The sequence below is a fragment of the Lelliottia sp. SL45 genome (genome assembly GCF_026672535.1).
Lineage (GTDB): Bacteria > Pseudomonadota > Gammaproteobacteria > Enterobacterales > Enterobacteriaceae > Enterobacter > Enterobacter nimipressuralis.
The window spans coordinates 2,736,366-2,967,051 of record NZ_JAPPRH010000003.1; the positions used below are offsets into that span (position 1 = coordinate 2,736,366).

A 230,686-nucleotide genomic window follows, 5' to 3' on the forward strand; every position below is an offset into this window, starting at 1 on the left:
GGTGGCAAAAGAGGGATTTGTCTATCCGCCTGTCAACGCCGGAATCGGCGTGGGCTTCAACGAGGAGCTGGCCCTGGCGCATCCGGTTGTCTACCGCCCGCATGAGTGGACGCAGAGCCGCCTGCCCGATGGGGCGATTCATACACCCTGATTTTGCCGCCAGGTTAAGTTGTCGCGGTTGTAGGGGATGACGTAAGTACAGGTGTAGTTGATGTCGATAATATCGCTCACCTCGAACACGCGTCCTCCGTCGAGAATACCGCGATTATTAATATGCATCGCCGGGCTGCCCTTCTTGCAGCCCAGAATCACCGCCTGTTCGCGGCTGACGCTCACCGCGCGATAGGTGGTCAGCATGTGGGAAATGGTGAAACCTTTGCTCAGCACGTACTGCTGAATCGATCGCTCAATCGCCTGCTGGTTAAGATCGGGAAAATCCGCCACCGGCATGCTGGAGATCTCCAGCTGTACCGGCGCATCATCGACGTAGCGCAGGCGGCAGAAGTGCCAGATAAAACTCTCCTCATCTAGCCCAAAAATCTGCTGCGCGGCGCGATCCGGGCGCGTTTTATGCAGGCTGATCATCCGATAACGGATCTGATCGAAGCGTTTCTCCGTGATCGAGTTATAGACCAGCGGGTTATTGCGCGCCTGCTCGTTGATCCAGATCCCCGACCCCTGCACAATCCGCACCACTCCGATGCTGACCAGCTTTTCCAGCGCCTGGCGAATAGTAAAACGCGACACGCCGTACTCCTCGGCGAGCTGTCTTTCCGGCGACAGCTTACGCGGTCCGGGCGTCGTATCCTGGTAAATTTTGCTCAGCAGATCTTGCGTCACAAACTCTTTTTTTTTCATAAGCCTTACCTGAATGAAATCAAACTCTGCCGCATACTATAAGATTATTATTCAGCGGTAATGTAAATCAGCGGCTCAGAAAGGAAACCCTAGCATGACAACTCGCCAACTGGTCAGTCTGGTGACTGGTGTTCTGATCTTTGCCGTGCTGATCCCCATTTGTCTGAGCGTCTGGATGGCGCACCGCCAGGCAGAAGAGAATTTCGTCGAAGCGCTGGACCGATACTCCTCACGCGTCTTGCTCCGGGCTGATAAAGTCGTAAGCCAGGGAAAAACCGCCTTAAAACAGCTCCAGCCCCTGCAAAGCACGCCCTGTAGTCACGAACATCTCCTCGACATGCGCCGCGTGGCGTTCGCCCTGCGTTACGTCCAGGAAGTGATGTACGTTGTCGACCAAAAGCCGATCTGCTCGTCGCTGGAACAGGTCAGCAACTCCGTACCTTTTCCTGCGCCTGTGCGCACCACCGCCGATGGCTATCGCGCCTGGCTAACGACGCAAAACGATCTGGACGTTAATCGTTTCATGCTGATGCTGGGAAAAGGCCACTACATGGTGGTGATTGACCCGTCATCCCTGATTGACGTTATTCCCTTTGGTTCCTGGCCGATTGATGCCGCGCTGGTCGGCGAGGACAGTAATCGGGTGTTCGCCAGCAGCAACCCGCTGGACCCGCTGCTCTGGAAAAAGCTCCATACGCAGAATCTCACGCGCCTGCAGCATGATGGCTTCATGTATGTGGTCAAAGAGGTACCGGAATTGCGCTATGCCGTGGTCGCCTGGGCCTCCCTGAAACCGTTAAAAGCGAGCTGGCATCAGCAGCTGCTTTTCTGGTTCCCGTTTGGTGCGCTCATCAGTTTATTGGCCGCCGCGTTTATCCTGCGCGTGTTGCGCCGTTTGCAGTCGCCACGCTATCGCCTGTTGGATGCGATCAACGCCCGCGAACTGGTGGTGCATTATCAGCCCATTGTGGCGCTGGATACGGGTAAGATTACCGGCGCAGAAGCCCTGGTCCGCTGGCCGCAGCCGGACGGCAGTATGCTGTCGCCAAACATCTTTATTCCGCTGGCCGAACAGACCGGATTAACCTCCAGGCTTACCCGCCTGGTGTTCGAGAAAGTGTTTGAAGATATGGGCGAATGGCTGCGCCACAATCCGCATCAGCATATTTCGATCAACCTCTCTCCCGCCGATCTGTTTTGCACTGAATTGCCGCCCTTGCTAAGCCGCCTGCTGAACCACTGGCAAATCACACCGCAGCAAATTGCGCTTGAACTGACCGAGCGCGGATTTGCCGATCCGAAGGTGAGCGCGCCCGCGATTGCCAGCTTCCGCCGCTCGGGCCATCCCATTCATATCGACGATTTTGGCACCGGCTACTCCAGCCTCAGCTATCTGCAGGATCTGGACGTGGACATCCTGAAAATCGACAAGTCGTTCGTGGACGCACTGGAGTACAAAAACGTTACGCCGCACATTATCGAAATGGCTAAATCGCTGAAGCTGGCGATGGTCGCCGAAGGGATTGAAACAGAAGGGCAGCTTGAGTGGCTGCGCCGCCACGGCGTGCAGTACGGACAGGGCTGGTTGTACAGCAAGGCCTTGCCAAAAATTGAGTTCATACTGTGGGCAGAGAATAACCTCGATCCAGAGTAATGCCCGGCGAGCCTCGCCGGGCGCACGGATTACTCATCCAGCAGCGGCGCAAATCCGCCGTAGATCATCCTTTTACCGTCAAAGGGCATCGACTCGCCGAACTCTTTCATGCGCGGGTCGGCCATCATCTGCTGGTTCGCCTTATCGCGAACCTCTTTTGACGGATATTCAATCCAGCTAAAGACGACCTCTTCGCCCTCTTCCGCTTTCACCGCCATGCGAAAATCGGTGAGCTTTCCATCGGGAACATCGTCAGCCCAGCACTCCACGATCCGTGTCGCGCCAAATTCTTTAAACAGCGGGGCCGCTTTTGCTGCCATCTCGCGATAAGCCTCCTTATTTTCCGCGGGAACAGCGACCACAAAACCATCAACATACTTCATGAGTCAAACCTCCGAAGTGATCATGCGGCCACCTGGTGTGGCCGCCTCTGACGGATTTAAGTTTAGTCCTGTCGCCAGCTAAACGCGTAACGCAGTGACCGGTCTGCGAGGATAAACTCCGGCGAAACACTCGGGCTCCACGAGTCATCCCCGCCCACGCCCATATGGAATGCGTCGATAGACAGCCAGCAGCCCGGCTCCTCGATCAGCAGATGATGATGCGTGGTGTCGCGCAGCTGCTGCTGACTGTAGCGGCTGAGCGTGAAGTGGAAATGGCCCTGCAACTGGTGCGCGCCAAATGTCAGCTCGCGGGTATCGCAGCGCAGGCCGTTTTCCGTCGGGAAGATATAGGGCGTGTGCAGCGCCTCCAGCGGCAGCGTCCAGCGCCCCTGTCGCGCCGCCAGTTTTCGGTCCGGGTAGTTCTCATCCGGCCCCAGCCCCAGCCAGCTTGCGGACGCCGACGCCTCTGCCAGCTGGCAGCTCAGGCCAATGCGCGCCGGCTGTGGAATATCAGTTGCCACCTGAATCTGCACATCACCTTGCAGCACACCGTTGCTGTCAATGGTCCAGACTTTCCGGCTCATGAACAGCGTTTTGCCGTTAAACTCCCAGGCATGAAGCGTGGTAATCGCCACCTCCTGCGCACGCTGCTCGCCTTCGCACTGCAACACGCGCGGCGCGAGGTTATACATTCCCGCCGCTTTCCAGCGTTCCACCCAGGCATTCGGATCGATGCGCGTCGCTTCGCTGACGCCAATATCGTTATCCAGCGGCGCGCGGGTAAAGTTGTCGATGAGCGGCGAGCGCAGTGTTTGCACACCGCGGTTCCACCACTGGACCAGATTTCCGCTGGCGCGATCAAAATGCCAGCGTTGATCCAGGTGGCTCACTTCCAGCACTTCGTCGTTAACCGTCAGCTGCGGTTTTACCTGTCCGGCAACCGGCACTGACACAGACAACGGCGCAGGCAGCGGGAATTGATCCCAGGCGCAGCGATGATTAGCGGGCGACCAGTGGGTTGCTGCCGTCTGGAAAACGTCGAGATTCAGCCAGACTTCGCCCGGCGCAGCGGCCAGTTCAGGCAAAGCCATTTCAATGCGCTGGGTGCCTTGCGGCGCAACGGACAGCGGCACCTCTCCGCTCGCCATCTCGTCGCCGTCACGCATAATGCACCAGTGCAGGGATTCATTATCGCTGTGACGGAACAGGTAATCGCTGTGCACGTCCACCACCAGCGGCGAAGTGCTCACCAGTGTGAAAGTGAAAAATTGCTGGGCGCGCTGAGCTTCAAACAGCGCCGGGTGCGGCGTGCGATCCGGGAACACCAGCCCGTTCAGGCAAAACTGACGATCATTCGGCGTATCGCCAAAATCACCGCCGTAGGCCCAGAACGCCTGGCCATTTTCGTCTTTTTTGGTTAACGCCTGATCCACCCAGTCCCAGACGAACCCGCCCTGCAGGCGCGGATGGGTGCGGAATGCCTGCCAGTATTTGGCAAACCCGCCAAAGCTGTTGCCCATCGCGTGGGCGTACTCGCAGAGGATCAGCGGGCGCGTTTCATCCGGCATCCCGATCCACTTTTTAATCGACCATTTTGGCACCGCCGGGAACGGTTGATCCTGATCGACGCGGGCGTACATCGGGCAGACGATATCCGTCGCGGCGGTATTTGCCCCGCCGCCCTCATACTGAACCGGACGCGTTGGATCGGTGGTTTTGATCCAGCGATAGAGCGCATCGTGATTGGCGCCGTGGCCGGACTCATTGCCCAGCGACCAGAGGATGATCGACGGATGATTGCGGTCGCGCTGCACCATGCGCGTGACGCGCTCGCTCATGGCAGGCAGCCAGCGCGGATCGTCCGCCAGACGGCTCATCGGCACCATGCCGTGGGTTTCAATATTCGCTTCGTCCACCACATACAGGCCGTAGCGGTCGCACAGGCGATACCACAGCGGGTGGTTAGGGTAGTGCGAGCAGCGCACGGCGTTAAAGTTATGCTGCTTCATCAGCTCGATATCGCGGCGCATGGTCGCTTCATCCATCACCTGGCCGTTTTCGGGATGGTGCTCGTGGCGGTTCACCCCACGGATCAGCAGCGGCTGGCCGTTGACTTTCAGCAGGCCATTGCTGATCTCCACGCGGCGGAAACCGACATCGCACGCCTCCACTTCCAGCAGATTTCCCTGCCCGTCACGCAGAACGAGCGTCAGACGATAAAGCGCAGGCGTTTCGGCACTCCACAGCGCCGGGCGGTCCACCGGAAGAGTGACATGTAAACGCTCGGCCCAGTTGCCGCGCTCATCAACAATCGCAGAGCCAGGACGGGCAGTCGTCGTCGCGACCGGTTCATCATCCTGCCAGAGCGTCAGCACCACTTCGCTGTCGGCCACTGCCTCGCCGCCGAGGGCCACTTCCACCTGCAATTTTGCGCGATCGTAATCCGCATTCAGTTCGGTGACGTAGTGATAATCGGCAATGTGAGTGGCCGGTTTATGCTGGAGCGACACGTCGCGGAAAATCCCGCTCATCCGCCACATATCCTGGTCTTCCAGATAACTCCCGTCGCACCAGCGCAACACCAGCACTGCCAGGCGGTTACCGCCGGGTTTCAGCACAGGTGTAAGATCGAACTCCGCCGGCAGGCGGCTGTCCTGGGAGTACCCCACCCACTCGCCGTTGCACCAGAGATAAAACGCTGAATTGACACCGTCAAAAACGATGCGCGTTTGGCCGCTCTTAAGCCACTCTTCATCCACCTCAAATGTGAGCGAGTAACAGCCTGTCGGGTTCTCGGCTGGCACAAACGGGGGATTGGCGATGATTGGGTAGGTGACGTTGGTGTAGATCGGCGTATCAACGCCCTGCATCTGCCAGTTTGACGGCACCGGCGTGGTGATAGCCTCTGCACACTCTTCTGTTATCCAGTGCTCAGGAACCTGCTCTGGCGCCGTGAAAAAGCAGAACTGCCAGTCGCCGTTCAGTAACCGCTTGTGCGAAGGTGGCTGCTCATCGCGAGCCTGCGTTTCATCGCGCCAGCTGTGAAACGGTGCGTGGGCATCCAGCCGGTGCCATTGGGTAACGCCGGGATTTTCCCAGTCGCGACGAGCTAAAACAGAATGCAGAGAGTGCGGGGATGCGACAGACATAATGACCTCTTTTGCGAAGCGCTCACAATTCAAGTCACAATGCCCTGGTGAGAGAAATCGGTAAAGGATCTGACCACGGCAAAGCGAGCCAGATCACAAAAGGATCAGCGCCGCGCCAGCTGCTCAGCCAATAGCGCCAGGTATTTCAGCTGCTGTGCCAGCGCTTCGCGATCGGCCTGATCGGGCGCGTGACGGGCGCTGGAGTGGCGCTCCACCAGCGTGACAGGAAGCTGCGTTTGCCAGAGTTCATCCGTTGATCCGGAAAGGAGCCACTCGACGCTGCGCTCTCCGGCCACGCGAAACGCCTGGCGAATGGTGGTCAGCGGCGGGGAGAACCAGGCGCTGTCAGCGGTATCATCAAATCCCACCACCGACATCTGCCCCGGTACGGCTATCCCTTTTTCAGCACAGGCGCGCATCACACCGAGGGCCATCTGATCGTTTGCCACCAGAATCGCATCAGGAAGAGCGCTCCCCGCCAATAGCTGATGCCCTTTTTCATACCCTGACGCCGCGCTCCAGTCGCCATAGGCCATCGCACACGGAACCAGATTGTCCTGCGCCAGCCGCGCCTGCCAGCCCGCGAGACGCGCGCGCGATGAGACGGAACTCTCTGGCCCGCTGAGCAAGGCAATGCGTCGGTGTCCAAGCGCCAGCAGGTGCTCTGCGCCAAGCTTAGCGCCCTGCTCCGCATCAAAGGCCAGGCGATGAACTTTGGCTTCAGGGGAGACGTCGAAGAATAACACTGGCACCGGTGCGGCAAGCTGGCGGATCTGTTCGGCGAGGGGATCGTCGAGGGGAACGTTGACCAGCAAGCCTTCCACGCGCTGGGCCAGTAACTCCTGGAGTGCCGCCTGGCAACGCTCAGGATGCTCCACCATCGAAATCAGCACGCTTGCGCCGCACTCACCCGCGCGGGATTTTACCGCAGAGGCGATTTGCGAGGGCGCATGCAGCGCCAGGTCGGTGGTAATCAGCCCCAGCGTGCGGGTGCGTTTTCCGGCCAGTTGCTGCGCACCGCGATTGGGGACGTAGTGCAGTTCAGCCATCGCCTGCTGCACCTTTTCACGGGTCCTTGCGGAGACGTGCTCCGCGTCGTTTATTACGCGGGAGACCGTCTGATAGGAAACGCCCGCCAGGCGGGCAACGTCATAGAGAGTGATGGCTTTCATGCTTTCCGTATCGCAGCGAGAGATGCCGGTATTCTGGCACAGCGCGGCGGGTAAAGCATGTGAGCGCTTCGCAGTTTAAACAATTCGTTCCGGCTCTGGCACCAGCGTCACCTGCGGCTTCTGACGAAACCACGGCAGGCAGATCTGGATCAGCGGGCCGATAGCCAGCGCGTACAGGACCGTGCCCACGCCAAAGGTTCCGCCGAGCACGCAACCAATCAGCAACACCGACACTTCAATCGCCGTACGCACGCTGCGCACCGACCAGCCCGTGCGGGCGTTAATGCCGGTCATCAGGCCGTCGCGCGGGCCGGAGCCAAAGCCTGCGCCGATGTACATTCCGGTCGCCAGCGCATTGACCACCACGGCGGAGATGAGCAGCGCGCTGCGCGCCACCAGCGAACTCATCTCCGGGAGCAGCGACAGGGACGCATCGGCCGCCAGACCAATCACAATGACGTTACTGATAGTGCCGAGGCCAGGGCGTTGACGCAGTGGGATCCAGAACAGCAGCACCAGCGCACCGGTCAAAATCATTACCGTGCCGATGTCCATCGTCAGCAGGTGGGCGACGCCCAGATGGAACACGTTCCACGGATCGGCACCGAGATCGGCGCGGACAAACATCGCCGTTGAAAGCCCGTAAAATCCCAGTCCGACATAAAGTTGCAGTAAGCGACGCAGCATGATGGTTCTCCAGAAAGTTATGCTTTCATCCTGGCTGAAAATGGCTCTATGATTAATGTCCAGTTTTCAAATAGTGGACTGCATATGTCATCTCGTCGCTTCGGTAGCCAGTCGCTGGTGCGCCTCTTAGGCCACTGGCAACAGCCCTCCTCCCGCACGCCTTTATGGCGACAACTGGCGGACGCACTACGCCTGTTGATTCTCGATGGCCGACTGGCCCTCGATACGCGCCTGCCCGGTGAGCGCGAACTGGCTACGGTGCTCAACGTGAGCCGCACGACGATTGCCAGCGCGCTGGCACACCTGCGCGAAGCCGGGTATCTGGAGAGCCGCCACGGCAGCGGCTCCCGCATTATTCTCCCGGACAGCCACGCCGTCCCGACACGAGCGGCCATCAGCACTGCGCTGGATCTCTCAACCGCCGCGCTCAGCGCCGGGCCGGAAATTCACCAGGCTTATACCCACGCGCTCACCGCCATGACCCAACACCTCTCTCACACGGGTTATGACCAGCTGGGCTTACCGGAGCTGCGCGAAACCATCGCCGCACGTTATTCCTCGCGCGGGCTGCCGACGCGGGCAGACGAAATCATGGTGGTCAACGGTGCGGTCAGCGGCCTGGCGCTGGTGCTGCGCATGTTGACCGGGCCAGGCGATCGGGTGGTGGTGGATCATCCCACTTACCCGCTGGCGATTGCGGCAATCCAGGGCGCGTCCTGTCGTCCTGTTGGCGTGGCGCTGCCGGAATCGGGCTGGGATACGGACGGCTTTGCCGCGACGCTGGCGCAAACCGCGCCGCGACTGGCGTACCTGATGCCGGATTTCCATAATCCCACCGGGCGCTGCATGGACATCGCCACGCGCCAGACCATCACCGATATCGCCGCACAAACCCGCACCACGCTGGTGGTGGATGAGACCATGGTTGACCTGTGGTTTGATGCGCCACCCCCGCCGCCGCTGGCGGCGTTTAACCCGCAGGCCAACGTCATTACCCTCGGTTCGGCGGGCAAAAGTTTCTGGGGGGGATTACGCCTGGGCTGGATCCGCGCCTCGTCGCGCACCATTGCCACGCTGGCCCAGACGCGCGATACCCTCGATCTTGGATCGCCGTTGCTGGAACAGCTGGCCACCCTGTGGCTGATTGAGCACGCCGCCACTTTCCTGCCCGCAAGACGGCAGATGCTGACAGAACGCCGCGATCGCTGCAGCGCGTTAATGCGCGAGCATTTTCCGGAATGGCGTTTTCACGAGCCAGAGGGCGGGCTGTCGTATTGGGTGGAGCTGCCGGGGATGGTCGCCACACAGCTCGGCGCGCGGGCGGAGACGCTGGGAATTCATCTCGGCACCGGCACACGCTTTGGGCTTTCCGGGGCGTTTGACCGCTATCTGCGTATGCCTTTCTCAATGGATTCGGCGCAGCTGGAAAACGCGCTACTGCGAATTAAACCGCTGTGGAACTCGCTGAACAGAAGTGAAAGTTATTTAAAACGTGGCGTAATATAACCAGCGGAAAATAAAAACTGCTGGCTGCACTAGATGCAGTCAGCAGTTTTCACAGGTTTGTCATCAGTGCTGAGGAGGAATCGGAAAACCTTTCAGAGAAATAACGAAATTTTCTCCTTCTTTCTTTATTTTCGCGCCCGTATCACACCAGTCAGACGCAATGCGAAAGAACTCATCACTTCCTACATTCCAGCCAAGACGTACGTGTTTTACGTAGCCTGAACGAAGCAGATCGCAGGCCTCTTTGTAGTCATTGGCAGTAGACAGTTGTTGTTTCATTTTCTCTTCTTCAGAAGTTTGCGTAGAGCCTTGATTTCTTTAGGAGTAAAAGGAGTCACACTCTCTTCTTCCGTATGCTGATTATCAATATCCTCTTCCGTTACTCCCGCCTCTTCTACTGCCTCAAACGCCAGCAGCAGCAGTTTTTCTGTCGTCACGCTTAAATTCTCGTTATTCGCTTCGGCATAATGACGAAGTCTCTCTTTTAGCGCTTCATCAATTTTTACGTTTAAGACTGCAGTGCCCATGTTTGTCACTTCCCTTCGGAATAAGTTATTTAATTTAATACACGAAGTTACTGGGGCAATCCACTGATATATTTTTTGCTTATGACGGATTAAAAACACCCCGACATTAATTTGCCAGTCTATTATTACAGGTTTATGACAATATTATTTCATTGCAATGAAGGATATATTACATAACCTCTTTATAATCATGGGCAATATTTTTTGAAAGGGGAAAATTTTCAGAGAGGCGGAAATGGGTGGGGGCCCTGCCAGCTGAGATTTTTCTAACAAAACCTATGTATTTCAATGCACTAAAAAGCGGTGGGGCAATGAATTTGTATCACCAAAAGTATACACTGGCAAGCCGTTTTCTCATGCGACAGACACAAAAAAACCGGGGCTGACCCGGCTATGTATGACTTTTGACCAAACTCCATCTAGGCTACATTTTCCACTACCATGTAGGATCGCCCAACCTCCTCAATCAATGGTTGGAGGTTCGTATTGCTGCCTTTGACTGTAAACAGGTCTTCTGGCTGTTCATCTTTTACGGCCTTTTTAACATAACCATAATACGGACGACTGACAGCAGACCTTAAAGTGTAGTGGTCAACAAAAACTGGCCACGGCTTTAGAGTTTTTCCAGAACAATCGTTCTGATTCATTCGGCGTCAAACCTCCATTATATTGATGAGGTCTGAGCTGGCTGTAATATCCCATAATGTAATTCGTTATTGCCGTGCTGGCTTCGCTAAAATTAGCGTACCCATTATCCGGAACCCACTCTGTTTTCAGGCTTCTGAAGAACCGTTCCATTGGGCTATTATCCCAGCAATTTCCCCGGCGACTCAGGCTTTGCTTTATCTGATATCTCCACAGTAACTGTCTGAAATTCCTGCTGGTATAGTGACTGCCTTGGTCCGAGTGATACAGTAAATTAACCGGCTTTCCTCGGGCTTCCCAGGCCATGGACAGCGCTTTAGCTGTCAATGCAGAATCCGGAAAAAATGACATCGCCCAACCAACCGGTTTACGGGAAAACAAATCGAGTACAACAGCCAGATAAGCCCAGCGTTTTCCCGTCCAGATATAAGTCACATCACCGCACCAGGCCTGATTAGGCTCGGTAACAGCAAACTGGCGATCCAGATAATTAGGGATCTCAATGTGTTCCTTAGACGCCTTCTTATAACGATGGCCAGGTTGCTGACAGCTGATAATATTGAGCGCTTTCATCAGCTTTGTTGCCCGCCAGCGGCTCAGTTTTATACCTTTGGTGGTGACCATCGCGGCAATGCTTCGCGCTCCTGCTGAGCCGTTACTTTCGCGATAAACTTCACGCACAAGGCTCAGTAAAACCACTCTCGTGGCGTCAGGCTTCTTTGGCTGCCGCCAGTATTTATAGCTGCTGCGATGAACCCCAAACACGTTGCACATAACGGCAACAGGAAACCGCGCCCTGAGTTTCTCAACTAATGAGAACTGTTCAGGGAGTCTGACATCAAGAGCGCGGTAGCCTTTTTTAATATATCCCTTTCCATTTCAACGTGTTGAAGTCTTTGCTTCAACTCACGTATCTTAATCTGCTCCGGTGTCATGGGTGACGCTACGGGTGATTTTCCCGCTCGCTCTTCTTTCAATTGTCGAACCCATTTGTCCATCGTGGATTTGCCGACATTCATCGCAGTGGCAGCGGCGGCAACGGTGTAGTGCTGATCGAGTACAAGCTGGGCAGCTTCGAGGCGAAACTCGGGGCTAAAATTGCGTCTGTTACGTCCGGTCATAATGTCACCTGTTTTGACTATGAGGTGATGATATCACCTCTATTCAGGTGGCCAAATTCACTATGCCACTACATCAGGGAATAAATGCCCTTTTCGGGCGGATATGAAATCAAGCAGACCAAGTGCTAACAACTGAGAGTGGATCGGCACAAACCGCCGTGAACTGTCGGTTTTGAGTGTCTGATTAGGATTCAGGTTATCGACACGGAAGCACCAAACTCCGTCAACTTTCATCACGTCATTGTGGTAAAGCTGGCAGATCTCATTCTGCCTCATCCCCGAATAGCGACCAATCAGAATGATCCACCGCTTCCAATCCCTCACGCCATGTAAAGCAATGTGCAAGCGTTTCAGATCGTTGAGCGAATACGCAGGACGGCGATCCATTGGAGCTGTGGTTTCCTTCACTCCCATTCCCTCAAACGGGTTTCGAATATCTTCATCCGTACGTGTTGCAACCCATTTGAAAAATGCTGAGTTCTTTTTGATGTAGCGGTTTCTGGTGGATGCTGAACCTTCAAGACCATCAACAAACGCCGCCGCGCTTCTTTTGCTGAAAGGCTCTTTTGTTGAATTCAGATATGCATTCACGCACCTGTTGATCGTTAGTATTTCCCGTTCACCAACTGATCCCTCTTTAGCTTTGGTGTACTTATCGAGCTCGCCCTTGAGGCTCTTGAATGCCTTCTTCTGTTGTGGCTGTTGGAAGGAAGCAGACGGGGTTGCAGTGTGTGCCGGGATGGACTGCGGAACGCAGTGGAAAGGTTGTGAGGTGAGATATTTCTCCACACGGATCAAGGCTTCACGCTTGGAACGTGTGCGAAGGGAAATACGAATTTCACGGCGTTTCCGAGGTGTCAGGTAGACCCTACGGTAGTACCAGATCCCGTGACGGGAAAGCATAAGATGCGACATTGATTAGCGTCCTAAGTGATACACGAAAGTTGTATCACCGCCGTTTCAATGCACGAAAACAGAGGGTTACATGATGGATATCATGCACTTAGCAGAAATGGGTGGGGGCCCTGCCAGCTACATCCCGGCACACACGTCATCTGCCTTGGCTGCTTCCTTCCGGATCTGACCTGGTAAACAGAGTAGTGTTGCGGGAGAACCAACAGAGCCCCCATTGAGAGCGTTGTTACCCAACGCGCTGGCGCATTATCCCTGCACAGGATCGCAATTGCAAGTTAACCGCGACCGGATGATGGTTTATTGCGCAAACTGTGGAATTTATCCAAGATTATGCCCATCCCCGCATGAAATCTGCGCTGGACTGCGCGATTATGCCTGTCTACATTAGACCCGAACTTCCCGCCCTTGTTCCGGAAGAATCGATGACCCTCTCAAAGGAGCGCCCCATGGATGAACATGACTCTTTCCCCCAACGGGTCTGGCAAATTGTGGCCTCGATTCCGGAAGGGTATGTCACCACCTATGGTGATATCGCAATGCTAGCCGGTTCCCCGCGCGCGGCGCGTCAGGTCGGCGGCGTGCTGAAACGTCTGCCGGAAGGCAGTACGCTGCCCTGGTATCGCGTGGTAAATCGACATGGCGAAATTTCACTGACCGGCCCGGATTTGCAGCGTCAGCGCCAGGCATTGCTGTCTGAAGGTGTGCAGGTGTCAGGAAAAGGGAAGATTGATATGCAGAAGTATCGCTGGGTGTATTAACTGCCCTCCCCGCGAAGGAGAGGGCAAAGGTCAGACTTAGTACTGTGTCGGTGCAGGCACTGCAGAAGATGGGTTAACCTGCGTTGGCGACGTTGACGGAACCGTCGTCGCGGCACCACCGCCCTGCTGTAACGGCACGGCAGTCTGCTGAACCGGAACCAGCGTCAGGTCAGCTTTGGTTCCGCCCTGGTTGATCACCGGCTGTACCGTATCGGTAATGAACACCAGTTTGTCGTTCACGGTAATCGCTGCGCTCAGCAGGATACGCGCGTTCGGCTGGATTTCTGCCGGGTTAAACGGCAGCACAAAGCTGAACGGTGACTGTTTCCCTTCGGTACGTACCGCTTTCTGCGACAGCACTTTAGACGGCGCATCGGCCAGAGAAGCATCCGACAGGGTCACCGTTAAGACGGCGTCCGGCGGCAGGGCCACTTTCTGGCGGATCCACACCGTACCGGAAACGTTAGGTTGCTGCATGGTTGGCTGTGTCGTCGCTCCAGCGGCATTTGGGTTTGGCGCTGGCGTCTGGATGTCGGCACTTTTATCCGCACAGGCAGACAGAGCAACCGCTACCGCTAAACCACTAAGCATGTGCACGAGTTTCATTGAGTTCTCCTTATCTTCAATGCACCAGCGGGATCGATCCCGCCAAGAGTCGTTAGCAAATACATAACGTGACTAAGTGTGGCACATATCACTTATATATGCCTGGTTTCAGCCGCTTATTCAGATTATTGCACCCATCGGACCACTCTCCTTTTTACGTTATAATCATCCTATCTTTCGCCACGGCGTTTTATTGAGGACGACTATGAGTCAAGCACTGAACAATCTGCTGACATTACTGAATCTGGAAAAAATTGAAGAAGGACTCTTTCGCGGGCAGAGCGAAGACCTTGGCTTACGCCAGGTTTTCGGCGGCCAGGTGGTGGGACAGGCGCTGTATGCCGCCAAAGAGACCGTGCCTGCAGACCGTCTGGTGCACTCTTTTCACAGCTATTTTTTACGTCCTGGTGACAGCGCAAAACCGATAATCTATGACGTCGAAGTGCTGCGTGACGGCAACAGTTTTAGCGCCCGCCGCGTCGCGGCTATCCAGAACGGCAAACCGATTTTTTATATGACGGCGTCATTCCAGGCACCGGAAAGCGGTTATGAGCATCAAAAAACGATGCCGCCTGCCCCGGCACCGGATGAACTGAAATCGGAAACGGACATTGCCCGTGCGCTGGCGCATCTGTTGCCGCCGCAGGTGAAAGAGAAATTCCTGTGCGATAAACCGCTGGAAATCCGCCCGGTCGAGTTCCACAATCCGATGAAGGGCCATATCGCCGAGCCAAAACGTCAGGTGTGGATCCGCGCCAACGGTGCAATGCCGCAGGATCTTCGCGTTCACCAGTATCTTCTGGGCTATGCGTCTGATTTCAACTTCCTGCCGGTGGCCCTGCAGCCGCACGGCGTGGGCTTCCTCGAAAAAGGGATGCAGGTCGCAACCATCGACCACTCCATGTGGTTCCATCGTCCGTTCGATATGAACGAATGGCTGCTGTACAGCGTGGAAAGCACGTCGGCGTCGAGCGCGCGCGGGTTTGTTCGCGGTGAGTTCTATACGCAGGGGGGCGTGCTGGTTGCGTCAACGGTACAGGAAGGGGTGATGCGAAACCGGGGATAATCTGTGCCCTCACCTCGCCCCTCTTCTTGTGACGGTCCGTGACTGAGGGAAAAAATAAAGCCTCCCATCGGGAGGCTTTTTGCTACAGGAGAAACTCAATCTGCTCAGGCGTTGTACGCATTCTCGCCATGGCTGTTCACATCCAGCCCTTCGCGCTCTTGCTCTTCCGGTACACGCAGGCCAACGGTCATGTCCGCCAGTTTGTAGCCGATGAAGGCCACAACACCCGACCAGACGATAGTGATGGCGATACTTTCCAGCTGAACCAGCAGCTGATGGCCCATGGTCACGCCTTCTGCATAGCCTACGCCACCGAGGGACGTCGCGGCGAAGATACCGGTCATGATGCAGCCGACGATACCGCACACGCCGTGCACACCGAACACATCACAAGGATCATCGACACGCAGAACGCGTTTCAGCGCCGTTACGCCCCACAGACCCGCCAGACCCGCGACGATACCAATCAGCAGCGCGCCGCCGACACCGACATAACCACACGCCGGGGTGATGCCAACCAGACCGGCAATCGCACCGGAACAGGCGCCCAGCAGGGATGGTTTACCGCGTACCACCCACTCACCAAACACCCAGGAGAGGATTGCACCCGCAGTGGCTACCACGGTGTTCACAAAGGCCAGCGCGGCGATTTCGTTTGCAGCACTAGCTGAACCGGCGTTGAAACCGAACCAGCCAAAATAGAGGATTGCCGTACCGGTGAAGACCATCGGCAGGTTGTGCGGTTTAAACGCCTCTTTGCCAAAGCCTACACGTTTGCCAATCAGGTATGCCCCGACCAGTCCTGCAACCGCAGCGTTAATATGCACCACCGTGCCACCTGCGAAGTCCAGCGCACCGTGAGACGCCAGCAGACCGCCGCCCCAGACCATGTGCGCAATCGGCACATAAGAGAGCGTCAGCCACACCACCACGAAGATCAGCACGGCGGAGAAACGAATACGTTCTGCCAGCGCGCCGACGATCAGGCCGACGGTGATACAGGCGAATGACCCCTGGAACGCCACGTGGATGTACTGATAGAAGCTCCCCATCAGGGCAGTCAGCTGGATATTTTTCAGCATCGCCCAGTTGAAGTTGCCGAAGAAGGCGTTGCCTTCGCCGAAGGCCAGCGAGTAGCCGTAGACCACCCACAGGACGCAGACCAGCGCGAAGGTCACTGCGACCTGCGTCAGCATGGACAGCACGTTCTTACCGCGGATCAGACCGCCGTAAAACAGCGCGATGCCCGGAATTGTCATGAACAGCACCAGCGCGGTGCAGATCATCATAAAGGCGTTATCCGCCTTGTCGGCTACCGCAGGAGCCGCCATCGCCAGGCCCGGCAGCAGTGCCAGAGACCCCAGAGCTGTTTTGATTGTTGCTTTCTTCATTTTCTCGATCCCTATCACTGTGTACCAGGAGTTACTTACAGTGCAGCTTCGTCAGCTTCGCCCGTACGGATGCGAATGACGCGCTGCAATTCGGCAACGAAAATTTTGCCGTCGCCAATTTTTCCGGTGTAAGCCGCTTTGCTCACCACATCAATCACCTCATCGAGTTGATCGTCAGCGATAGCCACATCAATCTTCACTTTAGGCAGGAAGTTGACGCTGTATTCGGCTCCGCGATAAAGCTCCGCATGGCCCTTCTGACGACCAAAGCCTTTCACTTCGGTAACCGTCAGTCCCTGAATCCCCATTGAAGACAGTGCTTCACGAACGTCTTCGAGTTTGAATGGTTTGATGACAACCGTAACCAGCTTCATAGTTCCTCTCCAGTCAGAATTCGATAATGGCCGCGTTTTACAACAGAGGTATTGCAAGGGGTGTGCCAGAGTTTGAAAAGGCGAAGAAATCAGGCGGCAAAGGCAGGAAATGGCTCTTCTGAAGAAATGGATAAAAAAAACGCACCATGACAGTGCAGGGTGCGTTTCATTTTTGCACCAACAGAAATCCCTGTTAGCGCGGTGCTTAATTTTGGTGCATCAGGCGCTCAGAGACTCCTCTTCGCGCGTGCTGGCGGCCAGCTCTTCTCCGGCCAGCTGCAGCTGGTACATTTGCCAGTAACGTCCTTTCGCTTCCAGCAGCTCGCGATGCGTGCCGCGCTCGACGGCTTGCCCGCGATGCAGCACCAGAATGGTATCGGCATCAACAATCGTCGAGAGACGGTGCGCAATCACCACCAGCGTGGTCTTCTCCCGCACTTCCGCCAGCGCCTGCTGAATGGCCTGCTCGGTGCCAGAATCAATGCTGGCCGTCGCTTCGTCGAGAATGAGCACCTGCGGCGTTTCAATCAAGACTCGCGCCAGCGCCAGCAGTTGCTTCTGCCCCACGGAGAGGTTATTGCCCTGCTCGCCCAGTTTGGTGTAGATCCCATCGCTCATGGTGCGTGCCAGCTCTGCCAGCTGGACTTTCTCAAGCACCGCCCAGACCTGTTCCTCGCTAAACGGACGGCCCAGAGTGACGTTGGCAAAGAAGGAGTCGGCCATCACCACCGGGTCCTGCTGCACCATCGCAATCCCCTTGCGCAGCACGTCGTGGCTCAGGGTGGAGAGCGGACGGCCATCAAGACGGATTTCACCGCTCGTGAGCGGGTAATACCCCATCAGCAGGCTGGCGAGGGTACTCTTACCGCTGCCCGTGTGACCCACCAGCGCGACAAAGCTGCGCGACGGGATATCGAGATGAATGTCCTGCAGCACCAGACGATCTTCGCGATAGGCAAAGGAGGCATGATCGATCTCGATCGTGCCGCTTTTCAGTTCGCGCTCGTCGTCGCCGTAGGTTTGTCGTGGTCGATCCATCAGCTCGAAGACGCGCTCACCGGCGACCACCGCCTGCTGCAGAATGGATTGCTGTGTCGTCAGTTCGATCAGCGGCTCGTTCAGACGCCCGAGGTAGCTGATAAACGCGTACAGCACACCCACCTCAATCGTGCCGCCCGCGCCGAAACCAAACAGCATCAGCAGACCACACAGCACCAGCGCCGAAAACAGGCTCAGCAGCGGACGCAGGAGGAAACCGTCCAGACGCAGGGTTTGCATGCGCGCCATATAGTGCGAGCGGCTCGCCTCACCCATGCGTTCGCCAAAACGTGCCTGCTGACGGAACTGCTGAATCACGCTCATGCCGTTGATGACTTCGTTAAAACCGTCGTTAATGTCCGCCAGATAAGCACGAACCCGGCGCACAATCGGCGTGCTGTAGCGCTGGTAAATCACCATGACGATCAGCACCGCCGGGAAGATGGTGATTGCCACCAGCGCCATACGCCAGTCGAGGCTGAACATCGCGACCAGCATGGCGCCGACGAGCGCGGCGCTGCGCAGCACCGTGGCGACCACGGTCACGTACAGGTCGCGAATCACTTCCGTATCGTTGGTGACGCGGGAGATCACCTGGCCGACGGGCTGGGTATCAAACTCGCTCAAGGGCTGGCGCAGAGCCGCATCCATCACGTCGGTGCGCAGCTGTTGCACTACGCCGACCGCCGCCTGGTTAAACAGCAGCGACTGAGCATAGTGCAACGACGCCGCCAGCAGCTGAAGCCCGACGTAAGCTGCGCCCAGTCCGGCAACCAGGCCCAGCGGCAAATAGCTTTTGGCGACCATGTTGTCGATGAAATAGCTGATCAGCAGCGGGCCACTGACTTCGGCAATCGCCGCCACCCACAGCATCACCACCGCGATAGAGAGCGGTTTTCGCCACGGCGAACCGTAGGCCAGCAGGCGTTTTAGGGTCGGCCACAGCTGGGTAAACTTACGCATGGGTGGCCTCCTCGTTCAGATCTGGCGCATCGTCCAGAGCCGCCTCCAGCTGTTGATAACGGTGCATATCGCGATACCACCCGGGCTGTTCCGCAAGCTGATCGTGATGCCCGCGCTGGGCAATATGCCCGTGCTGCATCACCAGAATTTCGTTCGCTTCCGTCAGGGCCGAGAGACGGTGGGCGCTGATAATCACCGTCCGCCCTTCGCCCCACTGACGCAGGTTATGCAGGATCTGGTGTTCTGTGCGCCCGTCGACCGCGGAGAGTGCATCGTCGAGGATCAGAATTTCGGCATTCAGCAGCAGGGCACGCGCAATGGAAATACGCTGTTTCTGCCCGCCCGACAGCATCACACCACGTTCGCCCACTTCGGTGGCATAACCCTGCGGCAGGCGCAGAATATCATCGTGGACGCTGGCCAGGCGCGCTACGTGCTCAATCTCTTCCTGCGTCGCCGTGGGATGGCCCAGCGCGATGTTGTTGGCAACCGTATCCGAGAACAAAAAAGGCGTCTGGCTGACGACAGCCAGGCGGCTGCGCCAGGCGTCCAGCTGCAGGCGCGTTAGAGGAATATCGTGAAAACGAATATCCCCCTGCGTGACATCAAAGTGACGCTGAATCAGCGACAGCACGGTGCTTTTCCCGGCACCGGTTGGGCCGCAGATCCCCAGCATCTGTCCTGGGCGCAGCGTAAAGTTGACGTTTTCCAGCGTCGGACGTTCGGTTTGCGGATACGAAAACGCCGTAATCGCCACCTCCAGCACACCGCGCCCTTCCGGCACGGATTCGCTGCCGTCGTTCACCACCGGTGCTTCCGCCAGCATCGCGCGAATACGGCTGTACGCCGCGCTGCCGCGTTCGACGATATTAAACATCCACGCCAGCGCCAGCATCGGCCAGATCATCAGCCCGAGATACATGGCGAAGCTGGTCAACTGACCGAGGGTCATGGAGCCGTTGACCACCATCCAGCTCCCGCCGCCAATTGCCAGCAGATTGGCGGTGCCAATGGCGATATAAATCGTCGGGTCAAAGCGCGCATCAATTCGCGCCACGCGCAGGTTTTTCGCGCCGGTGTCTGCGGCATCGGCGGCAAACTGAGCCGACTGGCGATCTTCAAGGCCAAAGGCTTTGATCATGCGGATGCTGGTCATGCTCTCCTGCGTTCTGTCGTTCAGAGAGGAGAACGCCGCCTGGGCCAGCTTGAAGCGCTCGTGCAACTGTTCGCCGAAGCGATTGATGGCCAGCGCCATGAGGGGCATTGGCAGCAGCGCCAGCAGGGTAAGCTGCCAGCTGATTTGCGTCGACATCACGATCAGCACCGCGCAGCCCATCACCAGCGAATCAACCAGGGTTAACACCCCTTCCCCGGCGGCAAACACCACGCGATCCACGTCGTTGGTGGCGCGTGCGATCAGATCGCCCGTGCGGTGGCGCAGGTAGAATTCAGGATGCTGGCGGCTAAGCTGACGATAAAAATCTTCACGCAGCTCCACGGCGAGCTGATACGACGCACCGAAGAGCAGCACGCGCCAGACGTAGCGCAGCAGGTAGACAATCACCGCAGTCAGGACCAGCGTACCGATCCACATCATCACCCGTGCGGTGGTGTAATGTTGTTCTGTGACGCCGTCCACCACATATCCCACCACTTTCGGCGGAATGAGCTGGAGAATGGCAATAATAATAAGCAGGGCCACTGCGCCGAGATAGCGTCGCCACTCCCGGCGGAAGTACCAGCTTAACTGAGCAAATAATCGCACGCGGTAAATTCCTGAAGGTATTGTTCCGGCAAGGCCTGGAAGTTATTCAATGGGTAAAGCGGTGGTGTATTTAATCTGTTCCATGGCGAAGCTTGAGGTGACATCCGACAAGCCCGGCACGCTGTTAACCAGCCGTTTGTAGAAGTCGTCATAGCGTTTCATGTCCGCCACCTGCACGCGCATCAGATAGTCGTATTCCCCTGCCATGCGCCAGAAACCGAGCACTTCAGGCATCTCGGAGACTTCGGTGACAAACCGGCAGTACCAGTCGCTGCTGTGGTGCTGCGTTTTTATCAGAACAAACGCGGTCAATCCAAGCCCCAGTTTTTCGGGATCGAGCAGCGCCACGCGGCCCAGCAAAACGCCGTCGTCTTCCAGTCTTTTTAGGCGTTTCCAGCAGGGTGTGGTGGTCAGATTAACGGCATCAGCGAGCGCCTGCAAAGAGAGGGTGCAGTCCTTTTGCAGCAGAGAGAGCAGCTTACGGTCAATTTTATCTAACATACCCCGCCTCACAGAGAATAATTTTCTCCTGACATTCTATTTTAAAGGCCAGATAGCAACAATTTTTTCTGTGCTTTTCGCTATCCTAGGCACAAAATGACAAATGGATACACACGATGAATAGCACCTGGGTCAAACACGCAATCAGCGAAATCAATGCCGACTATCAGCGCTCGGCGGACACCCATCTTATCCGCCTCGCCCTGCCGGGGTTTTCCGGAATTCAGCTCTACCTGAAAGATGAAAGCACTCATCCGACCGGCAGCCTGAAGCATCGTCTGGCGCGTTCGCTTTTTCTGTATGGGCTGTGTAACGGCTGGATCAACGAGGGCACCACGATTATTGAGTCGTCGTCGGGTTCGACTGCCGTGTCCGAGGCCTATTTCGCCCGTCTGCTTGGCCTGCCGTTTATCGCCGTGATGCCCTCCTGCACCGCAAAACGCAAAATTGAGCAGATCGCGTTTTACGGCGGACGCTGTCATTTTGTTGAAAGCGCCTGCGAAATCTACGCCGCGTCAGAAATGCTGGCCCGCGAGCTGAACGGCCATTACATGGATCAATTTACCTTCGCCGAACGTGCAACCGACTGGCGCGGGAATAACAACATTGCCGACAGTATTTTCCGCCAGATGAAGAATGAACCGCATCCGGAACCGTCTTACATCGTGATGAGCGCGGGCACCGGCGGGACCTCTGCCACCATTGGCCGCTATATTCGCTGCCAGGGTTACGATACAAAACTGATGGTGGTTGACCCGCAAAACTCCGTGTTCCTCGACTACTGGCAAAACCGTGACGCCAGCCTGCGCAGCCCGGTGGGCAGTAAAATCGAAGGTATCGGCCGCCCGCGCGTGGAGCCGTCGTTTATTCCTGATGTGGTCGATGAGATGCTGCGCGTGCCGGATGCGGCAAGTGTCGCCACCGCTCACTGGCTGGAAACGCAGCTGGGCCGTAAAGTGGGGGCTTCCACGGGGACTAACATGTGGGGCGCGCTACAGCTGGCCGTGCGGATGCGCGAAGAGGGCAAGAGCGGTTCTATCGTCACGCTGCTGTGCGACAGCGGAGAACGTTATCTGGATACCTACTACAACGCGGACTGGGTGAAAGCCAATATTGGCGACATCGAGCCGTGGAAAGCGCAAATTGCGCAGATGACAAAATAAAAAAAGCCAGACCGATAAACATCGACGTCTGGCTTGCTGGAAGGGTCTCACTATTCGGGGGAATACGGGAGGTTTGGTTTATCCAGCCAATGAGTCAAAAAATGGGACACCGCTTCGTTACGGCAATGTCCGATAACCGGGAGATGCGACAGCTCAGCAATCAGCTGCGGCATCGCATTTCCCATAATCACACCGCGACCTACGCTGCCCAGCATTTCGCGGTCGTTCATGGCATCGCCAAATGCCATACAATCCTGCATCGTTAAACCGAGGTGGTCGCTCAGGACCGCCAGCGCAGACCCTTTGTTGCATCCCACCGGCAGCACTTCGAGACACTCCACCGCCGAGAAGGTCAGGTGCGCACGGTCGCCTAACGCTTCATTAAGCTGAATGCGCAGACGGCACAGATCGTCGTGATCGCCGCAGAAACAGATTTTCGTCACCGAGTGCGCAGGGATACGGCGCAGATCCATCAGCTGGTAGCGAAAACCGCTGTAGACGTGCGCTTTCAGCAGTTCAGGGATCTCTTCGCCCGTCAGCCAGCCGGTGTCGTTAAACACGTGAATACTGGCCTGCGTATCCCAGGTGCTGTGCAGCACCAGATCCGCCACTTCCGGGTCCAGATCCTGACGATGCAACATTTCGCCTTCCACCGAGTGAATGCGCGTACCGTTGCCGGTGATGAGAAAAGCATCCATCGACAGTTTGCCGAGCAGGTGGCGCATCTCCAGAACATGACGGCCCGTGGCAAACGTCAGGGTGATATCACGCTCATGCAGTCGCTTCAGCGTGCTCAGGGTTTTCTCTCCTAAGCGGTGATCCGGCATTAAGAGCGTGCCGTCCATATCGAATGCTGCAAGCCGCGCCATGATGACTCCGAAAATGTGATGGGGTTAATCTGGGTATCAGTATTGCCCGCGATATACGGAAGTAATAGTGAATAGATGATTATTATTGTTCCGGGTTTTTTACAGGCGTAAAAAACGCTGCGGTTGCAGCGTTTTGCTGGGGGAGAGAATCAGGCTTGATTAAGAAGCAGGTGCTGAATAAATCCAACATGCAGTCTGACACCCGTCTGCAACGCCGCTTCATCCAGACGGAATCGCGGATTATGTACGCCGTAGGTCGCCCCGATGTGCTCATTGCCGCTGCCGATAAACAGGAAGCAGCCCGGTACTTTTTGCTGATAGGAAGAGAAATCTTCGCCGCCGAACAGAGGATGCGCAATCTCCCGCAGCGCCTGATCGCCGAGCGTCGCGCGAATCACTTTGCGGGCAATCGCACAGGCCTCGGGATGGTTATTGCCGCTGGCGTAACCCCGCGTCCAGTTCAGGGTAAACTGCGCGCCGTGCGCGGCGGTAATGCCCGCTATAATTTGCTCCATCTGCTGTGGCACCTGCTGACGCACGCTGTCGTGATGGGTTCGCAACGTCCCCGCCAGTTTGATGCGCTCCGGGATGACGTTATAGCTTTCGCCGCTCTGGAAGGTGGCGATGGTCAGGACCGGTACCTGAAGCGGATCGGTGCGACGTGACACCACATTTTGCAGGGCCGTCACCACTTCCGCGCCAATCACCACCGGATCAATGCACAGATGCGGCATGGAGCCATGCCCGCCCTTGCCCACAATGGTGATATCAAAATTATCCGTTGAGGCGCAGAAGACGCCCTCTTTCAGCCCGACTTCCCCCGTCGGGAAATTCGGCATCACGTGCAGCCCGAAGATTTTTTCCACCCCGTCGAGCACCCCGAGATCAACCAGCTCCTGCGCGCCTCCCGGCGGCACCTCTTCGGCGTGCTGGAAGATAAAGCGCACCGAGCCGTGCAGCATCGACTGGCACTGTGTCAGCACTTTCGCCGCCCCGAGCAGCATGGCGGCATGCGCATCATGGCCGCAGGCATGCATCACGCCCGGCACCGTCGAACAAAAGGCTTCGTCGTTCTCTTCCTGGATGGGCAGCGCGTCAATATCGGCACGCAGCGCGTAGCACGGCCCGTCATACGCCCCTTTCAGATCGGCAATGACGCTGTTGGGCGTCAGGCGCGTCAGCGTTAAACCGCCAAAACTGGCCAGCGCATCGGCAATATAGTCCGCCGTTTTATGCTCCTGAAATGAAAGCTCTGGATGAGCATGAATGTGTCTGCGCCAGCGCAAAACGTCCTCTTTCACATCAGCCAGCATCGCTTCAATCGTAAATGCCATCACATGTCTCCTCAGTTAAGCCACATCGCTCAGAGCGGAGCGCGTTTTCAGCGCCAGCGGCAACATGGCAAGCCCGGCAACCACCATTGCCAGCGCCAGAAAAACAAACGTCGAGAGGTAGTCGCGACTGACGGTAATCAAATACCCCATTGCAATCGGGGCGACAAAACCGCCCAGCGTCCCACCGGTGTTGATAATCCCCATCGCCGCGCCCATCACCTCCGGCGGCAGTCGTTTCATGGGTAAGGTAAATACGGTCACGAAAGCGGCCATCAGGAAAACATAACCAAAGAACAGCAGCAGCCCGGCGGTGAACGCCGAAGTGGAGGTGTAGACCAGCCAGATGCAGACTGCGCTTAGCAATGCGCAGCAAAAAATCACTTTTGGCTCCCTCCCCTGCATATAGCGCCCCACCAGCCATCCCGTCGCCAGCGACGAGATCCAGATACCCAGCCCTCCTGCGGCCACCACCAGCCCGGAAATATCCAGCGACATTCCGCGCTGCTGCACCAGATATTTCGGCAGCCACGCCATCAGGCCGTAGGACGGAATGTTGATGCAGAAGATCGCGACAAACAGCAGCACCACAATGGGATTTTTCAGCAGCTCACGATAGCCTGTGACTGCGCCGGTGTGCGGTTTGACCGGCGTCGGATTCGGCACCCACAGCATAATGGCGACGGCAATCGCAAAGGCCAGTAGACCGAGGATCGAAAAAGAGCCGCGCCAGCCGAGGGAATTCAGGCTATAGACCGCAATCAGCGGCCCGGCAGTCATGGCGAAGCCGGCCGATGAGAGCAAAATCGACTGGGCGAAAGTTCTCTTCTCCAGGGAGAAGTTCGAGACCACCGCTTTGGCGCAGGAGCAGGGATAACCGGAATGCCCAATCCCCGATAAAAAACGAAAAGTGACCAGCAGCCCCAGGCCGAATCCCAGCATCCCAAAGCACAGGGCGAAGCCGCCGAGCAGACAGAGTGAGACGCTCAACACTTTCTTGTAGCCGAAGCGATCGTTCAGCCAGCCTGCGGGGATTTGAAACAGGGAATAGGCGAGAAAGAAGATCCCGGTGATATAACCCAGCTGCTCAGGCCGAAGATCAAATTCACGTTCAATGGGCAAGAGCGCAAAACCCATCACCGTCTTGTCGAGATACACCACCACATAACCGACAAAGAGCAGGAAGATCATCAGGAAACGATTTTTCATAGCCGATATCCCTTTTGTTATCACCCCGCCAGAGAGTTGTCGACAGGTGAAATTAAAATGCGACATGCATCACATAACAGACTGAACAACAACAGATTATGTGGATTCTTCATCGACGTTAGCAGCTTTGCCACCCGGCCATAAGATACAATTTTTGTACAGGTGATACTTTTTACTGATAGGGGTACGGGTTGCGCTATCTGCCGAAATTACAGCAACTGAAGGTTTTCCAGCAGGTTATCCGTAGCGGTAGTATTCGCGGTGCGGCCAGAGCTTTAGGGCAATCTCAACCGGCGGTCAGCAGAACGCTGCGCGAACTGGAACAGACTCTGGAGACGCGGCTGATTGTGCGTGGGAATCAGGGGATGACGCTGACGGAAACCGGGCGGGCGTTTTCTCAGCGGATGCAGTTTATTCTGGAGGAGCTGGAGCGAGCGGCCGATGAAATTCGCCAGATCGATCAGTTTTCGCAGGGGGCGGTGGCGATGGGCATTTCATCTCTGCTGGCCCTGACGGTCTTTCCGGCACTAAACGACGCCTTCCGGACGCAGCTTCCTCACTCCACGCTGCTGGTGAAAGAGGGGCAGCTTTCGATGCTGTTGCCCGCGCTGCGGGAGGGGCGACTGGATTTCGCTGTCGGGACGGCAGGCCCAGGCTTACCCCTGGACGATCTCGTGCGCGAACCGCTGTTCAATGCCTCCTTCGGCATTATTGCCCGCAAAGGCCATCCTCTGGCGCAGGCCACCACCTTCGATGCGTTGCAAAATGCTCGCTGGGTATTGCCGGAGACCGATATGGGGTATTACCAGCAGCTTCGGCTTTCAGCGAACGATTTTCTGCCACAGCTGGCGGAAACGCCCGTGCGCACGGATTCGATGATCTCAGGGCTGAGTCTGGTGTTACAGTCGGATTATCTGACCATTGTGGCGCGTGCGATGCAGGCTCCGTTCGGTTTACAGGATCAGCTCTGCCTGCTGAATATTAACGGCCTTCCGCAGGCCGAGTATCACGTGCTGTATTCGCAAAAATCGCCGCTGACGTTCGCGGCGCGCCGACTGCTGGATCTGCTGCGTCACCATTGTCAGGCCTATGACTGGCACTAACTTTTCAACGGGCACCGAAGATGCGTCAACTCAACAGACTGAATCAGTTTCAACGCCTCTGGCAGCCCTCTGCCGGTGAGCCGCAGCAAATTACCGTCGCGGAACTGGCGGAACGCTGCTTTTGCAGCGAGCGGCACGTGCGTACGCTGTTGCGCCAGGCGCAGGAGGCTGGCTGGCTGAGCTGGAAGGCACAGTCCGGGCGAGGCAAACGCGGCACCTTAACCTTTCACGTTACCCCGGACCGCCTGCGCAATGAGATGATGGAGCAGGCGCTGATGCGCGGGCAACAGCACGATGCGCTAGAGCTGGCGCAGCTGGCCGCACCGGAGCTGCGCGCCTTGCTGCATCCTTTCCTCGGCGGCCAGTGGCAAAACGATACGCCCACGTTGCGAATACCTTATTACCGTTCTCTTGATCCGCTCCATTCGGGCTTTTTGCCGGGACGCGCGGAACAGCACCTGGTCGGACAGGTCTTTTCCGGGCTGACGCGCTTTGACGACGACAGCCGCGAACCTGCCGGGGATCTTGCCCATCACTGGGAAGTGTCAGCCGATGGCTTACGCTGGCATTTTTACATCCGTTCGACGTTGCACTGGCACAACGGCGATAAGGTCGAAACCGCACAGCTGCGCGCGAGCCTGCTCGAACTCTTTGCCCTCCCCGCCCTGCGACGGTTGTTTAACAGCGTGCTGAACGTTGAGGTAACGCATCCCCAGTGCCTCACCTTTGAATTGCATCAGCCTGATTACTGGCTGGCGCATCGTCTGGCCAGTTATTGCAGCCGTCTCGCCCATCCGGAACGCCCCCTGACAGGCTGCGGCCCGTTCCGGTTGGCGGTGTTTGAACCCGATCTGGTGCGCCTGGAAAGCCATGAGCAATACCACCTCAGCCACCCGTTAATCAAAGCCATTGAATACTGGATCACTCCGCAACTGTTTGAGCAGGATTTAGGCACCAGCTGTCGTCATCCGGTACAAATCGCGATAGGGCAGCCGGACGAACTGGCTAATCTGCGTCTGGTCAGCAGCAGCACCAGTCTTGGCTTTTGCTATCTCACGCTCAAGCAGAGTGGCCGCCTGAGTAAAAGGCAGGCGCAGCGGCTCATCACGATTATCCATCACACGACGCTTCTGCATACCCTGCCACTGGATGAAAACCTGATTACCCCCGCGCACGAATTGCTGCCGGGCTGGACCATTCCCGAATGGCCGCAGTTGCGGGATGTTCCTCTCCCCGACACGCTGACCCTGATTTACCATTTGCCCGTTGAATTGCACACCATGGCTGAACAGCTCAAACAGTATCTGGCAAAGCAGGGTTGTACGCTCAACGTCATTTTCCATGATGCTAAAACCTGGGACGGCTGCGGCAATCTGGCCGAAGCGGATCTGATGATGGGTGACAGACTGATCGGCGAAGCGCCGGGATATACGCTTGAGCAGTGGCTGCGCTGCGATACCTTGTGGCCGCATCTGCTCAGCGCGCCGCAGTATGCCCATCTTCAGGCGACGCTGGATGCGGTACAGACGCAGGTCAGCGAGCACACGCGGCACAGCGGTTTGCAGTCGATTTTCACCCATCTGATGGAGAATGCGGTTTTAACGCCTCTCTTTAACTATCAGTATCAAATCAGCGCGCCGCCGGGAGTGAACGGTATTCGCCTTAATACCCGCGGCTGGTTTGATTTTTCGCAGGCCTGGCTTCCTGCCCCGAACGCGTGAAGAAGCTGGTCGCCACGCGTGCCAGACGTTACCATATTGTTTTTACCGATACTGTTGAGACCTATTTATGAAACGTGCCGTCGTCGTGTTCAGCGGAGGACAGGATTCCACCACCTGTCTGGTTCAGGCCCTGCATCAATATGATGAAGTGCATTGTGTGACGTTTGATTATGGTCAGCGCCATCGCGCTGAAATCGACGTGGCCCGCGAACTGGCGCTGAAACTGGGCGCACGTGCGCATAAAGTGCTGGACGTCACGCTGTTAAACGAACTGGCTGTCAGCAGCCTGACGCGCGACAGTATTCCTGTCCCTGACTATGAGCCTGATGCCAGCGGCATCCCCAATACCTTTGTACCGGGCCGCAATATCCTGTTCCTGACGCTCACCGCAATTTATGCCTACCAGGTGAAAGCGGAGGCGATCATCACCGGCGTGTGCGAAACCGATTTTTCCGGCTACCCGGATTGCCGCGACGAGTTCGTGAAAGCGCTTAATCACGCCGTGGATCTGGGTATGGCAAAAGAGATTCGCTTTGAAACGCCGTTGATGTGGCTCGATAAAGCCGAGACCTGGGCGTTAGCCGACTACTGGGGCAAACTGGATCTGGTACGTAATGAAACGCTGACCTGCTACAACGGCATCAAAGGCGACGGCTGTGGGCAATGTGCCGCCTGTAACCTGCGCGCCAACGGTCTGAATCATTACCTGGCCGATAAGCCAGCAGTGATGGCGCTGATGAAGAAAAAAACCGGGCTGAAATAAGCCCTGCCGCGACCGGGTGAAGGACATTCACCCGGTCGCAACATTATTCGATTAACAGATCGAGCTTCTCGCGTAACTCGCCTTCTAACGGCAGCGCTTTCTGCGTTTTTAAATCAATGCAGACAAAGGTAATCAGCGCATCAGCCACCACCTGCCCTTCGGGGTCCAGCGTCACGACCTGACTCAACACGCCGCTTTTACCGTTTAACTGCTGCAACTGGCTCGTCACCGTCAGGCGATCGCCCAGCACCGCAGGACGGCGGTAGTTGATATTGATATTGGCAACCACAAAAGCGATGTTGTGCGCCGTGAGCCACTGGAAGCTTTCGCTGTTTTCCAGCCCGTCCCAGCGAGCCTCTTCGAGGAATTCGAGATAACGAGCATTATTCACATGCTGGTAAACATCGAGATGGTAACCGCGTACTTTGATCTGAGTCTGCATAGCGCACTAGCCCTGTAATTGTTATAGGATGAGAGGTCATAACTGGTATGACCTCTTTATCCTGGCAAAATTTTGCCACTGTGCAAGTTATTGTGTGATTACAGTGTCAGGTGCGTGAGGTTGCGCTCAACCAGCGCGTTACCGATCCCCGGTACCTGCTTCAGATCGTCGACGGTTTTAAACGGACCGTATTCGTCACGATAGCCGACAATGGCCTGCGCTTTTTTCAGCCCAACGCCATTCATGACGCGCGCCAGATCTTCTGCCGAAGCAGAGTTGATGCTGACCCGGGTACCTTCGTCGTCGGTCGCTTTATTGCTGGCGGTCGCCTTAGGCTGGGAAGCTGCCGCGTCCGGCGTGGTGGCTTCAGCCGTCGTCGCAACGGTATGCGCCTTCGCTGCCGGTGTCGCCGCCAGTGCGCTAAAACTCATCCCCGTTGTGGCGATCGCAAGCGTCATTAAAAGTGCTTTGATTCCATGTTTCATGCTGTTTTCTCCTTGTTTGTTGACAGCGAAGCCACAATACCCGCCCTCAAAAACAACAACAAACAGCAGATTTCAGAAATGGAAAAGGCCGCGTAAGCGGCCTTTAAATATTGCAGTGCGTTGCGAAAATCTGCGAGCAGCGCCGTAATTACTGCTGCTGCGTGATGATATCGCCCAGCTTGATTTTAGCGTCTTTGCGCAGGTTGCTCATCAGTGCTTCGAAAGCGATCTGGGCGTTGTTCTGGGTGATGCCCTGAACCATCGCTTTTTTCTGCTCTTCCGGCATGGTGCCTGCTTTCACTTCGTCAAGCGCCAGCAGAACGATGTTGCCCTGCATGTCAGACGCCGTACCAAAGCTCGGTTTGTCTTTCGCAGGCAGGCTCAGACCAAACGCCGCCTGGCTCACCGGATCCTGACCTGTACGGCTCAGGGTTTTCGCCTCACCGAAGCTCAGACCCGCCGCTTTCAGCGCCGCATCACCTTTTCCTGCTTTCAGCTCAGCCAGCAGTTTTTCTGCATCCAGCTTCGCCTGCTGTTCTGCTTTGGTGTGTTTGACCAGAGTAGCAATCTGATCTTTCACAGCATCCAGCGGTTTGATGGTTTCGGCTTTATGCTCCGCAATACGCAGAACAAACGCACGATCGCCGTCAACGGTGATGATGTCAGAGTTGCTGCCCGGCGTACCGTTCTCACCCACCAGACCACCGTTGAAGATGGCATCGGCAACCGGTTTGAAGTTCAGCTCTTCAGGCAGGTTGTCGTGACCGAACCAGCCCGTTTCTACGGCTTTCACGCCAGCAGCCTGCTCAGCACCCGCCAGAGATACGTTGTCGTTGCTTGCCGCGTCGCTCACTTTCTGCTGCAGCGCGTAGTACGCATCCAGCGCTTTCTCTTGCTTCACTTTCGCGGCGATATCATCGCGAACGTCAGCCAGCGGTTTAGTTTTAGCAGGCTGGACATCATCCAGACGCGCCACCAGGAAACCGACAGAGGATTTGATCACACCGGACAGCTGGCCTTTCTCTTTCAGGCCCGCGTTTTTCAGCTCGTCTGGTGTGGTAGCGTCTTCCAGCCAGCCCATATCACCGCCGTTTTTCGCAGAGATGATGTCGGTGGATTTCGTTTTGGCCAGTGTCGCAAAGTCGGCGCCTTTAGCCAGCTCGTCGACAACCGCCTTAGCATCGGCTTCAGTTTTGGTCTGAATGACGCTGTAACGGTTACGCTGCGCCTGAGTGAACTGATCCTGGTGCTGGTCGTAGTAAGACTGTACTTCGCTGTCAGACGCTGTTTCCGGCATCGCTGCGGCATCCAGCTTGATGTAGCTCACACGGAACTGCTCAGGTGCGGTGAAGTTGTTTTTGTTCTGCTCGTAGTAGGCTTTGATCTCGTCGTCGCTGACTGACTGTTTTGCCGCCAGTGCGTTGACATCAATCGTTGCGGTGCGAACGACACGCTGCTGAGCCACCAGGGCTGCCAGCTCGTCGGTTTCGCCCTTAAGCATGAAATCGGTACCGACTACCGCGTTAATCAGTTGCTGTGTGGTCAGCTGATTACGCAGCGCCTGAGCGTATTGATCCGGCGTCATCCCCATCTGATTGACGATGGCGGTGTAGCGGGAGTTATCGAATTTACCGTTAGACTGGAAAGCCTGGGTCGCGAAAATGGCCTTTTTGACCTGCTCATCGCTAATGCCCAGCCCCAGGTGTCGGGAATACTGATCGAGCAGCGCTTCGTCGATAAGACGATTCACGGTCTGCTGACGGAGGGTTTTCATATAGCCTTCGTTCGCTGCAAGCTCAGAGAACTGTTCGCCGAGCTGTTGCTGCATGCGATTACGTTCCCCGGCAAAGGCATTTTCAAACTGCCCGCGGCTGATTTCCTGGCCATTCACTTTCGCGGCGTAGTTGCTACTACCGCCAATCAGGTATCCACTCACACCGGTCAAAATAAACGACACGATAATGATACCGAAAATAATCTTGAGCACGAGACTGTTAGCAGCCGTGCGTAAGTTGTCCATCATGGTGAAACCACACTCCGCTGTAGGTGACTGGTGACCTCACGCTGGGGAAAATCCTGACCGCAGCGCGTAAGGTTGTATTGTGACAAGAAACCGGGGTAAATGTCAGCCCACAACGCGCATAAACTCGCATAAAGTCGCGCTGGACAAACAAAAAAGGCACATCAAATGATGCGCCCTTGTACTTTTCAACTTCCCTTGAACGAGAAAGCGATCAGTTTACTGCGTCTTTCAGTGCTTTACCTGCACGGAAACCTGGCACTTTAGCGGCAGCGATGGTGATCTCTTTACCGGTCTGAGGGTTGCGGCCAGTACGGGCAGCACGCTCTTTAACAGCAAAAGTACCAAAACCTACCAGCGCAACGTCATCCCCGGATTGCAGAGATTCAGTTACAGAGGCAATTAATGCATCTAACGCACGTCCAGCCGCAGCTTTAGAGATATCAGCACCCGCAGCAATTTTGTCAATCAGTTGAGATTTATTCACTGTTCTCTTCCTCTCTTTATAATTTATATCGCGCCTGAATCCTTCACGACGCGACCGCGCAGCAGTTATATCAGGCCTGCCATGACCTTACAACACCCGTTGTTGATGGCTAACCCAATCAGCAATCTAAATTAGCTATACAAAAAAAGGCTGGCAAGTGAGAAATCACCTGTCAGCCTTGTTTTTCTTAGCGCTCTTTGCGCGAGGTCACTATTTTGCGGTTACGACCTGCATTCCAGAGGGCTCATTCTGCAGTGCGAGGCTCAGAACTTCCTCAATGCGTTTCACCGGATGGATATCCAGATCGGCGATAACATTGTCAGGAATCTCTTCCAGATCACGTTTGTTCTCATGCGGGATCAATACGGTTTTAATACCACCGCGGTGTGCAGCCAGCAGTTTTTCTTTCAAACCACCGATCGGCAGCACCAGACCACGCAGCGTGATCTCACCCGTCATCGCCACATCAGCACGCACCGGGTTACCCGTCAGACAGGAGACCAGCGCGGTACACATCGCGATACCGGCACTTGGGCCGTCTTTCGGCGTAGCCCCTTCAGGAACGTGGACGTGAATGTCGCGTTTTTCGTAGAAGTCTGGATTAATACCCAGCTTCTCCGCACGCGCACGGACCACGGTCAGCGCTGCCTGAATGGACTCCTGCATGACTTCGCCCAGAGAACCGGTGTAAGTCAGCTTGCCTTTGCCTGGCACACAGGCGGTTTCGATGGTCAGCAGATCGCCGCCCACTTCCGTCCATGCCAGACCGGTCACCTGGCCCACGCGGTTTTCGTTATCGGCACGGCCATAATCAAAGCGCTGTACGCCCAGATATTCGTGCAGATTGTCGCCGTTGATCTCGATGTGCTTCAGGGATTTATCCAGCAGAAGCTGTTTAACCGCCTTACGGCACAGTTTAGAGATTTCACGCTCAAGGCTACGCACGCCCGCTTCACGAGTGTAGTAACGAATAATGCTGATAATCGCACTGTCGTCGACCGTAATCTCGTTCTCTTTCAGTGCGTTACGCTCAATCTGTTTCGACAACAGATGGCGCTTGGCAATGTTCAGTTTTTCGTCTTCGGTGTAACCGGACAGACGGATCACTTCCATACGATCCAGCAGCGGAGCCGGAATGTTCATGGAGTTGGAGGTCGCTACGAACATCACATCGCTGAGATCATAGTCAACTTCCAGATAGTGATCGCTGAACGCCACGTTCTGTTCTGGGTCTAACACTTCAAGCAGAGCAGACGCCGGATCGCCACGCATGTCCGAAGACATTTTGTCGATCTCATCAAGCAGGAACAGCGGGTTTTTAACGCCCACTTTCGCCATTTTCTGAATCAGTTTACCCGGCATGGAGCCGATGTACGTGCGACGGTGACCGCGAATTTCCGCTTCATCACGCACGCCGCCGAGCGCCATACGGATGTATTTACGTCCGGTAGCTTTGGCGATGGACTGACCCAGGGAGGTTTTACCCACACCAGGAGGCCCTACCAGGCACAGAATCGGGCCTTTCAGCTTGTTCACACGGCTCTGAACCGCAAGATACTCAAGGATACGGTCTTTGACGCGCTCAAGGCCGTAGTGGTCGGTATCGAGGATCTCTTGCGCCTGACGCAGGTCTTTTTTGACCTTGCTACGGGCATTCCACGGTACCTGTACCATCCATTCGATATAGCCGCGAACCACAGTCGCTTCAGCCGACATCGGAGACATCATTTTCAGCTTCTGCAGTTCTGCTTCGGCTTTCTCTTTTGCCTCTTTCGGCATTTTCGCCGCGTCGATCTTACGCTTCAGCGCTTCGTTTTCGTCTGGGGCGTCGTCCATCTCGCCGAGCTCTTTCTGAATGGCTTTCATTTGCTCGTTCAGATAGTACTCGCGCTGGGATTTCTCCATCTGCTTTTTGACGCGGTTGCGAATGCGTTTCTCAACCTGCAGCAGATCGATTTCGGATTCCATCATCGCCATCAGATATTCCAGACGCTCGTTCACGTCGGACATCTCCAGCACGGACTGTTTATCAGCCAGCTTCAGCGGCATGTGTGCAGCGATGGTGTCCGCCAGACGCGCAGGATCGTCGATGCTATTGAGCGACGTCAGCACTTCTGGTGGGATTTTTTTGTTCAGCTTGATATAGCCTTCAAACTGGCTAATCGCCGTGCGCACCAGCACTTCCTGCTCGCGCTCGTCGAGCTGCGGCGACTCAAGGTACTCCGCTTTGGCAGAGAAGTGTTCGCCATCGTCAGAAAGCGTAGTGATACGCGCACGCTGCAAGCCCTCTACCAGCACCTTCACGGTGCCGTCAGGCAGCTTCAGCATTTGCAAAATAGAGGCCACGGTCCCGACGGTGAAAAGATCGTTTACACCCGGCTCATCCGTTGATGCTTCTTTCTGCGCCACCAGCATGATTTTCTTATCATGATCCATGGCGGCTTCAAGGCAACGGATAGATTTTTCCCGCCCTACAAATAAGGGTATGACCATGTGCGGATAAACCACCACATCGCGCAGCGGCAATACGGGGATTTCAATGCGTTCAGAACGCTCAGGATTCATAGAGCTCTCTCTTAGTTTAGTGTCCGCCAGGTAAGCAGGTCATGTCACTGTGTTACACAACCATAAACATGTAACCAGTATATGGGGATGTTTCCCACACATTCAACGCTATGAATAAGGAAAAATAAAAGGGGAGATAAAATCCCCCCTTTTTGATTAACTGCTTGTATGATTTGGCTAATTATTCGCCAGACGCCTGCTGGGCTTCCGGTTTGCCATACATCAGCATTGGTTTAGATTGGCCGCTGATAACGGATTCGTCGATCACCACTTTTTCGACATCTTCCATGGACGGTAAATCGTACATGGTGTCGAGCAGCGCCGCTTCAACGATTGAGCGCAAACCACGCGCACCCGTTTTACGGACCATCGCTTTCTTCGCGATAGCGACCAGCGCTTCGTCACGGAACTCCAGATCCACGCCTTCCAGATTGAACAATGCCTGATACTGCTTGGTCAGCGCATTTTTCGGCTCTTTCAGGATCTGAATCAGCGCATCTTCACTCAGCTCATTCAGCGTTGCCACTACCGGCAGACGACCGATGAATTCAGGAATCAGACCAAACTTGATCAAATCTTCTGGCTCAACCTGTGACAGCAGTTCGCCTTCGTTCGCTTTCTCGGACTTGGCTTTCACCGTCGCGCCAAAACCAATGCCGGAGCCGGTTTCAACACGGTTGGCGATCACTTTATCCAGCCCTGCGAACGCGCCACCGCAGATGAACAGGATCTTAGAGGTATCAACCTGCAAGAACTCCTGCTGCGGATGTTTGCGTCCACCCTGCGGCGGAACGGCGGCAACCGTACCTTCGATAAGCTTCAGCAGAGCCTGCTGCACGCCTTCGCCCGATACGTCACGGGTGATGGACGGGTTATCGGATTTACGAGAGATTTTGTCGATCTCATCGATATATACGATACCGCGCTGGGCTTTCTGCACGTCGTAGTCACACTTCTGCAGCAGCTTCTGAATGATGTTTTCAACGTCTTCACCCACGTAACCGGCTTCGGTCAGCGTGGTAGCATCAGCCATGGTGAACGGAACATCCAGCAGACGTGCCAGCGTTTCGGCCAGCAGCGTTTTACCGGAACCCGTTGGGCCGATCAGCAAAATGTTACTTTTGCCAAGCTCAACGCCATTGCTGGTATCGCCGTTACGCAGACGTTTGTAGTGGTTGTACACTGCAACTGCCAGCACCTTTTTCGCCGGTTCCTGGCCGATGACGTAATCATCAAGATGATGACGGATCTCGTGCGGAGTCGGCAATGCGCTGCGCTCACGATGAGGCGCTACTTCTTTAATCTCTTCGCGGATAATGTCGTTACATAAATCGACACATTCGTCGCAGATATACACGGACGGCCCGGCAATCAGTTTTCGCACTTCATGCTGGCTTTTGCCGCAAAAAGAGCAGTACAGCAGTTTGCCCGAACCATCTTTGCGTTTATCTGTCATGAGTCCAAACCTCTTTTTAAGTTCTTTGTGCCGCACATGACGACGCAAATGCCATTCTCAGACGCAAGTTACTGTGAAGCAAAATGCCGCCTACCTTAGTATAGCGGCACACTCGCGCCGTGGGCATCAATTACGATGGGTCAAAATGGAGTCGACTAAGCCGTACTCAACTGCCTCTGATGCGGAGAGGAAGCGATCGCGCTCGGTATCACGCTCGATCTGCTCAAGTGATTGACCCGTGTGGTGCGCCATAAGTTCATTCATGCGCCCTTTCACTTTCAGAATTTCACGCGCATGAATTTCAATGTCTGTCGCCTGGCCCTGGTATCCGCCCAGCGGCTGGTGAATCATCACGCGGGAATTTGGCAGACAGAAACGTTTGCCTTTTGCCCCTGCGGTCAGCAGGAACGCACCCATCGATGCCGCCTGCCCCATACAAATGGTGCTAACGTCAGGCTTGATGAACTGCATGGTGTCATAAATGGACATCCCGGCAGTGATCACGCCGCCAGGGGAGTTAATATACAGGTAAATGTCTTTTTCCGGGTTTTCCGCTTCCAGGAACAGCATCTGCGCCACGATCAGGTTCGCCATATGGTCTTCCACCTGGCCGGTCAGAAAGATAACGCGTTCCTTGAGCAGACGGGAATAGATATCAAAAGAACGTTCACCGCGAGAGGTCTGTTCAATAACCATTGGCACCAGAGCCATATGGGGTGCAAAGTTATCTCGTTCGCCACTGTATGACATTTCCGTCTCCTGGATAAAAATTGGAAAATACCTGCTGTACTGATTGTAACCTTATGGACGGATTATCAGCCAGTCTCATTCATCGTGATTACACACTTATGGGGACGGCATCGCCATATTTCAAGCATAACAATCTTTTGGTGTAACGCTAACACTGAAAGGGCGTTTTAGCACTCTTCCTGGGCTATTACTGCGATAAAAAAAACCCGTTACCAAATGGCAACGGGTTTTTGTTCAAACTTTAAACCGTTGGGGCAGAATTACGCCTGCTGGTTCATCAGTTCGTTGAAAGAAGTGGCTTTTTCAGTCACTTTTGCTTTAGCCAGAACCGCTTCAACAGCCTGCTCTTCCAGGGCTACGTTGCGCATGTTGTCCATCAGCTCTTTGTTGCTGCCGTAGAACTCAACCACTTCACGCGGATCTTCGTAAGCAGAAGCCATCTCTTCGATCAGGCCTTTCACGCGATCTTCGTCAGCTTTCAGCTCGTGGGTACGAATCACTTCGCCCAGCAGCAGACCGACTACAACGCGGCGTTTAGCCTGCTCTTCGAACAGTTCGCGAGGCAGTTCCAGCGCTTGCTGCTGGTTGCCACCGAAGCGCTGTGCAGCCTGGCGACGCAGAACGTCGATTTCGCTGTCAATCAGTGCTGCAGGAACGTCGATTTCGTTCGCTTTCACCAGACCTTCGATAGCCTGAGATTTCACACGGTTACGCACGGCGCCGTTCAGCTCGCGCTCCATGTTTTTACGCACTTCTGCGCGCAGACCGGCTACGGAACCATCTTCAACGCCGAAACGTTTGATGAACTCTTCAGTCAGTTCTGGCAGTTCGCGCTCTTCAACTTTCTTCAGGTTGATAACGAACTTCGCTGCTTTACCTTTCAGGTTTTCAGCGTGGTATTCTTCAGGGAAGGTCACGTCGATGGTGAACTCTTCGCCCGCTTTGTGGCCTTTGATACCGTCTTCGAAGCCTGGGATCATACGACCCTGGCCCATCGCCAGTACGAAGTCAGTCGCTTTGCCGCCTTCGAACTCTTCGCCGTCTACAGAACCGGAGAAGTCGATGGTGACACGGTCTTCTGCTTCAACAGCGCCGTCTTTGTCTTTCCAGTTCGCCTGCTGCTTACGCAGAGTATCCAGCATGCCGTCAACGTCGGTGTCGGTCACTTCAACGATTGGTTTTTCAACTTCGATGGTGTCCAGACCTTTCAGCTCAACTTCTGGGTAAACTTCGAACTCTACGGAGTAGGTGAAGTCTTCGCCCAGTTTGTATTCGCCCGGAACGTAGTTCGGTGCGCCGGCTGGATTGATTTTTTCTTTGATGATGGCATCAATGAAGTTGCGGCTCATCAGGTCACCCAGCACGTCCTGGCGAACAGAAGCGCCATAACGCTGAGCAACGACATTCATCGGTACTTTACCCTTACGGAAGCCGTCAATACGTACTTTTTTTGCTACGTTGACCAGCTCGCTTTTCACAGCAGTTTCGATGCTGTCAGCAGCGATAGTAATCGTTACACGGCGGCCAAGGCCTTGAGTGGTTTCAACTGAAACTTGCATCTTGTTACCTCAAAAAAATCACAGTGCTCGGTCAACTCTGAATTTGTCTCGCAATACCGGGATGCTCACTATTTAGCAGATTCACATTCCCTGTCGCCAGAATCATCCCGAAGACATTCATTAAGACGCGGCATTATAGCGGCATCACTTGGGTGAGTCGAGAACGGTTGGGGCATCTAGCTGCGGCTTTTTTCACAATTTAAGGCTATTTTTGGCCTAAAATTCGCCCCACACGTTCAAAACGCAGACAAAACAAAACGGCCCGCAGGCCGTCTTGACATCATTCTGTATGCAACATACTGGAAAAACTCCAGCGGTTGCAACCCGGATCGATTACGCGATGCTTCCCGCACCCCGACAAGGTGGTGAGGCGAAGATCGTATCCTGCAACCCTTCCCACTCCTTAATGGTGTAGGTATGAAGGGCCAGCGCATGCACTGTGGAGGAGAGTTCTTCCGTCAACGTTCCGTAGATCATACGGTGACGATTAAGGAAGCGTTCCCCTACGAAGCGGTCGCTAACCAGTACAACTTTGAAATGGCTTTCAGAACCGGCCGGCACGTTATGACGGTAGCTCTCATCGACAACTTCGAGGAACACGGGATTAAACGCTGTCCTTAGTTTTTCTTCGATCTGTTCACGTATCATCATGATATTACTCCTCTGACAACGCTGAGATGTCACCCATCCCTTTAAATGTTAGCCGCTTTTACCGCTTCCATTACATCAAGACAACAAATATTTAGCTTTCGTCTGATTTCCTCATTCAAATGGATGAAGTTCACTGTCTCCCTCATACGTTTTGTCCCTGGTGCAGTAAAGAAAATGTCAGTGGTGGTCAGATTTCAGACAAGACGATGAATTTACATGCGTTGACCACTTCCCCTTGCCGTTAGCGATGTTATGATGGCGGCAATTTTTCTCTGTATATGCTAACGATCCGTTGAGAACCTGAAATGTTAAAAAAACTCTTCTTTCCGCTGGTAGCTCTCTTCATGCTGGCTGGTTGCGCCACTCCGCCGACCACCATTGACGTTTCGCCAAAAATTACCCTGCCACAGCAGGACCCAAGCCTGATGGGCGTCACCGTGAGTATTAACGGTGCCGATCAGCGTCAGGATCAAGCGCTGGCGAAAGTGACTCGCGACAACCAGCAGGTGACGCTGACCGCTTCCCGCGACCTGCGCTTCCTGCTGCAGGAAGTGCTGGAAAAACAGATGACCGCTCGCGGTTACATGGTTGGTCCAAGCGGTGCTGTTGATCTGCAGATCATTGTCAACAATCTGTATGCCGACGTTTCTCAGGGCAACGTGCGTTACAATATCTCCACTAAAGCGGATATCGCCATCATCGCCACCGCGAAGAACGGCAACAAGATGAACAAAAACTATCGTGCAAGCTACTCGGTTGAAGGTGCCTTCCAGGCCTCCAACCAGAACATTGCTAACGCAGTGAATAGCGTGCTGACGGATACCATCGCCGACATGGCGCAGGACACCAGCATTCACGAATTCATCAAGCAGAACGCGCGTTAATCCCGCACACTGACCCGGCGCTTCGCCGGGTCAGTCATATAGAAACATGTCCAGTCATTACTTGCGTATTTTCCAGCAGCCAAAATCAGCGATATTGCTGATCCTTGGTTTCGCCTCCGGTTTACCTCTCGCCCTCACGTCCGGCACGCTTCAGGCCTGGATGACGGTCGAGAATATCGATCTCAAAACCATTGGGTTCTTCTCACTTGTCGGCCAGGCCTATGTCTTTAAGTTTTTATGGTCGCCGGTGATGGACCGCTATACCCCGCCATTCCTCGGCAGACGCCGTGGCTGGCTGGTGATGACTCAGATTCTGCTGTTGCTGGCGATCGCCGCGATGGGGTTCCTGGAGCCGTCAACACAATTACGCTGGATGGCCGCTCTGGCGGTGGTGATCGCCTTCTGTTCAGCCTCGCAGGATATCGTTTTTGATGCCTGGAAAACGGATGTACTACCGGCAGAAGAACGCGGGACCGGCGCGGCGATTAGCGTTCTGGGCTATCGCCTGGGGATGCTGGTGTCCGGCGGGTTAGCCCTGTGGCTGGCCGACCGCTATCTCGGCTGGCAGGGGATGTACTGGCTGATGGCCGCCCTGCTTATCCCTTGCATTATTGCGACCTTTTTTGCCCCTGAACCGAGCGATGTTATCCCGGTTCCCCGCACGCTCGAGCAGGCCGTCGCCGAACCGCTGCGGGACTTCTTCGGGCGCAACAATGCCTGGCTGATTTTACTACTGATTGTCCTTTATAAGCTCGGCGATGCGTTTGCCATGAGCCTGACCACCACGTTCCTGATTCGCGGTGTGGGGTTTGATGCGGGTGAAGTCGGCGTGGTGAATAAAACGCTGGGGCTGTTTGCAACCATTTTAGGCGCGCTGTATGGCGGCGTGTTGATGCAGCGTCTGTCGCTGTTCCGCGCCCTGCTGATTTTCGGCATTTTGCAGGGCGTCTCCAACGCCGGTTACTGGCTGCTCTCTATTACCGATAAACAGATGTTCAGCATGGCTGCCGCCGTGTTCTTTGAAAACCTGTGCGGCGGGATGGGGACAGCGGCATTTGTCGCCCTGTTAATGACGCTCTGCAATAAGTCGTTTTCCGCGACACAGTTTGCGCTGCTCTCTGCCCTTTCCGCCGTCGGTCGGGTGTATGTCGGGCCGATTGCAGGCTGGTTTGTCGAAGCGCACGGCTGGCCGACGTTTTATCTGTTCTCCGTTTTTGCTGCGGTCCCAGGAATATTATTGCTGCTCGTCTGCCGACAGACGCTGGAATATACCCAGAAGACGGATCACTTTATGCCGCGCACAGAATATCAGGGCGCTTATCGTTTTGCCCTGCGGCTGTTGCTGGTCGGCTGTGTGATGCTGGCGCTGTGGCTGATCCTGTTGATTATCAACGCCTCCACGGCGCTTGAACTGCCGTTTGAAGCGATCCTGCTGGACGTCGGCGGGTTACTTGCTGTCATCGGGATTGTCACCGGGGGTCTTCTCGATTTCATGGCACTGCGTAAAAAGCGGCTGACCTGAAGCTAAAACCGAAAGGTTATTTACCGTGGTAATAACGACACGAAATTATAACGGAGAAATAACCGACCTCGGCCAGAAAAAATATTTGTTGTTTTGTGCTGGATAGGTTCCGGAAATTATTGGAACCTCCCCTGCTTCGCTATTTTTCGTTAAACGATTCAGCTTCTGGCAGATTAAATTTTCGTATTTCAATTGTCTTTTAATTGATGCTTTTTTGTTAATTTATTGTTTATTTTTAACAATGGTTATACCAATTGCCCCGTTTGCGGTATCCTTGTAAGCCCTTTCGTTATAACTCCCGTACCATCGGGCTTTTGTCTTAAAAATAGACATAATTTGCAACACATGTGACACGTGCGGCAGAACCCGGTAACACCTTCCTGACACAGGGCTAATGATGTTTACAGTAATGTAACCTTCCCGTAAAATGCCCCCACACTTTAAACGCCACCAGGTCCCCGTGGAATTGAGGTCGTTAAATGACACTTAGGAAATACAATAAAAGTTTGGGATGGTTGTCGTTATTTGCAGGCACTGTTTTACTCAGTGGCTGTGATTCTGCGCTTCTCGACCCCAAAGGACAGATTGGACTGGAACAACGTTCACTGATTCTGACGGCCTTCGGCCTGATGATGATTGTCGTTATTCCTGCCATTTTGATGGCAGTTGGTTTCGCCTGGAAGTACCGTGCGAGCAATAAAGATGCGAAGTATAGCCCTAACTGGTCACACTCCAATAAAGTGGAAGCTGTGGTCTGGACGGTGCCTATCCTGATCATCCTGTTCCTTGCCGTGCTGACATGGAAAACCACTCACGCGCTTGAGCCGAGCAAACCGCTGGTTCACGATGAAAAACCGATTACCATTGAAGTGGTCTCCATGGACTGGAAATGGTTCTTCATCTATCCGGAGCAGGGCATTGCTACCGTGAATGAAATCGCCTTCCCGGCGAACACTCCGGTGCAGTTCAAAGTCACTTCTAACTCCGTGATGAACTCCTTCTTTATTCCGCGTCTGGGCAGCCAGATCTACGCGATGGCCGGTATGCAGACAAACCTGCACCTGATCGCGAATGAAGCAGGCACCTACGACGGTATCTCCGCCAGCTATAGTGGCCCGGGCTTCTCAGGTATGAAGTTCAAAGCTATCGCGACGCCGGACCGTGCCGCTTTCGACCAGTGGGTCGCTAAAGCGAAACAGTCTACTAACACCATGTCTGACATGGCGGCATTCGAGAAAGTGGCAACACCTAGCGAATACAACAAGGTGGAGTACTTCTCTAACGTGAAACCTGATTTGTTTAAAGACGTTGTGAACAAATTTATGGACCACGGGAAGAGCATGAACATGACTCAGCCAGAAGGTGAGCACAGCTCGCACGAAGGTATGGAAGGCATGGACATGAGCCACGCGGAAACCTCTCACTAAGGGGCCGAGGAAGAAAATGTTCGGAAAATTGACACTGGATGCAGTGCCGTACCATGAACCGATTATCGTGGTTACGATTGCTGCAATTATCATTGGTGGCGCGGCCTTACTGGGCCTGATCACTTACTTCGGTAAGTGGAGCTACCTGTGGAATGAGTGGCTGACTTCGGTTGACCACAAAAAACTCGGTATCATGTACTGCATCGTCGGTATCGTCATGTTAATTCGTGGCTTTGCCGATGCAATCATGATGCGTAGCCAGCAGGCACTTGCTTCGGCAGGTGAGGCCGGCTTCCTGCCACCGCACCACTACGACCAGATCTTTACCGCGCACGGCGTGATTATGATCTTCTTCGTGGCGATGCCGCTGGTTATCGGTCTGATGAACGTGGTTGTGCCGCTGCAAATCGGCGCGCGCGACGTAGCGTTCCCGTTCCTGAACAACCTGAGCTTCTGGTTCACGGTTGTCGGCGTTATCCTGGTTAACCTGTCACTGGGTGTGGGCGAATTCGCACAGACTGGCTGGCTGGCTTACCCGCCGCTTTCGGGAATTGAATACAGTCCAGGCGTAGGCGTCGATTACTGGATTTGGGCGATTCAGCTCTCCGGTATCGGTACGACCCTGACCGGTATTAACTTCTTCGTGACCATTATCAAGATGCGTGCCCCTGGCATGACTATGTTCAAGATGCCAGTATTTACCTGGGCATCTCTGTGCGCCAACATCCTGATTATTGCCTCCTTCCCAATTCTGACGGTTACCGTCGCGTTGCTGACCCTGGATCGTTATCTGGGCACCCATTTCTTCACGAATGATATGGGCGGCAACATGATGATGTACATCAACCTGATTTGGGCATGGGGTCACCCGGAAGTGTACATCCTGGTTCTGCCGGTCTTCGGTGTGTTCTCCGAAATCGCCGCGACCTTCTCGCGTAAACGCCTGTTTGGTTACACCTCACTTGTGTGGGCAACCGTGTGTATTACCGTCCTGTCGTTCATCGTTTGGCTGCACCACTTCTTCACCATGGGTGCGGGCGCGAACGTAAACGCCTTCTTCGGTATTACCACCATGATTATCGCCATCCCGACCGGGGTGAAGATCTTCAACTGGCTGTTCACCATGTATCAGGGCCGTATCGTGTTCCACTCAGCAATGCTGTGGACCATCGGCTTCATCGTCACCTTCTCTGTAGGTGGGATGACCGGCGTACTGCTGGCGGTGCCAGGTGCTGACTTCGTTCTGCACAACAGTCTGTTCCTGATTGCGCACTTCCATAACGTTATCATCGGCGGCGTCGTCTTCGGCTGCTTCGCTGGCGTAACTTACTGGTGGCCTAAAGCGTTTGGCTTCACGCTGAACGAAACCTGGGGCAAACGCGCATTCTGGCTCTGGATCGTTGGTTTCTTCGTGGCCTTCATGCCGCTGTACGTGCTCGGCTTCATGGGTATGACCCGTCGCCTGAGCCAGCAGATTGATCCACAGTTCCACCCAATGCTGGTTGTTGCAGCCTGTGGTGCGGTACTGATTGCAATGGGTATCGCATGCCAGCTGATTCAGTTCTACGTCTCTATTCGCGACCGCGAGCAGAACCGTGACCTGACCGGTGACCCATGGGGTGGCCGTACGCTGGAGTGGGCAACCTCTTCCCCGCCTCCGTTCTATAACTTTGCCATTGTGCCGCAGATCCATGAGCGCGACGCATTCTGGGAAATGAAAGAGAAAGGCGAAGCGTACAAGCAACCTGAGCATTACGAAGAGATCCACATGCCGAAAAACAGCGGTGCGGGCATTGTGATTGCCGCCTTCGCAACGGTATTTGGCTTCGCCATGATCTGGCACATCTGGTGGCTGGCGATCGCGAGCTTCGCTGGCGTGATCATTAGCTGGATTGTGAAGAGCTTTGACGAGGACGTGGACTACTACGTACCAGTCCGTGAAGTCGAAAAACTGGAAAACCAGCATTTCGATGAGATTTCTAAAGCGGGGCTGAAAAATGGCAACTGATACTTTGGCGCACCCAACTGCCCATGCGCATGACCACGCGCACCACGATACAGGGCCGATGAAAGTCTTCGGCTTCTGGATCTACCTGATGAGCGACTGCATTCTGTTCTGCTGTCTGTTCGCGACCTATGCCGTTCTGGTGAACGGCACAGCGGGCGGCCCGACTGGCAAGGACATTTTCGAGCTGCCGTTCGTTCTGGTTGAAACCGCTCTGCTGCTTTTCAGCTCCATCACCTACGGCATGGCGGCGATCGCCATGTACAAAAACAACAAGAGCCAGGTTGTCTCCTGGCTGGCGTTGACCTGGTTGTTTGGTGCTGGATTTATCGGGATGGAACTCTATGAATTCCATCACCTGATTGCTGAAGGCATGGGCCCGGATCGCAGTGGCTTCCTGTCAGCGTTCTTCGCACTGGTAGGGACCCACGGTCTGCACGTAACATCTGGTCTGATCTGGATGGCGGTGCTGATGTTCCAGGTTTATCGTCGCGGCCTGACCAATACTAACCGCACCCGTATCATGTGCCTGAGTCTGTTCTGGCACTTCCTGGACGTGGTGTGGATCTGCGTGTTCTCGGTTGTCTATCTGATGGGGGCGATGTAATGAGTCATACTAACGATCATGGCGCTTCCCACGGTAGCGTGAAAACCTATATGACAGGTTTCATCCTGTCGATCATCCTGACGGCGCTCCCGTTCTGGATGGTGATGAGCGGAACGGCTTCTCACACGGTGATTCTGGGCACTGTCCTGATCTCCGCTGTGGTGCAGATTCTGGTGCATCTGGTTTGCTTCCTGCACATGAACACCAAATCCGATGAGGGCTGGAACATGACGGCCTTCATCTTTACCGTGATTATCATCGCTATCCTGGTAGTCGGTTCCATCTGGATTATGTGGAACCTGAACTACAACATGATGGTTCACTAAGAGCGGCGAGTATGTTTAAGCAATACCTGCAAGTAACGAAACCAGGCATCATCTTTGGCAACCTGATCTCCGTGATCGGAGGGTTCCTGTTGGCCTCTAAGGGCAGCATTGACTACACCCTCTTCGCATCCACGTTGATTGGCGTGTCACTGGTGGTTGCGTCCGGTTGTGTATTTAACAACTACATCGACATGGATATCGACAGGAAGATGGAAAGGACCAAGAATCGGGTGCTTGTCAAAGGCCTGATATCTCCTGCCGTCTCGCTGGTGTACGCCACCTTGCTGGGCTTTGCTGGCTTTATGCTGCTGTGGTTTGGTGCCAACCCTCTGGCCTGCTGGCTGGGGGTGATGGGTTTCGTGGTGTATGTGGGCGTTTACAGCCTGTATATGAAACGTCACTCCGTCTACGGTACGCTGATTGGTTCTCTCTCCGGCGCTGCGCCGCCGGTGATTGGCTACTGCGCCGTCACGAACGAGTTCGACAGCGGTGCGCTAATTCTGCTGGCTATCTTTAGCCTGTGGCAGATGCCGCACTCCTACGCCATTGCGATTTTCCGCTTCAAGGATTATCAGGCAGCGAACATCCCGGTTCTGCCGGTCGTGAAAGGTATTTCAGTCGCCAAGAATCACATCACGCTGTACATCATCGCCTTCGCCGTGGCGACGCTGATGCTCTCTCTCGGAGGCTACGCTGGATACAAATATCTGGTGGTGGCTGCTGCGGTGAGCGTCTGGTGGCTCGGTATGGCGCTGCGCGGGTACAAAGTGGAAGACGATAAAGTGTGGGCACGTAAGCTGTTTGTGTTCTCGATTGTCGCTATCACCTCCCTGTCCGTGATGATGTCCGTCGACTTTATGGTGCCTGATTCACACAATCTGCTGACTTACGTCTGGTAAGCACGCTGATATGAACAAGCCGGGTGATGATAACCCGGCTTTTTTTTGCCCTGTCGCGCTCTGGTTGCACAGGCCTGCGCAACCGCCAGGCCGGGTAAAATGAAGCCGCCACCGGCAATGTTCAGCCCCCGTAATATCTCTTAAACAAACACCTATTTACCGCACTTAACACCCCGCCTACACTAGTGCCTGCTTTTGAACAGAGGTGGTAATGAACGATTATAAAATGACACCAGGCGAACTGCGCGCAACCTGGGGTTTAGGGACTGTTTTCTCGCTGCGCATGCTTGGCATGTTTATGGTCCTGCCTGTTCTGACTACCTATGGTATGGCACTTCAGGGCGCCAGCGAGGCGTTAATTGGTCTGGCAATTGGCATCTATGGCCTGGCCCAGGCGATATTTCAGATTCCCTTCGGGCTACTTTCCGATCGCGTGGGCCGTAAGCCACTGATTGTCGGCGGCCTGCTGATCTTTGTCCTCGGCAGCATTATTGCCGCGCTGTCACACTCCATCTGGGGCATTATTCTTGGCCGTGCGCTACAAGGCTCAGGGGCGATTGCCGCTGCTGTAATGGCGCTGCTCTCGGATTTAACCCGCGAACAGAACCGAACCAAAGCGATGGCGTTTATTGGCGTCAGCTTTGGCGTCACCTTTGCTATTGCCATGGTGCTTGGCCCGATCATTACCCATAAACTGGGCCTGAATGCCCTCTTCTGGATGATTGCCGTACTGGCGACGGTTGGCATTGCGCTAACGATTTGGGTGGTGCCGGACAGTAAAAATCACGTTCTGAACCGTGAATCGGGCATGGTGAAAGGCTGCTTCAGCAAAGTCATCGTTGAACCGCGTTTGCTGAAGCTCAACTTCGGCATCATGTGTCTGCACATCCTGTTGATGTCCACCTTCGTGGCCCTCCCCGGCCAGCTGGCGGCAGCCGGATTCCCGGCGGCGGAGCACTGGAAGATTTATCTGGTAACGATGCTGATCTCCTTCGTTTCCGTGGTGCCGTTTATCATCTACGCCGAAGTAAAACGCCGTATGAAGCGCGTATTTCTGGGCTGTGTGGCACTGTTATTAATCGCAGAAATTGTGCTGTGGGGCTCCGGCCCGCACTTCTGGGAGCTGGTGCTGGGCGTGCAGCTGTTCTTCCTCGCCTTTAACCTGATGGAAGCCCTGCTGCCATCGTTAATCAGCAAAGAATCCCCAGCCGGATACAAAGGTACGGCGATGGGCATTTACTCCACCAGCCAGTTTTTGGGCGTCGCCATCGGCGGTTCGTTCGGCGGCTGGGTAGACGGATTATTTGATTCGCAGACCGTATTTCTTGCCGGCGCGCTGCTGGCGATGGTCTGGCTGCTGGTTGCCAGCACCATGAAAGAGCCGCGCTACGTAAGCAGCCTGCGGGTGGAAATCCCGGACGGTGTGGAGATAAGCGACGCGCTAAAACAGCGGCTGGAAACAACAGAAGGGGTCAGCGAAGTGCTGATCGTCCCAGAAGAGCGTAGTGCTTACGTCAAAATCGACAGTAAAGTCACCAATCGCTTCGAAGTGGAACAGGCTATTAAAGCCTGAAAAAATGCCCGGCTTGCCGGGCATTTCGTTTTTAATCGCGGAAGTTCTTAAACTGGAACGGTTGACCCAGGTCGCCGCCGCGCACCAGCGCCATCACGGCCTGCAGATCGTCGCGCGCTTTACCGGTGACACGAATCTCTTCGCCCTGAATTTGCGCCTGCACTTTCAGCTTGCTGTCTTTGATGAGCTTAACGATTTTCTTCTGCATCGCGCTCTCAATACCTTGCTTAAGTTTGGCTTCAACAAACCAGGTTTTGCCGCTGTGCACGAACTCTTCCGGCACATCCAGAGACGTCCCTTCAATGCCGCGTTTTAACAGCTTGGCACGCAGAATATCCAGCAACTGATTGACCTGGAAATCGGACTCGCTCAAAACCTTGATGGTCTTATTCGCGTCGTTCAGCTCAAAACTCGCCTCTACACCACGAAAATCGAAACGTGACTCAACTTCACGGCTGGCGTTATCCACACCGTTGCGGACTTCCTGGATATCAACTTCTGAAACAATATCGAAAGATGGCATCTTTTCTTCTCCCTTTACTTTTGTTGCGTTGCATAATACCCGCAACGAGGCATAACTCAACAGAAGCTTAGCTGACGGCGCTATACTTAACCGACACGCCTGGCGCAGTTGCAGGTGAGGAGGAACAATGAAAATTACCGTGCTCGGATGCGGAGCCCTGGGCCAGCTTTGGCTCACCGCATTGTGCAAACATGGACACGAGGTACAAGGCTGGCTACGCGTCCCCCAGCCGTATTGCAGTGTAAACCTGATCGATGAAGATGGAAGTATCTTTAACGAATCGCTCACCGCCAACGATCCTGATTTCCTGGCGCAAAGCGACCTGCTGCTGGTTACCCTTAAGGCCTGGCAGGTCTCGGATGCCGTCAGAGCGCTGGCGAACACCCTGCCCCGCACCACGCCCATTCTTCTGGTGCATAACGGCATGGGCACCCTCGAAGAGCTCAAAAGCATCCCACAACCGCTGCTGATGGCGATCACCACCCATGCGGCCCGTCGCGACGGTAACATCATCGTCCACGTGGCAAGCGGCGTCACCCATATGGGACCGGCGCGCGAGCAGGATGGCGATTACAGCTATCTCGCCGACGTACTGCAGCATGTGCTGCCCGATGTGGCCTGGCACAACAACATTCGCCCACAGCTGTGGCGCAAACTGGCGGTGAACTGCGTGATCAACCCGCTGACGGCGCTTTTGGACTGCCCAAACGGTGAACTGAAAAACCATCCGCAGGAAGTAGCGGCCCTTTGCGCTGAAGTCGCGGCCGTGATTGAGCGTGAGGGCATCCACACCTCAGAAGACGATATCCGTTATTACGTCGAGCAGATTATCGACAGCACTGCTGAAAATATCTCATCGATGCTGCAGGATGTGCGCGCACAGCGGCACACAGAAATCGACTACATCACCGGCTATCTGCTCAAACGAGCCCGCGCACATGGCATCAACGTGCCGGAAAATATCCGTCTGTATGACCTGGTTAAACGTAAGGAGAGTGAGTATGAGCGCGTCGGCACTGGTATGCCTCGCCCCTGGTAGCGAAGAGACAGAAGCAGTCACGACCATTGATTTGCTGGTTCGCGGCGGGATAAACGTCACCACCGCCAGCGTAGCCAGCGATGGCAGTCTGACCATCGTCTGCTCGCGCGGCGTGAAGCTGCTGGCCGATGCACCGCTGGTTGAAGTGGCGGACGGCGATTTCGATGTGATTGTTCTGCCCGGCGGCCTGAAAGGAGCGGAGTGTTTTCGCGACAGCCCCCTTTTGGTCGAAACCGTGCGCCAGTTTCATCTCTCCGGGCGAATTGTCGCCGCCCTCTGCGCTGCGGCAGCCACCGTACTGGTTCCCCATGACCTCTTCCCCATCGGCAACATGACCGGCTTCCCGACCATGAAAGACCGCATCCCCGAGGGACAGTGGGTCGATAAACGGGTGGTCTGGGATCCGCGCGTCAACCTGCTGACCAGCCAGGGGCCGGGAACCTCGATTGATTTCGCACTCAAGATTATCGATCTGCTTGTCGGGCGAGAAAAAGCCTATGAAGTCGCGTCCTCGCTGGTGATGGCCGCAGGGATTTATAACTACTACGAGGCGTAAATAGACGCTGTAATTCCCCTCAGGCTGGCCATCGCGCCGGCCTTTATTTTCTCTGCTGATAATTGCGGCGGGAATCACAATTCTTATCTTTCTTTCTGACACTGATTCTCATCACGCCCTTTCACCGTGACTAAAACTGCGTATTTTCATTGAGATACGGATTCCCTTTATCGTTTTCACCCTGTTTGACAGCCACAGGCTTCCATGAAAAACTCATTTCAACTGGCATATACCAGTTAGACACTTCGCCCCTACCAACACAGATAACGGCGAAGAACAGAAATCTCTTCTGGAGTAAGCAATGTGATTACATTTCTTGAGAACAGAGTCATTCCTGTCCTGATTCGCGTCGGTGAAAACAAAATCCTGGTGGCGGTGCGTAACGGCATTGCCCTGACGCTCCCCTTCACCATTACCGGCAGTCTGTTTCTGATCCTCGCGAATTTACCGATTCCGGGCTGGACCGACTGGCTTGGCCCTTACGCCGAGAAGCTCAGCGCACCGGTTGCCGTAACCTTCGGCGCCATCGGGCTGATTTCAGCCATCGGCATCAGCTACAACCTGGCGAAAGAGTACAGCCTCAACGCCCTGACCTGCGCCATCATCACCATGGTGGTCTTTTTACTGGCCCAGCTTAACGATAAGTACCAGCTCAATGTCGATAACCTGGGGGCTGCAGGGCTTTTCTCCGCCATTATTCTCTCGATTCTGACGGTGCAAATTGTCCGTTTCTTTATTCATCATAACGTGGTGATTAAACTCCCCGAGGGCGTCCCCCCTGCGGTCGCCCAATCTTTCGCAAGCCTGATCCCGGCGGCAGTGGCAATTACCTTAATCTGGTTCGTTAGGGTCATTCTTAACTTCGATATTAATAATTTCTTTACGCTTATTCTCAGCCCGCTGGTCACCGGCTTAGGATCGCTTCCCGGCATGCTGGTCTTAATCTTTTTGATCTCACTGCTCTGGTGTTGCGGTATTCATGGCGACAACGTCCTCTCCGGCATCACCGCACCGATCTTCCTGAAATACATCGCCGAAAATACCCAGGCCTATTTACACCACCAGCCTATTCCGCACATCACCGCCGACGGGTTTTATATCGTCTTTATGTGTCTCGGCGGCACCGGTGCGACGCTTGGGTTAGTCATGGCGATGATGCGCTCGCGCAGCAAGCTGTATAAATCGGTCGGCAAACTCTCTTTGCCCTCCGCAATATTTTGCATCAATGAGCCGGTGATATTTGGCTGCCCGATTGTCTTTAACCCGTTACTGATGATCCCCTTTACCTTAACCCCGATGATTCTGTGTACGTCGACTTACGCGCTGATGTATTTCGACATTATTGGTCGCCCGGTACTGCAAATTCCCTGGACTATGCCGCCTATTTTCGCGGCCTGGTTTGTCACCGGAGGCAATATTCCGGCCGTGATTTGGTCAGTCTGCACCATTGCCATTTCAGCCCTCGTCTGGCTGCCGTTTTTCAAACTCGCAGAACGCAAACAGTTAGAAACAGAAGCGGCGGAAGAACACTCGCGCCGTGAAGCTGAAAAACTCCCCGATCCCATCTTGTAAAAAGGATTCACGATGAAAAAGCTCAAAATTGTTACGATTGGTGGTGGCTCAAGCTATACGCCGGAATTGATCGATGGATTTATCCAACGCTACGACGAACTCCCGGTCACCGATTTCTACCTGCTGGACATTGAAGAAGGGAGAGAGAAGCTGGAGATCGTCGGCAAGCTCGCCCAGCGCATGGTGGCGCAGGCGGGTATTCCGATGAACATTCACCTGACGCTGGATCGGGAAACGGCCCTGAAAGATGCCGATTTCGTTACTACTCAACTGCGCGTCGGCTTCCTTGATGCGCGCATTAACGATGAGAAAATCCCGCTGAAATACGGCGTACTCGGCCAGGAAACCACCGGGCCAGGCGGTTTTATGAAAGCCCAGCGCACCATTCCTGTGCTGCTGGATATCTGCAAAGCGATGGAAAAATGGTGTCCGAACGCATGGCTTATCAACTTCACTAACCCGGCGGGCATTGTGACAGAAGCCATCACTCGCCACTCTGCGATTAAGACCATCGGGATCTGCAGCGGTGCAAACAGCATGATGATGGACATCGCCAAAGCCTACGATGTCCGCAAATCGGATATCTACGCGCGCATCATCGGCCTGAACCACCTGATCTGTGCCGATAAAATTTACGTGAAAGGCGACGATTGTACCGATGATTTTATCGAAAAACTGGCCGTTGGCAGTGCCAATAATTCGCTGAAAAATATCCCGGATATCGGCTTTACCGCACGCTTTGCCCGCGCGCTGCACATGTATCCGATCTCCTATCTCAAGTATTACTTCCTGACCCGCGAAATGACGGAAACGGCTATCCGCGATTCCGCAAATAAGGGCACACGCGGTGAGCAAACGCGTGAAATCGAGCGCAAACTGTTTGAGCTGTACCAGGACCCGAACCTGAACCACAAGCCGAAAGAGCTGGAGCAGCGCGGCGGCGCGTGGTACTCCGACACGGCCTGCTCGATCATCAGCTCGATTTTCAACGACAAAAAAGAAGTGCACGTGGTCAACACAGTGAATAACGGCGCGACGCAAGATCTGCCGGATCACGTCACCCTGGAAACCAATGCCGTCATCGATAAAAACGGTGCCCATCCGCTGGCCTACGGCAGACTGCCGGTGAAAATTCGCGGGTTAATCCAGAGTGTCAAAGCCTACGAAGAGCTGACCGTCGAGGCCGCCGTCACCGGAGATTATGCCACCGCCCTGCTGGCGCTGAGCATCAACCCCATCGTGCCCTCCGCCGCCATTGCCGAGCAGATCCTCGATGAGTATCTGGAAGTGAACCACGCCTATTTGCCGCAATACACGAAACGCTAAGGAACTGCGATGAACGTTGAAATTGTTGAAGATTACCGGGCGCTCAGCGCCACTGTGGCCCAGCGCGTGATCGACACCGTCACCCGCAAACCGGATGCCCTGATCTGCATTGCCGGGGGCGATACGCCGCTGGGGGTGTTTGATGTTCTGGTTCGTGCCAGCGAAGAGGGCAACGTCGATTTTTCCCGCGCGGCGTTTGTCGGCCTGGACGAGTGGCTGGGGCTGGGAAAAGCCGATAAGGGCAGCTGTCGCGAGATGGTCTGGGGGCATTTCTTCAGTCGTCTGACGTTACGGGATGAACAAATCTGCTTCTTTGACGGCCTTACGACCGACCCTGCGCAGGAGTGCCGCCGCGTGGATCGTTTCATTGCGGGCCACGGGAGCATTGATATTATCGTGCTCGGCATCGGCATGAATGGTCATATCGGCTTTAATGAGCCAGGCGCGGCGCAGGATACGGAGTGTCACGTTGTCGATCTGGATGAGGTCACCCAGTCGGTTTCCGTGAAGTATTTCGGCCAGGCTCGCGACGTGAAACAGGGGATTTCTCTGGGGATGAAAACGATTCTGGCGGCGAAGTCAGTGATTGTGATGGCCAGCGGTGAGAAAAAGGCCGCTATCGTGGCGCAGACTCTGCGCTCAGATATCGACGCCAGTATTCCGGCGACCCTGTTAAAAGCCCATCCGCAGGTGCAAATGCTGGTAGATAAAGCCGCTGCGGCTCAACTATAAACGCGCCTGTCATCTTTCAATGCGTAAATTCTTAACCCGAAACAGATCCGCACGGTTATAGCTAATCGAATAGTTAAAAGCTTTTTTATCACTCAGGCGGGTGACTTCCGTAATTTTCAGCATCGCTTGCCCCGGTGTAATACCCAGAATCTTAGCCAGCTCGCGGTCGAACAGCGCCGCTTCAATTAACGAATCCGCATCGCTGATTTTTTTCCCGGTGTACTCTTCGATATAGCCATACAGCGACCCTTTTTCGAGAACGGACTGTGGGATCACCGCGATGGTTTGCACTGGAATATTGGTGTCTTCGACCAGAACCGGCTGCCCATCCAGAAGACGCACGCGGCGGATAAACCAGACGTCGTCGCCAGGCTTAATCTCAAGGTGTTGAGCCAGCGAGGGATCGGCCTGAATAGTTGTGAAGGTAATTAAGCGGCTGGTGACCTTGACCCGCCCCTGGAATTCGCGAGAAAACCCCAGAATACTGTCGCTCTTTTCATTGTTGAGAATATAAATATTGCTGGCGGTATTTTTCAGCACAAACATGCCTTTACCATGAATGCGCTCGATATACCCTTCCTGAACCAGATTCGCCATCGCTTTTTGTACCGTCACCCGCGTCACGTGATACACGCTGGCGAGATCGCGCTCGGAGGGAATACTTTCTCCGATTCGATATTTCTGATCGAGAATATCCTTTTTTATCTTTTCTTTTATTTCCAGGTATTTATGCATACTACCCTCGCGGCGTCCTGACGGATCGTTACTTTACCATGGGCGCATAATTTGGAAATAAAAAAGCCGGGTAGCGGCTTCGCCTTACCCGGCCTGTTCGTGCAGAGCGCCCCGAAGGGCGTTGCTTACGGGCGATATACCTTCACATTGGTAAAGCCCTGCTCGCGCAGGTAGAGCGCCTGCAGGCGACTCATCACGCCACGCTCGCACCACAGGAGATAGGTTTTATCCTTCTCCAGATCGCCAAACTTGGTGCTCAGCTTGTAGAACGGCAGAGAGACAACTTCAACGCCCTCCACGCTCAGCGGGCTGGCATCCTGCTCGTCGATGGCGCGGATATCCACGATCACGTCGTTGGCGCTGAATCCGCTTACGGTTTCTACTTCCACCACGTCCTGATCGGTCTGCTGCGCAATTTCACGGATATCAACGTTCGTTGCTTCAGCAACCACTTTTTCGAGGATCTCGAAATCGAAGTTTTGCTCTTCCGCTTCGATCTTCGCCTTAACCGCTTTCACGGTCGGGCTTTTCGAGATCACACCGCAGTATTCCGGCATGGTACGGGCAAAATCTTCCGTACCGATTTTGCGCGCCAGATCGATGATGTGCTCTTTGTCGTGCGAGATCAGCGGACGGAGGATCAGCGTATCCGAAACGTTATCGATCAGACGCAGGTTGGTCAGGGTCTGGCTGGAGACCTGGCCCAGGGCTTCGCCTGTTACCAGCGCCTGCACGCCGTAGCGCTCGGCCACTTTCGACGCCGCACGCATCATCATGCGTTTCAGCACCACGCCCATCTGGCCGTCGTCCACTTTTTCGAGGATTTCGCCGACCACAGGCTCAAAGTTGATCGCCACAAAACGCACGCGGTGGGAACTGCCAAAACGGTTCCACAAATAATGCGCGACCTGACGAACGCCGATCTCGTGCGCCGCACCGCCCAGGTTAAAGAAGCAGTAATGTACGCGGCAGCCGCGACGCATCAGCATGTAGCTGGAGACGCCAGAATCGAAACCACCGGAAATCAGGGACAGTACATCTTCTTGCGTCCCAATCGGATACCCGCCAATCCCTTCGTAGCGGCCTTTGACCAGCAGCAGGCGATCGTTTTCGATCTCCAGATTGACGGTCACTTCCGGGTTGGTCAGCTTCACGCGCGCCGTTTCAACGTGCTGGTTCAGACCGCCGCCAACATAACGTTCGGCTTCGATCGAGCTGAATTCATGTTTACCGCGACGCTTTACGCGCACGCAGAAGGTTTTGCCTTCGATCTGATCGCGGTACTGGGCCAGCGACAGTTCAAAAATATTGTGCAGTGAGGTAAAGGGAACGTCCTCAACTTCCAGAATATGGTGAATCCCGGGAATGCGGGTCAGCGCATCGCGAATATCCAGACGCTTGTTTTCGTCCTTGGCGCGCGCACTTCGACGTGATCCCAGTGACGAACCACGGCAAGGGTTTCGTCATAATTTTTTAAAACGTTACGAATGTTTCCGGTCAGAATTTTAATAAAGCGCAAACGCACAGATTGGCTTTTGATGGTGATTTCCGGGAACAATTTAATGATAAACTTCATGGCGGCAATGTTTCGTTGGCAAGCCCGTAAAGGCTTGTGATGGAAAAGAGTACAGCAGCCCACACCCGTGGCTGCATCCAGGCGCGGAAGTATACCACTATAGCGGTGCTCCTGTGCACATTGCGCGTTATTTGCTTATCCGCCCGAGTCCGCTACCATGACGGGGCTGAAAATATGAGAGTCTACATTCACTATGCCGAAGAAAAATGACGCACCAGCCAGTTTCGAAACTGCGCTGAGTGAGCTGGAGCAAATTGTGACTCGTCTGGAAAGTGGCGACCTGCCGCTGGAAGACGCGCTCAATGAATTCGAACGCGGCGTGCAGCTTGCGCGCCAGGGGCAGGTTAAATTGCAGCAGGCCGAACAGCGTGTGCAAATTCTGCTGTCCGATAGCGAAGACGCCGCCACAACCCCTTTTACACCGGACGCTGAGTAAATGGATTTCGCCAAAGCGCTTCAGGAATGTGTGGAACGTGCCAACGACGCGCTGCGTCGTTTTATTGAACCACAGCCTTTTCAGAACACTCCACTGGTTGAAGCCATGCACTATGGCGCACTCTTAGGTGGAAAGCGTCTGCGCCCGTTCCTCGTCTATGCTACGGGCAATATGTTTGGCATCAGCAATGACACGCTGGATGCGCCAGCGGCCGCCGTTGAGTGCATTCATGCCTACTCGCTGATCCACGATGATTTACCGGCGATGGACGACGACGATTTACGTCGCGGCCAGCCGACCTGCCATATCAAGTTTGGCGAAGCCAATGCCATTCTGGCCGGTGATGCTCTGCAGACGCTGGCGTTCTCTATTCTGAGCGATGCGCCGATGGTTGAAGTGGCCGATCGTGACCGTCTGGCGATGGTTTCTGAGCTGGCGATGGCCAGCGGCATCGCTGGTATGTGCGGTGGTCAGGCGCTGGATCTGGAAGCGGAAGGTCGTCAGGTTAATCTGGAACAGCTTGAGCGCATCCACCGTCATAAAACAGGTGCGCTGATCCGTGCAGCCGTTCGCCTGGGCGCGCTGAGCGCGGGTGAACAGGGGCGTAAAGCCTTGCCCGTTCTGGACAGATACGCCGAAAGTATCGGTCTGGCTTTCCAGGTTCAGGATGACATTCTGGATGTGGTGGGCGATACTGCAATATTGGGAAAACGTCAGGGTGCAGACCAGCAGCTTGGCAAAAGTACCTACCCCGCCCTGCTGGGCCTTGAGCAAGCCCAACGTAAAGCCCGGGACCTGATCGATGATGCCCGCCAGTCGCTGAATCTGCTGGCCGCACAATCGCTTGATACCTCGGCACTGGAAGCGCTAGCGGACTATATAATCCAGCGTGATAAATAAACATACTAAATCTCGATGAGCCTTTGATGAGTTTTGATATTGCCAAATACCCGACACTGGCGTTGGTTGACTCCACCCAGGAGTTACGTCTGTTGCCGAAAGAGAGCCTGCCGAAGCTGAGCGACGAACTGCGTCGTTACCTGCTCGACAGCGTGAGTCGTTCCAGCGGACATTTCGCCTCCGGGCTTGGCACGGTGGAGCTGACCGTTGCGCTGCACTACGTCTACAACACCCCGTTTGACCAGCTGATCTGGGATGTCGGTCATCAGGCTTATCCGCACAAAATTCTCACCGGCCGTCGCGATAAAATTGGTACGATCCGCCAGAAAGGCGGGCTGCATCCGTTCCCATGGCGCGGTGAGAGCGAGTACGACGTCTTAAGCGTCGGCCACTCTTCTACATCAATTTCTGCGGGTATCGGCATTGCCGTGGCGGCGGAAAAAGAGAACAAACAGCGCCGCACCGTCTGCGTGATTGGCGATGGCGCGATCACGGCGGGTATGGCGTTTGAGGCGATGAACCACGCGGGCGATATCATGCCCGATATGCTGGTGATCCTTAACGACAATGAAATGTCGATCTCAGAAAACGTCGGTGCGCTAAACAACCACCTGGCGCAGCTGCTCTCCGGCAAACTCTATTCCACTCTGCGTGAAGGCGGTAAAAAAGTCTTCTCCGGCGTGCCACCGATCAAAGAGCTGCTGAAACGCACCGAAGAGCACATCAAAGGCATGGTGGTTCCCGGCACCCTGTTTGAAGAGCTGGGCTTTAACTACATTGGCCCGGTGGACGGGCATGACGTGCTGGGTCTGGTCTCTACGCTCAAGAACATGCGCGACCTGAAAGGCCCGCAGTTCCTGCACATCATGACTAAAAAAGGGCGTGGCTACGAGCCAGCGGAAAAAGACCCGATCACCTTCCACGCCGTGCCTAAATTCGATCCGACCAGCGGCTGTCTGCCAAAAAGCAGCGGCGGGATGCCAAGTTATTCGAAAATTTTCGGCGACTGGCTGTGCGAAACAGCGGCTAAAGACAACAAGCTGATGGCCGTGACGCCTGCCATGCGTGAAGGCTCCGGCATGGTTGAGTTCTCCAAAAAATTCCCGGGTCAATATTTTGACGTGGCGATTGCCGAACAGCATGCGGTGACCTTCGCAGCCGGTCTGGCAATTGGTGGCTATAAACCGATTGTGGCTATCTACTCGACTTTCTTGCAGCGCGCCTACGATCAGGTGATCCACGACGTAGCGATCCAGAAGCTGCCGGTGCTGTTTGCTATCGACCGTGCTGGTATCGTCGGCGCTGACGGACAGACGCACCAGGGAGCGTTTGATCTCTCCTTCCTGCGCTGTATCCCGGACATGGTCGTGATGACGCCAAGCGACGAGAACGAATGCCGCCAGATGCTCTTTACCGGGTATCACTATCAGGACGGCCCAAGCGCCGTACGTTATCCACGCGGCAACGCCGTGGGCGTCGAGCTGGAACCGCTGGCGAAATTACCTATCGGGAAAGGCATTGTTAAACGTCACGGCGAAAAACTGGCGATCCTCAACTTCGGTACATTGATGCCAGAGGCGGCGAAAGTCGCGGAATCGCTCAATGCGACCCTGGTGGATATGCGCTTTGTCAAACCGCTGGATGAAACGTTAATTCTGGAGATGGCGGCGCGTCACGATTCGCTGGTCACCCTGGAAGAGAACGCTATTATGGGCGGCGCAGGCAGCGGCGTGAACGAAGTGCTGATGGCGCATCGTAAGCCAGTTCCGGTGCTGAATCTCGGCCTGCCAGACTACTTTATTCCGCAAGGAACTCAGGACGAAGCCCGCGCGGCGATTGGCCTGGATGCTGCCGGAATTGAAGCGAAAATCCGCAGCTGGCTGGCGTAACAACTCCCCTCTTTTCCCTCCTGCTATGCTTAAAGATAGTATTTTAAGCAATCAGCAGGAGTGGAAGCATGCAATACAACACGTTAGGAAAAACAGATCTTAAGGTTTCCCGTCTTTGTCTGGGCTGTATGACATTTGGCGAACCTCAACGGGGAAACCATGCCTGGACGCTGCCGGAAGAGAGCAGCCGCCTTATCATCAAACACGCCCTCGACGGCGGCATTAACTTCTTCGATACGGCAAACAGCTACTCCGACGGCAGCAGCGAAGAGATTGTGGGCCGCGCGCTGCGGGATTTTACCCGTCGCGACGAAATGGTGGTTGCCACCAAGGTTTACTATCCCTCAGGCGATTTAACTGAAGGGCTGTCCCGCGCGCAAATCCTGCGTTCGATTGATGCCAGCCTGAAGCGCCTGAACATGGATTATGTCGATCTGCTGCAAATCCACCGTTGGGACTACAACACCCCGATAGAAGAGACCCTTGAAGCGCTGGACGACGTGGTAAAAGCGGGTAAAGCGCGCTACATCGGTGCGTCGTCAATGCACGCCTCGCAGTTTGCCGAAGCGCTGGATCTTCAGAAGCAGCACGGCTGGGCGCGGTTCGTCACTATGCAGGATCACTACAATCTGATCTATCGCGAAGAAGAGCGCGACATGCTGCCGCTGTGCTATCAGGAAGGCGTGGCGGTGATCCCCTGGAGCCCGCTAGCACGCGGTCGTTTAACCCGTCCATGGGGAGAAACCACCGCGCGATCCGTTTCCGATGAAGTGGGTAAAAATCTGTATAACGATACCCAGGCAAGCGATGCGCTGATCGCCGAACGTCTGGCCGGTATCGCCGAGGAGACAGGGGCTACCCGCGCGCAGGTGGCGCTGGCGTGGCTTCTGAGCAAACGCGGAGTGGCGGCACCGATTATCGGCACGTCGCGGGAAGAACAACTGGATGAACTGCTGAATGCGGTCGATTTGACGCTGACGCCGGAGCAGATTGCCGAGCTGGAAACACCCTATCAGCAACATCCGGTCGTCGGATTTAAATAAAAAAAGCCGGGCGGCGGCTTCGCCTTACCCGGCCTGCAGTGCGTGTGATTTTATCAGCCGGGAAGCCCAGTGCGACCCGGCAACAAACCGCACGACATCACGCGAAGTGATCGTACCCTTTCCAGTCGAGTGTCACAGGGGTGCCGTTTTGCACAAACTGCATCCCCTCGCTCTCAGGCAAAATCTGCCCGATACAGGTAAACGGCGCGCCGAGGTTACCCAGCACAACATCCAGCGTCCCGCGATTCAGCTCCGGGACGGTAAAGCACAGCTCGTAATCTTCACCGCCGGACAGCGCCCAGCGCAGCGCCTGCTCAGGCTCGACGTGTTTACGCATCTGCTCTGACAGCGGGAAGGTATCGAGATCAACTCGCGCCCCGACGCCACTTGCCTTAAGAATGTGCCCGAGATCGGAAATCAAACCGTCAGACAGATCGATCGCCGAGCTGGCGCGCTCGCGCAGTGCCTGGCCGTGCAGAATGCGTGGGGTTGGGCGCAGGTGGCGTTTCACCAGATACGCTGCGTCATCGGCGTCGTTCACGGTTAAACGATCCTGCAAAATCGCCAGCCCCGCCGCGCTGTCGCCGGGCGTACCGGTGACATAAATCCAGTCGCCCGGCCTCGCGCCCGAGCGTTTCAGAGCGCGTCCGACTGGCACGTAGCCGTGGATCGCCAGCGTCATCGACAGCGGACCGGCCGTGGTATCACCGCCAATCAGCTGCATATCGTAATAATTCAGTTGTTCAAACAGCGCGTCGCTGAAGGCTTCAAGCCAGGCTTCATCGACGCTCGGCAAGGTAAGTGCAAGCGTCAGCCACGCCGGATCGGCGCCCATTGCCGCCAGATCGCTTACGTTCACCGCCAGCGCTTTGTAGGCCAGATCGGCCGGATCGATATCCGCCAGGAAATGGCGCCCACACACTAAGGTGTCGGTGCTGATAGCCAGGGTCTGTTTTTCGGGAATATTGAGAAGTGCGCAGTCGTCGCCAATGCCCGTTTCAACATCAAGACGGGAGCTACGAACGCGGTCAAAATAACGGGCAATCAGGGAGAATTCGCCGCATGCCATACGTTATGCCTCAGCAAATAAAAATAAAAAAACCGGAGCCGCACAGCCAGGCGGCAGTGCGAAACTCCGGTTTGCGGATCACTTTTTGTGGGGACGGATCGCAGGTGCGGCTTTATCCAGCACGCCATTCACAAATTTGTGGCTGTCTTCAGCACCGAAGGTTTTTGCCAGTTCGATAGCTTCATTGATGGCCACTTTGTATGGCACATCCTGACGTTTAGACAGCTCAAACAGCGCAATGCGCAGCACTGCTTTCTCAACCTGGCCCAGCTCTTCAAGCAGACGGGACAGGTACGGCTTCATCAGACCGTCGAGATACGCGCTATTAGTCGCCACTCCCGACAGCAGTTCACGGAAGTACAGGACGTCAACGTCTTTGACGTCTTGTTCCGCCAGGAACTGGTATTCAACATCAGCGATGTCGTTCTGGGACAACTGCCAGGAGTAGAGCGCCTGGACGGCACACTCACGGGCGCGGCGACGAGCAGCAGGTTTCACGGAATTCCCCTTACAAAAAAATCAGGCCTTAATGGCTTTCAATACGTTGATCATTTCAAGCGCGGTCAGTGCAGCTTCTGCACCTTTGTTACCGGCTTTGGTGCCAGCGCGTTCGATGGCTTGTTCAATACTTTCAGTAGTCAGTACGCCGAATGCGACAGGAATTTCAGCATCCTGTGCCACGTGCGCCAGACCATTGCTTGCACCACCCGCAACGTATTCGAAGTGAGCAGTACCGCCACGAATCACCGTACCCAGCGCAATCACCGCGTCGTATTTACCGGTTTTCGCCAAAGCGCCCGCTGCCAACGGCAGTTCGTAGGCACCTGGAACCCAAACAACGGTAATATTGTCATCTTTAACCTGGCCAATACGTTTCAGGGCGTCAATCGCACCATCCAGCAGGCTTTCGTTGATGAAGTTGTTGAAACGCGCAATAGTGATGGCGACGCGAGCGTCCGGGGTAGCAACAGCAGCTTCAATAATATTCATACTCTTCCTTTACGGGTTCATTTGGCCCCGCAGGGGGGCGGATTTTATCATAATACTTCGCGCACTGCTTCTCTATTTCAGAAAGCCTCACGCAGGGATTAAATGCAGGCACACGTCGGGGCCAACCTGCCGAATTTCGCTGAATTTGAGTTGCGGCGCATCGGCCAGTTTTTCAAGGCCGGGCAGCACAAACAGGCCACGCGCATCGGCACCTAACAGTTTAGGCGCAACGTAGACAATCAGTTCATCCACCAGCCCTGCCTGCAATAACGCACCGGCAAGCGTAGGCCCGGCCTCAACCCAGATGCTGTTCACTTGCTGTTTACCCAGCAGCATCATCAGCACCACCAAATCGATATGACCGTGATGCTCCGGCACCATAATGCTGCGCACCGCGTTCGGCCATTCACGACTGTCTTCTTGCGTACGTGCAATCCAGGTTTCACCCGGCTGCTGCACGATACGGTGTTCGGGCGTCAGGCGATTCTGACGATCCAGCACAATACGCAGCGGCTGGCGCAGATTTTCCTCGGGATAGAGCGCCCGGGTATCGGCATCAAGCTCTTCCCAGCGCACGGTCATCGCCGGATCGTCTGCCAGCACCGTCTCACTGCTGGTGAGAATAGCATGGCTTTGCGCGCGCAGACGTTGCACATCGCGCCTTGCCTGCGGGGAGGTGATCCACTGGCTTTCACCGCTGGCCATCGCCGTGCGACCGTCAAGAGAGGCGCCCAGCTTCAGCTGAATGTAGGGAAAGCCGGTCCGCATCCGCTTGAGAAACCCCTTATTCAGCGCCTCAGCATCGTTCATCATCAGCCCGTAGCTGACGTCGATGCCTTCCTGCTGCAGGCGATAAAGACCGCGCCCCGCCACCTGCGGGTTCGGGTCCTGCATGGAGGTCACCACGCGCGCCACGCCTGCGGCAATTAACGCTTCGCAGCACGGCGGCGTGCGGCCATGATGGCTGCAGGGTTCAAGGGTCACATAGGCCGTTGCGCCACGGGCTTTTTCGCCCGCCATGCGTAACGCATGCACTTCAGCATGCGGCTCACCGGCGCGATAATGGAAACCCTCGCCCACAACAACGCCGTCTTTGACAATCACGCAGCCCACGTTCGGATTGGGATGGGTGGTGAAGCGTCCGCGCTGCGCGAGTTTCATCGCTCGCGCCATGTAAATCTCATCCTGCATGGGCTTAATCCTGTAGGCGGGCGATCTCTTCGCCGAACTCTTTGATGTCTTCGAAGCTGCGATAGACGGAAGCAAAGCGGATGTACGCCACTTTATCGAGCTTTTTGAGCTGCTCCATCACCAGGTTGCCGATCATTTTGCTCGGCACTTCGCGCTCGCCGGTGCCACGCAGATGCGATTTAATGTGATTAAGCGCCATTTCGACGTCATCTGCGCTGACTGGCCGTTTTTCCAGTGCTTTTAGCATCCCTCTGCGCAGTTTCTCTTCGTTAAATGGCTCGCGTACATCGTTACTTTTCACCACGCGCGGCATCACCAGCTCTGCCACTTCGAAGGTGGTGAAACGTTCGTTGCAGACCAGACACTGCCGACGACGACGGACAGAGGAGCCTTCACCTACAAGACGGGAGTCGATTACTTTGGTATCCACAGCGGAACAGAATGGGCAATGCATACGGTGTCCTGGCTATCTGGTTAACTGAACTCTATTTTACCCTGAACTGGGCCGACAACAAAGGAAGAGCGCTTTTGAGACAAAGGATCTATACCTGACGGCGAGTTACTGGCTACCATTAGGACATCCGTTATTTCAAGGAATTAAACGCAATGACAAGACGTTACCTAAGAATCCTCGTGGTGGGAAGCCTCTTCACCCTTAGCGCCTGCGCACAGCAAAGCGAAGTTCGCCAGATGAAACAGAGCGTTAATACGCTCAACACGGCGATGACTAAGCTGAACCAGGAAACGGTTAAAATCACGCAGCAAAATGCCCTGAATGCGAAATCCAGTAGCGGCGTTTATCTTTTGCCTGGCGCCAACACGCCTGCACTGTTGAAAAGTCAAATTGGTACGCTGCGCATGTCGTTGGTCAATATGGCACCTAACGCCGACGGCACACACGCCACCCTGCGCATCCAGGGCCAGTCCAACGATCCGCTGCCAGCCTTTAGCGGCACGGTCGAATGGGGCCAGCTGCAGGGAACGACCGAAAGCTATCAGGAGGTTAACGTGCAAAACCAGCTGATTACCGCCCCTGCCAGCGTGCTCGCACCGAGCGATGTCGATATCCCACTGCAGTTAAACGGTACCACGCCAGAGCAGTTAGGTTTCATCCGTATCCACGATATTCAGCCTGCCGCCCAGTAACACTCTTTAGCGGAACGTTTACCGCGTTCCGCTCTCTCTTACATCCCGAAACATTGGCAAGATAAATGATTGCCGTTACAATCCCCGCCGTTTAAAGTACGCAAACGTGAACGCAATCGATTACGCGCATGAGAGATATGTGAAACAACACATATTTTTGTGAGCAGGGATTCCTATAATAGGCTCCGCAGAAACACGAAATATTTAGAAACGCAATTCGCGCATCTTTCACATCCCGAAAGGGATTTTCAATCAGTGGCATGATTATGAAAAAAACATTACTAGCAGCCGGTGCAGTTCTGGCACTGTCTTCCGCTTTCGCTGTAAACGCAGCTGAAAATTCAAAACCTGAATATGTTTCCGACTGGTGGCACCAGAGCGTCAACGTGGTTGGTAGCTACCACACTCGCTTCGGACCACAGATCCGCAACGATACCTATCTGGAGTACGAAGCTTTCGCCAAGAAAGACTGGTTTGATTTCTACGGTTACGCCGATGCACCGGTCTTCTTCGGTGGTAACACCGATGCGAAAGGTATCTGGAACCACGGTTCTCCGTTGTTCATGGAAATCGAACCGCGCTTCTCTATCGACAAGCTGACGGGCGCAGACCTGAGCTTCGGTCCGTTCAAAGAGTGGTATGTCGCGAACAACTACATCTACGACATGGGCCGCAACGCATCAGGCCGTCAGAGCACCTGGTACATGGGTCTGGGTACTGACATCGACACCGGTCTGCCGATGAGCCTGTCCATGAACGTGTATGCCAAATACCAGTGGCAGAACTATGGTGCCGCGAACGAAAACGAGTGGGATGGCTACCGTTTCAAAGTGAAATACTTTGTGCCAATTACCCAGCTGTGGGGCGGTAACCTGAGCTATATCGGTTTCACCAACTTTGACTGGGGTTCAGACCTGGGCGACAACGACTTCCGTGACCTGAACGGTAAGAAAGCGCGTACCAACGACTCCATCGCCTCCAGCCACATCCTGGCGCTGAACTACGATCACTGGCACTACTCCGTGGTTGCTCGTTACTGGCACAACGGTGGCCAGTGGAACGACGACGCGAGCCTGAACTTCGGTAACGGTGATTTCAGCGTACGTTCTACCGGTTGGGGTGGTTACCTGGTTGTAGGTTACAACTTCTAATCCTGCCGCAGGCCGGATTAGCGAACCGCCATCCGGCATCAAAAAGCCAGCGCAATGCTGGCTTTTTTGTTATTTACAGACCAGCGCCCGGCCCTGATCCAGCAGCCACGGACGTAAATAGCCGACGGTGTTGGACATCGGCAGCACCTCATCCGGCAGCCTGATTCCGATGTGCTCGGCAATGTATGCCCGACGCGCCACAATGCGCTGCCAGAGCGCGGGGTAGTCGCTTGCCAGTGTCTGACGCAGCGTGACATCCGCCAGCGCGACGGTATCTTCAATGCTGGCCCCGGCGTATCCCGCTCTCGACGGAATAATGTCGATTTGCAGGAGCATTCCACTTTTCAAGGTCGCGGCCGAACCGGGACCAATGGGCGAACAGAGCCACTCTTCATCCGCCACCAGATGCCCCGGATTCAGGTGCCAGTGATACTCGGCTTTTGGTAATACCCGCTCAATTACGTCATACATCTCGCCGCCTTTCATTCCGATGTGCAGATGTTCAAGCCAGGCGACGACCGCACAGAAATAGGGTTTTGCCACCACATCGAGATAGTCTGCGACGTCGGGCGCAAGCTCCGACGCATTCGCCACGACATATGCCGCTCTGCTGGTCAGCCCGCCTTTGTAGCTGGTGGTGAGGGAGAATTTATCACCGCGCTGAATAACTTTGTCACCGGGATAAAGGTTAGCCCAGGCAAAGCGATCGCCCGTCGCGGCGATAGTGACGACATTATTCGGCTGACCTTCTGCCGCCAGCAGCGCCGCGATCTGTTTTTCGGTTTTACCGGGTTCGATGGCATTTAGCGCCGTCAGGATCGCCGTTGAGGCCAGATTCGCACCATATTCGTAGTGCGCCAGTTCGTTGGCGTTGTTGACCGTACGCGCGCCGCCGTCAGGATCGATAAAAATACCCGTGGCATTGCGCAGCTGCGCCGTCCCCTCTCCCGCCAGGCGAATGGCATCGACAATAAAAGCGGGTAAATCAAACATCTGATGCGCATCGTCACCCGAGCCGGTAAACAGCTTCCACCCCGCAAGCCCAAGCGTTTTACCTGCCGTTACGCCCGCTTCCTTCAGCAGTTCCGGCAGCGGTTTTTTGTTATCCATCGGCTGATTGGGCAGCGAAAACCACGGAGCATGGATCACCCGGTTTGTGAGCCGTGCATAGGCGGCCAGCTTCAGGTTTTCATTGCCCAGCACCAGCACCGCCTCCCCCGAAGCCTGCAGCACCAGTAGCGCCTCTTCAAAGCGGGGAATAAACCCGGTCAGATATTCGAAGTTACCGCCGTGCTCTTTATCCGCGTAGACAATCAGCGCGTCCAGCCCGTGCTGTTGCATCTTGCTCAGTACATTGGCTTTTCGCTGACGCAGAGTTTCGTCGCTCAACGTTACGGAAGGCACGCCATGCCAGACGGCAGGCTGGGGAATGGAAGAAAGGGTGACCATCGGCATTACTCCATGTCATTGCGATTCACAATGCGAGAGTAACCAAATTTGAGATAGCTGTAATAAAAAAATCCCGGCCTTGCGACCGGGATTCCGTTATCAGATTGCTGTTGCCGTTACGGCAGGATGGACGGCTGATCCGCCCCTTCCTTTTCAACTTTCTGCTGCAGCAGATGCTCACGCTTCATGCCCAGTTTCAACGCCAGCGCGGACGCGACGTAGATAGAAGACGCTGTACCGATAGACACACCGATCAGCATGGTCAGCGAGAAGCCTTCCAGAATCGGGCCACCGAAGAGGAACAGCATCAGGATAACCATCAAGGTTGTCCCGGATGTGATCAACGTACGGTGCAGCGTTTGGGTCAGAGAAACGTTAAAGATTTCGTACGGCGTACCGCGACGGATCTTACGGAAGTTCTCACGAATACGGTCAGATACCACGATGCTGTCGTTCAGTGAGTAACCGATAACCGACATCAACGAGGCCACGATGGTCAGGTCAACCTCAATATGGAACAGAGACAACACACCCATGGTGATAACCACGTCGTGCGCCAGTGCGATAACCACACCGGCCGCCAGACGCCATTCGAAACGGAAACCAACGTACACCAGAATCGAGATCAGCGCGGCCAGCAGTGCCAGAGCACCATTCTGCGCCAGATCTGCCCCAACGCTTGGGCCGACGAATTCGATACGTTTAACCGTGGCATCCTGGCTGGTCGCTTCGTTAATCACGTTAACGACTTTGCTGCCCAGCTCCTGGCTGCCATTGGCATCGTGAACCGGAGGCATACGCACCATGATGTCGCGGCTGCTGCCGAAGTTCTGCAGCTGCGGCTCTTCGAAGCCCGCTTTCTGCAGCGCCAGACGCATCTGGTCCATGTCAGCCGGTTTTTCGAGGGTAATTTCGATCACCGTACCACCGGTGAAATCGAGACCCCAGTTAAAACCACGGACACCGATAATGGCGATAGACACAATCAGGAGGAAACCTGAAATGCCGAAGGCCCAGTAGTCCCAGCGCATAAAGTCCCAGACTTTACGGCCATGGTTTAATTGTTCAACAGTATATTCCTGTGCCACAACGCACTCCTCAGATAGACAGCTTTTTGACGCGCTTGCCGCCATACAGCAGGTTCACGATGGCACGGGTGCCGACAATAGCGGTAAACATTGACGTTGCCACACCGATACCGGTGGTGATAGCAAAGCCTTTGATCGCGCCAGTACCCACTGCATACAGGATCAGAACCTTAATCAGTGTTGTCACGTTCGCATCGAAGATGGAGCTGAATGCGCCTTTATAGCCTTCATCGATCGCTTGTTGTACGGAGCGACCGTTGCTCAGTTCTTCTTTAATACGCTCGTTTATCAATACGTTGGCGTCAACCGCCACCGCAAGGGTTAGAACGATACCCGCAATACCCGGCATGGTCAGCGTCGCCCCTGGCAGCAGGGACATGATACCGATGATCAGCACCAGGTTTGCAATCAGCGCGGTAGTCGCAATCAGGCCAAACTTCTTATAGAAGAAGAGCATGAAGATGATTGAAACCGCCAGACCGGCCAGACAGGCTTCCAGACCCTGAGTGATGTTTTGCATACCCAGCGTTGGACCGATAGTACGCTCTTCAACAATCTGAATCGGCGCAATCAACGCACCGGCACGCAGCAGCAGAGAGAGCTGACGCGCTTCGTTCGGGTTGTTGATGCCCGTAATACGGAAGCTGTTGCCCAGGCGAGACTGGATGTTGGCGATGTTAATCACCTCTTCCTCTTTCACCAGAACCGCACGACCGTTGGCATCTTTCTTACCGCTGTCTTTGTACTCCACGAACAGAGTCGCCATCGGTTTACCGATGTTATCCTTCGTGAAGTTGGACATGATGTTACCACCCGCGCTATCAAGCGAGATGTTAACCTGCGGCTGGTTGTATTCATCCTGGTTCGAAGTGGAATCGGTGATGTGGTCACCGGTCAGAATCACGCGTTTGTACAGCACAACCGGCTGACCTTCACGTGTCTGTTTCACTTCTGAGTCACCCGGAACACGACCCGATGCCGCAGCGGATTGATCCACGTTGGTGTTCACAAGGCGGAATTCCAGGGTGGCTGTCGCACCCAAAATCTCTTTGGCGCGCGCGGTATCCTGGATACCTGGCAGCTCGACCACAATACGGTCAGCACCCTGACGCTGTACCAGTGGCTCAGCAACACCCAGCTGGTTCACACGGTTACGCAGGATATTGATGTTTTGCTGAACCGCGTATTCGCGCGCTTCGCTCAGACGCGTATCGGTCATGACGGCACGCAGCTGATTGCTACCCTGGCGAGAAATCACCAGATCGCGATGACGTGCAGCCAGATAATCGACCGCCTGATCGCGAGCCGTTGCGTCACGGAAGGTGATGCTCAGACCATAGTTATCGTCCTTACGCACGGTGGTGTAAGGAATGCTTTTTTCACGCAGATCGCTGCGCAGGCTATCAATGTTCTGTTCCTGCAGCTTGCCGAGCGCGGTATCCATATCCACTTCCATCAGGAAGTGAACGCCGCCACGCAGATCAAGACCGAGTTTCATCGGCTCTGCATTGATAGAGGCTAACCAACGCGGGGTTGCAGGAGCAAGGTTTAACGCCACGACATATTTGTCACCCAGCACGCCCATCAGCGCTTCACGTGCGCGGAGCTGCGTGTCGGTGGTGTCGAAGCGAGCAAGAATTGCGCCCTCTTCCAGTGCCACAGACTTAGCGGTAATTTTTTCTTCTTGTAACGTTTTCTGGACCTGGATCAGCGTTTGCTCACTGGCGGCGACACCGCGCGCGCCAGTGATTTGAACGGCCGGATCCTCACCATACAGGTTGGGAAGTGCGTACAGCAGGCCGACGATAATCACGACGACCAGCATGATGTACTTCCACAAAGGATAACGGTTTAACACGGCAGTTCCCTTTGGGAAAAGTTGGATTACAGCGCCTTCATCGTGCCTTTCGGCAGTACGGCAGCAACGAAGTCACGTTTGATAACCACTTCAGTGGTGTCGTTCAGTGCGATAGAGATGTAGCCAGTTTCAGCCACTTTCGTCACACGACCCACCAGACCGCCATTGGTCAGCACTTCATCGCCTTTCGCGATGGAGTTCATCAGGTTTTTGTGTTCTTTGGTACGTTTCTGCTGTGGGCGCAGGATCATGAAGTAGAAGATCAGACCAAACACCACCAGCATCAGAATCAGAGACATCGGGCTGCCCTGCGACGGAGCGCCTGTTGCTGCTACCGCATCAGAAATAAAAAAGCTCATTCAAATTCCCTCATTATTAAATTAGTCAACGTTCAAAGGTGGAACATCACGACCCTGGCGTTGGTAAAAATCAGTCACGAAGCTCTCTAATTTACCCTCTTCGATAGCCTTACGTAAACCAGCCATTAAGCGCTGATAATAACGAAGGTTATGAATGGTATTGAGACGCGCGCCTAAAATCTCATTGCAACGATCAAGATGATACAAATATGCGCGAGAATAGTGACGACAGGTATAACAATCACACTCAGCATCCAGCGTGCTGGTGTCATTTTTATGCTTCGCGTTACGGATTTTCACCACACCGTCGGTAACAAACAGGTGTCCGTTACGCGCGTTGCGGGTTGGCATGACGCAGTCGAACATATCGATGCCGCGGCGCACACCTTCAACCAGATCCTCTGGTTTACCCACGCCCATCAGGTATCGCGGTTTATCCGCAGGGATTTGCGGGCAAACATGCTCCAGAATACGGTGCATGTCTTCCTTCGGCTCACCCACAGCCAAACCGCCGACAGCGTAGCCATCAAAACCTATCTCTACCAGACCTTTAACAGAGATATCGCGTAAATCTTCGTAAACGCTGCCCTGAATAATCCCGAACAGCGCATTTTTGTTTTCCAGCCCGTCAAAACGGTCACGGCTACGCTTCGCCCAACGCAGAGACATCTCCATTGAACGCTTCGCGTAATCCCAGTCTGCAGGATATGGCGTGCATTCGTCGAAGATCATCACGATGTCAGAGCCGAGATCGTACTGAATTTCCATGGATTTTTCAGGATCGAGGAAGATCGGATCGCCGTTGATCGGGTTACGGAAGTGTACGCCTTGTTCGGTGATTTTACGGATATCACCCAGGCTGAACACCTGGAAACCGCCGGAGTCGGTCAGGATTGGACCTTTCCACTGCATGAAATCATGCAGATCGCCGTGCAGTTTCATCACTTCCTGGCCTGGGCGCAGCCACAGGTGGAAGGTGTTACCGAGGATAATCTGTGCGCCGGTCGCTTCAACTTCTTCCGGCGTCATCCCTTTTACGGTGCCGTAGGTGCCCACAGGCATAAAGGCTGGCGTTTCAACCACGCCGCGATCAAACACCAGGCGGCCACGGCGCGCGCGTCCGTCGGTGGTATCGAGTTCAAATTTCATTTTTTCTCCAGCGTCAGAAAAACAGTCCGACGTTTTCATACGGTGTCGCGGAATCAGTCCCCGACACGCTCATTCAAAGCCTGCGGATTGTACGTGATAAACATCGCGTCCCCGTAGCTAAAAAAGCGATAATTTTGTTCTACCGCAGCCTTATAGGCGTTCATAGTATGCTGATAACCGGCAAACGCCGACACCAGCATAATCAAAGTCGATTCAGGCAGATGGAAGTTCGTCACCAGCGCATCGATCACTTTGTATTGATAGCCTGGGTAAATAAAGATTTGCGTGTCGCCAAAGAATGGCTCAATCAGGTCGGTTTTAGCCGCCTGCGCCGCGCTTTCCAGCGAACGAACGGAGGTCGTGCCGACCGCAATCACGCGGTTGTTGCGCGCTTTGGCGGCGAGCACAGCGTCAACCACCTCTTGCGGCACTTCCGCGTATTCGGAGTGCATGATGTGGTCTTCAATAGAATCCACGCGCACCGGCTGGAACGTCCCCGCGCCGACGTGCAGCGTGACAAACGCCATCTCGATGCCTTTCTCGCGCAGTTTTTCCAGCAGCGGTTCATCAAAGTGCAAACCGGCAGTCGGTGCAGCAACGGCGCCGGGTTTTTCGCTGTAGACCGTCTGGTACAGCTCGCGGTCGGCGTCTTCGTCCGGGCGGTCGATGTACGGCGGCAGCGGCATGTGGCCAATGGCGTTCAGAATATCCAGCACCGGGCGTTCGTCGTTAAACTCGACTTCAAACAGCGCGCCGTGACGGGCCGTCATGGTGGCGTTGATGCTTTCGTCATCACCCAGCAGCAGCTCAGCGCCCGGCTTCGGCGCTTTGGAGGCGCGAATATGTGCCAGAATACGTCTGTCATCGAGCATACGTTCGACCAGCACTTCAATCTTGCCGCCGCTGGCTTTGCGGCCAAACAGACGCGCCGGGATCACGCGGGTATTGTTAAAGACCAGCAGATCGCCAGGGTTGAGCTTATCGAGCAGATCGGTGAAAGTACCGTGCGTCAGCGCGCCCGTTGGCCCGTCCAGCGACAGCAAGCGGCAACCACTGCGCTCCGGCTGCGGATAGTGGGCAATCAGGGATTCAGGTAATTCAAAGGAGAAATCGGCGACGCGCATGACTTATACTCGTGACTTAAAAACAGGCGGCTTAGTCTAGTGCTCACACCTCTTTGCTGCAACAACTAGCCGTATCCGGATACCAAAACGCATGAATTTTCTCGCACACCTGCACCTCGCCCACCTCGCCGACAGCTCACTTTCGGGCAATTTGCTGGCCGATTTTGTTCGCGGCAACCCGGCAGAGGACTATTCCGAGGAGGTGGTGGAGGGTATTTTCATGCATCGTCGCATCGATGTGTTGACCGATAACCTGCCGGAAGTGACAGAAGCGAAGGCGTGGTTTCGACCTGAAACCCGCCGCGTGGCGCCGATTACGCTGGATGTGATGTGGGATCATTTTCTCTCGCGCCACTGGTCGCAGCTCTCACCCGAGCTGCCGCTGCCGGAATTTGTTCACTATGCCCATTCGCAGGTGGCGCTCATTCTCCCGGACTCGCCGCCGCGCTTTGTCAATCTGAACGACTATCTCTGGTCCGAACGCTGGCTTGAGCGTTACAGCGAGATGGAATTTATTCAGCGCGTGCTGAACGGTATGGCGAGCCGCCGTCCGCGGCTGGATGCCCTGCGCGACTCCTGGCAGGATCTGGACACCCATTACGACGCGCTGGAGACCCGTTTCTGGCAGTTCTATCCGCGCATGATGGCGCAGGCGAAAAACAAACAACTTTAATAGAAGTGTGATTGATAGGTAAAAACTGGCTGAACGATTGTCAGCGCCTCTTTGTCTTAATGCTGAACACTCTCTATACTGGCCCGCGTTGCGTTCCAAATAACCTTAGTTACTACAGGAGAATCACATGGTTCTGGTCACTCGTCCGGCTCCGGATTTTACAGCTGCAGCCGTTCTCGGCAACGGTGAAATCGTTGAAAACTTTAATTTCAAACAGCACACCAACGGTAAACCTACCGTTCTGTTCTTCTGGCCAATGGACTTCACTTTCGTTTGCCCGTCTGAACTGATCGCATTCGACAAACGTTACGAAGAGTTCCAGAAACGTGGCGTTGAAGTTGTGGGTGTTTCCTTCGACTCCGAATTTGTACACAACGCATGGCGTAACACCCCTGTCGACAAAGGCGGCATCGGTGCAGTGAAATACGCAATGGTTGCGGACATCAAACGCGAAATCCAGCAGGCTTACGGTATCGAACATCCGGACGCTGGCGTTGCACTGCGCGGCTCCTTCCTGATCGACGCGAACGGCATCGTGCGTCACCAGGTAGTGAACGATCTGCCACTGGGTCGTAACATCGACGAAATGCTGCGTATGGTTGACGCGCTGCAGTTCCACGAAGAGCACGGCGAAGTGTGCCCGGCTCAGTGGGAAAAAGGTAAAGAAGGCATGAACGCGTCTCCAGACGGCGTGGCTAAATACCTGACTGAAAACGTCTCCAGCCTGTAATCGGCACGGATGATAAAAAAGGCTCGCTTAGGCGAGCCTTTTTGTTTTCTCTTAACCCTGCACCGGGAGTGAGCTTCGCCCTACCCGGCCTCATCATCAGGTTAAAACGCGAAACACGAGCAGCCCAGCACGCCCCAGAATGCCTGGTCATCCGATACCGGAATGCCCGACTGGCGCGCAATCCCATGCTGGTGCCCATGGACTCCGCAGCTGCCGATGCACTGATGCATCTGCACAACGGCGCCGACATTTGAGGCCACTGGCGGCGCTGAGCGGTAATGCCCCGGCACTTTCACCACTGGCGACCACTCCGGCAGAACCGGGATCGGCGGCGGCGACAGCGACAGCGGACTAAACTGTCCGGCGGCGTACACCACTTTGCCATCCACTACCGTCAGCACCGACTCGATGCCTTTGATCTCCTCTTCCGGCACGCTGAAGTAGTCTTTCGATAGCACCACCAGATCCGCAAGCTGCCCTGCCACGATGCGGCCTTTCTTACCCTGCTCGCTGGAGAACCATGCGCTGCCTGCCGTCCACAATTCCAGCGCGATATCACGCGGCAGACGGTTGCTGTCGTCATACATCGACAGTCCGCCCACGGTGCGACCGGAGACCAGCCAGTACAGCGCCGTCCACGGGTTATAGCTCGCCACACGGGTGGCGTCGGTGCCTAAGCCCACGGGCACGTCCAGCTCCAGCATTTTCGCGACCGGCGGCGTGTGTTTCACCGCCTCTTTGCCGTAACGATCGACAAAATACTCGCCCTGGAACGCCATGCGATGCTGCACCGCAATCCCGCCGCCCAGCGCTTTTACGCGCTCGATGTTACGCTCGGTGATGGTTTCCGCGTGATCGAAGAACCAGTGCAGGCCGTTAAACGGTATGTCGCGGTTCACCTTTTCGAACACGTCCAGCATCCGGCTGATAGATTCGTCGTACGTGGCGTGAAGACGGAACGGCCAGCGCTGCTCCACCAGATGACGCACCACGCGCTCCAGCTCGTCTTCCATCCCCTCTGGCAGATCCGGGCGCGGCTGCAGGAAATCTTCGAAATCTGCCGCCGAGAAGACCAGCATTTCCCCCGCCCCGTTGGCGCGATAGAAATCGGTGCCCTGTCCCGGTTTGAGCATATCGGTCCAGCGTTCGAAATCTTCCAGCTCCTGCTTTGGCCGCTGGGTAAAGAGATTATAGGCGATGCGAATCGTCATCTGCTCTTGGGCGTGCAGCTCTTCGATGATTTCGTAATCTTCCGGGTAATTCTGGAAGCCGCCACCCGCATCAATCGCGCTGGTTAACCCTAAGCGGTTAAGCTCACGCATAAACTGGCGCGTCGAGTTCACCTGCTGTTCCAGCGGCAGTTTTGGCCCTTTCGCCAGCGTGGAATAGAGGATCATCGCGTTCGGTTTGGCGATCAGCATCCCGGTGGGGTTGCCGTTATTATCACGGACGATTTCACCGCCCGGCGGGTTTGGCGTCTCTTTGGTGTAGCCGACAGCTTTCAGCGCCGCGCGATTCAGCAGCGCACGATCGTAGAGATGCAGCACAAACACCGGTGTATCCGGCGCCGCGTCGTTCAGCTCCTGGATCGTCGGCATCCGCCGTTCGGCAAACTGAAATTCGCTCCAGCCGCCGACCACGCGCACCCACTGGGGCGTTGGGGTGCGATCGGCCTGCTCTTTCAGCATCCGCAGGGCATCGGCCAGCGACGGTACGCCTTCCCAGCGCAGCTCAAGGTTGTAGTTCAGCCCGCCGCGAATCAGGTGCAGGTGCGAATCGTTGAGACCGGGGATCGCCGTGCTCCCTTTCAGATCGACAATTTGCGTCCCTTCGGTGGCGTAACTCATCACCCGGTCGTGGTTGCCGGTGGCGAGGATCTTGCCGTTGGCAATGGCCACCGCCTCAGCGAGCGGATTTTCACGATCAAGGGTATGGATCTGACCTTTGGTTAAGATCAGTGTGGCAGTTTGAGACATAACGTACTCCTTTGAGCCGGATCAGGCTTTTTTCAGCCACCCGGCGAACAGGCGGGTCACGATGGGCATCCACAACCAGACCACCAGCGCGACCACACAAGCATCGTTAAGCAAATGCAGGAATAAAGACCCTTTCAGGCCTGGAAGCAGCGCGCCGGTCAGTTGCGGTACGACGAGCGTGCTGGGGAAAATCACCATCAGCGTCATCAGAAACTGTTTCCACTGTTTCGGCTTGCGCACATGCGTCTCCGGCGGCGTAAACCAGAACGCGGCCTCGGTGCGCACTTCCGTTTTGTCCCCTTCGGCCAGCAGCGGTTCGATCTCTTTGACCAGCACTGAACGGGTATCGGACTGCGTCCAGGCATAGAGGTGTTCGAGGGTGTCGAAGCGGATAATGACCGTCCACAGATCTTGCCCTTCCGTCGGGCGAATCACGTTCGCGCCGAGGTGTCCGGGAAATTCTGCGGCCACGGGCATGATTTTGCCCAGCCACTGTTCGTATCGCGCCGCCTGTCCGGCCAGCAGGGTATGGGTGATCACCAGCGTCACATGTGAATTTTGCGCCATGAGAGTATCCAGGTCTGATGAAAATGGCGGGTTCAATCAACCCGCCGGGAGGGATTTACGCTTTACGCTCAGGCGCGCCGTGAACCAGGGTATAGGCATAATCGACGCCCATCCCGTACGCTCCGCTGTGCTCACGCACCAGATCCATTACCGCGTCGTAAGTCTCTTTGCGAGACCAGTCGCGCTGGTACTCCAGCAGTACCTGCTGCCAGGTCACCGGAACGGCACCGGCCTGCACCATACGGTCGATAGCACGCTCATGAGCATCGACGGAAGTGCCGCCCGAGGTGTCAGTTACCACATAGACTTCGAAGCCCTCATCCAGCGCCATCAGCGCCGGGAAAGTCAGGCACACTTCGGTCCACAGGGCCGAGATGATGAGTTTTTTGCGGCCCGTTGCTTTGACTGCCGCAACAAACGCATCATCTTCCCAGGAGTTCATCGAGGTGCGTTCAATCGGTTTCACATCAGGGTGAACAGCCAGTAATTCCGGCCAGATATAACCGCTAAAACTTTTAGTTTCGACCGAGGTGTAGATAACCGGCACATCAAATATTTTGCCCGCTTTCGCCAGTGCAACCGTATTATTCTTAAGGAGTTGGCGGTCAATATTCGCCACACCAAACGACATTTGCGGCTGGTGATCAATAAAAATAAGCGTGGAGTTTGATGGGTCAATCAGTTCGCGGATAGACATAAATGTACCTTTTAATCAATACGTTAAAAGAAAACTAAATGTGTGCGATATGTGGTCGGGCCCTGACTGATAAAGCAAATTGAGTATAGCGAGAATAGATTGGCGGGATAGTAAAGATATTTGTCCGCTCTGTTTAATTTAACCGAACGACTTTGGGGAATATTCTGCAACGGGCAGCGTATGCCCGTTGCAGAAAGGGGCTAATTACCGAACCAGACCGTGGCAGAAATGGCAGGCAGAGACAATACGCCCTCCTGGATATCCCCTTTGCCCTCTTTCAGTAACCAGGTCTGGAGATTGAGCAACGGAGAGTCGTCCAGAACAACTTCACAGGCCTCTCCGCGGTTAATCGCCACCAGCACGCGCTGCTGGTTATAGACGCGGGCAAACACCACCACGTTGTCATGGGCATAGACCACCTGACAGCCGCCGTAGCGCAGCGCCTGACTGTGCTTACGCAGTTTCGCCAGGCGCTGATAGAGTGCCAGCAGGTTTTTGTCCTGTTTCTCACTCTCCCACGGGAAGGTTTTGCGGCAGAACGGATCGTTGTTGCCATCCAGACCCACTTCATCGCCGTAGTAGATGCACGGCACACCCGGCCAGGTAAAGAGCCAGGTGACCGCCAGCGGCAGGCGCGCCACATCTTTACCTAACAGGGATTTAAAGCGCGCGGTATCGTGGCTGTCGAGCTGATTGAACATCCGCAGCTGCTGCTGATGGGACAGGCTGGCGCGATAGTTATTCATCCACGCCATACAGGTCTGGGCATCGATGTGCTGCGGATCGTAAGAGATATCGGTATTGGCGAGGAATCCCCATACCGGGAAGGTAAATCCACGGTAGTTCATCGCCGCGTCTTCCGCATCGGCCTGTAGCCACTGGCGCGCATCGCCAAAATGCTCGCCAAACACAAAGGCTTCAGGCTGCGCGGCCTTGGCCGCCTGGGTAATGCCGGTTACGTGCTGAAGATTGTTCCGCGCGCCGCCCGCTTCACCAAGCATATGCACCACGTCCAGACGCCAGCCGTCCATGTTCCACGGCGCTTTCAGCCAGTGGCGCACGATGCTGTCTTCGCCGCCGTAGATTTCGTCAACCAGCGTCGGGGACTGAAAATCGAGTTTCGGCAGGCTCGGATAGCCCAGCCAGTCGAGCGCCCGCCCCTCTTCGTTAAAACTGTACCAGTCGCGCTGGGCAGATTCCGGATTGTGACAGGCGCCGCCCGTGGCGCGATTGTGGCGGTCAAACCAGGCGTGGGAATCCCCGCTGTGGTTAAACACGCCGTCGAGAATCAGGCGCATCCCTTCACGGTGCGTGTTCTCCCGCAGGCGCAGCAGCGCCTCGTCGCCGCCAAACTGCTCGTCGACGTGGCGATAATCTTCCGTATCGTATTTATGCACGCTCGGGGCTTTAAACACCGGATTGAGGTAGAGCGCCGTCACCCCCAGTTTTTTCAGGTACGGCAGTTTTTCACTGATCCCGTCCAGATCGCCGCCGTAAAACGTCGATCCGCCGGCCTGCGCCGTCAGCGGTTCATCCCAGGTTTTACGGATAATGTCGTGGCCCGCCGCATGGTGGAAATAGACCTGATCCTGAGCGGCCGTGCGCTGCTGGCTGCGGGCAAAGCGGTCAGGGAAGATCTGGTAGAAGACCTGGTCGTACACCCACTGCGGGCCGTTGTCCGGGTTATCGACGGCAAACTGCTCCAGCCGTGCGGGTGGGAAACGGCTAAAGCCCTGCGGAGTAAACCACAGCTGGCGGTTGTTCCACAGCAGCTTAAAGCTGTAGCGACGGCGCGGCTGGCCCTGGGACAGATCAATGGTGGCTCGCCAGGCGGTGACGCCCGGCTGCGGCTGCGTGCGCTGTTTATGCATGGTCAGCGCCGTCTCTTCGTTATCCACTTCGGCGCGCAGCATGACGCGCTCCGGCTGATTTTCTCCCGTCAGCCACAGCGTAATCACTAAGTTGTCTTTGTTTTGCTTAACAAATGGGGCAACCGGAAGGTGCCAGGCGTTCAACATCACGTATCCCCTTTGATGAAATTGAGGCCACCTTGCCACAGCGTAGTGGAGGATAACTCATCATGAAAAGGTTTATTGGGGGAGGAGGTGGAGGGAGGAGGCGTTTTACCGCGAAAAGCATGTTTGCCGGGTAAGAAGAGCGCCACCCGGCATTTTTATGTTACTGCGCTTCGGCCAGCTGGCGCTCGCGGCGGCGTTTAAACGCCCATCCCACCAGCAGCAGAACAATCCACGCAAAGCCCACGTACAGGGAGATACGGGTGTCCGGGTGATAGCCAATCAGCCCAATAATAAAGACCAGGAAAATCAGGCCAACGACCGTGGTCGCGACGCCGCCCGGCACTTTAAATTTCAGCGCTTTCACCTCTTCCGGCGGCAGACGGCGGCGGAACGCAATCTGCGAAATCAGAATCATGATCCACACCCAGACCGTCGCAAAGGTCGCCAGAGACGCAATCACCAGGAAGACGTTTTCAGGCATGATGTAGTTCAGATAGACCGAGAGCAGCAGAGCGACGGTCATCACCATCACCGTGACCCACGGCGTGCCGCGACGAGAGGTTTTCGCAAACACTTTCGGCGCGTTGCCCTGCTCTACCATGCCGTGCAGCATACGCCCTACGCCGAAAACGTCGCTGTTAATGGCGGAGAACGACGCCGTGAGCACGACAAAATTCAGGATACTGGCGGCAAACGCGATGCCCAGGTGCTGGAAGGTCAGCACAAACGGACTGCCGTTAGTCCCGACTTGATTCCATGGATAGATGGACATAATCACGAACAGCGTGCCCACGTAGAACACCAGGATACGCATCGGCACCGAGTTGATGGCGCGCGGAATGGATTTCTCGGGATCTTTTGCCTCACCCGCGGTGATACCGATAATTTCGATACCGCCATAGGCAAACATCACCATCTGCAGCGACATCACCATCCCCAGCCAGCCGTTGCTGAAGAACCCGCCGTTACTCCACAGGTTGTGGATGCCGGTCGGTTGCCCGCCGTTGCCAATCCCCCAGATGATGATGCCAAAGCCCGCCACAATCATGATGATAATCGTCGCTACCTTGAAGAAGGAGAACCAGAACTCCAGCTCACCGAAGACCTTCACGCTCATCAGGTTGATGGCGCAGATGATCAGCACCACACTTAGCACCCAGATCCAGTGCGGCACCAGCGGGAACCAGACGCCCATATAGATGCCGAACGCCGTCACGTCGGCTATCGCCACGATCAGGATTTCGAAACAGTAGGTCCAGCCGGTAATGTAGCCCGCCAGCGGGCCGAGGTTTTCCTGGGCATAGCGCGAGAAAGAGCTGGCTGACGGATTGTGTACCGACATTTCACCCAGCGCGCGCATGATGATATAGGCCGCGACGCCGCCGATAATGTACGCCAGCAGCACGCTGGGTCCGGCCATTTTGATGGCATCTGCCGAGCCATAAAAAAGGCCTGTCCCGATTGCCGAGCCAAGCGCCATGAAACGAATGTGGCGGGTACTTAGCCCACGTTTGAGTCTGTTCGTGCTTTCCATTTAAATCTTGCCATTCAACTCGAAAAAAACAAAAAACCACGGGGCCATAAGCCCCGTGGTTAAACAATTTGTCGTTGATTAATGCGCGCTGGAAGTCACCTGACGCCCTGCTGCACGGTCCCAGATAATAGCCAGAACCAGTGCGACAACGGTCGGCATTAACCAGGCCAGGCCTTGCTCTGACAGCGGCAGACGCTGTGTCCAGGCTGGCAGGATCCCACCGAATGCGGATGCTTTAATCCCGTCAAGGATACCAAAAAGCAGGCTGATAAACATCGTTGGGGCAATAATTCGCGAGGAATTGTTCCACCAGGGACGGGTAAAGCTCAGCACCACCAGCACGATACACGGCGGATAAATCGCGGTCAGCACAGGAATGGAGACCTGAATCAGGTGGCTCAGACCAAGGTTAGAAACCGCCATTGAGAAGCCGCCGAGGATGAACACCAGCGTGCGGTATGACAGCGGAATATACTGGGCGAAGAACTCTGCACAGGCGCAGGTCAGGCCAACAGCCGTCACCAGACAGGCCAGGAAAATCAGTACCGCCAGCAGGAAGCTCCCCGCTCCGCCGAAGGTGTGCTGAACGTAGGCATGGAGGATCGCCGCACCGTTCGCATTTTGATCGACCAGCGTTGCGCTATCAGAACCCAGACGGAACAGCGCCAGATACAGCAGCGTCAGACCAACACCCGCCATCAGGCCAGCCCAGATGGTGTAGCGGGTCAGTAGACGCGCTTCAGTCACACCGCGAGAGCGCGCGGCGTTAACGATGACGATACCAAAGACCATCGCGCCCATGGTGTCCATGGTCAGATAGCCGTTCACAAAGCCGTTCGAGAAGGCCGCCGTTTTGTAGGCGTCCAGCGACTCGCTGATCGGGCCTGCTGGCCACATGATGGCCGCCACGGCCAGCACGATCAGCGCAAGAATTTTCATTGGCGCGAGGAAGTTACCCACGGTATCCAGCAGTTTGCCCGGATAGAGGGAGACCAGAATCACCAGCGCGAAGTAGACCAGGCTGTAAATCAGCAGCGGCAGCGCGCCATCACCGGTCAGGGGAGCAATCCCCACTTCGAAGGAGACTGTTGCGGTACGCGGGGTCGCAAACAGTGGACCCACCGCCAGATAGCACACGGTTGCCAGCAGAACGCCCGCCACTTTACCGATCGGGGTGCTGAGGCTGTCCACGCCGCCGCCGACTTTCGCCAGCGCGATCACGGTCAGAACCGGAAGACCGACCGCAGTAATCAGGAAGCCAATCGCCGCTGTCCAGACGTGTTCACCCGCCTGCAGGCCAACCATAGGAGGAAAAATGATGTTACCTGCGCCGACGAACAGCGCAAAAGTCATAAAGCCCAGCGCGATGATGTCACGCGATTTTAAATGATGGGTCATAGAACCTTACTGCCTGTGGATGTGGTGTTGAAAACGTTGAGATTTTCGCCATCCCAAAGGGGACGATACAGCGGAAAATTTACTCAATTTCAGCGGGATATGCTCCCGTCATGCCGTGGCGAAGAATAGTTTTTCGATTTACCACGTAAATACAGTCGGTATGACAGTATATGGGGCGCAATTTAAACGCTTATAACGTTTAAAGGCAAGGAGGGATCTGAAAACCAGAACAATATGCCAGCATGAAAATTCAGACCAGAACAATCCTCTAAGGTTAAGAAAAACTCATGGCTAATCATGCGAACAAAAAAGCAACAGCCGTATAAAATTCATTCACGTTTCGCTTGACTGCAAAGCAAACAGGCCAGCATACGCTGGCCTGTGGAAAGGAGGGCTGACACACACGCTATCAGGCACTTTTTTTGGCAATTAAACGTTCCGGGATAACAAAACTGAAGCGCGTGCCTTTGCCCGGCGTACTCTGAATATCGAGGCGGCTGTCGTGGTGATTCACGGCGTGCTTAACAATCGCCAGCCCCAGCCCGCTGCCGCCGGTCTGCCGCGAACGCGCTTTATCCACGCGATAGAAACGCTCGGTCAGACGCGGAATATGCTCCGGTCCAATCCCCGGCCCGTTGTCCTCCACGCTAAACTCCGCCCCCGTCGGGACGCGCTGCCAGCGCACAATAATCTGCGTGCCCTCTGGCGTATGGTTCACCGCGTTATAAACCAGGTTTGAAATCGCGCTGCGCAGTTCGTCCTCGCTGCCGAGCACCTTTAGATTGTTGTCCAGCTCAAAAGTGAACTGATGCCTTTTGTGGCTCAGGGTCTGGGCTTCCCGCTCAACCACCCGCAGCATCATCGGCACGTCGATGGTTTCATTCATCGCCAGCGTCGGTGCCGCTTCAATTTTTGACAGGGTAAGCAGCTGCTTCACCAGCCCTTCCATGCGATGCGTTTGCTCGCGCATGGTGTGCAACGCTTTCTCTCGCGGCGCCCCCTCCAGCGTCTGCTCCTGCATCATCTCCAGATACCCCTGCAGCACCGTCAGCGGCGTGCGCAGCTCATGGCTGACGTTGGCAAAGAAGTTACGCCGCGCCCCTTCGAGCTGGTGCATCTGGGTCACATCGCGCGCCACCATCAGCCACTGCTGATCGCTGTACGGCATCACGCGAAACTCAAGGTGACGGCCATTGTTCAGCACCAGATTATGCGGGCGGGTAAAGTCGCGTTTTTTTAGATACAGGGTGAATTCAGGATAACGCAGGAGGTTAAGTATATTCTGGCCGTTATCGTCCGGCCAGCGCAGCCCCAGCAGCTGTTGTGCCAGGCCATTACACCAGAACATCGTCCCTTCTTCGGTGGTCAGAATCACCGCATCCGGCAGCGATTCGGCGCCGCTGCGAAAGCGTTTGATCAGGCTTCCAAGCTCACGACGGCGCTTTTTATTTCGCATCTGCATCTGATGCAAGCCGTAAAGCAACGGCTCCCAGCTGCCGCTACCGGGCGGTGGCGTCATGCTGCGATCGACCCACAGCCACCAGGAGAGACGCAGTAAATTCCAGAAATGCCAGACCAGCAGACCGGTCACTGCCGCCAGTAAAAACCACGGCAGATAACCAAAAATCGCCCCCAGAATGGCGGCGGGAATACAACATAAGATCAGTTCAAAAACGAGCCTTTTCCATGACAGACGTTCCAGCACGCGTCACACTCCTGTCATTGTTCAGAAACGGGTCGAAAACCGATAACCCGTACCGCGGACCGTCTGCACCATACGATCGTGGCCGCTGTGTTCCAGCGCTTTACGCAAGCGGCGAATGTGGACATCGACCGTCCTGTCTTCGACATAGACGTTAGTCCCCCAGACGTTATTCAGCAACTGTTCGCGGCTGTAGACGCGTTCCGGGTGAGTCATAAAGAAGTGCAAAAGTTTGAATTCTGTCGGGCCCATATCCAGCGGGTTTTCGCCGGTCATCACGCGATGCGAGGTCGGGTCGAGGCTTAACCCCTGCATTTCGATCACCTCTTCCACCGCCATCGGCGAAATACGGCGCATGACGGCTTTGATACGCGCCACCAGCTCTTTCGGCGAGAACGGCTTGGTGATGTAATCATCCGCGCCGGTCTCAAGACCGCGCACGCGATCTTCCTCTTCACCGCGCGCCGTCAACATTACCACCGGGATATCGCGGGTCATCGCTTCGCGTTTAATGTGCTTGATAAATTGCAGGCCAGAACCGCCGGGCAACATCCAGTCAAGCAGAATCAAATCGGGCCAGGGTTCGTTGAGTTGATTCACCGCGCTGTCATAATCTTCCGCCTCAACCGGCTGGAAGCCATTTTGTTCGAGCACGAAGCACACCATTTCGCGAATCGGAGCTTCATCTTCTACGACCAGAATACGTCTCGCCATACTTTGCCCTGTCTTATTAAAGTATCAGTTTGTAATGCGGCGTCATTATGCGTCAGATTTATGACAGATTTATGAAAAACATTACCACCATGAATGGCAAACTGTTGTTTTATTACAGCGGTTATTTTCCAGCCCCTGAAAGCTTATAATCCCCTTCACCCTTTTTTGCCATGGAACTGTTATGCGCATACTCCACACCTCGGACTGGCATCTGGGGCAAAATTTTTACAGCAAAAGTCGCGCCGCCGAACATGAAGCGTTCCTGAACTGGCTGCTGGAGACGGCGCAGTCGCAGGAGGTGGATGCGATCATCGTTGCCGGGGACATTTTTGATACCGGCTCGCCGCCGAGCTATGCGCGTGAGCTGTATAACCGCTTCGTGGTCAATCTGCAGCAAACAGGCTGCCATCTGGTGATCGTCGCGGGCAACCACGATTCCGTCGCCACGCTCAACGAATCCCGCGATATTCTTGCGTTTCTGAATACCACTGTAGTGGCAAACGCCGGACATGCCCCGCAAATCCTCAAAAAACGCGACGGAACGCCGGGCGCCGTGCTTTGCCCTATTCCTTTTTTACGCCCGCGTGACATCGTTCAGAGCCAGGCGGGGCTTTCTGGCGGCGAAAAACAGCAGCATCTGCTGCAGGCCATCACGGACTATTATCACCAGCAGTACGCCGAGGCCTGTGCGCTGCGCGGTGATGCGCCGCTGCCGGTCATTGCTACCGGGCATCTGACCACCGTCGGTGCCAGCAAAAGTGACGCGGTGCGCGAAATTTATATTGGTACGCTGGATGCGTTCCCGGCACAGAATTTCCCGCCAGCGGATTACATCGCGCTCGGTCACATTCACCGCGCGCAGATCATTGGCGGCTGCGAGCATATCCGCTACTGCGGCTCACCGATCTCCCTCAGCTTTGATGAAACCGGCAAAGGCAAAAGCGTGCATCTGGTGAGTTTTGCCGAGGGCAAACTGAGCGCAGTCGAGACGTTAACCGTACCGGTGACACAACCGCTGGCGATGCTCAAAGGCGATCTGGCCGCCATTTCTGCGCAGCTTGAACAGTGGCGCGGCCTGGAACAGTCGCCTCCCGTCTGGCTGGATATTGAAATCAGCACCGATGAATATCTGCACGACATGCAGCGCAAAATCCAGACCCTGACCGACGATCTGCCGGTAGAGGTATTGTTGGTGCGCCGCAGCCGCGAACAGCGCGAGAAAATTCTCTTAAGCGCACAGCGAGAAACCCTCAGCGAATTAAACGTGGAAGAGGTATTTGAGCGCCGCCTGGCGCAGGAAGCGCTGGATGACGCACAGCGCACGCGCCTCAACGAACTCTTTACCCAGACCCTGCACGCGCTGCATGACGAGGAAAACAACGCATGAAAATTCTCAGCCTGCGTCTGAAAAACCTCAACTCCCTAAAGGGCGAGTGGAAAATCGACTTCACCGCCGAGCCGTTTGCCAGCAACGGCCTGTTTGCTATAACGGGCGCGACCGGTGCGGGTAAAACGACCCTGCTCGATGCCATCTGCCTGGCGCTGTACCACGAGACGCCGCGTCTGAACACGGTGTCGCAATCGCAAAACGATCTCATGACCCGCGACACGGCGGAGTGCCTCGCCGAAGTGGAGTTCGAAGTGAAAGGCGTGGCCTATCGCGCATTCTGGAGCCAGAACCGCGCCCGTAATCAGCCGGACGGGAACTTACAGGCACCGCGCGTGGAGCTTGCCCGGTGCGAAGACGGCAAAATTCTCGCCGATAAGGTGAAAGATAAACTCGATCTGACTGCCTCCCTGACCGGGCTGGATTATGGCCGTTTCACCCGTTCGATGCTGCTGTCGCAGGGGCAGTTCGCGGCGTTTTTAAATGCCAAACCCAAAGAGCGCGCCGAGCTGCTGGAAGAGCTGACCGGCACCGAGATCTACGGCCAAATCTCCGCCATGGTGTTTGAAAAACACAAAACGGCAAGAACCGAGCTGGAGATGCGCGAAGCGCAGGCGGCAGGCGTGGTGCTGCTGAGCGAAGAACAGCAACAGCAGCTCCATCAGGGTTTGCAAGCACTGACTGACGAAGAAAAAACGCTGCTCAGTGAACAGCAAAACCGCCAGGCACAACATCAGTGGCTGGTGCGCAGCGAAGAGCTGGCGCGTGAACAGCTGCGCGCGCAATCGGCACATCAACAGGCGTTACAGGCACAGGCCGACGCCCAACCGGAACTGCTTAAACTGCAGCAGGCACAACCTGCGCTGGCGCTGCGCCCGCTCTGGGACCGTGAGCAGGAGCAGGCGTCAACGCTCACCCGCACGCAGCAGCAGATTGCCGAAGTAAATACTCGCTTACTTTCACGCAAGGGCCAGCGGGCGCGGATCCGTAACGGCGCAATGCGTGAGGCAGAGCGGATCCAGTCACAGCACAAATCCCTCGCCAACTGGATCGACGAACACAGCCACTTCGGGCTATTGAGCCAGCACATTGGCGGCTGGCGCGCGCTATTTACCCAGCAGCAGCGGGATAAATCTCAGGCAGTGGCGCTGGGTAAGCGTCTGACTGAACTGCAACAAAAACTGGCCGCGCTGCCACTCACTCCCCTGACGCTATCCGCAGAAGAGACCGCCCAGGCGCTAGAGCATCAGGTGCAGTATCGCCCGACGCGTCAGCGTCTCGCCACACTGCATGCCCGCTATCAGCCGCTGCAAAAACGGCTGTTACAGATGCGGGCAACGCAGGAAAAAGACCTGGCCGCGCAGGCCACGCTTGATCAAACCCTGGCTGCGCGACGCCAGCAGTACAAAGAGAAAAACCAGCACTATCTGGATCTGAAAACCCTGTGCGAACAGGAAGCGCTGATCAAGGGTCTGGAGGCGCACCGCGCCAGCCTCGAGGCGGGTAAACCCTGCCCGCTGTGCGGTGCAACCGAACATCCTGCCGTGGCGCATTATCAGGCGCTGGAGGTTAGCGCTAACCAACGTCGCCGCGATGAACTGCACGCCGAAGTGAAACGGCTTGAAGAAGAGGGACTGTTGCTGCGCGGACAGCTGAAAGCGCTGATAGACCAGCGTGAGCGCGAAACCGCAGAAACCCTGACGCTCACTCAGGAGGAGCAAACGCTCACACAGGAGTGGCAGTCAGTGTGCGCGTCACTGAAGACGAGCCTGAACATTCAGGAAGATATTGCCCCCTGGCTGGAAGAGCAGGAACAGTACGAGCGCCAGCTGTATCAGCTCAGCCAACGCCTGGCCTTGCAGAATCAGCTCAACGAACTGGAACAGCAGATTCACCAGATTCAGCAGCAGATTGAGACCCAGCGCCAGACCTTGCTGAACGCATTAATGCCGCTCGCTCTCACCGCGCCGCAAGAGGGCGAAGAGAGCGCGTGGCTGGCACTGCGTGAAACCGAATCGAATGAGTGGCAGGAAAAACAGAGGCAGCTGACGGCCCTTCAGGAACAAATGAACGCCCTGATGCCGCTTCTCGACACGCTGCCCGCATCCGAAGATGAAACGGCGGACGAGCCGGTCCCCAATAACTGGCGCGATATCCACAACGACTGTATCTCCCTGCAAAGCCAGCTCACCACCCTGCAACAGCAGGAGCAGAGCGATCGCGAGCGTCTGGCACAGCTGCAAACCCAGTTTGCAGCTGCGCTCCAGGAGAGCAGTTTTGCCAGTGAAGCCGCGTTCCTTGCCGCACTGCTTGATGGCGATACCGTGCGCAAGCTGGAACAGCTGAAACACACGCTGGAACAACAGCTCCAGCAATCTTCTGCGCTGGCCTTACAGGCGGATCAGCAGCGTCTGGAGCATATGGAAAAGCAATCGGAAGCGCTACCGGCAGATCTGGACGTACAGGCATTGCAGGTGCAATTACAGCACCTGGCACAGCAGCTGCGCGAAAATACGACGCGTCAGGGCGAGATCCGCCAGCAGCTGAAGCAGGACAGTGACAACCGTCTTCATCAGCAGGGCTTGATGCAGCAGATTGAAGAAGCCGCGCGTCTCGCGGATGACTGGGGATATCTGAACGCGCTGATCGGTTCCAGCACCGGCGACCGGTTCCGTAAATTTGCTCAGGGGCTGACCCTCGACAATCTGGTGTGGCTGGCCAACCAGCAGCTTAACCGTCTGCACGGGCGCTATCTGCTGCAACGCAAGGCCAGCGATGCGCTGGAGCTGGAAGTGGTTGATACCTGGCAGGCCGACGCCGTGCGCGATACGCGCACCCTCTCCGGCGGGGAGAGTTTCCTGGTAAGCCTTGCGCTGGCGCTGGCGCTGTCCGATCTGGTGAGCCATAAAACGCGAATAGATTCCCTGTTCCTTGATGAGGGCTTTGGTACGCTGGACAGCGAAACGCTGGATATGGCGCTGGATGCGCTCGATGCCCTGAACGCCACGGGCAAAACCATCGGCGTCATCAGCCATGTCGAGGCGATGAAAGAGCGCATACCGGTGCAGATCAAAGTGAAGAAAATTAACGGGCTGGGCTACAGCAAGTTAGACAGAGCCTTTGCGGTGGAGTAAGCGCGATCACTGGGGGCTTTCCGGCCCCCATTCTTTTATGTCAGGGGATTAGAAATCGCAAAAAGCCTGACGTTTCCATCAGGCTTTTTCACAGCAGAATACAACGGGTAATCAGTTAGGCCACAACCACGCCGCGCCGCGCACACCGCTGGAATCCCCGTGCACCGCTTTGCGGATCGGCGTTTCGCATTCACCGCCGAACACCCACTGCTTCACCAGCTGCGGAACCGTGGTGTAGATACGGTCGACGTTGCTCATCCCGCCGCCCAGCACGATCACATCCGGGTCGAGAATGTTCACCACGTGCGCCAGGGATTTCGCCAGGCGCATTTCATAGCGGCTCAGCGCCAGTTCGGCCACCGCATCCTGTTCTTCTACCAGACGCATAATTTCGTTGCCCTTGAGCGGTTGTCCGCTCAGGCGGCGGTAGTCGGTGGCAAAGCCGGTCCCGGAGATGAAGGTTTCGATACAGCCCTGTTTGCCGCAATAGCATGGCACTTCGGCGCGATATTTCAGTTCGTCTTCGTCCATCCACGGCAGCGGATTGTGCCCCCACTCGCCCGCCGTCCCGTTGCCGCCGGTATGGGCGCGACCGTTGAAGGCCACGCCTGCACCGCAGCCGGTGCCGATAATGACCGCAAACACGGTCTGTGCGCCCGCCGCCGCGCCGTCAATCGCTTCGGAGACAGCGAGACAGTTGGCGTCATTTGCCAGCCGCACTTCGCGGTTCAGGCGCGCGCTCAGATCTTTATCAAACGGCTGACCGTTCAGCCAAGTAGAATTCGCGTTTTTTACCACGCCGGTGTATGGCGAAATCGAGCCTGGAATCCCCATCCCAACTGAGCCGGTCTGCCCTGTGGCTTTTTCCGCCATCTCCACCAGCAGTGCGATGGTTTCGATAGTCTGCTGGTAGTCGTCACGTGGCGTCGGAAGACGATGTCTAAAGAGCTGCTCGCCGCGATCGCTCAGCGCAATGACTTCTGTTTTGGTGCCGCCCAAATCAATACCAATACGCACAGGACTCTCCTCATTATTTTGATTATCAACAGAGTAGAAGCAGGCTACCCGATTAGCAATGCAAGCACTGCCACAATTCGTTATCATGCCCGCTGATTTAACGACAAGGCCGTGGAAATTATCATGCTGTGGTTCAAAAATTTGATGGTTTACCGTCTCAGCCGCGACGTTTCGCTGCGTGCGGAAGAGATGGAAAAACAGTTAGCCGCTTACACCTTTACCCCATGCGGTAGCCAGGATATGGCAAAAACCGGTTGGGTTTCTCCGATGGGTTCTCAAAGCGATGCGCTGACCCACTCGACAACCAATGGTCAAATCATTCTTTGCGCGCGCCAGGAACAGAAAATCCTGCCGTCACCGGTGGTGAAGCAGGCGCTGGAAGCGAAGATCTTCAAGCTGGAGGCCGAACAGGGCCGCAAGCTGAAAAAAACGGAAAAAGATTCCCTGAAGGATGAAGTGCTGCACTCTCTGCTGCCTCGCGCCTTTAGCCGATTCAGCCAGACCATGATGTGGATCGACACCGTGAACGGTCTGATCATGGTGGACTGCGCCAGCGCCAAGAAAGCAGAAGATACGCTGGCTCTGCTGCGTAAGAGCCTGGGCTCGCTGCCGGTGGTTCCGCTGGCGATGGAAAATCCGATTGAACTGACCCTCACCGAATGGGTACGCAGCGGCAGCGCGGCGCAAGGTTTCCAGCTGCTGGACGAAGCCGAGCTAAAAGCGATCCTCGAAGATGGCGGTGTGATCCGCGCGAAGAAGCAGGATCTGGTCTGCGACGAAATCGCAGTCCATATCGAAGCCGGCAAACTGGTGACCAAGCTGGCACTCGACTGGCAGCAGCGCATTCAGTTCGTGATGTGCGACGATGGCTCGATTAAGCGTCTGAAGTTCTGCGATGAGTTGCGCGATCAAAACGAAGATATCGATCGTGAAGATTTCGCCCAGCGTTTTGATGCGGACTTTATCCTGATGACGGGTGAGCTGGCGGCATTGATTCAGAATCTGGTGGAAGGTTTAGGCGGCGAAGCGCAGCGCTAAATTCTCAAATCAGAAAAGCAGGCCGGGTCAGCGTCAACGCTACCCGGCCTTTTTTTATTTCAGATAACGGCACAGATAAGAGGTTGGCTCTGCAACCTGCAGGTTGAACTCGCTGTGGCCAGGGACGTTGAAAACTTCTCCGGCGGTGTACGCCTTCCATTCGGTTTCGCCAGGCAACAGCACGTTCAGCGCGCCGCTAATCACCGTCATCTCTTCAGGCTCTGCGGTACCAAAGGTATATTCCCCTTCAGCCATAACGCCCACACTGGCACGGCCAGTACTGCTGCTGGTAAAACCAATGGATTTCACTTTACCGGAAAAGTATTCGTTACTCGAAAGCATGAACTGGCCCTTATGTCTTTGGATAAAAATCCACTATAGGGGCCATCCTCCGTGCCTGTCACGCAAAATCATCAGGCCAGTAATTCAGACGCCAGACGGGTTACCAGAACGTTCGAGAGCAGCACCGGTACATCGAGGGCTTTTTGCAACAAATCACGATGTCGCTGATGAAAACCGAGACAATCGAGCATCAAAACGTCGGCGCCCTGCTCCAGCAGTTCACGTCCTGCCGAAATCAGTTTGGCTTCGCTATCCCAGATCGGGTTTGCCAGGGCAAACAGCGGCGGTTTTTGCAGGACTTTCCACTTCGCTATCTGGTTCTCCAGCAGCTCTGCAATCGGCACGATTACCCCGACCTGATGCCCGTCGACAATCGAGGCCACCAGCGGAGGAATAATCCGCATCGGTTCAAGGAGGATAGCGTTTCGCGCCATAAGACCCGAAATCGGGGCGGTGCTCATTAACAGGATGACGTCATATCCTTGATTATCGAGCACTTCGATCACGCCCTGTAAAGCACGCTCGATTTTGTGATGTGAAACATGCGCGAGTTTACCGTCGCTTAACAATGTCGGCAGGGTCACCTCATTATCTGCAGGTGCGTAGTCTTCCATGACCTCTTCCCGACTCATCTTGCCGAGCAGGCTAAGATGGGTGATTTGCTGTTCGGAGACATGCTCAGTTAAGAGCGGTAACACTTCGCTGACAGGGACCACCCCGATGGTGAGGATCGCCAATGTTGCCTTCATCGTTTTCGCCTTTCTTCACTACCATTGCGATAATACAGGCACAAGCTCAATACGCTGCGCGGTTCTTGTTTCAGCTTAAACAGGTCAAAAGCGTAGCAGCATATCCCTACTCCGAAATGTAAAGATCCAACGCCCGGTCTGAATCTCACTGTAATAACTAAATATTAACCCCCACTTAACATTCACGCTGAGTTAAAAGTGTGATTCAGGCACGGTTGTTATCGATTTCAGATTTGTATCAGGACTTTTCAGGATCTTCGTAGCGGCGCTTGGCATCCAGTGCTTCCTGCTCAGTTTCATGTTCGCTGATCAGGGAGTCCGGCTTTGGGTGGTCCGCACGCAGTTGATACCAGGTCACGGTTTGGGCACCGGTGCCTTTTTCAATAGTGACAATGCGCGCTTCACGTGGGTATGGCGGTCTGGTTGGCATAGTTCATCCTTTTTTAACGGCTAAACTATGAGTATAGACGCCTGCTAGCTGGCGCAAGCCAAACGCAGGGCGGTAACAATCTGATTTACGACCTGTTCCGGCGACTGTGCGGCGTCGATCACGTGGTGCGCCGCTTCGCGATACAGGGCGTCGCGCTCGGCGAGGATCTCGCTCACCTCTTCGCTGATTGGTTTCCCGGTCAGCGTGGGGCGTTGCCCCTCTTCCGGGAATGCTTCCAGGCGCTCCACCAGCGTAGATACGGGCGCGCACAGGTAAATCACAATCCCTTTCTCGCGCATAAACTGGCGATTACGCTCTGCGAGGATAATGCCGCCGCCGGTAGCAATGATGGTCGACGGTGCGGTTACCGCTTCCAGCGTGTCGCTTTCACGCGCGCGGAAACTTTCCCAGCCTTCTTTTTCGACAATCTCAGCTATGGTCTGGCGGGCCTGAGTTTGCAGCCAATGATCGGTATCGACAAACTGGCTCTGACTGACACGCGCCAGTTCAAGGCCGACGGTCGTTTTACCGCAGCCACGGGGGCCAACTAAAAAGATGGGTTGGGTCATAGCCAGGTGTTCCCCTTGATACCGCATGGTTGCGGTGTGTAATGTCGAAAAACGAGCAATAATACCATTAAACTAGTACGCAAGGTAACTGTAAAAATAGGATTACAACAAGATTATGTTTGTATGACAGAGAGCGTCTGGCGTGCTTTTAACGCTTGTTCTCTGTAAAGAAATTATTGCATGAGCGGGTACGTCAACTTTACTGTAAAGCACCAGGCGATGACAACCCTGCGGTTGCCACACTATATCACAAAACAGCAATGCTTATCATTACGCAGTACGGCGCTTCACTTCCAGCAGCCATTTATCCAGCTCGGCCGCGAACTGCTGGCGGTCACGCTGCGAGAGCGAATCCGGCCCACCGGTCTGCACACCGCTGGCGCGCAGGGTATCCATAAAATCACGCATGGTCAGTTTTTGGCGGATCGTCGCCGGTGAGTAGCGTTCACCGCGCGGATTCAGCGCCGCTGCGCCCTTCTCCAGCACCTCTGCCGCCAGAGGAATATCGGCAGTAATCACCAAATCCTCAGGGCTGCACAGGCGCACAATTTCGTTATCCGCCACGTCAAACCCGGCCGGAACGCGCATTGAACGGATAAATTTCGACGGCGGAATACGCAGATTCTGGTTTGCCACCAGCGTTAGCGGCATCTGCACGCGCTCAGCCGCGCGGAATAAAATTTCTTTAATGACATTCGGACACGCATCCGCATCCACCCAAATCGCCATAGTTTCTCCCCTGGATGACATTGGTGGCTATTGTCGCCTGCTTTTCGTTGTTAAGCTATAAATCAGAACTCACAACGGATAATAACGGAGAGACGTGATGGACAAAAAAATCGGTTTTATCGGCTGCGGCAATATGGGAAAAGCCATTCTCGGCGGTCTGATTGCCAGCGGTCAGGTATTGCCAGGGCAGATTTGGGTCTATACCCCGTCACCGGATAAAGTTGCCGCGCTGCATGATGAATACGGCATTAATGCCGCCGAAAGCGCACAGGATGTCGCGCAGATTGCCGACATCGTCTTTGGCGCCGTTAAACCTAACATCATGATTAAAGTGCTGAGCGATATCACCTCCAGCCTGAACAAAGACACGCTGGTGGTCTCCATTGCGGCGGGCGTGACCCTCGATCAGCTGGCACGCGCCCTGGGTCACGACCGAAAAATTGTCCGCGCGATGCCAAACACGCCGTCGCTGGTCAATGCGGGAATGACCTCCGTGACGCCTAACGCGCTGGTAACAGCAGAAGACGTGGCCGATGTGCTGAACATCTTCCGCTGCTTTGGCGAAGCGGAAGTGATTGCCGAATCGATGATCCATCCGGTGGTGGGCGTCAGCGGTTCCGCGCCTGCGTATGTGTTCATGTTTATTGAAGCGATGGCTGATGCCGCCGTGCTCGGCGGGATGCCGCGCGCGCAGGCTTACAAATTTGCCGCGCAGGCGGTAATGGGCTCCGCCAAAATGGTGCTGGAAACGGGCAAACATCCAGGCGAACTGAAAGACATGGTGTGTTCACCGGGCGGCACCACCATTGAAGCCGTGCGCGTTCTCGAAGAGCGCGGATTCCGCTCGGCGGTGATTGAAGCGATGAATAAGTGCATGGAAAAATCAGAAAGTCTCAGCAAATCCTGATGACGCGCGCCGGGCGTCAGGCTGCCACTTCGGTGCGGTTGCGTCCGGCATTTTTCGCTTTGTAGAGCGCCACATCGGCGGCTTTTAGCCACTCGCGATAATGGCCAAATTCAGGCGTTAACGTTGCCACGCCAACGCTTATCCGCAGTCGTACCTGCGGCGCGCAGGGTAGCGTTAAGGTTGCCAGCCGCTCATGGACACGCGACATGGCCGCAATGGCACTCTCCGCTGGCGTGCCGCTCATGATCACCGCAAATTCGTCACCGCCGAAGCGTCCGATAAGATCCCCGGCGCGCAGCGCTAGTTGCAGCTGTCGGGTGACGGCAATGATCGCCTCATCGCCCACATCATGCCCCCAGGTATCGTTGATACTCTTGAAATGATCGATATCGATAATCAGGATCGCCGCCTCGCGATGGCTGCGCCGACAGGTGTCGTATTCATTACGCAATAAAATTTCCCAGTGACGCCGGTTAAACACGCCGGTCATACCGTCACGGGTGCTCATCAGCTCCAGGCGGCGCTTGTGCTCTGCCAGACGGATGGCGGTCTGATAGCTGACCCAGGCAAAGTAGATCGGGTAGAGAACCATCGCCGGCAGCGCCAGCCAGAGTTCCTGCGAAGAGAGGGTAAAGGTGGGGGAGACGCCGGTGAGTTTCAGGGTGATCAGGGACGCAATAATCGTCATGGTTGCACCAGCCGTGAACAATTTGACGCCCCCTGCCCCCATCAGATTCATGCCTATCATTATTGTCAGTGCCGCCGTGGGAAGTACATTCAGCCCCATCAGCCCCATCCAAATTCCCGCCATAATGGCATCGACTTTCAGGTTCTTTATTTCGCTGGCTCGCGGATCGGCGGCGCGGTAAGCCAACTGCCAGGCGAGATGTGGCCAGACAAACGCCCAGCCCACCAGCACCAGCCACCAGAGGCCAGGCGGAGACTGAGCGACCAGCGCGCCTGCGACAGGGAAAAACATCGCCGCTAACCCGAACATCCGCGGCAGTCTTACCCGCCGGGCAAATCGGATTCCGGAACGATGGTGGTCATCCTGAGAAAGGTTCTGGGGCCACTCTTCTCGCGTGACGTCTTTATTGTAAAAGTTATCGTCATTCATAATTTTTGGGAACATTCTGAAACATTTCCCAAATTATAGAGACGGGTGTTGTGGGGAAAGTATGAAATTTCGGGTGAGCCGCTGGCACCGCTCACCCGTTAGGACTACGCGGATTTCTTCAGGCAGGCGCTCATAAATTTACTGCGGTCTTCCCCTTTCAGGGATTGCTGCGTCGCCAGGCCGTTACATTCGCGCATCTTTTGTTGCTGCGGCGTGAGGCTCTTTTCGCCCGGTTTCGACGAACTGTTTTTCAGGCAATCGCTCATGTACGTTTTACGCGCATCACCTTTCAGCGTCTGGGCTGTCGCCTGTTGATTACAGGTGGTCATCCGTTGCTGCTGCGGAGTGAGCGTTTTTTCGGCGGCGGACGCCACAGACATCAGGAGCAGAGAAGAGAGCAGGGTTACAGTAAGAGTCAGTTTCATAACACCATCCTTTTGTGAAGGTTCACAGTAAGTCTGGTTCGTGGCGGGAAAAATACCACCCGACGGAAGGGGATTTCCGCCGGGCGATCGCTTTATTTCAGGCCAAGAGCGGCTTTCATGGTGTAGAACAGATCCGTTTGATCCGTCAGCCCGACCACATTTGCCGCGTGCGGGCCATACGCCGCGATGCGCAGCTGTGTGCCGGTATGTTCCATGGAATCGCCTTCGGAGTTGCCATAGCTCATCACCATTACCGCACCGTCTTTGGTGTTCAGCGCCTGAGTCAGGCCTGGCGCTTTGGTATCAGGTGCCACGATCTGGCTGGCGTGCGCATGGTCAGCGGTCACTACCACGAGGGTGTTGCCATCTTTCTTCGCGAACGCCAGCGCTTTCTGCACGGCTTCATCAAGATCGACGGTTTCGCCAATCTGACCGCACGGATTCGCCGCATGATCCTGTTTATCAATCGACGCGCCTTCAACCTGCAGGAAGAAGCCCTTCTCGCCCTTGCTCAGCAAAGTGATGGCTTTGTCGGTCATCTGCGCCAGCGTCGGAACGCTGTCATCGCGTTTCGGGTTTGGCGTGCAGGTCACCGCCGGTTTGTCGATGTTGCCGTGGTAAGAAGCTTTTGGCCCTTCCCAGCGCACCGGCATGTTGCCGTCCGAGAACAGGCCGAGCAGCGGCTTGTCCTGGCCCGCTTCGGTGATCGCCGCCAGAGAAGCGGCATCGCTCACCAGCTGATAACCCCGCGCCTGCGCCTGTTCACGCAGAGTTTTGCCCTGCCATTCTCCGGCCGTCGCGGTTTCCGCGAATGTTTTCGCCCCGCCGCCCAGCGTCACATCGGCGCGGGCATTCAGCAGCTGTTCGGTGATGGAGCCTTTACCGCCCTTTTCCAGCGCATTGGTCGGGCATTTTTCGCTGGTCACGGACGGGCCGTAGCATTTACGCGACGTCACATGCGCCACCAGCGCCGCTGGCGTTGCATCCTGCAGTTCAGCCGTTGAGACGTTACCTGTCGCAAGGCCAGCCGCCTTCGCCATCTCCAGAATGGTCTGGTGATCCTTTTCGTGAATATCGACGCCCAGCGCGCCGTTATAGGTTTTCACGCCCGTGGTCCACGCCGTGGCGGAGGCCGCCGAGTCGGTCACGTAATCAGGCTTACCGGTTTTTTTATCCACCGCGTAGTGGGTGTATTGTCCGGTCAACGGCAATGCGTCAATACCTTTAAAAAAGCCGCCGGCCCCTTCGGCATAATTTCGCGCGGCGGTGATTTCGGAATCGCCCATCCCATCACCAATCAGCAAAATAATATTTTTAGCCGGTTTATCATTTAGCGATGCACGCAGCGCTTCGGTTTGATCTTCTGACAGACGGCGTGCGCCGCCCGGCTGCGTGATATCTCCCTGAGCCGCGCGATTATCCAGCACCTGGGTATTCGTGGTGTCGGCATAAATGGCAGGGGTAAATAATAAAGGCAGTAATGCGATGAAAAGTGCGCTCTGTTTCACTTTATTTCTCCATGTACAAATACATAAAAATAAACAGAGCGACTATAGGCACAACTTATGACAATGCTATGACAGGTTTTTAGATTCTGTGACAGATTAACTACGAGGATGCCGCAACAGCTTTTTTACGTATTGCTGTAGCATTTCGCTATCCTGAATCGGCACTTGAGAGTCGGGCCTGGCATCCTCCAGCGCGCCCTCAATACTTCGGATCAGCGCCTGCTGATCGGTCTGCGCCATTTGCCGTAAAAGGGCCGTGACAACGATTTCTAACGCTTCAACCTGGGCAACCAGTTCTTTTGACTCTTCTTCCTTTTGGGCAAGCTTAACCAGCAACTCTGCAATGAGATTTTTCATCGTGCTATTTCCTTATCAGGTTTTTGCTGACGGTATCATTACGGTTGATTATTGCAAAGAGGCGAAAAGTATTATCTTTATGAAAAAACACGCTATGTCGCAAATAACGATGATTTATCGTCAGCGAAACGTTTTGCTATTATAAAAACTGATTGCGTGGCAGCAAAATAGTAGAAAGCAGGCGCCATTATTTTTGATAACAGCGCCTGTTATGTGTAAATACATAATATATCTTCTTTACGTCGCGATATTCGCCATTTTCTGACGGCGACGGCGTAATGCTATCGCGAGCTGGATAACGTTCAGTAACACCACCACTGCCGTAGCGGCAAATACCCAGCGGAATCCGGCCATCGCGGAAACGGTCGCGCCCATTAACGGGCCTGCGACATTCCCCAGATACATAAATGACTGGTTATAACCAAAGATGCGTCCGGTGACCTGATCGCTTGAGTATTTCACCAGCAGGGTTTGTACCGCAGGCAGCATCGCCCCATCGGCAAACCCGAGCAGGAAGCGCAGCACGCCGAGCTGGAACGGCGAGGTGACGAAGGACATCGCGAAAAACAGCACCACGGCGATAATCAGGGTCGCCATTAATATCCGCGCCGTACCGATACGATCCCCGAGCTTACCCAGTCGTGGGGCAGAGATCAGCGCGGAAACGCCTGGCACGGCGGCGATCATCCCGCTCAGGAACGCAATATTGTTGCTGTCCGGCGCCATGGATTTGATAAACAGCGCCAGAATCGGGCCGATGGAACCGTTGCACAGCTGAATCACCAGCGTTGTCACAAAAAGGCTGATCATCAGGCCGGGGTAGGGCAGCGTGGCAAAAACCGCTTTACCGCTCAGGCGATCGGCTTTGCTGACCGTCGGGCGCACGCCCTCTTTAATGAGGAACAAGGTCACCAGAAAACTCACCATCAGCAGCATCGCGGTAATGAAAAACACCGCGCGCAAGCCGACGTGGTCAGCCAGAAAACCACCCATCAACGGACCGCCAATGACGCCGCTGATTTGCGCGGTCGAGAGTGTGCTGATCGCCCAGCCGCTGCGCTCGCGCGGAACCTGCGACGCCACCAGCGCCATCGCGTTAGGAATATAACCGGACGTCAGCCCCATCAGGCCGCGCAGGAGAAAGAGCTGCCAGACGTTAGTGGCATAGGCCTGCAGCAGGATGGCGATCGCCATCCCCAGCGAGGCGCGCAGGAGCATCAGCTTGCGCCCTTTGCGATCCGCAAGGCTGCCCCACATGGGCGAGACAATGGCGGAAACCAGGAAAGTAATACTGAAGGTCAGACCCGACCACATCGACAGCGCTTCGTGGGACGACACGCCGAGCTGGGAGACATACAGCGGCAGGAAGGGCAAAATCTGGCTGATCGCAAGACCGGTGAAAAAACAGCCAAACCAGACCGATATAAGGTTGACTTTCCAGGATTCCATAACAGGCAAACTCTTCATTTTTAGGCGAATTCGCCGACAGATTAGCAAGTTGCATCACATCACGTAGCGCCAGAGGTGCGGCAGCGACAACTTTGGTGTTTTATCTCCCCAGTCATCATATTTGTGAAACAAGTCACAAATCATCCACTTTTTGGTGGTGAATTATGCTTTAACGACAGAGGCCAAAACCGCGCATTCCGAGGTGAAAATGGTTGGCGTGCGCCGCGTTATACTCCGGCCCAAGCCCGTTACCGTAGTAATCGCAGCTGGCGCTCAGCAGCGCGCGCAGCCAGGGTTGTGTTTTGTCGTTGCGCCAGCCGCGCAGCACCGTCACCCGCTCGCCGTCTGCCAGCTGAAACGCGCTGATATCGAGCGCTTCGGCGCTGGCATGTTCGCTGCGACGCGCATCAGGCCGGTTATAGATATTGCGACAGGCAAAGCTGCCGAGATGCTCCACGCGCGTCAACGGGCTGCCCATCATCGTCTGAGTGAGCGGCCGGGCCTTTTGATGGATAAACAGCGCGGAACTCAGGGCCAGCGGGCAGCTGGCGATAAAGCTGCTGCTCAGGGAGACCGGGCCGAAACTGCGCACCCGCACGACGCCGTTGAGCGGGCACTCTCCGGCACTGTCCGCCAGCGCCTGGGTCTGGATGAGCTGTTTTTGATTGGCCTGCTCCAGTAGACTGACACAGGCTTCGGGCGTCAGGCGACGCAGCTTAAACTGGCTGATTTTCCCCGGCGGATCGTCGAGCGAAAGCGGGGTAAACGGGTTGTAATACGACGGCAGCCAGCGATAGCCCATCACCGCCGCACCCACAACAATCAGACAGACCAGCACACTTTTCCCTCGCACAATCCCTCCTCGTGAATAGCTCAAAACATTATGGCAGAAGGCGGCGAAACCCACAGAACATCGTGGTATGTTATGGCCTTTGATGAGTCAGACTGGAAAAAAGTGAAGATGGCGAAGCAGCGGGTAGGAATTGTTTTTGGGGGAAAATCGGCAGAACACGAAGTGTCGCTGCAGTCGGCCAAAAATATCGTTGATGCGATTGATAAGAGCCGTTTTGATGTCGTACTGCTGGGGATTGATAAGCAAGGCCAGTGGCACGTCAACGATGCCAGTCAGTATCTGCTGAACGCAGACGATCCGGCGCATATCGCGCTGAATCCATCAGATATCAGCGTTGCAACCGTTCCGGGCGTCGTGCAGGGCCAGCTGATTAACGCGGGGAATGCGCAAGCGCTGTCGCAGATTGACGTGGTTTTCCCGATTGTACACGGCACCCTGGGCGAAGACGGTTCCCTGCAAGGGATGTTGCGTATGGCGAACCTGCCGTTCGTCGGCTCCGATGTCCTTGGCTCTGCGGCTTGCATGGATAAAGACGTGACCAAACGCCTGCTGCGTGACGCCGGGCTGAACATCGCGCCGTTTGTGACGCTCACGCGCGCCAATCGCCAGCGCTACACCTTTGCCCAAATCACTTCTCAGCTCGGCCTGCCGCTCTTCGTAAAGCCGGCGAACCAGGGCTCTTCCGTTGGCGTTAGCAAAGTGACCAGCGAAGCACAGTTCACCGAAGCCGTGCGTCTGGCGTTTGAATTTGACCACAAAGTGGTGGTTGAGCAAGGGATTAAAGGCCGCGAGATCGAGTGCGCGGTGCTGGGCAATGATTTCCCGCAAGCCAGTACCTGTGGCGAAGTGGTGCTGAACAGTGATTTCTACTCGTACGACACCAAGTACATCGATGATAAAGGGGCGCAGGTAGTGGTCCCGGCGGTGCTGGATCCGGAAATCAATGACAAGATCCGCGCTATCGCGATTGAAGCCTATCAGGCACTCGGCTGCGGCGGAATGGCGCGCGTTGACGTGTTCCTGACGGCAGAGAATGACGTGATCATCAATGAAATCAATACGCTGCCAGGGTTTACCAATATCAGCATGTACCCGAAACTGTGGCAGGCGAGCGGTATCAGTTATCCGGATTTGATCACCCGTCTGATCGAACTGGCGCTGGAGCGTCATGCCGCTGACAGCGCCCTGAAAAGCTCCGTAAACGGTTAATCCGCTTTTTCGGCGCTCTCGACCGTTTCCGTCGTCGGCTCTTCAGGTCGACGGCGGATAATAAAGCCCGCCAGCCAGAAACTGATCACCCAGGTCACCAGCCCCACCGCATAGGTTTGCCAGCCTTTCGCTTCAAATCCCAGCAGCCCAACAACACCGTTAAGAATAAAAATCAGGCCAATCGCAAAGGCGTAATAATGCCAGTCACGGCGTAGTTTGGCAGACAGCTTCATGGCAACTCCGGCAGAATAAAAAGATATCCTCTCACAGTTTTCTCATGCGGTCTGTGGCGGATGCGGAAAATCTTAAATGCGTCGCAATTTAACTTAAGTCAGCAAAATGTGATGTAAGACATAAATTGCTAAACCAGGAGCATTCCCTCGTCCAAATTACCACGATTCTGATATTGACAAATGCTATGACCTGTCAGACTCACCTTGTATGACTGGCACATTGCCAGAATGAAATAGGGGGAGGTTTTTATGGCAGACTTTACACTGGCGAAGCCGATTTTTGGTGGCAAAAAACCGAGAACCTCCACGTCCGGCAACATCGCCTATGCCCTGTTTGTGCTGTTCTGTTTCTGGGCAGGGTCACAGCTTCTGAATATGCTGGTGCATGCACCGGGCGTTTATGAACACCTGATGCAGGTCCAGGACACAGGCCGACCGCATGTTGAAATTGGTTTAGGTGTCAGCACCATCTTCGGATTGATTCCGTTTCTCGCAGGCTGTGCCATCCTCGGTGTGATAGCCCTGGTGCTGCGCTGGCGTCGTCATCACTGACGTTTAGTTCAGTGACATACAGCGAGCCCGACGATCGTCGACGCGTTTCGCGAACCACGCCGTGGTGAGATTGCGTGTGATCTTCGGGCTTTCAAGCTGAATGCCCGGCAAAACTTCTCTCGGCAACGCGTTGCCACTCTTCTGCTCCGCCAGCTTAAACACCTGCTGATAAAGATCCGTTTTCTCAAATGCCAGGCTGTCCCCTTTCTCCAGCTGACGGCGGATCTCGCTGTTGCTCATATCCAGTTTGATCGCCAGTTTGCGCACCGCCTGCTCGGTTGTGCCCGCCTCGCTGCTGCCGTAAGCAATCAGATCGCCATCCAGTGCCAGCTTCGCGCCCGTCGCGCGGTTTACCGCATTCTGGAAAGCGGCGTTACGGCTGGCATACCAGCCCGCGTTGAAATCAGCAAAACGATACAGCGGGGCGCTGTAGTTGGCGGGATAATTCAGCAGATGGTAAGTGCCGAACCACAGCCCACCGCGCAGAGAAAACACCTCCTGGCGCACCGTACCGTCGATTTCCCACGGATAGCCGCGGGTATGTTTCTCGGCAAAGTCGATGCTGACCTGCATCGGGCCGCCTGTGTGCACCGGATTCAGCGAGCCAAACAGCTTCTGCCCCATCGGCACCATATCGATAAAATCATCGAAAATGGCGCTCAGCTGTTTCTCGGTTTTAACCGTATCCAGCCGCTCGCTGTAGCTTTTGCCGTTAGGCGAAGTGATTTTGAGCGCCGTGTGGACGAGAAAAACCGGGATGTGCATTTTTTCTGCCCGGCGGTCTATCTCCTTCCAGGCAATTTTGTTAAGCCCAGGCACCGCCGGATCGGACTGGTACATGGACTCTTGCTGCGCCACCGCCAGCACCGAGCAGATATTCTCCTCGGTCGGGGCAAGCTTCTGGCTCTCGAAGGTTTTCGCCAGCACGATTGCCCAGTCGTCGCGATCTTTGACGCTGGCGGGCATTTTCTGACGCACCACGCTTGCCACATCAACAGGCTTTTCGCCCTTTTTCAGCGGCGCGGCACCTTTGTCGGCGCATCCGACCAGCACGAGAGCGGCCAGCAGTGATAAGGGTAACGCGCGTGGTACGGCAAATGGCATAGCAACTCCCTGTTTTAACCTAATGTGTTGGTCACTTCCTGCAAGTTCTGGTCGTCCAGCTCGCGTTCGAAACTGCGCAGACGCTTATAGATCGACATCAGCTCAACCAGCGTAGTCCATGATGCAATCAAATACTGGAACGAACCGCGAACCTGACCGAAAACGTTGGTGATCTGAGTCATCAGACCGAGCGTAATCGTACCTGCCACAATCGACGGGAACAGCAGGAACAAACCGAAAACGTTATCAACCTGCAAATATAAGATGCGGGCGATGTTGAAATACATGTAGTGGAAATAGAGGCGGAAGTAGTTGCGACGCACCGCGCCAAACAGCTCGCGAACGGTCGGTGGTGAGGCGCGTTCAGGGTCGTCTTCCCCGTAGACCAGCTCTTTACGGTAGGCGGCTTCCACGCGCTGGTTTTTGAACTCCAGCCCCGGCAGTTTTATCCCCACCGCCGCCAGAAGCCCGGTCCCCATCAGCGACCAGACGATAGCCGCAATCACCAGGCCATAAGGCAGATGGCCGACAATCGGCAGCTCCGGAACGTGCGCGGAGAGCGTGACGAGCACCGGCAGAAACGCGATGAGGGTCATAATGGCGTTGATAAAGCTCACGCCCATATCTTCCAGCGTGGAGGCGAAACGCATCGTATCTTCCTGCACACGCTGCGCGGCCCCCTCGATATGACGCAGCTGCTGCCAGTGCGCCATATAGTGTTCGTTCATCGCGGTACGCCAGCGAAAGACGTAGTGGCTGACGAAGAAGTTATTCATGACACCGATAATAACTGCGATCAGCGCGATGCCGAGGAAAATCCCGACTTCATGATAGAACTGATTGATGGTGACTTTGTGCGGAGAGCTGAGCGCGGTCTGAATCAGATCGTAGAACGGCGCGTACCAGGCGTTGACCGCAACGCCGACCTCCACCAAAAACCAGGTGACAAAGATGATTAGCGCTGTGCCGAGAATCGACCAATACTGCCAGCGATGCGGCGCATAGCTGAACCAGAACAGGGCAAACAGCCCTACGCACAGCGCATAGTAGGCGTAAAACAGCAGATAGCTGAGGGACCAGAAGCGCGCCGCGCTGATAGGCACATCGCCCGTTGCGCCGGTTATGCGCTCAATCCACGCACCGCCACCCGCCTGCCAGAAAATGACGGCGATCAGCGCCCAAATAAACGCCGAGAGAAAAAAGGGTCCCGGCTTTGGGAAAAAAGACTTAAACATGGTGCTTCCTTCTTGTTGTTATGGCGTTGCTGTGTTCAACAAAATACCACACGAAAAACCCGCCACGCGCCGCTCACCGGCGCATGCAGAAAAAATAGACCTGTGGTTTATAGGTTAGTTCGCCTGCCACCCGGCAAGAATTGTTTCGGTGAGTTTCACAGTGGGCGCATTACCCGGTGCGCTAAGGGTGCCCCAGACCTCGTTATAGTGCTTAATCAGCACCTGCGCCTCGGCCGCCGGGCGATGTGCGGTGGTATGCGCATCTTCCGCCACCGTGATGTGATAGCCCCGGCTCACGCCATTTTTGAGGGTGGTGTCCACGCAGTAGTCGGTTGCACACCCGCAGATGACGAACTGCTGAATACCGTGTTCTGTTAACAATGCTTCGAGCTGAGTGCGATAGAACGCATCGCAGGCGGTTTTGGTGACATAAAACGCCCCCGCTGGCTGATGCAGATCAGGCAGCAACGCAAAACCTTCGCTCCCCTCCTCCAGTCCACCCGCTTCGATGTGCTGAATAAATATCACCGTATCGGCGGCGTGCGTAAGCTGATTGATTCGCGAAACGCATTGTTCGCGTTGAATACGAGGCGTCGCAAACACGCCCTGCTGCATATCGACCACCATCACCACACGTTTATCAGCCATCACCGTCTCCGAAGAATTGAGTCATACCAGCCCCTATCATAAGCCCGATGTCACAAAACAGGAGACTGATTGCAACGAAATTGTTCTTATTTACCCGTGGTTACGTTTTTCCCGCTATCGTTATGCAATTCGGCCCTTTGCACCGCGCCGTTTAGTAGTATAAATACGCATTACTTCTTTCATTCACTTCATGGATGCTTTTCGTTGAAACGTTGTCTGCTTTCCTTCGCCGCGCTGTGTGCGGTGAGCCTAACGTCTGTCCAGGCTGCCCAGCCGCTGACGGCACCTGTTTTCGCTTCTGATATCGCGGACCGCTACGCCAATCTTATCTATTACGGCAGTGGCGCAACGGGTATGGCGCTGGTCGTGATTGATGGCAATCAGCGTGTGTTTCGCAGTTTTGGTGAAACGCGTCCTGGCAGCAATGTCCGTCCACAGCTTGATTCGGTCATTCGCATTGCCTCTTTGACCAAGCTGATGACCAGTGAAATGCTGGTGAAGCTGCTCGATCAGGGCGTGGTCAAACTCAACGATCCCTTAAGCAAATTCGCACCACCTGGGTCGCGCGTGCCTTCTTATCAAGGGACACCGATTACGCTGGTGAATCTGGCGACGCACACCAGCGCCCTGCCGCGTGAACAGCCCGGCGGCGCGGCGCATCGCCCAGTGTTCGTCTGGCCGACGCGCGAACAGCGCTGGACCTACCTGACAAACGCCACGCTGAAATCCGCGCCTGGTGCTCAGGCCGCCTATTCGAATCTGGCGTTCGATCTGCTGGCCGATGCGCTGGCGACGGCATCGGGAAAACCTTATACCCAGCTGTTTGAAGAGCAGATCACACGGCCTTTGGGGATGAAAGACACCACCTTTACGCCGTCTCCCGATCAGTGCAAGCGCCTGATGGTGGCGGAGAAAGGGGCAAGCCCGTGTAATAACACCCTGGCAGCGATTGGCAGCGGCGGGGTTTACTCCACGCCCGGCGATATGATGCGCTGGATGCAGCAGTTCCTCTCGTCCGATTTCTACGCCCGCAGCAATCAGGCCGATCGCATGCAGACCCTGATTTATAAACGCAATCAGCTTCATCGCGTGATTGGGATGGATGTCCCAGGCAAAGCCGATGCGCTGGGCATGGGCTGGGTCTATATGGCACCAAAAGATGGACGTCCGGGTATTATTCAAAAAACGGGCGGCGGCGGCGGATTCATCACCTATATGGCGATGATTCCGCAGTCAAATGTCGGTGCGTTCGTGGTGGTCACCCGCTCGCCAAATACCCGGTTTATCAATATGAGTGATGGGATCAATAATCTTGTGACCGAACTGAGCGGAAATAAAGCCCAGGTCGTTCCCGCATCCTGATCGAATTAATATTCTGCGGGCAAACGGTTGATGCTAACCAGTTTGCCCCGGTTCATATTAATATAATTCCCCTGGCGTAAAGCCGACAACACCTCCGCCACAACGGAACGCGAAATACGCGTGCTGCGCTGAATATGATTCATCACACCAATTTTAGAGCGCAGGGTTTCATCCCATTCCGCCATATCCAGCAGCATGGCACGAATCTGGCTGTAGGAGTTATTTCCGACCAGTTGCATATCCCGCTTTTCTAATATTCGGTTTATCCATGACAGCCAGCAAAATGCGTCATGCCAAAGATGAGATTGCTGAATAATTTGACGGGCAGTGGCGGCCGGAAGATAAAAACCGCTGCAGGATGAGTGTGCCACCATCGTATATTCCTGCAGGTGTTCCATCATTCCCGCCGTGAGGCCAAGAATGAAAGGGGTCGTCACTATTCCGAGGAGAAGATCGTCGGGCCGACGATGGATTGCCACTATTCCCGTCTGTATGACAAAGGTATGTTGTTCTTTATCGAAGCATTCATGGTAAATAATATTATGCGCAGAGGCTTTAAAGGGTGTGCTCTCGGCTTTCAGACATTGCTCGAGCCGTTTAAATTCAGAAAGGGGTTTCGCATCAGGATTCATACAGACCTCAAGCTATCCTTACTTATCGGTGCTGTTTCATTATTGTCGTTATAGTTAAAAACGCGGGGAGAGGAACCTCCCCGCGATTCAGGCATTACCAGGTGTATTTCACACCCAGGTTTGCGCCCCAGTTTTGGTCAACATCACCGCCACCAAGGTAATTAGCTTCCGTATAGGTGCTGAAGTTTTTGGTGAAGCTGAACTGAGTGCCCAGACCAACACGCACAGCAGACCCTTTCACGCCGTTGTCGATGATGTCGCCGTTGATATCCGCATCGTTGCTTGCATCGTCATAAACGTATGCCAGCGTGAAGTGCGGAGTCAGTGCCTGCTCGCCACCGTAGTTGAAGGTATAGCCCGCATCGATACCTGCTTCGTAACGCATGCTGTCGTAGGACTGACCGTCCATACGCATGTCGTTGCTCAACTGATAATCGTCGCCAGACTGGAACAGCCCAGACACAGCGGCGTACGGCGTGACATAACCAGAAGTATTTGGTTTCCAGTCGTAGCCCAGTTTCAGACCGAAGCCCCAGGCATCCGTAGTGGTGTTACCGTCCACATACTGGCCGTTGCTCATGGTGGCAGAGAGATCGTTATTGAAGCGGGTATAGCTCAGTGAGCTATCAATAAAGACGTTGTTAACAAAGTACGCGGATGAGTAGATCATCGCCGTCTGGCTATCCTGATCAACCTGACCAGAATGATCGCTCACGTCGCCTTTCGCGAAGCCTGCTGCACCACCCAGGATCCATTTGGCGTTATTGCCGTCAATCTGCGTGTCCAGACCAACCATTACGCCGTTAACATCCTGATCGTAGCTGATTTCGCCGTTATCGCCGTCGAAGTTGCCACCGAAGTAGCTCACCCACGCGCCGCCTTTGTCTGCCAGGCCATGACGGCTGTTGGTCAGACGGTTACCCACGGCATCCTGCTCCAGATTCCAGATATTGGTGTTTGCAGAAGGAATGCTGAGTGCCATGTTCGCGTAGTCAGTCAGCTCTTCCTGATGCAGCACCACGCTGTCGCCCTGCTGCTGCGCCTGGTAAGTATAAGCGCCCAGATCGGCTTTGTTGGCTGCGGTGAAGGTTGCTTGTGTGTCTGCATTGTTGTCATAGACACGAATGACTTCATTGCCTTTATAGTCAGCAATGGAACCTGCACCCGTCGCATTGTCGATACGCACTTTGTAGTTACCTGCGGCTTCGCCGTTCACCGCCAGGTGACCGTCGGAGTTCAGCGCAACCACGCCGTAATCGTAATCGGCTTTGCTCTTATCGTTGGTAACGTAACGAGCGTTGTTCAGGTCGGAATTCAGCACGTAGTCACGGCTCGCCACGTTCAGCACACCGCCATCCGTCAGCACCATGTTGTGCGTATCAACCTGACCCAGACCAAGCGCCAGTTCCGCACCGTTATCCACGGTAATGGTGTTGGCATACAGCTCAGCGGTCTCTTCCGTCAGCGCAGCCTGGCTGTAGCTGTCGAGATAGAGACTGTTTGTTGCCACGCCACCGCTATCGCCAATATTCAGTGATGAGCCGTTGGTGAGGGTGATGCTGTCAGCCAGCAGGCCAGAGTTTTCAACATTGACCTGTGACTGGTTTTTTACCGCCAGCGTGTCGATGTTGGAGAGCTTACGCGTATCCCACTCAGACGCGTTGTCCAGAGTGATGTTAAACAGGCCGCTCTGATAAACCTCTTCACCGGCGACATGGGAATTAGTATCGAAGGTAGAATCTGGCCAGATACTATTTGGTGACAGCGTAGTCCAGTCAACGCCGGTATAACCCAGACCGTACATCTGTGCAGTACCGATAGCTTCAACGCTGGACTGTGCTGCGCCAACCCACTTACTGCCGTTGGTTAAGGTCACATCCAGTTTATCGGTGCCATCCCAGCCGTTGGTGGTTGGGTTATAGACGCCATCGTCTGTCGTATCCGTCGCCGGATCGCCGTTCTCAAAGAAGTTGTTATCGAAGGTGCTGGAGAACAGGATGTCGCCTGTAACGGTGGAGTGATCAAACGTCGCGGTGGTCTGCATGGCGTTGTCTGCACCGCTTGATGCAACGATCAGCGCTGCATCGTCCGCTGCTGTGGCATTGGTTTCGCCATAGTCACTCGGCTTCGCACTTTGGCCATAAAAACCGTTGGTCCCCAGATCGCTGTAAGCACCGGAAGTCAGTACGGAATCTTTCACCACCAGCGTATCCGTAAAGACATGGTTGCTATTGGCTACACCTTCGACGTCATCATAAGGCGTATTATCAACCTGCTGATAACCCTGAGTCAGGGTAATACCCGCAACGTGGGAGTTATTCTGGATAACAATATCGGATTCAGTGTCCAGCGTAATGGCATTACCTGCGGCATAGGTATCGAGATAATGGGTTTCGGTTTTATCACCATTCACAACGTCATAAGCATAATGCTCATAGGTATCATTGATGGTGGAATTATCTACCGTCAGGCTGAAACGATCGTACTGAGAATGTGTCGTACCGTCCGCATCTAATCCCTCTGCGCAGGTGTCAGACTTGCACTCAGAGGTGATCATTCCATTGATGGTGCTGTTTGAAATGCTCAGCGCATTGGCACGACCACCCACACCATCGTCCAGATAGTACGTGGAAATAACGCCATTCACGGTGGATTTATTGATGACAGGATAAATATCGCCATCGTGGCTGGCGTCTGAATATCCCCAGTCTGCATACCCGTCAAACCAGGGGGTAGAGACCGTGTTGTCATAGCCGAAGGTATTATATGTTGTACCGGAAATGTCCTTAGCATTAGCCTGAGAAGCGATAGCCAGCGTGCAGGCTAATGCAATTTGAGATACGGCGAGTTTCTTTTTCCATGTTTGCATTGAGTCAATCCCTCCTCAGGGACGTAAGCAAGTTTGTCCGTAAAAACACAAGTGCAACTAAATATCGTGCGGTGGGAATTATGCGACCTCACTTCAAAAAGGTTCAATGAATGATTCCATTAAGTCCGTATCCAGACAAATAACAAAAAGAGTTCTGCAGATATAAATAAGAAATTATCAAAGCGTCATAAACACAATGAATTACACGCGTTTTCAACCATGTTAATTAATATATTTACGCCCAATGAAATATGTCAGAAAAATAGTAATGGCAGCACTAAGAAATATCATGAATAAATTAAACGCTTTGCTCAGGTTACTTTCAAATAGAGAATAACCGGATGCCCTTGCTCTGGTGGCAACATTTTTCCCTGCACTTCTCACCGCTTTTCTAACAAAACCACCACTTTCGTAAAACAGCGAACGGTCATTTCAGGTACAATATGCGCTATTGTTCTACAGACATCAGGCATCCCATGACCGATTTAATTGCACGTCCCCGTCGCCTGCGCAAATCCCCCGCGCTGCGCGCTATGTTTGAAGAGACAACACTCAGTTTGAACGATCTGGTGTTGCCGATTTTTGTTGAAGAAGAGATCGATGACTACAAAGCCATCGACGCCATGCCGGGCGTTATGCGCATTCCGGAGAAACACCTGGCGCGTGAAATTGAGCGCATTGCCAACGCGGGCATCCGCTCGGTGATGACCTTCGGGATCTCGCACCACACGGACGCCACCGGCAGTGATGCACTGAAGGAAAACGGCCTTGTGGCGCGCATGTCGCGTATCTGCAAAGAGGCCGTGCCGGAAATGATCGTCATGTCCGACACCTGTTTCTGCGAATACACCTCTCACGGCCACTGCGGTGTGCTCTGCGATCACGGTGTGGATAACGATGCCACCCTGATTAACCTCGGCAAGCAGGCCGTCGTTGCTGCCGCAGCCGGCGCAGATTTCATTGCGCCTTCAGCGGCAATGGACGGCCAGGTGCAGGCGATTCGCCAGGCGCTGGACGCGGCTGGATTCACCGATACCGCGATCATGTCCTACTCCACCAAATTCGCCTCTTCCTTCTACGGCCCGTTCCGCGAAGCGGCTGGCACTGCGCTGAAGGGCGATCGCAAAACCTATCAGATGAACCCACTCAACCGCCGCGAAGCAATCCGCGAGTCTCTGCTGGACGAAGCCCAGGGTGCCGATTGCCTGATGGTCAAACCCGCCGGGGCTTACCTGGATATCCTGCGCGACATCCGCGAGCGTACCGAGCTGCCGCTGGGTGCCTACCAGGTGAGCGGCGAATACGCGATGATCAAATTTGCCGCGCAAGCGGGTGCGATCGATGAAGAGAAAGTGATCCTCGAAAGCCTGGGCGCGATCAAACGCGCGGGGGCAGATCTGATCTTCAGCTACTTCGCGCTGGATCTGGCCGAGAAGAAAATCCTGCGTTAATTCGCCCATGTGCCGGGTGGCGGCTTCGCCCTGCCCGGCCTGTTCCTGTCCCTACGAAACTTCATCAAACTGCCATACAAACGACATCGGGTGCTTCTACTGTCTCGGCAAGACGACAGGAGAAACCATCATGTTCAGTCTCGATAGCGTTCTTGACGATCTCTGGCCTCAGGCGAAACCCGCCCCCTGGCAAAAAAGCCTGTTAAAAAAGCTGTTCTACGAAGACGAGTTCCAGCAGTTCGCCGCCCGACACCGCCACCTGAAAGGGCTGGATATGGTGGAGCAGATTCTGGAACATCTGGATATTCTCTGCACTCTCTGCGCACGCGACCTCGAACAGATCCCCGAATACGGCCCGCTGATTATTGTTGCCAATCACCCCACCGGCACGCTGGATGGTCTGGCGCTACTGTATGCGGTTTCCCGCGTACGTCGCGATGTGAAAGTGGTCACCAACCGAATGCTGACGCACCTCGAACCCCTCAGCTCGCTGTTTATCCCGGTGGACAACATGGGCGGAAAAACGGCGAAATCGTCGCTCGTGCAGATGGAAAACCACCTGCAAAACGCAGGTGTGCTGATCTTTTTCCCGGCAGGCGAAGTCTCACGTCCGACCCGCAAGGGTATCCGCGATAAAAAGTGGCATTCTGGCTTCATCAAACTGGCCAGCAAACTGCGCGCGCCGCTGCTGCCCGTTCATATTCAGGCACATAACAGTGTGCTGTTTTATGCCTCCACGCTGGTCTCACCGACACTTTCGCTGCTGCTGTTAATGCAGCAGATGTTCCGCCGCCGCCACAGCACCTTACCGATAAAAATCGGCCAGCAGATTGCCTGGAGCCACTGGTTCAGTTCAACCCTTTCACCCCGTGACATGGCCGAGCAATGCCGCCAGCACGTGATGCGTCTTGGCAAGGGATTGCCGGGGAGGTTCAAAACCCAGTGCGCTATCGCCCGCCCGGAAGATCGGGCCACGCTAAAACGCGAGCTGGCGCTGGCTGAATGCCTCGGTAAAACCGCCGATGGGAAAGGGATTTATCTGTGGCAACGCAACGGACAAGAAGACGCGCCCCTGCTGCGAGAACTGGGGCGTTTACGTGAGATCGCTTTTCGCGCCGTGGACGAGGGCAGCGGTAAGCGTCGCGACACCGATAGCTACGACGATGATTATCTGCATCTGATCCTGTGGGATGACGAAGAGCTGGAAATTGTCGGCGCCTACCGCTTTATCCCCACCGCAAAACAGCTTGCGCATCGCGGGCTGGAGGGTCTGTACAGTTACAGCCTGTTTCACTACGACGACAAAATGCAGGACGTGCTGGAGCACGGCATCGAGCTTGGCCGCAGCTTTATTCAGCCGCGCTACTGGGGCCGCCGTGGACTGGACTATCTATGGTCAGGGATTGGGGCTTATCTGGCGCGTTACCCGCAATATCGCTATCTGTTCGGTCCGGTGTCCATCTCCGGTGGGCTGCCTCCTGCCGCGCGCGATCTACTGGTGGCGTTTTACCGTCTGTGGTTCCCGGCCAGTCACCCGTTGGCCGCCTCCCGCCAGCCCTATCCGGCATCATTGCCCGATGTGCTGGCGCAGTTTGGCGGCGTGAATTACGTCGAGGATTTAACAAAGCTCAAGTCGCTGCTCGGGAATCTGGGCTGCGGCATTCCCCCGCTCTACAAACAGTATTCCGAACTGTGCGAGCCAGGCGGCGTGCAGTTTATCGATTTCGGCAGCGATCCGGCGTTCAACAACTGTGTGGATGGGCTGGTGCTGGTGGATTTATGCTATCTGAAGGCGAACCGGTATCAGCGGTATATTGAGGCACATCTTTAACTTTTTTGCCGGGTGGCGGCCTCCCCCTACCCGGCCTGTAAAACGCAGGGCGGGAAAGCGTTGCGCCACCCGAAACCATTATGACGCGCGATAAAATGGCTTATCGCCCAATATCGTCGCCCGCTGCATTATCCTGCGCTGCGGCAGATAATCAGCATTGGCGTAATGCTGCGTCACACGGTTATCCCAGATCGCCAGATCGTTTTGCTGCCAGCGCCAGCGCACCTGGAACTCCGGCTTCGTCACATGTGCAAACAGGAACCCTAACAGCGCCTCGCTCTCTTTCTGGCTCAAATCCACAATTCGGGTGGTAAAGCCTTCATTCACAAACAGCGCCTGCTTGCCCGTGACCGGATGCGTGCGCACCACCGGATGCAGCAGCGGCGGGTGTTTCGCGACCGCCTCCTGCCAGCGCTGATGCTCCTCTTCCGTTTTGCGGTACTTATATTCCTGGAACGACTTCTTGAAATCGTGCTCCGCCCGCAAACCGCTCAGCAGCTGTTTCAGCGGCGCCGACAGCGCCTCAAAGGCGGCAATCCCACTGGTCCATAAGGTATCGCCCCCGGTTTCCGGCAGCAGCTTGGCCGCCAGAATCGCCCCGGCGGGCGGCGTTTCGATAAACGTGACGTCTGTGTGCCAGTTGTCGTTATCCGGTGGATTATCGTTATGGGTATCCAGCACGATAATTTCTTCCACCCCTTCCGCGTGCGGATAGACCGGGTGAATATGGAGATCGCCAAAACGGAGTGCCAGGGCGCGCTGCTGCTGCGGCGTGACCGCCTGCTCGCGCAGAAAGACCACCTGATGGCGCAGTACCGCGTGGTACAACTGCTCAAACTGGTTATCACTCAGGGGGCGCGTCACGTCGAGGCCCGAAATCTGCGCGCCGATATAAGGTCCCAGCGGGGTAATGGTCAGACGTTCACTCATTGTATCTCTCCATGCCAGGGCGTCAGGCGACGCTGTAACGCGCGCAGCCCCAGTTCTAAACTAAAGGCAATCACGGCAATGACCGCGATCCCTGCCAGTACCACATCCGTCGCCAGAAATTCGCCTGCCGACTGCACCATAAAGCCAAGCCCGCGCGTTGCGGCAATCAGCTCTGCCGCCACCAGCGTCGACCAGCCCACGCCTAAACCAATGCGCAAACCGGTTAAAATCTCCGGCAGCGCGCCGGGTAAAATCACAAACCACAGCACCTGTGCGCGACTGGCTCCCAGAGACTGCGCCGCGCGGATCCGCACCTGCTGGGCGCTCTTTACCCCCGCCAGCGCCGACATGGCGACGGGGGCAAAAATGGCCAGATAGATCAGCAGGATCTTTGAGGTCTCACCGATACCAAACCAGATCACCATCAGCGGCAGATAGGCCAGCGGCGGCACCGGCCGATAAAGCTCAATCAGCGGATCGAGGATCCCGCGCACGGTCGGGCTTAGCCCCATCGCAATCCCCACCGGAATACCGACGATCACCGCCGCCAGCAACGCCACCAGAATGCGCCCCAGGCTCGCCGCCAGATGCTGCCATAAGGTCGCATCCATAAAGCCTTGCGGACCGGCGATGGAGACCAATTTCGTCAACACCTGACCCGGCGGGGGCAGAAACAGCGGGCTAACCCACTGCTGCGCCGCCACCGCCCACCATATCGCCAGCAACACCAGCAAGGTGCCTGCGCTCAGGGTGATCTGACGTGAAAACGGCCAGCGGAGGGTGAAACGTTTTCCGGCCCGTTTTTCGCTAAAAACAATGCTCATGAGAACGCCTCCCGCTGCTCAAATACACGGCTCAACACGTATTCGCGCTGAGCAATAAAGTGCGGATCGGATTTGATGCTGCGCACCGGTTCCCCTGCCACGTAGCGGCGGGCAAAGTCCAGCGGCAGACGCTCCAGCACGCGGCCCGGTCCCGGTGACAGCAGCACCAGTTCGGTGGCCATAAACACCGCCTCTTCGATATCATGCGTAATCAGCAGCACCTGCTTACCCGTTTCGTGCCACAGGCGCAGCAGCAGGGTTTGCATCTGCTCGCGGGTGAAAGCATCCAGCGCGCCAAACGGCTCATCCAACAGCAACAGCTGCGGATTGGCTGCCAGCGCACGGGCAATACCGACTCGCTGACGCTGGCCGCCCGAGAGCTGCCAGATAAAGCGTTTTTCCGCCCCTTCCAGCCCCACTTTTTTCAGCATCTGGCGCGCCGTCTCAAGACGCCCGGCACGCTCGGCTCCCGCTAATTGCAGACCGAAGGCCACGTTCTCCTGCACGTTGCGCCAGGGCAGAAGCCCTTCGCTCTGAAAGACCACGCCGCGCTCGGCGCCGGGGCCTTCCACGCGTTTACCTTCCAGGTGAATGGTGCCGTGCTGATACGGAACAAACCCGGCGATCAGATTGAGCAGCGTGGTTTTCCCGCAGCCGGAAGGCCCAAGCACCACCAGAAGCTCACCGCTATCCAGCGTCAGATTGATATCGTCCAGCGCAGGTTTCCCGCCGTAGCTGGCGGACAGGTTTGTAATTTGCAGCATCACGGCCTCCCGTTACTTCACAAAACGATCGGTCACGAACTGGCTGTAATCCGCCGCCACCGCAGGTACTTTGCCCTGCTCTTTCAGGAACCCGGCAGTATCGACAATCGCTTTATTCACCGGCCCGGACAGCTGCTGCACCTGTTGCGCAGGCGTCAGATAGGTGTTGCCCTTCACCAGCCCCGGCACGTCGGATTCAGGCACCCCACTCAGGCGCGAGAGTTTTTCCAGATTGGCAGGCTGTTTCAGCCACTCATCCGGATTTTCGATATAGGGCTGTTGGGCGTCGATGGCACTCTTGGCGAAGGCTTTCACCACCTCAGGATGTTTCTCGGCGAAATCCTTGCGCACCACCCAGACGTCCAGGGTCGGCGCGCCCCACTGACCCACTTTTTCCGAGTCGGTCAGCACGGTGCCGTCTTTTTCCAGTTCGTTGACTGCCGGTGCCCAGACATAGGCCCCGTCAATATCCCCGCGCTGCCAGGCGGCGATAATTGCCGGCGGCTGCAGGTTCAGAATCTGCACCTGACCCGGCTTGATCCCCCAGTGTTTAAGGGCCGCCAGCAGGCTGTAGTGGGTGGTTGAGATAAACGGCACCGCGATGCGTTTACCGATCAGATCTTCGGGCTTAGTGATATTTTTCTTCACCACCAGCGCTTCGGAATTGCCGAGCTGCGAGGCCAAAAGAAACACTTCAATCGGCACCTGCTGGCTGGCCGCCACGGCGAGCGGGCTTGAGCCGAGATTACCGATCTGCACATCACCCGACGCCAGCGCCCGCACGATGCTCGCGCCGCTGTCGAACTTGCGCCAGTCGACCTTTGCCCCACTCTCTTTGGCGAAGGTGTTGTCCGCCTGCGCGACTTTCGCCGGTTCAGCGGAGGTTTGATACGCGACGGTCACATCGACCGCCTGCGCCTGAAATGCCCACAGCGCCAGTGCGCCGAGTAATGTGATACGCGATGAAATTGCCATAATGTCTGCTCCCCTCTCTTGTTATGGGAGCAGTATTTCTGGCGCGGGAATTTTGATAAAGGAATAAAAAAGAATCTGTAATTCCTAACAGTTTTTAGAAAAAAAGTGGCAAAGGATAGTGAATTTCGTGCAGATAGCATTCCGTCTGCACTGGCCGCCCGACGTCTTTATTGCAATTTTGTTACATTCGTTCCATATCCGTGCGCACACGATTGCCAGCCGGGTGGCGACAGGCATCATAGAGCCAGTATTCAGCCAGGGTAGATGAAATGATCAAAGTGGTGCTGGTGGATGACCATGTGGTAGTGCGGTCGGGTTTTGCGCAGCTGTTAAATCTGGAGGACGACCTGGTGGTCGAAGGCCAGTACAGCAGTGCGGCTGACGCCTGGTCGGCGTTAACCCACAGCGAGATTGACGTCGCGGTGCTGGATGTCGCCATGCCCGATGAAAACGGGCTTAGCCTGCTCAAGCGTCTGCGCCAGCAGCGCCCGACGTTTCGCGCCATCATTTTGAGCATCTATGACACGCCCGCTTTCGTGCAAAGCGCGCTCGACGCCGGAGCCAGCGGGTATCTCACCAAGCGCTGCGGCCCGGAGGAGCTGGTGCAGGCGGTGCGCTCCGTCGGCATGGGCGGCCACTATCTCTGCGCCGACGCGGTCAAAGCCCTGCGTGGCGGCCAGCCGGTGTCGAAAGTGCTCGATGTCCTCACCCCGCGTGAGCGGGAGGTGTTCGACCTGCTGGTAAAAGGCGAAAGCGTCAAGGCCATCGCCTTTACCCTCGAGTTGAGCCATAAGACGGTTCACGTCCACCGCGCCAACGTGCTGGGAAAATTGCAGTGCAGCAGCACCATTGAGCTGGTGCATTTCGCTCTCGACAATCAGCTGCTGACGGGCCACTGATGCGGCGCTCCCTGCGGCACATTGTTCTCTCCCTGTTTATTATGCTGGCCTGGGGAACCGGCTGGCTGATGCTGTGGACGCTCAGTTTTTATCTCACTCACAACGGCCAGCAGGCGGTGCTTTTTCTGCCGCAGGGCGTCTATCTGGCGCTGCTGATCCTTTTGTCGCGCCGTTTCTGGCCCGCCGTGGTATTGCCGACGCTCGCCGCCATTCTCTGGCTGCACAGTGAGCAGTTACTGACAAGCTATCTGATGCTGGCTGCGCCGCCCCTCGGGCTACTCAGTGCTTACGCGGTGCAACGCTACTGGCACCGTTTTCCCCTGTACTGGCAGCGACTGTCGCTGCTGATTGCGGCGGTGAGCGTCAACGCGCTGCTGCAAACCCTGTGCCTCGCACCGTTTCTGCAAAGCCCCGCCACGCTCCTGGGGCTGGCCTCTTTTACCGGCGGCGTGCTGCTGACACCGTTCGTCTATCTGGTGTTTGAGTTTTTACGCCAGCAGCATCGCTACCATCTTCTCGGGCTGGACACGACCAATCCGCCCCTGCGCACGTCGCTGATCATCTGGTGCAGCCTGTTTTTCATCATCGGGATCGGCACGCAGATGGTGCTCTCCCCCGCTCTGGAACGCCTGTTGCTGATTGTGGTGTTCCTGCCAAACGTGGTGATGGCGTGGAAATTCGGCTGGCAGGGCGGCGTGCTCTCCGGTCTGCTTGGCAGCATGATGATCACCATTGCCCGTCAGGTGGGCGTAGGGTTTACGGACCTGCTGGAACTGGAGATTTTTCTCGCCACCCAGTCCCTGCTTGGCATCGGGCTGGGGATCGCCATCAGCCGTCAGCAGCAATTGGCGCTGAATCTCGATCACTATCGCCGCAGGCTCGAAGCGGAGCTGCAGGCCCGTCGGGCGCTGACCGAAAAACTGATCCACACGGAAGAAGATACCCGCAAGCATCTGGCGCGCGAGCTACACGACGAAATCGGCCAGAACATCACGGCGATTCAGATCCAGTCCCAGTTAGTCAAACGCGCGGGAGATACCCCCCTGGCGGTGGAAGCCGCCGGTCAGATCAACGAGCTGGCGCGACGCATCCACCATTCGACCCGCCAGCTGTTGCGCCAGCTGCGTCCGCCGGTGCTGGATGAACTCTCGCTTCAGGAGGCGCTGCACCATCTGGTGAACGAATTCGCCTTTGCCGAGCGCGGCATCGACTGCCGTTTTGACTGGCAGCTGGCCGCGCCGCCGCAAAACGAAACCCTGGTCTTTACCCTCTATCGCCTGTTGCAGGAGTTGCTGAATAACGTCAGCAAACACGCAGACGCCAGCGAAGTGCGGATCGTCTTGCGCCAGCACAATGGCCGCCTGTTGCTGGAGGTCACGGACAACGGCAGCGGAATTGCACCGGACAATGCGCCCGGCTTTGGTATTCAGGGCATGCGCGAGCGCGTACACGCCCTGGGCGGTGAATTCACCCTTGAGTCGCAGGGCGGCACGCGCGTAATTGTTAACCTGCCCACAATTTTGCAACAAACACCGCACTAACCAGGAAAAAGTCTTAGTCACTCCAGACTTTCTCTCATCCCTTTTGCCTTGCACTTCCCTACAGTCAGCTCAAACGGAGAACGCCATGCACGCACTGTCTGCTGAACAGATTTCTCAACGCTATCGGGCCCTGCGCCCACGCTTGTTGCTGTGCATGGTGGTGGGCTACGCGGCGTTTTACCTGACGCGCAAAAGCGTCAATTACGTTCTGCCCGCCCTGCAGATGGATTTGGGACTGAGTAAAAGCGATATCGGGCTTATCGGGTCGCTGTTTTATCTGAGCTACGGTCTGTCGAAATTTGCCGCCGGACTGTGGCATGACCGCCACGGACAGCGGGCGTTTATGGGGATCGGCCTGCTGGCCACCGGGGTGCTGAACGTGCTGTTTACCTTCAGCGATTCGTTTGGCCTGCTGCTGTTCATCTGGACGTTGAACGGATTCTTTCAGGGATGGGGCTGGCCGCCCTGCGCGCGCCTGCTCACTCACTGGTATTCGCGCAACGAGCGCGGCTTCTGGTGGGGATGCTGGAATACCTCCATCAACATCGGTGGGGCGATTATTCCGCTGATATGTGCCTTTGCCGCCCATCTCTGGGGCTGGCAGGCGGCGATGCTGACACCGGGGATTATCAGCATTGTGCTCGGCATTTGGCTGACCACGCAACTGCGGGGGACACCGCAGGAAGAGGGTCTGCCAACGGTCGGGCAGTGGCGCAACGATCCGCTGGAGCTGCGCCAGGAGCAGCAAAGTCCGCCGATGGGTTTGTGGCAGATGTTACGCACCACCATGCTGCAAAACCCGATGATCTGGCTGCTCGGCGCCTCCTATGTGCTGGTCTATTTGATCCGCATCGCGCTGAACGACTGGGGGAACATCTGGCTATCGGAGAGCCACGGCGTCAATCTGCTCAGCGCCAACGCGACGGTGATGCTGTTTGAGGTCGGCGGTTTGCTCGGCGCGCTGTTCGCCGGATGGGGCTCGGATCTGCTGTTCAGCGGGCAGCGTGCGCCGATGATTTTGCTCTTCACGCTGGGTCTGATGGTTTCTGTCGCCGCACTGTGGCTGGCGCCGGTTCACCACTACGCCCTGCTGGCGATCTGTTTTTTTGCGGTCGGATTTTTTGTCTTTGGGCCGCAAATGCTGATTGGTCTTGCCGCCGTCGAATGCGGACACAAGCAGGCGGCAGGCTCAATAACCGGTTTTCTCGGCGTCTTTGCCTATATGGGGGCGTCGCTTGCCGGATGGCCGCTGTCACTGGTTATTGAACATTACGGCTGGTCGGGGATGTTCAGTTTGCTCTCCATCGCCGCCGTACTGATGGGTTTATTACTGATGCCGCTGCTGATGTCGGGCATCACCGCTTCTCGCAGTCACATAACGTCTTAAAAGGGCTGAATAATGAAAACAACGCTTCTCTCTACCCTCATTGCTTCCGGGATCGCGCTGGCTACCTTGACCGGTGCCGCACAGGCCAAAGGCCGTCTGGTGGTCTATTGCAGCGCCACCAACGAAATGTGCGAAGTCGAAACCAAAGCGTTCGGCGATAAGTACGACGTCAAAACCTCGTTTATCCGCAACGGCTCCGGCAGCACGCTGGCGAAAGTCGATGCCGAGAAGAAAAACCCGCAGGCAGACGTCTGGTACGGCGGCACGCTGGACCCTCAGTCTCAGGCCGGGGAAATGGGGCTGCTGCAGCCATACAAATCAAAAAATCTTGAGCAGATCATGGAGAAATTCCGCGATCCCGCCAAGGTGAAAGGCAACCTCTCCTCTGCCGTTTACGTCGGTATTCTGGGCTTTGGCGTCAACACCCAGCGCCTGAAAGAGAAAAACCTGCCGGTACCGAAGTGCTGGAAAGATCTGACCAAACCGGAATACAAAGGCGAGATCCAGATCGCCGATCCGCAAAGCTCCGGCACCGCCTATACCGCACTGGCAACCTTCGTGCAGCTGTGGGGCGAAGATCAGGCGTTCGACTATCTGAAACAGCTCAACGGGAATGTCTCCCAGTACACCAAATCCGGCATCGCCCCGGCGCGTAACGCCGCGCGCGGTGAAACAGCGATCGGCATTGGTTTCCTGCACGACTACTCGCTGGAAAAAGAGCAGGGCGCACCGCTGGAGCTGATTTCGCCGTGCGAAGGCACCGGGTATGAGATCGGCGGTGTCAGCATTCTGAAAGGCGCGCGTAACGAAGAGAACGCGAAGCTGTTCGTGGACTGGGTGCTGTCAAAAGAGGCGCAGGAGCTGGCGTGGAAGAAAGGCAAATCCTACCAAATCCTGACCAACACTACCGCCGAGACGTCGCCGAACTCCCTGAAACTCGACGATCTGAAGCTGATTAGCTACGACATGGACAAGTACGGCTCAACGGATGTGCGCAAAGCGCTGATCAACAAATGGGTCAGCGACGTGAAGATGGGTAAATAAGCCCGCGATACGTGGTCAATGCCGGGTGGCGTCAGCGCGTGACCCGGCCAACATTTTCCTCAACACCCGGAAAACTTATGTCACACACACTCGCTCTTCATCCCGTCAAAAAACGGGATGCGGTATTCCTGTGGGTTTTAGTCGGCTGGCTGGCGTTTGCGCTGCTGCCGAGCTGGAGCCTCGATTACGGCCTGCTGGAGTCGACGCGCGAGGAGATTCTCGACGCCTACAGCTGGTCCCATTTCAATATCAGCTGGCTGTGGTATTTGCTGCCAAGCCTGCTGCTGGTGCGGCCGTTTAACGAAGCGAAGCGCGAGCAGCGCAGCCGCCACTATCTCGACGCCGGTTGGGCGCTGCTGTGCATGGCCTTTATCGTCGTCAGCGCTACGGTGGAAGGACGCGGGTTAGGCTTTGCCACCATTGTGCTGTTCGTTGCTCTCGGCGCGATTATGACTCTGGCGCTGACGCGTCTGGAATGGCTGGGCGGCGACCGCTTTGTGATTGGCTCGCTGATCACCATTGTGACCCTGATCGGCATCTTTATCGTCTGGCCGAGCATCGCGATTTTCATTCCGATGTTCACCAACGACGCCGGGGAGTTCGCCCCGCTGGCCTTTATGAATGTGCTGTCGCAGGCGCACATCGTGCAGGTGATTATCAACTCCGTGCTGCTGTCGATTGCCGTCGGTATCGGCTGTACTTTCTTCGGGCTGGTGCTGGCGATCTACACCACCCGCATCGCGAAACGCAGCGCCATCATTGGCCGCATCTTCTCGATCCTGCCGATCGTCACCCCGCCGTTTGTGGTGGGTTTAGGCGTGACGCTGATGATGGGCCGCTCCGGCTACATCACCGAGCTGATGGTCGACTGGTTCGGCCTGACCAACACCAACTGGCTGTACGGTTTCACCGGTATCTGGCTGGCGCAGGTGCTGGCGTTTACCCCGATGGCTTTTATGATCCTCGACGGCGCGATCAAAACCATTCATCCCTCGCTGGAAGAGGCGTCCTATACGCTGCGCGCCAGCCGCTGGCAGACCTTTAACGGCGTCTTCGTGCCGCTGCTGAAACCGGCGCTCGCCAATGCGTTTCTGATCGTGATCGTCCAGTCGCTGGCCGACTTCAGTAACCCGCTGGTGCTCGGCGGTAACTTCGACGTATTAGCCACCCAAATCTACTTCTACATCACCGGCTCGCAGCTCGATTATCAGGCCGCCAGCACCCTCGGCGCGTTCCTGCTGGTCTTCTCCCTGCTGGTGTTCTGCATTCAGTACATGTGGATCGGTAAGCGCTCGTACGTCACGGTCTCCGGCAAATCCTACCGTGGCGACGTGCAGCCCCTGCCGGTGACGCTGGTGTGGAGCGTGGTCGCCCTGCTGACGGTGTGGATCGCCTTTAACGCCCTGCTTTACGGTAGCATTTTCTACGGCAGCTTTACGGTCAACTGGGGCGTGGATTACACCCTGACGCTGGATAACTTTATCAAGCTGTTCGGCCAGGGCATGAGCGACGGCGCATGGCCTTCACTGCTCGATACCCTGCTCTACGCCGGGATCGCCGCGCCGATCACCGCCGGTTTTGGTCTGCTGATCGCCTGGGTCGTCGTGCGCCAGCAGTTCAAAGGCAAAAAGACCATCGAATTCACCACCATGCTGTGCTTCGCAGTGCCGGGTACCGTGGCGGGTGTGTCGTACATTCTGGCCTTTAACAGCGCCCCGGTTTACCTCACCGGCACCGCGGCGATTGTGATTATTTCGATGGTGATGCGTAACGTGCCGGTCGGCATTCGCGCCGGGATTGCGGGCCTAGGGCAGATCGACAAATCGCTCGATGAGGCCTCTCTTAGCCTGCGTGCGGGCTCCCTGCGCACCATCACCCACATTCTGCTGCCGCTGTTGCGCCCGGCGATTCTGTCGGCGCTGATCTACAGCTTCGTGCGTGCCATTACTACCGTCAGCGCCATTGTGTTCCTCGTCACGCCAGACACCCGCGTGGCCACGGCCTACATTTTGAACCGCGTGGAAGACGGCGAATACGGCGTGGCGATTGCCTACGGCTCAATCCTGATTGTGGTCATGCTGGCGATCATTTTCCTCTTTGACTGGCTGATCGGTGAGGCGCGTACCTCCCGTTCCAAAGCTAAAAACCAGGCGTAAAACTATGACTCAGAAACATTTCGTTGAACTGCGCAATGTCACCAAGCGCTTCGGGAATAATACCGTTATCGAGAACATCAACCAGGCGATCCCGCAGGGACAGATGGTGACGCTCCTCGGCCCGTCCGGCTGTGGGAAAACCACCGTTCTGCGCCTGGTCGCTGGGCTGGAAAAGCCGACTGAAGGGCAGATTCTGATTGATGGTGAGGATGTGACTCATCGCTCCATCCAGCAGCGTGATATCTGCATGGTGTTCCAGTCTTACGCCCTGTTTCCGCATATGTCGCTGGGCGAGAACGTAGGCTACGGCCTGAAAATGCTCGGCGTGTCGCGCGCGGAAACCAAAGCGCGGGTGAAAGAGGCGCTGGCGATGGTCGATCTGGAAGGATTTGAAGATCGCTATGTCGATCAGATCTCCGGCGGCCAGCAGCAGCGCGTGGCCCTGGCGCGTGCGCTGATCCTCAAACCGAAAGTGCTGCTGTTTGATGAGCCGCTGAGTAACCTCGACGCCAACCTGCGCCGCAGTATGCGCGACAAAATTCGCGAGCTGCAAAAGCAGTTCAACATCACTTCACTCTACGTCACGCACGATCAGAGCGAGGCGTTTGCGGTGTCGGACACGGTGCTGGTAATGAACAAAGGCAATATTATGCAGATCGGTTCGCCGCAGGATCTCTATCGCCAGCCCGCGTCGCGTTTTATGGCGAGCTTTATGGGCGATGCAAACCTGTTCCCGGCCCGCTTCAGCGACGATTACGTGGAGATCCACGGCTATCGTCTGCCGCGCCCGATGCACTTTGCGCATGAAGGTTCCGGCTCCGTCGGCGTGCGCCCGGAAGCCATCACCCTGAGCGAACGCGGAGACGACAGCCAGCGCTGTACTATTCGTCACGTCGCCTACATGGGGCCGCAGTACGAGGTAATTGTGGAGTGGCACGGGCAGGAGATTTTGCTGCAGGTTAACGCCACGCGTCTGCAGCCCAACGAAGGCGACCATTACTACCTGGAGATCCACCCGTACGGCATGTTTGTGCTGGCAGACGCGGCGTGAGTTTGCCCGGCAGCGCTACGCGTGCCGGGCCTGCGGGTTTTTAGGCCGGGTCAGGCGAAGCCGCCGCCCGGCGATGCTTAGCGCAGAGCCTTAAGCTCAGCAATATCCTTCGGCGTGGTGCGACAGCACCCGCCAATCAGCTTCGCCCCTGCCGCAATCCACTGCGGCAGGTACCCCGCCAGCGTTTCACAGGCTTCGCCGTGATGGTGCCAGGTTTTGCTCACCGCGTCGTAGTGCTCACCGGAATTCGGATAGACCACCAGCGGTAGATCCGTCAGCGTGTGCAGATGCTGAAGCGCCGCCGTGGTGTTTTCCAGCGCAATACAGTTTATCCCCAGCGCCACAATCTGCGGATTATCCGCCAGCGCAGCCACTACCTCCCGCAGCGGCGTGCCGTCGCTCAGATGCTCGCTGTCGCGCAGGGTAAACGAGAACCACGCTTTCGCGCGGGGATAGCTTTCCAGCAGCGCTGCCAGCGCGGTGATCTCCGCAAAAGAGGGGAGCGTTTCGCAGGCCAGCAGATCGGCCCCCGCATCGAGCAGGGCTTCTACCCGCGAACGGTGAAAATCGGTAAACGCCGCAGCACTTCGGACGTAATCCCCGCGATATTCTGAGCCGTCCGCCAGAAACGCGCCGTAAGGCCCCACGGAACCGGCCACCAGCAGCGTGCCCGCCTGCGGGTTTTCCGCCAGACAGGCTTCACGCGCCTTGCGCGCCAGCTCCACGCTTTTGCCGATCAGCGCGCGGGATTGCGCTTCATCGTAGCCGCGTGCGGCAAACCCTTCTGCCGTCGCCTGATAGCTGGCGGTGATCGCCACCTGCGCGCCGGCACGGAAATAATCGAGATGCACTTCGCGGATCAGCTCCGGGTTCTCCACCAGCACTTTGGCGGACCACAGGCTGTCGGCAAGGTGACAACCGCGCGCTTCCAGTTCCGTCGCCATCGCTCCGTCCAGCACGATAAAGGGCTGTGTTTCAAGGAGGGCGGTAAGCGGATTATTCTGCGACATGTTCAGGCTCCTGGGTTTTTGAGGTTTGAGTCAGGTAGTAGGCACCATAACACAGGGCGACAAACGGCAGCCCGCAGTAAAGGGCAATACGCTGGGTCGGATCAAACGCCAGCCCGACGCAGGCCACCAGGCACAGCACAAAACCCAGCACCGGAACCAGCGGATACCACGGCGCGCGATACTGCAGATCGCCCAGCGTTTTTCCGGCCTGAAGATGGCGACGGCGGAACATAAAGTGCGACGCGCAGATGCTGATCCACACCGCCACCACCGCAAAACCTGAAATAGCCGAGAGCGCGACAAACACCGTATCCGGCGCGATGACGCTGGAGAACAGCGCCAGAACGCCGCCCAGCATACTCACGGAGATTGCCGTCAGCGGGACGCCGTTTTTATTGACCTGCGCAAAGCAGCGCGGCAGCGTTTTTTCATTGGAAAGTGACCACAACATGCGCCCCGACGCATACAGCCCGGAGTTGGCCGCCGAGAGGATCGCCGTCAGGATCACGAAGTTAAAAATATCCGCCGCATAGGGAATGCCGACTTTCTCGAACACCAGCACGAACGGGCTTTTTTCAACGCCAGCCTGCTGCATGGGGATCAGCGCCGCCAGCACAAACACGGTGCCGATAAAGAAAATGATTAACCGCGCGATGGTGGTGCGGATCGCCACCGGAATCACTTTATGCGGGTTCTGCGTTTCGCCCGCCGCGATACCGATAAGCTCCGTCCCTGAAAAGGCAAAGTTGACCGCCACCATCGTCATCAGGATCGGCAGACCGCCATGCGGGAACCAGCCTTCTGCGGTGATATTCGCCAGCCCCGGTGCGGGTGAGCCGTCCTGCATCGGGATAAAACCAAAGATTGCCGCCCCGCCCAGAATAATAAAGGCGATGATGGTGATCACTTTGACCAGCGAGAACCAGAATTCCCCTTCAGCGAAAAAGCGCGTGGAGATGACGTTGAGGGCAAAAATGACGGCGCAGAAGACCACGCACCAGATCCATACCGGAACCTGCGGGAACCAGTACTGCATACAGAATCCTGCGGCGGTAAAGCTCGAACCGAGGGCGACCGTCCAGGTGAGCCAGTAGAGCCACGCCACCGTATACCCTGTCGCCGGGCCGAGGTAGCGCGCCGCATAAACGTGAAACGCGCCGGTTTCCGGCATCGCCACGGAGAGTTCCCCCAGGCATTGCATTACCAGCCATACCACCAGCGCGCCGATGAGATACGCCAGCAGCGTCCCGGCCGCACCGGTGGTGGAAATGATGTAACCCGTGTTGAAAAACAACCCTGTCCCAATCACGCCACCCAGCGAAAGCATAATCAGGTGGCGGGTTTTCATGGTGCGCTTTAGCTGCCCATTTTCTTGTTCTGTTTGCATATTACCTTCTAAACGTATGGACATCTAAACATCCAAAGAAGGTTTGTTATACCGTGATTGTTAACAAAAAGCTAGCCATGAACCAGCCGCAGCCGGGCGCGGCGCGCGCTGAGACGAGGGTGATGAGTGAGAATGACGTAGAGAATCGGTCGCCAGGCCATAAGCACCTCCACAGAGCAGATACTTACAGCATGGCGCGGGGCGCTGACTTCTTCGGTCAGTCGAAAGTGGTAACGTTCTAAGGCGAGTTCACACATAAAGGTGTTGCCACATGCGGCCCGCATCTCATCAAACGCGTGATGCGCGGGCGGTTTGCCGGGTGCACGGCGTTTTCCCGACCGGCGGGTGTTAAGGTGATCTCCGTGACAAAATTGGTAATTCCCTCAAAGGGTTCTATAGTCGACTCTGTTTCTTAGCCACCAGGACTCGCTAATGCGCTTTAACGGACTGACTAAAGGTTTTTTCATTCTCATTCTCGCCATTGTTTCAGTGGCGTTCTTCGATATCCTCGCCCCCTACTTTTCCGCCGTGTTATGGGCGTCAATCCTGGCGGTCATTTTCCATCCGGTGAAAAACAAACTGCGCGGATGGGTGGGTGAACGTAACGGTGTGGCGTCGCTGCTGACGCTGCTGGTGATCTGCCTGATCGTCTTTACGCCGCTGATCGTGATCCTGTCGTCGCTGGCCATCGAGCTAAACGTGGTTTACACCAAGCTCCAGCACACCAATCCGCAGTTTCCGGAGGTGGTGGCGAGCCTGTTTTCACACCTGCCGGACTGGGCGCGGAACTTCCTCGTCGAACACAACCTGGATAACGCCAGCCAGATCCAGCAAAAGCTGTCAGATGTGGCGCTGAAAGGCGGTCAATATCTGGCGGGCAGCGCCTTCTTAATCGGCAAAGGGACGTTTGGCTTTGCGATTAGTTTTGGTGTGATGATCTATTTGCTGTTTTTCCTGCTCAAAGACGGGCCTTATCTGGTGCGCCAGATCCTCGATTCGCTGCCGCTGTCCGATTTTGTTAAACAGCATCTGTTCGCCAAATTCGCCGCCGTCTCGCGTGCCACCGTTAAAGGCACCGCCGTGGTGGCCGTGGTTCAGGGGATTCTGGGCGGGATCGCCTTTTACATTGCCGGTATCGACGGCAGCGTCCTGTGGGGCGCGCTGATGGCCTTCCTCTCCCTCATTCCAGCCGTCGGCTCGGCCATTATCTGGGTGCCCGCCGCCATCTTCCTGTTCGCCACGCAGCAGCTGTGGCAGGGGTTCTTTATCGTCGGCTTCTTCGTGATTATCGTCGGGCTGGTGGATAACATCCTGCGTCCGCTGCTGGTCGGGAAAGACACCAAAATGCCGGACTATTTAATCCTGATCTCTACCCTGGGCGGGATGGAGATTTACGGCATCAACGGATTTGTCATCGGGCCGCTGGTCGCCGCGCTGTTTATCGCCTGCTGGAATTTGCTCTCCGGGCGCGACCACGCGGGGAACGTCGACGAAATCGACGAGGCGTTCATCGAAGAGGGGAAAAATCCTCCCGATTTGTGAAAGCGTGACGATAAATAACAGACTGGCGGCCACGGGCCGCCATTTTTTTGTCACGCCAAATCAGGCGTTTCCTATAATTTCAAGAACGCTATCCCACTAACGGCTGAAAAGGATCCAACAGGTGCGAATTGCCACCATAACCAACTGGGCCTACGGCGTCACGGTGTGTCTGACTCTCGCTTCCGGCGTGGTCATGCTGCTGGCCTCAAATGCCGATAACGCCGAGCGACAGGCCGTTGAACAGCGCCAGATATTTGATCAGTTGAGCGAAGAGGTCGAAACGGATGCCTGGGCGCTGTCGGATTTGGCACGCCTGTATGTCATCAATAAAGATCCCGATGCCCTGAAGGACTATCAGCAAAAAGAACAGTCCCGTAAGCCCATTGAGCACCGGCTCTCCCGACTCAAAGATAACGGCGCGACCGGCGAAGAGCTGGCGCTGCTGCATGAAGGGTTACAGGTGGTCGATGAGTTGCAGGATGAGCAGCAGGCGGCGCTCGCCAGCATGGCGCGCGGCGATGAGAGACAGGCCGTGATTCTGCTCTACAGTAAGCCCTACGAGCAGGAGCTGGAGCGGGTGCAGAATCAGATCGACCATTTCCGCCTGATGCTGGATCGCCGCGCCCACAACGCCGTGGAAGAGGCGACAAAAAAGTCCCGCATTCTGCGCACCCTGTCAGAAGTGATGGTCGGCCTGACCGCCCTGCTCTTTTTGTTCGTGATGGGCTTTATTTTAAAGCGCCGCGTGCTGCGCCCGGTGGTGCGTCTGAGCGATGTCGTGCATCGCCTCGCGTCGCAGGATTACGCGGTGGAGACGCCAAACTTTAGCCAGATCGATGAGATCGGCGATATGGCCCAGGCGATCCGCATTTTCCGCGAGAACGGCCTGGTGCGGCAGCAGCTGGAAAAAGAGCGCGACGCGGACTGGGCAATTCGCGAACTGCTGGCGCGTATGACGCAGCGGCTGCAGGGCTGTGAGAATTTCACCGACGTGATTAACGTCGCCCAGCTGTTTGCGCCGAATATCGCGCCGGGCATTAGCGGGCAGCTGTATATCCTCGATCGCGATCCGTGGCAGATGCGCTGTGTCGCCCAGTGGCTGACGTCTGAGGAGAAACATCCCCCCTTCCATCCTGATGATTGCTGGGCCGTGCGTCGCGGTCAGAGCCATCCGCCGGTCAACGGTGAGCCGGATATCGCCTGCTATCACCTGCCGGAATCGGCGGCGGATCGGTCGCTCTGCGTGCCGCTGATCGCTCAGGGCGAGGCCATCGGTTTGCTCTCGTTCCAGAACATCACTCCGGAAACCGCCCCGTCACGCGCCTATCTTGAGCTGATGGCCGAAGCGCTCGGGCTGGCGCTCGCCAACCAGCGTCTGCGCGACGCCCTGCTGGAAAAAGCGCTCTACGATCCCTTAACTGGCCTGCGTAACCGCCATCACCTCGAAGATAAAATGCAGACGCTGATGAGCCAGGCAATGCGCAACAACGAGCCGTTGAGCTGCCTGATGATCGACATCGATCACTTCAAAAGTATTAACGATCGCTTTGGCCACGAGGCAGGCGATCAGGTGATTAAAAGCGTGGCGGCGATTGTGCAGCGTGCGGTGCATGACAACGGCATCGCCTTCCGCTACGGCGGCGAAGAGTTTCTGGCGCTGCTGACGGACACGGGCGAAGAGGGTGCTCACGCCTGCGCCACGGAGATTTACGAAGGCGTGCGCGCCCTGGCGCTGCGCTACGGTCTGGCGGAGATTGGCCCGGTCGATGTGTCGATCGGCATCGCCAGCTATCCGCAGCACGCTCAGAGCGACAACCTGCTGCGTGCCGCAGACGTGGCGCTGTATCGCGCCAAAGAGCTGGGGAGATCGCGGATTGTGAGCTTTGGGATGCTGGAGGCGGGGTGAGTCTTACCGGGCCTGGCACAGCCAGACCGAGTGCCCGCCGCACGCAGGATCCTCAAACATCACCTCAATCACCGCAAAACCGTTATCCGCCAGCCGTTGCCGGTATTCGTCAGGCGACAGGCTGGCGTGATACAGCGGCTCGCCTTCAAACTCCCCCATGGCGATCCCGTTGTCCGTACCGCTGGTGAACATCAGCACGCTGCCAGGGCGGCTATGGCGGGCAAAAATGGGGAACATCTGGCGCTGATCGTCAGGCGAGAGGTGGAAAAAACTGTCCCAGGCGAGCAGCCCGTCGAAGGTTTCATTGAGCGCCATCTGGCGCATATCCAGATGCAGCCAGCGCTGATCGGGAAACGCCTGTTGCGCCCGCGCCAGCATGCCGGGCGCACCATCAACGCCCGTCAGCCGATAACCCTGGCGGATAAAATGTTCCGCTATCGGCACCCCGTTGCCGCAGCCGATATCCAGAATCGCCCCCTTGCCGCCGATCAGCCGGGTAAACTTATCGAGCCAGCCTTTTTCCACCAGATGACGCGAGCGTAACCGCGCAAATGCATCGGCATGGGTGTCGTAGATAGTCAGGATATGTTTGGCAGCGGCATCAGACATCGTGAGTCTCGTGTGCAGAAGTTTCTGGAACGGTTATACCTTACCCGGCGGGCTGAAAACAAAAAAACCGGCGCAGATGCGCCGGTTTGTAGGGACTCAATTCATCGCTTATCAGGCGTTGGTCACCGGTTTGGACTCTGTTTTGGTCTGCGCGTTTTCCAGCATCCGACGCACCGGCACAATCAGCACCGCCAGCACCGCGGCACAAATCAGCAATGCGATGGAGCAGCGCGCGAAGAGGTCCGGCAGCATATCCAGCTGATCGGCTTTCACGTGGCCACCGATCAGGCCGGCCGCGAGGTTACCCAGGGCGCTGGCGCAGAACCACAGGCCCATCATCTGCCCGCGCATTCTTTCTGGGGCCAGCAGGGTCATAGTCGCCAGACCAATCGGGCTAAGGCACAGTTCGCCGAGGGTCAGCATCAGAATACTGCCCACCAGCCACATCGGAGAGACACCCGCGCCGCCGTTGCTGAGGACGTTCTGCGCCGCCAGCATCATCAGGCCAAAGCCCGCCGCTGCGCACAGAATACCGATAACAAACTTGGTCATGCTGCTTGGACGCACGCCTTTTTGCGCCATCATCGGCCAGGCCCAGCTAAAGACCGGTGCCAGCAGGATGATAAACAGGGCGTTGATCGACTGGAACCACACGGCAGGGATTTCAAAATCGCCGATCATGCGGTTGGTGTAGTCGTTCGCAAACAGGTTGAATGAGGTCGGTTTCTGCTCAAACGCCGACCAGAAGAAGGCCGCCGAAACCAGCAGGATGAAACACACCAGCAGGCGCGCACGCTCTTTGCGGTTCAGACCGGCAAAAACAAACAGCCAGATAAAGTAGAGCGCGACCGAGATAGCAATCACGTACACCAGCATGCTGGCAACCGCGACCGGGTTGATCACAATGATGCCCTGGGCAATCAGCGTGACGATCACCGCCCCCCCCACCGCCAGTGCCAGCAGCCAGGCGCCGACGCCGTTTTTCTTTGACACCGGGCTGTTCCAGGTGGAGTCCAGACCGACTTCGCTGTCGTAGCGTTTCATCGAAGGAACGGCAAACAGGCGGAAGATCACCAGCGCTACCAGCATCCCGATACCGCCGATGCCGAAGCCCCAGTGCCAGCCGTGGGTTTTAATCAGCCAGCCGGAGATCAGCGGCGCGATAAATGAACCCATGTTGATGCCCATGTAGAACAGCGAGAAACCGCCGTCACGACGCGCATCGCCTTTCTTGTAGAGCGTCCCGACCATCACTGAGATACAGGTTTTGAACAAACCGGAACCGAGGACGATAAACATCAGGCCGATAAAGAACAGGTTGTTGCCCATGAAAGCCGAGAGCGCGATGGAGAGATGGCCGAGCGCAATCAGAATCGAGCCGTACCAGACGGCGCGCTGCTGCCCGAGCCAGTTATCCGCAAGCCAGCCACCCGGCAGCGCGGCCAGATACATGCTGCCTGCGAAGATCCCGACAATCGCCGACGCATTTTCGCGCGCCAGCCCCATCCCACCGTCATAAACGGTCGCGGCCATAAACAGAATCAGTAACGGACGAATGCCGTAGAACGAGAAGCGCTCCCACATTTCCGTAAAGAAGAGCGAGCCAAGCGGATAAGGATGGCCGAAGAAAGTTCGGCTTTCTTTTTGATTAACAGTGGATTGCATAGTTCTCCCGAAGAGGTGTGTCGTGTTGCACGTCAACGCTGGATTGTTTGCTGGCCTTTCAGGTTCAGGGCCACTTCTTTACATCCAGCGAAATATTATTTAACCATTTGATAACCGGACGATGGTTTTGTCTAGTGCCCGGAGGGGGACTTTAAGATGAAAATTCGACAGATGTCTAGTTTTGTAGACTTTTTGTTTGATGGAAAGGGGGAAATATTGACATCGTTGCAGAAGATGCGGCCTGATTTGTGCCCTGAAATAAGCCGGAAAAACAGTGCATTTCCCCACTGATTTAGCCCGTCAATTCCTGGAGGAAAACGATCTGCATGAGTGCATCAGGAAGAGGAAGCATCGAGCCTTCATTATTGAGGGCTCAATACAAACATCCGTTGTATAAAGTGAACTGGCCTCAGCGGAAAACGGTTGAACGCGACTGGCCGCTTAGCGCGAGGAACGGTCGCGCGCAATGGGGATTATTCAGCCATGCGGGGCCTTTAACAGGGTAGAAGGATCGTTTGAGAATTCACCGTTTTTGATTTCTCCGGCGATAAACGGCAGAGGTTTACTGAACAGATAGCCTTGTGCGAAATCGCAGCCCAGCGCCTGAAGACTTTCCAGCTGTTCCTGGGTTTCAACACCCTCGGCAATCGTTTTCATACTGAGGGATTTCGCCATGCCGGTGATGAGTTTAATGATATTAAGGGCGTCTCCCTGTGTGGATATCGAATTCACAAAGGATTTGTCTATTTTGATTTTATCAAAGGCAAGTCGGCTCAGACGGGAAAGAGAGGAGTAGCCCGTACCAAAATCGTCGATGGAGATTTTCACGCCCAGGGCTCTGAGCTTATTAAGCGTATTCAGAGGCGTATTGTTGTCAGTAAAGAGAGAGGACTCCGTCACTTCCAGCTCAAGACGGTCAGCCGCAAGCCCTGTTTCTTTCAGGATAGACATCACTATTCCTGCAAAGGTTTTGCTGCTGAGCTGCACAGGAGAAACGTTTACTGAAATTTTCACCGGAACAGCCCAGGAAGCCGCTTCCCGACAGGCCATTTCAAGCACCGATTTGCCCATCTCGCTAATCATTCCGGTTTTTTCAGCAACAGGAATAAAGGTATCAGGCGACAAAAGCCCCTTTCGCGGATGCATCCAGCGAATAAGGGCTTCATAGCTGTAAATTTCCCGACTGTACGAATCCACAATCGGTTGATAATAAACCACGAATTCTTTATTCACTAACGCCAGCGCCATGTCATGCTCAAGCGTTCTGCTTTCCAGCAGCTTATCCAACATGCGCTGGCGGAAGACTTTAATTTTGCCAGCGCCTTCATTTTTGGCTTCATAAAGGGCCAGATCAGCAAATTTATAGAGATAGTCGGAACGGCGCTCAGTATCTGAGTTAACAATGCCCACACAGGTGGTAATATTTATAACCGCGCTATAAATTGTGTAGGGCTGGTTAATACAATCGCATATTTTTTGCGCCATCGAAACAGCCTGACTTTCTGCCAGATCGCTCGTGAGGAATGCAAACTCATCGCCCCCTAAGCGATAAAGCATATCTGACGGAAGCCCCATCGAAATAAGTCGCTGAGCGATCAGACGCAATAACATATCACCGGCGTCATGACCATAGGTGTCATTGACCTCTTTGAATCGGTCTAAATCAAACAACATCACGGTCACAGAGCTTTTATTAGCGTCTGCTAACTTGATGGTTTTGTTTAAATTATCCCAGAAAAACAGTCTGTTACTCAGCTCTGTGAGCGGATCATGGTAGACGTCATACTCCAGCTTGGTATTCTGGATTTGCAGTTTTTCTTTAGATTCCTGAAGCTCTCCAGCGAGACTCTTAACCTGAATATGCGCTTTGAGAATATTTCTGTTTTGATAAAAAATCAGCACACCCAGTATCGCACTCAGTATGATCAAAAGAACTGAAATCGCTGAATAAATAGAGTACAGCGTTTGAATTTTACTGTTGGCGTTGTTTATCAGATTCAGATCTTTGTTCAACGCACCGGATGAAAGGCGGCTTAATGGTCCATCAAGCGAATACATTACCCGTAGATATTTCTGAAGTTCTGGACGGGTCATTGTCTCAAGATGTGTATCCAGATAATTAAGAGTATTGTCGAGTTTTACAGCAAGTTCATGAAGTGATTCATTGCTATTTATATACTGCCCTAAATCTCCCTGCTTTAATAAATCACTCTGGCTGAGCATAATATCGAGGTGTAGACGCACATCGTCGAGTGTCATCGACTCATCAATAGTGTAAAGACTGAGCCATGATTCGAACCGATAATACTCCGAGACCAGCTGTCCAGCAGACCATGAACTGGCGTAGTGCGTCAGTTTCTGCAATTCCTGCTGTCTTTCGTGTACAAGAAAAGAGATATATCCTGTAGATATAAAAAGAGAGAATATTATGGCAGCCAGTATTCTGTTCATGTTGTTCTTCTGAAATCCTACTCAATGCTCATTTTGCTGACCTGCCATGCTGACCTTGAATAAAACACCTGATTATTCAGCTCGGGTTCGCTGTCATAGGGATAGACGATGAATAGCGGACCTTTGTCGCGAACCCGCATGTATTCGCCATTAATTTTTAAGGCAAGGATCACATTGTATTTTTGGAAGTCACTGAGAGGGATAACGGTGGTGTAGTCATTAAGTGCAGTAACCTTAACGATAGAGCCTTTGGCGCCTACGTAATCCATGAGTTTTTTCAGCGGAATACCCGTAAAGGTTGTGCGCCCATTGTACCAGGGAGAGGCGGTCTGGAAACTGACCATACCCAGCTTTTCAAGGCTGGCGACATCAAAAACGGCTTTGCCCTCTTCATTTGTATTTTCGATATTACCGGACATGGTTAAAAGGACTTTCCCGGTAGGTTTGGGAAGCTCCCCCGCCATAGCCTGCGACGCAATCACTAAGCTGAACAACATGACAATTAACTTCATTTTATCTACCCATCCGTCAAATATAAAAGAATTATAATTTAGTTATTATGCTATTTATACATGCTGTCTGGAGAATAACAATGCATTAAGTAAATTATAATTTAATGCATAAAATCAATGCGTTATGGAATTTTAGTTGTTTAGTGATGATTAATCAAGGTTGATACTGTTATTTTAAGTGCATTAAATCTAACCATGTCTGTACAAACAATAATCTATGTGTTTGGTTAGCGCAAATAAACCCACACAAATATTAATGCTTAGTGTTTGGTGCAGGCCCAGGGCCGTGTTGTGGTAAAGAGAGAGGGCTTTGATGCAAGCCTGACGTTTGTCAGTTTGTTGGATAAAATTCCACATTATTGAGAAAAAAATGTCTGGCTGACTTCTGACTCACTCGCAACAAAGCCTTCATCAACGGCAGTTCCGGTACTTTCCGGCTGAACGGCAGGTGCATTCAGTTACCTGTCCCCGCAGGGCTAGCTGACACGCCCTCTCTCCTGGCACAACGAAGGCTACTCCCAGGCGGAAATCCTGCGACATTTTTCGGGCAGGAGAGCACGACAAGATTGCGCAACCGGGTCTGATCTTCTGACATATTTCACCTTTATTTACTCCGGTATAAGGAGGAACAACTGTGGCAAATGCGTTTGTTCTCTAAAGACTTTAGGACTCATAATCATCATTCATAGACGAAAAATCTTATGCTAACATCTTATTTATAAATGCGAATCAAAGGTTAAAAGATGAAAAATACAACGCCACATTATACGTCTGTTGATTTATCTCGTTGGGCAAGGAGGGAGCATTTTGAAATATTTCAGACCTTCGCCCAATCGACATTTAATCAGACTGTTCAATTAGACATTACGGCGTTGCTAAAACATATTAAAGAGACTGGCTGGAAATTTTATCCAACTATGATTTTCCTCATTTCCAAAATCGTAAATCGGCATCCGGAGTTCCGTATGGCGATGAAGGACAATGAGCTTATCGTGTGGGATGAGGTTCATCCAAACTATACCATTTTCCATAATGAAACAGAGACCTTTTCATCATTATGGAGCCATTACGATGGCAATATTCATCACTTCCAGAAAGTATATTCAGAAGACATGGCTCGCTACAGCAATAATACTGCTTATTGGCCTAAGGAAGAGTCGCGGGAAAATATATTTTTCATATCCGGTATTCCCTGGGTAACTTTTACCAGCTTTAACGTCAATGTGGCTAATATGCAGAACTTTTTTGCCCCTATGTTCACGCTTGGAAAATACTTCGAACAAGATGGCAAAGTCTTGTTGCCTTTCGCCGTTCAGGTGCATCACTCCGTATGCGACGGTTTCCATGTAGCAAGACTGGTCAATGAGTTACAAGAACTCTGTGACGACTTGAAGCACCACCCAGAAAATTCAAGTGATTGATAGTAATGATATTTTCGCATTCGTCTTTATCCGAGATGGACAGCAGGAATCGCTGCTATTTCTGCTGAAAGCGAGGAGCAGACCTAAATTCCTCGCATCCATTGACTGAAAATCGTCTGACTCACTTTAGCAGCAGGCGTAATCCCAGAAAGGCCATAACACCGCCGCTGAGTTTATCTATAAATTTACGGTATTTAGTGTAAGCCAGACGCGGCCCGTCAGATGATAATAAGCACGCGACAATTGCATACCACAGCACATCAATAACGAATGCCATTAAGGGCAGGATGATGTACATAGCAGGCTGAATATTTTTGCTGAGGGCTGCGGAAAAGATACTGGCAAAGACCAGCGCAGTATGAGGATTGCTGATTTGCGTCAATACGCCTGTCAAAAAAGCTTTTGAGGCGCTGACCTCATCTATCGCGGTGGAAGCAATAACGCGGTTTGAAGGGCGACGAAGAATTTTCAACGCCAGCCATAAAAGATAACAACCGCCGGCAACTTTAAGGGCTGTGTAAAGTGAGGGAACCAATGTCAGCAGGGTGTGAAGGCCCGCTAACGCTATGACAGCAAATATAAGCGCTCCAAAACCGAGACCTGCCGCAACAGATAACGCCACGCGTCTCGAACTGGACATCGCCGTGCGGGCAACAAGAAGAAAGCTGACGCCCGGGCTCATTGCGCCAAAAAGAATAGCAACACCAATAGCAGAAAGTGCAATCAATTCAATGATCATTCATTTTCCCCATCATGACTCATTATCAGCCCGTTCGCTCATCGCGCGAACCGGACACCGCTGAACCGCTCCCGATTAAGACCATAGCACGATGTCATCAGCCTCTGCCCCTGAAACGAAGCGAAAATTAAACAACAAAATATCAGCGCATCACCCTCGCCTGCACCCGAACGGATACTTCGTGTCGCCCTGATAAGGAAAATGATTGCAGGACCGTGACAAATGAAAAATACGATCTAAGATTTTGGGGAAGAAAGCTGATTACATGGAGTTTCTGATGACTATTATTGTGGTGACAGTTCTGTTCTCCCTGCTCATTGTGCTGGGGCTAAAATACATCCTGGTGCAGTTAATGAATGCCTGGTGTGATCCTGATGGTCATTAAGCAGTAGTAACACACTGCCCCGGCGCGAACCTGTAATACCGTCTCATCCGTGGTTCGCGCCGGGAACGCATCCTCACTCACCTCCCCCTGCTCATCTCCCCTCCCCAGCAAATCTGGCTTGACGCACTGCGCGAACACAATTTTATGGCGTAAATCGACAGCACTTTCCGGCTTGACCTGAAGTTTACTTGAGCTTTTAAGATGCTTATCTGGAACTCAGACAGAAGGACTCGGTTTATGAAACAGGTGGACGTTGGATTTACCCACGTGGCGTTTGTCGTCAGGGATTTGGATAAGAGTATTGATTTCTATCACCGCTACGCCGGAATGGAGGTTGTTCACAGACGCGAATCTGATGTGGCAGAGGCACGCAAAGTGGCATGGCTCAGCGATCGAACGCGTCCATTTGCACTGGTCCTCGTACAGGCGGATGTCGTGACTGATACCCCTTTGGGAAGTTTTGGCCATCTTGGCGTCGCTTGCTCAAGCATCGAAGCAATCGATCAAAAAGTGGCGATGGCGCGAGCAGAGGGTGTGCTGCGAAAAGAGCCGGTTCAGGCTGGTGATCCGGTGGGATATTTTGTCTTTTTCGCTGACCCTGACGGCAATACGTTAGAACTTTCATACGGGCAAAGAGTTGGGCTGGAAGCTTCTGGAACGCACACTGAACCCAAAAAGTAACCTGGCAGACCAGTAATTACAGCGCTAAACATCCTGGCTCCCGCATCGTTTAAACGCAAAATGACCGCTTATGGCAGAGTGGAGATGGCTATCGATGCACCTCTCTTGCCGGATTAACGAGCAAGGCGCCAGGATGAATGATTGCCTTTAAAATGAAGGATAAACAGGGCGCTCATCAATTTTAGCGCACACGGACAGTTTCTCTTCGCCCGCGTATTGAAACCCAAATGAGTCGCTGGATATTGAGTGGAAAAGCGTATCGCCATTCGCAAAAGGGATGATTTCGGTATCACCAGCGCGTTTATGCCCGGCCCCCGTTTCGAAGTTTCCTCTCCACCTTTCCTGCGTGTGACCGTAGACGTGAAGAATGACTTCCACCAGACCCCGCTGTGGGCAATTAAGGCGTAAAAAGGTGGAGGAGAAATTTAAGGCGTTTGCAAAGCAGGAGAATGACAGAAGGCAAAACAGTAAAGCTCTTAAAAACATAATACCGATATAGGCTCGTTCAAATTTGAATAACAATTTAGCTTAAGTTACCAATGTTGACATTGCCCTGGATCAATATCACATAATTTTCAACAAGATAGATTATTTGGCGCGAGTGAATGTCTGTTTGTTCCTGGATTTTACTTATATGCCCTGGCTAATTTTGCCTCTGCTCCAGTAAACATGTTCGCATTCGGCTTTTCCAACCCAACCGTTTAAGGGAAAGGCCACACTTACTGTAATGTATTGAAATGCCCCTGCTGAGCTGTAGTTTGTTCAGATGTCGGATGCCGAACAGCAACACCGCGGGAGATTTGTCGCCGATGGGAAGACCGGCCGCAGAAGCCTGCCAACCCTTTGGCAGACTTCCTTTGGTGCCGTTCTTTCCTATCGTTTACTCATCGCCAGTTTGGCGGCGAACAGCAAAAACACCACGCCGGTGGTTCTGTCCATCCACTTCACCACGGCCGGCTTTTTCAGCACGCGAGACGCATAGCCCGTGGCGATAATCAGGGTTAATGACCAGAGCGTGCCTATCAACACATGAATGGAAACCAGCAAAAAGGTCCAGGCAAAGGGCGAATGCCCTGCGGGAATAAACTGGGGAAGGAATGAGACATAGAAAATGCCCATCTTCGGATTGAGCACGTTACCGAGCATTCCGCGCATAAAGCCGTTACCACTGCCCGCATTCTCCCCGGCGGTGAGCGTAAATTGCTGACGCGGACGAAGCAGCAGCTGAAGCCCCAGCCAGCAAAGATAGGCCGCACCGCACCATTTCAGTAGCGAGTAGGCCACGTCAGAAACAGCCAGTAACGCTCCCAGACCAAACGCCACCAGCGCGCCCCAGATAAAACAACCCGTATCAATACCCAGCGCCACATGCACGGCTTTTTTACTGCCATCTGCCGCGGCGGTTCGCAGGATCAAGGCGGTGTCGAGACCGGGGGTTAGCGTCAAAAGCGTGGCGGCAAGGGTATAGGCCAGAAGGGCATCGGTGACTGACATTATGCTTCTCCGAAAACGAAGATCCTACTGAAGATTTAAAAATGCTGCAACACCCCAAAGTTCGGTAGGGACCGTCAGGCTCTGTATCTTCTGATATGACCTGTCAGTCAGTAAGGGGGAATACGCATGGGTGGCCATGAGGTTAGAGTCCATCATCATTTCGGTGCTTAAGCGTTTATAAGACCCTTTATGAGAGAAAAATTTTGTCGCTACCTTTGCTGGTCAAAACGATTAACAAAGAACTATTAAACACAGTGACTATATAGCCGGTAATTGTATTTCCTGCTGTTACGCTCTTATAATCTTTTTGAAGGGAATTTGGCGGGCAAGAGAAATCAACCTGGTCATTTTGTTTCTTAAGTAATTATATTCTCTGCAAGGATATGCAATGCGCTATACACCCATTTTAATTGTTCCTTTTTTAACGGCCTGTAGTGTCGGTTTTATTAAGTTTGATAATGACCCTGTGGTGCAAGCAACCTATGCGGCTGATGCGACAAAATCTTCAGTTATTACGGCAGGTGGAAAACCAGACAGTGAGATAAATGTTCCAGAAATCAATGGGACTTGCATTAACTACACGCTAAAGAAAGGTGAAGAGACGATGCCTTTTTATGTGGCGTTCGATAAGAATGGAAAGCGAAAACATTATGGCTATATCTCCTGCCAACAGGCGAGAGCGAAGGGAGTATTTAGTCAGTAAATTTGCTTAGAATACCATTCCTCTTCTGTCGAAAATACAAGAAGAGGAGTGTCTTAATCATCTTGATATCAGTAGCCTGCAGCCCTGTTGGCGTCTTTGATGCGCTGATTTCTTGTGTCTTTTTCGTGTTGATCGTTAGCCTGCATTATCCCACTTGCAGCATCAATCCAATCATTTGCGGTACAACCTGACAATACCATACTCAACATTAATGCAAACGCATACTTCATTTTGGCTCCATCACTCATTATTGTATAATTAGCGCCGGTTTACTACTCAATGTATTTGACGCTAATGCGGATAATTTAACAAATTATCACCTTTCGGGCAAGGTGAGGGTTTCGAACCTGTTCATAAATAATTTACAATGATTAGCTTAAAAGTTAAGGTGCAGGACAGAAAATAGCGCGGTATGTAAAAAATATTATATTAATAAAAAGCGGATTATTTCCCTCAACATATCGAGCCGATATCGCTGATCTCAATGAGCGCCGCTGCTTCTTCAGCATCAATGATGTTGATGGCCTGTGGCTGGCAAAAAGCGGACTGCCCTCCCCATTCGATTAATGAATTCATCTAATAAGCCCTAGCTAATTACCCCATCTAATCGAATAAATCAGTTTGCGTTATGCTTTTCCAACACAACAGCTGAAGGATAACGTCATGCAAACAGTAAAACTCAATAACGGTATTGAAATGCCCCTGCTGGGCTTTGGTGTGTTTCAGATGACAGATGCCGCCGAATGCGAAAGAGCCGTTATTGATGCCATCGAGACGGGATATCGCCTGATCGATACTGCCGCGTCTTATCAGAATGAAACTCAGGTCGGGAACGCGCTGAAACAGACCGGCATCGCCCGTAACGAACTCTTTGTCACGACCAAACTTTGGCTGCAGGATACCCATTACGAAGGCGCTAAAGCACAGTTCGAACGCTCCCTTAATCGACTACAACTTGATTACGTTGACCTCTACCTGATTCACCAGCCATACGGCGATGTGCATGGGGCCTGGCGTGCCATGGAAGAATTGCAACAGGCAGGCAAAATTCGCGCCATTGGCGTCAGCAACTTCCATCCAGACCGACTGGCCGACCTTATCGCCTTCAACAACGTGGCCCCGGCGGTAAACCAGGTTGAAGTTAACCCCTTCAACCAGCAGCTGCATGCCGTGCCTTGGATGCAAAGCCGTGGTATTCAGCCGGAAGCCTGGGCGCCGTTTGCTGAGGGTAAAAATGGTCTGTTCCAGCATCCTGTGTTAACGGCAGTTGGCCAGAAGTACGGCAAAAGCGTGGGTCAGGTTGTGCTGCGTTGGATCTTCCAGCGAGGCATCATTTCACTGGCGAAATCGGTGCGCAAAGAACGCATGGAAGAGAACATCAACATTCTCGATTTTGAACTCAGCTCTGAAGATATGCTGCAAGTTGCTGCCCTCGACACCGCAATCAGCGCCTTCTTCTCTCACCGCGACCCGGCGATGGTGGAATGGCTGACTGGCCGCAAACTTGATGTTTAAATGATTTTTTATATCAGCGGTAACATTTTGATATCGCTGATTTCTAGCTTGGGTTAAAAGCTCACAACGCTAGTCTTTTACTAATTGGGGTACGGGTGTTGTTCGTGGGCGTAAGGAGGCGTGGGGCTGGGTAGATACTTTTTCACCTGCAAACACACATAGAGCCATTAATTCTGTTTTGTTCTACTTATCTGGGATAACGACTTACATACTAACAACGTAGATCGGAATGTAGGAAAAGCCTTTGTCTACAGATTTGAAGGATATTTTGCTGACGAAGAAATGCCATGAAGTTCGTCCATCCGCAAAGAGAAGTGGTTACAGCAATTAGATTGAGATTTTGGAGGATGCTTGAATGGTGCGATAATAGGAACCAAACAAAACCACAAAGGATATTGAATTATATGTACTTTATAATATCAGATGGTTATAGATACCCCCAGAAGTACCCCCGTAAGATTTTATGCACCACCATCAGATCACCAAAAGCTTTGCCACGGTAATCACACGCTCACGAAGTACCTACTTGTTCGAAATTCTAAGCAACACAATACTCCTTGTGACAATACTTTTACCTTACTCATAATCGCTTGGTCGCTGGATCAAGTCCAGCAGGGGCCACCAGACACAGCAAGGGCTGGAGAGAGATCTCTAGCCCTTTTGCTTTTCTTGGGGATATGCACTGCAAGTATACATAGTGACTTTTAGAGATAGAAAAACTTAAGGTGCTCCTCGGTTGACCTACCGCCCATGTGACAGATGATGGCATGAGCTTTAAGCGAATCGGTGAACGAACCCGCGCTTTACGAACATAAGTTTTGGTGTATGCTTCTTCGAAAGTATCGAATTACAAAAAACTATCGCTTGGGTGTGTACACTTTGGCGGTAGCGTACCTTCTTAAAGATTCCTTTCCAAAAAATTCCAAATATATTGTAAAAAGGCGATTTTATGCATAGCGTTAGTTTTTATTCATTTAGGATTTTAACTAAAAAAGGTAGCCGTAATAGCAAGCCGCTAGGCGCTCTTGGGTTGAGCACCAATAAAACTGCGTTTGATATTTTAGCAGACTTCCTAAATAACTATAAAGTTTCGCCAATAGAACTGAGTTCTGCAAAAACAAAAATATCTTTAGAACAGCATGCAAAACTTACTTTTGACAGAAACAAATGTTTAGTACATGGTTATATTAAAGTCGGTAAATATGGTGAAAGCCATGAGATTAAAGACACCCAACTCGCTACAACGCAATATACAACAAAAGTTGATGATGTTACCTTACGTGAACGTTATCTTTTAATCTATCTTCCAGATTCATTAGAAGAAGGTATAATCGCATTTCATAGTAGCGACAATACTTCAGCAAAATCAGTATTTACTGAATTTCTATTAGATTATTTTCTCACAAAGTATCAACTCGAAGCTAGAATAAATCCACTATGTCATAAAAACATCCCCCAACATATACTTGACTCTGAAGTAAAACAAATAAAAGCCGTTGGGTATAAACCTCCAACCGATATTGCAGATTCGTTCGGCAGAAATAGAACCAACGTCAAAACAGATTTGGTAATTAAGTTTAATGAAGGAATGATGGGAAGTTTCCGCGACTTAAGAGAGAAAAGGCTTAGCAATGTAGTTGAAATTGTTGAGGACAGATGTGATGAGGTTAAGGTCTCGCTGATGCTAGGCAACAGGACAATAGTATTCAGTTATGATTCCATTCTAAAGAAAGGGATTTCCGTTGAACTTGACGATGCTGATATCAATATTGATGCTAACACAGGCATACCCGACCTAACAGCACTACACGACACTATCAAGATCGTAACAAATGATATACTTTCAGAGATCCATAGTGGAAACGCAGGAGTAACAATATGAACAAAATAAACGTATGGCAAGTTCTCTTAAAACATTACAAAACAATGTCAGATCAACAAGGCTCGACGTTACGCTTTGATATTTTCATTCACTTTATTACTCCAACCATAATTTCAGCCATCATTTGCTGGTTATATGGAACTATGAAACCATCCATTGCTGCCTTATTTGTAAATTTTGGTGCTATCACGACCGCATTGTTAATGAGTGCGGTAATAATGATTTATGACCAAAAACAAAAAACCATTTTCAAAATAGCAGATATAAAGGATAACAACAAGCCAACTACAAACCTATCCGGCTTAGAAATTAATAAGACCGTTTACGAGCAACTCTGTCATAATGTCGCTTATGCAATATTAACTTCGATAATTCTTGTTATAGCATCTGTTGTTATTTCATTCTTTCCAGAAAAGCAAGAAACTCTAGAGGTATGGTATTTCGCAGTGCCGGCATATTTCCTGAGCTACATAGCTTATGCAGCGTTTTTCACGACCATCATCACTTTCTTGATGGTAATTAAAAGATTTAGCTCAATACTTGATAACTAATTTTTTCACAAAATAGGCATGGTTAGGAATCTTCTCTTAATAGCTATAAAAATTGGTAACTCGATCAAAAAGAGGCTGATTTCTAATATTTAACTCATAGATAATACACCCACCCAGTAAAGAATATTAGTAGATTTCAAATCTATTCATACATTAGTTTTATAGAATAAAATAAAACTTCAAATTTTCGAGTAAAAATATTATGCCTGAATTGATTTCGGCTCCAGCAGTCATGGCAGCATTGGTATCTGCATTTGTTACTATTTCTTTGTTTATAATAAAAGGAATATTTACATCATTATGGAGTAAATATTTTCTAGTATACAAGATTGAAGTTGAGCATTGTCATGAACAAAAGAAAAAAATAAAAGAGGCAATTTCAAAATATAAAATGCCATTACTTGACTCTGCCGAAACATTAAATCATAGATTATGGAATTTCTCAGGAAATTGCACCAAAGGATGGCATAACATTGATGCAAACAAGATTTTAACGGATCAATACTACTTACAAACATTTTGTTATCGTTATTTAGCTTTCTATGCTTGGTGTTTAAAGTTCGAGAGAGAACTAATATATCTTGATGTAACTCTATCAGATGAGAAAGATTTAACTTTTGTGAAGTATATAAAAACACTTCAAAACATATTTTGCGATGCCTCAATTTTAAATAATACAGGTTATGATAACGAACATGATGTAGATCATTTTTTTAAGGATGACCATATTAGCATGGTTGAGAAAATGTTTTCAGACACCGGCGGTGTAATCACTTATTCTGAATTCAAAGAGAGAAATGAAGTAGATTACAATAAAGTTTGCAAGTATATATCATCAATTGCGAATGATAAGTCATGTAATAAATGGAATATAATCAACTGCTTCCATTTTATTCTCATGGCGTTTCTGTCGACATTTGGATATGACTACCAAAAAACAGCATGGATCAAACTCTATAAATTACGTTGTTCCGAACCGAAAAACAAGTTAATAAAAAACCTTGAATGTTTATTGGAAAACTCTAAGTTAGAAAATAGTAAAGAAATAAAAAAATCACTTTCTGTTCTAAAATCACGATTATTGCTCAGTAAAATACACGGTATTTTAAAAAGAATGTTAAATTGGTTAATGCAGAAAAGCACCTCATTATATACATCATTGTTTCAATAGCTGATTTCTTTAACTACAACCAGAATAAGCAACAACATTCAAATCTGAAGTTAAGAATAATAGTATTTTAAGGTATCAGACTGAAGCAACTGTAACTTAGAGCGCGTTCAGCCAAAAATCCCCACTGGCAGTGCCGGTGAGTGACAAGTTTTGACAACTCAATCTGAACGCCAGCTTCCGGGTAAACTGGAACATCGATCTGAAAGAGGCTCGAGAATAGTTGCAAAGGGGGAGTGCTTAACACCTCCCCTTCACGAGTTCGTGTACCTGAAGTTTTCTGAAGCGGTAGCGGTTGACACTTTCCCCCTAGTTTTCCCTAGTAAGGCATAACAAACCATAACAGGCTGACACCTGCCCTGCTTCGCATCAGCCCTTTACGCGTTGGCTGCAGCTGTTGTGCGTGAACGTTAGGATCCGTTAGGTTGGGTTGACACTTTTCCCTGTTTTTCACGAAAAAGTGTCAAGTTAGAGGAGTTAGGTTTGGCCGGGGGTTTACAGTTTTTCACCTGCCAGCAGACAGAGTGCCTTTAATCCTGTTTCGCTCCAGTCATCCTGGGTGTCGGGATGCATTGCGGCCACATAGGCCAGCTCGGAACGCAGGAAACGCAGACCACCAGCCATGTGATCTTTGCCATAGAAGCTGTGGGTTTCTTCATCCGGCCGGAAGAGAATCAGCAATTGTTCATCGGGCTCGTGCTGAACATCAAAACCCAGCTCAGCGGCTGCGGCTTCTATTCGCTGACCAGCATCAATATCAGCCGGCAGCGTTTTCCCACCGTCATGCCCCCATACCCATGCGGCGGCCTGCGCCCACGTCATTGCATTGTGATGCTCAGCAGCACCAGCACCAGCACCAGCACCAGCACCAGCACCAGCACCAGCACCAGCACCAGCACCAGCACCAGCACCAGCAGAATTGTGTTTAGCGTGCGATGCTTCAACATCCACTTTATCGCCTGAAATAACAATTTCACCGCGGGCTATCCAGCCGTAAACCGTCTGCCGGCTGACGCCCATATGCCTGGCATAGGCTGATTTACTCAATAACATCGTATGATTCCTTCCGGGACAAGAAAAAGCCGCCCTCAGGCGGCTTGCTTCTCTTCAGATTTTGTCTGGCGCTGGCTGCCTTTGATCATCGCGCTGACATGTTCGCTTAACTGGTCAAGGCCGGTCATGCGTGGCTGAACGTCTGACGGATCGTCATTCTTCCCGTAAACGAGATTGTTATACCAGGTTCGAACAGCTGTAATTTGTGCGACGTCTTTCCTTACCGCGTCGACCAGATCGCCAACCGCGCTAATCACCTGCCCGTTCTCTGATGCGATACGGGAGAAGGCGAGACGTTTTAGCTGTTCTGTTTCAAGCCCCGAACATACTGCGTGCGCCCGTAGTAAGGCATCTGACAGTTCAGAATGTTTTCCGCCGTGCATCGACAGCAGCATCTTTTCCTGACTACGGCGATCGAGTCTGGCAAATGCGAGGCGCATTTCGTTATCACGCATGAACCCCTGAACATCATCAGAGGCCAGTGGTTTAACCGGTGCCAGCTTGTTCATCAGGTAATCGAGAATGTTTGAGGCCTGATCACTTACTGCTGCAGCTCCGCGAGTGAACGCTTTCAGTGTGTCTGGATTTTTGGCTTCACCTGCCCTGCGGTTTTTTGCCTGCTCGTTCAAATCCGGGTCGTTGCGGATAACGTCCAGCAAATCCGCTTCTGCTTCTGCCTGCTGCGCCGTGACGCGCAGGTTAGTCAGTTCGCCGGCCATGCCACGGAATAATGCTTCCATTCGCGAATCAGGCGCAACAACCTTACCGACATAACCCGCCAGCTCGATACTGTGTTTCCCTATTTTGATTGAGTAGCTCACTGGCCAGCCTCCATTTTTGATAGCCCTGCATCAAATACCTTGCGTGCAACAGCATGAATTGACGGCGCGATCCCCATGCCCGACTTCTGGCGTTCCCTCTCCTGAATGGTTTTCAGAGCCTGAATCTGCTCCCCGTTCAGCAGGACTGGCTTAACGTTAACCTTGCTCATGATGCCCCCTGTAATAGCAACCGTTAAAATTCCATTAATCGCAACAATTCAATAATCAATTGCGATTTATGAAACGATGTTAATGAAATTGCAGGGGTGTACAACGCGAAAAGAGTGGATGCGTTTTAAAGAATTTGCCCTCAAGGTGTTCATGGTGTTCATAAAGGCGATAAATTACAGACAAAACAATAAATTAACCTATGAACACCGGTCTACATACAGGGGTTACAAGTGTTCATGGTGTTCATATCTCTGTTTACTTCATGAGCACAAAGTTAAAGTGACCTATGAACACTATGAATACCCTATGAATACCTTACACGAAGGTATTCATAGTCAATCTTATTGATTTTATTAAACTTTAACCAATCAATGAATACTATGAACACCTTTAGCCATATTTAGCTAAACATTCATCTTTTTTCCTCAGCTAACGGGTGTGCCTGCGGCAGCCAGTCCTCCGCACTCTCTGAAAGTTCGACGTTCGTCACCACGCCGCGGGTCTTTCTCTCCTTGCGGTACTCGTGATTAAACTCCCGCATGGCGCTTTCCATTCCCTCAGAGAATTTATTCAGCGTCAGCGGCTTCTCGAAACCGTTCGCCTCAAGAAACTTCAGATAAGCGTGATAGAGGTACATGCGGGGGCGATGAGGCGGGTTACGGTTACCCACCAGCATTCCCACGCAATCAGCCAGGCGCTCCAGATGCGCGCAGAAGGCATAAAGCGGATCCGTTTTCTGTTTCACCTCTAATGCCTCTTCGCTGTTCCGTTGCTCAAGCAGCAGCGCCCGCGCTTTCTCCGGGTTCGCAAAGTTCGCCAGCAGCCGGCGAACAACCACCGGAATTTCAGCGGATATCTTTTCAGCCAGGTCGGGATCCTTATCCTCTTCGCTGACGCGCCGGTTAAACTGGAAAATTACGCGGCGCCGGGAAACGCCGCCGGCACGTTCGGTGAAAATCATCGGCGTGTTGTTCGTGGCCACAACCACCGCCCGCAGAACGGCGGTGTACTGGTGCTCGTGCTTCGGGTCTATCTCCACCGCATCCCCGCCGGTGATCGCCTTTATCCCGGTGCCCTCACCTGAATATTTGGGCTGATCAGGAAGCGTTATCATGCTTTTCCCGACGAACTGCGCCCGCCCGCGCGCGCTGTCGAGCGCCGCCATGTTCCCGCTGGCGGTGTTATGTGCGCCGGCCAGCATCGTGGCAATATGGGTAAAGACGCTTTTGCCGCTACCGCCCTCCCCGGTTAACTCAAGGAACAGCTGCCAGTCGTACCGGTTCGCCAGCACCATAAAGAGCGCTGCAGCGATGCGCTGCATCTTAATTGCGTCTCTATCTGATGCGTAACTTAGCCATTTATGGAAGTTTGGCGCGTGGTCGCGGAGGTTTTCGCCCGGCACCGCCGGAGTGTAGGTCACGCCGTTATGGTTGGTCAGCCAGTTATCCTGGCTGTGTTCGGAGAAAACGCCGGTTTCCATATCGTAGACGCCGTTAGCAAAGGGGATCAGGCTGCGCCGCGGCTCCCCCATTACCGGGATAACGATTTTCAGGGCGTCGATAACGTTGTTGATCGCGCGCTTGCTGAAGTTGGTTTTGTTCTCGTTGTAGATAGCCACCATTTCGCGGCTCAGCTCGAGCAAAGACGTTTTCTCCCAGATGCCGGTACGGTAGACGTACACGCCTTCGCTGTTTTCATGGATCGCAATGCCGGTGTAACGCGCGGCCAGTATGAGTGCCTTTTCGTTATCAGCCAGGTCGCGAAGGTTTACATCCGTCAGCGGTTTGCCGATCACCATGCTTTTGCCGGCTTCCGCATCGGCTTTGAGGCGCGGTAGCTGTGGCGTCCAGTCCTCCAGCAGCTGATAACCTTCAGAGTAGAATTGCGCGCGCTCCACGCCGGCCACCGCCAGCTTTGTAGCGAGAATGGTTATCTGCCGCTCGCTCAGATGCCCGCCACGGCAAACCCGGGCATAGAGCCGGCCATCATCCACAATCCGGATATTCTCCAGCTCCGCCAGCTGCTTTTTATCCAGAACAACCGGCGGCACGGTGTCACCAATCGGGTTCATTTCCTGCCATGCTTTGGCGAACGTCCAGGCATCAGCCCCGGCAAAGATAATTGACTCCTCCATGAGATCCGCCGGCTGCTTTTTAAGGTTTGGTGCATTCTTCATTTTCTGTTCCCTCGCTCCCTGATGATTTCCCGCATAACCCGAATTCGTTCGATGCCCTGCACCCGCATAATTCGATCGATATCGGTTCCACCGGTGCCCGGCGCGGAAGAAACAAATTCAAATTCCCGCACCAGCCTTTCTGGCGTGCAAAAACACGGTGAGCTATACCCCACGCGGCAATATGTCACTCTGTCGAATCGGTAACTTTCGATAATTACCAGGTTGCCGCGGCTGTCCTTCCATTTATCGCCCGGCCTGATTTCAGGGTGAGCGCGGCCACCAGCAGCTAAGCCGGAATTTTTAATCGTCATATTTTTACCTCACGCCGCTGGCGGGATTACCTGATAACCAATTTTCTTCAGAAAGCGCGCGGCACTCTCCACCGTAAAAATGATCTCGTCGTCCATAAGGGGGCGCATCGACTGCAGACCATTTGACGTGTCCACCAGATAGCGGCCGCCGGCAGGGAAACTGAATACGTTTATGCGGTCTGACCGGCGAATTAGATCGTAAACAGGGTTCATGCCTTTCCCTCCACATCCAGCAATGTCACGTCAATAATCAGTAGAATTTTATCCAGCCAGCAGTACAACTCTTCACGATTTTCTTTATCCAGCGCTGGCAGTAATTCAGTCATAACGTGTGCTAAACCATATCGTGCGCGATTTAATCGCTCAGATGTGCGCTCAGAAAGCGTAAACGTAACCGGGTATGGATGTTCATTGGTTAACACAGTGTCAGCCGCTGTCTCTCCGGGCTGTTTATGGAAGAGATCAATATTCACTCTGATACCTCCATAGCCAGACGGCACTGTATAGCGGAGGCTTTACTGCCTAACTGGAGATAAGTTCGAGTGATTGCCGGGTTACTGTGCCCGAGCATTTCAGAGGCGACCAGCAAACCCTGTTCGCCGCCGGCGGACATGAGATTAAAGGCGGCGATTTTGCGGCTGGAGTAGGCGCTCAGGCGCAGACGTGTGTTTACTACGCGGGTAAACCACACCATTACGTTGTGCAGTTTCTTCCAGATCGTCTGGCGGCTCACGCTACCTTCCAGAGACTGGCAGCGGTTACTTTCGATCTGGCTACGGGAAAATACCAGGTCGTCACCGATAAGATTGCGCTCCATGCGTTCACGCAGTCGTTTGATGATGCCCGGCGGTAGCTGTTTGGTATCGTGCTTAACTTCAGCCTTTGCCACCAGCTCAAACACGATCGCCTGTTCTTCTTCCGTCATGCCGGCGGCCAGTTCGTCGCAGCTCACGCTATCCCAGTGCATGTACGCAATGTGATCGCCAGCAAGCCGGGCAGCGTCCTTACGTTGCTGGCGAACAATCTCGATCCCCTTCCGGGTCGCTCTGGCTTCTGCTGCTTTGGTCTGCTTCGCTACGATGATTGTTGCAATGCCGGTTTCCCAGTTGGTACAGGAGTAACGGAAGTTGCACACGTCGCTGGTACGCCAGCCGGTAACGGTTGCAATATCCCACCAGAGTAAAACCCAGTCCGGCTGGGTCTGCTGGATGCGTTCGCGCAGTTTGCGCTGCTCTTCCCGTTCATAAACGGGGGTCATGGTGCGGGTGCCTTTCGTGGTAGTTGCTTTTACCACGTTGCCGCGCAGCTCGCGTGCTTTTGCTGTCAGGGTTTGGAGGTTAAACATGCTGTACCTCCTCAAGACGAAAACGACACGCCAGAATACAGACACATCCTGCAGGCGTTTTTTCGCGTGCTTCGTGTTCGGTGGAAGCAGTAACGTTGACGATCTGATTTGTGAATTCACCCAGGGTGAGAAAACGCCATGTAAATTCAGGGCGTGTTTGGGTAGACTTGGTGCAAGCCATAATGTTAGTCCCTCTAACGTTGTGGTCAGACGCCCTGAAAGTGTTCCCGCACTTCGGGGCGTTGTTTTTTTTAACTTCTGTGTGTAATGTGTCATCACACATAAACACATTACATCGGGTGTAATTAACGTGTCAACACACAAAAACGAGAGACGTGGTAATCCTCCATTCCAATTTCGGCTGGATCCAGAACTGCGAGAAATGATGGAACGGGCGCAACAGCAGGATGGTGATGAGTCGCTAGCCGCCTGGCTGAAGAGGATCGTTCGCAAAGAACTCCAACAACGTGGAATTGCCCCTAAAGAGTAAATAATGAAAAAAATCCTGCTTGGTCTTTTCGTCTTATTAATAGCAGTATTCGCACTCAAATCATGCCTCAGCAGTGACAGCGCTTGCGGAAGTAACGAAAAAGACGTGCTGAAGCAAAGTTGCGAAAAATTACTAAACAAAAATTGATTATCGCAGGGGGCGACGGAGAGATCCGCGCCCTTGCTACGGGGAATAATTAATTGGCTGCTTTCGGTGCGAGCGAAGCCCTGCCCCAGACGGGCATAATTGTTCTTCATGGCATTAACCTTATTGAATTGCTTAGTGAGCTGTCGCGACGAACTTATTCTGCGAGATCTGAAGTGAAAACTCTCGCAATTATCTCAGCTCACGGAATCTCAGTTCGTTTGGCTGCGTGACGATTCAATGCGCTCACTAATCCATTCATCAATTTCGCTTTCAATGAAAGCAATTGCTCGAGAACCAATCTTTATGGATGAGGGGAAACGTTGCTCAGCCATGAGTCGATAGATCCAAGCCTTGCTATAGCCGGTTCTGCGCTGAACTTCAGATAAACGGATAAGGGATTGGGACATATATACCTCTCGAAGTCTAATGTGGTCTACGAGGTATATTTCAGCAAAAACATGCGAGTAGTTGTGGAAGTCACGGTAAATCAGTTGGAAGTAGCTCTTCCACTTAAATAGAAGTACGGCCTGAAGTTTTAGAACCTGTAGATCGTCTTTTTGGAAATCCTTACGAGCTATTTGGAAGCGTATGTGTTCAGAGCTTCATCAATTAGCATAGTCAGTGCCTTATCAGTCACATCGATGCCATCGCCATGCTCCGATATGATTCTTGAGGTACTTCTGGCAACTTCGGATTTGTTCAATTTCTTACCGCGAACATATTTTCCACCCGCTTTTTCAAGCGCAATCGCCATGCCAGCGATCAATTTCAAAGCAGTGTCTTTGCCAGCGAACTCACCCCATACCTCAGGAACATGTTCATTAGCATGAGCTGTATTTTCTTCCTCACAGCCATACCATACATCTTCAGCAGATAGCTCTTTCATTGCCCAGGGCCAAATCTCTTCAGCGTAAAACTCAGCGTTGACAAAATTACCGCCGATATCAGTCCAAACAGTTTTCGGACTTAGCTCTTTGTTAAGAGCCTCTTGAATGATACGAAAATAACTACAAGCCATGTTGTATCTTTCGGAGTCACAACTTTTATCAAATTCTCTTAAGCATGAAAAATGATACACGCCGGCCATAGCCATTGAAGCCAGCTCAGCAGTGACAACACGTTGTCGGCGAAGATGATGGGGCATGTTGAGGATGTTTTCTCGCATAAAAGCTTCCTGCTAACAATAGTCTACAGAAGTCTACTACTGTCAATTAGCACTGTCTATACATACAGTTAAGCACTTTTCCCAAATGTTCCATGCACTACATTTTCGCCGTTTTCCAACGCTTCCATATAGTCGGCATACCACTGAAGCATTTCACGCCGGCCGTCTATGTACTGAGCGTGGTTGTACGTTCCTCGAATAGAGTTTTTGTCGACGTGTGCCAGCTGCGTTTCTATCCACGCGGTGTTGTAGCCCTGTTCGTGCAGGATGGTACTCATGGTATGCCGGAAACCGTGCCCGGTGACTTTTCCGTCATAGCCAATCCGCTTAAAGACTTGGTTTATGCTGGCTTCACTCATTGTTTTTCGCGGATCGTTACGGCCAGGGAACATAAGCGGGTAATTGCCTGTTAGCTCTTGGAGCTGGCCAATAAGCGCAAGAGCTTGCCTGGACAACGGCACCACATGAGGGCGACGCATTTTCATGCGTGAGGCTGGTATTTCCCAGACCGCCTTACTGATATTGATTTCATCCCAAAATGCCCCGCGGAGTTCGCCGGTACGCAAGCCGGTGATAATCAGCAGACGAGCGGCCAAAACTACTAAAGCGCTTCCTGTATATCCTGACAACGCCTTGAAGAAATCAGGCAATTCTTTCGGTGTGAGGAAAGGATAATGATTGGACTCATGCCCTTGCATGGCGCTGGTGAGATCTGGAGCGGGGTTATAAACAGCACGGCCGGTGACTATTGCGTAACGGAAAACTTCCCCGCAGCGCTGCCTAACTTTTTTGGCCTTTTCTGTAGCGCCGCGCCCCTCAATGCGCCGCAGCACATTCAACAGTTCAAGCGGTTTGATATCGGCTATTGGTTTTTTGCCAATGTAAGGGAACACATCTTTATTGAAAGCCTCCAGGATGTCTGAAGCATACCCAGCAGACCATTTTTTTAGTTTGCTGCTGTGCCACTCAAGGGCAATATCTTTGAAGGTATTATTTAACTGAGTTTCACGGGCAATCTTCTCTTCCCGCTTCGCTTCCATAGGATCGATACCCCCAGCTATACCCCTTTTGGCTTCAACACGTTTTGTCCGAGCATCGGCCAATGTGACTTCAGGATACACACCCAGCGCTAACAGCTTCTCTTTGCCGGCTACTCGATATTTGAGCCGCCAGTATTTGCCGCCATTAGGTTTGATAAGGAGATACAGACCACCACCATCAGCCAGCTTGTAAGGCTTATCTTTAGGTTTGGCGGCGTCCACCTGCCGGGCGTTTAATTTCACTTGGGGGTACCTCCTCTAGACCGAACAGCAAATACCCCCGTAAGTACCCCCAAATGACCGTAGATTTCAGGGAACTTTAGTAGACGTAGAAATACTAAAAGGGGCTGCAAAGTGCAGATTATAAGGGGTTTTAGTGAACTTTAGTAGACTTGGGGATACTTTGAAATGGTGCCGATAATAGGAGTCGAACCACTTAGCGATTAAAATCGCTTCGACCTTCGCAAGCCATTGATTTTTAGAACCAAGTGCGCTGCTCCTGAACGGCAAAACTAACACAACCAGTAATAGTTGCCCCTGAATATTAGATCGGGGGAAAGATGAAATACAAGCCTAATTCGTACCTAGTCAAAGAAAACTCTTCGGTTTACTCCGTAAAGGTAACCATCCCGCCTTATATGCGTTCCCTATTTGGGAATCGAACAGCCTACATGCGTACAACTGGCACGGCAGACATCAGAGAAGCCCGGATCATCCGTGACAGGATAATGCACGAGTTCTTCACTCTCCGTGACCAGCTTAAGCCGAAACCACAGGGGAACTGTGTAGATCGCGTCTTGGTGGAACTGCGTTCTATTAACGAGCATGTAAGCCAGAGTGATGGGATCAACTTTGCTAACGCTCGCATTTGCCCTTCTCTGGTCCAACTGCGTGATGAATTTATTGTTCAGCACAGTGACAGGCGCAAGCTGTCCACCCTCAGCAAGTACATTAAAGCGGTTGAAGTTTTCACGGCGCATTTCCGGTGCAAAGATTTCCGGTTACATGAGATCAACAGAACGATGGTCACTGACTGGCTAGACAGGGCTAAGCAAGAGAAAGCCAGCCAGACCCTGGCTAATTATCTTGGGTGTCTGTCCCAATTGGTGGCTCTCGCCCAGAATCGCTACCACGACGCGCCAAAAGATAACGTTTTCACGAGTCACAAGTTGGATGTACGTCATGACAGGGAGAGTTACGAGCCGTTTAGCAACGACGAACTGGCTAAGGTGCTCGCGCTACTTGATGAAGAGATGAAAGCAGTGGCGGTGGTGGGAATGCTTACAGGGATGCGTCTGAATGAAATTTGTTCACTACAAATCAACAATATCAAAACCGTCGAGGGGATATGGTGTTTCGAGGTGACGGAGGGTAAGACACGCAATGCGGCTCGCCGGGTCCCCATTCATAGCAGATTGACGACTCTCGTTAAAAACCTCATCCAGAACAACCACAACGGCTTTCTGTTTTATCACGCCAGTATCACAGAGCGGGCTGACGGCAAACGTTCCACTTGGCACACCCAGCGATTCACAAGGGCCAAGCGTAAAGCCTTGGGTGAACAAGGCACTGAAAGGAAGGTTTTCCACAGCCTTCGAGGGATGTTCATCAGCCAGCTTGATCGGGAAGGTGTACCAGAGGACAGGATCGCTTTGATTGTGGGCCATGAGCGCGGGAAAACGGAGAGTTTCAGAACTTACAGCAAAGGCGCGGGAATGAAGGAACTGTCTGGGTATGTCGAGCTGGTCAGCTACCCAGATATGCCGAATATCTAAAGTTTTCCCAAATCCCAACGATACCAATATTAAACCCAGGAGCAGGTAAAAATCATGGCTATGAAAAAATGTCGCGAGTGTGGGCAGGCAGTATCATCAAGTGCGAAGGTTTGTCCGAATTGCGGTGTGAAAAATCCGTATGCATCGCCGAAAGGCTTAATCAGATTTGTTCTCCTACTTGGGCTTATCGCATTCGCCGCGATAACCAACCAAGGTGGAAAATCGTCAAGTTCAAGCTCCAGTGAAAGCAGTTACCAAACAGTTGAGGACTCTCAAGATTTACGGGACGAAGCGCAGTTGGTAATCCAGGCGAAGGGCTACAAATGCAAAAAGGTGAACAGCACGTCTGCCGCAGCCTTTGGCGGAGAAATTACCGTATTTTGTGATGACGTCTATCAGTACAAGATTAAAGACAACGGCGGGAAGTACGTTGTTACCGCTGAATAGCAGACACAAAAAAGGCCGGGTTGCCCGGCCTTAAGTTTTCAGTTTTGTCTTTCTGTTGAGGTAGAACCGGATCGTTGAGTCGAATCCGTGCGTTTGGACTCGATCTAACAGGCTTGACCTGCTACAACCAAGCCGACGCGCCAGCGCTGACATGTTGATGATCGCGTCATCGTTCGTACCGTCAAGAATCCACTGCATAAGCGGTAGATTACCCTGTCCAATCAAAGCTAATTTCATATGTATCTCCTTTGGAGATTTGCCACAGGCAAACCCGGTAACGGGTATCTGTGTATCTCCTTTCCTATGCCTCACCCTATGGGAACTTCTTCACGGTGGGGCCGAATGGTCAGCCCCAAAATCCGTTAGCTTACGCTGCGTCATTCGTCACACGGACCACGAAGTCTGGTCGCATTGGTACGGCGATGCTTGAAAGTTCCGATACCACTTCGTAATTCATGAACTTATCACGCAAAACGTAATGGTAAGACGGATAAACAGGGCCTTGAGCCACCTCAGCATGTCTACTTGCAGGCGTCTGGAAGGCCATATATGGAGACAGGTCACCTTCTACAATGTTCGAGAACGTCGCCAGCAAGAAGCCGTCGCCATCAGCGATTTTGTAGAGTGGATCGTCCACTTGGACCACAGTCACGCGCCCAATGTTGTAACGATCATAAGCACCAAGAGACTCTGGGAAAATGATGTCTTTGGAAGTTGCGCCAAACAGGGCGGCCTGATATGCCGTTGGGGACCCTTGGATCGCCATGAAGAGCGAAGGCGAAGCCAACAGATACACCTGCTTAATGCTGGAAGCCCAACCACCAAGCTTACTTTTCAGCAATGTAACGGCAGCCTGCATCTCGGTAATGACGTTAGCACTCACGCCTGTTTTGATTGTGGTATGGCCTTGCTGAACACCCCAGAAAGATGTCCAGTCAATGGTTGGCCCTTCGCGTAAGTGAGTCGCCTCAACAGTGTTGTGTAGCAAACTCTGGCTCATGGCGTACTCAGTATCACGGCGAGCTTGCAGGTAGTGGCTCAGAGCCTGGTTACCCACGACATCAAGAGCGTTCATCTGGCGGTTTTCACCAGGGACGCGCTTACCCTGCCAATCGGCGCTGGTCACTGTGCTTGAATACACATGCAGCGGTGCCTGGACCGTAATGTTCTGGGCCTTCGGGAAGTTGATAGCAGCCATCTCGCTACCATATCGCGCCACACTCTGAGTAATCTCGCGCTGTGCATCTTCGAGGGTATCCAGTGCAATGATTTGGCTATCATTCGGACGGGAAGTGAAGATCCCCAAGCTTGACAGAAGGAAGCCTTCACCTGTGGGTTTCACGAATTGACCTGACAGGTCTTGGAATTCAAATTTCATTATTAATCTTCCTTAATTAGATTTCGGTGTTTGCGTCAGCAACACGATTTCCAGCCTTAATAAGGGCGGTGTATGCCGTCTCTTTCGCCGCAGTAGCAACTACCAGACCAGCCGGGTTGAACACGCAACCACGGTCACTAATCACCAGACTACGCGCGTCACCTGCAATTTGGTTTTGCAGTGCCACAGCACAATCATCACCATCAGCGGCGGCGTAAGCTGCGCCTGTGGTCGGGTTAATCACATCACCACAATTCACGCCTGCATCCAGATCGAGAATCACGGTGCGTTTGTGCATCACCGGGTCAGTGGTATAGACCAGAACGTCCTGTGGGGACTTGCTTTCATATGCGAATGCCATGTTTTTTTTTATCTCCATCATCATATTGTTACTCCGCCTTGATTAGCGGTATTGGTTCGCGGCAGATATGCCGGGATTTGGTACAGGTGTAAAAGAGGCCGCCCAAAGGCGACCTTCTTCACTCGTTCCACGCAGAAAACACCCGTTATCGGGTTTGACTCTGTCAAATCGCTACCAGCGATAAAAAAGACCAAGGCGAGAATGCCCCGCCCGGTTGTAGGTCAGTAGTTTTCTGATGGAGAGATTTGGAAAGCGTAATCGGTGGGTCACGCTCAGAAATGAGGGAGCACGACAGCGGGAGACCTCATATCTTCGCTGTCGCACTCAATGCCAGTTTGCATCATGGCTGATGACCGGAGGAGAGCCGGATTTAATGGCCTAATCCAGGGTTACCCGGAGTAGTACTTCTTTTCTGAATACAACCAGCGGTCGGCGAAAACCTTCCCGTATTGCACCCACAGAGTGATGATGATTTGCATCATCGCCCAGCGGCTTATTGAGAGTCGGATTCTTGGCTGTATTTAGAAAAGGCGCTTTGGCGAAGCGCACTTTATTTCGTAGGAGAAGGGAAGAATGCAGTAGTACGCACATACAAACTGAATTATCACCTTACGTTATTATTTTACCACGGAACGATATCTTCCACAACAAATACTTGGCGTATTTGACGGGAAAATATTGACTTCCCGTTAAATTTGTCATTCAGAAAATGAAATTAACGAAGCCCCATCATGAGGGCGATTAAACGAACGTCTAACCCGTTATCCGGTCACAAAGTGTCACCGCAAAGCGGCCTAGCTGCCGGGTACATATTAGTGCTGTGAATTAATATGGAACTCCCAGGATAAGGTTGTTTTGGGCCTGATTATTATCGTGAATCCGGGCATTGATCAGGTTATTAACAGCCCCGTCATTCACATTGATATCAATCGGTGAGAGCTTAATCTCAGCTTGTCCTGTGACCGCAACAGGGATCGGCTGTCGCTGCGTCATGCTGTTCATTGTCGGCGCGGTAAATGTCGGTTGTGGTGCCTGGTAGTTGAAACCGGGAACACTCAACGCTAACGCTGGATTGTTAAACGCGGTCCCTGATCCCATGCTTTGCGATGGCATCCCCTGCACTCCTGGGATTGTGCTGGCACGTGTAATATCTTCAACCGCATTGCTGAACGACTGCCAGACACGCCCCACCATCGAATCTTTATAGTAAAAGCCGTTCTCCGATAGCTGAGAATGCTTATTTTCCGGATTAACAGAGCCGAACCAGGAAGTGATTTTCAGAACTGCTGAAGCCATTTCCCCTAACGAGCTGCCCAACTCATTGGTGATCGGCACGAGGCCAGCCATGCCGCTGGCCAGGTTGTCGGTGTTCGTGGCGTACTCATTCAAACCAGAGATGAATCCCGCACCGAAGGTATCACTCAACGAATTGTTAATTCTTGAATATTCAATCGAGAGAGCGCCAAGGCGATTTAACTGTTCCTGCTGTGCATCCGATAATGCGTAACCATTACGGGCGAGGTCATCCATACGTTTCTGAACAGCTTCACCACCATCAGCAAAAGCGGGTAAGACCTTGCTCGCGTCGTTGATAGCTTCTGCGAACGCTGCCGTTTCGGCTTGGGTAAATTCGAATTGTCGGGACAACTGGCCCAGGTAAACCATTGCGGTGTTAAAGTCGAGGCGGTCTAATTCTTTAACAACCCGTTTTGCAGTCACTGCATTGGATTTGCCAGCAATGGCGTTGATAAGGTCACCAAGTTCACCACCACCGGATAACGTCGCCTTGCCGCTCTTGTCGGTCTTCCAAACCCCATTGGCGGTTAATTGACCAACCTTATCTCGAAAGTCGGCCTGGAAATCTAACATTTTGTCTGGAGAGATATTAAAGCCGGTCTTGTTTGCAACCACGTCCCGCACTGCTTCATATTCAAGACGGGAAACACCTTGAGATTGTAGAGTCTTCATTTGTTGGTTGCGTTCAAAGCTACCCTGTAGCACAGCCCCGGCTTTAGAGATCCCCATACTACCGATCAAAGCAGCACCGCCGATCACACCAGCGGCGGCAAGACCTGATCGCCCTCCCCGACCTTCGGTGCGTACACGACCAGCACGAACACCTGCGGCTTTCTGTTGACGTGTAATACGTTGCTGTAAACGGGCCTGTTTGCGTAACTCAGTGGTGATACGAGCCATTTCGAAGCGGGTCTCTTCGACCGTATAATTTTCACGTTTTTGTAGTTCAAGCACTTGTTTGGTGGCACTTATGGCTTTATACCGGGTTGCCACGTCTGCACCATTCACATTAGCCAGGGTCAGAGCTGACTTTCTTAGGCTGTTGTAATACGTTACTTCACGCTTGAGCGCGGCCTCCTTCTTTTCTTCAAGGGCAAGAGCACGTTTTTGTGCTGCGATGTCAGCAGCAACGGCAGCAGCGCCACGAGCCATCTGTGCATTTTGGCGAGAGGACACCGCCGGGTTGTAATGCTCTCGACCGATAGAAGGTGCATCCGGGTTATACGTCATAGCCCGGTGTTGACTTGCGGCTCGTACCTTTGCAGAGATACGAGCAAGCCGCATATTCTGAGCATCCAGAGCCTCTGCGCTTCTTGCCTGGTCGCTTTGACTCTTCGCTGCAAGGTTTGCCATTTTCCTGGCGTGGCTTTGTTCGGCTGCTGCCTGCTTCGCCTGTATCTGGGCCTGTTTTTGTTGCTCGTTGCCAAGCTGCTGGGCCTGCTTAAGCTTCGCAGTCTGGGCCTTCGCCGCCTGCAATGCCGCCTTGCCTTCACTCTGAGCGGTACGCTTCTGAGCCTTTTCCAGCGCCTTAGCGGGTTTCTCGTAAGCATCCTTGAGAGATTTTATCTTCTTGAGACTGCGTTTGTATGACGCGTTATCGGTGGAGAAGCTGATCTCGTTTACGGTACTAACGATAATCTTGTTCGATGCACTCATTCAACCCTCGCTGTACCGTTGATAGCGTAACCCAGACGCTCAAGCGCGGCGCGTTGTTCAGGTGTCAGCGTGGAAACATCTGCCTTCATCAGCAGACTGACCGGACGGAGGTTTGCGCTGTAGCCTTGGGCAGCACAAGTGAGGGCTATACCCTTGCTTTTAATCGCCTTGCCGCCTTTGGGCGCTGGCTCACTGGCTGTTGCAGTCGAAGCGCTCAGATAATTTTGAACCGCCGACGCTAAAGTGTCTTCAGCACTTTTATTCAGTTCTTCCGATTCGGCTGTTCCTGCGGTCATTGCTTCCAGAATGCTCGCGCGGATGTCTAAAATTGTCCTCATTATTATTTCCTTCAGTAGTCGGTAAAACAGGCAGATCCCAGACCATAGGCAACGGGTGACCATTGCCGACACGGGGATCAGCGATATGTATTCAAGTAGGGTCAAAACGTTGTTAGTGAAGCTGGGGGGATTTCTGTTTGCGGTTGGCGTGGCGCTTCACTGTTCTAATGTGCTCGACGTAAAGCGGGTCATCCCTGTCAGGCATACGCTCTGCCATCTGCTGGTCGGTCACACCCTCGGCTTTTAGATGTGCAACCACTGTATAGAGTGGCAATTGCAGGTCACGGCAGATAGTCGCCAGGAGTGCGCCAGACTCGTAATACATCCGGGCCATTCTCTTAGCGGTGTGCTGGTTGGCGTGACTTACACGCCGGAACCGTGGGTTCCAGGTTTTCGCCAGTTCAGCAACAAAATCGGGGTCGAGCCTGGTGATCAGGGCAACTTTGCCAGCCGTCATGCCATGTACAAGTAGAGTCTTGGCGGTTTTAACAACTGATTCATCACGGCGGCGCTTTTTGAAGAAGCGCTCTAAATCTGGGATTTCAGCACCGGAGGTGTTTACCTCTGATAAAGGGCTTTGCCCCGTAAGGTTTTCAGCCTGAAGGCTGTTGGCGGTCTGGCTATCGCCAGTAGCGGTATTACACAATTATTCCTCCAGTATCAGAATGGTTGATCTTCATCATAATCAAGCTGCGGCGCATACCCGTTAGCCTGCTGTTTTGCTGGTTCAGGTGCAGGTACATCATCAGGTCGCATATGCTCTCCAGGCTCACCCATATTGGTTTTTCCTGTCAGTTTCCACACAAGTTTGATCTCATCCTGCCAGGTTGTAGCGCCCTGTAATTGCGCCCAGCGTCTGGCTTCTGGACGTAACTGGAAACCTTCGAATGGGGTGTTGAGCCACGGTATCCCGACAACATTTTCCCCAGCAGACTCACTCAGGGGTGCATCATCACCACTGGATAGATCAGCATCGACAGGAACAGCCACAGCAGGTAAAGATCCGGTTTGTTCAATAACAGGTGCGGCACGTTCCACCACGGCAGGCTCCTGGATATCAGTTTTTTGACCATTCTTACCTTTCTCCTCGGCTTTAGGTTTCTGTTTTTTTGCTATGGTTACGACTGCGCTACCCTGCTGGGATAATCCGGCGTTAAGTTCTGCCAGAATGACTTCAGGGTCTTTAACCGTATAGACAGTGTGAGAAATTTCTTTGCTTCCTGGTTTACGGACCGAGGTTGCAGTGATCCAGCCCATTTTTACGAGCAGTTTCACTTTCTTCTGAACAGTAGACAGCCCCATGCAACAGCAATCCGCAATGTACTGTTGTGCAGGTCGGATCTGACCAGTCGTTTTCTTCCATCCAAGTAGATGACTGTAGACAGCCATTATCTCAAGGCTGTTTTCTACGCCATTGAAAATCTTGATACGAGCGACAGGGATCGACCAGTAAGAAAAAGTGTCGATGGTGATTGGTTTATCGTGGTTCGGTTGCAATAGTGATTCGTAAAGCTTAGTTTCTACTGTCTCGGTCATTGTTCTCTCCCTGTGGGTTCGTCTGTGGTTGTTCGTTGCGTTTCTGAATGTGTTTCGCCAGGTTCTGGCACATGTTCCGGATCATCCTGGGAACCGGCATCCCGAGGCGGTCAGATTCCTCGCGTAAAATTGCATATGTTTCATCGTCTAAAGATAGTTTCATCTCAAGTACCCCCGAATGCATAAAGGTTATCGCCCCTGCGATCACGGTGGCGATCAGGGGTAAGGAGCCGTGTTTGCGGCGATTTCGTTTGGTGGCGTTGCTGCCTACGGAGTAAAGCAGAGAATGGTTATTCGGTTGTGGTCAGATCTGGAATGGCTTTTCCAGTAATGCCTTCGAGTTCACCGCCAGCTTCGAGAATCTTCAATAGCAGGACCTGATCAGAGTGAAGGCCGATGCCATGAGAGGCGTAATAGACACGCCAGGCAGAAAGCACAGGTTCAATGATTTCCATAACATCGCGACCTTTTGCCAGCTCATGGCTGTAAGGCTTCAGGATATCCCGGATGATTTTTGCATTCTTAGCCTGCTGGCGCAGACCTTTGATGATGTTCATTGCTTCGCGAGTAGCAGGGTAGAGTTTGTCTGCTTTCTTGGAACCGCCAACGCGAGTTCTGAAACTACGAAGATTTATTAAAGAGGTGATTTTGTTGTCGATTGCAGAAACAATCTCTGAAGCGGTAGCGTTCGAGAAGTCGAACAAAACAGGTTTTGGCATTAAGTCTCCTATGGTCAGTTAATTCTAATTTCTCACTCTATTATTGCATTATGTCATAAATCACACTTTTTGTCAAGTTTTTTATTGCATCACAATCAAAAGTGTGCTAGCGACAATTTGGGCTGGACCGAATAATTCCACAAAGCAACACACAATGTCATTAGCAATTTGTGCTGAGCGTGAGTTTTTGTATTGCATTCTTATTTTAGGTGGTAAATAATTCAAGGTTACCCCCCCCCCAACAATGCCCCCTAAGCAATTCTAGGCCGTAGGCAGTACCTATGGGTTACCTCCTCCATTTAAACTCCGTGTAGCGTGCCTGATGCGCTCTGTGAGCTTCCTGTGAAGTATGAGGGGGGAGCGCCGCCCCTCCAAGGGGGAAGTTACGTCGCGTTGCAAGCTCCTCTGCGCCGTGCTCGATCCACATTTGACTGACGCGCCTCGCGGCTTGTCTCCCACACATATCTGAAGTGGCAGAGCCATTCAGAGCAGAGCGATAGAAGCTCTCTCCTTTACTACCCCATACGTGAACACCAGTTCACCCGCCATTGGTCTTGGTCTTTAAGATCTTTTGGTGATTTTATTTTTGGTTTTATTACTGCTCTTATACTACGTCCCTCAGAAGACACCTCTCCTCCAGCGGAAGACACGTATCTTCCAGTAGAAGACACCCTCAACTCTGGCAGAAGACACCTCAACTGCATGTATCCAGTGCACGGTGGAGGAAGATAACCATTTGCTGGTGCTTCATGTCGTAACTGAGTAACCTCGTTCAATCAGCTAACAAAAGGACACGACATGGAAATCATCCAGGGCAAAGACAGCTTCAACGAGATGGCAACCGGAATTCTGGTGAAACTGCATGCAGATTATCCGGTTTACTCATCTTTCGATTTTTCCGACTTCGGCTGGAAGCCCAGAGGAGACAGAACTCAAATTGACCTGTTGTGCTACACGCTCCAGGCTCTCAGCGATATGGGTTATATCGAAATAATCTCTTCAACCGACATGGACAGCGCCGCCAAGTTAACACCTCGTGGTTTGAATTTACTTCAGCAGCAGGCACCAGGCGCAGGCGATGCAATTATTAACGTTCTCAAAGGAGCTGCGGGTGAGACCCGCTCTGCGGTAATCGGTGCCGTCATCGGTTGGATTTTTGGTGGGAAATAATAGAGTTAAATACCCTTAAATGATCCTTCCTGCCGTCTGTTGTCACTGGCTCGCCTGCGGGACGTGTAGAACGCTATGGTGTGATGTATGCAGGGAAGCCAGTAATGGCGGGGCCTCGGCAGATCTGCCACTCAAGGTACAGTTAAATACACTCCTTGATCCACCCTTCCATACCGAAAAAATAAATTTTCTTCGCAAAAACAACGATAAACAGCCCATTCCTGGGCCTATGGGAGCCTCTCAGCGGGGCGCTGTGCTGGCGGTGAGTCAGTTCACATCTGGTGGAAGAACGCGCCGTGTAACGCTTCTGGTGAAGTCAGGGAAGGAATGGTGGGGCTGCTTGCGCTTGTGTGGATTTCAGGTAATAAAAAACCCCGCCGAAGCGAGGTCAAAGAAGGTTTTTTTTGGGGTGGTTCAGGCTTCGGCCTTGATGTTCATAACCGTTCTGGTGCTCACGTTGTGGCTTTCTGCGATTGCACGAATGGTCTTACCTGCTGCGAGTTCTGCTTTAATGGCTTCACGGTCAATAGAGCGACCTTTGCCCCGTCCGGTTATCCTGCCAGCGGCTTTTGCTGCTTCATAACCTTCACGCTGGCGCTCCAGCATCGTTTCACGTTCCATCTGTGCGACTGCTGCCAGTACGGTTAGCATCATATTACCCGCCGGAGAGTTCTTCCCGGTCTTAAAATCCTCTTTGTGGAACTGAACAACTACACCACGTTCTGTTAACCGCTCAACCGTTGCCAGCAGGTCCGCAGTGTTACGGCAAAGGCGATCAATGCTGTGAACATGCAAGACATCACCTTCACGGATGTAGTTCATCATGGCTTCAAACTGTGGGCGCTGCGTGTTCTTTCCTGAAGCCTTATCTTCAAAGACCTTATCGAGTGTCACGCCTGCCAACTGGCGATCTGTATGCTGCTGTGTCGTCGATACCCTGATGTAACCTATGTTCGCCATCTCATCCCCTTACCATAATGTTGCAAAATGCCCATGAAGATTAAACTACAACAATGTATTACTTTAAATCAAGGCTTTTTACTACAAAAAGACAGCGTTTCGCCTGTTGTAATAAAGCGAGGCAAAATGCAACACAAGCAAACCACTCTAACGCAGTGGTAGCGCTATGATATTCGCCACAGATCCTGTGAAATTATTAGGGTGCTAATCTTTTCACTTAACAGATCAAAAATAGAGCCGGGCGATATTTTCAGCGGCAAGATGTAAACTGGATTGAGAAAGAGGCGGGACACCTACGGGGGCGGGTTATGAAAATGAAGAAACTTTTACTTTGTGTGGTGGCGCTGCTGCCACTATCGGCACAAGCGGGCCGCATTACCATGCAATTGACCGAACAGACCGATACTGCCAGCGGTACACTGTGCCGTTATTCCAACTCAATATATGACTTCGTCTATAAAACGAACAGCACACATTGTGCCAGTGTGAAAACTTTCGACACCTCGGACAATCTGAAGTAAAAGGACATTATGTCTCTTTATCGTTGATGGAGTAACAGTGGTCACGATCACAAAAACCTACGAGAAGATAGCCCCGAAACTTGATGACATGGTGTGCCGTGGATTCAGCGACATTGAATTGAGGTATGGAAGCCAACACGAAATTTACGCTTATGGCGAAAGGAAACTTTCAGCAGAGGATTTCCGCATTCTCTACCCTGAAAAGGTAAATGATATCCCGCAAGACTTCCCACCAGATGCCACAGTGATCGTAGAAGACATGGTGTTGCTGTACAAACCCCGTAACGGACAACTCACCAGAACAGCCTCAGCGACACAGCTTAAGCATCATCAGGCTTTTAACGATTGGTGTCATGCTAATGTTGGAAGGGGAAAAGGCTACACCCACACGACGAAGAGCACAGTTAACGCGATCAACATCGTCGGCACTATCGTATTGGTAGGGCTGGTCACCTGGGGTTTGTCACATATTCGCTAAATCAATATGCTACGCATACGACCTAACTTCGTTTAGGTATAATTCCGTAACATCAAAATCCAGGATGAAAGGATCTTTACAACCTTTCTCATGGTAAAGATGGATGATTTTGCATAATGTTTGCGCGGCCAATCTATCTATTGAATCAGTACGGGCAGCATTATTATGACTCTTCTCATAAAAATATCGTTCATTTTTGAACATATTTGCACTAATACTCAGCGTTTCTAAATCACCATCAGAGAAAAGGTAATCTTTGATTTTTAGGGGGGTTTTTAGCAGGAGTGAGTTGAGATTATGCCCATCATCTCCTTTCTTCTTTCGGTAGGTGTAACGCTCATCCAGTCGTCCTTCATTGGCACTAATACTTGAAGAGAAACTTTTCAAAAGTATCTCAATGGAAAGTGCAGACATTATGTTTTGAATAGCCGCTCGTCTGTGAGTAGATCTCTTGGCTGTCATAAAATAATCATACGCTGTCTCAACCATCCACGGTCTAAAATCAACGATATCTACAGCTGATACATCCTGTATGAAAGATATTTTTTGCATTCTATTTCCCCAGTGAGTTAGCAAACTGCCTCAGAGTTTCGAATATTATAACACGGTGAAAATACGGCTAAGAATGTCACCAGAATCAATGGGGCCTACCTTTAACGTTTGTCAGGCTGTTTTTAGACAACAGGAGACATAAAGCCCGTTGGTGGTAAGACAACGTGCGGAGCGTAGCGACTTCATCAGGGTTATGTCAGACAGTGAAGTTTATCAGGATCGCCGTGTACCCTTTCGGGAGCGTGGCTGAGACGCTGGCAGAGCTTGCATGTGGTGTGCAAGGACCATGACCACCATAGACCTGTTTATTCCCTGCAACGTCATCACGACGTGTGGCATGTGGGAGCATCGGCAAAAAATGCGCTTCACTGAAAGTTGCGGGAATGCTTAGAGACGTTGGCAGCGTCATTGGCTTCGAGTTGATAGCGGTTCGTGGTGACTGTTCACGCTTTGTACCTGTTCGAGCTTTACAACTACAGGCCGCTACGTGCTAACATCCCTGAATAGCCACTGTTAACCATAGCGGCAACTGTTACTGAAAGAATTACTGAGAAAAAGATCCTGTATTACGCAGTATAATTGGTGGAAAACACTGGTTTTACTGGGTTTCGCTAGGATTTTGTTGTGGGATTGCCGATAATAGGAGTCGAACCTACGACCTTCGCATTACGAATGCGCTGCTCTACCAACTGAGCTATATCGGCCCTGAGAGGCCGGTTACGAGTGTAACCACGGGGCAAAAGGTTAAAACTAACGGGGTGATGCGTCAATAGCCTTGCGAATCAAAAGCCTAATTTTGCATCACCCACGTTTATTTACGCACGAATCGTATCATCGCCGAAGCCGATCCACTTGTAGGTGGTCAGCGCTTCCAGCCCCATCGGGCCACGGGCGTGCAGTTTTTGCGTGCTCACCGCCACCTCTGCGCCCAGTCCAAACTGGCCGCCGTCGGTGAAGCGGGTTGAGGCATTCACGTAGACCGCAGAAGAATCCACTTCATTGATGAACCGATCGGCGTTGCGCAGGGTGCGGGTCAGAATCGCGTCAGAGTGCTGCGTGCCGTGGGTGCGAATGTGGGCGATAGCATCGTCCAAATCGGTGACCACTTTCACATTCAGATCCAGCGACAGATATTCGTCGTCATACTGCTGTGCTTTGACCACTTCCACTTTCGCTGGGCCATCTTTCAACAACGCCAGCGCATTCTCATCTGCATGCAGCGTCACGCCGCTCTCGGCCATCTGCTTGCTCAGCGCAGGTAAGAACGTCTGCGCGATACCCTGATGCACCAGCAGCGTTTCAACGGTGTTGCAGGTACTCGGGCGCTGGGTTTTGGCGTTGACGATAATCTTCAGGGCAGGCGCGATCTCTGCGCTGTCATCCACCACGATATGACACACGCCAATCCCGCCGGTGATCACCGGAATGGTCGACTGTTCGCGGCACAGCTTGTGCAGGCCCGCCCCACCGCGTGGGATCAGCATGTCGATGTATTTATCCATGCGCAGCATTTCATTCACCAGCGCACGATCCGGGCTTTCGATAGCCTGTACCGCACCGGCTGGCAGGCCGCACTCTTCCAGCGCCTGCTGGATGACGTTAACGGTGGCCGCGTTGGTTCGCCACGTCTCTTTGCCCCCGCGCAGAATGGCGGCGTTACCGGTTTTCAGGCACAGGGAGGCGACGTCGACGGTCACGTTCGGGCGCGCTTCATAAATCACGCCGATCACACCGAGTGGGACGCGGCGACGCTCGATGCGCAGACCGCTGTCGAGCAGCCCGCCGTCAATCACCTGCCCCACCGGATCGGCGAGGTTGCAGACCTGGCGCACGTCATCCGCGATGCTTTTAAGACGTGCGGGCGTCAGAGCCAGGCGGTCGAGCATTGCCTCGCTCAAACCATTGTTACGCGCGTCGGCCAAATCCTGTTCGTTGGCGAGCAGGATCTGCTGAGACTGTGCTTCCAGATAATCAGCGATTTTTTCCAGAACGCGGTTTTTCTCGCGGCTGGAAAGGAGCGCCAGTTTGTAAGAGGCGGCTTTGGCAGCGGCGCCCATTTGTTCCAGCATGATTGGCTCCTTAGCGAATGATCATATCGTCACGATGCACTGCAACCGGGCCGTATTCATAGCCCAGGATGGCGTCGATTTGCTGTGAGTGATGCCCGGCAATGCGGCGCAGCGCGTCGCTGTTGTAGCGGCTAACGCCGTGGGCAATATCGCGACCTTCAAGATTACAGATACGAATCACTTCACCACGGGAGAAGTTACCTGTCACGCTTTTAATTCCTTTTGGAAGCAATGAGCTGCCTCTTTCCAGAATCGCGGCGGTCGCCCCTTCATCGACGGTGATTTCACCGGCTGGCGGTGCGCCAAAAATCCAGCGTTTGCGGTTTTCCAGCGGAGAAGCCTGCGCGTGGAAACGGGTGCCGACGGAGATTCCTTCCATCACGTCGCCAATCACGCCCGGACGGCTGCCCGCTGCGATGATGGTATCGATACCCGCGCGACAGGCCACGTCGGCGGCCTGCAGCTTGGTGCCCATTCCGCCGGTGCCCAGTCCGGAAACGCTGTCTCCGGCAATGGCGCGCAGTGCGTCATCAATGCCGTAAACGTCCTTAATCAGCTGCGCCTGCGGGTTATTGCGCGGGTCGGCGGTAAACAGCCCCTGCTGATCCGTGAGCAACAGCAGCTTGTCTGCCCCGGCCAGAATCGCCGCCAGCGCAGAGAGATTATCGTTATCGCCGACTTTGATTTCAGCGGTTGCCACCGCATCGTTCTCGTTAATTACCGGAACGATGTTGTTATCCAGCAGCGCACGCAGGGTGTCTCGCGCGTTCAGGAAGCGTTCACGATCTTCCATGTCCGCGCGTGTCAGAAGCATCTGCCCGACGTGAATACCATAGATAGAGAACAGCTGTTCCCACAGTTGAATCAGTCGGCTTTGCCCGACCGCGGCCAGCAGCTGCTTAGAGGCGATGGTGGCGGGGAGTTCGGGGTAGCCCAGATGTTCGCGCCCGGCGGCAATCGCGCCTGACGTGACAATCACAATACGATGACCTGCGGCGTGAAGCTGTGCGCACTGGCGGACAAGTTCAACAATGTGGGCGCGATTAAGGCGGCGCGATCCGCCTGTTAAAACACTGGTACCGAGTTTTACCACCAGCGTCTGGCTGTCACTCATGATTCTCTGCCATTCAACAATAAGGGAAAATGATGTCAATCAGACGTTTTAACAGGACTCAGCGCCGTTGCCAACTGCTGGTGCACAAAGCTCGCGGATTTGTTGCGCGGGATCAGGAAGCGTAGCGGCAGATTTTGACAGTTTTATGACTGAAAAATTAAAACTGACTTTTTTAAACATATTCTTACTTTGTCATAAAACGTTCACCCGCAGACGATAAAACCCTTCCTGTTTTTCACGGGGTAATAAGCTGAATCTTATTGCTCAGCGAATATTAGCGCGTTTTATAAAACATCAGGATTGAAAATGAAAAAGAGCACTCTGGCATTAGTGGTAATGGGCGTTGTGGCTTCCGCATCTGTACACGCAGCTGAAGTTTATAATAAGAACGGAAATAAACTGGACGTGTACGGCAAAGTAAAAGCAATGCACTACCTGAGTGATGATGATACCAAAGACGGCGACCAGACGTATGTCCGTTTCGGCTTTAAAGGCGAAACACAAATTAACGATCAGCTGACCGGTTACGGTCGCTGGGAAGCAGAATTCTCCGGCAACAAAGCCGAGAGTGATTCCACGCAGAAAACCCGTCTGGCCTTTGCCGGTCTGAAGCTGAAAGATATCGGCTCCTTCGACTACGGTCGTAACCTTGGCGCGCTGTATGACGTGGAAGCCTGGACCGATATGTTCCCGGAATTCGGCGGAGACTCTTCGGCGCAAACCGATAACTTCATGACCAAACGTGCCACCGGCCTCGCCACCTACCGCAACACCGACTTCTTCGGCGTGATTGATGGCCTGGACATGACCCTGCAGTATCAGGGCAAAAACGAAGGCCGCGATGCGAAAAAACAGAACGGCGACGGCTTCGGCACCTCGTTGACCTATGATTTCGGTGGCAGCGATTTCGCCGTCAGCGGTGCGTACACCAACTCTGACCGTACCAACGCGCAGAACCTGCTGGCACGCGGTGAAGGCGAAAAAGCCGAAGCCTGGGCAACCGGTCTGAAATATGACGCCAATGATATCTACCTGGCGGCGATGTATTCTGAAACCCGTAATATGACACCAATTTCCGGTGGTTTCGCGAATAAAGCGCAGAACTTTGAAGTGGTCGCGCAATATCAGTTCGATTTCGGTCTTCGTCCGTCCCTGGGCTATGTCCAGTCGAAAGGCAAGGATATTGAAGGCATCGGCGATGAAGATCTGGTGAAATATATCGACGTCGGCGCGACCTATTATTTCAACAAAAACATGTCTGCGTTTGTTGATTATAAAATCAACCAGATTGATGACGATAATAAACTGGGCGTGAGCAGCGATGATATCGTCGCTCTCGGTATGACCTACCAGTTCTGATATCGATGAATGAAAAAAAACCCGGCGCGAGAGCAGCCGGGTTTTTATTGTCTGTCGCTTTTTTGCAGGTAAGGCGTTAAGCGGAGAGTTTGACCTGCTGGTTAGTAAAATTATCAGCCGGTTCGAGCTTTAAATCTAAGGTCGCCAGCAGATCGCGCGCTCGGTCGTGGAATCCACGCAGCGTTAGCTCCAGGCGGTCGATCACTTCCTGATCCTTGATAGTTGTCGCTTCCCAGTGGCCATCTTTGTTAAACAGGCCAAAGTGATAGCTATACGTAAAACGCTTCTCTTCCGCGTTCATTTCCATCCACCAGCCCCAGAACTCCCGTTTTTCGGGTGCAGGCTTCACGTTGACGCAAACAGCCAGGCAGTCGAAAAAAAAGCGATTCTCTTCACACTGCTCTTCTCGAATATACGGGCCAAGAGCCATGAACTTCTTAATCAGTCTACTTTTCGGGTGTCCACTCGGTAACGTCATTGCGATCTCCTTTTGTGAAGCCACTGTTTTACCAAACCGTCAAAATTTAGCAATCTCTTAACACAATCTCTTGGTGATCCAGCGTGTAATCTCGTTCAATGCTTTGTCAAAATTCTGATACACCGGACTGAAGGGTATCTCGAGCAGCTTGCCATCGGAAGATGACGAGGTGATTAAACGCGACTCTTCTTCCGGGCTGAAAGGATCGTTTTTCCAGAAACCTGACAGCATTGGCGTCGGACAGCGGCGTCCGAGCAGGCCCTGGGTCTTTAATGAATAACGGTTCAGTTCCACACGCAGCGCTTCGTCTGATGCATCATGCATGCCAAGGCGGCTCGCCAGCACGTCTAAATACATCTCCGGCACGCTCCCCTGACGGGTGGGATCGCTGAGCAGCGCATGAACCACCGGCCCAAGACAGGCCACCGCTTTCAGGCGTGACGATTCCAGATAAGCCAGGCGTACCGCGACGTTGGCGCCAAACCGGAAGCCAAATGCCGCCACGCGGGTGTGGTCCACCCAGGGAATATTTTCGAGCGCTTTTAACGCATGCTGGTGCAATAAGCTGGAGTCCTGCGTCAGCTTCCACTTCGAGGAAAACCCGATCGATGGCATATCGAGCGTCAGCATCGCGATCCCTTTTGGTGCAAAGTAGCGCTCAAACAGGCTGAAATAATCAATCTGCAGGGAGTCCAGCCCGCCGCACATCATCACCGTCGGGAACGGGCCGTCGCCAGGCGGCATGTGTAAAAAGCCGGTGACCGGCGCACCGCCGGGAATGGTGAACTCCAGTTCACGCACGTTGCACGGTAAACGCTGGGCTGCTTCTTCGTAGGCACGGTTAGCCAGCGCCTGCGCCTGTTCCGCCAGATCGTCGCCCTTAAGATGCGGATAGGCGGCGATGCTGTAAAGGTTGGCGGCGTGGAGCCAGTGCTTTCCGCTGAGGGTCTGGTCCTGCTCCTGGTTAGCCTTCTGCTGCCAGAGCATCGCCTGCGTCGCCCATTCGTAAATCCAGTTGCCACCGCGATAGCCGACGACCGTATCGTAGAGATCGCTGTCGGTGCGGTCGGCCTCGCTCATGACGATGCGCGCCTGGACGTCGAGAATTTCACGGGCATCAATGCCGCGCCAGATCCACATCAGACGGTTAATCATGCGATACCAGTGCGGCACGTTTTTGCCGTCCAGAGCGGACTGCACAGCAGGCTGAGTGCCAGGGTTGAAGCGACGAACAAGAGTCGACGTTTCCGGGTGTTTGAAACGAGGTTTGAACAGGGTTTCGCTAAGATTCGCCTGGGTCATTGCGCGCTGCCTCCATGATTACGTCACATAGAGGCATTGTAACGCGCTGGAGGCTAAAAAAAACAACGCCCGGCATCACCGGGCGTTAAAAATAATTTCGTTCTGTAATTAACGGCCAGAAATCGGCGGTACGAAGACCACGCCCATATCCCACGGCTGTTCAATCCAGGTATCCTGCGGGATGTCGATAACATAGTCGTTGACCAGCGGACGACCAGCTGGTTTGGCGAAGATGGTGACGAAATGCGCTTTTGGATACATTTCACGGATCGCAACGGCAGTGCCGCCGGTATCGACCAGATCGTCGATGACGATAAAGCCTTCGCCGTCGCCTTCAGCGCGTTTCAGCACGGTCAGCTCGCGCTGGTTATCGTGGTCATAGCTGGAGATGCAGACGGTATCGACATGGCGAATACCCAGTTCACGAGCCAGCAATGCGCCCGGTACCAGACCGCCACGGCTCACGGCAATAATGCCTTTCCACTGTTCAGAAGGCATCAGGCGTGCAGCCAGTTTGCGCGCGTGAATCTGCAACATGTCCCAGGTGACGACGTATTTTTCGCTCATGTGAAGTGTCCCAGCCTGTTTATATACGGCTTAAAAAGTGTTCGAGGGGGAAATAGGTTGCGCGAGATTATAGAGATCTGACGCACTAAAAACCAGTGTTTAGCGGCGCGGGGCGGAGTTTTTACGTGCTTAATGCTAGCAGCGAACGGAGAAAGTGGTATTCTCAACCTCATCTCGCAAGCCCGACTTGTGCTGACTATCACTCTGCTAACCCTGTGACCTGCAAGCTTGTTTGCAGCGCCACGACAAGGAGACTTATCGTGTCTGAACTGTCTCAATTATCGCCACAGCCGCTGTGGGATATTTTTGCCAAAATCTGTTCCATTCCTCACCCTTCCTATCACGAAGAACAGCTTGCCGAACATATTATGGGCTGGGCGAAGGAAAAAGGCCTGCACGCAGAGCGTGACCAGGTTGGCAATATTCTGATTCGTAAAGCGGCCACCGCAGGTATGGAAAACCGCAAACCGGTTGTGCTGCAGGCGCACCTGGATATGGTGCCGCAGAAAAACAACGATACCGATCACGACTTCACGAAAGATCCGATTCAGCCGTACATCGACGGCGAATGGGTTAAAGCACGCGGCACCACGCTGGGCGCCGATAACGGCATCGGTATGGCCTCCGCGCTGGCGGTGCTGGCTGACGATCGCGTTGAGCACGGCCCGCTGGAAGTGCTGCTGACCATGACCGAAGAAGCGGGTATGGACGGCGCTTTTGGTCTGCAGGCCAACTGGCTGCAGGCAGATATCCTGATCAACACCGACTCTGAAGAAGAGGGTGAGATCTACATGGGTTGCGCGGGGGGTATTGATTTCATCTCTACCCTGCCTCTGACTCGTGAAGCGGTTCCGGCTGGCTTCCAGACCTTCAAGCTGACGCTGAAAGGGCTGAAAGGTGGTCACTCGGGCGGCGATATCCATTTAGGTCTGGGCAATGCCAACAAACTGCTGGCGCGCTTCCTGGCCGGTCACGCGGCTGAGCTGGATCTGCGTCTGGTGGATTTCAACGGCGGTACCCTGCGTAACGCGATCCCTCGTGAAGCCTTCGCCACCGTTGCTGTTGCAGCAAACAAAGCCGACGAGCTGAAAAACCTGGCGAACGTCTACCTGGATATCCTGAAAAACGAACTGTCAGTGAAAGAGAAAAACCTGACCGTGGTTCTGGAAGCCGTATCCAGCGATAAAGCCGCGCTGACGACCGAGTCACGCGACCGCTTTGTGCAGCTGCTGAACGCCACGCCAAACGGCGTGATCCGCAACTCTGACGTGGCGAAAGGCGTGGTGGAAACCTCCCTGAACGTCGGCGTTGTCACCATGAGCGACGACAGCGCGGAAATCATCTGCCTGATCCGTTCTCTTATCGACAGCGGTAAAGAGTATGTCGTGAGCATGCTGGAATCACTGGGCAAACTCTCAGGTGCGAAAACCTCCGCCAAGGGCAGCTACCCAGGCTGGCAGCCAGACGCGACCTCTCCGGTCATGGCGCTGGTGCGTGAAACCTATCAGCGTCTGTTCAACAGCACGCCGAACATTCAGGTGATCCACGCGGGTCTGGAGTGCGGTCTGTTCAAGAAACCGTATCCGGATATGGATATGGTCTCCATTGGGCCGACCATTACCGGGCCACACTCTCCGGACGAGCAGGTGCATATCGAAAGCGTGGGCCACTACTGGACGCTGCTGACAGAACTGCTGAAAGCGATTCCGGCTAAGTAAGACGCTGTACGTGCCCGGCGGCAGTGCGTTGTCGGGGCAGCAGAATCAGTGCCATAGCGATATGTGACATAGGCCCGGTAAGCGAAACGCTACCGGGCTTTTTTATACATTTTATAACCCCAGCACCAGCTGTCGCTCCAGCTGCGGGTCCAGCAGCGTGACGTGCAAACCCACCAGCCGCACTCCCCTTCCCCCACGGCGCTCCTGCCAGGCTTTTTTCGCCGTTGCGATCAGGTCGTCTTTATTGAGTCGCGGCCAGACATGCTCCTGGGTTGTTTGCTGGAAGTCGTTAAACTTGAGTTTCACCCCCTGCCGGGCAATCAGCAGATCGGGTTTCACCTTTGCCAGACGCCGCTCCAGCTCGGGGTAGAGCTGCTCATTAATAATGGTTTCGCAGTCACTCCACTCGTGGATATCTTCCGCAAGGGTGCGCTCCACTCCCACCGATTTACGCAGCCGCTCGCTGGTAATGCTGCGCTCATCAATCCCCTGACTACGCTCCCACAGCACCCGGCCAAATTTGCCAAAGCGTTTGAGCAGCATCGCCAGATCGCTGTTCTGCACGTCTTCGCAGGTGCGCAGCCCCAGCGTTTCCAGCTTTGCGGCCGAGACTTTGCCGACGCCGGGGATTTTACCCAGCGGCAGAGTTTTCAAAAAGGCAGGGACCTCATCAGGCGTGATGACATATTGCCCGTCCGGTTTATTCAGATCCGAGGCGATTTTGGCGAGGAATTTGACCGGCGCAATCCCGGCGGAGGCCGTTAAATTCAACTCTTTAAAAATGGTCTGGCGGATCTCCTGCGCCATCAGCGTGGCGGAGCCGTGGCAGTGCAGACTGTCCGTGACGTCGAGATAGGCTTCGTCGAGAGAAAGGGGTTCGATGAGCGACGTGTAGCGGGAGAAGATTTCCCGGATATGGGCCGAGGCTTCTTTGTAAGCATCAAAGCGGCCGGGCAACAGAATGAGATGAGGGCAGAGTTTGAGTGCCATCGCCGTGGGCATGGCGCTGCGCACGCCAAATTTGCGCGCCGGATAGTTGGCAGTGCTGATCACACCACGCTTAACGCGGCTGCCGCCAATGGCGATGGGGACATCCCGCAGCGCCGGATTATCACGCATCTCGACGGCGGCAAAAAAGCAGTCCATATCGACATGGATTATTTTGCGCATACTTAACCCTCACCCTTTCACTGGATAAGTATACAGTGAAAAATTCAGAATTGAAAAGTATCAGCGTCTTCACATCCTCCACAATTACGCAAAGTTCCTGGTTTCAAACGCGGCCTGATAAGCTATAAATGCCAACTAATTTGTAAACTCATTAGTTCACTCTTGCGAAAAAATGCAGCGATGCTAATGTGAGCGCTCCTAATCCAGAAAATTCTGATTTCGGGTCTCTTTTGCCGTCCTGGCAAGTTGGTTTGGCTTTATCAAGGAACTTGTAGTATGCGTAAAATCGCATTGTTCATTGCGATGCTTCTGATCCCGTGTGTCTCGTTCGCAGGGCTGCTTGGCAGCAACAGTTCAACCACCCCGGTCAGCAAAGAATATAAACAACAATTAATGGGATCACCGGTTTATATTCAGATCTTCAAGGAAGAACGCACGCTCGATCTATTTGTCAAAATGGGCGAGACATATCAACTGCTTGATAGCTACAAAATCTGTAACTATTCCGGCGGATTAGGTCCGAAACAACGTCAGGGTGATTTCAAAAGTCCTGAAGGGTTTTATACCGTTCAGCGCAATCAGCTCAAACCCGACAGCCGCTTCTATAAAGCCATCAATATCGGTTTCCCGAACGCCTACGATCGTGCCCATGGTTACGAAGGTAAATACCTGATGATTCACGGTGCCTGTGTGTCTATCGGCTGCTACGCCATGACAGACAGCGGTATTGATGAGATTTTCCAGTTTGTGACCGGCGCGTTAGTCTTCGGCCAGGCGGGCGTGCAGGTGAGCATCTATCCGTTCCGCATGACCGATGCCAACATGCAGCGCCACAAGTATTCGACCTACGCGGATTTCTGGAAACAGCTGAAACCGGGTTACGACTACTTCCAGCAGACGCACAAGCCACCGACCGTCTCGGTCGCGGATGGTCGATACATTGTCAGCAAACCGCTGAGTCATGAAGTCGTCCACCCGCAGCTGGCGTCAAACTACACGGTTCCCGAGACAAAATAGTGCCCACTCGCCTGGCATAATCTTTTGCCAGGTTTCATTGCCCGTCAGGGGCTGAGTGGCAATCACCGTGACCACATCGTTGGGTGTGGTCTCGGTTTGAAAATCAATTTCCACATCCTGATCCAGCAGTTTTGCCACACCAAAGGGCGCGCGACGCGTGATCCAGAAAAGATTGGTCGAGCAGAACGCCATCACATAGCGCCCATCTGACAGCAGCATGTTAAACACGCCCTTCTCACGCAGCTCACAGGCCAGCGTGCCGATGTATTTAAACACTGCTTCCATATTTCCCGGCGTGCGCGGATAGCGCTCTGTCAGCTTGTGCAGTAACCAGCAAAAGGCTTTCTCACTGTCGGTTTCACCCACCGGACGGAAATTGCCCGTTTCCAGCGATTTATAGCCGGTCAGCTGCCCGTTATGGGCGTAAGTCCAGTTGCGGCCCCACAGTTCACGGGTAAACGGATGGGTATTTTCCAGCGCTACTTCCCCCCGATTCGCCTGACGAATATGGGCAATGACCGAGCAGGATTTTATCGGATAATCCTGGACCAGTCGGGCAATAGGAGAGTTGAAGCTGGGTTGCGGATCTTTGAACGTGCGACAGCCTTTGCCTTCGTAGAAGGTAATGCCCCAGCCGTCTTTATGCGGCCCGGTTCCTCCACCGCGCTGCACCAGCCCGGTGAAACTAAAGCAGATATCGGTTGGCACATTGGCGCTCATCCCGAGCAATTCGCACATACATCACCTCCACAACAGCGGGGGCAAGAGTGCCCCCAGCGAAGTCTTACTTAACCATCTCTTTTTCGATCAGCTGGATCAGGATATGAATCACTTTGATGTGAATTTCCTGAATACGATCAGCATAACCAAAATGCGGCACGCGGATTTCGATATCCGACGAACCTGCCATTTTACCGCCATCTTTGCCGGTCAGAGTGATGACTTTCATCCCCTTCTCACGCGCAGCGTCAATAGCTTTGATGACGTTGCCGGAATTACCCGACGTGGAGATCCCCAGCAGCACATCGCCTTCACGCCCTACCGCTTCAACATAGCGCGAGAAAATATGATCGTAACCGAAGTCGTTACCCACGCAGGAGATGTGGCTAACGTCAGAAATCGCGATCGCCGGGTATCCCGGACGGTTTTCACGGTAGCGACCGGTCAGCTCTTCAGCGAAGTGCATCGCATCGCAATGTGAACCGCCGTTACCGCAGGAGAGCACTTTGCCGCCGGCTTTGAAACTGTCTGCCAGCAGAACCGCCGCGCGCTGAATCGCGTGAATATTGGCTTCATCTTTCAGAAAGTTGGCCAGCGTTTCCGCCGCTTCGTTCAGTTCGTTACGAATAAGATCCTGGTACATGAGGATAATCCTTCAGTATTGATGAAATAACACAGGGAGTGTACCGGATCGCGAGAAAAGCGAGAAGCTATACCCGTCATACTTGACGTGGTCTTTGCGCTGGCAGTGCCTGCTCTCCCCCTCTCACTGACTTAAGTCTGCTCCTGGCCATGGCGATGCAGATCCCTCGGCGTTTTGATTATTCGTGCCTGTCAAAACCTGAACAATGTGAACCAGGTTGTAATTATTTTGTGAATGCATTGCTAAAAGAAATAACATCCACTACAACCATATCATCACAAGTGGTCAGACCTCCTACAAGCAAGGGAGCTTTTCTTTATGATGATTTTGAGCATTATCGCAACCGTTGTTCTGCTCGGTGTGTTGTTCTATCACCGCGTCAGTTTATTACTGAGTAGCCTGATTCTGTTGGCCTGGACGGCTGCGCTTGGCCTGTCTGGTCTGTGGAATATCTGGGTTGTGCTGCCGCTGGCGATTATCCTGCTGCCGCTCAACGTGCCTTCGATGCGTAAGTCGATGATTTCCGCCCCGGTGTTCCGCGGCTTCCGTAAAGTGATGCCACCGATGTCACGCACGGAGAAAGAAGCCATCGACGCGGGCACCACCTGGTGGGAAGGCGATCTGTTCCAGGGCAACCCGGACTGGAAGAAGCTGCACAACTACCCGCAGCCACGGCTGACAGCAGAAGAACAAGCCTTTATTGATGGTCCGGTAGAAGAAGCGTGCCGCATGGCGAACGACTTCCAGATCACCCATGAAATGGCCGATCTGCCTCCGGAACTGTGGGCCTATCTGAAAGAGCATCGCTTCTTCGCGATGATCATCAAGAAAGAGTACGGCGGCCTGGAGTTCTCCGCTTACGCTCAGGCTCGCGTGCTGCAAAAACTGGCGGGTGTGTCAGGGATCCTGGCGATCACCGTCGGCGTACCAAACTCCTTAGGCCCGGGCGAACTGCTGCAGCATTACGGCACCGAAGAGCAAAAAGATCACTATCTGCCGCGTCTGGCGCGTGGTCAGGAAATCCCTTGCTTCGCGCTGACCAGCCCGGAAGCTGGCTCTGATGCGGGTGCTATCCCGGATACCGGCGTAGTCTGCATGGGCGAGTGGCAGGGCCAGCAGGTGCTGGGTATGCGCCTGACCTGGAACAAGCGTTACATTACGCTGGCACCGATTGCCACCGTACTGGGCCTGGCGTTCAAACTCTCTGACCCGGACAGACTGTTGGGCGACGAGGAAGATCTGGGCATCACCTGTGCGCTGATCCCAACCTCTACGCCTGGCGTCGAAATTGGTCGTCGTCACTTCCCGCTGAACGTACCGTTCCAGAACGGTCCGACCCGTGGCGAAGATATCTTTGTACCGATTGATTACATCATCGGCGGTCCGAAAATGGCCGGACAGGGCTGGCGTATGCTGGTGGAATGTCTGTCGGTCGGTCGCGGTATCACCCTGCCGTCGAACTCTACCGGTGGCCTGAAATCCGTCGCGATGGGGATTGGTGCTTACGCCCACATCCGCCGTCAGTTCAAAATTTCTATCGGTAAGATGGAAGGTATCGAAGAGCCACTGGCGCGCATCGCGGGTAACGCTTACGTGATGGATGCGGCGGCGTCGCTGATCACCTACGGCATCATGCTGGGCGAAAAACCGGCTGTGCTGTCAGCTATCGTCAAGTATCACTGTACCCATCGTGCGCAGCAGTCAATTATTGATGCGATGGATATTGCTGGCGGTAAAGGCATTATGCTCGGCGAAGGCAACTTCCTGGCGCGCGGCTATCAGGGCGCACCGATTGCCATCACCGTGGAAGGCGCCAACATCCTCACCCGCAGCATGATGATCTTCGGTCAGGGCGCGATTCGCTGCCATCCGTATGTACTGGAAGAGATGGCTGCGGCGCAAAACAACGACGTGAATGCGTTCGACAAGCTGCTGTTTAAACACATCGGCCATGTCGGCAGCAACAAAATGCGTAGCTTCTGGCTGGGCCTGACGCGCGGTCTCACCAGCGCAACACCAACGGGTGATGCGACCAAACGTTACTACCAGCATCTAAACCGCCTGAGCGCGAACCTGGCGCTGCTGTCAGACGTGTCGATGGCAGTCCTCGGCGGCAGCCTGAAGCGTCGCGAGCGTATCTCTGCGCGTCTGGGCGATGTCCTGAGCCAGGTGTTCCTTGCCTCTGCGGTCCTGAAACGTTACGACGATGAAGGCCGTCATGAAGCGGATCTGCCATTAGTCCACTGGGGCGTGCAGGATGCGCTCTATCAGGCAGAGCAGGCGATTGACGATCTGCTGGCAAACTTCCCGAACCGCTTTGTGGCAGGCGCGCTGCGCGTGGTGATCTTCCCAACCGGACGTCATCATCTGGCACCGTCCGATATTCTGGATCACAAAGTGGCGAAGATCCTGCAGGTTCCAAGTGCAACCCGCTCCCGTATCGGTCGCGGTCAGTACCTGAAGCCTACCGAGCACAACCCGGTTGGTCTGCTGGAAGAGGCGCTGCTGGACGTGATGGCGGCCGATCCTGTTCACCAGAAAATCTGTAAACAGCTGGGCAAAAACCTGCCGTTTACTCGCCTGGATGAACTGGCTAAACAGGCGCTGGCGGGTGGCATCATCGATCAGAATGAAGCCGCAGTATTGGTGAAAGCGGAAGAGAGCCGTCTGCGCAGCATTAACGTGGATGATTTCGAGCACGACGAGCTGGCGACCCGGCCGGTAAAGCTGCCGGAGAAGGTCCGCAAACCTGAAGCGGCCTAACCCGCATCGCTTCCACAAACCCCGCCGCGTGCGGGGTTTTTTATTGCCACATTTTCTCTTTTTCCCGTGCTACAGTGTCAAAAAGCCGTCTTTCGAGGAGTCATGATTGTGCCTGGTTTGAAGATTACCCTTTTACAACAGCCCCTGGTGTGGATGGACGGTCCCGCCAACCTGCGCCATTTTGATCGTCAGCTCGAAGAGATCACCGGACGCGATGTGATCGTGCTGCCGGAGATGTTCACTACCGGGTTCGCCATGGAGGCGGCAAAGCAGTCTCTGGCGCAGGATGACGTCGTCGCGTGGATGCACAGCAAGGCCCGGCAGACGAACGCTCTCGTCGCGGGGAGCGCCGCGCTGCAGACCGAGCGCGGGCCGGTGAACCGCTTCCTGCTGGTGGAGCCAGACGGCACGCTGCATTTTTACGATAAACGCCACCTGTTCCGCATGGCCGATGAGCATCATCACTACGAGGCGGGTAACGAGCGGGTGGTGTTTGAGTGGCGCGGCTGGCGCATTCTGCCGCTGGTCTGTTACGACCTGCGCTTCCCGGTCTGGTCACGCAACCGTAATGATTACGATCTGGCGCTGTACGTCGCCAACTGGCCTGCGCCGCGCTCGCTGCACTGGCAAGCGCTGTTAGTGGCGCGCGCCATTGAGAATCAGGCGTATGTGGTCGGCTGTAACCGCGTAGGCACCGATGGCAACGGGCATCACTACCGCGGCGATAGCCGGGTGGTGAATCCGCAGGGGGAAATTATTGCCACCGCCGAACCGCATCAGGCGACGCGTATCGACGCCGAGCTTTCGCTGACGGCACTGAAAGAGTACCGGGAGAAGTTTCCGGCATGGCAGGACGCGGATCCGTTTAGTATTGGATGAAAAAAAACCGGGTGCGGCAGCGCCTCACCCGGCTTACACATGCTGATAGCGGCGTGTTAACTCACTAACGCCTGCCCGTCTTTGCGGCTTTCGGTTGCGGCGACGTAGTGCCCTTCCGGCATGCGGTAAATCACCTGCGCGCCGCCAAAGTTATAATCCTGCAGCGGATCTTCCACCGTAATTTGATGCCCGCGTTCGCGCAGCGCCGCAATGGTATTACGGTCGAAGCGCGATTCAACGATCACTTCCCGGCCCTTCACCACGCGCCAGCGCGGCGCATCGATCGCCGCCTGGGGGTTTTGCCCGTGCAGCATAATACGCAGCGCCATCTGCATGTGCCCCTGCGCCTGCATTGGCCCGCCCATCACGCCAAACGACATCAGTGGTTTACCCTGCCCGTCCATCGCGAAGCCTGGAATAATGGTATGGAACGGACGCTTACTGCCCGCCAGGGCATTAGGATGTTTAGGATCCAGCACAAAGCCGCAGCCGCGGTTTTGCAGGCTAATGCCCGTGTCCGGCACCACGACGCCTGAGCCAAAGCCCATAAAGTTGGACTGGATAAAGGAGATCATCATCCCGCTGGAATCGGCGGCAGAGAGGTAAACCGTACCGCTTTGCGTCGGCGCGCCGTAGGTGAAATCAGAGGCGTTATCCTGATCGATCAGCGCCGCGCGCGATTTCAGATAGTGGTCGCTTAGCAGCTCTTTCGCGGCAAACTCCATGTGCTCTTCGTCGGCCACGTAGCGATCGAGATCCGCCAGCGCCAGCTTCATCGCCTCGATCGACAGATGCAGAGATTGCACAGAGTCCGGATGATGTTTTTCGATCCCGCACTGCTCCAGAATCCCCAGCGCAATAAGCGTGGCGATCCCCTGCCCGTTTGGCGGCAGCTCCTGCACCGATCCACCGGCGAAATCGCGCGACAGCAGTTCCACCCAGTCGACGCGATGATTCGCCAGATCGTCTGCCGTCAGATGCGCGCCGTGCTCTTTGGCGAAGGCAGCGATTTTCTGCGCCAGCTCACCGCGATAGAAGGCTTCGCCGTTGGTTTTGGCGATCAGCTCCAGAGAGTTGGCCTGCGCCGGGTTACGGAATATCTCACCGATGCGCGGCGCGCGGCCCTCTGGCGCAAAGCAGGCGCTAAAGCCCGGCTGATCTTTCAGTTTGTTAAAGCCGCGCTGCCACAGGTGACCAATCAGCGGCGACACCGGGAAACCGTTACGCGCGTACTCAATGGCCGGTTGCGCCAGGGTCGTCAGCGGCAGCGTGCCAAAACGCTCGGCCAGTGCTACCCAGCCGGAGACGGCGCCCGGCACCGTCACCGCGTCCCAGCCAAGCTCTGGCACGTCGGTTTTGCCCGCGTACAGATCCGCATGCCAGCTGGCAGGCGAACGGCCTGACGCGTTCAGACCGTGCAGCTTTTCGCCGTCCCAGACGATGGCAAAGGCGTCGCTGCCAATGCCGCAGCCCGTCGGTTCAACCACAGTCAGGGCCATTGCCGTGGCAATGGCGGCATCAACGGCGTTACCGCCAAGCTGTAACATCCGCATCCCGGCCTGCGCCGCCAGCGGCTGCGAAGTGGCGACCGCGTTGTGCCCCATCATTGGCGGGCGTCGTGAATCGTAACCGGTCGTAAAATCAAGCGCTTTGGTCATCATGACTCCTTAGTCGTGGCGCGGATCGAGCGCATCGCGCAGCCCGTCACCGAGTAAATTAAAGCCCTGTACCGCCAGGAAAATGGCGATACCAGGGAAAACAGACATCCATGGCGCCTGTTCCAGAAAACCTTTTGCCGTGTTGAGCATCGAGCCCCAGGACGGATTCGGCGGCTGCTGACCAAGGCCAAGAAACGACAGGCTGGCCTCGGCGATAATGGCGGAGGCAATCGCCAGCGTGGCCTGCACCAGAATTGGTGACATCACATTGGGCAGCACATATTTCACGATGATCCAGCGATCCGGCAGGCCAATCGCCTTCGCGCCGTCGATGTACTCTTCATTACGAATGGCGATCACCTGGCCGCGCGTCAGACGGGCAAAGATCGGCATGGCCGACAGCCCGATGGCGATCATCGCGTTCGTCAGGCTTGGGCCTAAAAACGCCCCCAGGGCGATCGCCATGATCAGGAACGGGCATGCCAGCAGCGCTTCGATAAAGCGTGAGATCACGCCGTCCCAGATCCCCTGGAAGTAACCGGCCACCAGCCCGAGCGGTACCCCGATCACCACGGCAATGACCACCGACATACAGCCCGCCATCAGGGACGTTCGCGCGCCCCAGACGATACGCGAGAGAATGTCGCGGCCCAGCTCATCGGTGCCAAACCAATACAGCTCAGACGGCGGCTTACGCACCGCCAGGAAGTTGGCTTTGACCGGATCAAAGGGCGCAAGCCAGGGGGCAATCAGGGCGATGAGCACAAAGATGCCGACAATCACCGCGCCAATCACGGCGCTTTTATTGGCGAGGAATTTCTTCAGCACCCGATTCTGCGCGCGCGGCAACGCAGGTACTACGGTTTGAGTTGTCAGTTCAGCCACGATTAACCTCGCATTTTCGGGTTGATGAGGACGTAGAGCACGTCAGCCAGCAGGTTCAGCATCAGGAAGCCAATCGCCACGATCAGCACCACGCCCTGCACCACCGCATAATCACGGTTAAACACCGAATCGACGATCATTTTGCCAAAGCCTGGAATTGTGAAGACCTGCTCGGTCAGCACCGCGCCGCCCAGCAGTTCACCAAACAGCAGCGTGGTGAGCGTGATCACCGGCACCAGCGCGTTGCGAAACGCGTGCTTGAGGATCACCGCTTTCGGCAGCAGCCCCTTTGCCCGGGCGGTACGGATGTAATCGGCCTTCAGCACGGCGATCATCGAGGCGCGCGTGTGGCGCATCAGCGTCGCCGCCAGGCCGGTGCCGAGCACTGACGCAGGCAGCAGCAGCGTGCGCAGGTTTTGCAGCGGATCTTCGCTGAACGGCACATAGCCGGAGGCGGGCAGCCACTGCAAATTGACCGAGAAGACCAGAATTAACAGGATCCCCAGCCAAAAGTGCGGTATCGAGATCCCCGAGATCGCCACAAAGTTGGCACTGTGATCGACCCAGCTGTTTTTGTTAACCGCCGCGAGGATCCCCATGCTGATGCCGAACACCAGCGCAATGATCATCGCCAGCAGCGACAGCTCCATCGTGACCGGCAGTTTGCTGGCAATCAGTGACGTCACAGGCTCGTGAGTGCGTAAAGAGACCCCCAGATCGCCCTGCAGCGCACGCGTCAGCCAGTCAAAATATTGCACCGGCAGCGGCGCATCGAGATTCAGTTCTGCGCGCAGCTGAGCAATCACCGCCGGATCGCGCTCTTCGCCCGCCATCGCAATCAGCGGGTCGCCGGGCAGCAGTTTTTGCAGCCCGAAGACCATCATGCTCACCAGCAGTAAGGTCGGGATCGCCAGCAGCAGGCGTTTGCAAATCAGTTCCAGCATGGTTTCTCCTCACGCCCTCAGTTACTTAGCAAGCGACAAGCCCGCCAGACGCACGATGCCGTCCGGGTACGGTTTGAAGCCCTGCACGCTCTTATTCAGGCCAAAAATGCGCGGCTCAAAGTAGAGATAAGCAATCGGCATGTCCGTTTGCAGCTGTTTTACGACCTTGTCGTACAGCGGCTGGCGGGCGGCGGGATCGGTACTCAGGCGCGCCTGGGTCAGCCACTCGTCGACCTGCGCGTTGCTGTATCGGCCATCGTTGAGGTTGCCTTTGCTGTTGATGAAACCAAAGATGCTGCCGTCTGGATCCGGACGACCGGACCAGCCGGAGAAGCTCAGCTGATAGTCACCGCTCTGCTGACGATCGAGCAGCGTGGCGAATTCCGTCATTTGCAGATTCAGGTTAAAGCCCGCTTCCGCCGTCATCGCCTGCAGAACCTGGCCCACCTGCTGTGACGTTGGGTTGTTTGGCACCAGCAGATTGACGTTCAGCGGCCCGTTAATGCCCGCCGCTTTTAGCAGGGCTTTCGCTTTTTCCACATCGCGGGCCGGAACCGGCACCTTGACGTGGTAAGGGCTGACCGGCGAAAACGCCTGGTTTGCCGGGGTATACAACCCTTCAAACACCACCTGGTTCAGCGCATCGCGGTCGATGGCCAGTGAGAACGCTTCACGGACGCGCGCATCTTTGAACGGATCGTTGGCCGGAACTTTGCCGTTATTGATGTTGAAAGTGATCCCCTGATAACCGAGACCGGTCACTTTCGCCAACGCCAGTTTGCTGTCGGCTTCGACGGTTTTCACGTCGCTGGCGGCGATACCTTCTGTCAGATCGAGGTCACCTGCGCGCAGGTTTGCCAGACGCACCGAGGCATCCGGGATCGGCAGATAGATGATTTTGTCGAAGTGATAGGCGTCTTTGTTCCAGTAGTTGTCGAAACGGCTCAGAACGATGCGGTCCTGAGAGACGCGGCTGTCAAATTTGTATGGGCCAGAGCAGACAGGATGGGCGGCAAAATCCGGCTTTTTGGCCGCTTCCGGCGCCATCATCGCGCCTGCGCGGTCGGTCAACTGCATCAGCAGTGCGGCATCCGGCGTTTTCAGGTGAATGGCAATTTGGGTCGGGCTTTTCACTTCCACCGATTCGACAGAAGAGATTTCACTTTTACGCAGCGAGCCTTTTAAGGTCAGGGCGCGTTCGAGGTTATATTTCGCCGCTTCAGCGTCAAATTTTTCGCCATCGTGGAAGGTCACCCCCTCACGCAAATTCATAGTCAGGGTTTTGTTGTCGTCGCTCCAGGACCAGTCTTTTGCCAGGCCCGGCACGACCTTCAGATTTTCATCCACGTCCACCAGCCTGTCGCACAGAGAGGCAAAAACGAAGCGGCCATAGTAGGTGCGCGCCAGATGAGGATCGAGCATATCCGGGTCTGCGCCCAGACCAATTCGCAGAACGCTTTCCGAGTGCGCAGGGAGTGCTGCGCCCAACACCATAACACTTCCCAGTACGGTCAAAAGAGAATTACGCATTGTCATTATCATGAGTTCCTTGCTGGAAGAGACGAGAGTGATGCCGCATGTTCAAACAGCGCGCGGCGGCGCAAAAAGGCAGCGGATGGCGGTGCTATCTGAATAACACTGCGATCGCGGTTAATTTCCTGCCAGCGATGGCAGGCCACCTGGCGCCCGCCCTCCAGAACCTGTGCGATGGGTTCGACCTGGCGGCATTCATCCGTGACATACGGGCAGCGGGTGTGGAACCGACACCCGGAAGGGGGATTCGCCGGATTCGGTAAGTCGCCCTGCAACAGCGGCGCATCGCGCTCCATGCCCGGCTGCATCTGGGGCGCAGAGGCAATCAGCGCCTGCGTGTACGGGTGCAGCGGCGCGTCAAAGATTTCATCGACGGTAGCCAGCTCAACAATCTGGCCGAGATACATCACCGCCACGCGGTCGCTCATATGGCGAATGACCGCAAGGCCGTGAGCGACAATCACCATTGTCAGCCCCAGCTGATGTTTCAGGCTTTCGAGCAGGTTCACTACCTGCGCCTGCACGGAGACATCCAGCGCGGAAACCGGCTCATCGCCCAGCAGCAGTTTTGGCCCGGAGGCTAACGCGCGCGCGATGCCGATACGCTGACGCTGTCCGCCGGAAAACTCGTGCGGATAGCGTCCGGCCCAGGCGGCAGGCAGCCCGACGGTTTTCAGCAGTTCCGCGACGCGATACTGGCGGTCGGCTTTATTCATATTCTGGTGCAGCCACAGGGGTTCACCGACGATCTGCTCAACCGTCATGCGCGGATTGAGCGAGGCGAACGGGTCCTGAAAGATGATTTGCAGTTCACGACGAAGCTGGTTCAGGCGCGAACCCGACGCGTGGGTAATCTCTTCGCCCTGATAGAACACGCGCCCTTCGCTGGCCGCCAGCAGGCGAAGCAGCAGTCGACCGAGGGTGGATTTCCCGGAACCCGACTCACCGACAATGGCCAGCGTTTCGCCCGGCATCACGGCGAGTGAAACCCGGTCGACGGCGGTGACAAAACGGGCCGGCGCAAAGAGTTTTTTCGGGCCGGGGAAGAGTTTGCTCAGATCGCGAGCTTCGAGGATCGGGGCAGTCATGCGATTTCTCCCAGCGCAATGTGTTGCTCAAGGGGCACACGGAAACAGGCCACCTGATGGCCCACTCCAAGGGTGTGAAGCTGTGGTTTTTCATCGTGGCAGCGCGTCTGGGCAAACGGACAACGGGTGGCGAAACGGCAGCCCTTCGGCATCGATTCGGGCAACGGCACGCTGCCCGGGATGGTCGAAAGCTGGCCTTTACGCGCACCGAGGGACGGAATCGACCCCATCAGACCGATGGTGTAGGGGTGCTGCGGATCGGCAAAAATACTCTCGACGCTGCCCTGCTCCACGACCTGTCCGGCATACATCACCGCCACCTGCTGCGCGACTTCCGCCACCACACCCAGATCGTGGGTGATCATCAGCACGGCGGTGCCGGTTTCGGCTTTTAAGGTATTCAGCAACGTCAGGATTTGCGCCTGGATTGTTACGTCCAGCGCGGTGGTCGGTTCGTCGGCAATCAGCAGACGTGGGTGGTTAATGAGCGCCATCGCAATCATCACACGCTGGCGCATCCCGCCGGAAAGCTGATGGGGATAAGATTTAAGACGCATTTCCGGCGCCGGGATCTGCACCTTTTCCAGAATTTGCAGCGCCACGTTCATGGCGTCGGATTTCGACATTTTCTGGTGGCGGATCACCGCTTCGCTAAGCTGATCGCCGAGAGTAAAAGCCGGGTTGAGGGAGGTCATCGGCTCCTGAAAGATCATCGCCAGTTCACTGCCGCGCAGATCGGCGTATTCACGCGGGGAGAGCTTGCGCAGGTCGTGGCGACGGAACTGCATTTCACCGCTGACAATTTGCGCACTGGCAGGCAGCAGCCCCATCAGCGCCAGCGACGTGATACTTTTTCCGCAACCGGACTCCCCCACCAGCGCCAGCGTTTCACCGGATTTCACGGTCAGAGAGATGCCGTCGAGCACGCTGACCGGCGATCCAGCGAATTTCACATTGAGATTGTGCAGGCGAAGGACCGGCGCTGCCTCCTTAAAAGGGATCGTCGTCATAACAGGGAATCATCCTCAAGGTTGATGGCCTGAATCAGGGCAGTTTGCAGGGTGAGCAGGTGTTCGCGCATCGCGGCGGCTGCTTCATTGGGCTGGCGGTGGATAATCGCCGTCATGATTTTGTGGTGGTGATCGTTGTAGCTGTCGACGCGCTCCGGCGTACGCGCCAGCTCACGCAGGTGCTGCCAGCTAGGCTCGCGCCGGACTGCATCAATAGCATCGAATAACCCCAGCATCAGGCGATTACCCGCAGCCTCAGCAATGGCGCGGTGAAAGGCGCTGTCCCACAGTTCGTTAAGATCGCGGTCATCCGGGCTGACCTTGTCGATGCGTTCCAGCATGCGCTGCATCAGCGCGAGGTTTTCCCTGGTGGCACGCAGTGCCGCAAGACGGGCTAAGCCGGGTTCGAGCTGCAGGCGGGCTTCCATCACTTCCAGCAGATTGGTTTGCTGCACCAGCCCCTGAAGCGCAAGAGGTTCAACCGGTGCGGCAGGGCCAATGAAAGTGCCTTTGCCCTGCTTGCGCCAGATGCGTCCCTCTTCTTCCAGCACGTCCAGCGCACGACGAACTTCGCGTCGCCCTACGCCGAGTGTTTCCGACAGCTCACGTTCGGTGGGCAGCGGAATGCCTGGTGTTGACTCGTGCTGGTTGATCAGACCGCGCAACTGCTCAAGTGCGGTGCTGGAATTAGCCAGAAACCGTGACGATTTTTCCATATTGGTTCGCCTGCTCTCATCATTGCTTTATTTTTATTAACAATAAGTTATTGATATAGATAACGTCTTATTGCACATAGAGTTAAGCAATTAATGAACCAATAACTCATTGGTTCAGGAACTTTCTGGAAAACCGTAAGTAAGCTAATGATTATTTGAGACTTATTTTTACAGGATTGTTACAAGAGGAAACGTTTGGAGCGAAGGGATGAGACGAAATTGCACACTAAAAGTGCAACCATCGCACCAATATCGAACAATTGTTAATAAATTGCACTGCTGATATTAACTTTTTGTTAACTAACATCAGAGAGGAGATAAGAAAGATAAGGCCCTGAAATGACGAAAGCCTGAATCATTTCTGATTCAGGCTTTCTAATGTGGCGGAACGGACGGGACTCGAACCCGCGACCCCCTGCGTGACAGGCAGGTATTCTAACCGACTGAACTACCGCTCCGCATTGTTCCCTTGGGAACGAGGCGAATATTACGGTTTGGTTCTGATCCCGTCAACGCTTTTTCTCAACTTTTGAATCAGTTGCTGCAAAATTCGCCCACACGGTGCTTTTAACAGCATAACGGCATCTGTTATGCGCGCCAGAGGCAGCTGCCGCCCTTCTTTTGCACGATATCGAGACGCGATTCATGGGCGGCGATCTCCTCGTCACTGGCTAAAATCACCCGCAGACGGCTCGCCTGACGCACCACGCGCTGAATTCCGGTGTCACCCGCCTGACGGGAGTCGTTTTCGGTGCTAAACGCCATCGAAGTCTGACCGCCCGTCATGGTCAGATAGACATCCGCCAGAATCTGGGCATCGAGCAGTGCGCCGTGAAGCGTACGCTTGGTGTTATCTATTTCGTAGCGCGAGCAGAGGGCATCGAGGCTGTTACGCTTGCCCGGAAACATCTTCCTCGCCAGCGCCAGGCTGTCGGTGACTTTGCAGAAGGTATTGGTTTTTGGGATATTGCGGTTGAGCTTGCTGAACTCATAGTCCATAAAGCCGATATCGAACGAAGCGTTATGAATGACGAGCTCAGCCCCGCGGATGTAGTCCATAAACTCATCGGCAACGTCGGCGAAGGTCGGTTTATCCAGCAGAAACTCATCGGCAATTCCGTGAACGCCGAACGCTTCCGGGTCCACCAGACGGTCGGGCTTCAGGTACACGTGGAAGTTGTTGCCGGTGAGACGACGGTTCACCACTTCGACGGCACCGATCTCAATGATCTTATGGCCTTCGTAATGTGCGCCAATCTGGTTCATACCGGTGGTTTCGGTATCGAGGACGATCTGTCGTGTAATTGCAGTGCTCATATCGGTCATTTATGTCAGACTCGTCGTTTTACTGATCGTTTCAAATACAGGAAGTCTACCAGAGATGATTAAGCAGGTAGAAATTTTCACCGATGGATCTTGCCTCGGGAATCCAGGACCGGGCGGCTACGGCGCCATTTTGCGGTACCGTGAGCATGAGAAGACCTTTAATGAAGGTTTTCGTCTGACCACCAATAACCGTATGGAGTTGATGGCCGCGATCGTCGCACTGGAAGCATTAAAAGAAGATTGCGATGTGGTTATCAGTACCGACAGCCAGTATGTGCGTCAGGGGATTACACAGTGGATCCATAACTGGAAAAAGCGTGGCTGGAAAACGGCCGATAAGAAACCGGTCAAGAATGTCGATCTCTGGAAGCGTCTGGACGCGGCACTGAGCCATCACACCATTAAGTGGGAATGGGTCAAAGGGCATGCGGGGCATCCGGAAAACGAACGTTGCGACGTTCTGGCGCGCGAAGCGGCGATGAATCCGATCCACGATGACGTGGGCTATCAGCCGGAATCCTGATCAGGGTTTTCGGTACTGTCGCGTCGCCCCGACGGTCTGACGGATTTGTGCTTTTGATTTGCTCTGCTTCATCGGGTTCAGCGTAAGTGGAACCGTTCGCTTACGCGCCACGATGAGCTGCATGCAGCCAAGTGCTGGCAGATGGGTTGTCAGCATTTTACCGCCCTTCCCCGCCCAGGGTAAAACCTGGAAGCCGCTGTAGTACATCACTTCAAAATTGAGCAATGACAGCCAGTCGAGCTGACGTGTAAAGGTAAACATGCGGCTGTTATAGGGCGGCGTGCGGCGCAAAACGGGCACCAGCTTGCGCAATCCCATCAGGCTCATCGGATTGAAACCGCTGAGGACCAGCCAGCCGTCATCGATTAGCACGCGGTCGGCTTCACGCAGTAAACGGTGCGGGTCGCTGCACCAGGGGAGCGTGTGGGCCATCAGGCAGGCGTCGACGGATTTCTCGGCGAATGGCAAATGGAGCGGATCGGCTTTAACCTGAAGGGGGTGACCGTTAAGAGAGACATTCACCTGATGGGAGATGGCGCAGCTTTCGGAGTTGATTTCCGCGCTCAAATTGCCAATCTTAAGCAGATGAAAACCATACATTTTTGCAAACCAGGGATTGAGCTGACGCTCAAGCGCCTCGCGATAGTATTCACCCCACCGCAACTGGGACCAGTTCTCTGGTGCTGAGACAATCTGAGGTATCCTTGCCGGCTTCATCAACACACCCGTTACGTAATGAGAGGTAATTTATGAATCTTATCAGCATTCCCGCGTTTCAGGACAACTACATCTGGGTTTTAGTCGGCGATGATAAGCGTTGCATTATTGTCGATCCAGGCGATGCGGCACCGGTATTGCAGGCCATTGAGGAAAACGGCTGGCAGCCAGAGGCCATTTTGCTGACTCACCATCATCACGATCATGTCGGCGGTGTCCCTGCTTTGCGGGCGAAATTTCCCCATTTAGTGGTTTATGGTCCGCAGGAGACACAAGATAAGGGCACGACTCGGGTAGTCGAAGATGGCGAAAAAATCCTCATACTGGGATACGATTTTTCTGTATTTGCTACACCCGGTCACACTTCCGGACACATTTCTTTCTTCAGTTTTCCTTATCTTTTCTGCGGTGACACGATGTTCTCCGGCGGGTGCGGAAGATTGTTCGAAGGGACACCAACCCAGATGTACCAATCATTCCAGAGGATAAACGCTCTCCCGGATGATACCCTCGTTTGCTGCGCCCACGAATATACATTAGCAAATATGAAGTTTGCATTGAGCATCTTGCCTGACGATCCTGCGATTCAGGATTATTACCACAAAGTGAATGAGTTACGGGTAAAAAAACAAAATACACTGCCCGTAATTCTGAAAAATGAGCGCAAAATAAATTTATTTTTGAGAACCGATGATATTGATTTAATTAACAAAATTAACCAAGAAACAAATTTGCAACAACCTGAAGAGCGTTTTGCATGGTTACGGTCAAAGAAAGATGACTTCTGACAATTGCGGGTTGCCTTTTGAAAGTTTCGCCGTTATTATCGCTCGTCTTTTAAGCAACTATTGACACACACATGAAGGCAAAAGCGATATTACTCGCCTCTGTCCTGCTTGCTGGGTGCCAGAACACTGGCAACATACAGCAGCACGCACAGAGCCTTTCTGCAGCTGGTCAAGGGGAAGCAGGGAAGTTTACAAGTCAGGCGCGTTGGATGGACGATGGGACATCATTCGCGCAGGAACAGGACTTGTGGGCCTCTATTAGCGACGAGCTGAAGATGGGGATTCCGGAAAACAACCGGATTCGCGATCAGAAACAGAAGTATTTAAGTAATAAGAGCTATCTCCACGATGTAACTTTACGGGCAGAGCCGTATATGTACTGGATAGCAGGGCAAGTTAAGAAACGTAACATGCCTATGGAACTGGTACTACTACCCATAGTGGAGAGCGCTTTTGACCCGCACGCGACGTCTGGTGCCAATGCCGCAGGCATTTGGCAGATCATTCCTAGCACAGGGCGCAATTATGGTTTGAAACAGACTCGCGGCTACGATGCGCGTCGGGATGTGGTCGCTTCAACGACTGCCGCTCTCGACATGATGCAACGTCTGAATAAGATGTTTGACGGTGACTGGTTGTTAACGGTCGCAGCGTATAACAGCGGTGAAGGTCGGGTAATGAAGGCAATGAAAGCGAACAAGGCGCGTGGTAAACCCACCGATTTTTGGTCTCTCTCATTGCCACAGGAAACCAAGCTTTACGTACCGAAGATGCTGGCTTTGAGCGATATTCTCAAAAACAGTAAACGTTATGGTGTAAATCTGCCAACGTCTGACGAAAGTCGCGCGCTGGCCAGAGTGAGCCTCAGCAGCCCGGTTGATATGAAACAGGTTGCTGATATGACGGGAATGTCGGTGACAAAGCTGAAGACCTTTAACGCAGGCGTGAAAGGCTCAACGCTGGGTGCCAATGGGCCTCAGTACGTACTGGTGCCGCAGAAGCATGCAGCACAGTTACGTGAGTCTCTCGCATCAGGTGAAATTGCTGCCGTTCAGTCAACGCTGATTGCAGATGTTTCATCCGTCAGCAGCCGTAGCTATAAGGTTCGTTCCGGCGATACCATTTCAGGCATTGCATCACGTCTTGGCGTGAGCACGAAGGATCTGCAGCAGTGGAACAATCTGCGCGGTTCAAACCTGAAAGTTGGCCAGAACCTGACGGTTGGCGCTGGCAGCAGCGCACAGCGTCTCGCCCGCAACAGCGATAGCATTACTTATCGCGTACGCAAAGGCGATTCACTGTCCAGTATCGCGAAAACGCACGGCGTGAACATCAAAGATGTGATGCGCTGGAATGACGATACGGCCAATCTGCAGCCAGGCGATCAGCTGACACTGTTTGTTAAAAACAGCACGACGCCAGACTCCTGACAGCCAGACCTATAGAAAAAGGCACCGATTCCCCCGGTGCCTTTTTTGTTTTTTCTTATCCGGCTTTTTGAGCTTCCGCCAGGATCGTATCGCTGGTAAACGACCCTTCTTCCTGCAATTCAAAGTACGCTTTCACTTCCGCCGAGGCACTCTCCTGGTACAAACGAATCGCCTGGCTTAACGTGTCGGGTGTGCGCATACGCGCAATCCATGAGGAGAACTCCAGAGGCAGGCGGTCCGTCACCAGAGAGCGGGAAACTAAACCGGCTTCGGTGATCATCGCGAACCATTCACCGCTCGAATAGTTTCGCACGTGCGAGGTATCGCGCAGGGCTTCAACGGTCTGCAGCCAGATATCGCGAACCGGGTTTCCGGGTGACATGATATCCATAATGATAAAAATCCCGCCCGGCTTCAGCACGCGTTTGATTTCGCGCAGTGCCTGGCCGACATCGTGCCAGTGATGGGCGGAGTAGCGGCTGATCACCACGTCATAGGTTTCGTCGTCAAAAGGAAGTGATTCAGCGTAGCCCTGGCGGGTCGAAATATTATTCAGCCCTTTGTCTTTCGCAGCGTGGGCGACAACCTCGAGCATCTGGCCAGACAAATCGTAAGCGGTAACGTGCGCGACATGCTGTGCAGCGACAAAGCTGGCATGCCCTGCTCCACAGCCTAAATCAAGAACCTGCGCCTGCGGAAATGCAGACAGGCGCTCGCCGAGACGCACCAGGTCACGGCCAGAGGCGTGTACCGCACTGGTCAGATAGGCGCTTGCCTGGGAACCGAACTGTTTTTCTACGTTGTCATGATGGGATTGTGTTGTCATCGTACTGTCCTTTGGTTGTGATAAAAATAAAGGGCAGTACCTGCACAGGCCTGCCCGACGGCAGACCTGACGCACCATTACTTCTCAGGTTTGCCGGGACTGAATTCAACAAGTAGTGGATTGTGATCGGAGGCGCGCGTCACCAGTACAGAGGCTTCGTGCACATTCAGACCACGATAGAAGACAAAATCAAGCGGACGACCAAACGCTTTGCGCCGCTGATCGTCGGTGAAACGCACTTCGCGCAAGGACATTTCGCGCGCAAAGCGATACAACGCATTCATGCGCGGACGACTCCAGGCATTGAAATCCCCCGCCATAATAATCGGCCCACTGTGATGCGCGATCTGATCGCCAATGGGAAGTAACTGCTTACTATACACATCGACACCCAGGCTAAAATTCACGGCGTGGATGTTTACCACCATCAGCAGGCGGGTATCGGGCAGAGGATAGACGGTGACTAATGCCGATTTTGCCAGACGCAAAATAGGCTCGCGCTCACGCAGTGGGCAGCAGTAAACCGGGTGCGCAGCGGAAAGCGTCATTACGCCCGAGGGGTGTTGGGGCAAGACAAAAGCGGGAACCTGGTCTGCGGCGAGGTAGTTGGTAGTTGCAAACCGAACCAGTTCAGGCGTAGTTTGCGCCTCCTGCAACAGCACCAGATGCGCATCCTTACCGAAATTCTTCAGCACGGATAACCACTCTGCACGCTGCTGCTTGAAGATATTCCACACCAGTACGCGAATTTTGTCATCGCTGCTTAAGGGGGCGCCAGCGGGCAATGCCTGGCCAAGACTCGCAAACGACCCCGGAGGCAAAATTCTCTCCGCAGGTTGTCCGGCAATATAGCGCATGGCATAGGTATTTTTTCGCACTTTTCGAAACGACCTCTATAGCATTGAACCAGCCCGGAAAACGGACTGGTTCTACTGTTATAGGGATTTTAGGTCACACTTTCAACGCAATTACTCATAAACCTCTGTCTGGTTTTGTAAGCAAGCGCTTACTGATACTTATCCCAGTGCTACACGAGCCGTTTTATCGAGGCGACCACTCAGGCCAATCAGCAGGAAAGCAGCCAGGACTATCACGGCACCAATCCACGGCGTCTGCGCTAAACCAAAGTGCTCAACCGTTTGCCCGCCGATAATGGAACCCAGCGCGATCCCTACGTTAAAGGCGGCGATGTTAAGGCCTGAGGCGACATCTACGGCGTTAGGTGTATACAATTCGGCCTTCTGCACTACATAGACCTGCAGGCCGGGTACATTGCCGAAGGCGAAGATCCCCATCACCAGAATCGTGCCCAGCGCCGCGTACTGTATGGAGGCGGTAAACTGGAACACCATCAGCAGCACAACCAGAGCCGCGAAGATGAATTTCAGCGCCGGTACAGCACCGTGTTTATCGGCAAGTTTGCCGCCCCAGATATTACCGATTGCGACAGAGACCCCGTATCCCAGCAAGATCCAGCTCACTGCACTCGGCGAGAAGCCGGCCAGATCCTGCATCATTGGCGCCAGGAAGGTGAACGCCGTAAAGACACCGCCGTAGCCCAGAGCTGTGATGGCATAGATAATCAGCAATCGAGGGTGCGTCAGCACTTTCACCTGATCGCGGAGACTGGCACTCGCACGACCGGGAATATTTGACGGTACAAGGATCAGGCTTGCAATCAGTGCAATGACCCCCAGCAGTGAGACGGCCAGGAAAGTTTCACGCCAGCCAAAATGCTGTCCGATAAAGGTGCCCAGTGGAACGCCCGTCACCAGTGCAACCGTCAAACCGCCGAACATAATGGCGATGGCAGATGCCGCTTTCTCTTTGGGTACCAGGCTGGTCGCGATGGTTGAGCCAATCGAGAAGAACACGCCATGCGCGAGGCCGGTCAGCAGGCGGGCAATCACCAGCGTGGTGTAGTCCGGGGCCTGCCAGGCCAGGATGTTCCCGGCGGTAAACAGCACCATCAGCGCCATTAACAGCTGTTTACGTGGGAAACGTCCGGTTAACGCTGTCAGAACAGGTGCACCAATCGCAACGCCCAGCGCATAGATGGAGACCAGCAAACCGGCAGAAGGTAGAGAGATAGAAAGTTGATCGGCAATCGTAGGAACCAGACCTACGATGACAAATTCGGTCGTGCCAATTGCGAAGGCACTGATCGTCAGGGCAAGAAGCGCCAGTGGCATAAAATACTCCGTATCATCAGGATTAAGATGACACGAAGTATGCGCCAGTGTTTAAATAACAAAAATGGTCAAAATATCAATAGAATTTTGCGGGTGGTGCAATAATGAAAGCAACCTCAGAAGAGCTGTCAATCTTCGTGGCTGTCGTGGAAAGCGGGAGTTTTAGCCGGGCTGCGGAGCAGCTGGGACAGGCAAATTCGGCGATTAGCCGTTCCGTCAAAAAGCTGGAAATGAAGCTTGGGGTGAGTTTGCTGAACCGGACGACGCGGCAGCTGAGCCTGACCGAAGAAGGTGAGCGTTATTTTCGCCGGGTGCAGTCGATTTTGCAGGAGATGGCCGCAGCAGAAACAGAGATCATGGAAACGCGGAGTACACCGCGCGGGCTTTTGCGCATCGATGCGGCCACTCCCGTCGTGCTGCATTTTCTGATGCCATTGGTGAAACCCTTCCGCGAACGTTACCCAGAGATGACCTTGTCGCTTGTATCCTCTGAGACGTTCATCAACCTGATTGAGCGCAAAGTGGATGTGGCTATTCGCGCCGGAACGCTGACGGACTCGAGTCTGCGCGCCCGTCCGCTGTTTACCAGCTATCGCAAAATCATCGCCTCACCCGACTATATTGCGCAATATGGTAAACCTGAGACGGTAGAGGAGTTAAAAAACCATCTCTGTCTGGGATTTACAGAGCCGTTATCGCTGAATACCTGGCCGATTGCCTGCAGCGACGGTCAACTTCATGAGATTACCAGCGGATTGTCCTCTAATAGTGGGGAGACATTGAAACAGCTCTGCCTTAGCGGGAATGGGATAGCCTGTCTGTCTGACTATATGATTAATAAAGAGATAGCCCGGGGTGAGCTGGTTGAGTTGATGGAAGACAAACGTCTGCCGGTGGAGATGCCCTTCAGTGCAGTTTATTACAGCGACCGCGCAGTCAGTACCCGTATCCGGGCATTTATCGACTTTCTGAGTGAGCATATAAAACAGCTCCCGAAGGAGCTGTGAGAGGGTTTGAGGCTACAGAGGGTGAGTTAAATTAATCCCAGTTTGGGGCCAGACCTTCCGGGCTGACCAGGCGGTCGTTGCAATCAAGCGCCGCGATCGCTTTTTGATCTTCAGCGTCCAGCTTGAGATCCCGCGCCAGAAGGTTGCTCGCCAGGTTCTCACGTTTCGTTGAAGAAGGGATCACGGCATAACCTTCTCCCATCGCCCACGCAAGGATAACCTGTGCCGCCGTTGCATTGTGCTTATCAGCAATACGCGCTATGACTTCATCTTTCAACGCTTTACCATACGCCAGCGTCATGTACGACGTGATGTGAATGCCTTTCTCTTTCGCCCAGTTCACCACTTTACGGTTTTGCAGGTACGGAGACAGCTCAATCTGATTGGTGGTAATATTCTCTGCGCCAACGGCCGCAATCGCCTTTTCCATCAATGGAATAGTGAAATTCGAGATCCCGATGTTGCGAGTCAAACCTAACTTTTTAGCTTCCAGAAGTGCCAGCATAGTTTCTTCAACAGAAACAGCATCACCTGGTGAAGGCCAGTGGATGAGCGTCAGATCGACATAATCGGTACGCAGCTTTTCCAGGCTCTCTTTCAGGCTTGGGATCAGCTTGTCTTTGCTGAGGTTTTCCGTCCAGATCTTCGTCGTAATAAATAATTCTTCACGTGGTACACCGCTTTCTTCAATGGCCTGGCCTACAGCCGCTTCATTGCCATAAATTTGTGCCGTATCGACGGTACGATAACCTAATTCGAGAGCGGTTTTAACAGATGCGATGACGACGTCGTCTTTCAGGCGGAAGGTGCCAAGACCGAATGCAGGGATAGTCATGTAAATCCTCTTTAATCATTATGTTCGTTAACTGAGGATGATTATCGCGTGGTATAGATATGTTGAAAAAGAGTGAAATATGCAGAGGATTTTTGCGTTTATAGCAATAATTAAATTTCAGACAAGAAAAAGCCCTGAGCGTTAACTCAGGGCTTTTAATAAGTGGCGGAACGGACGGGACTCGAACCCGCGACCCCCTGCGTGACAGGCAGGTATTCTAACCGACTGAACTACCGCTCCACCGAAGACTTCTGTAACCACCGGATCATGCACCGGTTTACTACTTAATTTGATGCCTGGCAGTTCCCTACTCTCACATGGGGAGACCCCACACTACCATCGGCGCTACGGCGTTTCACTTCTGAGTTCGGCATGGGGTCAGGTGGGACCACCGCGCTAAAGCCGCCAGGCAAATTCTGTTATCAACACGCATTCCTGCGCATTAATTAATCTGTATCAGCTGAAAATCGGTCTCTGCTTCGCCAAAACATCTTCGGCGTTGTAAGGTTAAGCCTCACGGTTCATTAGTACTGGTTAGCTCAATACATCGCTGCACTTACACACCCAGCCTATCAACGTCGTAGTCTTCAACGTTCCTTCAGGACTCTCAAGGAGTCAGGGAGAACTCATCTCGGGGCAAGTTTCGTGCTTAGATGCTTTCAGCACTTATCTTTTCCGCATTTAGCTACCGGGCAATGCCATTGGCATGACAACCCGAACACCAGTGATGCGTCCACTCCGGTCCTCTCGTACTAGGAGCAGCCCCCCTCAATTCTCCAGCGCCCACGGCAGATAGGGACCGAACTGTCTCACGACGTTCTAAACCCAGCTCGCGTACCACTTTAAACGGCGAACAGCCGTACCCTTGGGACCTACTTCAGCCCCAGGATGTGATGAGCCGACATCGAGGTGCCAAACACCGCCGTCGATATGAACTCTTGGGCGGTATCAGCCTGTTATCCCCGGAGTACCTTTTATCCGTTGAGCGATGGCCCTTCCATTCAGAACCACCGGATCACTATGACCTGCTTTCGCACCTGCTCGAGCCGTCACTCTCGCAGTCAAGCTAGCTTATGCCATTGCACTAACCTCCTGATGTCCGACCAGGATTAGCTAACCTTCGTGCTCCTCCGTTACTCTTTAGGAGGAGACCGCCCCAGTCAAACTACCCACCAGACACTGTCCGCAACCCGGATTACGGGTCTACGTTAGAACACCAGCCATTAAAGGGTGGTATTTCAAGGTTGGCTCCACGCAGACTGGCGTCCACGCTTCAAAGCCTCCCACCTATCCTACACATCAAGGACCAGTGTTCAGTGTCAAGCTATAGTAAAGGTTCACGGGGTCTTTCCGTCTTGCCGCGGGTACACTGCATCTTCACAGCGAGTTCAATTTCACTGAGTCTCGGGTGGAGACAGCCTGGCCATCATTACGCCATTCGTGCAGGTCGGAACTTACCCGACAAGGAATTTCGCTACCTTAGGACCGTTATAGTTACGGCCGCCGTTTACCGGGGCTTCGATCAAGAGCTTCGCGTTGCCGCTAACCCCATCAATTAACCTTCCGGCACCGGGCAGGCGTCACACCGTATACGTCCACTTTCGTGTTTGCACAGTGCTGTGTTTTTAATAAACAGTTGCAGCCAGCTGGTATCTTCGACTGGTTTCAGCTCCGTCCGCAGGGACTTCACCTACACACCAGCGTGCCTTCTCCCGAAGTTACGGCACCATTTTGCCTAGTTCCTTCACCCGAGTTCTCTCAAGCGCCTTGGTATTCTCTACCTGACCACCTGTGTCGGTTTGGGGTACGATTTGATGTTACCTGATGCTTAGAGGCTTTTCCTGGAAGCAGGGCATTTGTTACTTCAGCACCGTAGTGCCTCGTCATCACACCTCAGCGTTAAAAAGGTACCGGATTTACCTGGAACCTCCGCCTACATGCTTAAACCGGGACAACCGTCGCCCGGCTAACATAGCCTTCTCCGTCCCCCCTTCGCAGTAACACCAAGTACAGGAATATTAACCTGTTTCCCATCGACTACGCCTTTCGGCCTCGCCTTAGGGGTCGACTCACCCTGCCCCGATTAACGTTGGACAGGAACCCTTGGTCTTCCGGCGAGCGGGCTTTTCACCCGCTTTATCGTTACTTATGTCAGCATTCGCACTTCTGATACCTCCAGCATGCCTCACAGCACACCTTCAACGGCTTACAGAACGCTCCCCTACCCAACAACGCATAAGCGTCGCTGCCGCAGCTTCGGTGCATGGTTTAGCCCCGTTACATCTTCCGCGCAGGCCGACTCGACCAGTGAGCTATTACGCTTTCTTTAAATGATGGCTGCTTCTAAGCCAACATCCTGGCTGTCTGTGCCTTCCCACATCGTTTCCCACTTAACCATGACTTTGGGACCTTAGCTGGCGGTCTGGGTTGTTTCCCTCTTCACGACGGACGTTAGCACCCGCCGTGTGTCTCCCGTGATAACATTCTTCGGTATTCGTAGTTTGCATCGGGTTGGTAAGCCGGGATGGCCCCCTAGCCGAAACAGTGCTCTACCCCCGAAGATGAGTTCACGAGGCGCTACCTAAATAGCTTTCGGGGAGAACCAGCTATCTCCCGGTTTGATTGGCCTTTCACCCCCAGCCACAAGTCATCCGCTAATTTTTCAACATTAGTCGGTTCGGTCCTCCAGTTAGTGTTACCCAACCTTCAACCTGCCCATGGCTAGATCACCGGGTTTCGGGTCTATACCCTGCAACTTAACGCCCAGTTAAGACTCGGTTTCCCTTCGGCTCCCCTATACGGTTAACCTTGCTACAGAATATAAGTCGCTGACCCATTATACAAAAGGTACGCAGTCACCCCATAAAAGAGGCTCCCACTGCTTGTACGTACACGGTTTCAGGTTCTTTTTCACTCCCCTCGCCGGGGTTCTTTTCGCCTTTCCCTCACGGTACTGGTTCACTATCGGTCAGTCAGGAGTATTTAGCCTTGGAGGATGGTCCCCCCATATTCAGACAGGATACCACGTGTCCCGCCCTACTCTTCGAGTTCACAGCGTGTGCATTTTTGTGTACGGGACTTTCACCCTGTATCGTGCGACTTTCCAGACGCTTCCACTAACACACGCGCTGATTCAGACTCTGGGCTCCTCCCCGTTCGCTCGCCGCTACTGGGGGAATCTCGGTTGATTTCTTTTCCTCGGGGTACTTAGATGTTTCAGTTCCCCCGGTTCGCCTCATGCCACTATGTATTCATGACATGATAGTGTGTCGGAACACACTGGGTTTCCCCATTCGGGTATCGCCGGGTCAAAGGTTCATATCACCTCGCCGACGCTTATCGCAGATTAGCACGCCCTTCATCGCCTCTGACTGCCAGGGCATCCACCGTGTACGCTTAGTCGCTTAACCTCACAACCCGAAGATGTTTCGTAAAACATCATCGTGTCGCGAAAATTTGAGAGACTCGAACACACCGTCATCCTGTTCTTATTACGGAGAACAGACGCAGCGTGTCGTTTCAATTTTCAGCTTGATCCAGATTTTTAAAGAGCAAAACTTCGCAGTGAACCTTTTCAGGTACACTCTGAAGTTTTCTTGTTGTTCGCAGTAAAAGGATGGTGGAGCTATGCGGGATCGAACCGCAGACCTCCTGCGTGCAAGGCAGGCGCTCTCCCAGCTGAGCTATAACCCCATCACAAATGCTAAATCTCATTACCCGTTCATTTCCTGCCAGAACTTACCAAAGGAATGAATTGGTAGGCCTGAGTGGACTTGAACCACCGACCTCACCCTTATCAGGGGTGCGCTCTAACCACCTGAGCTACAAGCCTGCAGAGATTTTTTACTGCTTATTTTTCATCAGACAATCTGTGTGGACACTACAAAGGCAGGTTCTTTCAGGTAAGGAGGTGATCCAACCGCAGGTTCCCCTACGGTTACCTTGTTACGACTTCACCCCAGTCATGAATCACAAAGTGGTAAGCGCCCTCCCGAAGGTTAAGCTACCTACTTCTTTTGCAACCCACTCCCATGGTGTGACGGGCGGTGTGTACAAGGCCCGGGAACGTATTCACCGTAGCATTCTGATCTACGATTACTAGCGATTCCGACTTCATGGAGTCGAGTTGCAGACTCCAATCCGGACTACGACGTACTTTATGAGGTCCGCTTGCTCTCGCGAGGTCGCTTCTCTTTGTATACGCCATTGTAGCACGTGTGTAGCCCTACTCGTAAGGGCCATGATGACTTGACGTCATCCCCACCTTCCTCCAGTTTATCACTGGCAGTCTCCTTTGAGTTCCCGGCCGGACCGCTGGCAACAAAGGATAAGGGTTGCGCTCGTTGCGGGACTTAACCCAACATTTCACAACACGAGCTGACGACAGCCATGCAGCACCTGTCTCACGGTTCCCGAAGGCACTAAAGCATCTCTGCTAAATTCCGTGGATGTCAAGAGTAGGTAAGGTTCTTCGCGTTGCATCGAATTAAACCACATGCTCCACCGCTTGTGCGGGCCCCCGTCAATTCATTTGAGTTTTAACCTTGCGGCCGTACTCCCCAGGCGGTCGACTTAACGCGTTAGCTCCGGAAGCCACTCCTCAAGGGAACAACCTCCAAGTCGACATCGTTTACGGCGTGGACTACCAGGGTATCTAATCCTGTTTGCTCCCCACGCTTTCGCACCTGAGCGTCAGTCTTTGTCCAGGGGGCCGCCTTCGCCACCGGTATTCCTCCAGATCTCTACGCATTTCACCGCTACACCTGGAATTCTACCCCCCTCTACAAGACTCTAGCCTGCCAGTTTCGAATGCAGTTCCCAGGTTGAGCCCGGGGATTTCACATCCGACTTGACAGACCGCCTGCGTGCGCTTTACGCCCAGTAATTCCGATTAACGCTTGCACCCTCCGTATTACCGCGGCTGCTGGCACGGAGTTAGCCGGTGCTTCTTCTGCGAGTAACGTCAATCACTGTGGTTATTAACCACAATGCCTTCCTCCTCGCTGAAAGTACTTTACAACCCGAAGGCCTTCTTCATACACGCGGCATGGCTGCATCAGGCTTGCGCCCATTGTGCAATATTCCCCACTGCTGCCTCCCGTAGGAGTCTGGACCGTGTCTCAGTTCCAGTGTGGCTGGTCATCCTCTCAGACCAGCTAGGGATCGTCGCCTAGGTGAGCCGTTACCCCACCTACTAGCTAATCCCATCTGGGCACATCTGATGGCAAGAGGCCCGAAGGTCCCCCTCTTTGGTCTTGCGACGTTATGCGGTATTAGCTACCGTTTCCAGTAGTTATCCCCCTCCATCAGGCAGTTTCCCAGACATTACTCACCCGTCCGCCGCTCGTCACCCGAGAGCAAGCTCTCTGTGCTACCGCTCGACTTGCATGTGTTAGGCCTGCCGCCAGCGTTCAATCTGAGCCATGATCAAACTCTTCAATTTAAGTTTGATGCTCGTGAATTAAACTTCGTAATGAATTACGTATGTTCACTCAGAGACTTTGGTATTCATTTAGCGTCTTGCGACGTTTAGAATCCATGTCACTTTGAGTGCCCACACAGATTGTCTGATAAATTGTTAAAGAGCAGTGCAACGCGGCTTTCGCTCACCGTTGCGAGGTGGCGTATATTACGCTTTCCTCTTTCAGAGTCAACCCTGAATCTCAGGATTTTTTCTCTTCAACCGAACCGGCTGTTTGTGTGAAGTGATTCACATCTGCCGTGTCGATGGAGGCGCATTATAGGGAGCTTCAGAGGAATGACAAGCGGAAAAATACATTTTTATTTCAACCGCTCATTTTTTCAACGTGACGCCTATTTTTGCTGCATTTTGAGCGCTTTTGGCAGGTCTGCAAGGCTATTCAGTACCAGATCTGCCGCGCTTTCAGCTTCTGGGGTAACCGGCTTACCGGTGCGCACTAATACTTTAGTGCCCACGCCTGCTGCTGTTGCCGCCTGCATATCTTCCAGTTTGTCGCCCACCATATAAGAAGAGGCCATATCAATGTGCAGGAATTCCTGCGCAGAGATAAACATCCCAGGATGAGGTTTACGGCAATCACATGTCTGGCGGTATTCTTCGACGGTCCCTTGCGGGTGATGCGGACAATAATAGATACCGTCCAGCTCGACATCCCGATCGGCCAGTGACCAGTCCATCCACTCGGTCAGCGTTTCGAATTGCGCTTCGGTAAATTTACCCCGGGCGATCCCCGACTGATTGGTCACCACCACCAGCGCATACCCCATCGCTTTAAGTTCGCGCATGGCGTCAATAACGCCGTCGATGAATTCGAACTCATCAATCTCATGCACATAACCGTGATCGACATTAATGGTGCCGTCACGATCGAGAAAAATTGCGGGTACTGATTTTGCCACGGGTTTGCTCCTGAAAAAGGCATGTGCCGCTATTATCTCATGTTTCACCGCGCAAGAAAGTGCTCATCGCGCACAGTTGGATTGATTTAGACGTCTGGATGCCTTAACATCCATTTTGTTTACGGTTGAACCCCGTATCTGGCAGAACAAAATGCCACGGCTAACTTACATACGATAAAAATAATCTAATGATTAAACTTTCCAATATCACCAAAGTGTTCCAGCAAGGAACCCGAACCATTCAGGCGCTGAACAATGTCAGCTTGCATGTTCCGGCTGGACAGATTTATGGCGTCATTGGCGCATCGGGTGCCGGTAAAAGTACGCTCATCCGTTGCGTTAACCTGCTCGAGCGTCCGACCGAAGGTAGCGTCCAGGTTGGCGGCCAGGAGCTGACTAAACTTTCCGAAAAAGAATTAACTCAGGCCCGTCGTCAGATAGGCATGATCTTCCAGCACTTTAACCTGCTAGCATCACGCACTGTTTTTGGTAACGTTGCGCTTCCGCTGGAGCTGGACAACACGCCAAAAGAAGAGGTGAAGCGCCGGGTAACCGAGCTGCTGGAGTTGGTTGGCCTGTCTGATAAGCATGACAGCTACCCGGCTAATCTGTCCGGTGGCCAGAAACAGCGCGTGGCGATTGCCCGTGCGCTGGCAAGCAACCCTAAAGTGCTGCTCTGCGATGAAGCCACCAGCGCACTGGATCCGGCAACCACCCGCTCTATTCTGGAATTATTGAAAGACATTAACCGTCGCCTCGGGCTGACCATCCTTCTTATTACTCATGAGATGGATGTCGTTAAGCGCATTTGCGACTGCGTTGCGGTAATCAGCAACGGTGAACTGATCGAGCAGGACACCGTCAGCGAAGTGTTCTCGCATCCGAAAACGCCCCTTGCCCAGCAGTTCATTCAATCCACTCTGCACCTGGATATTCCGGAAGATTATCTGGCGCGTTTAAAAGTGGAATCAGCTCCTGACAGCGTTCCAATGCTGCGCATGGAATTCACCGGTCAGTCCGTTGACGCCCCTCTGCTTTCCGAAACCGCACGTCGCTTTAATGTGAATAACAACATTATTAGCGCTCAGATGGATTACGCCGGTGGCGTGAAGTTCGGCATCATGCTGACGGAAATGCACGGAACACAAGAAGAGACGCAAGCCGCAATTGCCTGGCTGCAGGAACACCATGTAAAAGTAGAGGTACTGGGTTATGTCTGAGCCGATGATGTGGCTGCTGGTTCGCGGCGTTTGGGAAACGCTGGCAATGACCTTCGTATCAGGATTCTTTGGTTTTGTGATTGGCCTGCCGGTTGGCGTGCTGCTGTACGTCACGCGTCCAGGGCAAATTATCGAAAACGCGAAGCTTTATCGCACGCTCTCTGCGCTGGTAAACATCTTCCGTTCGATTCCTTTTATCATCCTTCTAGTGTGGATGATTCCATTTACTCGTGTCATCGTGGGGACATCGATTGGTCTGCAGGCTGCCATTGTGCCGCTGACCGTAGGCGCCGCGCCGTTTATCGCGCGTATGGTTGAGAATGCTCTGCTCGAAATTCCAACCGGTCTGATCGAAGCCTCTCGTGCCATGGGCGCGACGCCAATGCAGATCGTACGCAAAGTGCTGTTACCCGAAGCGCTGCCAGGTCTGGTGAATGCGGCCACGATTACCCTTATCACGCTGGTCGGGTATTCCGCCATGGGCGGTGCTGTCGGGGCGGGTGGTCTGGGTCAGATCGGCTATCAATATGGTTATATTGGTTATAACGCTACCGTAATGAACACCGTTCTGATATTGCTGGTTGTGCTGGTTTATCTCATTCAATTCTCTGGCGATCGCATCGTCCGGGCTGTTACTCACAAATAACGTTACACAACGCAAACTCGACGAATTAAGGATATAACATGACGTTTAAATTGAAGACCTTTGCTGCGGTAGGCGCACTGATCGGCTCCCTGGCTCTGGTGGGTTGCGGTCAGGATGAAAAAGATCCAAACCATATCAAAGTGGGCGTCATTGTTGGCGCTGAGCAGCAGGTTGCAGAAGTAGCGCAGAAAGTCGCAAAAGAGAAGTATGGCCTGGACGTTGAGCTGGTTACCTTTAACGACTACGTTCTGCCGAACGAAGCGCTGAGCAAAGGCGACATCGACGCTAACGCCTTCCAGCACAAACCATACCTGGATCAGCAGATTAAAGATCGTGGCTACAAACTGGTTGCCGTAGCGAACACCTTCGTTTACCCAATTGCTGGCTACTCTAAAAAAATCAAATCTCTGGAAGAACTGCAGCCGGGTTCTCAGGTCGCGATTCCTAACGACCCAACCAACCTGGGCCGTTCCCTGCTGCTGCTGCAGAAAGTGGGTCTGATCAAACTGAAAGATGGCGTGGGCTTGCTGCCAACCGTGCTGGATGTGACTGAAAACCCGAAAAACCTGAAGCTGGTTGAGCTGGAAGCACCACAGCTGCCACGCTCTCTGGACGATGCGCAGATTGCTCTGGCGGTGATCAATACCACTTACGCCAGCCAGATTGGCCTGACGCCGGCAAAAGACGGCATCTTTGTTGAAGACAAAGACTCCCCGTACGTTAACCTGATCGTGAGCCGCGAAGATAACAAAGACGCGGAAAACGTGAAAAAATTCGTTCAGGCATACCAGTCTGAAGAAGTTTACCAGGAAGCCAACAAAGTGTTTAACGGCGGCGCTGTTAAAGGCTGGTAATCTGACCTTTCTGTAATATCATTCAAGACGGGCGAAAGCCCGTCTTGTCATTTATGCAGGCAACTGATTCAATAACTGACGATTTGATTATTCATTGAGGAAATATTATGCGTGCTTTACCGATCTGTCTTTTAGCACTCATGCTGAGCGGCTGTTCAATGCTAAGCAGATCTCCTGTTGAACCTGTTAAAAGCACTGCAACCCCACCGAAGGTGGAGCCAGCAAAACCAAAACCGCCGCGTCCTGCGCCGGTAAGAATCTACACCAAAGCTGAAGATCTGATTGGCAAGCCATTCCGCGATCTGGGTGAAGTCACCGGCGAATCCTGCCAGGCCAGCAATCAGGACTCTCCGCCAAACATCCCAACGGCGCGTAAACGCCTGCAGATTAATGCCGCCAAAATGAAAGCCAACGCCGTCTTGCTGCACAGCTGTGAAGTTACCAGCGGTACGCCAGGCTGCTATCGTCAGGCTGTGTGTATGGGCAACGCCCTTAACGTCACGGCTAAATGAGTGCATTTCAGTTTGAGCAGATAGGTGTTATCCGCTCGCCTTATAAAGAGAAGTTTGCCGTGCCACGCCAGCCGGGTCTGGTCAAAAGCTGCGGCGGCGAACTTCACTTAATTGCCCCTTATAACCAGGCCGATGCGGTGCGTGGCCTGGAGGCATTCAGCCATCTGTGGGTGCTGTTTATCTTTCATCAAACGATGGAAGGTGGCTGGCGCCCGACGGTACGCCCTCCCCGACTGGGCGGGAATGCCAGAATGGGGGTGTTTGCCACGCGTTCGACCTTCCGCCCAAATCCTGTAGGCATGTCGCTCGTTGAGCTACAAGGCATTCGCTGCCAGAAGGATCAGGTGATTCTGCAGTTAGGCAGTCTGGATCTGGTCGACGGCACGCCCGTGGTGGATATCAAACCCTATCTGCCTTTTGCCGAAGCACTGCCCGACGCTCGCGCGAGCTATGCCCAGCAGGCCCCAACGGCAGATATGCCCGTTGGATTCACGGCAGCGGTCTGCGCACAGCTCCTGCATCTGGAAAAGCGTTACCCTCGCCTGAAAGATTTTATTGTCGACGTTCTGGCGCAAGATCCGCGACCCGCCTACAGAAAAGAGGAAGAGGCAGGCAAAACATACGCCGTCCTGTTGCTCGATTTTAACGTACGCTGGCGCGTCACCGAGGCAGGTTTTGAAGTCTTTGCGCTGGAAGAGCGCTAATTTTATTTTTCCTCTCTTTTGGCATCTTTGCCACACTGGTAAACTAAACCACTTTTTTTGTGTCAGTCTGACGTTTCAGCCTGGTCCAATCGTCGAAATGGAACCGTAACAACATGCGTACTAGCCAATATCTGCTCTCCACACTGAAGGAGACACCTGCCGACGCTGAAGTCATCAGCCACCAGCTGATGCTGCGCGCCGGGATGATCCGCAAGCTGGCCTCCGGGTTGTACACCTGGTTGCCGACCGGCCTGCGCGTCCTGAAAAAAGTCGAAAACATCGTGCGTGAAGAGATGAACAACGCCGGTGCTATCGAGGTGTCCATGCCTGTGGTTCAGCCCGCTGACCTGTGGATGGAAAGTGGTCGCTGGGAGCAGTACGGCCCGGAACTGCTGCGCTTTGTTGATCGCGGCGAGCGTCCGTTTGTGCTCGGCCCAACGCATGAAGAAGTGATCACTGACCTGATCCGTAACGAGCTGAACTCTTACAAACAGCTGCCGCTGAACTTCTTCCAGATCCAGACCAAGTTCCGTGACGAAGTTCGCCCGCGTTTCGGCGTGATGCGTTCCCGCGAATTCCTGATGAAAGATGCCTACTCTTTCCATACTTCACAGGAATCCCTGCAGGAAACTTACGACGTGATGTACGGTGCCTACAGCAAAATCTTCTCCCGTATGGGTCTGGATTTCCGCGCTGTACAGGCTGATACCGGTTCAATCGGCGGTAGCGCCTCTCACGAATTCCAGGTGCTGGCTCAGAGCGGCGAAGATGATGTGATCTTCTCCGATACCTCTGACTACGCGGCGAACATCGAATTTGCCGAAGCGCTGGCACCTGCCACTCCGCGCGCAGCGGCGACCGAAGAGATGAAACTGGTCGACACGCCAAACGCGAAAACCATCGCCGAGCTGGTTGAACAGTTCAATCTGCCGATTGAGAAAACGGTGAAAACGCTGCTGGTGAAATCCGTTGAAGGTAGCGCGTATCCGCTGGTTGCCCTGCTGGTTCGTGGCGATCACGAGCTGAACGAAGTAAAAGCCGAAAAACTGCCGCAGGTCGCAAGCCCGCTGACATTTGCTACCGAAGCGGAAATCCGCGCGGTGGTTAACGCAGGTCCAGGTTCACTGGGTCCGGTTAATCTGCCGGTTCCAGTCGTTATCGACCGTACCGTTGCCGCGATGAGCGATTTCTCTGCTGGCGCGAACATCGACGGTAAGCACTACTTTGGCATCAACTGGGATCGCGACACTGCGACGCCAGAAGTGGCGGATATCCGTAACGTGGTTGCCGGCGATCCAAGCCCGGACGGCCAGGGTCATCTTCAGATTAAACGCGGCATCGAAGTAGGCCATATCTTCCAGCTAGGGACGAAGTACTCTCAGGCGCTGAACGCAGCCGTTCAGGGTGAAGACGGTCGTAACCAGACCCTGACCATGGGTTGCTACGGTATCGGTGTGACGCGCGTTGTGGCTGCTGCCATTGAGCAGAACCACGACGAGCGCGGCATCGTCTGGCCAGACAATATCGCGCCGTTCCAGGTCGCGATTTTGCCAATGAATATGCACAAGTCTTACCGTGTTCAGGAACTGGCTGAGAAACTGTACAGCGAACTGCGCGCGCAGGGCATCGAAGTGCTGATGGACGACCGTAAAGAGCGTCCGGGCGTGATGTTTGCGGATATGGAACTGATCGGTATCCCACACACAGTCGTCATCGGCGACCGTAACCTCGACAGCGGCGAGATTGAATACAAATACCGTCGCAGCGGCGAGAAGCAGATGATCAAGACTGGCGACATTCTTGATTACCTGGTGAAAGCCATCAAAGGTTAAGACATAAAAAAAACCCCGCCTCGGCGGGGTTTTTTTTTACGTCTGATTCAGTCTTACTTACTGTCGCAGTCTTTACCCGCCACAAACTTTGCATTCTTATCCGTTACCAGCGTTTTGACCATCTCACCGCTGTCCGGGTTCGGCTCCAGCGTGAAGTGACCGTCCACCGTCAACAGTACCGGCTTGCTGTCATTCCCGCGCGCCACGGCATAATCACGTTCCAGCTGGGCATTATTCGCCACACTCACTTTTTTGCCTGTTACACAGTCGGTGAAGACCGCTGCATCCGCCATGTAGAAATACATGCCGCGCATTGCCATTGGGGTGGACGGCAGCGCCGCTTTAACTGGCGCAAGGGTGTAATTAAACTGGGACTCGATTGGATTCCCTTCTCGATCCAGCATCTCCATGCCCTCGCCTTTGGCACGGAAATAGGTTTTCTCGCCTTCAGCATCCGTCAGCACCAACTTCTCAGCCGTGCGTGCCCATTTGCCGTAAGACGCAAAGGAAGAGGGCTCTTTCGCGCCCTGATAGCGCTGGTTCATCACCCATGAACCGTCCTTTTCCAGGAACAGAGTCGTTTCAATACCTTCACAGTCTGCGCATGGCAGAACGCCGCGCCAGCTCTGCTGCATCGGCTTTAACTCTTCGGAGTGCGTCGGTTGCAGAGTCTGCATCTCGGCGCGGTTGTTACACCCTATTAATGCAAACAGTGTGGACGCGGCCAACACTGACAATATCGCTTTATTCACGATGAATTCCTTATAGCAATGTAATCCTGGTACGTTATTCCTGGGGCCGACGTACTTTTCCACGCAGTGATTTTACGGTGGATTTCTGCGCTTTTGATGACAATCGGCGCTCTTTCGACGCCCGCGTCGGTCGCGTGGCCCGGCGGCTTTTTTGCACCGCCGTAAGCTCCTGTATGACCGCCACCAGCCGGGAAAGTGCGGCTTCGCGATTTAAATCCTGGCTGCGGTACTCTTGCGCCTTAATAATGATGACGCCATCGCTGGTAATCAGATGATGGCTGGCAGCCAGCAGGGCTTCTTTATAGGACTCTGGCAGGCTGGAGGCCCGAATGTCAAAGCGCAGATGAATCGCCGTTGAGGCTTTATTTACATGCTGGCCGCCCGCCCCCTGAGCCCGGATCGCGGTAATTTCCAGCTCATTATCAGGAATGGTAACGCTTCGGGACACCACAATCATGACGGGGATTGCCACGCAGTCAGATGAATTTCCAGATTATTCTGAGCATCAGACAGCCAGATTGACCCATCCTGAATCGTCGCCTGCAGTGCCATCGTACGGGTGGCAAACGCGGTCAGTTGTGCCAGCTGTTCGTCATCCAGATACCACACCGAAAGGTGCGAATACTGCGCGCATTTACGCTGGTTTTGCTGCCACCAGATCTCCGCAGCACGCTGATTATAGGCGAAAATCGCGACTTCAGCCGCCTGAGTGCAGGCCTTTTTGATACGACGCTCGTCCGGCAGACCTAGTTCGATCCACAAATCGATACCCATATGATCGTTACGCAGCCAGGCTTCCGGCTCTTCTTCAGCGCTCAAACCACGCGTAAATTGCAGGCGTTCATTGGCGTACTTAATCCACGCCAGCAGGCGCAGCATCATGCGCTCCTGCGTTTCGGACGGGTGACGGGCCAGCGTTAACGACGCATCGAGAAACTGGTTGCGGTCAAGGTCAGCTACGTTGACTACCGCTTTATAAATTGTCGCTTTCAGCGCCATGAGAGAACTCCATTCGAATCAGGTGCCCATTGTAGCGAAATTCCGGCCAAAAGGCTGTTACGCAGCGGCGAATCTCAGCAATATCAAGGCGCTGATATTGCTTGAATGAGTATGGTATAGTCACCTTGCTAAACCGAGTTTATCTTCGTAGGCTTAAGTGTATCTCACAGTAACGTCAGTGCGCTGGCAGGAGGGGATGTGGAAAATTATTGTGAGTTAATTCGCAAAAGGTATGCGGAAATTGCCAGCGGAGATCTGGGGTATATCCCGGATGCGTTGGGCTGTGTATTGAAAGTGCTGAATGAAGTGGCGTCGGACGCCAGCCTTTCAGAATCGGTCAGGGAAAAAGCGGCGTATGCTGCTGCGAATTTACTGGTGAGCGATTATGTCAATGAATGATACCTATCAACCCATCAACTGTGATGACTACGATAACCTCGAGCTTGCCTGCCAGAATCACCTGATCCTGGCGCTGGCCTTAAAAGACGGCGAGGAGCTGAAAGCAAAAGCGAGTGACCTTGTATCACGTAAGAACGTTGAATATCTGGTCGTCGAAGACGCAGGTGCAACGCGTGAACTTCGTCTCGATAAAATTGCCAGCTTTAGTCATCCGGATATCGGCACCGTCGTGGTGAGCGAATCCTAATTCCTTTTAACGGGCAGCTCACTGCCCGTTACGCTTTCCGCTCGAAACTCACACCCTGTTCCGCCCAGCCTTCCTGCGTGATAAACACGCCCGCCGCCGCAATCAAGTTTTCGCCATAAAAAAGCAGAGGCGTGGAATCACGTAGCCAGGGCGGGATATGGCACTCCTGCCAGATTTTTTTCAGCTTGCGCCCGCCGTTACGACCCACAATGTGTAAATTCCCGCTGGCCTTAAAGCGGATCGTTACCTTTTCACCCGCTTCCGGCAGCCGTACATTCCCGGCACCTTCAAGACAAACCTGGCCCGCACCCTGCGGCAGTTCCCGTGGCTCACGGATATTACTCCACGGAAGGATTTCATCGGCCAGTGACGGCTGATGCTTGATCCACCAGAGATGCTCTTTGTAGCGTCTCAGTTCAAAATCGTTAAAGCGTAAGCACGGATTGGCATCTTCGCGCGCCTGCGCGACCTCTTCCCAGATGCGGTTGAGCATGTCGCGCGAGGGCATCTGGGCATTATGACCGGCCAGCCAGCGTCGCAGCAGCGCTCCACGGCGCACCGCGCTCATCGCCTGCAGCGGCGCAATGCGCAGCGCTCGCTCTTGCGACATCAGGCTCTCCAGCTCCTCGCTGAGGAGTTCATCCAGCAAGCTCTCCTGCTCTGCGCATAATTTCGCACTCCTTGCCGTCGACTCGGCAAAATGCGGCCAACGCTGAGAAAGTTCGGGCAAAATGCGCAGGCGAAGGAAGTTCCGGTCGTAGGCGTCATCCTGATTGCTTTCATCTTCAATCCAACGAAGATGATGTTCCTGCGCCCAGCACTCCAGCGAAGCGCGGGTTTCACCCAGCAATGGGCGTAATAAGTGCGTACCGACAAATTCACTGCGCTCAGCCATCGCGGATAATCCTGCCGGGCCGCTGCCGCGTTTGAGCGCTAATAAGAAGGTTTCACACTGATCGTCGAGATGCTGCGCCGTGACAATCGCTTCGCCGGGCAGAAGTGATTTCTCAAAGGCAGCATAGCGCGCTTTCCGTGCCTGAGCTTCAGTCCCGAGACCTTCATCCAACAGCGTCACACGTTCAATCAAAAGCGGGATATTCCAGGCCAGGCAAAGTGACTCGCAGTGAGCGACCCACTCATCGGCAAAGGGACTCAGCCCGTGATGAATATGAATCGCGCGGATTTGCACATCCGGTTCCTGTTCGCGCCATAGCATCAGCCGGTGCAGCAGGACGGTTGAATCCAGGCCACCGCTAAAGCCCACCAGCAGCTGGCGGTAAGGAGAAACTGACTGGGCAATCGCAGGTCGGGTCATAGAGGCGTTCACAGAGAGACAATGCCCGGAAAATTACCGAGCATTGTCATGGATGGCAAGCATTACTGCTGATAAAGCTCCAGCGGCAAACCGTCCGGATCGTTGAAGAATGTAAAGCGCTTGTCAGTAAAGGGATCGATGCGAATGGCTTCGCACTTCACGCCATGCGCGTCGAGATGCTGCACCGCCTGCTCAATATCCCCTACGCTAAAGGCCAGATGGCGAAGCCCACAGGCTTCAGGTCGCGACGGGCGTGCTGGCGGGAAAGGAAAAGAGAACAGCTCAATCACATATTGCCCGTTCAACGCCAGGTCACCTTTCCACGAATCACGCTCGGCGCGATACGCTTCGCTCATCAGCGTGAACCCGAGAATGTCGCAATAAAATGCCTTACTTTTGGCATAGTCAGTCGCAATGATCGCAATATGGTGAACCTGTTTTAAACCCAGCATAGCCTCTCCTTTTTATGAGGAGTAAACGTTACAACTGAGCCCCCTGGCACGCAAGGGCTCAGCTATTTTTTAAGACTCGCACCCAGTAGCCACCGTTGTCATCGCGTTTCGCCCCGTGAATATCAGTCTCAAATCCGGGATAGTGCCGCCCCACCGAGCACAGCATCAGCAGGAAATCGAGCACAGCCCGGCTTTGTTCGGTAATCATCTCGCCCGGCATCAACAGCGGAACGCCTGGCGGATAAGGCAGGATCATATTCGCCGATATGCGTCCCACCAGATTTTCCAGCTCGATAGTTTCCACTTCCCCTTTCACCTGACGTTGCCAGGCTTTGTGCGGCGTCAGTTTCATTTCAGGTAAAACGTCAAACGCCTGCAGCATCAGCCGGGGCAGATCGTGCTGGCGGATCAGCTTGTGGATCCCCTGAGCCAGATCCTGGATCCGCATATTGCGGTAGAAATCTGGATCCTCGGCATACAGATCCGGCAGCATATTTTTTACCCGCAGATTAAGATCGTAGGCGCGTTTGAACTCCATCAGTCCTCGCAGCAGCCCCATTGCGCGGGTTTTATCGATGCCAATACTGAACAAAAACAGCAGATTGTACGGCCCGGTTTTCTCTACCACTACGCCGCGCTCATCGAGGAATTTCGCCACCAGAGCAGCGGGAATGCCGTCATCGCTCATCGTCCCCTGCTCGTCCATTCCCGGCGTCAGAATGGTGACTTTTACCGGATCGAGGAACATATGATCCGCATCAGCATCGCGGAATCCATGCCAGCTCTCGCCTGGCGCGACGGACCAGCACTCCGCTTCATCAATCTCCTCCGGCTGCCAGATATCAAAGAACCAGCCGTCGGCTTCGTCTTTGAGTCGCTGGACCTCTTTGCGGAAATGGAGCGCTCGCTCCACCGAACGATTGATCAAGCGTTTGCCCGGATTCCCCCTCAGCATCGCGGCTGCCGTTTCAATCGAGGCCACCAGCGGATAGCTCGGCGATGTGGTGGTGTGCATCATAAAGGCTTCGTTGAAGGTCTCTTCGTCGTATTCGCCCTTAATGTGGATCAATGATGCCTGCGAGAACGCCGCCAGCATCTTGTGAGTCGACTGGGTTTCGAAGAACACTTTGCCCGGCACCCGCTCACCGCTCATTCCGCTTTTGCCCGCATAGATCGGGTGGAAATTCGTGTAAGGAACCCAGGCGGAATCAAAGTGGATCGAGGGGACATCCAGCGTCTGTTTGATCCAGTTGGTGTTGTAAAGCAGCCCGTCGTAGGTCGAGTTGGTGATAACGGCGTGAATGGGCCAGCTCGCCCCTTCAACAGATGCGACTTTTTGTTCTATGGCGGCGTGGGAAAACTCCCTGCGTGGAATGCCCCCCAGGATGCCTAACGCATTTCGCGTCGGCGACAGCCAGAGCGGGACGACATCGCTCATCATCAGCAGATGGGCCAGCGATTTGTGGCAGTTGCGATCAATCAGCAGCGTACTTCCGGCCGGGGCGGCATACATCCCTACAATCTTATTGGAAGTCGACGTGCCGTTCGTCACCATATAACTCTGCTCGGCGCCGAAGGTGCGGGCAATATATTCTTCCGCCTCCAGATGCGGGCCGGTGTGATCCAGCAGCGATCCCAGCTCTGTGACCGAAATCGAGACATCCGCTTTCAACGTGTTGCCGCCAAAGAAATCGTAGAACAGGCAGCCCACCGGGCTTTTCTGATACGCCGTACCCGCCATATGGCCCGGCGTGCAGAAGGTGTATTTGCCCTCTTTTACGTAATTGAACAGCGCGCGGGTAAAAGGAGGCGTGATGTTATCGAGATACTCATGCGTGTATTGCTCGATGCGCGTCGCAATATCGTCGGCAGCGCCGAGGGCATACTCAAAAAACCACAGCGCCATGCGCATATCGTGAGCGCTGACGTCCATCGTCGAATGGGTATTGATAAAGGCGTACAGCGGCAGATATTCATTAAGTTGATTGATATCGCTGCACAGCTCCAGGTCGTACTCATCCCAGTCGAAAACGACGCCACAGATGCGCGGATTGTGTTCGATAACCTTCAGCAGATCGGCGCTGTTGTTCGGCCAGATAAGCTGAAATCCGCGGGACTGCAGTGATTTTTCCAGCTCCTTGATGGGCTCGTCTTTATAAAAGACGCCATGTGGACCCATGATGGCAATGATGTTCATGGTCTACCTCCTTGAAAAACATTAGATAAGCATAGCCGAGGTAAACGGCAGGTATAAAAAAAGCCGCAACAGTGTGCGGCTTTTAAGATTTATGTGTGCAACTTACGCGTAACCGTAGCTCATCAGGCGCTGATAGCGACGGTTGAGCAGGTCTTCTTTGCTCAGCACATCGAGATCGGCCAGGTCAGCCAGCAGCTGCGCCTTAAGGGAAGCGGCCATCACCTCCGGCTTACGGTGCGCGCCACCCAGTGGTTCTGGGATCACGGTATCGATCAGTTTCAGCTCTTTCAGACGTGGTGCGATGATACCCATTGCTTCCGCTGCCAGCGGCGCTTTGTCTGCACTCTTCCACAGAATGGAGGCACAGCCTTCAGGGGAGATAACGGAATAGGTGCTGTATTGCAGCATATTCACTTTATCGCCCACGCCGATAGCCAGTGCGCCACCGGAGCCGCCTTCACCGATCACGGTACAAATCACCGGAACGGACAGACGCGACATTTCACGCAGGTTACGTGCGATAGCTTCAGACTGACCGCGCTCTTCTGCACCAACACCTGGGTATGCACCCGGGGTGTCGATAAAGGTCACGATAGGCATGTTAAAGCGCTCTGCCATTTCCATCAGGCGCAGGGCCTTACGGTAGCCTTCCGGCGCTGGCATCCCAAAGTTACGACGGATTTTCTCTTTGGTTTCACGGCCTTTCTGATGACCAATGATCATCACCGGGCGACCATCCAGACGAGCGATACCGCCAACAATGGCTTTGTCGTCAGCATAAGCGCGATCGCCAGCCAGTTCGTCAAATTCATCAAACGCCAGGCGGACATAATCCAGGGTGTACGGGCGCTGTGGATGACGAGCCAGCTGGGCAATCTGCCATGCGCCGAGATCGGCAAAGATTTTGCGCGTCAGTTCTACGCTTTTTTCACGCAGACGATGCACTTCTTCGTCGATGTTAATATCCAGTTTTTCATCCTGACGGCTTACCGCTGTCAAAGAATCGATTTTCGCTTCCAGCTCTGCAATCGGCTGTTCGAAATCAAGGAAATTCAGACTCATAGTATTCCTGTATTAGTCAAACTCCAGTTCCACCTGCTCCGAACCAATGAGGCCACGGAGATCGTTAAGTAAACGATCGCTCGGAGAGACACGCCACGTTGCACCAAAGCGCAACCGCGCGCGTGCATCCGCCCTCTGATAATAGAGATGTACTGGAATGGTCCCCGATCGATGGGGTTCCAGAGACTGACGGAGTCGGTTTAAAAGCTGGTCATCAATTTGCCTGTCCGTCAGCGAGATAGCAAGCCCGCGAGCATATTTTTCCCGGGCTTCGTCAATATCCATCACTTCACGGGCCATCATTTTAAGCCCGCCGCTGAAGTCATCAAAGCTGACCTGTCCGCTGACGATAAGTATGCGGTCGTTTTCCAGCAAATGCTGGTATTTTTCCAGCGCTTCGGTGAATAACATCACCTCCAGCCGCCCGGAACGGTCATCCAGCGTACAGATGCCGATGCGATTACCGCGCTTGGTGACCATAACCCGCGCAGCAATGACGAGCCCCGCCGCCGTGGTCATTTTACCACGTTCTGTCGGATGCATGTCTTTTAGCCTGTAGCCTCCGACATAGCGCTCAATTTCTTTCAGATACTGGTTGATCGGGTGCCCCGTCAGGTACAACCCTAACGTCTCACGCTCCCCTTCCAGCACCGTATGTTCCGGCCACGGCTGGCAGTTGGCATATGATTGCTCAATTTGCTCAGGCTCTTCTGCCAGCACGCCAAACATATCCGCCTGGCCGATCGCTTCCGCTTTTGCGTGCTGATCGGCGGCTTTCAACGCATCGCCGAGGGAATTCATCAGCGCTGCGCGATGCGGCCCGAGGCGGTCAAACGCCCCGGACATAATCAGTTTTTCCAGCACCCGGCGGTTCAACTTTTTGGTATCGGTACGGGCACAGAGATCGAAAAGCTCGCGGAAGTAACCGCCATTATTACGCGCTTCGATAATGGCTTCGATTGGGCCTTCGCCTACGCCTTTGATGGCGCCAATCCCGTAGACAATTTCGCCGTCGTCGTTGACGTGGAAATGGTACATCCCGGCGTTAATATCCGGAGGCAGGATTTTCAGCCCCATGCGCCAGCATTCGTCGACCAGGCCGACCACTTTCTCGGTGTTATCCATATCGGCGGTCATGACGGCCGCCATAAATTCTGCCGGGTAGTGCGCTTTCAGCCACAGGGTTTGATACGAAACCAGCGCATAAGCAGCAGAGTGCGATTTGTTAAATCCGTAACCGGCGAATTTCTCTACCAGGTCGAAGATTTTTATCGCCAGCTCACCGTCAACGCCACGGCTTTTCGCCCCCTCTTCAAAGGTGCCGCGCTGCTTGGCCATCTCTTCCGGCTTTTTCTTACCCATTGCACGACGCAGCATATCCGCGCCGCCAAGGGTGTAGCCGGAAAGCTCCTGAGCAATCTGCATCACCTGTTCCTGGTACAGGATAATGCCGTAGGTTGGCTCAAGAACGGGTTTCAGACACTCGTGCTGCCACTGGACGTCAGGGTAAGAGATCTCTTCGCGACCATGCTTACGGTCGATAAAGTTATCTACCATCCCTGACTGCAACGGCCCCGGACGGAACAGGGCCACCAGTGCGATCATATCTTCGAAGCAGTCGGGCTGAAGACGTTTAATCAGATCTTTCATGCCGCGCGATTCAAGCTGGAATACCGCTGTGGTTTCCGAGCGCTGCAGCATGTCGAAGCTTTTCTTGTCATCGAGCGGGATGGCGGCGATATCAATCGGCTCCAGGCCCTGTTTGGCCCGGCGCGGGTTGATCATCTTCAGCGCCCAGTCGATGATAGTGAGCGTTCGCAAACCAAGGAAGTCGAACTTCACCAGGCCCGCGTACTCTACGTCGTTCTTATCAAACTGGGTGACCGGATGTTGCCCTGATTCATCGCAATACAGCGGGGCAAAATCGGTGATTTTAGTCGGCGCGATGACCACGCCACCGGCGTGTTTACCGGCGTTACGCGTGACACCTTCCAGCTTGCGCGCCATGTCGATCAGCGCTTTCACCTCTTCGTCAGCTTCGTAGATTTCCGGCAGCTGAGGTTCCGCTTCAAAGGCTTTCGCCAGCGTCATACCTGGATCGGGTGGCACCAGTTTGGAGATGCGATCGACAAAACCGTACGGATGGCCGAGCACGCGGCCCACGTCGCGGATAACCGCTTTCGCCGCCATCGTACCAAAGGTAATAATCTGCGATACCGCGTCACGACCGTACATGTCCGCGACGTGCTCAATCACCTGGTCGCGTTTCTCCATGCAGAAGTCAACGTCGAAGTCGGGCATCGAAACACGTTCCGGGTTAAGGAAACGTTCAAACAGCAGGTCGAATTCCAGCGGATCGAGGTCGGTGATTTTGAGCGCGTAGGCGACAAGTGAACCCGCACCGGAACCACGCCCAGGGCCTACCGGCACGCCGTTATCCTTCGACCACTGGATAAACTCCATAACGATCAGGAAGTAGCCGGGGAACCCCATCTGGTTGATCACCTGGAGTTCAATATCCAGGCGCTCATCGTAGGCCGGGCGTTTTTCGGCGCGTTCGGCCGGATCCGGGAACAGGAATTCGAGACGCTCTTCCAGACCCTCTTTCGATTTCACCACGAGGAAATCTTCGGTGGTCATATCACCGGTCGGGAATTGCGGCAGGAAGTATTCGCCTAAACGAACAGTGACGTTACAACGGCGGGCAATTTCGACGCTGTTTTCCAGCGCTTCCGGAATGTCGGCAAACAGCTCACACATTTCGTCTTCGTTGCGCATGTACTGCTGCGACGAATAGTTACGCGGACGCTTGGGGTCGTCGAGAGTAAAACCATCGTGGATGGCCACGCGGATCTCGTGCGCATCAAAGTCGCCAGGCTCAAGGAAACGCACGTCGTTGGTCGCGACGACGGGCAGACCGCGTTCTTCCGCAAGGGCCACCGCCGCATGCAGATAGCTCTCTTCATCAGGACGACCGGTGCGGATCAGCTCAAGATAGAAACGATCCGCGAAGTGTTCTTCATAAAATGCAACGCACTGATCCACCAACGCGCTGTTGCCGCGCAGCAGGCTTTTGCCCACATCGCCCAGGCGGCCACCGGAGATCAGCAGTAAGCCTTCGTTAAGCTCTGCAAGCCACTCGCGGTCGATCCACGGACCCGCCGCGCCGTAGCCGCGCTGGTAGGCGCGGGAAATCAGCAGCGTCAGATTCTGGTAGCCGGTGTTATTCATGGCTAACACGGAAATCTGCGTCAGTTCATCGCCGATCAAATCGCACTGGACGTGAAAATCCGCGCCGACAATCGGCTTCAGGCCGGAGCCGTGCGCCGTTCCGTAGAACTTCACCAGACCGCATAAGTTGGTGAAATCGGTGATCGCCAGCGCAGGCATGCCAAGGGAGGCCGCCTTTTTTACCAGCGGCCCGGTCTTCGCCAGCCCATCAATCATGGAGTAGTCGCTATGCACCCGCAGGTGTACGAAACGTGGTTCAGCCATCTTCAGATTCCGCGTTACTTAATTACTTGCGTATTGATTCAGGACACCAGTCCCAGTGCGCGTTTCACCGGACCAAAACTGCGCCGATGATGTTCAGTTGCGCCGTGTTCAGCCAGTCTTTCCAGATGGAAAGCGGTTGGATACCCCTTGTGCTGGGCAAAGCCATACTGGGGAAAGGTGAGGTCCAGCGCGGCCATTTCGGCATCGCGCGTGACTTTGGCAATGATAGACGCTGCGCTGATTTCAGCCACACGGCTATCGCCCTTCACCACCGCCATCGACGGCATAGGCAGCGCAGGACAGCGGTTTCCGTCGATCAGCACATATTCAGGGACAATATTCAGCCTGGCGACGGCACGCTGCATTGCCAGCATCGTGGCATGCAAAATGTTCAGCGTGTCGATCTCTTCTGGCTCGGCGCGGCCTAAGCTCCACGCCAGCGCTTTTTCTTTGATCTCATCGAACAGCGCCAGGCGGCGTTTTTCAGAAAGCTTTTTTGAGTCGTTCAGCCCGACAATCGGGCGAGCCGGATCGAGGATCACGGCAGCGGTCACTACCGCACCCACCAGCGGACCGCGTCCGACTTCGTCCACACCCGCAACCAGGTGCGTGTGAGGGTAAACAAATTCCATCATTTTGCTAACTCCAGCACCGCATCAGCCGCCTGCTCATCGGCATTACAGCGGATCTGCTGATGCAACTCCCGGAAAGTGTCATGCATCTGATGGCTGGTTTTGCCGTCTGCCAGCAAGGGCAGCAGCGCGTCAGCTAATGCCTGAGGCTGACACTCATCCTGCAGTAACTCTTTCACCAGCTCGCGCCCGGCAAGCAGGTTAGGTAATGAGACATAATCCGTCTTCACCAGACGTTTCGCCAGCCAGAAGGTGAACGGCTTCATGCGATAACCCACTACCATCGGACATTTCGCGAGCATGCATTCCAGCGCCGCAGTTCCCGAGGCCAGCAGCGCAGCGTCGCTGGCGAACATCGCCTCGCGGCCTTTACCATCCAGAAGGTGGATGTGCAGATCAGGGGCCACTTCGGCTTTGATACGTTCGAACTGCTCGCGGCGTTTGGCGTTTACCAGCGGCACAACGACTTCAAGATCGGGGTAAGTCTGGCGAAGGATTTGCGCCGTTTTCAGGAAATCGGCACTGAGCATTTCCACTTCAGCACCGCGGCTCCCCGGCAACAGGGCCAGACAGTGGGCGTCGTGCGGAATGCCAAGAATATCGCGCGCCGCGTTTTTATCCGGATCCAGCGGCATGGCGTCTGCCATGGTATGGCCGATAAAGCGGCAAGGAACATTGAATCTATCGTAAAACGCTTTTTCGAAAGGCAGAAAAGCAAGCACCAGATCGGTCGATCTGCCTATTTTGAAAACACGTTTCTGTCGCCACGCCCAGACGGACGGACTGACGTAGTGGATCGTTTTGATACCCTGCTTTTTCAGGTTCCCTTCGAGGGTAATATTGAAATCAGGGGCATCGATCCCGACGAACACATCGGGTTTGAGATCGGTAAAACGACGGGTAAGATCGGCGCGGATGTGCAGCAGGCGGCGCAAACGGCCTAGCACTTCAACAATGCCCATCACCGCCAGCTCTTCCATTTCGTACCAGGCTTCACAGCCTTCGGCCTGCATCAGCGGGCCTGCCACGCCGACAAAGCGGGCATTAGGTACGCGAGCCTTGAGTGCGCGGATAAGACCAGCACCAAGAATATCGCCGGAGGTTTCTCCGGCGACCAGGGCTATCGTTAATGGACGATTGTCGACCATTAACGGATCAGACCGCGAGTTGAGCGTTCAAAGAACTCGGTGAACGCTTTCACTTCAGGGTGCTGTTCTGCCAGCTCTGCAACTTCTGGCTTGGCCTCTTCCAGCGTTTTGCCGCTACGGTACAACAGTTTATACGCGTTGCGGATCGCGGTAATCGCTTCGCGGCTAAAGCCACGACGCTTGAGACCTTCAATGTTGACGCCAAACGGCGTCGCATGGTTACCCTGCGCAATCACATACGGTGGGACATCCTGCGCCACACCGGAGCAACCGCCGACCATCACGTGTGCACCAATGATGCAGAATTGATGGACTGCGGTCATGCCGCCAATGATTGCGAAATCGTCAACCGATACGTGTCCTGCCAGCGTTGCGTTGTTGGCGAGGATACAGCGGCTGCCCACAGTACAGTCGTGCGCGATATGCGCGTTGACCATAAAGAGGTTGTCGCTGCCCACCTTCGTCAATCCACCACCCTGTACTGTGCCACGATGAATGGTGACGCTTTCGCGAATGCGGTTGCGATCGCCGATTTCCACACGGGTCGGTTCGCCAGCATATTTCAAATCCTGGTTCACTTCGCCAATGGAGGCAAACTGATAGATCTCATTATCGCGGCCAATAGTCGTATGACCATTCACCACCACGTGAGATTTCAGTACGGTACCCTCGCCAATAACGACATGGGGTCCGACAATACAAAAAGGACCAATGTGGGCGTTAGCACCAATTACGGCGCCCTCTTCCACAATGGCGGTTGGATGAATAAAGGCGGATTTATCAATCACGTATCAGGCCTCCCGGCTACGCGCACACATCATGGTCGCTTCGCAAACAACTTTGCCGTCAACCAGCGCAACGCCTTTGAAGCGCGTCAGGCCACGGCGCGTTTTTTCAAAAGTCACTTCCATGATCATCTGATCACCAGGCACGACTGGGCGCTTAAAGCGCGCTTCATCAATACCCGCGAAGTAATACAGTTCACCTGGCTCCAGTTTACCGACGCTTTTAAACGCCAGAATACCGGTAGCCTGTGCCATCGCTTCCAGGATCAACACACCCGGGAAGATAGGTTTACCAGGGAAATGTCCCTGGAAGAATGGCTCATTTACAGAGACATTTTTCACTGCGCGCAGAAAACGACCTTCTTCAAAATCCAGCACACGATCTACCAGCAAAAACGGGTAGCGGTGCGGCAGAAGCTCTAAAATCTCTTCAATATGCAGAGTATGAGTGTCGGTAGTCAAAATACTCTTCCTGTCAAAATTTACTGAATAGCAATAATAACACGGCCTGCCGGTTTATAAGAAAGCCGACAGGCCGGGAAATTTAGCGTTATAGGGATGAACGTTTAGTCTTGTTGATCGATTTTGCGCTCAATCGCTTTGAGACGCTTGCTCATATCATCAATGTTCATCACCAGAGCAGCGGTTTTACGCCACACTTTGTTCGGTTGCAGCGGAATGCCGGAGGAGTAGACACCAGGCTCAGTGATAGGACGCATCACCATACCCATGCCTGTCACCGTGACCTTGTCGCATATTTCCATATGCCCATTGATCACGCTGGCACCACCGATCATGCAGTAACGGCCAATTTTCAGACTGCCTGCCATGATCACGCCACCTGCAACAGCTGTATTGTCGCCAATCACAACGTTATGCGCAATCTGACATTGGTTATCAATGATAACACCATTACCAATGATGGTGTCGTCGAGGGCACCGCGGTCAATCGTTGTGCATGCGCCGATCTCAACGCGATCGCCGATAATTACCCGGCCGAGCTGAGGGATCTTAATCCAGTTACCACGATCGTTGGCATAACCAAACCCATCCGAACCGATCACGGTACTGGACTGGATCAGGCAATTTTCGCCGATTTCGATCTCATGATAGACGGTCACATTGGCCCACAAACGGGAGCCTGCACCAATTTTAGTCTGTTTACCCACGAAACAACCCGCGCCAATCACCACGTTATCACCGAGAACAACATCGGATTCGATAACGGCGTTCGGGCCAATTGCAACGTTATTACCCAGCTTCGCCGTCGGATCAATAACTGCACTGGCAGCAATGTTCTGCGCCGGCTGCGGCGTGGTATCAAGAATTTGAGCCATACGCGCGTAAGTCAGGTAGGGATTTTTTACTACCAGTGCGCTTGTCGTGGCAAACGGAAGGTCGTCCTGCGTCAGAACGACAGCAGACGCCTGGCATTGAGCCAGGTGCTCACGGTACTTCGGGCTTACCATGAACGTTATTGTGCCTGCTTTAGCAGATTGCATGGACGCAACAGCGGTGATGACGATATCGCCATCACCGTGTAATTCTGCATCCAACTGCTGAGCGAGATCAGCCAGTCGAATTGAAGGCATTACTTATTTAACCTGTTTCAGTACATCAGCAGTGATGTCTTTCACATCGCTACTGTTGAAAGCAACGGCATTCGCATCAACAACCAGATCGATGTTCTGATCGGCTGCAACAGCTTTCACAGCAGACTGAATACGAGTTACCAG

The 230,686-nt window shown here is 54.1% G+C and carries 215 protein-coding genes, 5 tRNA genes, 3 rRNA genes, 1 other RNA gene and 2 pseudogenes (2 of these 226 only partly in view); 78 read left to right on the forward strand and 148 right to left on the reverse strand.

What is annotated here, in order from left to right; translation table 11 throughout:
- Positions 1–151, forward strand: the final stretch of a protein-coding gene (locus tag OVA10_RS19355; RefSeq protein WP_123429361.1) for an enolase C-terminal domain-like protein. The gene continues 1,049 nt to the left of window position 1, outside the view; 151 of the gene's 1,200 nt are visible here — the last part of the coding sequence; its start codon lies off the left edge, out of view; its stop codon occupies positions 149–151.
- Here OVA10_RS19355 and OVA10_RS19360 read toward each other — a convergent pair.
- On the reverse strand, positions 139–858 hold the full coding sequence (locus tag OVA10_RS19360; RefSeq protein WP_100777381.1) for a GntR family transcriptional regulator: 720 nt from the start codon (positions 856–858) through the stop codon (positions 139–141). The genes OVA10_RS19355 and OVA10_RS19360 overlap by 13 nt on opposite strands.
- Before the next feature lie 94 nt (positions 859–952).
- Here OVA10_RS19360 and OVA10_RS19365 point away from each other — a divergent pair, with 94 nt between their 5' ends.
- A complete protein-coding gene (locus OVA10_RS19365) occupies positions 953–2,512 on the forward strand; it encodes an EAL domain-containing protein (RefSeq protein ID WP_268196632.1) in 1,560 nt (519 codons plus the stop codon).
- Between the two features lie 29 nt (positions 2,513–2,541).
- Here OVA10_RS19365 and OVA10_RS19370 read toward each other — a convergent pair whose 3' ends face one another.
- The 4 genes from OVA10_RS19370 to yczE form a co-directional block, all read right to left on the reverse strand.
- Complete coding sequence (locus tag OVA10_RS19370) at positions 2,542–2,895, reverse strand: DUF1428 domain-containing protein (protein WP_102104278.1); 354 nt, start codon at positions 2,893–2,895, stop codon at positions 2,542–2,544.
- A gap of 62 nt (positions 2,896–2,957) precedes the next feature.
- Complete coding sequence (locus OVA10_RS19375; protein ID WP_268196633.1) at positions 2,958–6,044, reverse strand: beta-galactosidase; 3,087 nt, start codon at positions 6,042–6,044, stop codon at positions 2,958–2,960.
- Between the two features lie 104 nt (positions 6,045–6,148).
- Complete coding sequence (locus OVA10_RS19380) at positions 6,149–7,216, reverse strand: LacI family DNA-binding transcriptional regulator (RefSeq protein ID WP_268196634.1); 1,068 nt, start codon at positions 7,214–7,216, stop codon at positions 6,149–6,151.
- 75 nt (positions 7,217–7,291) lie between these two features.
- Entirely contained in the window at positions 7,292–7,903 is a 612-nt protein-coding gene (gene yczE, locus OVA10_RS19385) for a membrane protein YczE (RefSeq protein ID WP_268196635.1), read from the reverse strand.
- Between the two features lie 84 nt (positions 7,904–7,987).
- On the opposite strand from yczE, the gene yczR reads away from it, so the two are divergent.
- Positions 7,988–9,409 (forward strand): MocR-like transcription factor YczR, encoded by a 1,422-nt coding sequence (yczR, locus tag OVA10_RS19390; protein WP_268196636.1) that lies wholly within the window; start codon positions 7,988–7,990, stop codon positions 9,407–9,409.
- Positions 9,410–9,472: 63 nt separating this feature from the next.
- Here yczR and OVA10_RS19395 read toward each other — a convergent pair whose 3' ends face one another.
- From OVA10_RS19395 to ffs, 5 genes are all read right to left on the reverse strand, one after another.
- Positions 9,473–9,688: a hypothetical protein gene (locus OVA10_RS19395; RefSeq protein WP_014069144.1), complete on the reverse strand. Its 216-nt coding sequence runs from the start codon at positions 9,686–9,688 to the stop codon at positions 9,473–9,475.
- Complete coding sequence (locus tag OVA10_RS19400; RefSeq protein WP_100777388.1) at positions 9,685–9,936, reverse strand: hypothetical protein; 252 nt, start codon at positions 9,934–9,936, stop codon at positions 9,685–9,687. The genes OVA10_RS19395 and OVA10_RS19400 overlap by 4 nt, the downstream gene beginning before the upstream one ends.
- A 591-nt stretch (positions 9,937–10,527) precedes the next feature.
- Positions 10,528–11,702 (reverse strand): IS3 family transposase gene (locus OVA10_RS19405; RefSeq protein WP_268196637.1). Its coding sequence is split into 2 segments (ribosomal slippage): positions 10,528–11,444 and positions 11,444–11,702, totalling 1,176 coding nucleotides; the frame shifts between segments, so codons are not numbered across the junction.
- A gap of 60 nt (positions 11,703–11,762) precedes the next feature.
- Positions 11,763–12,617 carry an integrase gene (locus OVA10_RS19410; protein WP_268196638.1) on the reverse strand — a complete coding sequence of 285 codons (855 nt, stop codon included), beginning with the start codon at positions 12,615–12,617 and terminating at the stop codon, positions 11,763–11,765.
- Between the two features lie 108 nt (positions 12,618–12,725).
- Positions 12,726–12,822, reverse strand: an RNA gene (ffs, locus tag OVA10_RS19415) — signal recognition particle sRNA small type.
- A 241-nt stretch (positions 12,823–13,063) separates the two neighbouring features.
- Here ffs and OVA10_RS19420 point away from each other — a divergent pair.
- Positions 13,064–13,375: an MGMT family protein gene (locus tag OVA10_RS19420; protein ID WP_442787753.1), complete on the forward strand. Its 312-nt coding sequence runs from the start codon at positions 13,064–13,066 to the stop codon at positions 13,373–13,375.
- A 36-nt stretch (positions 13,376–13,411) separates the two neighbouring features.
- Here OVA10_RS19420 and OVA10_RS19425 read toward each other — a convergent pair whose 3' ends face one another.
- Positions 13,412–13,981: a YbaY family lipoprotein gene (locus tag OVA10_RS19425; protein ID WP_100777390.1), complete on the reverse strand. Its 570-nt coding sequence runs from the start codon at positions 13,979–13,981 to the stop codon at positions 13,412–13,414.
- Between the two features lie 205 nt (positions 13,982–14,186).
- On the opposite strand from OVA10_RS19425, the gene tesB reads away from it, so the two are divergent.
- The gene (tesB, locus tag OVA10_RS19430) at positions 14,187–15,047 is read left to right on the forward strand and encodes an acyl-CoA thioesterase II (protein WP_100777391.1); all 861 of its coding nucleotides are present in this window, start codon (positions 14,187–14,189) and stop codon (positions 15,045–15,047) included.
- Between the two features lie 104 nt (positions 15,048–15,151).
- Here the strand turns inward: tesB and amtB are convergent, their stop codons facing one another.
- The 5 genes from amtB to OVA10_RS19455 form a co-directional block, all read right to left on the reverse strand.
- Entirely contained in the window at positions 15,152–16,438 is a 1,287-nt protein-coding gene (amtB, locus tag OVA10_RS19435; RefSeq protein WP_100777392.1) for an ammonium transporter AmtB, read from the reverse strand.
- Between the two features lie 35 nt (positions 16,439–16,473).
- On the reverse strand, positions 16,474–16,812 hold the full coding sequence (gene glnK / locus OVA10_RS19440) for a P-II family nitrogen regulator (RefSeq protein WP_012016323.1): 339 nt from the start codon (positions 16,810–16,812) through the stop codon (positions 16,474–16,476).
- 219 nt (positions 16,813–17,031) lie between these two features.
- Positions 17,032–18,813, reverse strand: coding sequence for a SmdB family multidrug efflux ABC transporter permease/ATP-binding protein (locus tag OVA10_RS19445; protein WP_102104283.1), 1,782 nt, complete (start codon positions 18,811–18,813; stop codon positions 17,032–17,034).
- Positions 18,806–20,578, reverse strand: a complete 1,773-nt coding sequence (locus OVA10_RS19450; protein ID WP_100777394.1) for a SmdA family multidrug ABC transporter permease/ATP-binding protein — start codon at positions 20,576–20,578, stop codon at positions 18,806–18,808. Before OVA10_RS19450 ends, OVA10_RS19445 begins: the two co-directional genes overlap by 8 nt.
- Before the next feature lie 42 nt (positions 20,579–20,620).
- Positions 20,621–21,079 (reverse strand): Lrp/AsnC family transcriptional regulator, encoded by a 459-nt coding sequence (locus OVA10_RS19455; RefSeq protein WP_012016320.1) that lies wholly within the window; start codon positions 21,077–21,079, stop codon positions 20,621–20,623.
- 116 nt (positions 21,080–21,195) lie between these two features.
- On the opposite strand from OVA10_RS19455, the gene OVA10_RS19460 reads away from it, so the two are divergent.
- Entirely contained in the window at positions 21,196–22,242 is a 1,047-nt protein-coding gene (locus OVA10_RS19460; RefSeq protein ID WP_100777395.1) for a PLP-dependent cysteine synthase family protein, read from the forward strand.
- 50 nt (positions 22,243–22,292) lie between these two features.
- Here OVA10_RS19460 and cof read toward each other — a convergent pair whose 3' ends face one another.
- From cof to OVA10_RS19475, 3 genes are all read right to left on the reverse strand, one after another.
- Positions 22,293–23,111 carry an HMP-PP phosphatase gene (gene cof, locus OVA10_RS19465; RefSeq protein ID WP_268196640.1) on the reverse strand — a complete coding sequence of 273 codons (819 nt, stop codon included), beginning with the start codon at positions 23,109–23,111 and terminating at the stop codon, positions 22,293–22,295.
- A gap of 149 nt (positions 23,112–23,260) precedes the next feature.
- The gene (locus OVA10_RS19470) at positions 23,261–24,445 is read right to left on the reverse strand and encodes an amidohydrolase (protein ID WP_268196641.1); all 1,185 of its coding nucleotides are present in this window, start codon (positions 24,443–24,445) and stop codon (positions 23,261–23,263) included.
- A 15-nt stretch (positions 24,446–24,460) separates the two neighbouring features.
- On the reverse strand, positions 24,461–25,651 hold the full coding sequence (locus OVA10_RS19475) for an MFS transporter (RefSeq protein ID WP_268196642.1): 1,191 nt from the start codon (positions 25,649–25,651) through the stop codon (positions 24,461–24,463).
- Between the two features lie 191 nt (positions 25,652–25,842).
- Here OVA10_RS19475 and OVA10_RS19480 point away from each other — a divergent pair, with 191 nt between their 5' ends.
- The 3 genes from OVA10_RS19480 (at position 25,843) to queC (ending at position 29,238) form a co-directional block, all read left to right on the forward strand.
- Positions 25,843–26,754, forward strand: coding sequence for a LysR substrate-binding domain-containing protein (locus tag OVA10_RS19480; RefSeq protein WP_268196643.1), 912 nt, complete (start codon positions 25,843–25,845; stop codon positions 26,752–26,754).
- Between the two features lie 20 nt (positions 26,755–26,774).
- The gene (locus OVA10_RS19485; protein ID WP_268196644.1) at positions 26,775–28,475 is read left to right on the forward strand and encodes an SgrR family transcriptional regulator; all 1,701 of its coding nucleotides are present in this window, start codon (positions 26,775–26,777) and stop codon (positions 28,473–28,475) included.
- Positions 28,476–28,542: 67 nt separating this feature from the next.
- Positions 28,543–29,238 (forward strand): 7-cyano-7-deazaguanine synthase QueC, encoded by a 696-nt coding sequence (gene queC, locus OVA10_RS19490; protein WP_100777400.1) that lies wholly within the window; start codon positions 28,543–28,545, stop codon positions 29,236–29,238.
- 43 nt (positions 29,239–29,281) lie between these two features.
- Here the strand turns inward: queC and OVA10_RS19495 are convergent, their stop codons facing one another.
- The 9 genes from OVA10_RS19495 to bolA form a co-directional block, all read right to left on the reverse strand.
- Positions 29,282–29,680, reverse strand: a complete 399-nt coding sequence (locus OVA10_RS19495; RefSeq protein ID WP_095281007.1) for a YbgC/FadM family acyl-CoA thioesterase — start codon at positions 29,678–29,680, stop codon at positions 29,282–29,284.
- Between the two features lie 98 nt (positions 29,681–29,778).
- Positions 29,779–30,165, reverse strand: coding sequence for a helix-hairpin-helix domain-containing protein (locus OVA10_RS19500; protein WP_123429373.1), 387 nt, complete (start codon positions 30,163–30,165; stop codon positions 29,779–29,781).
- A gap of 148 nt (positions 30,166–30,313) precedes the next feature.
- Entirely contained in the window at positions 30,314–32,188 is a 1,875-nt protein-coding gene (ppiD, locus tag OVA10_RS19505; RefSeq protein ID WP_268196645.1) for a peptidylprolyl isomerase, read from the reverse strand.
- Positions 32,189–32,399: 211 nt separating this feature from the next.
- The gene (gene hupB / locus OVA10_RS19510; RefSeq protein ID WP_010428111.1) at positions 32,400–32,672 is read right to left on the reverse strand and encodes a nucleoid-associated protein HU-beta; all 273 of its coding nucleotides are present in this window, start codon (positions 32,670–32,672) and stop codon (positions 32,400–32,402) included.
- 210 nt (positions 32,673–32,882) lie between these two features.
- Entirely contained in the window at positions 32,883–35,237 is a 2,355-nt protein-coding gene (lon, locus tag OVA10_RS19515) for an endopeptidase La (protein ID WP_123429375.1), read from the reverse strand.
- Positions 35,238–35,418: 181 nt separating this feature from the next.
- Positions 35,419–36,693 carry an ATP-dependent protease ATP-binding subunit ClpX gene (clpX, locus tag OVA10_RS19520; protein WP_095281003.1) on the reverse strand — a complete coding sequence of 425 codons (1,275 nt, stop codon included), beginning with the start codon at positions 36,691–36,693 and terminating at the stop codon, positions 35,419–35,421.
- A 126-nt stretch (positions 36,694–36,819) separates the two neighbouring features.
- Positions 36,820–37,443, reverse strand: coding sequence for an ATP-dependent Clp endopeptidase proteolytic subunit ClpP (clpP, locus tag OVA10_RS19525; protein WP_003021624.1), 624 nt, complete (start codon positions 37,441–37,443; stop codon positions 36,820–36,822).
- Between the two features lie 260 nt (positions 37,444–37,703).
- The gene (gene tig / locus OVA10_RS19530) at positions 37,704–39,002 is read right to left on the reverse strand and encodes a trigger factor (RefSeq protein WP_100777404.1); all 1,299 of its coding nucleotides are present in this window, start codon (positions 39,000–39,002) and stop codon (positions 37,704–37,706) included.
- A gap of 333 nt (positions 39,003–39,335) precedes the next feature.
- Positions 39,336–39,653, reverse strand: a complete 318-nt coding sequence (gene bolA / locus OVA10_RS19535) for a transcriptional regulator BolA (RefSeq protein WP_100777405.1) — start codon at positions 39,651–39,653, stop codon at positions 39,336–39,338.
- Between the two features lie 305 nt (positions 39,654–39,958).
- Between bolA and OVA10_RS19540 the strand changes: the two genes are divergently transcribed.
- The 8 genes from OVA10_RS19540 (at position 39,959) to OVA10_RS19575 (ending at position 48,896) form a co-directional block, all read left to right on the forward strand.
- A complete protein-coding gene (locus OVA10_RS19540; RefSeq protein ID WP_100777406.1) occupies positions 39,959–40,537 on the forward strand; it encodes a lipoprotein in 579 nt (192 codons plus the stop codon).
- A gap of 46 nt (positions 40,538–40,583) precedes the next feature.
- Positions 40,584–42,059, forward strand: a complete 1,476-nt coding sequence (ampG, locus tag OVA10_RS19545; protein WP_268196646.1) for a muropeptide MFS transporter AmpG — start codon at positions 40,584–40,586, stop codon at positions 42,057–42,059.
- 479 nt (positions 42,060–42,538) lie between these two features.
- Positions 42,539–43,486 (forward strand): cytochrome o ubiquinol oxidase subunit II, encoded by a 948-nt coding sequence (cyoA, locus tag OVA10_RS19550; RefSeq protein WP_100777408.1) that lies wholly within the window; start codon positions 42,539–42,541, stop codon positions 43,484–43,486.
- A gap of 16 nt (positions 43,487–43,502) precedes the next feature.
- Positions 43,503–45,494 (forward strand): cytochrome o ubiquinol oxidase subunit I, encoded by a 1,992-nt coding sequence (gene cyoB, locus OVA10_RS19555; protein WP_100777409.1) that lies wholly within the window; start codon positions 43,503–43,505, stop codon positions 45,492–45,494.
- On the forward strand, positions 45,484–46,098 hold the full coding sequence (locus OVA10_RS19560; RefSeq protein ID WP_095280996.1) for a cytochrome o ubiquinol oxidase subunit III: 615 nt from the start codon (positions 45,484–45,486) through the stop codon (positions 46,096–46,098). Before cyoB ends, OVA10_RS19560 begins: the two co-directional genes overlap by 11 nt.
- Positions 46,098–46,424: a cytochrome o ubiquinol oxidase subunit IV gene (locus OVA10_RS19565; protein WP_100777410.1), complete on the forward strand. Its 327-nt coding sequence runs from the start codon at positions 46,098–46,100 to the stop codon at positions 46,422–46,424. The genes OVA10_RS19560 and OVA10_RS19565 overlap by 1 nt, the downstream gene beginning before the upstream one ends.
- A gap of 11 nt (positions 46,425–46,435) precedes the next feature.
- Positions 46,436–47,323, forward strand: a complete 888-nt coding sequence (gene cyoE / locus OVA10_RS19570) for a heme o synthase (protein ID WP_100777411.1) — start codon at positions 46,436–46,438, stop codon at positions 47,321–47,323.
- A gap of 211 nt (positions 47,324–47,534) precedes the next feature.
- Positions 47,535–48,896 carry an MFS transporter gene (locus OVA10_RS19575; protein ID WP_123429377.1) on the forward strand — a complete coding sequence of 454 codons (1,362 nt, stop codon included), beginning with the start codon at positions 47,535–47,537 and terminating at the stop codon, positions 48,894–48,896.
- 31 nt (positions 48,897–48,927) lie between these two features.
- On the opposite strand, the gene OVA10_RS19580 is transcribed toward OVA10_RS19575, so the two are convergent.
- Positions 48,928–49,419: a YajQ family cyclic di-GMP-binding protein gene (locus tag OVA10_RS19580; protein ID WP_095280993.1), complete on the reverse strand. Its 492-nt coding sequence runs from the start codon at positions 49,417–49,419 to the stop codon at positions 48,928–48,930.
- 127 nt (positions 49,420–49,546) lie between these two features.
- On the opposite strand from OVA10_RS19580, the gene panE reads away from it, so the two are divergent.
- The 5 genes from panE to OVA10_RS19605 all read left to right on the forward strand — a co-directional run bounded on the left by panE (position 49,547) and on the right by OVA10_RS19605 (position 54,644).
- Complete coding sequence (gene panE / locus OVA10_RS19585) at positions 49,547–50,458, forward strand: 2-dehydropantoate 2-reductase (RefSeq protein WP_123429378.1); 912 nt, start codon at positions 49,547–49,549, stop codon at positions 50,456–50,458.
- The gene (gene yajL, locus OVA10_RS19590; protein WP_268196648.1) at positions 50,421–51,014 is read left to right on the forward strand and encodes a protein deglycase YajL; all 594 of its coding nucleotides are present in this window, start codon (positions 50,421–50,423) and stop codon (positions 51,012–51,014) included. Before panE ends, yajL begins: the two co-directional genes overlap by 38 nt.
- 303 nt (positions 51,015–51,317) lie before the next feature.
- Entirely contained in the window at positions 51,318–52,586 is a 1,269-nt protein-coding gene (locus tag OVA10_RS19595) for a PTS sugar transporter subunit IIC (protein ID WP_102104298.1), read from the forward strand.
- Between the two features lie 12 nt (positions 52,587–52,598).
- Positions 52,599–53,912 carry a 6-phospho-beta-glucosidase gene (locus OVA10_RS19600; protein WP_268196649.1) on the forward strand — a complete coding sequence of 438 codons (1,314 nt, stop codon included), beginning with the start codon at positions 52,599–52,601 and terminating at the stop codon, positions 53,910–53,912.
- 9 nt (positions 53,913–53,921) lie between these two features.
- On the forward strand, positions 53,922–54,644 hold the full coding sequence (locus OVA10_RS19605; RefSeq protein ID WP_268196650.1) for a glucosamine-6-phosphate deaminase: 723 nt from the start codon (positions 53,922–53,924) through the stop codon (positions 54,642–54,644).
- A gap of 9 nt (positions 54,645–54,653) precedes the next feature.
- Here the strand turns inward: OVA10_RS19605 and OVA10_RS19610 are convergent, their stop codons facing one another.
- Both OVA10_RS19610 and thiI read right to left on the reverse strand, forming a co-directional pair.
- Positions 54,654–55,379, reverse strand: a complete 726-nt coding sequence (locus tag OVA10_RS19610) for a GntR family transcriptional regulator (protein WP_268196651.1) — start codon at positions 55,377–55,379, stop codon at positions 54,654–54,656.
- 125 nt (positions 55,380–55,504) lie between these two features.
- Positions 55,505–56,955 (reverse strand): annotated as a pseudogene (gene thiI / locus OVA10_RS19615) (tRNA uracil 4-sulfurtransferase ThiI).
- 193 nt (positions 56,956–57,148) lie between these two features.
- On the opposite strand from thiI, the gene xseB reads away from it, so the two are divergent.
- From xseB to OVA10_RS19635, 4 genes are all read left to right on the forward strand, one after another.
- Positions 57,149–57,391: an exodeoxyribonuclease VII small subunit gene (xseB, locus tag OVA10_RS19620; RefSeq protein WP_100777420.1), complete on the forward strand. Its 243-nt coding sequence runs from the start codon at positions 57,149–57,151 to the stop codon at positions 57,389–57,391.
- A complete protein-coding gene (gene ispA, locus OVA10_RS19625; protein ID WP_102104303.1) occupies positions 57,392–58,291 on the forward strand; it encodes a (2E,6E)-farnesyl diphosphate synthase in 900 nt (299 codons plus the stop codon).
- 26 nt (positions 58,292–58,317) lie between these two features.
- Entirely contained in the window at positions 58,318–60,180 is a 1,863-nt protein-coding gene (dxs, locus tag OVA10_RS19630) for a 1-deoxy-D-xylulose-5-phosphate synthase (RefSeq protein ID WP_129035473.1), read from the forward strand.
- Between the two features lie 68 nt (positions 60,181–60,248).
- Complete coding sequence (locus OVA10_RS19635; RefSeq protein WP_268196652.1) at positions 60,249–61,223, forward strand: aldo/keto reductase; 975 nt, start codon at positions 60,249–60,251, stop codon at positions 61,221–61,223.
- A 97-nt stretch (positions 61,224–61,320) separates the two neighbouring features.
- Here the strand turns inward: OVA10_RS19635 and thiL are convergent, their stop codons facing one another.
- The 5 genes from thiL to nrdR form a co-directional block, all read right to left on the reverse strand.
- A complete protein-coding gene (gene thiL / locus OVA10_RS19640; protein WP_268196653.1) occupies positions 61,321–62,292 on the reverse strand; it encodes a thiamine-phosphate kinase in 972 nt (323 codons plus the stop codon).
- Between the two features lie 78 nt (positions 62,293–62,370).
- The gene (gene nusB / locus OVA10_RS19645) at positions 62,371–62,790 is read right to left on the reverse strand and encodes a transcription antitermination factor NusB (RefSeq protein ID WP_100777425.1); all 420 of its coding nucleotides are present in this window, start codon (positions 62,788–62,790) and stop codon (positions 62,371–62,373) included.
- A 21-nt stretch (positions 62,791–62,811) separates the two neighbouring features.
- On the reverse strand, positions 62,812–63,282 hold the full coding sequence (gene ribH, locus OVA10_RS19650) for a 6,7-dimethyl-8-ribityllumazine synthase (RefSeq protein WP_100777426.1): 471 nt from the start codon (positions 63,280–63,282) through the stop codon (positions 62,812–62,814).
- Positions 63,283–63,369: 87 nt separating this feature from the next.
- Positions 63,370–64,473 (reverse strand): bifunctional diaminohydroxyphosphoribosylaminopyrimidine deaminase/5-amino-6-(5-phosphoribosylamino)uracil reductase RibD, encoded by a 1,104-nt coding sequence (gene ribD, locus OVA10_RS19655; RefSeq protein WP_268196654.1) that lies wholly within the window; start codon positions 64,471–64,473, stop codon positions 63,370–63,372.
- 4 nt (positions 64,474–64,477) lie between these two features.
- On the reverse strand, positions 64,478–64,927 hold the full coding sequence (gene nrdR / locus OVA10_RS19660; protein WP_064325018.1) for a transcriptional regulator NrdR: 450 nt from the start codon (positions 64,925–64,927) through the stop codon (positions 64,478–64,480).
- Between the two features lie 152 nt (positions 64,928–65,079).
- Here nrdR and OVA10_RS19665 point away from each other — a divergent pair, with 152 nt between their 5' ends.
- Both OVA10_RS19665 and OVA10_RS19670 read left to right on the forward strand, forming a co-directional pair.
- Positions 65,080–65,619, forward strand: coding sequence for a DUF3251 domain-containing protein (locus tag OVA10_RS19665; RefSeq protein WP_268196655.1), 540 nt, complete (start codon positions 65,080–65,082; stop codon positions 65,617–65,619).
- 266 nt (positions 65,620–65,885) lie between these two features.
- Positions 65,886–66,770: a nucleoside-specific channel-forming protein Tsx gene (locus tag OVA10_RS19670; RefSeq protein WP_123429442.1), complete on the forward strand. Its 885-nt coding sequence runs from the start codon at positions 65,886–65,888 to the stop codon at positions 66,768–66,770.
- Between the two features lie 69 nt (positions 66,771–66,839).
- Here OVA10_RS19670 and OVA10_RS19675 read toward each other — a convergent pair whose 3' ends face one another.
- The 6 genes from OVA10_RS19675 to queA form a co-directional block, all read right to left on the reverse strand.
- The gene (locus OVA10_RS19675; RefSeq protein WP_268196656.1) at positions 66,840–68,225 is read right to left on the reverse strand and encodes a M24 family metallopeptidase; all 1,386 of its coding nucleotides are present in this window, start codon (positions 68,223–68,225) and stop codon (positions 66,840–66,842) included.
- A 110-nt stretch (positions 68,226–68,335) separates the two neighbouring features.
- Positions 68,336–69,307 carry a protein translocase subunit SecF gene (gene secF / locus OVA10_RS19680; protein WP_100777430.1) on the reverse strand — a complete coding sequence of 324 codons (972 nt, stop codon included), beginning with the start codon at positions 69,305–69,307 and terminating at the stop codon, positions 68,336–68,338.
- A gap of 10 nt (positions 69,308–69,317) precedes the next feature.
- Positions 69,318–71,165, reverse strand: a complete 1,848-nt coding sequence (gene secD / locus OVA10_RS19685) for a protein translocase subunit SecD (RefSeq protein WP_248859743.1) — start codon at positions 71,163–71,165, stop codon at positions 69,318–69,320.
- Positions 71,166–71,191: 26 nt separating this feature from the next.
- Positions 71,192–71,524, reverse strand: a complete 333-nt coding sequence (yajC, locus tag OVA10_RS19690) for a preprotein translocase subunit YajC (RefSeq protein ID WP_064325012.1) — start codon at positions 71,522–71,524, stop codon at positions 71,192–71,194.
- A gap of 21 nt (positions 71,525–71,545) precedes the next feature.
- On the reverse strand, positions 71,546–72,673 hold the full coding sequence (gene tgt, locus OVA10_RS19695; RefSeq protein ID WP_100777432.1) for a tRNA guanosine(34) transglycosylase Tgt: 1,128 nt from the start codon (positions 72,671–72,673) through the stop codon (positions 71,546–71,548).
- 53 nt (positions 72,674–72,726) lie between these two features.
- Entirely contained in the window at positions 72,727–73,797 is a 1,071-nt protein-coding gene (gene queA, locus OVA10_RS19700) for a tRNA preQ1(34) S-adenosylmethionine ribosyltransferase-isomerase QueA (RefSeq protein WP_181827407.1), read from the reverse strand.
- 91 nt (positions 73,798–73,888) lie between these two features.
- Between queA and acpH the strand changes: the two genes are divergently transcribed.
- Entirely contained in the window at positions 73,889–74,470 is a 582-nt protein-coding gene (gene acpH, locus OVA10_RS19705) for an ACP phosphodiesterase (protein WP_268196657.1), read from the forward strand.
- 127 nt (positions 74,471–74,597) lie between these two features.
- Entirely contained in the window at positions 74,598–75,200 is a 603-nt protein-coding gene (locus OVA10_RS19710; RefSeq protein WP_100777435.1) for a peroxiredoxin, read from the forward strand.
- Between the two features lie 101 nt (positions 75,201–75,301).
- On the opposite strand, the gene OVA10_RS19715 is transcribed toward OVA10_RS19710, so the two are convergent.
- The 8 genes from OVA10_RS19715 to phoB all read right to left on the reverse strand — a co-directional run bounded on the left by OVA10_RS19715 (position 75,302) and on the right by phoB (position 85,806).
- Positions 75,302–77,176, reverse strand: a complete 1,875-nt coding sequence (locus OVA10_RS19715; protein ID WP_268196658.1) for an amidohydrolase — start codon at positions 77,174–77,176, stop codon at positions 75,302–75,304.
- A gap of 21 nt (positions 77,177–77,197) precedes the next feature.
- Positions 77,198–77,743, reverse strand: coding sequence for an antibiotic biosynthesis monooxygenase (locus OVA10_RS19720; RefSeq protein ID WP_100777437.1), 546 nt, complete (start codon positions 77,741–77,743; stop codon positions 77,198–77,200).
- A gap of 55 nt (positions 77,744–77,798) precedes the next feature.
- Positions 77,799–78,440: a hydrolase gene (locus OVA10_RS19725; RefSeq protein ID WP_100777438.1), complete on the reverse strand. Its 642-nt coding sequence runs from the start codon at positions 78,438–78,440 to the stop codon at positions 77,799–77,801.
- A 200-nt stretch (positions 78,441–78,640) separates the two neighbouring features.
- The gene (gene malZ / locus OVA10_RS19730) at positions 78,641–80,458 is read right to left on the reverse strand and encodes a maltodextrin glucosidase (protein WP_268196659.1); all 1,818 of its coding nucleotides are present in this window, start codon (positions 80,456–80,458) and stop codon (positions 78,641–78,643) included.
- Between the two features lie 160 nt (positions 80,459–80,618).
- Complete coding sequence (gene proY, locus OVA10_RS19735; protein ID WP_181827404.1) at positions 80,619–81,992, reverse strand: proline-specific permease ProY; 1,374 nt, start codon at positions 81,990–81,992, stop codon at positions 80,619–80,621.
- A 78-nt stretch (positions 81,993–82,070) separates the two neighbouring features.
- On the reverse strand, positions 82,071–83,390 hold the full coding sequence (brnQ, locus tag OVA10_RS19740; RefSeq protein WP_100777441.1) for a branched-chain amino acid transporter carrier protein BrnQ: 1,320 nt from the start codon (positions 83,388–83,390) through the stop codon (positions 82,071–82,073).
- 409 nt (positions 83,391–83,799) lie between these two features.
- Complete coding sequence (gene phoR, locus OVA10_RS19745) at positions 83,800–85,095, reverse strand: phosphate regulon sensor histidine kinase PhoR (RefSeq protein ID WP_123429395.1); 1,296 nt, start codon at positions 85,093–85,095, stop codon at positions 83,800–83,802.
- 21 nt (positions 85,096–85,116) lie between these two features.
- The gene (phoB, locus tag OVA10_RS19750) at positions 85,117–85,806 is read right to left on the reverse strand and encodes a phosphate response regulator transcription factor PhoB (protein WP_095280962.1); all 690 of its coding nucleotides are present in this window, start codon (positions 85,804–85,806) and stop codon (positions 85,117–85,119) included.
- A gap of 181 nt (positions 85,807–85,987) precedes the next feature.
- Here phoB and sbcD point away from each other — a divergent pair, with 181 nt between their 5' ends.
- Together sbcD and sbcC are read left to right on the forward strand one after the other, a co-directional pair.
- Positions 85,988–87,193, forward strand: coding sequence for an exonuclease subunit SbcD (gene sbcD, locus OVA10_RS19755; protein ID WP_123429396.1), 1,206 nt, complete (start codon positions 85,988–85,990; stop codon positions 87,191–87,193).
- Positions 87,190–90,327: an exonuclease subunit SbcC gene (gene sbcC, locus OVA10_RS19760; protein ID WP_268196660.1), complete on the forward strand. Its 3,138-nt coding sequence runs from the start codon at positions 87,190–87,192 to the stop codon at positions 90,325–90,327. Before sbcD ends, sbcC begins: the two co-directional genes overlap by 4 nt.
- A 111-nt stretch (positions 90,328–90,438) precedes the next feature.
- Here sbcC and mak read toward each other — a convergent pair whose 3' ends face one another.
- Positions 90,439–91,344, reverse strand: a complete 906-nt coding sequence (mak, locus tag OVA10_RS19765) for a fructokinase (RefSeq protein ID WP_268196661.1) — start codon at positions 91,342–91,344, stop codon at positions 90,439–90,441.
- A 123-nt stretch (positions 91,345–91,467) separates the two neighbouring features.
- Between mak and rdgC the strand changes: the two genes are divergently transcribed.
- Complete coding sequence (rdgC, locus tag OVA10_RS19770; protein ID WP_100777446.1) at positions 91,468–92,382, forward strand: recombination-associated protein RdgC; 915 nt, start codon at positions 91,468–91,470, stop codon at positions 92,380–92,382.
- Positions 92,383–92,436: 54 nt separating this feature from the next.
- On the opposite strand, the gene ppnP is transcribed toward rdgC, so the two are convergent.
- The 5 genes from ppnP to OVA10_RS19795 form a co-directional block, all read right to left on the reverse strand.
- A complete protein-coding gene (gene ppnP, locus OVA10_RS19775) occupies positions 92,437–92,724 on the reverse strand; it encodes a pyrimidine/purine nucleoside phosphorylase (RefSeq protein WP_100777447.1) in 288 nt (95 codons plus the stop codon).
- 71 nt (positions 92,725–92,795) lie between these two features.
- On the reverse strand, positions 92,796–93,473 hold the full coding sequence (locus tag OVA10_RS19780; RefSeq protein ID WP_100777448.1) for an AroM family protein: 678 nt from the start codon (positions 93,471–93,473) through the stop codon (positions 92,796–92,798).
- Positions 93,474–93,711: 238 nt separating this feature from the next.
- Entirely contained in the window at positions 93,712–93,903 is a 192-nt protein-coding gene (gene yaiA, locus OVA10_RS19785) for a protein YaiA (protein WP_100777449.1), read from the reverse strand.
- A gap of 44 nt (positions 93,904–93,947) precedes the next feature.
- Complete coding sequence (aroL, locus tag OVA10_RS19790; RefSeq protein WP_102104321.1) at positions 93,948–94,472, reverse strand: shikimate kinase AroL; 525 nt, start codon at positions 94,470–94,472, stop codon at positions 93,948–93,950.
- 270 nt (positions 94,473–94,742) lie between these two features.
- The gene (locus tag OVA10_RS19795; protein WP_100777451.1) at positions 94,743–95,201 is read right to left on the reverse strand and encodes a YaiI/YqxD family protein; all 459 of its coding nucleotides are present in this window, start codon (positions 95,199–95,201) and stop codon (positions 94,743–94,745) included.
- Positions 95,202–95,298: 97 nt separating this feature from the next.
- Between OVA10_RS19795 and proC the strand changes: the two genes are divergently transcribed.
- Positions 95,299–96,108, forward strand: coding sequence for a pyrroline-5-carboxylate reductase (gene proC, locus OVA10_RS19800; RefSeq protein WP_102104322.1), 810 nt, complete (start codon positions 95,299–95,301; stop codon positions 96,106–96,108).
- 16 nt (positions 96,109–96,124) lie between these two features.
- Here proC and adrA read toward each other — a convergent pair whose 3' ends face one another.
- The 6 genes from adrA to OVA10_RS19830 all read right to left on the reverse strand — a co-directional run bounded on the left by adrA (position 96,125) and on the right by OVA10_RS19830 (position 101,817).
- On the reverse strand, positions 96,125–97,240 hold the full coding sequence (gene adrA, locus OVA10_RS19805) for a diguanylate cyclase AdrA (protein ID WP_268196662.1): 1,116 nt from the start codon (positions 97,238–97,240) through the stop codon (positions 96,125–96,127).
- A gap of 89 nt (positions 97,241–97,329) precedes the next feature.
- Positions 97,330–97,650, reverse strand: coding sequence for a phosphate starvation-inducible protein PsiF (gene psiF, locus OVA10_RS19810; protein WP_102104324.1), 321 nt, complete (start codon positions 97,648–97,650; stop codon positions 97,330–97,332).
- A 92-nt stretch (positions 97,651–97,742) separates the two neighbouring features.
- Complete coding sequence (gene phoA / locus OVA10_RS19815; RefSeq protein ID WP_181827399.1) at positions 97,743–99,158, reverse strand: alkaline phosphatase; 1,416 nt, start codon at positions 99,156–99,158, stop codon at positions 97,743–97,745.
- A 96-nt stretch (positions 99,159–99,254) separates the two neighbouring features.
- Positions 99,255–99,515, reverse strand: a complete 261-nt coding sequence (iraP, locus tag OVA10_RS19820) for an anti-adapter protein IraP (RefSeq protein WP_100777456.1) — start codon at positions 99,513–99,515, stop codon at positions 99,255–99,257.
- Positions 99,516–99,752: 237 nt separating this feature from the next.
- Positions 99,753–100,964, reverse strand: a complete 1,212-nt coding sequence (locus tag OVA10_RS19825; RefSeq protein ID WP_102104326.1) for a multidrug efflux MFS transporter — start codon at positions 100,962–100,964, stop codon at positions 99,753–99,755.
- A gap of 169 nt (positions 100,965–101,133) precedes the next feature.
- Positions 101,134–101,817, reverse strand: a complete 684-nt coding sequence (locus OVA10_RS19830) for an extensin-like domain-containing protein (RefSeq protein WP_100777458.1) — start codon at positions 101,815–101,817, stop codon at positions 101,134–101,136.
- Between the two features lie 108 nt (positions 101,818–101,925).
- Between OVA10_RS19830 and ddlA the strand changes: the two genes are divergently transcribed.
- Positions 101,926–103,026, forward strand: coding sequence for a D-alanine--D-alanine ligase (gene ddlA, locus OVA10_RS19835; RefSeq protein WP_123429443.1), 1,101 nt, complete (start codon positions 101,926–101,928; stop codon positions 103,024–103,026).
- Here ddlA and OVA10_RS19840 read toward each other — a convergent pair.
- The gene (locus OVA10_RS19840; RefSeq protein WP_102104328.1) at positions 103,023–103,259 is read right to left on the reverse strand and encodes a DUF2754 domain-containing protein; all 237 of its coding nucleotides are present in this window, start codon (positions 103,257–103,259) and stop codon (positions 103,023–103,025) included. The two genes, ddlA and OVA10_RS19840, sit on opposite strands and share 4 nt — an antisense overlap.
- Positions 103,260–103,508: 249 nt before the next feature.
- On the opposite strand from OVA10_RS19840, the gene OVA10_RS19845 reads away from it, so the two are divergent.
- Complete coding sequence (locus tag OVA10_RS19845) at positions 103,509–103,811, forward strand: DUF2755 family protein (RefSeq protein ID WP_100777460.1); 303 nt, start codon at positions 103,509–103,511, stop codon at positions 103,809–103,811.
- Between the two features lie 3 nt (positions 103,812–103,814).
- Here OVA10_RS19845 and OVA10_RS19850 read toward each other — a convergent pair whose 3' ends face one another.
- From OVA10_RS19850 to OVA10_RS19860, 3 genes are all read right to left on the reverse strand, one after another.
- A complete protein-coding gene (locus tag OVA10_RS19850; RefSeq protein ID WP_268196663.1) occupies positions 103,815–104,915 on the reverse strand; it encodes a DUF1615 domain-containing protein in 1,101 nt (366 codons plus the stop codon).
- Positions 104,916–104,929: 14 nt separating this feature from the next.
- On the reverse strand, positions 104,930–106,150 hold the full coding sequence (gene sbmA, locus OVA10_RS19855) for a peptide antibiotic transporter SbmA (protein WP_102104331.1): 1,221 nt from the start codon (positions 106,148–106,150) through the stop codon (positions 104,930–104,932).
- A gap of 114 nt (positions 106,151–106,264) precedes the next feature.
- Complete coding sequence (locus tag OVA10_RS19860) at positions 106,265–106,798, reverse strand: isochorismatase family protein (RefSeq protein ID WP_268196664.1); 534 nt, start codon at positions 106,796–106,798, stop codon at positions 106,265–106,267.
- A 204-nt stretch (positions 106,799–107,002) separates the two neighbouring features.
- On the opposite strand from OVA10_RS19860, the gene ampH reads away from it, so the two are divergent.
- Positions 107,003–108,160: a D-alanyl-D-alanine-carboxypeptidase/endopeptidase AmpH gene (ampH, locus tag OVA10_RS19865; protein WP_181827394.1), complete on the forward strand. Its 1,158-nt coding sequence runs from the start codon at positions 107,003–107,005 to the stop codon at positions 108,158–108,160.
- Positions 108,161–108,165: 5 nt separating this feature from the next.
- Here the strand turns inward: ampH and OVA10_RS19870 are convergent, their stop codons facing one another.
- Together OVA10_RS19870 and OVA10_RS19875 are read right to left on the reverse strand one after the other, a co-directional pair.
- Entirely contained in the window at positions 108,166–108,792 is a 627-nt protein-coding gene (locus tag OVA10_RS19870) for a helix-turn-helix domain-containing protein (protein WP_181827393.1), read from the reverse strand.
- 94 nt (positions 108,793–108,886) lie between these two features.
- Positions 108,887–111,661 carry an autotransporter outer membrane beta-barrel domain-containing protein gene (locus OVA10_RS19875; RefSeq protein ID WP_268196665.1) on the reverse strand — a complete coding sequence of 925 codons (2,775 nt, stop codon included), beginning with the start codon at positions 111,659–111,661 and terminating at the stop codon, positions 108,887–108,889.
- A gap of 476 nt (positions 111,662–112,137) precedes the next feature.
- Between OVA10_RS19875 and hemB the strand changes: the two genes are divergently transcribed.
- Together hemB and OVA10_RS19885 are read left to right on the forward strand one after the other, a co-directional pair.
- A complete protein-coding gene (gene hemB / locus OVA10_RS19880) occupies positions 112,138–113,112 on the forward strand; it encodes a porphobilinogen synthase (RefSeq protein WP_100777467.1) in 975 nt (324 codons plus the stop codon).
- Positions 113,113–113,242: 130 nt separating this feature from the next.
- On the forward strand, positions 113,243–114,943 hold the full coding sequence (locus OVA10_RS19885) for a lysophospholipid acyltransferase family protein (RefSeq protein WP_268196666.1): 1,701 nt from the start codon (positions 113,243–113,245) through the stop codon (positions 114,941–114,943).
- A gap of 78 nt (positions 114,944–115,021) precedes the next feature.
- On the opposite strand, the gene tauD is transcribed toward OVA10_RS19885, so the two are convergent.
- From tauD to tauA, 4 genes are read right to left on the reverse strand one after another with little or no spacing between them, the layout of a single operon-like run.
- Positions 115,022–115,873: a taurine dioxygenase gene (gene tauD, locus OVA10_RS19890; RefSeq protein WP_123429407.1), complete on the reverse strand. Its 852-nt coding sequence runs from the start codon at positions 115,871–115,873 to the stop codon at positions 115,022–115,024.
- Complete coding sequence (gene tauC / locus OVA10_RS19895) at positions 115,870–116,697, reverse strand: taurine ABC transporter permease TauC (RefSeq protein WP_181827390.1); 828 nt, start codon at positions 116,695–116,697, stop codon at positions 115,870–115,872. Before tauC ends, tauD begins: the two co-directional genes overlap by 4 nt.
- Complete coding sequence (gene tauB, locus OVA10_RS19900) at positions 116,694–117,461, reverse strand: taurine ABC transporter ATP-binding subunit (protein ID WP_102104338.1); 768 nt, start codon at positions 117,459–117,461, stop codon at positions 116,694–116,696. The genes tauC and tauB overlap by 4 nt, the downstream gene beginning before the upstream one ends.
- 12 nt (positions 117,462–117,473) lie before the next feature.
- Positions 117,474–118,436, reverse strand: a complete 963-nt coding sequence (tauA, locus tag OVA10_RS19905) for a taurine ABC transporter substrate-binding protein (protein ID WP_095280932.1) — start codon at positions 118,434–118,436, stop codon at positions 117,474–117,476.
- 269 nt (positions 118,437–118,705) lie between these two features.
- On the opposite strand from tauA, the gene OVA10_RS19910 reads away from it, so the two are divergent.
- The 6 genes from OVA10_RS19910 (at position 118,706) to fbpC (ending at position 126,514) form a co-directional block, all read left to right on the forward strand.
- The gene (locus OVA10_RS19910; RefSeq protein ID WP_100777483.1) at positions 118,706–119,335 is read left to right on the forward strand and encodes a response regulator transcription factor; all 630 of its coding nucleotides are present in this window, start codon (positions 118,706–118,708) and stop codon (positions 119,333–119,335) included.
- The gene (locus OVA10_RS19915) at positions 119,335–120,876 is read left to right on the forward strand and encodes an MASE1 domain-containing sensor histidine kinase (RefSeq protein WP_268196667.1); all 1,542 of its coding nucleotides are present in this window, start codon (positions 119,335–119,337) and stop codon (positions 120,874–120,876) included. Before OVA10_RS19910 ends, OVA10_RS19915 begins: the two co-directional genes overlap by 1 nt.
- Positions 120,877–120,961: 85 nt before the next feature.
- Entirely contained in the window at positions 120,962–122,263 is a 1,302-nt protein-coding gene (gene uhpC, locus OVA10_RS19920) for an MFS transporter family glucose-6-phosphate receptor UhpC (RefSeq protein WP_123429411.1), read from the forward strand.
- A gap of 12 nt (positions 122,264–122,275) precedes the next feature.
- Positions 122,276–123,307: an ABC transporter substrate-binding protein gene (locus OVA10_RS19925; RefSeq protein WP_100777486.1), complete on the forward strand. Its 1,032-nt coding sequence runs from the start codon at positions 122,276–122,278 to the stop codon at positions 123,305–123,307.
- A gap of 77 nt (positions 123,308–123,384) precedes the next feature.
- A complete protein-coding gene (locus OVA10_RS19930; RefSeq protein WP_268196669.1) occupies positions 123,385–125,463 on the forward strand; it encodes an ABC transporter permease in 2,079 nt (692 codons plus the stop codon).
- 4 nt (positions 125,464–125,467) lie between these two features.
- Positions 125,468–126,514 (forward strand): ferric ABC transporter ATP-binding protein, encoded by a 1,047-nt coding sequence (gene fbpC / locus OVA10_RS19935; protein WP_268196670.1) that lies wholly within the window; start codon positions 125,468–125,470, stop codon positions 126,512–126,514.
- Between the two features lie 77 nt (positions 126,515–126,591).
- Here fbpC and mmuM read toward each other — a convergent pair whose 3' ends face one another.
- Complete coding sequence (gene mmuM / locus OVA10_RS19940) at positions 126,592–127,524, reverse strand: homocysteine S-methyltransferase (RefSeq protein WP_100777489.1); 933 nt, start codon at positions 127,522–127,524, stop codon at positions 126,592–126,594.
- On the reverse strand, positions 127,511–128,911 hold the full coding sequence (gene mmuP, locus OVA10_RS19945) for an S-methylmethionine permease (protein ID WP_100777490.1): 1,401 nt from the start codon (positions 128,909–128,911) through the stop codon (positions 127,511–127,513). The genes mmuM and mmuP overlap by 14 nt, the downstream gene beginning before the upstream one ends.
- A 432-nt stretch (positions 128,912–129,343) precedes the next feature.
- Between mmuP and OVA10_RS19950 the strand changes: the two genes are divergently transcribed.
- Complete coding sequence (locus OVA10_RS19950) at positions 129,344–130,453, forward strand: AI-2E family transporter (RefSeq protein ID WP_100777491.1); 1,110 nt, start codon at positions 129,344–129,346, stop codon at positions 130,451–130,453.
- A 121-nt stretch (positions 130,454–130,574) separates the two neighbouring features.
- The gene (locus OVA10_RS19955) at positions 130,575–132,359 is read left to right on the forward strand and encodes a diguanylate cyclase (RefSeq protein WP_268196671.1); all 1,785 of its coding nucleotides are present in this window, start codon (positions 130,575–130,577) and stop codon (positions 132,357–132,359) included.
- A 3-nt stretch (positions 132,360–132,362) separates the two neighbouring features.
- Here the strand turns inward: OVA10_RS19955 and OVA10_RS19960 are convergent, their stop codons facing one another.
- The 4 genes from OVA10_RS19960 to OVA10_RS19975 all read right to left on the reverse strand — a co-directional run bounded on the left by OVA10_RS19960 (position 132,363) and on the right by OVA10_RS19975 (position 137,596).
- On the reverse strand, positions 132,363–132,968 hold the full coding sequence (locus tag OVA10_RS19960; protein ID WP_102104351.1) for a class I SAM-dependent DNA methyltransferase: 606 nt from the start codon (positions 132,966–132,968) through the stop codon (positions 132,363–132,365).
- 111 nt (positions 132,969–133,079) lie between these two features.
- Positions 133,080–134,633, reverse strand: coding sequence for a peptide MFS transporter (locus tag OVA10_RS19965; RefSeq protein WP_268196673.1), 1,554 nt, complete (start codon positions 134,631–134,633; stop codon positions 133,080–133,082).
- 477 nt (positions 134,634–135,110) lie between these two features.
- Entirely contained in the window at positions 135,111–137,084 is a 1,974-nt protein-coding gene (locus OVA10_RS19970) for a putative bifunctional diguanylate cyclase/phosphodiesterase (protein ID WP_194512882.1), read from the reverse strand.
- Between the two features lie 17 nt (positions 137,085–137,101).
- Positions 137,102–137,596: a molybdopterin-dependent oxidoreductase gene (locus tag OVA10_RS19975; RefSeq protein ID WP_100777496.1), complete on the reverse strand. Its 495-nt coding sequence runs from the start codon at positions 137,594–137,596 to the stop codon at positions 137,102–137,104.
- A gap of 743 nt (positions 137,597–138,339) precedes the next feature.
- On the opposite strand from OVA10_RS19975, the gene catA reads away from it, so the two are divergent.
- On the forward strand, positions 138,340–139,017 hold the full coding sequence (gene catA, locus OVA10_RS19980) for a type A chloramphenicol O-acetyltransferase (protein WP_268196674.1): 678 nt from the start codon (positions 138,340–138,342) through the stop codon (positions 139,015–139,017).
- Between the two features lie 121 nt (positions 139,018–139,138).
- Here catA and OVA10_RS19985 read toward each other — a convergent pair whose 3' ends face one another.
- Positions 139,139–139,756, reverse strand: a complete 618-nt coding sequence (locus OVA10_RS19985; RefSeq protein WP_268196675.1) for a LysE family translocator — start codon at positions 139,754–139,756, stop codon at positions 139,139–139,141.
- 622 nt (positions 139,757–140,378) lie between these two features.
- On the opposite strand from OVA10_RS19985, the gene OVA10_RS19990 reads away from it, so the two are divergent.
- Together OVA10_RS19990 and OVA10_RS19995 are read left to right on the forward strand one after the other, a co-directional pair.
- A complete protein-coding gene (locus tag OVA10_RS19990; RefSeq protein WP_268196676.1) occupies positions 140,379–140,822 on the forward strand; it encodes a VOC family protein in 444 nt (147 codons plus the stop codon).
- A 246-nt stretch (positions 140,823–141,068) separates the two neighbouring features.
- Positions 141,069–141,230 (forward strand): hypothetical protein, encoded by a 162-nt coding sequence (locus OVA10_RS19995; RefSeq protein ID WP_181827378.1) that lies wholly within the window; start codon positions 141,069–141,071, stop codon positions 141,228–141,230.
- Positions 141,231–141,695: 465 nt separating this feature from the next.
- On the opposite strand, the gene OVA10_RS20000 is transcribed toward OVA10_RS19995, so the two are convergent.
- Positions 141,696–142,316, reverse strand: coding sequence for a LysE family translocator (locus tag OVA10_RS20000; RefSeq protein ID WP_102104357.1), 621 nt, complete (start codon positions 142,314–142,316; stop codon positions 141,696–141,698).
- Positions 142,317–142,704: 388 nt separating this feature from the next.
- Between OVA10_RS20000 and OVA10_RS20005 the strand changes: the two genes are divergently transcribed.
- Positions 142,705–143,019 carry a hypothetical protein gene (locus tag OVA10_RS20005; protein WP_123429422.1) on the forward strand — a complete coding sequence of 105 codons (315 nt, stop codon included), beginning with the start codon at positions 142,705–142,707 and terminating at the stop codon, positions 143,017–143,019.
- 68 nt (positions 143,020–143,087) lie between these two features.
- Here the strand turns inward: OVA10_RS20005 and OVA10_RS20010 are convergent, their stop codons facing one another.
- Both OVA10_RS20010 and OVA10_RS20015 read right to left on the reverse strand, forming a co-directional pair.
- Positions 143,088–143,249: a hypothetical protein gene (locus OVA10_RS20010; RefSeq protein ID WP_181827376.1), complete on the reverse strand. Its 162-nt coding sequence runs from the start codon at positions 143,247–143,249 to the stop codon at positions 143,088–143,090.
- 223 nt (positions 143,250–143,472) lie between these two features.
- Positions 143,473–143,595: a hypothetical protein gene (locus tag OVA10_RS20015; RefSeq protein WP_268196677.1), complete on the reverse strand. Its 123-nt coding sequence runs from the start codon at positions 143,593–143,595 to the stop codon at positions 143,473–143,475.
- Between the two features lie 87 nt (positions 143,596–143,682).
- On the opposite strand from OVA10_RS20015, the gene OVA10_RS20020 reads away from it, so the two are divergent.
- The 4 genes from OVA10_RS20020 to OVA10_RS20035 all read left to right on the forward strand — a co-directional run bounded on the left by OVA10_RS20020 (position 143,683) and on the right by OVA10_RS20035 (position 148,138).
- Positions 143,683–144,534 (forward strand): aldo/keto reductase, encoded by an 852-nt coding sequence (locus tag OVA10_RS20020; protein ID WP_268196678.1) that lies wholly within the window; start codon positions 143,683–143,685, stop codon positions 144,532–144,534.
- Positions 144,535–145,483: 949 nt separating this feature from the next.
- Positions 145,484–146,416 carry a hypothetical protein gene (locus OVA10_RS20025; protein ID WP_142503691.1) on the forward strand — a complete coding sequence of 311 codons (933 nt, stop codon included), beginning with the start codon at positions 145,484–145,486 and terminating at the stop codon, positions 146,414–146,416.
- Entirely contained in the window at positions 146,413–146,967 is a 555-nt protein-coding gene (locus tag OVA10_RS20030; protein WP_142503692.1) for a hypothetical protein, read from the forward strand. Before OVA10_RS20025 ends, OVA10_RS20030 begins: the two co-directional genes overlap by 4 nt.
- A gap of 202 nt (positions 146,968–147,169) precedes the next feature.
- The gene (locus tag OVA10_RS20035; protein WP_185935136.1) at positions 147,170–148,138 is read left to right on the forward strand and encodes a hypothetical protein; all 969 of its coding nucleotides are present in this window, start codon (positions 147,170–147,172) and stop codon (positions 148,136–148,138) included.
- Between the two features lie 492 nt (positions 148,139–148,630).
- Here the strand turns inward: OVA10_RS20035 and OVA10_RS20040 are convergent, their stop codons facing one another.
- From OVA10_RS20040 to OVA10_RS26070, 10 genes are all read right to left on the reverse strand, one after another.
- Positions 148,631–148,957, reverse strand: a complete 327-nt coding sequence (locus OVA10_RS20040) for a hypothetical protein (protein ID WP_268196680.1) — start codon at positions 148,955–148,957, stop codon at positions 148,631–148,633.
- Entirely contained in the window at positions 148,954–149,082 is a 129-nt protein-coding gene (locus tag OVA10_RS20045) for a hypothetical protein (protein ID WP_268196681.1), read from the reverse strand. The genes OVA10_RS20040 and OVA10_RS20045 overlap by 4 nt, the downstream gene beginning before the upstream one ends.
- 141 nt (positions 149,083–149,223) lie before the next feature.
- Positions 149,224–150,009, reverse strand: a complete 786-nt coding sequence (locus tag OVA10_RS20050; RefSeq protein ID WP_142503461.1) for a hypothetical protein — start codon at positions 150,007–150,009, stop codon at positions 149,224–149,226.
- Positions 150,006–150,179 carry a hypothetical protein gene (locus OVA10_RS20055; RefSeq protein ID WP_014830800.1) on the reverse strand — a complete coding sequence of 58 codons (174 nt, stop codon included), beginning with the start codon at positions 150,177–150,179 and terminating at the stop codon, positions 150,006–150,008. Before OVA10_RS20055 ends, OVA10_RS20050 begins: the two co-directional genes overlap by 4 nt.
- A gap of 413 nt (positions 150,180–150,592) precedes the next feature.
- Positions 150,593–152,356, reverse strand: a complete 1,764-nt coding sequence (locus OVA10_RS20060) for a DNA primase family protein (RefSeq protein ID WP_142503694.1) — start codon at positions 152,354–152,356, stop codon at positions 150,593–150,595.
- A complete protein-coding gene (locus OVA10_RS20065; RefSeq protein ID WP_142503695.1) occupies positions 152,353–152,667 on the reverse strand; it encodes a DUF4222 domain-containing protein in 315 nt (104 codons plus the stop codon). Before OVA10_RS20065 ends, OVA10_RS20060 begins: the two co-directional genes overlap by 4 nt.
- Before the next feature lie 9 nt (positions 152,668–152,676).
- A complete protein-coding gene (locus tag OVA10_RS20070) occupies positions 152,677–152,880 on the reverse strand; it encodes a hypothetical protein (RefSeq protein WP_142503696.1) in 204 nt (67 codons plus the stop codon).
- The gene (locus tag OVA10_RS20075) at positions 152,877–153,140 is read right to left on the reverse strand and encodes a nicotinic acetylcholine receptor subunit beta (protein ID WP_142503697.1); all 264 of its coding nucleotides are present in this window, start codon (positions 153,138–153,140) and stop codon (positions 152,877–152,879) included. Before OVA10_RS20075 ends, OVA10_RS20070 begins: the two co-directional genes overlap by 4 nt.
- Positions 153,137–154,012: a tyrosine-type recombinase/integrase gene (locus tag OVA10_RS20080; protein WP_257181937.1), complete on the reverse strand. Its 876-nt coding sequence runs from the start codon at positions 154,010–154,012 to the stop codon at positions 153,137–153,139. The genes OVA10_RS20075 and OVA10_RS20080 overlap by 4 nt, the downstream gene beginning before the upstream one ends.
- Positions 154,005–154,295 carry a host cell division inhibitor Icd-like protein gene (locus OVA10_RS26070; protein WP_321196227.1) on the reverse strand — a complete coding sequence of 97 codons (291 nt, stop codon included), beginning with the start codon at positions 154,293–154,295 and terminating at the stop codon, positions 154,005–154,007. Before OVA10_RS26070 ends, OVA10_RS20080 begins: the two co-directional genes overlap by 8 nt.
- Positions 154,296–154,322: 27 nt before the next feature.
- On the opposite strand from OVA10_RS26070, the gene OVA10_RS20090 reads away from it, so the two are divergent.
- Complete coding sequence (locus OVA10_RS20090) at positions 154,323–154,502, forward strand: hypothetical protein (RefSeq protein ID WP_095455415.1); 180 nt, start codon at positions 154,323–154,325, stop codon at positions 154,500–154,502.
- A gap of 356 nt (positions 154,503–154,858) precedes the next feature.
- Here OVA10_RS20090 and OVA10_RS20095 read toward each other — a convergent pair whose 3' ends face one another.
- The 3 genes from OVA10_RS20095 to OVA10_RS20105 form a co-directional block, all read right to left on the reverse strand.
- A complete protein-coding gene (locus OVA10_RS20095; protein ID WP_126327560.1) occupies positions 154,859–155,056 on the reverse strand; it encodes a helix-turn-helix transcriptional regulator in 198 nt (65 codons plus the stop codon).
- Positions 155,057–155,223: 167 nt separating this feature from the next.
- Positions 155,224–155,814, reverse strand: a complete 591-nt coding sequence (locus OVA10_RS20100) for a hypothetical protein (RefSeq protein WP_142503700.1) — start codon at positions 155,812–155,814, stop codon at positions 155,224–155,226.
- A gap of 68 nt (positions 155,815–155,882) precedes the next feature.
- Positions 155,883–157,097 (reverse strand): tyrosine-type recombinase/integrase, encoded by a 1,215-nt coding sequence (locus OVA10_RS20105; protein ID WP_142503701.1) that lies wholly within the window; start codon positions 157,095–157,097, stop codon positions 155,883–155,885.
- Positions 157,098–157,414: 317 nt separating this feature from the next.
- Between OVA10_RS20105 and OVA10_RS20110 the strand changes: the two genes are divergently transcribed.
- A complete protein-coding gene (locus OVA10_RS20110; protein ID WP_268196683.1) occupies positions 157,415–158,629 on the forward strand; it encodes a site-specific integrase in 1,215 nt (404 codons plus the stop codon).
- A 54-nt stretch (positions 158,630–158,683) separates the two neighbouring features.
- Positions 158,684–159,076 carry a zinc ribbon domain-containing protein gene (locus OVA10_RS20115; protein WP_268196684.1) on the forward strand — a complete coding sequence of 131 codons (393 nt, stop codon included), beginning with the start codon at positions 158,684–158,686 and terminating at the stop codon, positions 159,074–159,076.
- A gap of 367 nt (positions 159,077–159,443) precedes the next feature.
- Here the strand turns inward: OVA10_RS20115 and OVA10_RS20120 are convergent, their stop codons facing one another.
- The 7 genes from OVA10_RS20120 to OVA10_RS20150 all read right to left on the reverse strand — a co-directional run bounded on the left by OVA10_RS20120 (position 159,444) and on the right by OVA10_RS20150 (position 166,360).
- Positions 159,444–160,454 (reverse strand): major capsid protein, encoded by a 1,011-nt coding sequence (locus tag OVA10_RS20120; RefSeq protein WP_268196685.1) that lies wholly within the window; start codon positions 160,452–160,454, stop codon positions 159,444–159,446.
- A gap of 16 nt (positions 160,455–160,470) precedes the next feature.
- A complete protein-coding gene (locus tag OVA10_RS20125; RefSeq protein ID WP_268196686.1) occupies positions 160,471–160,815 on the reverse strand; it encodes a hypothetical protein in 345 nt (114 codons plus the stop codon).
- Positions 160,816–161,640: 825 nt separating this feature from the next.
- Positions 161,641–163,767: a chemotaxis protein gene (locus OVA10_RS20130; protein ID WP_268196687.1), complete on the reverse strand. Its 2,127-nt coding sequence runs from the start codon at positions 163,765–163,767 to the stop codon at positions 161,641–161,643.
- Positions 163,764–164,105, reverse strand: a complete 342-nt coding sequence (locus OVA10_RS20135; protein ID WP_268196688.1) for a hypothetical protein — start codon at positions 164,103–164,105, stop codon at positions 163,764–163,766. The genes OVA10_RS20130 and OVA10_RS20135 overlap by 4 nt, the downstream gene beginning before the upstream one ends.
- A 112-nt stretch (positions 164,106–164,217) precedes the next feature.
- Positions 164,218–164,751 carry a hypothetical protein gene (locus OVA10_RS20140; protein WP_268196689.1) on the reverse strand — a complete coding sequence of 178 codons (534 nt, stop codon included), beginning with the start codon at positions 164,749–164,751 and terminating at the stop codon, positions 164,218–164,220.
- Between the two features lie 14 nt (positions 164,752–164,765).
- Complete coding sequence (locus tag OVA10_RS20145) at positions 164,766–165,641, reverse strand: hypothetical protein (RefSeq protein WP_268196691.1); 876 nt, start codon at positions 165,639–165,641, stop codon at positions 164,766–164,768.
- Positions 165,642–165,931: 290 nt separating this feature from the next.
- A complete protein-coding gene (locus OVA10_RS20150) occupies positions 165,932–166,360 on the reverse strand; it encodes a hypothetical protein (RefSeq protein WP_268196692.1) in 429 nt (142 codons plus the stop codon).
- 798 nt (positions 166,361–167,158) lie between these two features.
- Here OVA10_RS20150 and OVA10_RS20155 point away from each other — a divergent pair.
- A complete protein-coding gene (locus OVA10_RS20155; RefSeq protein WP_268196693.1) occupies positions 167,159–167,530 on the forward strand; it encodes a hypothetical protein in 372 nt (123 codons plus the stop codon).
- A gap of 414 nt (positions 167,531–167,944) precedes the next feature.
- Here OVA10_RS20155 and OVA10_RS20160 read toward each other — a convergent pair whose 3' ends face one another.
- The gene (locus OVA10_RS20160; RefSeq protein WP_268196694.1) at positions 167,945–168,490 is read right to left on the reverse strand and encodes a recombinase family protein; all 546 of its coding nucleotides are present in this window, start codon (positions 168,488–168,490) and stop codon (positions 167,945–167,947) included.
- Between the two features lie 308 nt (positions 168,491–168,798).
- On the opposite strand from OVA10_RS20160, the gene OVA10_RS20165 reads away from it, so the two are divergent.
- A complete protein-coding gene (locus tag OVA10_RS20165; RefSeq protein ID WP_326493400.1) occupies positions 168,799–169,011 on the forward strand; it encodes a hypothetical protein in 213 nt (70 codons plus the stop codon).
- Between the two features lie 37 nt (positions 169,012–169,048).
- A complete protein-coding gene (locus OVA10_RS20170; RefSeq protein ID WP_268196695.1) occupies positions 169,049–169,489 on the forward strand; it encodes a hypothetical protein in 441 nt (146 codons plus the stop codon).
- A 9-nt stretch (positions 169,490–169,498) separates the two neighbouring features.
- On the opposite strand, the gene OVA10_RS20175 is transcribed toward OVA10_RS20170, so the two are convergent.
- From OVA10_RS20175 to proB, 4 genes are all read right to left on the reverse strand, one after another.
- Positions 169,499–170,041, reverse strand: a complete 543-nt coding sequence (locus OVA10_RS20175) for a hypothetical protein (RefSeq protein WP_268196696.1) — start codon at positions 170,039–170,041, stop codon at positions 169,499–169,501.
- A gap of 631 nt (positions 170,042–170,672) precedes the next feature.
- A tRNA-Thr gene (locus OVA10_RS20180) sits at positions 170,673–170,745 on the reverse strand.
- A gap of 111 nt (positions 170,746–170,856) precedes the next feature.
- Entirely contained in the window at positions 170,857–172,110 is a 1,254-nt protein-coding gene (gene proA, locus OVA10_RS20185; RefSeq protein ID WP_123430009.1) for a glutamate-5-semialdehyde dehydrogenase, read from the reverse strand.
- Between the two features lie 10 nt (positions 172,111–172,120).
- Positions 172,121–173,224, reverse strand: coding sequence for a glutamate 5-kinase (gene proB, locus OVA10_RS20190; protein ID WP_100777506.1), 1,104 nt, complete (start codon positions 173,222–173,224; stop codon positions 172,121–172,123).
- 306 nt (positions 173,225–173,530) lie between these two features.
- On the opposite strand from proB, the gene phoE reads away from it, so the two are divergent.
- Positions 173,531–174,583, forward strand: coding sequence for a phosphoporin PhoE (gene phoE, locus OVA10_RS20195; RefSeq protein ID WP_100777507.1), 1,053 nt, complete (start codon positions 173,531–173,533; stop codon positions 174,581–174,583).
- Positions 174,584–174,659: 76 nt separating this feature from the next.
- Here the strand turns inward: phoE and crl are convergent, their stop codons facing one another.
- The 3 genes from crl to gpt form a co-directional block, all read right to left on the reverse strand.
- On the reverse strand, positions 174,660–175,061 hold the full coding sequence (crl, locus tag OVA10_RS20200; protein ID WP_100777508.1) for a sigma factor-binding protein Crl: 402 nt from the start codon (positions 175,059–175,061) through the stop codon (positions 174,660–174,662).
- A 57-nt stretch (positions 175,062–175,118) separates the two neighbouring features.
- Complete coding sequence (gene frsA, locus OVA10_RS20205) at positions 175,119–176,363, reverse strand: esterase FrsA (protein WP_100777509.1); 1,245 nt, start codon at positions 176,361–176,363, stop codon at positions 175,119–175,121.
- Positions 176,364–176,471: 108 nt separating this feature from the next.
- On the reverse strand, positions 176,472–176,930 hold the full coding sequence (gene gpt, locus OVA10_RS20210; protein ID WP_047174674.1) for a xanthine phosphoribosyltransferase: 459 nt from the start codon (positions 176,928–176,930) through the stop codon (positions 176,472–176,474).
- A 260-nt stretch (positions 176,931–177,190) separates the two neighbouring features.
- Between gpt and pepD the strand changes: the two genes are divergently transcribed.
- A complete protein-coding gene (gene pepD / locus OVA10_RS20215) occupies positions 177,191–178,648 on the forward strand; it encodes a cytosol nonspecific dipeptidase (RefSeq protein WP_100777510.1) in 1,458 nt (485 codons plus the stop codon).
- A 111-nt stretch (positions 178,649–178,759) separates the two neighbouring features.
- Here pepD and dinB read toward each other — a convergent pair whose 3' ends face one another.
- Positions 178,760–179,818 (reverse strand): DNA polymerase IV, encoded by a 1,059-nt coding sequence (gene dinB / locus OVA10_RS20220; protein ID WP_181827372.1) that lies wholly within the window; start codon positions 179,816–179,818, stop codon positions 178,760–178,762.
- Positions 179,819–180,094: 276 nt separating this feature from the next.
- Here dinB and dpaA point away from each other — a divergent pair, with 276 nt between their 5' ends.
- Positions 180,095–180,835, forward strand: a complete 741-nt coding sequence (gene dpaA, locus OVA10_RS20225; protein ID WP_100777512.1) for a peptidoglycan meso-diaminopimelic acid protein amidase — start codon at positions 180,095–180,097, stop codon at positions 180,833–180,835.
- Here the strand turns inward: dpaA and OVA10_RS20230 are convergent.
- Positions 180,806–181,573 carry a class II glutamine amidotransferase gene (locus OVA10_RS20230; RefSeq protein WP_100777513.1) on the reverse strand — a complete coding sequence of 256 codons (768 nt, stop codon included), beginning with the start codon at positions 181,571–181,573 and terminating at the stop codon, positions 180,806–180,808. The genes dpaA and OVA10_RS20230 overlap by 30 nt on opposite strands.
- Before the next feature lie 46 nt (positions 181,574–181,619).
- Positions 181,620–182,198: a D-sedoheptulose 7-phosphate isomerase gene (lpcA, locus tag OVA10_RS20235; protein WP_100777514.1), complete on the reverse strand. Its 579-nt coding sequence runs from the start codon at positions 182,196–182,198 to the stop codon at positions 181,620–181,622.
- Between the two features lie 318 nt (positions 182,199–182,516).
- Between lpcA and fadE the strand changes: the two genes are divergently transcribed.
- Positions 182,517–184,961, forward strand: coding sequence for an acyl-CoA dehydrogenase FadE (gene fadE, locus OVA10_RS20240; RefSeq protein ID WP_100777515.1), 2,445 nt, complete (start codon positions 182,517–182,519; stop codon positions 184,959–184,961).
- A gap of 108 nt (positions 184,962–185,069) precedes the next feature.
- Entirely contained in the window at positions 185,070–185,840 is a 771-nt protein-coding gene (locus tag OVA10_RS20245; RefSeq protein WP_107704208.1) for an amidohydrolase, read from the forward strand.
- Between the two features lie 56 nt (positions 185,841–185,896).
- Here the strand turns inward: OVA10_RS20245 and OVA10_RS20250 are convergent, their stop codons facing one another.
- The 9 genes from OVA10_RS20250 to dnaQ all read right to left on the reverse strand — a co-directional run bounded on the left by OVA10_RS20250 (position 185,897) and on the right by dnaQ (position 194,991).
- Positions 185,897–187,498, reverse strand: a complete 1,602-nt coding sequence (locus OVA10_RS20250; RefSeq protein WP_268196918.1) for a gamma-glutamyltransferase family protein — start codon at positions 187,496–187,498, stop codon at positions 185,897–185,899.
- 9 nt (positions 187,499–187,507) lie between these two features.
- Positions 187,508–188,383: an ABC transporter permease gene (locus OVA10_RS20255; RefSeq protein ID WP_100777517.1), complete on the reverse strand. Its 876-nt coding sequence runs from the start codon at positions 188,381–188,383 to the stop codon at positions 187,508–187,510.
- A gap of 2 nt (positions 188,384–188,385) precedes the next feature.
- Positions 188,386–189,327, reverse strand: coding sequence for an ABC transporter permease (locus tag OVA10_RS20260; protein ID WP_095280881.1), 942 nt, complete (start codon positions 189,325–189,327; stop codon positions 188,386–188,388).
- Between the two features lie 21 nt (positions 189,328–189,348).
- On the reverse strand, positions 189,349–190,863 hold the full coding sequence (locus OVA10_RS20265) for an ABC transporter substrate-binding protein (RefSeq protein WP_268196697.1): 1,515 nt from the start codon (positions 190,861–190,863) through the stop codon (positions 189,349–189,351).
- A gap of 2 nt (positions 190,864–190,865) precedes the next feature.
- Positions 190,866–191,948 (reverse strand): ABC transporter ATP-binding protein, encoded by a 1,083-nt coding sequence (locus OVA10_RS20270; RefSeq protein ID WP_268196698.1) that lies wholly within the window; start codon positions 191,946–191,948, stop codon positions 190,866–190,868.
- Positions 191,945–192,958 carry an ABC transporter ATP-binding protein gene (locus tag OVA10_RS20275; RefSeq protein WP_268196699.1) on the reverse strand — a complete coding sequence of 338 codons (1,014 nt, stop codon included), beginning with the start codon at positions 192,956–192,958 and terminating at the stop codon, positions 191,945–191,947. The genes OVA10_RS20270 and OVA10_RS20275 overlap by 4 nt, the downstream gene beginning before the upstream one ends.
- Positions 192,955–193,674 (reverse strand): FadR/GntR family transcriptional regulator, encoded by a 720-nt coding sequence (locus OVA10_RS20280; protein WP_100777521.1) that lies wholly within the window; start codon positions 193,672–193,674, stop codon positions 192,955–192,957. The genes OVA10_RS20275 and OVA10_RS20280 overlap by 4 nt, the downstream gene beginning before the upstream one ends.
- A gap of 381 nt (positions 193,675–194,055) precedes the next feature.
- Positions 194,056–194,132: transfer RNA gene (locus OVA10_RS20285), tRNA-Asp, on the reverse strand.
- 130 nt (positions 194,133–194,262) lie between these two features.
- Positions 194,263–194,991: a DNA polymerase III subunit epsilon gene (gene dnaQ / locus OVA10_RS20290; protein WP_164971798.1), complete on the reverse strand. Its 729-nt coding sequence runs from the start codon at positions 194,989–194,991 to the stop codon at positions 194,263–194,265.
- On the opposite strand from dnaQ, the gene rnhA reads away from it, so the two are divergent.
- Positions 194,945–195,523 carry a ribonuclease HI gene (gene rnhA / locus OVA10_RS20295; RefSeq protein ID WP_164971799.1) on the forward strand — a complete coding sequence of 193 codons (579 nt, stop codon included), beginning with the start codon at positions 194,945–194,947 and terminating at the stop codon, positions 195,521–195,523. The genes dnaQ and rnhA overlap by 47 nt on opposite strands.
- Here rnhA and OVA10_RS20300 read toward each other — a convergent pair whose 3' ends face one another.
- The gene (locus OVA10_RS20300; protein ID WP_123430015.1) at positions 195,524–196,240 is read right to left on the reverse strand and encodes a class I SAM-dependent methyltransferase; all 717 of its coding nucleotides are present in this window, start codon (positions 196,238–196,240) and stop codon (positions 195,524–195,526) included.
- A gap of 32 nt (positions 196,241–196,272) precedes the next feature.
- Here OVA10_RS20300 and gloB point away from each other — a divergent pair, with 32 nt between their 5' ends.
- Together gloB and mltD are read left to right on the forward strand one after the other, a co-directional pair.
- The gene (gene gloB / locus OVA10_RS20305; RefSeq protein WP_231276401.1) at positions 196,273–197,028 is read left to right on the forward strand and encodes a hydroxyacylglutathione hydrolase; all 756 of its coding nucleotides are present in this window, start codon (positions 196,273–196,275) and stop codon (positions 197,026–197,028) included.
- A 71-nt stretch (positions 197,029–197,099) separates the two neighbouring features.
- Entirely contained in the window at positions 197,100–198,458 is a 1,359-nt protein-coding gene (gene mltD, locus OVA10_RS20310) for a murein transglycosylase D (protein WP_102104398.1), read from the forward strand.
- Between the two features lie 55 nt (positions 198,459–198,513).
- On the opposite strand, the gene OVA10_RS20315 is transcribed toward mltD, so the two are convergent.
- The 3 genes from OVA10_RS20315 to OVA10_RS20325 all read right to left on the reverse strand — a co-directional run bounded on the left by OVA10_RS20315 (position 198,514) and on the right by OVA10_RS20325 (position 201,476).
- Positions 198,514–199,284: a class I SAM-dependent methyltransferase gene (locus tag OVA10_RS20315; protein ID WP_181827365.1), complete on the reverse strand. Its 771-nt coding sequence runs from the start codon at positions 199,282–199,284 to the stop codon at positions 198,514–198,516.
- Positions 199,285–199,361: 77 nt separating this feature from the next.
- The gene (locus OVA10_RS20320; RefSeq protein WP_100777529.1) at positions 199,362–200,162 is read right to left on the reverse strand and encodes an endonuclease/exonuclease/phosphatase family protein; all 801 of its coding nucleotides are present in this window, start codon (positions 200,160–200,162) and stop codon (positions 199,362–199,364) included.
- 138 nt (positions 200,163–200,300) lie between these two features.
- Positions 200,301–201,476: an MFS transporter gene (locus tag OVA10_RS20325; protein WP_107702208.1), complete on the reverse strand. Its 1,176-nt coding sequence runs from the start codon at positions 201,474–201,476 to the stop codon at positions 200,301–200,303.
- A gap of 104 nt (positions 201,477–201,580) precedes the next feature.
- Between OVA10_RS20325 and yafC the strand changes: the two are divergent.
- Positions 201,581–202,518 (forward strand): annotated as a pseudogene (gene yafC, locus OVA10_RS20330) (DNA-binding transcriptional regulator YafC).
- Here yafC and dkgB read toward each other — a convergent pair.
- The 8 genes from dkgB to gmhB form a co-directional block, all read right to left on the reverse strand.
- Positions 202,515–203,318, reverse strand: a complete 804-nt coding sequence (gene dkgB / locus OVA10_RS20335; protein ID WP_268196700.1) for a 2,5-didehydrogluconate reductase DkgB — start codon at positions 203,316–203,318, stop codon at positions 202,515–202,517. The pseudogene yafC and the gene dkgB overlap by 4 nt on opposite strands.
- 163 nt (positions 203,319–203,481) lie before the next feature.
- Positions 203,482–203,558: transfer RNA gene (locus OVA10_RS20340), tRNA-Asp, on the reverse strand.
- A 54-nt stretch (positions 203,559–203,612) separates the two neighbouring features.
- A 5S ribosomal RNA gene (rrf, locus tag OVA10_RS20345) occupies positions 203,613–203,728 on the reverse strand.
- A gap of 93 nt (positions 203,729–203,821) precedes the next feature.
- A 23S ribosomal RNA gene (locus OVA10_RS20350) occupies positions 203,822–206,728 on the reverse strand.
- Between the two features lie 207 nt (positions 206,729–206,935).
- Positions 206,936–207,011 (reverse strand) — tRNA-Ala (locus tag OVA10_RS20355).
- 62 nt (positions 207,012–207,073) lie between these two features.
- A tRNA-Ile gene (locus OVA10_RS20360) sits at positions 207,074–207,150 on the reverse strand.
- A gap of 71 nt (positions 207,151–207,221) precedes the next feature.
- Positions 207,222–208,761, reverse strand: a 16S ribosomal RNA gene (locus OVA10_RS20365).
- Together the 16S, 23S and 5S rRNA genes with 3 tRNA genes alongside form the textbook arrangement of a ribosomal RNA operon.
- A 371-nt stretch (positions 208,762–209,132) precedes the next feature.
- On the reverse strand, positions 209,133–209,699 hold the full coding sequence (gene gmhB / locus OVA10_RS20370) for a D-glycero-beta-D-manno-heptose 1,7-bisphosphate 7-phosphatase (protein ID WP_107702211.1): 567 nt from the start codon (positions 209,697–209,699) through the stop codon (positions 209,133–209,135).
- Between the two features lie 188 nt (positions 209,700–209,887).
- Between gmhB and metN the strand changes: the two genes are divergently transcribed.
- From metN to proS, 6 genes are all read left to right on the forward strand, one after another.
- Positions 209,888–210,919, forward strand: a complete 1,032-nt coding sequence (gene metN / locus OVA10_RS20375) for a methionine ABC transporter ATP-binding protein MetN (RefSeq protein WP_123429449.1) — start codon at positions 209,888–209,890, stop codon at positions 210,917–210,919.
- Positions 210,912–211,565, forward strand: a complete 654-nt coding sequence (locus OVA10_RS20380; RefSeq protein ID WP_014830730.1) for a methionine ABC transporter permease MetI — start codon at positions 210,912–210,914, stop codon at positions 211,563–211,565. The genes metN and OVA10_RS20380 overlap by 8 nt, the downstream gene beginning before the upstream one ends.
- 38 nt (positions 211,566–211,603) lie before the next feature.
- The gene (gene metQ / locus OVA10_RS20385; protein WP_100777535.1) at positions 211,604–212,419 is read left to right on the forward strand and encodes a methionine ABC transporter substrate-binding lipoprotein MetQ; all 816 of its coding nucleotides are present in this window, start codon (positions 211,604–211,606) and stop codon (positions 212,417–212,419) included.
- 107 nt (positions 212,420–212,526) lie between these two features.
- Positions 212,527–212,931 (forward strand): Rcs stress response system protein RcsF, encoded by a 405-nt coding sequence (rcsF, locus tag OVA10_RS20390; RefSeq protein WP_100777536.1) that lies wholly within the window; start codon positions 212,527–212,529, stop codon positions 212,929–212,931.
- Positions 212,928–213,635, forward strand: coding sequence for a tRNA (N6-threonylcarbamoyladenosine(37)-N6)-methyltransferase TrmO (gene tsaA / locus OVA10_RS20395; protein ID WP_129036410.1), 708 nt, complete (start codon positions 212,928–212,930; stop codon positions 213,633–213,635). The genes rcsF and tsaA overlap by 4 nt, the downstream gene beginning before the upstream one ends.
- Positions 213,636–213,748: 113 nt before the next feature.
- Entirely contained in the window at positions 213,749–215,467 is a 1,719-nt protein-coding gene (proS, locus tag OVA10_RS20400; protein ID WP_268196703.1) for a proline--tRNA ligase, read from the forward strand.
- Between the two features lie 53 nt (positions 215,468–215,520).
- On the opposite strand, the gene nlpE is transcribed toward proS, so the two are convergent.
- From nlpE to OVA10_RS20415, 3 genes are read right to left on the reverse strand one after another with little or no spacing between them, the layout of a single operon-like run.
- Positions 215,521–216,219 (reverse strand): envelope stress response activation lipoprotein NlpE, encoded by a 699-nt coding sequence (gene nlpE, locus OVA10_RS20405; RefSeq protein ID WP_100777539.1) that lies wholly within the window; start codon positions 216,217–216,219, stop codon positions 215,521–215,523.
- Between the two features lie 34 nt (positions 216,220–216,253).
- Complete coding sequence (gene arfB / locus OVA10_RS20410) at positions 216,254–216,676, reverse strand: alternative ribosome rescue aminoacyl-tRNA hydrolase ArfB (RefSeq protein ID WP_268196919.1); 423 nt, start codon at positions 216,674–216,676, stop codon at positions 216,254–216,256.
- Positions 216,673–217,218 carry a YaeQ family protein gene (locus tag OVA10_RS20415; RefSeq protein ID WP_181827361.1) on the reverse strand — a complete coding sequence of 182 codons (546 nt, stop codon included), beginning with the start codon at positions 217,216–217,218 and terminating at the stop codon, positions 216,673–216,675. The genes arfB and OVA10_RS20415 overlap by 4 nt, the downstream gene beginning before the upstream one ends.
- Positions 217,219–217,416: 198 nt before the next feature.
- Between OVA10_RS20415 and OVA10_RS20420 the strand changes: the two genes are divergently transcribed.
- Together OVA10_RS20420 and rof are read left to right on the forward strand one after the other, a co-directional pair.
- A complete protein-coding gene (locus OVA10_RS20420) occupies positions 217,417–217,617 on the forward strand; it encodes a YaeP family protein (protein ID WP_095280858.1) in 201 nt (66 codons plus the stop codon).
- Entirely contained in the window at positions 217,604–217,864 is a 261-nt protein-coding gene (gene rof, locus OVA10_RS20425; RefSeq protein WP_100777542.1) for a Rho-binding antiterminator, read from the forward strand. The genes OVA10_RS20420 and rof overlap by 14 nt, the downstream gene beginning before the upstream one ends.
- Before the next feature lie 28 nt (positions 217,865–217,892).
- Here the strand turns inward: rof and tilS are convergent, their stop codons facing one another.
- From tilS to skp, 11 genes are all read right to left on the reverse strand, one after another.
- Positions 217,893–219,179, reverse strand: coding sequence for a tRNA lysidine(34) synthetase TilS (gene tilS, locus OVA10_RS20430; protein WP_268196704.1), 1,287 nt, complete (start codon positions 219,177–219,179; stop codon positions 217,893–217,895).
- Between the two features lie 62 nt (positions 219,180–219,241).
- A complete protein-coding gene (locus OVA10_RS20435; protein WP_100777544.1) occupies positions 219,242–219,631 on the reverse strand; it encodes a VOC family protein in 390 nt (129 codons plus the stop codon).
- 58 nt (positions 219,632–219,689) lie between these two features.
- A complete protein-coding gene (locus OVA10_RS20440) occupies positions 219,690–221,828 on the reverse strand; it encodes a lysine decarboxylase LdcC (protein WP_268196705.1) in 2,139 nt (712 codons plus the stop codon).
- A 102-nt stretch (positions 221,829–221,930) separates the two neighbouring features.
- Positions 221,931–222,890: an acetyl-CoA carboxylase carboxyl transferase subunit alpha gene (accA, locus tag OVA10_RS20445; RefSeq protein ID WP_100777546.1), complete on the reverse strand. Its 960-nt coding sequence runs from the start codon at positions 222,888–222,890 to the stop codon at positions 221,931–221,933.
- A 12-nt stretch (positions 222,891–222,902) separates the two neighbouring features.
- Complete coding sequence (gene dnaE, locus OVA10_RS20450; RefSeq protein WP_123429456.1) at positions 222,903–226,385, reverse strand: DNA polymerase III subunit alpha; 3,483 nt, start codon at positions 226,383–226,385, stop codon at positions 222,903–222,905.
- 38 nt (positions 226,386–226,423) lie between these two features.
- Complete coding sequence (gene rnhB, locus OVA10_RS20455) at positions 226,424–227,020, reverse strand: ribonuclease HII (RefSeq protein WP_123429457.1); 597 nt, start codon at positions 227,018–227,020, stop codon at positions 226,424–226,426.
- A complete protein-coding gene (gene lpxB / locus OVA10_RS20460; RefSeq protein ID WP_123429458.1) occupies positions 227,017–228,165 on the reverse strand; it encodes a lipid-A-disaccharide synthase in 1,149 nt (382 codons plus the stop codon). Before lpxB ends, rnhB begins: the two co-directional genes overlap by 4 nt.
- A complete protein-coding gene (gene lpxA / locus OVA10_RS20465) occupies positions 228,165–228,953 on the reverse strand; it encodes an acyl-ACP--UDP-N-acetylglucosamine O-acyltransferase (RefSeq protein ID WP_100777550.1) in 789 nt (262 codons plus the stop codon). The genes lpxB and lpxA overlap by 1 nt, the downstream gene beginning before the upstream one ends.
- A 3-nt stretch (positions 228,954–228,956) precedes the next feature.
- On the reverse strand, positions 228,957–229,412 hold the full coding sequence (gene fabZ, locus OVA10_RS20470) for a 3-hydroxyacyl-ACP dehydratase FabZ (protein WP_007373234.1): 456 nt from the start codon (positions 229,410–229,412) through the stop codon (positions 228,957–228,959).
- Between the two features lie 104 nt (positions 229,413–229,516).
- Positions 229,517–230,542 (reverse strand): UDP-3-O-(3-hydroxymyristoyl)glucosamine N-acyltransferase, encoded by a 1,026-nt coding sequence (gene lpxD, locus OVA10_RS20475; RefSeq protein WP_100777551.1) that lies wholly within the window; start codon positions 230,540–230,542, stop codon positions 229,517–229,519.
- A gap of 3 nt (positions 230,543–230,545) precedes the next feature.
- Positions 230,546–230,686 carry the end of a molecular chaperone Skp gene (gene skp, locus OVA10_RS20480; RefSeq protein ID WP_100777552.1) on the reverse strand. 354 nt of this gene lie beyond the right edge of the window, so the window shows 141 of its 495 coding nt (coding positions 355–495); its start codon lies beyond the right edge, outside the window; the stop codon is at positions 230,546–230,548.

Coding starts and splice junctions, on each gene's coding strand:
- frsA (WP_100777509.1), bottom strand. CDS start 176,363: ATGACCCAGGCGAATCTTAGCGAAACCCTGTTCAAACCTCGTTTCAAA.
- tauD (WP_123429407.1), bottom strand. CDS start 115,873: ATGAGTGAACGTCTGACCATTACCCCGCTGGGACCTTATATCGGCGCG.
- OVA10_RS20125 (WP_268196686.1), bottom strand. CDS start 160,815: ATGGCATTCGCATATGAAAGCAAGTCCCCACAGGACGTTCTGGTCTAT.
- OVA10_RS20250 (WP_268196918.1), bottom strand. CDS start 187,498: ATGACCAAAGCGCTTGATTTTACGACCGGTTACGATTCACGACGCCCG.
- OVA10_RS19885 (WP_268196666.1), top strand. CDS start 113,243: ATGTTCAGTCTCGATAGCGTTCTTGACGATCTCTGGCCTCAGGCGAAA.
- OVA10_RS20000 (WP_102104357.1), bottom strand. CDS start 142,316: ATGTCAGTCACCGATGCCCTTCTGGCCTATACCCTTGCCGCCACGCTT.
- tig (WP_100777404.1), bottom strand. CDS start 39,002: ATGCAAGTTTCAGTTGAAACCACTCAAGGCCTTGGCCGCCGTGTAACG.
- OVA10_RS19780 (WP_100777448.1), bottom strand. CDS start 93,473: ATGAAGGCAACATTGGCGATCCTCACCATCGGGGTGGTCCCTGTCAGC.
- OVA10_RS19605 (WP_268196650.1), top strand. CDS start 53,922: ATGAACGTTGAAATTGTTGAAGATTACCGGGCGCTCAGCGCCACTGTG.
- cyoA (WP_100777408.1), top strand. CDS start 42,539: ATGACACTTAGGAAATACAATAAAAGTTTGGGATGGTTGTCGTTATTT.
- hemB (WP_100777467.1), top strand. CDS start 112,138: ATGACCGATTTAATTGCACGTCCCCGTCGCCTGCGCAAATCCCCCGCG.
- OVA10_RS19870 (WP_181827393.1), bottom strand. CDS start 108,792: ATGAATCCTGATGCGAAACCCCTTTCTGAATTTAAACGGCTCGAGCAA.
- rcsF (WP_100777536.1), top strand. CDS start 212,527: ATGCGTGCTTTACCGATCTGTCTTTTAGCACTCATGCTGAGCGGCTGT.
- OVA10_RS20150 (WP_268196692.1), bottom strand. CDS start 166,360: ATGCCAAAACCTGTTTTGTTCGACTTCTCGAACGCTACCGCTTCAGAG.
- mmuM (WP_100777489.1), bottom strand. CDS start 127,524: ATGTCGCAGAATAATCCGCTTACCGCCCTCCTTGAAACACAGCCCTTT.
- tauC (WP_181827390.1), bottom strand. CDS start 116,697: ATGAGCATTGTTTTTAGCGAAAAACGGGCCGGAAAACGTTTCACCCTC.
- OVA10_RS20110 (WP_268196683.1), top strand. CDS start 157,415: ATGAAATACAAGCCTAATTCGTACCTAGTCAAAGAAAACTCTTCGGTT.
- OVA10_RS20020 (WP_268196678.1), top strand. CDS start 143,683: ATGCAAACAGTAAAACTCAATAACGGTATTGAAATGCCCCTGCTGGGC.
- lpcA (WP_100777514.1), bottom strand. CDS start 182,198: ATGTACCAGGATCTTATTCGTAACGAACTGAACGAAGCGGCGGAAACG.
- gpt (WP_047174674.1), bottom strand. CDS start 176,930: ATGAGCGAAAAATACGTCGTCACCTGGGACATGTTGCAGATTCACGCG.
- OVA10_RS20135 (WP_268196688.1), bottom strand. CDS start 164,105: ATGAGGACAATTTTAGACATCCGCGCGAGCATTCTGGAAGCAATGACC.
- OVA10_RS19930 (WP_268196669.1), top strand. CDS start 123,385: ATGTCACACACACTCGCTCTTCATCCCGTCAAAAAACGGGATGCGGTA.
- OVA10_RS19915 (WP_268196667.1), top strand. CDS start 119,335: ATGCGGCGCTCCCTGCGGCACATTGTTCTCTCCCTGTTTATTATGCTG.
- OVA10_RS19910 (WP_100777483.1), top strand. CDS start 118,706: ATGATCAAAGTGGTGCTGGTGGATGACCATGTGGTAGTGCGGTCGGGT.
- OVA10_RS20280 (WP_100777521.1), bottom strand. CDS start 193,674: ATGGAAAAATCGTCACGGTTTCTGGCTAATTCCAGCACCGCACTTGAG.
- OVA10_RS19665 (WP_268196655.1), top strand. CDS start 65,080: ATGACAAGACGTTACCTAAGAATCCTCGTGGTGGGAAGCCTCTTCACC.
- OVA10_RS20120 (WP_268196685.1), bottom strand. CDS start 160,454: ATGAAATTTGAATTCCAAGACCTGTCAGGTCAATTCGTGAAACCCACA.
- cof (WP_268196640.1), bottom strand. CDS start 23,111: ATGGCGCGGCTTGCAGCATTCGATATGGACGGCACGCTCTTAATGCCG.
- OVA10_RS20440 (WP_268196705.1), bottom strand. CDS start 221,828: ATGAACATCATTGCCATCATGGGTCCACATGGCGTCTTTTATAAAGAC.
- OVA10_RS20005 (WP_123429422.1), top strand. CDS start 142,705: ATGCGCTATACACCCATTTTAATTGTTCCTTTTTTAACGGCCTGTAGT.
- OVA10_RS19420 (WP_442787753.1), top strand. CDS start 13,064: ATGGATGAACATGACTCTTTCCCCCAACGGGTCTGGCAAATTGTGGCC.
- queA (WP_181827407.1), bottom strand. CDS start 73,797: ATGCGCGTCGCCGATTTCTCCTTTGAATTACCTGAATCCCTGATTGCC.
- OVA10_RS20155 (WP_268196693.1), top strand. CDS start 167,159: ATGGAAATCATCCAGGGCAAAGACAGCTTCAACGAGATGGCAACCGGA.
- OVA10_RS19970 (WP_194512882.1), bottom strand. CDS start 137,084: ATGAACAGAATACTGGCTGCCATAATATTCTCTCTTTTTATATCTACA.
- OVA10_RS19720 (WP_100777437.1), bottom strand. CDS start 77,743: ATGGCGCAAAATTCACATGTGACGCTGGTGATCACCCATACCCTGCTG.
- metQ (WP_100777535.1), top strand. CDS start 211,604: ATGACGTTTAAATTGAAGACCTTTGCTGCGGTAGGCGCACTGATCGGC.
- OVA10_RS20130 (WP_268196687.1), bottom strand. CDS start 163,767: ATGAGTGCATCGAACAAGATTATCGTTAGTACCGTAAACGAGATCAGC.
- adrA (WP_268196662.1), bottom strand. CDS start 97,240: ATGTTCCCAAAAATTATGAATGACGATAACTTTTACAATAAAGACGTC.
- OVA10_RS19495 (WP_095281007.1), bottom strand. CDS start 29,680: ATGCAGACTCAGATCAAAGTACGCGGTTACCATCTCGATGTTTACCAG.
- proY (WP_181827404.1), bottom strand. CDS start 81,992: ATGGAAAGCACGAACAGACTCAAACGTGGGCTAAGTACCCGCCACATT.
- OVA10_RS20055 (WP_014830800.1), bottom strand. CDS start 150,179: ATGAGCAAGGTTAACGTTAAGCCAGTCCTGCTGAACGGGGAGCAGATT.
- OVA10_RS19560 (WP_095280996.1), top strand. CDS start 45,484: ATGGCAACTGATACTTTGGCGCACCCAACTGCCCATGCGCATGACCAC.
- clpP (WP_003021624.1), bottom strand. CDS start 37,443: ATGTCATACAGTGGCGAACGAGATAACTTTGCACCCCATATGGCTCTG.
- OVA10_RS20010 (WP_181827376.1), bottom strand. CDS start 143,249: ATGAAGTATGCGTTTGCATTAATGTTGAGTATGGTATTGTCAGGTTGT.
- proA (WP_123430009.1), bottom strand. CDS start 172,110: ATGCTGGAACAAATGGGCGCCGCTGCCAAAGCCGCCTCTTACAAACTG.
- OVA10_RS26070 (WP_321196227.1), bottom strand. CDS start 154,295: ATGTGTGATGACACATTACACACAGAAGTTAAAAAAAACAACGCCCCG.
- OVA10_RS19455 (WP_012016320.1), bottom strand. CDS start 21,079: ATGTTAGATAAAATTGACCGTAAGCTGCTCTCTCTGCTGCAAAAGGAC.
- malZ (WP_268196659.1), bottom strand. CDS start 80,458: ATGTTGAACGCCTGGCACCTTCCGGTTGCCCCATTTGTTAAGCAAAAC.
- dxs (WP_129035473.1), top strand. CDS start 58,318: ATGAGTTTTGATATTGCCAAATACCCGACACTGGCGTTGGTTGACTCC.
- tgt (WP_100777432.1), bottom strand. CDS start 72,673: ATGAAATTTGAACTCGATACCACCGACGGACGCGCGCGCCGTGGCCGC.
- nrdR (WP_064325018.1), bottom strand. CDS start 64,927: ATGCATTGCCCATTCTGTTCCGCTGTGGATACCAAAGTAATCGACTCC.
- metN (WP_123429449.1), top strand. CDS start 209,888: ATGATTAAACTTTCCAATATCACCAAAGTGTTCCAGCAAGGAACCCGA.
- cyoB (WP_100777409.1), top strand. CDS start 43,503: ATGTTCGGAAAATTGACACTGGATGCAGTGCCGTACCATGAACCGATT.
- iraP (WP_100777456.1), bottom strand. CDS start 99,515: ATGAAAAATCTCATTGCAGAGTTGCTGGTTAAGCTTGCCCAAAAGGAA.
- OVA10_RS19600 (WP_268196649.1), top strand. CDS start 52,599: ATGAAAAAGCTCAAAATTGTTACGATTGGTGGTGGCTCAAGCTATACG.
- psiF (WP_102104324.1), bottom strand. CDS start 97,650: ATGAAACTGACTCTTACTGTAACCCTGCTCTCTTCTCTGCTCCTGATG.
- OVA10_RS19410 (WP_268196638.1), bottom strand. CDS start 12,617: ATGTCGCATCTTATGCTTTCCCGTCACGGGATCTGGTACTACCGTAGG.
- OVA10_RS20030 (WP_142503692.1), top strand. CDS start 146,413: ATGAACAAAATAAACGTATGGCAAGTTCTCTTAAAACATTACAAAACA.
- dnaQ (WP_164971798.1), bottom strand. CDS start 194,991: ATGAGCACTGCAATTACACGACAGATCGTCCTCGATACCGAAACCACC.
- cyoE (WP_100777411.1), top strand. CDS start 46,436: ATGTTTAAGCAATACCTGCAAGTAACGAAACCAGGCATCATCTTTGGC.
- OVA10_RS19580 (WP_095280993.1), bottom strand. CDS start 49,419: ATGCCATCTTTCGATATTGTTTCAGAAGTTGATATCCAGGAAGTCCGC.
- proC (WP_102104322.1), top strand. CDS start 95,299: ATGGACAAAAAAATCGGTTTTATCGGCTGCGGCAATATGGGAAAAGCC.
- panE (WP_123429378.1), top strand. CDS start 49,547: ATGAAAATTACCGTGCTCGGATGCGGAGCCCTGGGCCAGCTTTGGCTC.
- uhpC (WP_123429411.1), top strand. CDS start 120,962: ATGCACGCACTGTCTGCTGAACAGATTTCTCAACGCTATCGGGCCCTG.
- OVA10_RS20035 (WP_185935136.1), top strand. CDS start 147,170: ATGCCTGAATTGATTTCGGCTCCAGCAGTCATGGCAGCATTGGTATCT.
- sbcC (WP_268196660.1), top strand. CDS start 87,190: ATGAAAATTCTCAGCCTGCGTCTGAAAAACCTCAACTCCCTAAAGGGC.
- tilS (WP_268196704.1), bottom strand. CDS start 219,179: ATGACCCGACCTGCGATTGCCCAGTCAGTTTCTCCTTACCGCCAGCTG.
- xseB (WP_100777420.1), top strand. CDS start 57,149: ATGCCGAAGAAAAATGACGCACCAGCCAGTTTCGAAACTGCGCTGAGT.
- OVA10_RS20415 (WP_181827361.1), bottom strand. CDS start 217,218: ATGGCGCTGAAAGCGACAATTTATAAAGCGGTAGTCAACGTAGCTGAC.
- rof (WP_100777542.1), top strand. CDS start 217,604: ATGTCAATGAATGATACCTATCAACCCATCAACTGTGATGACTACGAT.
- OVA10_RS19825 (WP_102104326.1), bottom strand. CDS start 100,964: ATGGAATCCTGGAAAGTCAACCTTATATCGGTCTGGTTTGGCTGTTTT.
- OVA10_RS20040 (WP_268196680.1), bottom strand. CDS start 148,957: ATGACGTGGGCGCAGGCCGCCGCATGGGTATGGGGGCATGACGGTGGG.
- gloB (WP_231276401.1), top strand. CDS start 196,273: ATGAATCTTATCAGCATTCCCGCGTTTCAGGACAACTACATCTGGGTT.
- OVA10_RS19965 (WP_268196673.1), bottom strand. CDS start 134,633: ATGCAATCCACTGTTAATCAAAAAGAAAGCCGAACTTTCTTCGGCCAT.
- OVA10_RS20025 (WP_142503691.1), top strand. CDS start 145,484: ATGCATAGCGTTAGTTTTTATTCATTTAGGATTTTAACTAAAAAAGGT.
- OVA10_RS20260 (WP_095280881.1), bottom strand. CDS start 189,327: ATGCTGGAACTGATTTGCAAACGCCTGCTGCTGGCGATCCCGACCTTA.
- OVA10_RS20380 (WP_014830730.1), top strand. CDS start 210,912: ATGTCTGAGCCGATGATGTGGCTGCTGGTTCGCGGCGTTTGGGAAACG.
- OVA10_RS19445 (WP_102104283.1), bottom strand. CDS start 18,813: ATGCGTAAGTTTACCCAGCTGTGGCCGACCCTAAAACGCCTGCTGGCC.
- dpaA (WP_100777512.1), top strand. CDS start 180,095: ATGCGTAAAATCGCATTGTTCATTGCGATGCTTCTGATCCCGTGTGTC.
- tesB (WP_100777391.1), top strand. CDS start 14,187: ATGAGTCAAGCACTGAACAATCTGCTGACATTACTGAATCTGGAAAAA.
- crl (WP_100777508.1), bottom strand. CDS start 175,061: ATGACGTTACCGAGTGGACACCCGAAAAGTAGACTGATTAAGAAGTTC.
- OVA10_RS19485 (WP_268196644.1), top strand. CDS start 26,775: ATGCGTCAACTCAACAGACTGAATCAGTTTCAACGCCTCTGGCAGCCC.
- lpxB (WP_123429458.1), bottom strand. CDS start 228,165: ATGGTCGACAATCGTCCATTAACGATAGCCCTGGTCGCCGGAGAAACC.
- lpxD (WP_100777551.1), bottom strand. CDS start 230,542: ATGCCTTCAATTCGACTGGCTGATCTCGCTCAGCAGTTGGATGCAGAA.
- OVA10_RS20070 (WP_142503696.1), bottom strand. CDS start 152,880: ATGAACCCTGTTTACGATCTAATTCGCCGGTCAGACCGCATAAACGTA.
- OVA10_RS20100 (WP_142503700.1), bottom strand. CDS start 155,814: ATGCGAGAAAACATCCTCAACATGCCCCATCATCTTCGCCGACAACGT.
- ispA (WP_102104303.1), top strand. CDS start 57,392: ATGGATTTCGCCAAAGCGCTTCAGGAATGTGTGGAACGTGCCAACGAC.
- fbpC (WP_268196670.1), top strand. CDS start 125,468: ATGACTCAGAAACATTTCGTTGAACTGCGCAATGTCACCAAGCGCTTC.
- OVA10_RS19975 (WP_100777496.1), bottom strand. CDS start 137,596: ATGAAGTTAATTGTCATGTTGTTCAGCTTAGTGATTGCGTCGCAGGCT.
- OVA10_RS20145 (WP_268196691.1), bottom strand. CDS start 165,641: ATGACCGAGACAGTAGAAACTAAGCTTTACGAATCACTATTGCAACCG.
- OVA10_RS19875 (WP_268196665.1), bottom strand. CDS start 111,661: ATGCAAACATGGAAAAAGAAACTCGCCGTATCTCAAATTGCATTAGCC.
- OVA10_RS20060 (WP_142503694.1), bottom strand. CDS start 152,356: ATGAAGAATGCACCAAACCTTAAAAAGCAGCCGGCGGATCTCATGGAG.
- ribH (WP_100777426.1), bottom strand. CDS start 63,282: ATGAATATTATTGAAGCTGCTGTTGCTACCCCGGACGCTCGCGTCGCC.
- OVA10_RS20115 (WP_268196684.1), top strand. CDS start 158,684: ATGGCTATGAAAAAATGTCGCGAGTGTGGGCAGGCAGTATCATCAAGT.
- OVA10_RS20015 (WP_268196677.1), bottom strand. CDS start 143,595: ATGAATTCATTAATCGAATGGGGAGGGCAGTCCGCTTTTTGCCAGCCA.
- OVA10_RS19925 (WP_100777486.1), top strand. CDS start 122,276: ATGAAAACAACGCTTCTCTCTACCCTCATTGCTTCCGGGATCGCGCTG.
- OVA10_RS19960 (WP_102104351.1), bottom strand. CDS start 132,968: ATGTCTGATGCCGCTGCCAAACATATCCTGACTATCTACGACACCCAT.
- OVA10_RS20080 (WP_257181937.1), bottom strand. CDS start 154,012: ATGTTTAACCTCCAAACCCTGACAGCAAAAGCACGCGAGCTGCGCGGC.
- catA (WP_268196674.1), top strand. CDS start 138,340: ATGAAAAATACAACGCCACATTATACGTCTGTTGATTTATCTCGTTGG.
- OVA10_RS19840 (WP_102104328.1), bottom strand. CDS start 103,259: ATGAAGCTGTCTGCCAAACTACGCCGTGACTGGCATTATTACGCCTTT.
- dnaE (WP_123429456.1), bottom strand. CDS start 226,385: ATGGCTGAACCACGTTTCGTACACCTGCGGGTGCATAGCGACTACTCC.
- OVA10_RS20300 (WP_123430015.1), bottom strand. CDS start 196,240: ATGAAGCCGGCAAGGATACCTCAGATTGTCTCAGCACCAGAGAACTGG.
- OVA10_RS19565 (WP_100777410.1), top strand. CDS start 46,098: ATGAGTCATACTAACGATCATGGCGCTTCCCACGGTAGCGTGAAAACC.
- glnK (WP_012016323.1), bottom strand. CDS start 16,812: ATGAAGCTGGTTACGGTTGTCATCAAACCATTCAAACTCGAAGACGTT.
- OVA10_RS20160 (WP_268196694.1), bottom strand. CDS start 168,490: ATGGCGAACATAGGTTACATCAGGGTATCGACGACACAGCAGCATACA.
- arfB (WP_268196919.1), bottom strand. CDS start 216,676: ATGATTGTGGTGTCCCGAAGCGTTACCATTCCTGATAATGAGCTGGAA.
- OVA10_RS19635 (WP_268196652.1), top strand. CDS start 60,249: ATGCAATACAACACGTTAGGAAAAACAGATCTTAAGGTTTCCCGTCTT.
- OVA10_RS19475 (WP_268196642.1), bottom strand. CDS start 25,651: ATGAAAAATCGTTTCCTGATGATCTTCCTGCTCTTTGTCGGTTATGTG.
- OVA10_RS19380 (WP_268196634.1), bottom strand. CDS start 7,216: ATGAAAGCCATCACTCTCTATGACGTTGCCCGCCTGGCGGGCGTTTCC.
- brnQ (WP_100777441.1), bottom strand. CDS start 83,390: ATGACCCATCATTTAAAATCGCGTGACATCATCGCGCTGGGCTTTATG.
- yaiA (WP_100777449.1), bottom strand. CDS start 93,903: ATGCCAACCAGACCGCCATACCCACGTGAAGCGCGCATTGTCACTATT.
- OVA10_RS20325 (WP_107702208.1), bottom strand. CDS start 201,476: ATGCCACTGGCGCTTCTTGCCCTGACGATCAGTGCCTTCGCAATTGGC.
- OVA10_RS19795 (WP_100777451.1), bottom strand. CDS start 95,201: ATGGCGATTTGGGTGGATGCGGATGCGTGTCCGAATGTCATTAAAGAA.
- OVA10_RS19850 (WP_268196663.1), bottom strand. CDS start 104,915: ATGCCATTTGCCGTACCACGCGCGTTACCCTTATCACTGCTGGCCGCT.
- OVA10_RS20175 (WP_268196696.1), bottom strand. CDS start 170,041: ATGCAAAAAATATCTTTCATACAGGATGTATCAGCTGTAGATATCGTT.
- lon (WP_123429375.1), bottom strand. CDS start 35,237: ATGAATCCTGAGCGTTCTGAACGCATTGAAATCCCCGTATTGCCGCTG.
- OVA10_RS19425 (WP_100777390.1), bottom strand. CDS start 13,981: ATGAAACTCGTGCACATGCTTAGTGGTTTAGCGGTAGCGGTTGCTCTG.
- OVA10_RS19370 (WP_102104278.1), bottom strand. CDS start 2,895: ATGAAGTATGTTGATGGTTTTGTGGTCGCTGTTCCCGCGGAAAATAAG.
- OVA10_RS19610 (WP_268196651.1), bottom strand. CDS start 55,379: ATGCATAAATACCTGGAAATAAAAGAAAAGATAAAAAAGGATATTCTC.
- OVA10_RS19950 (WP_100777491.1), top strand. CDS start 129,344: ATGCGCTTTAACGGACTGACTAAAGGTTTTTTCATTCTCATTCTCGCC.
- OVA10_RS19985 (WP_268196675.1), bottom strand. CDS start 139,756: ATGATCATTGAATTGATTGCACTTTCTGCTATTGGTGTTGCTATTCTT.
- proB (WP_100777506.1), bottom strand. CDS start 173,224: ATGAGTGACAGCCAGACGCTGGTGGTAAAACTCGGTACCAGTGTTTTA.
- OVA10_RS20230 (WP_100777513.1), bottom strand. CDS start 181,573: ATGTGCGAATTGCTCGGGATGAGCGCCAATGTGCCAACCGATATCTGC.
- aroL (WP_102104321.1), bottom strand. CDS start 94,472: ATGACCCAACCCATCTTTTTAGTTGGCCCCCGTGGCTGCGGTAAAACG.
- yczR (WP_268196636.1), top strand. CDS start 7,988: ATGTCATCTCGTCGCTTCGGTAGCCAGTCGCTGGTGCGCCTCTTAGGC.
- clpX (WP_095281003.1), bottom strand. CDS start 36,693: ATGACAGATAAACGCAAAGATGGTTCGGGCAAACTGCTGTACTGCTCT.
- OVA10_RS19575 (WP_123429377.1), top strand. CDS start 47,535: ATGAACGATTATAAAATGACACCAGGCGAACTGCGCGCAACCTGGGGT.
- rnhB (WP_123429457.1), bottom strand. CDS start 227,020: ATGATGGAATTTGTTTACCCTCACACGCACCTGGTTGCGGGTGTGGAC.
- OVA10_RS19710 (WP_100777435.1), top strand. CDS start 74,598: ATGGTTCTGGTCACTCGTCCGGCTCCGGATTTTACAGCTGCAGCCGTT.
- mmuP (WP_100777490.1), bottom strand. CDS start 128,911: ATGCAAACAGAACAAGAAAATGGGCAGCTAAAGCGCACCATGAAAACC.
- OVA10_RS19375 (WP_268196633.1), bottom strand. CDS start 6,044: ATGTCTGTCGCATCCCCGCACTCTCTGCATTCTGTTTTAGCTCGTCGC.
- fadE (WP_100777515.1), top strand. CDS start 182,517: ATGATGATTTTGAGCATTATCGCAACCGTTGTTCTGCTCGGTGTGTTG.
- tauB (WP_102104338.1), bottom strand. CDS start 117,461: ATGCTGCAAATTACAAACCTGTCCGCCAGCTACGGCGGGAAACCTGCG.
- OVA10_RS19670 (WP_123429442.1), top strand. CDS start 65,886: ATGAAAAAAACATTACTAGCAGCCGGTGCAGTTCTGGCACTGTCTTCC.
- OVA10_RS19725 (WP_100777438.1), bottom strand. CDS start 78,440: ATGTCTATCCGCGAACTGATTGACCCATCAAACTCCACGCTTATTTTT.
- OVA10_RS20275 (WP_268196699.1), bottom strand. CDS start 192,958: ATGACGACGATCCCTTTTAAGGAGGCAGCGCCGGTCCTTCGCCTGCAC.
- OVA10_RS19715 (WP_268196658.1), bottom strand. CDS start 77,176: ATGTCTCAAACTGCCACACTGATCTTAACCAAAGGTCAGATCCATACC.
- mltD (WP_102104398.1), top strand. CDS start 197,100: ATGAAGGCAAAAGCGATATTACTCGCCTCTGTCCTGCTTGCTGGGTGC.
- OVA10_RS20435 (WP_100777544.1), bottom strand. CDS start 219,631: ATGCTGGGTTTAAAACAGGTTCACCATATTGCGATCATTGCGACTGAC.
- OVA10_RS20265 (WP_268196697.1), bottom strand. CDS start 190,863: ATGACAATGCGTAATTCTCTTTTGACCGTACTGGGAAGTGTTATGGTG.
- yajC (WP_064325012.1), bottom strand. CDS start 71,524: ATGAGCTTTTTTATTTCTGATGCGGTAGCAGCAACAGGCGCTCCGTCG.
- OVA10_RS19500 (WP_123429373.1), bottom strand. CDS start 30,165: ATGAAACATGGAATCAAAGCACTTTTAATGACGCTTGCGATCGCCACA.
- OVA10_RS20065 (WP_142503695.1), bottom strand. CDS start 152,667: ATGACGATTAAAAATTCCGGCTTAGCTGCTGGTGGCCGCGCTCACCCT.
- tsaA (WP_129036410.1), top strand. CDS start 212,928: ATGAGTGCATTTCAGTTTGAGCAGATAGGTGTTATCCGCTCGCCTTAT.
- proS (WP_268196703.1), top strand. CDS start 213,749: ATGCGTACTAGCCAATATCTGCTCTCCACACTGAAGGAGACACCTGCC.
- OVA10_RS20095 (WP_126327560.1), bottom strand. CDS start 155,056: ATGTCCCAATCCCTTATCCGTTTATCTGAAGTTCAGCGCAGAACCGGC.
- OVA10_RS19860 (WP_268196664.1), bottom strand. CDS start 106,798: ATGGCTGATAAACGTGTGGTGATGGTGGTCGATATGCAGCAGGGCGTG.
- OVA10_RS19845 (WP_100777460.1), top strand. CDS start 103,509: ATGGCAGACTTTACACTGGCGAAGCCGATTTTTGGTGGCAAAAAACCG.
- OVA10_RS19540 (WP_100777406.1), top strand. CDS start 39,959: ATGTTAAAAAAACTCTTCTTTCCGCTGGTAGCTCTCTTCATGCTGGCT.
- acpH (WP_268196657.1), top strand. CDS start 73,889: ATGAATTTTCTCGCACACCTGCACCTCGCCCACCTCGCCGACAGCTCA.
- OVA10_RS19460 (WP_100777395.1), top strand. CDS start 21,196: ATGAATAGCACCTGGGTCAAACACGCAATCAGCGAAATCAATGCCGAC.
- sbmA (WP_102104331.1), bottom strand. CDS start 106,150: ATGTTTAAGTCTTTTTTCCCAAAGCCGGGACCCTTTTTTCTCTCGGCG.
- ddlA (WP_123429443.1), top strand. CDS start 101,926: ATGGCGAAGCAGCGGGTAGGAATTGTTTTTGGGGGAAAATCGGCAGAA.
- OVA10_RS19365 (WP_268196632.1), top strand. CDS start 953: ATGACAACTCGCCAACTGGTCAGTCTGGTGACTGGTGTTCTGATCTTT.
- OVA10_RS19360 (WP_100777381.1), bottom strand. CDS start 858: ATGAAAAAAAAAGAGTTTGTGACGCAAGATCTGCTGAGCAAAATTTAC.
- accA (WP_100777546.1), bottom strand. CDS start 222,890: ATGAGTCTGAATTTCCTTGATTTCGAACAGCCGATTGCAGAGCTGGAA.
- OVA10_RS20165 (WP_326493400.1), top strand. CDS start 168,799: ATGAAAATGAAGAAACTTTTACTTTGTGTGGTGGCGCTGCTGCCACTA.
- yczE (WP_268196635.1), bottom strand. CDS start 7,903: ATGCTGCGTCGCTTACTGCAACTTTATGTCGGACTGGGATTTTACGGG.
- OVA10_RS20045 (WP_268196681.1), bottom strand. CDS start 149,082: ATGTTGAAGCATCGCACGCTAAACACAATTCTGCTGGTGCTGGTGCTG.
- ppiD (WP_268196645.1), bottom strand. CDS start 32,188: ATGATGGACAACTTACGCACGGCTGCTAACAGTCTCGTGCTCAAGATT.
- dkgB (WP_268196700.1), bottom strand. CDS start 203,318: ATGACTATCCCTGCATTCGGTCTTGGCACCTTCCGCCTGAAAGACGAC.
- thiL (WP_268196653.1), bottom strand. CDS start 62,292: ATGGCATGCGGCGAATTCTCCCTGATTGCCCGTTATTTTGACCGCGTT.
- sbcD (WP_123429396.1), top strand. CDS start 85,988: ATGCGCATACTCCACACCTCGGACTGGCATCTGGGGCAAAATTTTTAC.
- phoB (WP_095280962.1), bottom strand. CDS start 85,806: ATGGCGAGACGTATTCTGGTCGTAGAAGATGAAGCTCCGATTCGCGAA.
- OVA10_RS19395 (WP_014069144.1), bottom strand. CDS start 9,688: ATGAAACAACAACTGTCTACTGCCAATGACTACAAAGAGGCCTGCGAT.
- OVA10_RS20315 (WP_181827365.1), bottom strand. CDS start 199,284: ATGACAACACAATCCCATCATGACAACGTAGAAAAACAGTTCGGTTCC.
- yajL (WP_268196648.1), top strand. CDS start 50,421: ATGAGCGCGTCGGCACTGGTATGCCTCGCCCCTGGTAGCGAAGAGACA.
- OVA10_RS19990 (WP_268196676.1), top strand. CDS start 140,379: ATGAAACAGGTGGACGTTGGATTTACCCACGTGGCGTTTGTCGTCAGG.
- OVA10_RS20270 (WP_268196698.1), bottom strand. CDS start 191,948: ATGACTGCCCCGATCCTCGAAGCTCGCGATCTGAGCAAACTCTTCCCC.
- bolA (WP_100777405.1), bottom strand. CDS start 39,653: ATGATGATACGTGAACAGATCGAAGAAAAACTAAGGACAGCGTTTAAT.
- phoE (WP_100777507.1), top strand. CDS start 173,531: ATGAAAAAGAGCACTCTGGCATTAGTGGTAATGGGCGTTGTGGCTTCC.
- tauA (WP_095280932.1), bottom strand. CDS start 118,436: ATGGCAATTTCATCGCGTATCACATTACTCGGCGCACTGGCGCTGTGG.
- OVA10_RS19400 (WP_100777388.1), bottom strand. CDS start 9,936: ATGGGCACTGCAGTCTTAAACGTAAAAATTGATGAAGCGCTAAAAGAG.
- ppnP (WP_100777447.1), bottom strand. CDS start 92,724: ATGCTTTCGAGTAACGAATACTTTTCCGGTAAAGTGAAATCCATTGGT.
- amtB (WP_100777392.1), bottom strand. CDS start 16,438: ATGAAGAAAGCAACAATCAAAACAGCTCTGGGGTCTCTGGCACTGCTG.
- dinB (WP_181827372.1), bottom strand. CDS start 179,818: ATGCGCAAAATAATCCATGTCGATATGGACTGCTTTTTTGCCGCCGTC.
- OVA10_RS19675 (WP_268196656.1), bottom strand. CDS start 68,225: ATGCCGATGGTCACCCTTTCTTCCATTCCCCAGCCTGCCGTCTGGCAT.
- ampG (WP_268196646.1), top strand. CDS start 40,584: ATGTCCAGTCATTACTTGCGTATTTTCCAGCAGCCAAAATCAGCGATA.
- rdgC (WP_100777446.1), top strand. CDS start 91,468: ATGCTGTGGTTCAAAAATTTGATGGTTTACCGTCTCAGCCGCGACGTT.
- queC (WP_100777400.1), top strand. CDS start 28,543: ATGAAACGTGCCGTCGTCGTGTTCAGCGGAGGACAGGATTCCACCACC.
- ribD (WP_268196654.1), bottom strand. CDS start 64,473: ATGCAGGATGAGATTTACATGGCGCGAGCGATGAAACTCGCGCAGCGC.
- OVA10_RS19470 (WP_268196641.1), bottom strand. CDS start 24,445: ATGGCATTTACGATTGAAGCGATGCTGGCTGATGTGAAAGAGGACGTT.